The 161,668-nt window shown below is 45.1% G+C and carries 155 protein-coding genes; 93 read left to right on the top strand and 62 right to left on the bottom strand.

All coding sequences use genetic code 11. The features are described from left to right. Positions 1–96 precede the first annotated feature (96 nt). The 6 genes from F7R24_RS09005 (at position 97) to F7R24_RS08980 (ending at position 5,495) form a co-directional block, all read left to right on the top strand. Entirely contained in the window at positions 97–1,437 is a 1,341-nt protein-coding gene (locus F7R24_RS09005; RefSeq protein ID WP_151670916.1) for an IS5 family transposase, read from the top strand. Positions 1,438–1,496: 59 nt separating this feature from the next. Continuing rightward, a complete protein-coding gene (locus F7R24_RS09000; protein ID WP_276613248.1) occupies positions 1,497–1,724 on the top strand; it encodes a DUF4160 domain-containing protein in 228 nt (75 codons plus the stop codon). 52 nt (positions 1,725–1,776) lie between these two features. After that, the gene (locus tag F7R24_RS08995; RefSeq protein ID WP_151670914.1) at positions 1,777–2,421 is read left to right on the top strand and encodes a glutathione S-transferase; all 645 of its coding nucleotides are present in this window, start codon (positions 1,777–1,779) and stop codon (positions 2,419–2,421) included. 134 nt (positions 2,422–2,555) lie between these two features. Continuing rightward, entirely contained in the window at positions 2,556–3,590 is a 1,035-nt protein-coding gene (locus F7R24_RS08990) for a patatin-like phospholipase family protein (protein ID WP_151670913.1), read from the top strand. Positions 3,591–3,780: 190 nt separating this feature from the next. Then, the gene (locus F7R24_RS08985) at positions 3,781–4,440 is read left to right on the top strand and encodes a carboxymuconolactone decarboxylase family protein (protein ID WP_151670912.1); all 660 of its coding nucleotides are present in this window, start codon (positions 3,781–3,783) and stop codon (positions 4,438–4,440) included. A gap of 11 nt (positions 4,441–4,451) precedes the next feature. Continuing rightward, the gene (locus F7R24_RS08980; protein WP_151670911.1) at positions 4,452–5,495 is read left to right on the top strand and encodes a GGDEF domain-containing protein; all 1,044 of its coding nucleotides are present in this window, start codon (positions 4,452–4,454) and stop codon (positions 5,493–5,495) included. Positions 5,496–5,717: 222 nt separating this feature from the next. Here F7R24_RS08980 and F7R24_RS08975 read toward each other — a convergent pair whose 3' ends face one another. Beyond that, positions 5,718–6,749: a methionine synthase gene (locus F7R24_RS08975; protein WP_151670930.1), complete on the bottom strand. Its 1,032-nt coding sequence runs from the start codon at positions 6,747–6,749 to the stop codon at positions 5,718–5,720. Positions 6,750–6,787: 38 nt separating this feature from the next. Then, the gene (locus F7R24_RS08970; RefSeq protein WP_151670910.1) at positions 6,788–7,762 is read right to left on the bottom strand and encodes a DUF1852 domain-containing protein; all 975 of its coding nucleotides are present in this window, start codon (positions 7,760–7,762) and stop codon (positions 6,788–6,790) included. Positions 7,763–7,970: 208 nt separating this feature from the next. Between F7R24_RS08970 and F7R24_RS08965 the strand changes: the two genes are divergently transcribed. Then, the gene (locus F7R24_RS08965) at positions 7,971–8,762 is read left to right on the top strand and encodes an AraC family transcriptional regulator (protein WP_151670909.1); all 792 of its coding nucleotides are present in this window, start codon (positions 7,971–7,973) and stop codon (positions 8,760–8,762) included. A gap of 40 nt (positions 8,763–8,802) precedes the next feature. After that, positions 8,803–9,702 carry an aromatic amino acid exporter YddG gene (gene yddG, locus F7R24_RS08960; RefSeq protein WP_151670908.1) on the top strand — a complete coding sequence of 300 codons (900 nt, stop codon included), beginning with the start codon at positions 8,803–8,805 and terminating at the stop codon, positions 9,700–9,702. Between the two features lie 28 nt (positions 9,703–9,730). Here the strand turns inward: yddG and F7R24_RS08955 are convergent, their stop codons facing one another. The 4 genes from F7R24_RS08955 to betI all read right to left on the bottom strand — a co-directional run bounded on the left by F7R24_RS08955 (position 9,731) and on the right by betI (position 14,759). Further along, positions 9,731–10,948, bottom strand: a complete 1,218-nt coding sequence (locus F7R24_RS08955; RefSeq protein WP_151670907.1) for a BCCT family transporter — start codon at positions 10,946–10,948, stop codon at positions 9,731–9,733. A 69-nt stretch (positions 10,949–11,017) separates the two neighbouring features. Next, on the bottom strand, positions 11,018–12,703 hold the full coding sequence (betA, locus tag F7R24_RS08950) for a choline dehydrogenase (RefSeq protein ID WP_151670906.1): 1,686 nt from the start codon (positions 12,701–12,703) through the stop codon (positions 11,018–11,020). Next, positions 12,700–14,163: a betaine-aldehyde dehydrogenase gene (betB, locus tag F7R24_RS08945; RefSeq protein WP_151670905.1), complete on the bottom strand. Its 1,464-nt coding sequence runs from the start codon at positions 14,161–14,163 to the stop codon at positions 12,700–12,702. Before betB ends, betA begins: the two co-directional genes overlap by 4 nt. Positions 14,164–14,174: 11 nt before the next feature. Beyond that, a complete protein-coding gene (gene betI, locus F7R24_RS08940; RefSeq protein ID WP_151670904.1) occupies positions 14,175–14,759 on the bottom strand; it encodes a transcriptional regulator BetI in 585 nt (194 codons plus the stop codon). Between the two features lie 162 nt (positions 14,760–14,921). Here betI and F7R24_RS08935 point away from each other — a divergent pair, with 162 nt between their 5' ends. The 5 genes from F7R24_RS08935 to thiI all read left to right on the top strand — a co-directional run bounded on the left by F7R24_RS08935 (position 14,922) and on the right by thiI (position 19,600). Next, a complete protein-coding gene (locus tag F7R24_RS08935) occupies positions 14,922–15,983 on the top strand; it encodes a carboxysome shell carbonic anhydrase domain-containg protein (RefSeq protein WP_151670903.1) in 1,062 nt (353 codons plus the stop codon). 154 nt (positions 15,984–16,137) lie between these two features. Beyond that, positions 16,138–16,620, top strand: a complete 483-nt coding sequence (locus F7R24_RS08930; RefSeq protein WP_151670902.1) for an Hsp20 family protein — start codon at positions 16,138–16,140, stop codon at positions 16,618–16,620. Positions 16,621–16,730: 110 nt separating this feature from the next. Then, a complete protein-coding gene (gene rarD, locus F7R24_RS08925; RefSeq protein ID WP_151670901.1) occupies positions 16,731–17,636 on the top strand; it encodes an EamA family transporter RarD in 906 nt (301 codons plus the stop codon). 122 nt (positions 17,637–17,758) lie between these two features. Then, positions 17,759–18,097, top strand: coding sequence for a zinc ribbon domain-containing protein YjdM (locus tag F7R24_RS08920; RefSeq protein WP_151670900.1), 339 nt, complete (start codon positions 17,759–17,761; stop codon positions 18,095–18,097). Positions 18,098–18,121: 24 nt separating this feature from the next. Further along, positions 18,122–19,600: a tRNA uracil 4-sulfurtransferase ThiI gene (gene thiI, locus F7R24_RS08915; protein ID WP_151670899.1), complete on the top strand. Its 1,479-nt coding sequence runs from the start codon at positions 18,122–18,124 to the stop codon at positions 19,598–19,600. A 26-nt stretch (positions 19,601–19,626) separates the two neighbouring features. Here the strand turns inward: thiI and F7R24_RS08910 are convergent, their stop codons facing one another. Continuing rightward, positions 19,627–20,583 (bottom strand): YbgA family protein, encoded by a 957-nt coding sequence (locus tag F7R24_RS08910; protein ID WP_151670898.1) that lies wholly within the window; start codon positions 20,581–20,583, stop codon positions 19,627–19,629. 130 nt (positions 20,584–20,713) lie between these two features. Here F7R24_RS08910 and F7R24_RS08905 point away from each other — a divergent pair, with 130 nt between their 5' ends. Continuing rightward, positions 20,714–21,865: a beta-ketoacyl-ACP synthase III gene (locus F7R24_RS08905; RefSeq protein WP_420812983.1), complete on the top strand. Its 1,152-nt coding sequence runs from the start codon at positions 20,714–20,716 to the stop codon at positions 21,863–21,865. 25 nt (positions 21,866–21,890) lie between these two features. On the opposite strand, the gene F7R24_RS14915 is transcribed toward F7R24_RS08905, so the two are convergent. Continuing rightward, positions 21,891–22,421, bottom strand: a complete 531-nt coding sequence (locus tag F7R24_RS14915) for a methylated-DNA--[protein]-cysteine S-methyltransferase (RefSeq protein WP_151670897.1) — start codon at positions 22,419–22,421, stop codon at positions 21,891–21,893. A 30-nt stretch (positions 22,422–22,451) separates the two neighbouring features. Beyond that, the gene (locus F7R24_RS08895) at positions 22,452–23,381 is read right to left on the bottom strand and encodes a 2-hydroxyacid dehydrogenase (RefSeq protein ID WP_151670896.1); all 930 of its coding nucleotides are present in this window, start codon (positions 23,379–23,381) and stop codon (positions 22,452–22,454) included. Positions 23,382–23,556: 175 nt separating this feature from the next. Between F7R24_RS08895 and F7R24_RS08890 the strand changes: the two genes are divergently transcribed. Continuing rightward, positions 23,557–24,177: a LysE family translocator gene (locus F7R24_RS08890; protein WP_151670895.1), complete on the top strand. Its 621-nt coding sequence runs from the start codon at positions 23,557–23,559 to the stop codon at positions 24,175–24,177. A 173-nt stretch (positions 24,178–24,350) separates the two neighbouring features. Beyond that, a complete protein-coding gene (locus F7R24_RS08885; protein WP_151670894.1) occupies positions 24,351–25,619 on the top strand; it encodes a DEAD/DEAH box helicase in 1,269 nt (422 codons plus the stop codon). Between the two features lie 18 nt (positions 25,620–25,637). Here F7R24_RS08885 and F7R24_RS08880 read toward each other — a convergent pair whose 3' ends face one another. Continuing rightward, positions 25,638–26,021, bottom strand: coding sequence for a response regulator (locus F7R24_RS08880; RefSeq protein ID WP_151670893.1), 384 nt, complete (start codon positions 26,019–26,021; stop codon positions 25,638–25,640). Positions 26,022–26,115: 94 nt separating this feature from the next. Here F7R24_RS08880 and F7R24_RS08875 point away from each other — a divergent pair, with 94 nt between their 5' ends. The 4 genes from F7R24_RS08875 to F7R24_RS08860 all read left to right on the top strand — a co-directional run bounded on the left by F7R24_RS08875 (position 26,116) and on the right by F7R24_RS08860 (position 30,702). Next, positions 26,116–26,643 (top strand): DNA-deoxyinosine glycosylase, encoded by a 528-nt coding sequence (locus F7R24_RS08875; RefSeq protein ID WP_151670892.1) that lies wholly within the window; start codon positions 26,116–26,118, stop codon positions 26,641–26,643. A gap of 14 nt (positions 26,644–26,657) precedes the next feature. Continuing rightward, complete coding sequence (locus tag F7R24_RS08870; RefSeq protein ID WP_151670891.1) at positions 26,658–27,152, top strand: low molecular weight protein-tyrosine-phosphatase; 495 nt, start codon at positions 26,658–26,660, stop codon at positions 27,150–27,152. Positions 27,153–27,479: 327 nt separating this feature from the next. Then, positions 27,480–28,964, top strand: a complete 1,485-nt coding sequence (gene mqo / locus F7R24_RS08865; protein ID WP_151670890.1) for a malate dehydrogenase (quinone) — start codon at positions 27,480–27,482, stop codon at positions 28,962–28,964. A 172-nt stretch (positions 28,965–29,136) separates the two neighbouring features. Then, positions 29,137–30,702 carry a methyl-accepting chemotaxis protein gene (locus F7R24_RS08860; protein ID WP_151670889.1) on the top strand — a complete coding sequence of 522 codons (1,566 nt, stop codon included), beginning with the start codon at positions 29,137–29,139 and terminating at the stop codon, positions 30,700–30,702. Here F7R24_RS08860 and F7R24_RS08855 read toward each other — a convergent pair. Both F7R24_RS08855 and F7R24_RS14665 read right to left on the bottom strand, forming a co-directional pair. Further along, on the bottom strand, positions 30,672–32,954 hold the full coding sequence (locus F7R24_RS08855; RefSeq protein ID WP_206057510.1) for a heavy metal translocating P-type ATPase: 2,283 nt from the start codon (positions 32,952–32,954) through the stop codon (positions 30,672–30,674). The two genes, F7R24_RS08860 and F7R24_RS08855, sit on opposite strands and share 31 nt — an antisense overlap. Before the next feature lie 56 nt (positions 32,955–33,010). Further along, a complete protein-coding gene (locus F7R24_RS14665) occupies positions 33,011–33,208 on the bottom strand; it encodes a cation transporter (RefSeq protein ID WP_206057509.1) in 198 nt (65 codons plus the stop codon). 104 nt (positions 33,209–33,312) lie between these two features. Between F7R24_RS14665 and mtgA the strand changes: the two genes are divergently transcribed. Next, entirely contained in the window at positions 33,313–34,059 is a 747-nt protein-coding gene (gene mtgA / locus F7R24_RS08850) for a monofunctional biosynthetic peptidoglycan transglycosylase (RefSeq protein WP_151670888.1), read from the top strand. On the opposite strand, the gene F7R24_RS08845 is transcribed toward mtgA, so the two are convergent. From F7R24_RS08845 to arsC, 4 genes are read right to left on the bottom strand one after another with little or no spacing between them, the layout of a single operon-like run. Beyond that, complete coding sequence (locus F7R24_RS08845; RefSeq protein WP_151670887.1) at positions 34,034–35,017, bottom strand: nucleoid-associated protein; 984 nt, start codon at positions 35,015–35,017, stop codon at positions 34,034–34,036. The genes mtgA and F7R24_RS08845 overlap by 26 nt on opposite strands. Then, complete coding sequence (locus tag F7R24_RS08840) at positions 35,018–35,386, bottom strand: DUF2069 domain-containing protein (RefSeq protein WP_151670886.1); 369 nt, start codon at positions 35,384–35,386, stop codon at positions 35,018–35,020. It lies immediately after the preceding gene. Further along, a complete protein-coding gene (gene wrbA, locus F7R24_RS08835; protein ID WP_151670885.1) occupies positions 35,383–35,988 on the bottom strand; it encodes an NAD(P)H:quinone oxidoreductase in 606 nt (201 codons plus the stop codon). Before wrbA ends, F7R24_RS08840 begins: the two co-directional genes overlap by 4 nt. Further along, the gene (gene arsC, locus F7R24_RS08830; RefSeq protein ID WP_151670884.1) at positions 35,988–36,338 is read right to left on the bottom strand and encodes an arsenate reductase (glutaredoxin); all 351 of its coding nucleotides are present in this window, start codon (positions 36,336–36,338) and stop codon (positions 35,988–35,990) included. Before arsC ends, wrbA begins: the two co-directional genes overlap by 1 nt. 86 nt (positions 36,339–36,424) lie before the next feature. Between arsC and F7R24_RS08825 the strand changes: the two genes are divergently transcribed. Then, positions 36,425–37,666: a YihY family inner membrane protein gene (locus tag F7R24_RS08825; RefSeq protein ID WP_151670883.1), complete on the top strand. Its 1,242-nt coding sequence runs from the start codon at positions 36,425–36,427 to the stop codon at positions 37,664–37,666. A gap of 2 nt (positions 37,667–37,668) precedes the next feature. Here F7R24_RS08825 and F7R24_RS08820 read toward each other — a convergent pair whose 3' ends face one another. After that, positions 37,669–39,147, bottom strand: a complete 1,479-nt coding sequence (locus F7R24_RS08820) for a helicase HerA-like domain-containing protein (protein WP_151670882.1) — start codon at positions 39,145–39,147, stop codon at positions 37,669–37,671. 163 nt (positions 39,148–39,310) lie between these two features. On the opposite strand from F7R24_RS08820, the gene F7R24_RS08815 reads away from it, so the two are divergent. Genes F7R24_RS08815 through F7R24_RS08805 form a run of 3 tightly spaced genes read left to right on the top strand, consistent with a single transcriptional unit; the run spans position 39,311 to position 43,984 of the window. Beyond that, entirely contained in the window at positions 39,311–41,878 is a 2,568-nt protein-coding gene (locus F7R24_RS08815; protein ID WP_151670881.1) for an efflux RND transporter permease subunit, read from the top strand. 1 nt (position 41,879) lies between these two features. Next, positions 41,880–42,686, top strand: a complete 807-nt coding sequence (locus F7R24_RS08810) for an outer membrane lipoprotein-sorting protein (protein WP_151670880.1) — start codon at positions 41,880–41,882, stop codon at positions 42,684–42,686. After that, positions 42,686–43,984, top strand: coding sequence for a DUF1302 family protein (locus F7R24_RS08805; protein WP_151670879.1), 1,299 nt, complete (start codon positions 42,686–42,688; stop codon positions 43,982–43,984). The genes F7R24_RS08810 and F7R24_RS08805 overlap by 1 nt, the downstream gene beginning before the upstream one ends. A gap of 20 nt (positions 43,985–44,004) precedes the next feature. Here F7R24_RS08805 and F7R24_RS08800 read toward each other — a convergent pair whose 3' ends face one another. The 3 genes from F7R24_RS08800 to F7R24_RS08790 form a co-directional block, all read right to left on the bottom strand. Further along, entirely contained in the window at positions 44,005–44,898 is an 894-nt protein-coding gene (locus F7R24_RS08800; protein ID WP_151670878.1) for a LysR substrate-binding domain-containing protein, read from the bottom strand. Between the two features lie 59 nt (positions 44,899–44,957). Continuing rightward, the gene (locus F7R24_RS08795) at positions 44,958–45,275 is read right to left on the bottom strand and encodes a DUF7352 domain-containing protein (protein ID WP_151670877.1); all 318 of its coding nucleotides are present in this window, start codon (positions 45,273–45,275) and stop codon (positions 44,958–44,960) included. A 74-nt stretch (positions 45,276–45,349) separates the two neighbouring features. Beyond that, positions 45,350–45,880: a YqhA family protein gene (locus F7R24_RS08790; RefSeq protein WP_151670876.1), complete on the bottom strand. Its 531-nt coding sequence runs from the start codon at positions 45,878–45,880 to the stop codon at positions 45,350–45,352. Positions 45,881–46,133: 253 nt separating this feature from the next. Here F7R24_RS08790 and F7R24_RS08785 point away from each other — a divergent pair, with 253 nt between their 5' ends. The 5 genes from F7R24_RS08785 to F7R24_RS08765 all read left to right on the top strand — a co-directional run bounded on the left by F7R24_RS08785 (position 46,134) and on the right by F7R24_RS08765 (position 52,691). Continuing rightward, the gene (locus F7R24_RS08785) at positions 46,134–47,012 is read left to right on the top strand and encodes a sulfurtransferase (RefSeq protein WP_151670875.1); all 879 of its coding nucleotides are present in this window, start codon (positions 46,134–46,136) and stop codon (positions 47,010–47,012) included. Positions 47,013–47,015: 3 nt separating this feature from the next. Continuing rightward, positions 47,016–49,394, top strand: coding sequence for an EAL domain-containing protein (locus F7R24_RS08780; protein WP_151670874.1), 2,379 nt, complete (start codon positions 47,016–47,018; stop codon positions 49,392–49,394). A 184-nt stretch (positions 49,395–49,578) separates the two neighbouring features. Further along, a complete protein-coding gene (locus F7R24_RS08775) occupies positions 49,579–50,997 on the top strand; it encodes a permease family protein (RefSeq protein WP_151670873.1) in 1,419 nt (472 codons plus the stop codon). An 87-nt stretch (positions 50,998–51,084) separates the two neighbouring features. Next, positions 51,085–51,711 (top strand): transglycosylase SLT domain-containing protein, encoded by a 627-nt coding sequence (locus F7R24_RS08770; RefSeq protein ID WP_151670872.1) that lies wholly within the window; start codon positions 51,085–51,087, stop codon positions 51,709–51,711. A 68-nt stretch (positions 51,712–51,779) separates the two neighbouring features. Next, positions 51,780–52,691 carry a universal stress protein gene (locus F7R24_RS08765; protein ID WP_151670871.1) on the top strand — a complete coding sequence of 304 codons (912 nt, stop codon included), beginning with the start codon at positions 51,780–51,782 and terminating at the stop codon, positions 52,689–52,691. A 9-nt stretch (positions 52,692–52,700) separates the two neighbouring features. Here F7R24_RS08765 and xthA read toward each other — a convergent pair whose 3' ends face one another. Then, on the bottom strand, positions 52,701–53,516 hold the full coding sequence (gene xthA, locus F7R24_RS08760) for an exodeoxyribonuclease III (RefSeq protein WP_151670870.1): 816 nt from the start codon (positions 53,514–53,516) through the stop codon (positions 52,701–52,703). Between the two features lie 187 nt (positions 53,517–53,703). Between xthA and gorA the strand changes: the two genes are divergently transcribed. After that, entirely contained in the window at positions 53,704–55,065 is a 1,362-nt protein-coding gene (gene gorA / locus F7R24_RS08755; protein ID WP_151670869.1) for a glutathione-disulfide reductase, read from the top strand. Positions 55,066–55,084: 19 nt separating this feature from the next. Here the strand turns inward: gorA and F7R24_RS08750 are convergent, their stop codons facing one another. Then, complete coding sequence (locus F7R24_RS08750; RefSeq protein WP_151670868.1) at positions 55,085–56,248, bottom strand: cation diffusion facilitator family transporter; 1,164 nt, start codon at positions 56,246–56,248, stop codon at positions 55,085–55,087. A 488-nt stretch (positions 56,249–56,736) separates the two neighbouring features. Here F7R24_RS08750 and F7R24_RS08745 point away from each other — a divergent pair, with 488 nt between their 5' ends. Next, on the top strand, positions 56,737–57,630 hold the full coding sequence (locus F7R24_RS08745) for a bile acid:sodium symporter family protein (RefSeq protein ID WP_151670867.1): 894 nt from the start codon (positions 56,737–56,739) through the stop codon (positions 57,628–57,630). 16 nt (positions 57,631–57,646) lie between these two features. On the opposite strand, the gene queE is transcribed toward F7R24_RS08745, so the two are convergent. The 14 genes from queE to ccoN all read right to left on the bottom strand — a co-directional run bounded on the left by queE (position 57,647) and on the right by ccoN (position 70,833). Further along, entirely contained in the window at positions 57,647–58,279 is a 633-nt protein-coding gene (gene queE / locus F7R24_RS08740) for a 7-carboxy-7-deazaguanine synthase (RefSeq protein WP_151670866.1), read from the bottom strand. A gap of 2 nt (positions 58,280–58,281) precedes the next feature. After that, a complete protein-coding gene (locus F7R24_RS08735; protein WP_151670865.1) occupies positions 58,282–59,193 on the bottom strand; it encodes a recombination-associated protein RdgC in 912 nt (303 codons plus the stop codon). Positions 59,194–59,197: 4 nt separating this feature from the next. Beyond that, on the bottom strand, positions 59,198–59,740 hold the full coding sequence (locus tag F7R24_RS08730; RefSeq protein WP_151670864.1) for an adenine phosphoribosyltransferase: 543 nt from the start codon (positions 59,738–59,740) through the stop codon (positions 59,198–59,200). Between the two features lie 41 nt (positions 59,741–59,781). Further along, on the bottom strand, positions 59,782–60,552 hold the full coding sequence (fnr, locus tag F7R24_RS08725; RefSeq protein ID WP_151670863.1) for a fumarate/nitrate reduction transcriptional regulator Fnr: 771 nt from the start codon (positions 60,550–60,552) through the stop codon (positions 59,782–59,784). A 106-nt stretch (positions 60,553–60,658) separates the two neighbouring features. After that, positions 60,659–62,050, bottom strand: a complete 1,392-nt coding sequence (gene hemN, locus F7R24_RS08720; RefSeq protein WP_240776061.1) for an oxygen-independent coproporphyrinogen III oxidase — start codon at positions 62,048–62,050, stop codon at positions 60,659–60,661. 43 nt (positions 62,051–62,093) lie between these two features. Beyond that, positions 62,094–62,762 (bottom strand): sulfite exporter TauE/SafE family protein, encoded by a 669-nt coding sequence (locus tag F7R24_RS08715; RefSeq protein WP_151670862.1) that lies wholly within the window; start codon positions 62,760–62,762, stop codon positions 62,094–62,096. Beyond that, on the bottom strand, positions 62,755–62,955 hold the full coding sequence (gene ccoS / locus F7R24_RS08710; RefSeq protein WP_151670861.1) for a cbb3-type cytochrome oxidase assembly protein CcoS: 201 nt from the start codon (positions 62,953–62,955) through the stop codon (positions 62,755–62,757). Before ccoS ends, F7R24_RS08715 begins: the two co-directional genes overlap by 8 nt. Continuing rightward, positions 62,955–65,468 (bottom strand): heavy metal translocating P-type ATPase, encoded by a 2,514-nt coding sequence (locus tag F7R24_RS08705; RefSeq protein WP_151670860.1) that lies wholly within the window; start codon positions 65,466–65,468, stop codon positions 62,955–62,957. Before F7R24_RS08705 ends, ccoS begins: the two co-directional genes overlap by 1 nt. Before the next feature lie 40 nt (positions 65,469–65,508). Beyond that, positions 65,509–66,024: a hypothetical protein gene (locus F7R24_RS08700; RefSeq protein ID WP_151670859.1), complete on the bottom strand. Its 516-nt coding sequence runs from the start codon at positions 66,022–66,024 to the stop codon at positions 65,509–65,511. 87 nt (positions 66,025–66,111) lie between these two features. Next, entirely contained in the window at positions 66,112–67,530 is a 1,419-nt protein-coding gene (gene ccoG / locus F7R24_RS08695) for a cytochrome c oxidase accessory protein CcoG (RefSeq protein ID WP_151670858.1), read from the bottom strand. Positions 67,531–67,662: 132 nt separating this feature from the next. After that, positions 67,663–68,556: a cytochrome-c oxidase, cbb3-type subunit III gene (gene ccoP, locus F7R24_RS08690; RefSeq protein WP_151670857.1), complete on the bottom strand. Its 894-nt coding sequence runs from the start codon at positions 68,554–68,556 to the stop codon at positions 67,663–67,665. After that, positions 68,553–68,750 carry a cbb3-type cytochrome oxidase subunit 3 gene (locus F7R24_RS08685; protein ID WP_206057508.1) on the bottom strand — a complete coding sequence of 66 codons (198 nt, stop codon included), beginning with the start codon at positions 68,748–68,750 and terminating at the stop codon, positions 68,553–68,555. The genes ccoP and F7R24_RS08685 overlap by 4 nt, the downstream gene beginning before the upstream one ends. 6 nt (positions 68,751–68,756) lie before the next feature. Beyond that, positions 68,757–69,374 carry a cytochrome-c oxidase, cbb3-type subunit II gene (gene ccoO / locus F7R24_RS08680; protein ID WP_476703642.1) on the bottom strand — a complete coding sequence of 206 codons (618 nt, stop codon included), beginning with the start codon at positions 69,372–69,374 and terminating at the stop codon, positions 68,757–68,759. Positions 69,375–69,396: 22 nt separating this feature from the next. Further along, complete coding sequence (ccoN, locus tag F7R24_RS08675; RefSeq protein ID WP_151670856.1) at positions 69,397–70,833, bottom strand: cytochrome-c oxidase, cbb3-type subunit I; 1,437 nt, start codon at positions 70,831–70,833, stop codon at positions 69,397–69,399. A gap of 360 nt (positions 70,834–71,193) precedes the next feature. Here ccoN and rlmM point away from each other — a divergent pair, with 360 nt between their 5' ends. The 3 genes from rlmM (at position 71,194) to F7R24_RS08660 (ending at position 73,190) form a co-directional block, all read left to right on the top strand. After that, the gene (gene rlmM / locus F7R24_RS08670) at positions 71,194–72,285 is read left to right on the top strand and encodes a 23S rRNA (cytidine(2498)-2'-O)-methyltransferase RlmM (RefSeq protein ID WP_240776059.1); all 1,092 of its coding nucleotides are present in this window, start codon (positions 71,194–71,196) and stop codon (positions 72,283–72,285) included. 97 nt (positions 72,286–72,382) lie between these two features. Beyond that, positions 72,383–72,625 (top strand): sulfurtransferase TusA, encoded by a 243-nt coding sequence (gene tusA, locus F7R24_RS08665; protein ID WP_151670855.1) that lies wholly within the window; start codon positions 72,383–72,385, stop codon positions 72,623–72,625. Continuing rightward, positions 72,594–73,190 (top strand): ProQ/FINO family protein, encoded by a 597-nt coding sequence (locus tag F7R24_RS08660; protein WP_240776057.1) that lies wholly within the window; start codon positions 72,594–72,596, stop codon positions 73,188–73,190. Before tusA ends, F7R24_RS08660 begins: the two co-directional genes overlap by 32 nt. 68 nt (positions 73,191–73,258) lie before the next feature. On the opposite strand, the gene F7R24_RS08655 is transcribed toward F7R24_RS08660, so the two are convergent. The 3 genes from F7R24_RS08655 to F7R24_RS08645 all read right to left on the bottom strand — a co-directional run bounded on the left by F7R24_RS08655 (position 73,259) and on the right by F7R24_RS08645 (position 77,582). Further along, positions 73,259–74,272 (bottom strand): DUF3080 family protein, encoded by a 1,014-nt coding sequence (locus F7R24_RS08655; RefSeq protein ID WP_168926804.1) that lies wholly within the window; start codon positions 74,270–74,272, stop codon positions 73,259–73,261. Between the two features lie 28 nt (positions 74,273–74,300). Next, entirely contained in the window at positions 74,301–75,704 is a 1,404-nt protein-coding gene (locus tag F7R24_RS08650) for an MATE family efflux transporter (RefSeq protein WP_151670853.1), read from the bottom strand. A gap of 141 nt (positions 75,705–75,845) precedes the next feature. After that, on the bottom strand, positions 75,846–77,582 hold the full coding sequence (locus F7R24_RS08645; RefSeq protein WP_151670852.1) for a PHA/PHB synthase family protein: 1,737 nt from the start codon (positions 77,580–77,582) through the stop codon (positions 75,846–75,848). 128 nt (positions 77,583–77,710) lie between these two features. Between F7R24_RS08645 and F7R24_RS08640 the strand changes: the two genes are divergently transcribed. Beyond that, a complete protein-coding gene (locus F7R24_RS08640) occupies positions 77,711–78,004 on the top strand; it encodes a glutaredoxin family protein (RefSeq protein ID WP_240776056.1) in 294 nt (97 codons plus the stop codon). Here F7R24_RS08640 and F7R24_RS08635 read toward each other — a convergent pair. Then, on the bottom strand, positions 77,978–79,912 hold the full coding sequence (locus F7R24_RS08635; RefSeq protein WP_151670851.1) for a transglycosylase SLT domain-containing protein: 1,935 nt from the start codon (positions 79,910–79,912) through the stop codon (positions 77,978–77,980). The genes F7R24_RS08640 and F7R24_RS08635 overlap by 27 nt on opposite strands. Positions 79,913–80,108: 196 nt before the next feature. Between F7R24_RS08635 and F7R24_RS08630 the strand changes: the two genes are divergently transcribed. Further along, positions 80,109–82,028, top strand: coding sequence for an ATP-binding cassette domain-containing protein (locus F7R24_RS08630; protein ID WP_151670850.1), 1,920 nt, complete (start codon positions 80,109–80,111; stop codon positions 82,026–82,028). A gap of 13 nt (positions 82,029–82,041) precedes the next feature. On the opposite strand, the gene F7R24_RS08625 is transcribed toward F7R24_RS08630, so the two are convergent. Continuing rightward, positions 82,042–82,488: a universal stress protein gene (locus F7R24_RS08625; RefSeq protein ID WP_151670849.1), complete on the bottom strand. Its 447-nt coding sequence runs from the start codon at positions 82,486–82,488 to the stop codon at positions 82,042–82,044. Positions 82,489–82,539: 51 nt separating this feature from the next. Between F7R24_RS08625 and F7R24_RS08620 the strand changes: the two genes are divergently transcribed. Both F7R24_RS08620 and F7R24_RS08615 read left to right on the top strand, forming a co-directional pair. Beyond that, positions 82,540–83,046 (top strand): hypothetical protein, encoded by a 507-nt coding sequence (locus F7R24_RS08620; protein WP_151670848.1) that lies wholly within the window; start codon positions 82,540–82,542, stop codon positions 83,044–83,046. A gap of 31 nt (positions 83,047–83,077) precedes the next feature. Next, positions 83,078–83,302: a DUF1653 domain-containing protein gene (locus tag F7R24_RS08615; protein WP_151670847.1), complete on the top strand. Its 225-nt coding sequence runs from the start codon at positions 83,078–83,080 to the stop codon at positions 83,300–83,302. Positions 83,303–83,341: 39 nt separating this feature from the next. Here the strand turns inward: F7R24_RS08615 and F7R24_RS08610 are convergent, their stop codons facing one another. Next, positions 83,342–84,115, bottom strand: a complete 774-nt coding sequence (locus tag F7R24_RS08610) for a DNA topoisomerase I (protein WP_240776054.1) — start codon at positions 84,113–84,115, stop codon at positions 83,342–83,344. A 144-nt stretch (positions 84,116–84,259) separates the two neighbouring features. Here F7R24_RS08610 and topA point away from each other — a divergent pair, with 144 nt between their 5' ends. Beyond that, on the top strand, positions 84,260–86,911 hold the full coding sequence (gene topA, locus F7R24_RS08605; protein ID WP_151670846.1) for a type I DNA topoisomerase: 2,652 nt from the start codon (positions 84,260–84,262) through the stop codon (positions 86,909–86,911). A 52-nt stretch (positions 86,912–86,963) separates the two neighbouring features. After that, positions 86,964–87,485: a DUF6586 family protein gene (locus F7R24_RS08600; RefSeq protein WP_151670845.1), complete on the top strand. Its 522-nt coding sequence runs from the start codon at positions 86,964–86,966 to the stop codon at positions 87,483–87,485. 45 nt (positions 87,486–87,530) lie between these two features. Here F7R24_RS08600 and lexA read toward each other — a convergent pair whose 3' ends face one another. Then, entirely contained in the window at positions 87,531–88,145 is a 615-nt protein-coding gene (gene lexA / locus F7R24_RS08595; protein ID WP_151670844.1) for a transcriptional repressor LexA, read from the bottom strand. Between the two features lie 125 nt (positions 88,146–88,270). On the opposite strand from lexA, the gene dinG reads away from it, so the two are divergent. The 7 genes from dinG to F7R24_RS08560 all read left to right on the top strand — a co-directional run bounded on the left by dinG (position 88,271) and on the right by F7R24_RS08560 (position 95,931). Next, positions 88,271–90,385 (top strand): ATP-dependent DNA helicase DinG, encoded by a 2,115-nt coding sequence (gene dinG, locus F7R24_RS08590; RefSeq protein ID WP_151670843.1) that lies wholly within the window; start codon positions 88,271–88,273, stop codon positions 90,383–90,385. Between the two features lie 48 nt (positions 90,386–90,433). Beyond that, positions 90,434–91,963 carry an ATP-dependent RNA helicase RhlB gene (gene rhlB / locus F7R24_RS08585; protein WP_151670842.1) on the top strand — a complete coding sequence of 510 codons (1,530 nt, stop codon included), beginning with the start codon at positions 90,434–90,436 and terminating at the stop codon, positions 91,961–91,963. Positions 91,964–91,965: 2 nt separating this feature from the next. Further along, positions 91,966–92,190 (top strand): hypothetical protein, encoded by a 225-nt coding sequence (locus tag F7R24_RS08580; RefSeq protein ID WP_151670841.1) that lies wholly within the window; start codon positions 91,966–91,968, stop codon positions 92,188–92,190. A gap of 15 nt (positions 92,191–92,205) precedes the next feature. Next, positions 92,206–93,267 carry an NAD(P)H-dependent glycerol-3-phosphate dehydrogenase gene (locus F7R24_RS08575; RefSeq protein WP_151670840.1) on the top strand — a complete coding sequence of 354 codons (1,062 nt, stop codon included), beginning with the start codon at positions 92,206–92,208 and terminating at the stop codon, positions 93,265–93,267. Continuing rightward, the gene (locus tag F7R24_RS08570; protein WP_151670839.1) at positions 93,267–94,112 is read left to right on the top strand and encodes an alpha/beta fold hydrolase; all 846 of its coding nucleotides are present in this window, start codon (positions 93,267–93,269) and stop codon (positions 94,110–94,112) included. Before F7R24_RS08575 ends, F7R24_RS08570 begins: the two co-directional genes overlap by 1 nt. A 72-nt stretch (positions 94,113–94,184) precedes the next feature. Further along, positions 94,185–95,072, top strand: coding sequence for a DUF4892 domain-containing protein (locus F7R24_RS08565; RefSeq protein WP_151670838.1), 888 nt, complete (start codon positions 94,185–94,187; stop codon positions 95,070–95,072). Between the two features lie 4 nt (positions 95,073–95,076). Then, positions 95,077–95,931 carry a patatin-like phospholipase family protein gene (locus F7R24_RS08560; RefSeq protein ID WP_151670837.1) on the top strand — a complete coding sequence of 285 codons (855 nt, stop codon included), beginning with the start codon at positions 95,077–95,079 and terminating at the stop codon, positions 95,929–95,931. Here the strand turns inward: F7R24_RS08560 and F7R24_RS08555 are convergent. After that, complete coding sequence (locus F7R24_RS08555) at positions 95,928–96,494, bottom strand: Smr/MutS family protein (protein WP_151670836.1); 567 nt, start codon at positions 96,492–96,494, stop codon at positions 95,928–95,930. The two genes, F7R24_RS08560 and F7R24_RS08555, sit on opposite strands and share 4 nt — an antisense overlap. Before the next feature lie 90 nt (positions 96,495–96,584). On the opposite strand from F7R24_RS08555, the gene aroC reads away from it, so the two are divergent. The 8 genes from aroC to F7R24_RS08515 all read left to right on the top strand — a co-directional run bounded on the left by aroC (position 96,585) and on the right by F7R24_RS08515 (position 103,677). After that, complete coding sequence (aroC, locus tag F7R24_RS08550) at positions 96,585–97,676, top strand: chorismate synthase (protein WP_151670835.1); 1,092 nt, start codon at positions 96,585–96,587, stop codon at positions 97,674–97,676. Positions 97,677–97,725: 49 nt separating this feature from the next. Then, a complete protein-coding gene (gene speD, locus F7R24_RS08545; protein WP_168926802.1) occupies positions 97,726–98,172 on the top strand; it encodes an adenosylmethionine decarboxylase in 447 nt (148 codons plus the stop codon). Then, positions 98,169–99,020, top strand: coding sequence for a polyamine aminopropyltransferase (gene speE / locus F7R24_RS08540; protein ID WP_151670833.1), 852 nt, complete (start codon positions 98,169–98,171; stop codon positions 99,018–99,020). Before speD ends, speE begins: the two co-directional genes overlap by 4 nt. Before the next feature lie 85 nt (positions 99,021–99,105). Then, on the top strand, positions 99,106–99,624 hold the full coding sequence (locus F7R24_RS08535) for a hypothetical protein (protein WP_151670832.1): 519 nt from the start codon (positions 99,106–99,108) through the stop codon (positions 99,622–99,624). 142 nt (positions 99,625–99,766) lie between these two features. After that, entirely contained in the window at positions 99,767–100,777 is a 1,011-nt protein-coding gene (gene cysP, locus F7R24_RS08530; protein WP_151670831.1) for a thiosulfate ABC transporter substrate-binding protein CysP, read from the top strand. A gap of 23 nt (positions 100,778–100,800) precedes the next feature. Beyond that, positions 100,801–101,658, top strand: coding sequence for a sulfate/thiosulfate ABC transporter permease CysT (cysT, locus tag F7R24_RS08525; protein ID WP_151670830.1), 858 nt, complete (start codon positions 100,801–100,803; stop codon positions 101,656–101,658). Positions 101,659–101,668: 10 nt separating this feature from the next. Beyond that, the gene (gene cysW / locus F7R24_RS08520; protein WP_151670829.1) at positions 101,669–102,526 is read left to right on the top strand and encodes a sulfate ABC transporter permease subunit CysW; all 858 of its coding nucleotides are present in this window, start codon (positions 101,669–101,671) and stop codon (positions 102,524–102,526) included. After that, positions 102,523–103,677, top strand: a complete 1,155-nt coding sequence (locus F7R24_RS08515) for a sulfate/molybdate ABC transporter ATP-binding protein (protein WP_151670828.1) — start codon at positions 102,523–102,525, stop codon at positions 103,675–103,677. Before cysW ends, F7R24_RS08515 begins: the two co-directional genes overlap by 4 nt. A 10-nt stretch (positions 103,678–103,687) precedes the next feature. Here the strand turns inward: F7R24_RS08515 and F7R24_RS08510 are convergent, their stop codons facing one another. The 4 genes from F7R24_RS08510 to F7R24_RS08495 form a co-directional block, all read right to left on the bottom strand. Further along, positions 103,688–104,128 carry a universal stress protein gene (locus F7R24_RS08510; protein ID WP_151670827.1) on the bottom strand — a complete coding sequence of 147 codons (441 nt, stop codon included), beginning with the start codon at positions 104,126–104,128 and terminating at the stop codon, positions 103,688–103,690. Positions 104,129–104,170: 42 nt separating this feature from the next. After that, a complete protein-coding gene (locus F7R24_RS08505; RefSeq protein ID WP_151670826.1) occupies positions 104,171–105,454 on the bottom strand; it encodes a TRAP transporter large permease in 1,284 nt (427 codons plus the stop codon). 22 nt (positions 105,455–105,476) lie between these two features. After that, positions 105,477–106,052 (bottom strand): TRAP transporter small permease, encoded by a 576-nt coding sequence (locus tag F7R24_RS08500; protein WP_151670825.1) that lies wholly within the window; start codon positions 106,050–106,052, stop codon positions 105,477–105,479. A gap of 87 nt (positions 106,053–106,139) precedes the next feature. Continuing rightward, complete coding sequence (locus F7R24_RS08495; RefSeq protein WP_151670824.1) at positions 106,140–107,165, bottom strand: TRAP transporter substrate-binding protein; 1,026 nt, start codon at positions 107,163–107,165, stop codon at positions 106,140–106,142. 276 nt (positions 107,166–107,441) lie between these two features. Here F7R24_RS08495 and F7R24_RS08490 point away from each other — a divergent pair, with 276 nt between their 5' ends. The 3 genes from F7R24_RS08490 to phaR all read left to right on the top strand — a co-directional run bounded on the left by F7R24_RS08490 (position 107,442) and on the right by phaR (position 109,509). After that, positions 107,442–108,593: an MFS transporter gene (locus tag F7R24_RS08490; RefSeq protein WP_151670823.1), complete on the top strand. Its 1,152-nt coding sequence runs from the start codon at positions 107,442–107,444 to the stop codon at positions 108,591–108,593. Between the two features lie 63 nt (positions 108,594–108,656). Continuing rightward, positions 108,657–108,932, top strand: a complete 276-nt coding sequence (locus tag F7R24_RS08485; protein WP_151670822.1) for a DUF6489 family protein — start codon at positions 108,657–108,659, stop codon at positions 108,930–108,932. 34 nt (positions 108,933–108,966) lie between these two features. Further along, positions 108,967–109,509 carry a polyhydroxyalkanoate synthesis repressor PhaR gene (gene phaR / locus F7R24_RS08480; RefSeq protein ID WP_151670821.1) on the top strand — a complete coding sequence of 181 codons (543 nt, stop codon included), beginning with the start codon at positions 108,967–108,969 and terminating at the stop codon, positions 109,507–109,509. 10 nt (positions 109,510–109,519) lie between these two features. Here the strand turns inward: phaR and phaC are convergent, their stop codons facing one another. The 3 genes from phaC to F7R24_RS08465 form a co-directional block, all read right to left on the bottom strand. Continuing rightward, positions 109,520–110,584: a class III poly(R)-hydroxyalkanoic acid synthase subunit PhaC gene (phaC, locus tag F7R24_RS08475; RefSeq protein WP_151670820.1), complete on the bottom strand. Its 1,065-nt coding sequence runs from the start codon at positions 110,582–110,584 to the stop codon at positions 109,520–109,522. Beyond that, entirely contained in the window at positions 110,581–111,486 is a 906-nt protein-coding gene (locus F7R24_RS08470) for a poly(R)-hydroxyalkanoic acid synthase subunit PhaE (RefSeq protein WP_168926801.1), read from the bottom strand. The genes phaC and F7R24_RS08470 overlap by 4 nt, the downstream gene beginning before the upstream one ends. Before the next feature lie 64 nt (positions 111,487–111,550). Further along, positions 111,551–112,438 (bottom strand): LysR family transcriptional regulator, encoded by an 888-nt coding sequence (locus tag F7R24_RS08465; protein ID WP_151670818.1) that lies wholly within the window; start codon positions 112,436–112,438, stop codon positions 111,551–111,553. Positions 112,439–112,590: 152 nt separating this feature from the next. On the opposite strand from F7R24_RS08465, the gene leuC reads away from it, so the two are divergent. From leuC to F7R24_RS08380, 17 genes are all read left to right on the top strand, one after another. After that, positions 112,591–114,012, top strand: a complete 1,422-nt coding sequence (leuC, locus tag F7R24_RS08460) for a 3-isopropylmalate dehydratase large subunit (RefSeq protein WP_151670817.1) — start codon at positions 112,591–112,593, stop codon at positions 114,010–114,012. Between the two features lie 21 nt (positions 114,013–114,033). After that, positions 114,034–114,672, top strand: coding sequence for a 3-isopropylmalate dehydratase small subunit (gene leuD, locus F7R24_RS08455; RefSeq protein ID WP_151670816.1), 639 nt, complete (start codon positions 114,034–114,036; stop codon positions 114,670–114,672). Between the two features lie 56 nt (positions 114,673–114,728). Further along, the gene (leuB, locus tag F7R24_RS08450) at positions 114,729–115,808 is read left to right on the top strand and encodes a 3-isopropylmalate dehydrogenase (RefSeq protein ID WP_151670815.1); all 1,080 of its coding nucleotides are present in this window, start codon (positions 114,729–114,731) and stop codon (positions 115,806–115,808) included. Positions 115,809–115,871: 63 nt separating this feature from the next. Then, on the top strand, positions 115,872–116,990 hold the full coding sequence (gene asd / locus F7R24_RS08445; protein WP_151670814.1) for an aspartate-semialdehyde dehydrogenase: 1,119 nt from the start codon (positions 115,872–115,874) through the stop codon (positions 116,988–116,990). A gap of 85 nt (positions 116,991–117,075) precedes the next feature. Then, positions 117,076–118,068: an aspartate-semialdehyde dehydrogenase gene (locus F7R24_RS08440; protein ID WP_151670813.1), complete on the top strand. Its 993-nt coding sequence runs from the start codon at positions 117,076–117,078 to the stop codon at positions 118,066–118,068. Between the two features lie 94 nt (positions 118,069–118,162). Then, entirely contained in the window at positions 118,163–120,703 is a 2,541-nt protein-coding gene (locus tag F7R24_RS08435; RefSeq protein WP_151670812.1) for a motility hub landmark protein FimV, read from the top strand. A gap of 76 nt (positions 120,704–120,779) precedes the next feature. Continuing rightward, positions 120,780–121,631 (top strand): tRNA pseudouridine(38-40) synthase TruA, encoded by an 852-nt coding sequence (gene truA / locus F7R24_RS08430; protein WP_151670811.1) that lies wholly within the window; start codon positions 120,780–120,782, stop codon positions 121,629–121,631. Between the two features lie 53 nt (positions 121,632–121,684). Beyond that, positions 121,685–122,305, top strand: coding sequence for a phosphoribosylanthranilate isomerase (locus tag F7R24_RS08425; protein WP_240776052.1), 621 nt, complete (start codon positions 121,685–121,687; stop codon positions 122,303–122,305). Continuing rightward, the gene (trpB, locus tag F7R24_RS08420; protein ID WP_240776051.1) at positions 122,295–123,515 is read left to right on the top strand and encodes a tryptophan synthase subunit beta; all 1,221 of its coding nucleotides are present in this window, start codon (positions 122,295–122,297) and stop codon (positions 123,513–123,515) included. The genes F7R24_RS08425 and trpB overlap by 11 nt, the downstream gene beginning before the upstream one ends. Positions 123,516–123,533: 18 nt before the next feature. After that, on the top strand, positions 123,534–124,337 hold the full coding sequence (gene trpA, locus F7R24_RS08415; RefSeq protein ID WP_151670809.1) for a tryptophan synthase subunit alpha: 804 nt from the start codon (positions 123,534–123,536) through the stop codon (positions 124,335–124,337). Between the two features lie 32 nt (positions 124,338–124,369). After that, the gene (accD, locus tag F7R24_RS08410; protein ID WP_151670808.1) at positions 124,370–125,281 is read left to right on the top strand and encodes an acetyl-CoA carboxylase, carboxyltransferase subunit beta; all 912 of its coding nucleotides are present in this window, start codon (positions 124,370–124,372) and stop codon (positions 125,279–125,281) included. 13 nt (positions 125,282–125,294) lie between these two features. After that, positions 125,295–126,611, top strand: a complete 1,317-nt coding sequence (gene folC, locus F7R24_RS08405) for a bifunctional tetrahydrofolate synthase/dihydrofolate synthase (protein WP_151670807.1) — start codon at positions 125,295–125,297, stop codon at positions 126,609–126,611. After that, positions 126,595–127,152 carry an SPOR domain-containing protein gene (locus F7R24_RS08400; RefSeq protein WP_151670806.1) on the top strand — a complete coding sequence of 186 codons (558 nt, stop codon included), beginning with the start codon at positions 126,595–126,597 and terminating at the stop codon, positions 127,150–127,152. The genes folC and F7R24_RS08400 overlap by 17 nt, the downstream gene beginning before the upstream one ends. A gap of 22 nt (positions 127,153–127,174) precedes the next feature. Further along, a complete protein-coding gene (locus F7R24_RS08395; RefSeq protein ID WP_338087102.1) occupies positions 127,175–127,675 on the top strand; it encodes a CvpA family protein in 501 nt (166 codons plus the stop codon). 89 nt (positions 127,676–127,764) lie between these two features. After that, positions 127,765–129,294 (top strand): amidophosphoribosyltransferase, encoded by a 1,530-nt coding sequence (purF, locus tag F7R24_RS08390; RefSeq protein WP_151670805.1) that lies wholly within the window; start codon positions 127,765–127,767, stop codon positions 129,292–129,294. A 10-nt stretch (positions 129,295–129,304) separates the two neighbouring features. Further along, on the top strand, positions 129,305–130,519 hold the full coding sequence (locus tag F7R24_RS08385) for an O-succinylhomoserine sulfhydrylase (RefSeq protein WP_151670804.1): 1,215 nt from the start codon (positions 129,305–129,307) through the stop codon (positions 130,517–130,519). Positions 130,520–130,544: 25 nt separating this feature from the next. Continuing rightward, complete coding sequence (locus F7R24_RS08380) at positions 130,545–131,516, top strand: tRNA dihydrouridine synthase (RefSeq protein WP_206057507.1); 972 nt, start codon at positions 130,545–130,547, stop codon at positions 131,514–131,516. A 19-nt stretch (positions 131,517–131,535) separates the two neighbouring features. Here the strand turns inward: F7R24_RS08380 and F7R24_RS08375 are convergent, their stop codons facing one another. The 3 genes from F7R24_RS08375 to acnB all read right to left on the bottom strand — a co-directional run bounded on the left by F7R24_RS08375 (position 131,536) and on the right by acnB (position 134,953). Further along, a complete protein-coding gene (locus F7R24_RS08375; protein WP_151670803.1) occupies positions 131,536–131,778 on the bottom strand; it encodes a hypothetical protein in 243 nt (80 codons plus the stop codon). 32 nt (positions 131,779–131,810) lie between these two features. Continuing rightward, the gene (locus tag F7R24_RS08370; protein WP_151670802.1) at positions 131,811–132,233 is read right to left on the bottom strand and encodes a DUF2185 domain-containing protein; all 423 of its coding nucleotides are present in this window, start codon (positions 132,231–132,233) and stop codon (positions 131,811–131,813) included. 122 nt (positions 132,234–132,355) lie between these two features. Then, positions 132,356–134,953, bottom strand: coding sequence for a bifunctional aconitate hydratase 2/2-methylisocitrate dehydratase (gene acnB, locus F7R24_RS08365; protein ID WP_151670918.1), 2,598 nt, complete (start codon positions 134,951–134,953; stop codon positions 132,356–132,358). Between the two features lie 302 nt (positions 134,954–135,255). On the opposite strand from acnB, the gene F7R24_RS08360 reads away from it, so the two are divergent. From F7R24_RS08360 to thrH, 9 genes are all read left to right on the top strand, one after another. Beyond that, positions 135,256–135,723, top strand: coding sequence for a hypothetical protein (locus F7R24_RS08360; RefSeq protein ID WP_151670801.1), 468 nt, complete (start codon positions 135,256–135,258; stop codon positions 135,721–135,723). Between the two features lie 10 nt (positions 135,724–135,733). Beyond that, positions 135,734–137,098 (top strand): hypothetical protein, encoded by a 1,365-nt coding sequence (locus F7R24_RS08355; RefSeq protein ID WP_151670800.1) that lies wholly within the window; start codon positions 135,734–135,736, stop codon positions 137,096–137,098. A gap of 45 nt (positions 137,099–137,143) precedes the next feature. Next, positions 137,144–137,776, top strand: coding sequence for a hypothetical protein (locus F7R24_RS08350; RefSeq protein ID WP_240776049.1), 633 nt, complete (start codon positions 137,144–137,146; stop codon positions 137,774–137,776). 58 nt (positions 137,777–137,834) lie between these two features. Beyond that, on the top strand, positions 137,835–138,197 hold the full coding sequence (locus tag F7R24_RS08345) for a roadblock/LC7 domain-containing protein (protein ID WP_036550016.1): 363 nt from the start codon (positions 137,835–137,837) through the stop codon (positions 138,195–138,197). A gap of 54 nt (positions 138,198–138,251) precedes the next feature. After that, positions 138,252–138,713 carry a PAS domain-containing protein gene (locus F7R24_RS08340; RefSeq protein WP_151670799.1) on the top strand — a complete coding sequence of 154 codons (462 nt, stop codon included), beginning with the start codon at positions 138,252–138,254 and terminating at the stop codon, positions 138,711–138,713. Between the two features lie 13 nt (positions 138,714–138,726). After that, complete coding sequence (locus tag F7R24_RS08335) at positions 138,727–139,473, top strand: phosphate/phosphite/phosphonate ABC transporter substrate-binding protein (RefSeq protein ID WP_151670798.1); 747 nt, start codon at positions 138,727–138,729, stop codon at positions 139,471–139,473. Positions 139,474–139,688: 215 nt separating this feature from the next. Then, positions 139,689–140,789 (top strand): DNA-binding protein, encoded by a 1,101-nt coding sequence (locus F7R24_RS08330; RefSeq protein WP_151670797.1) that lies wholly within the window; start codon positions 139,689–139,691, stop codon positions 140,787–140,789. Positions 140,790–140,868: 79 nt separating this feature from the next. Further along, positions 140,869–141,843 (top strand): HTH-type transcriptional regulator CysB, encoded by a 975-nt coding sequence (gene cysB, locus F7R24_RS08325; protein WP_151670796.1) that lies wholly within the window; start codon positions 140,869–140,871, stop codon positions 141,841–141,843. Positions 141,844–141,873: 30 nt separating this feature from the next. Continuing rightward, positions 141,874–142,491, top strand: coding sequence for a bifunctional phosphoserine phosphatase/homoserine phosphotransferase ThrH (gene thrH, locus F7R24_RS08320; protein WP_151670795.1), 618 nt, complete (start codon positions 141,874–141,876; stop codon positions 142,489–142,491). Positions 142,492–142,535: 44 nt separating this feature from the next. Here the strand turns inward: thrH and F7R24_RS08315 are convergent, their stop codons facing one another. Both F7R24_RS08315 and pabB read right to left on the bottom strand, forming a co-directional pair. After that, positions 142,536–144,401: a methyl-accepting chemotaxis protein gene (locus tag F7R24_RS08315; protein ID WP_151670794.1), complete on the bottom strand. Its 1,866-nt coding sequence runs from the start codon at positions 144,399–144,401 to the stop codon at positions 142,536–142,538. Positions 144,402–144,556: 155 nt separating this feature from the next. After that, positions 144,557–145,939: an aminodeoxychorismate synthase component I gene (gene pabB, locus F7R24_RS08310; protein ID WP_151670793.1), complete on the bottom strand. Its 1,383-nt coding sequence runs from the start codon at positions 145,937–145,939 to the stop codon at positions 144,557–144,559. A 112-nt stretch (positions 145,940–146,051) separates the two neighbouring features. On the opposite strand from pabB, the gene F7R24_RS08305 reads away from it, so the two are divergent. The 6 genes from F7R24_RS08305 to prpF all read left to right on the top strand — a co-directional run bounded on the left by F7R24_RS08305 (position 146,052) and on the right by prpF (position 153,862). Further along, positions 146,052–146,912 (top strand): alpha/beta fold hydrolase, encoded by an 861-nt coding sequence (locus F7R24_RS08305; protein ID WP_151670792.1) that lies wholly within the window; start codon positions 146,052–146,054, stop codon positions 146,910–146,912. A 127-nt stretch (positions 146,913–147,039) separates the two neighbouring features. Next, on the top strand, positions 147,040–147,753 hold the full coding sequence (locus tag F7R24_RS08300) for a GntR family transcriptional regulator (RefSeq protein WP_151670791.1): 714 nt from the start codon (positions 147,040–147,042) through the stop codon (positions 147,751–147,753). Next, a complete protein-coding gene (prpB, locus tag F7R24_RS08295; RefSeq protein WP_151670790.1) occupies positions 147,746–148,639 on the top strand; it encodes a methylisocitrate lyase in 894 nt (297 codons plus the stop codon). The genes F7R24_RS08300 and prpB overlap by 8 nt, the downstream gene beginning before the upstream one ends. 22 nt (positions 148,640–148,661) lie before the next feature. Further along, on the top strand, positions 148,662–149,816 hold the full coding sequence (prpC, locus tag F7R24_RS08290; RefSeq protein ID WP_151670789.1) for a bifunctional 2-methylcitrate synthase/citrate synthase: 1,155 nt from the start codon (positions 148,662–148,664) through the stop codon (positions 149,814–149,816). Between the two features lie 100 nt (positions 149,817–149,916). After that, positions 149,917–152,517 carry a Fe/S-dependent 2-methylisocitrate dehydratase AcnD gene (acnD, locus tag F7R24_RS08285; RefSeq protein ID WP_151670788.1) on the top strand — a complete coding sequence of 867 codons (2,601 nt, stop codon included), beginning with the start codon at positions 149,917–149,919 and terminating at the stop codon, positions 152,515–152,517. 166 nt (positions 152,518–152,683) lie between these two features. Then, positions 152,684–153,862, top strand: a complete 1,179-nt coding sequence (gene prpF / locus F7R24_RS08280) for a 2-methylaconitate cis-trans isomerase PrpF (RefSeq protein ID WP_151670787.1) — start codon at positions 152,684–152,686, stop codon at positions 153,860–153,862. Positions 153,863–153,992: 130 nt separating this feature from the next. Here prpF and F7R24_RS08275 read toward each other — a convergent pair whose 3' ends face one another. Then, positions 153,993–154,193, bottom strand: a complete 201-nt coding sequence (locus tag F7R24_RS08275; protein WP_151670786.1) for a YgaP family membrane protein — start codon at positions 154,191–154,193, stop codon at positions 153,993–153,995. A 192-nt stretch (positions 154,194–154,385) separates the two neighbouring features. On the opposite strand from F7R24_RS08275, the gene F7R24_RS08270 reads away from it, so the two are divergent. After that, a complete protein-coding gene (locus F7R24_RS08270) occupies positions 154,386–155,156 on the top strand; it encodes a ferredoxin--NADP reductase (RefSeq protein ID WP_151670785.1) in 771 nt (256 codons plus the stop codon). Positions 155,157–155,231: 75 nt separating this feature from the next. On the opposite strand, the gene F7R24_RS08265 is transcribed toward F7R24_RS08270, so the two are convergent. The 4 genes from F7R24_RS08265 to F7R24_RS08250 form a co-directional block, all read right to left on the bottom strand. Further along, positions 155,232–156,947: a proline--tRNA ligase gene (locus tag F7R24_RS08265; RefSeq protein WP_151670784.1), complete on the bottom strand. Its 1,716-nt coding sequence runs from the start codon at positions 156,945–156,947 to the stop codon at positions 155,232–155,234. A gap of 56 nt (positions 156,948–157,003) precedes the next feature. Beyond that, positions 157,004–157,480, bottom strand: a complete 477-nt coding sequence (locus F7R24_RS08260) for a 2-thiouracil desulfurase family protein (RefSeq protein WP_151670783.1) — start codon at positions 157,478–157,480, stop codon at positions 157,004–157,006. 127 nt (positions 157,481–157,607) lie between these two features. Then, the gene (locus F7R24_RS08255) at positions 157,608–158,219 is read right to left on the bottom strand and encodes a response regulator transcription factor (RefSeq protein WP_151670782.1); all 612 of its coding nucleotides are present in this window, start codon (positions 158,217–158,219) and stop codon (positions 157,608–157,610) included. Next, the gene (locus F7R24_RS08250; RefSeq protein WP_151670781.1) at positions 158,216–159,730 is read right to left on the bottom strand and encodes a PAS domain-containing sensor histidine kinase; all 1,515 of its coding nucleotides are present in this window, start codon (positions 159,728–159,730) and stop codon (positions 158,216–158,218) included. The genes F7R24_RS08255 and F7R24_RS08250 overlap by 4 nt, the downstream gene beginning before the upstream one ends. Before the next feature lie 121 nt (positions 159,731–159,851). Here F7R24_RS08250 and F7R24_RS08245 point away from each other — a divergent pair, with 121 nt between their 5' ends. Continuing rightward, positions 159,852–161,495: an acyl-CoA synthetase gene (locus F7R24_RS08245; RefSeq protein ID WP_151670780.1), complete on the top strand. Its 1,644-nt coding sequence runs from the start codon at positions 159,852–159,854 to the stop codon at positions 161,493–161,495. On the opposite strand, the gene F7R24_RS14660 is transcribed toward F7R24_RS08245, so the two are convergent. Then, a partial coding sequence (locus tag F7R24_RS14660; RefSeq protein ID WP_151670779.1) for a hypothetical protein occupies positions 161,486–161,668 on the bottom strand: 183 nt, incomplete at its 5' end. The two genes, F7R24_RS08245 and F7R24_RS14660, sit on opposite strands and share 10 nt — an antisense overlap.

The raw sequence follows: 161,668 nt of genomic DNA, 5'->3' as shown, positions 1-161,668 counted from the left end.
AAGCCGATACGCTAGAGAAACTTGAACAACTCTTGCCATGGAATGCACCGCTAGAGAAGACTTCGAAAAAAGTGACTCAGTACAGCTAGGGGTAGAGTGCTGATTTATTGGCACTTACTGTTCAAGCCTCGACTTGAAGACATTATTAACCCCAATCATGCCTTGGTTCGTTTAGCTTCAGTCATTGATTGGGAAAGGCTGGATATAGAATTAGGTCAACATTTTGCAACGGTGGGTGCAGCTGCACTTCCGACACGATTGATGGCGGGGTTGATGTATCTACAACACCTGCATAACTTGTCAGATGAAGCGCTGTTAGATCAGTGGCTAGAGTCACCTTACTACCAGTACTTCTGTGGTGAAACTTTCTTTCAGCACCAATTTCCATGCCATCCAACTAGCTTGGTTAAATGGCGCCAACGCCTTGGCGAAGAAGGTTGTGAATGGTTGTTAACGGAAACGATCAATGCCGGTTTAAAGTTAAAAGTGATTAAACCTTCCAGCTTAAAACGTGTGATTGTTGATACCACCGTTCAAGAGAAGAATATTGCTTTTCCCACAGATGCTAAGCTCTATCACAAATCGCGGCAGCTTCTGGTGGCTATAGCTCATGATCATAGCATCACGCTACGACAAACCTATGATAAAGCTTGTCAGGATCTGATGCCTAAGATCGGACGTTATGGTCATGCAAAACAATACAAGCGAATGAAGAAAGCGATCAAGCAAGTCAAAGGCTTTCTTGGTCGAGTGGTTCGTGACTTGGAGCGTCAGTTGATAGCAAAAGGGATTCAGCTGACACCCAAACAACAAAATACCTTACAGCAAGCAAGGGAGTTGCTACTGCAGACACGCAAAAGTAAAAACAAGATTTACAGCTTGCATGAGCCTTTAGTGGACTGTATTTCCAAGGGAAAAGCCCATAAACGTTATGAGTTTGGCGTTAAAGCCAGTATTGCTGTGACCGCAAAAGAGTCCTTCATCATTGGCGCCAGAGGCTACCCTGGCAACCCCTATGATGGCCATACATTGGCGGATCAACTTCAGCAAGTGGAAACACTGACGGGTAAAAAGCCAGAATACTGCTTTGTGGATAGAGGCTATCGTGGTTCAGGTGTTAGCGACATTCAAGTGCTCATCGCAGGGCAAAAACGCGGTGTGCCCCATAAAGAAAAACGTTGGATGGGACGGCGTAACAGTGTAGAGCCGATTATTGGGCATCTGAAATCGGATGGCAAAATGAAACGGTGCTTTCTTAAAGGAGTTCTGGGTGATGCACTCAATGTCATACTGAGCGCCTGTGGTCAAAATCTACGGAAGCTACTGCGGTGGCTTTATTTTGCACCTAATAGACCAGCGTTATTACTAAAAATATTACTGAATAGCTTGGCAAATAATTTTAAGTTGGATTTAAATCATGTGGCGCTTCAGGCTTGAAACGCCATTTTTCAGGGTCGACTCGTTAAACTTTCAAATTGCGAAAATTGAGTCCAACAGTGTTCAGAAAAGATGGCTTTCGCTTCTTTTGCTTCTCATGGGGAGAAGCAAGAATGCATGTTCATGTTTTGTCCTCAGAAGACGAGGCTATGTTGTGGTTAGAGCCTGAAATAGCCTTGTCGAGATCTTTCGGCTATTCTGATAAGCATCTTAATCGTATTCAACAATTGGTTCAGGAGCACGAATATGAGATCGTCAGTGCTTGGCAAAAACACTTTAAAGACTGAATTGACCAATAATCTTTGAAGGCAAAGACTACAAATATCTAAAGTCATATTCATGCCAGCTACTCTCTATTCCTTCCGCCGTTGCCCCTACGCCATGCGTGCTCGTTTGGCGATTTCCTATTGCTTACCCAAGCACGCTGTTGACTTAAGAGAGGTGGTGCTAAGGGATAAACCTGCTTCCTTAATCAACATTAGTCCTAAAGCAACGGTCCCGGTATTGCTGTTAGAAGGTGGTCAAGTGCTCGAAGAAAGCCTAGATATCATGCAGTATGCGCTTTCCACTCATCCTGATCTAGAAAAGGCGTTACTGCCTGAGTCTTTAAAAGTCGACATATTTAGCCTAATTAAGGTGAATGATGGCGACTTTAAGTGTGCATTAGATCGTTATAAATATGCTGACCGATATGAACAGAGCCAAACCTATTATCGTGAAAAGGGTGAGGTCTTTTTAGGCGCGTTAAATGAGCGATTGAACAGTCATCGTTATTTAATGGGCGACGAGATGACCTTGGCGGATTTAGCTATTTTTCCTTTTGTTCGACAGTTTGCTCATGTTGATAAACTTTGGTTTGAAGCAAGCCAATATACGGCACTCATTCAATGGCTTAATCACTGGCTTGTGTCTGATCTGTTTATCAGCATCATGACCAAATATCCGCAATGGCAGGAAGGCGATGAGCCTGTTTATTTTCCTTAGATAAAACCACAGTCACTATCATTCTTGAATTCACCACTAAAACCGCTACCTTTAAAGGAGATTCAGTCGGTATTAAAACAATGCACGTGTCATGCGCGTGATACCAGCGTTAATCTTCACAAGGAGTGAAATCCATGACAACTCAATTCAGAAACCTGATTTTTGAAGGCGGCGGTGTAAAAGGAATTGCTTACATCGGAGCTATGCAGATTCTTGAAAACCGTGGCGTATTGCAAGATATTCACCGAGTCGGAGGCTGCAGTGCGGGTGCGATTAATGCACTGATCTTTGCGTTGGGTTATACCCTGCATGAGCAGAAAGAAATCCTGCAGGCTACCGATTTTAACCAGTTTATGGATGATTCTTGGGGGGTTATTCGAGATATCCGTCGACTGGCTAAAGACTTTGGCTGGCACAAGGGCGACTTTTTTAATTCCTGGGTAGGCGATTTAATTCATCGTCGTCTGGGTAATCGCCGAGCTACGTTCAAAGATCTGCAAAACGCGAAACTCCCTGATCTTTATGTGATAGGCACTAACCTCTCCACGGGTTTTGCAGAGGTTTTTTCCGCTGAAAGACATCCCAATATGGAGCTGGCAACAGCGGTTCGTATTTCCATGTCGATACCACTTTTCTTTGCAGCTGCGCGTCATGGTGATCGACAGGATGTGTATGTTGATGGGGGTGTACAGCTTAACTACCCGATCAAGCTGTTTGATCGAGCGCGTTATATTGACCTCGCCAAAGATCCGGGTGCTGCTCGCCACACGGGTTATTACAATAAAGAGAATGCTCGTTTTCAGCTTGAGCGACCGGGCCATAGTCCTTATGTGTACAATCGCCAAACATTAGGATTGCGTCTTGACAGTCGTGAAGAGATAGCGCTGTTTCGTTACGACGAACCTCTTCAGGGTAAACCGATTAAGTCGTTCACTGACTACGCTCGACAACTTTTTGGTGCGCTGATGAACGCACAAGAAAACATGCATCTGCACGGCGATGACTGGCAGCGCACGGTGTATATAGACACATTGGATGTCAGTACAACGGATTTCAATCTTTCCGACGCAAGGAAGCAAGCTCTGATCGAGCAGGGGATAGATGGCACCGAAAATTATTTCGAGTGGTTTGATAATCCGTCAGAGAAGCCTGTGAATAAAGTGGAGTAATCTATATTACTTCCGACGCTGCTCCTATGCCATGCTTGCGCGTTTGGCTATTTCCTAATGCTAAAACGCCTTTGTTGCCTAAGTTTGTATAATTGATGTAGTAATTTTTGAATCCTATCCAGAGGGGTAAGTGGTTCTCAATTCAGAATATTGTCGGTTTACCTGAACACAGCGATCGCCGTTTAGGTAATTGAAAAATGTAGGACTTGATGATAACTTTTCAGAATATTCAGAAAAAGTGTTTTATATCCGCTTTATCTGCAACGATGACTACTTAGGGCTTTTGCTTATGAAGCGCTACAAACTCACTTCCTACGACAATGCCAGCCCTGCAACCCGTGAAGTTTATAACGACTTTATGCGCACGACCGGTTCGACTACAGTACCCATCTGGCTACAAAGTCTCGGTCACAGTTCGGCACTGGCCCATGCCTACTGGGAACGAGCAAAAGGGACGCTGTTTGCAGGCTATCTCCCACTGTCGCTTAAGGAAATGATCGTCTTTGTGGTATCGGCTCGCAACGGTGCCCGCTATTGCTCAGCCTGTCACGCGCAGAACGTGCTTAGTCTGGACAAGAGGTTGAGCTTTGTTGACCTTCATGATTTCTTGCACTCAGAGGAGGGCGGGTGTCTTCCTACCTATTATAGTGCAGTTGTGGCATTCGCAGAGAAGGTTGCTATTGACGCTAATGGTGTCTCAGATGAGGATTTTGAACTCCTCATGGATGCGGGCTTCACCCGTGAGGAAGTATGCGAAATTATCGCCGTAATAGACATGGCAACAATGTTCAACGTCTACACAAGCACGCTGCAGCTTGATCTAGACCCGCAGTATGAAGCTATCCTGTGAGTTGTGGGTCTATGAATGTTGGCAATCACTGGAATGATCTAACTGCACAGCAGCTCGTTCGCTATGATGCTCTTTTCGAATTACTGGGTGTACTTCAACTTGACGATGAGCTTGATCGTATTGCCGGTGAAGTCGCTCGGCGCTTTAAGTACTTCGCCAATGTAGCAAGTTGGCGTTTGCTAGTCGAAAATGGAACTCGCAGCTTCCTCATCATGGACGGCTCACGTGGCGAAGCACGAGTGAGTGAAGCTGATGACTTGTCTTGCTGGGATGCATTTCATTACCAGAACCGGCGCCCTTGCCGGATTCAGCTTGAGTCGTTTGTCGATCTACCGGCACCACCAGAGCATCTTGTTGGTAAAGGTATTCGGGAGATTGAGGTCATTCCCTTCATTCGCAACCATCAATGTCGAGGGATCTTGTCGTTGGCATCACGTCATGTTCCCTTCACCGAGCTAGATAATCGGTTCATCCGCATATTCGGCAGTTTTCTGGCCGACCGAGTTTCCGACATATTATTAAGACGCGAAGCGACTGCTGCATTGCTCGACAGAGCGTCACATGACGCACTAACAGGTCTTCCAAACCGAGCCAGCATTCTCGAACGTGTCGAGGGGCAATTTAGCCTTGCCGCTCGGACCGGTGAACCGCTCTCTGTGATCATTGCAGACATTGATCATTTCAAGCTGATCAATGACACTCACGGTCACCAGTCGGGAGACGCAGCACTGTGCGAAATTGCGCAATGCATGCGCACAGTTACCCGCGATGGTGAAAGCCTTGGGCGTTACGGTGGCGAAGAGTTTCTGTTTGTTCTTTACCCCTGCAGCCTTGAGCAAGCCGTCCTTGCTGCTGAGCGCATACGTCGGGCAGTAAGTCAGACTAAGATTGCGCTTCCTGATCTTCCTGATGGACTTAACGTTACAGTGAGTCTAGGTCTAGCTACCACTTTTCAACACCCAGATGAGCGTGTTGAACAGCTTCTGAAACGTGCGGACACCGCTTTGTACCGTGCCAAGAGAGAAGGGCGCAATAGGGTATGCGCATCTGACTGAATGGGTTTAAGCTTGTTGTTATTACCTGTGGTTTGATAATCCGTCAGTGACGCCTGTGAATAGAGTGGAGTAATCACTCTTCTGGTTGGTAATCGTCCGGGGTCCTTCTGCGCCCTTGGCAACCACCAAGTCCAGATAGTCACTTAACGCCTCGTGCTTCATGTGCGAATGATGATGTTGAGGGTTACCTGTTTTCAGAAGTAACCCTCAGTGTGTTGAATACTATGCGACCAGTAATTCTTTTCGAACAATTTCAGCCCCCGCCGCCAACGCATTTAGCTTTCCTGTAGCGACTTCTCTAGGCAAAGGTGCCATACCACAGTTGGTGCAAGGGTAAAGTTTATCCGCATCGACATACTGCAGCGCTTTTCTTAAGGTATTCGCCACTTCTTCAGGTGTTTCGATGCGATGATTAGCCACATCAATCGCGCCGACCATCACTTTTTTGCCACGGATCAGTTCCAGTAGTTCCATCGGAACATGCGAGTTGTGACATTCCAGCGAGATGATATCGATATTGGATTGTTGTAGTTTGGGGAAAACCTCTTCATATTGTCGCCATTCTGAGCCTAGGGTTTTTTTCCAGTCGGTATTGGCTTTAATGCCATAGCCGTAGCAGATATGCACGACGGTTTCGCATTTCAATCCTTCGATGGCTCTTTCCAGACAGGCGATACCCCACGCATTGACCTCCTCAAAAAAGACGTTGAAGGCGGGTTCATCAAATTGAATGATATCTACACCAGCCGCTTCTAACTCTTTGGCTTCTTCGTTCAGAATTTTGGCAAATTCCCACGCCAGTTTTTCACGGCTTTTATAATGATCATCATAAAGCGTGTCGATCATGGTCATGGGGCCAGGTAGCGCCCATTTGATCGGTTGTGTGGTTTGTTGTCGAAGAAACTTGGCATCTTCAACAAACACCGATTTTTGTCGGGAGACTGGGCCGACAACAGTGGGCACGCTGGCATCATAGCGGTTACGTATTCTGACGGTTTCACGCTTTTCAAAATCCACACCATTCAGGTTTTCGATAAAGGTGGTAACAAAGTGCTGGCGTGTTTGCTCGCCATCGCTGACGATAACGATCCCGGCGTGTTGTTGTTCCTGTAATGACAGACGCAACGCATCCTGTTTGCCGTGGTTCAGCTCTTCACCTTCCAGCTTCCAAGGTGACCAGAGGGTTTCTGGTTGGGCCAGCCAAAGAGGTTTGGGTAAGCTGCCTGCGGTGGATGTGGGTAATAGTGTTTTCATCATAAATGCTCTTATCTTTCTATTAATTGGCGGATAAATTAAGCGTAGTTAGCTGACCATCTTTCCAATATCGTGCGGTAGGGTTTGATAAAGTGTTCTTCTGCAAACTTGCCTTGTGAGACCGCTAATTGGCTGCGTTCTTCCCGGTCATAGACGATCTGAGTGACGGAATGATCGGTGTTTTTTAGATTCGGTCGATAGCATTTTCCAGCCACGGCATTGGCGTTATAAATTTCAGGTCGATAGATCTTTTGAAAGGTTTCCATGGTGCTGATGGTGCTAATCAACTCCAGATTGGTGTAATCATTCAGCAGGTCACCGACAAAATAAAACGCAAAGGGCGCAACACTGTTTGGCGGCATAAAATAGCGAACCTCCAACCCCATTTTTTTGAAGTAGCGTTCAGTCAAGGAGGATTCGTTGGGTTGGTATTCCACACCTAATACCGGATGTTGATTTTCCGTGCGGTGATAGGTTTTGTTATCTGATACGCTTAAACAGATGACCGGTGGTTTTTTAAAGTGTTGTTGATAAGCGTCTGAATTGACGAAACTTTGGAACAGCTTGCCATGCAGATCGCCAAAGTTTTCTGGAATGCTGAATTTGTTTTGCTGTTTATTATGATCAAGCAGCAATACGCTAAAATCATAATCCCTAACGTAAGAGGAAAAATTGTTGCCGACAATCCCTTCAATGCGTTCCTGAGTGTGATGATCAATAATGTTGGTTTTCAATACTTCAATGCTGGGAAAAGGCTCAGCTTGACCGGCCACTTCCAAATCGACCGAAATGATTTCCAGCTCGACAGAGAAGCGATCGGCGTTGGGGTTGTCCCAATGCGCTAATGCATTAAAGCGATTATCAATCATCCTTAATGCGTTGCGTAAGTTCTGCTGACGATATTCACCTCTGGCCAAGTTAGCGAAATTGGTGGTGGCGCGGGTGGTTTCTGATGGCTGATAATGTTCGTCTAAACGAATGCTCTTAATACTGAAACTAAAATTGTTATTCATGATGCGTTGGTACCTCATTAACCTGTTTGTTAGGCAAAAGCTGAATCTTTCCTTTGTCATGGCCAAGCCCGAAGGCGATGGGTAAGTTATACGCTTATTTTAAAATGAATAAAATTGATATAATTTCAGGTTTTTATGTGAAATATTCATCTGTGATTATGTTTGGTTTGATATGCTGTTTCAGATAGTTTTTTTAGGATGAAGTGTTGTGGCCTTGAACTCATGTAACCTGACGTTACGTTCCTATACTGGTGATGTTGCCAATCACGCGCATGACTTTCATCAGTTGGTGCTACCCATTACGGGTACTTTGCATCTGAATGTGAATCATGTGGAAGGCCAAGCTCAGGGTAATCAGGTGGCGATTGTTGCGGCAGGTAACGATCATCTGTTTTACGCGCCAAGCAACAACGCTTTTCTGGTTGTGGACGCACCGGTTGAAACAGCAGTGATGCTTGAAAGGTTGCCTGCGTTCCTGACGTTGGATCAGGGTTTACAACACTACACACAGTTCTTATATCAACAATGCTTACTGAATCAGACAGGGACTTATCAGACCACTGAAAAGCAAATGATTCAGTTATTCCTTGATCTGTTAATGCAACGTTTTAGTCTGTCGGTGCAGTTAGATCGGCGCATTCTGTTGGCGAAAACCTACCTGGATGAACGTTTTGATCAAACTGTTTCAATTGCTCAGGTGGCAAGAGCATCACATCTAAGCACTCGGCAACTCAATACCTTGTTCAAGCGTGAGATGGGTCAGTCACCTCAAGAGTATCTTCTATACACGAGGATGGAACGGGCTAAACAGCTTCTGATGACAACGAGCTTAAGAGTGCAACAGGTTGCTGAAAAAGTCGGCTACACTAATTTAGCTGCATTTAGTGATCGCTTTAAGCAGGTTTTTGGGTATTCGCCACGGTACTTTCGTGACAAGACCAAAGAAGATTTCGCGCAAAGACCAAAGAAGAGTGCTGAATTAGCAAAGACGCTTTACTAGAAGCGCTTTACACTTAATCTTTTTTGGATTGAGTTTCCTGATGACATCTATCAACACAGCCACTCTGATCGGCTCTATTTCTGTTTTTCTATGGGGCACACTGGCGCTGCTCACGCGAATGACCGACGGAGCCATTCCTGAATTTCAGATGATGGCGATGACCTTTACCATTGCGTTTCTATTGATGTCTGTTCGCTGGATAGCGCAGAAGCGCTCAGGTTTGCGCTATCTTCGCCAGCCCGTCGCGGCTTGGGTGATTGGTGTCGCGGGTCTGTTTGGTTATCACTTCGTCTATTTCAAAGCTATGACCTTAGCACCGGCGGTTGAAGTTAGCTTGCTCGCTTACCTGTGGCCGTTGTTGATCGTTATTTTTAGCGCCTTGTTACCAGGCGAAAAGCTACGCGCTGTGCATTTGATTGGTGCGTGTTTGGCGTTAATCGGTTGTTGGACTCTGATCGGTCGTAATCACCAAGGTTTTCAGCCGCAGTATATGGATGGTTATCTACTCGCCTTGTGCTGCGCATTGATTTGGTCAAGCTATTCGGTGCTCAGTCGACTCGTCAAAGCAGTGCCAACCGATGCCGTGGGTTGGTTTTGTTTGGCTACCGCTATTCTTGCGTTTATCTGTCATCTGATTTTAGAGGAAACCGTCTGGCCCAGTGGCTGGATGCAATGGGTGGGTATTATCGGACTGGGGTTAGGACCGGTTGGTATCGCTTTCTTTACCTGGGATTACGGTGTCAAGCATGGCAATTTACAGCTACTCGGAACGCTAGCTTATAGTGCCCCGTTAATTTCTGTGGTGCTGTTAGTGCTGGCAGGGGAAAGTGAAGCAAGCTGGACACTCTTTTATGCCAGTATCGCGATAGTGAGTGGGTCGTTGATTGCGGGTAGAAAGGGGAAAGTCTCTGAGATAAATGAAAAAGCGCCCACAGTGTGAGCGCTAAATTCGTAACCTATATAAAAACCTAGGCTGTTTTTTCAATCCGCGTAAAATCTAGCGTGTTTTCTGGGGGTGTCCCTGTAATAGAAAACACCTCTTTACGTTTCGAGATCATGATGTAGACAAAGCTGGCAAAGTAGATGGCGATGACCAGTGCTCCGACCCATTGAATTCTTAAGAAATCCAGTTGGAACAAAGCAGTGAGTCCACACATGGCGATAAAGTTACCGACTAGGTATTTTCCCATGCCTATGTGACGGGGTGCCAGTTTCAAGTTTTCTGAATAGAGTCGAATCAACGAATCCAGTGAGTTGATCACCATTAAAATACCGACTGAAATCATGGCGAAGTTGATCCAAGTACTGATCGACAGATCTTCAGCATGATAGTGGTACAACACGGTAAACCAAGTGCCTATCGCCGCTGATGGGAAGATCAGCATAGCCAACATCAACTGCCAGGTTTTCAGCCCGCTGACGAAGCGAGCGGTGAACTGACCGATCATGATGCTCCAGGCAAACCACCAGTAAAGATAAAACTCATGGTAATCATTCAAGGGTAAGATGAAATGATGCAAATTGGTGAAGTATTCAGTGATCAGCGCTGCGGTTATAAAGAAGTCTTTTGGACTGCCTTCACCCGTTAAGAAGGCACTGCTCCACATCATCGCAATTAACAACATAAACAGTACGGAAGAGCCCAAGCTTAATATACGAACATATTTAAAGTCGCTGCTTGAGTAGACCGCGGCTGCAATGCAAGCCAACACAATCAGATAGAAGATTGGAATGACACTTTCACCGTCTCCTAGTTGAGGTAAGTACCAAGGAAGATTGACGAGTAGTAAGAAGGCGGTAAAGGCACAGGTGCCGATGATGACCGCATTATTCACCCATTTGACCATTCTTATCTGAAAGAACTGGACTTTAGGTTCGATAATGCAAAAGTAAAAGCAGGTTAGGAAATAGAAGCCCCAGATTAGAAAACCCCAAAAACCAAACTCGATCGCCAGAGGGTTAGCAAATCCATATTCAGGGCTTTCCGCTAGATCTGCATACCCACCAAACTCGGTGAGGGGAAACATGATGAGTCCGACATCTAAGCCGGAGGTAAACAAAATTGCGATAAAGGTCACGGTTGAAACAGGTGTCACACCGATACATCGAATGTTCCACCACTTGATAAGCACCACCACAACGGCGGCGAGGGTAAATAGCATACCCATGGATAACCAGAGTGTCATAGGCGCCTCCGGTAACGACAGTTAATGCATTGTCTAAGCAGCATAGTATTAACTCCTAATCAATTATTTTTATTGGCGTTTAGGTACGTTAGGTCGTTGGCGCTCCGGCCAATCATTTGCCATCGTGACAGCAACCTGCGATGGTGGCAGAGTTTCCTTCCCCTGAATAAGGTCAGCCGCTCGTTCTGCCACCATAATGGTTGGCGCATTCAAGTTGCCATTGGGAATGGTGGGGAAAATAGATGAGTCGACAACACGTAGACCTTGAATACCATGAACCTTGGTTTCTGGGTCTACAACGGCCATGGCATCGGTTCCCATCTTGCAAGAACAAGAAGGGTGGTAGGCACTTTCCACAGAGCGGCGCACAAACGCATCGATCTGCTCATCGGTTTGCACATCGATACCTGGCTGAATCTCATCGCCACGGTAGGCATCCATGGCTGATTGCTTCATGATCTCGCGAGTCAGTCTGACGCAGGCACGAAAACCTTCTCGATCCGCTTCATCTTGCAGGTAGTTAAATTGAATCGTGGGTGGTTGATGTGGATCTGATGACTTCACCCGAACATAGCCACGACTGCGTGGTTTGTTATGGCCAATATGCATTTGGAAACCATCACCGGCGAAAGCTTCTTTACCATCGTAGCGCATTGCAGCGGGTAAAAAATGGTATTGCAGATCAGGCCATTCAACGCCGGGTTTTGAGCGAATAAACGCACAGGATTCAAAATGGTTGGTTGCCCCTAAACCATCTTTAAACAAAATCCAGCGAGCACCAATTAAGAAGCGACTCCATAAACCCAGTTTGCGATTCAATGAAACGGGTTTTAGGCAGCGGAACTGAAAGTAAAATTCTAGGTGATCTTGCAGGTTTTCACCGACACCTGGCAGTTCATGAAGTGTTTCGATGCCGGCTTTTTTCAGTACGTCTGGGTTGCCAATACCTGAAAGCTGTAACAAATGCGGTGAGCCTATGGACCCAGCCGATAAAATAACTTCTTTGTTAACGCGAAATTGATGCATTTCACCACGATGTTGGACGCTGACACCCACCGCGGTTTTATTTTCCAGTAGCACACGATAAACGCGTGCATGAGTCATAACGGTTAAGTTACTGCGCTCCATTGCTGGGCGAAGATAGGCATTGGCGGTAGACCAGCGGCGACCTTTATGAACAGTCATGTGCATGGCACCGAAGCCTTCTTGCTGCGCGCCATTATAGTCTTCAGTGTTTAGATAACCGGCCTCGACACCCGCATCAATAAAGGCACGGTACAAAGGGTTTTGCATCTGGTTGCCATTATTGACCCCTAACGGCCCTTGGTCGCCACGGTAGTCATCACCGCCAAATGCCCATTTTTCCGCTTTGCGAAAATAAGGCAGGCAGTTTTGGTAATGCCAGCCTTCCGCACCATGCGTTTGCCATTCATCAAAGTCTTTGGCATGACCGCGAACATAGACCATGCCATTAATCGATGAAGATCCACCTAGCACTTTGCCACGGGGGCAATGCATGCGGCGATTATCTAAAAACGGCTCAGGCTCTGTTTCATATTGCCAAGCGTATTTTTCGGTATTCATCGGAATCGACAGAGCGGTTGGCATCTGAATAAAGATGCTTTTATCGCTGCCACCGGTTTCGATGAGTAACACCTTGTGTTTGCCATCTTCCGTCAGTCGATTGGCTAGAACGCATCCTGCAGAGCCAGCACCGACTATGATGTAGTCATAAGTGGTTTCTAGTGTGCTCAAAACGGACTCTCCAAATCAGTCATGCCGATATACACGGCTTTAAGTTGGGTATAGTGATCGAGTGTGGCGCGACCATTTTCGCGACCAATCCCAGATAGCTTGTATCCACCTACCGGCATCTCGGCAGGTGAGGCGCCGTAACTGTTGATCCAGCAAATACCGGCTTGTAATTGGTGAATAACGCGATGGGCGCGACGAATATCGTTGGTGAAGATACCAGCGGCTAATCCCGTTTCAGTGTTGTTGGCGCGAGCAATCACCTCGTCTTCATCGGTAAAGGTGAGAACAGACATGACTGGACCAAAAATCTCTTCGCGGCAGATGGTCATGTCATCATTGCAGTCGGTGAAAATCGTCGGTTCGACAAAAAATCCATTCGGTGAAGAAGCAGGGCTAACTGCTTTGCCACCCTGAATCAGAGTCGCCCCTTCCTCGATCCCTTTTTGAATGTAAGACAGCACTTTTTCACGATGATCGGCAGAGATGAGCGCACCAAAGTTAGTATCGGGATGCATCGGATCGCCGATGATGATGTTGTTACGTGTGCGTTCCAACAGGCGCGCCATAAAGGCGTCATATAGGGATTCATGCACAAACACGCGAGTGCCGTTGGTACAGATTTCGCCTTGGGTATAGAAGTTACCCAGCATGGCAGCGGAGACGGCATTTTCTATATCGGCATCATCAAAAATAATCAGTGGCGATTTGCCACCCAGCTCCATGGTGACTTCTTTTAAGGAAGTGGCTGCCGCTGCCATGACTTTTTTGCCTGTACCGACTTCGCCGGTAAAAGACACTTTGGCAATCTCTAGATGATGAGTTAACCAGGCACCGACACGACCATCGCCTTGAACCACATTAAACACACCATCGGGTAGGCCTGCCTCGGTAAAAATTTCAGCCAGCTTAAGTGCGCCTAACGGAGTTTCTTCAGAGGGCTTGAAAATCATGCTGTTACCGCAGGCCAGTGCTGGCGCGGCTTTCCAGCAGGCGATTTGCAAGGGATAATTCCACGCACCGATACCGGCACAAATGCCTAAAGGTTCGCGACGGGTGTAATAAAAATCACCTCCTAGATCCTGCTGATTGCCTTCGATAGACGCGGCTAAGCCGGCAAAAAATTCAATTGAATCGGCACCCGTGACCACATCAACGGCTACCGCTTCTTGCCAGGGTTTGCCGTTATCTTTCACTTCAATTTCAGCCAGTTCGTCATTACGTTCACGAAGGAGGGCGACGGCCTTTAATAGAATTCTGCCACGTTGCATTCCGCTCATGGCTGACCACTGTGCAAACCCTTTCTTGGCACTGTCAATGGCAGCCTGCTGGATAGATTCGTCAGCAACCTCCATTTCATAGATCACCTTACCCGTACCAGGGTTAATCACAGCAAACGTTTCGCCGCTCTGGTTGGCCAACTGGCGACCATGAATATAGTTTTGGTAACGTGGGTGTGACATCGTTAACTCCTTTAATGGGGTAGCAGGCTAAGTGCAAAGGCTTTACACAGGGTTTCACCGGCAGCAAAGTTCTCATCCGGATCGATACTCAAGGCGCTTCGTAACCAGAATCCATCAATCATTGCCGCTGTTTGACGCGCGGCATCTTGCGCTTCTTCTCGGCTCATCGATTGCGCATAGGCATATCTCAGGTTGCTGCATAAGCGAGAATTGTTAATCTGTTGCAGTCGCTTGAGGCCCGGCTCGTGCATCGAACGCGCCCAAAAACTTAACCAGGTTCTAGCAGCCAATTCTGAACGTTGAAACTCGGTAAAATTTGCTTCAATAATGCAAAGAATACGTGCTTTAGCCGATCCGTCCGTTTGCTGGATTTTTTCTAAAAACGAACGTCCTAACTTGTCCAGTAAGTGTCGCAATGCAGCTTCGACCAGTCCCTGTTTTCCACCAAAGTAATGGCTAATGATGCCGGATGACATGCCTGCACGCTGGCTAATGCTAATGATGGTGGTTTTCTGTAAACCTAGCTCTGCAATGGATGCTAATGCAGCATCGATCAGTTGCTGTTTACGTTTCTCTTCAACTCCAACAATCGGCATAATTTTCCTTAATTGAACGTTCAATCAATAAAAATACTAGAGCATTTTTTGATCAATGACAACCGTGGGTTTCTAAACACTACTATCATAGTGGTATGGGTTTACCTGCCTGTTTCACGTTAGGATAGGTAAAAAATCGGTCAAAATAAGGAATAAATAACCATGCCGACAAGCGTTCATTCATCACCAATCGATAATCGAATCAATTGGTTAATGGAACTTAGTAAAAACCATTCGGCACAGTTTTGTGATTCGGAGAATGCGTTGGCAAGACAGCGTTACATCGCTGAGCACCCGACTCGTATTGTCGCATTGAAGTGTATGGATGGTCGTATTCATCTACCTTACGTGACCAAAACCCCCTTGGGGATTATTCGTCCTTTTCGTAATTTAGGCGGGATTTTCGACTTGGGTTGGCCCTATTTAGGTGACCTACTGGAAAGCCAAGTGATGGATGGCATTCGACAGGGACACCGAGTGTTGATCATCATTACCTATCACTTTTCTAAAGGCGATAGATCTAGAGGATGCGCTGGGTTTAACTGCGATAAGGAAGCAGCGATGGCCCATGCCCAGCAGATTAAATCTCAGGTCGAAACCATTTTTGGTGCAGGACATAAAACGGTTTATCCCTTGGTGTGTGGTTTTGAAACGGATGAGGATGCGTTAATTCTTCACAACAGTGAGGGAGAGGCATTGGATCTGGCCGGTCTTGAATTGACTCATCTTGAGGCCTTGCCTTTGACACTGGAACGATTTTTCCCAGATATGCCAGCGCAAATTCAATATGATCTATTGCCGTTGGTGGAAGGGAATCTGTATCACATCGATGAGATGCGCCATTTGCAGCGTAAATTGGATATCGAACATCGTGAATGGATGATCTGTGTGGGGCGTGGGTTTGATTTTTTACATGCGCCTAATGTGGCGCTGATTATCGGTCCGTTCAGCCCAAATCTTTCCGTGCCTATCTCCAAAGCTGCAGGCATTATTCGAACCAATATGGCGCAAGGGCGCATCCCCGATGATGGCTTTCTTCTGTTGTCATCTGCACCTTATGATGAGGTAGGACCCGATCAGTCAAGAGCCGAGTTGAAAGCCCATTTTATGGCAGATTTTGCGGCAAAAGTGATTCGAGAAACTCAACCTGAATTGGCAGAAAAGATGTTGATTCGTACCGCCACCTTACATTGGCCAACGCGGCGATTGGATGTCATCAGTTAAATTAAGGACACATTATTTTTTAAAAAAATTTTAAATTTTCCACTTGAAATGCTGTTGATAGATCCTATTTATGCAGTAGTGAAGGTCGTCTATTAAGAGGCTTTCCTGATCAATATCATTAGTTTATGAATCTATTGCTTAAGAGGATACGATAATGAACTCAATTGACTTAACTCCTTTCTATCGCAGCAGTGTTGGCTTTGATCGTCTTGGCAACTTGCTCGATTCAGCACTACGTTCTGATCAAAATGCTGGAGGCTACCCTCCTTACAACATCGAACTGGTCGATGAAAATCACTATGCCGTGACCTTGGCGGTCGCTGGTTTTGAAGAACACGAACTGGATATCCAGGTTGAAGGCGGATTGCTGACCATTAAAGGGCAAAAAGCTGAAGAGAATAAAGGCAAGAAACGCGAATTTATTCACCATGGCATCGCGTTCCGTGGCTTTGAGCGGAAATTTAGCCTAGCTGACCATGTTGAAGTGCAAGATGCGTCTCTTCACAACGGTCTACTAGAAATTAACCTGGTTAAAATTATTCCAGAAGCGATGAAGCCAAAACGTATTGCCATCTCTTCCAATGCTGCAAAAAGCTCAACCTTAGAGCACCAATCTGACGGCGACAAAGCGGCTTAATTGATTTTTTTTCGCCAGAAAGCCCGGTCTTTTGATCGGGCTTTTGTCTTTTTAATCATTAAGCTATTAGAATGCTCTTTTCTAATAAGTCTTCATAAAATAAGCAGTCTATGACCCCCACACCCAACACCGTTCTTGGCGTTACATTAAACGTCATCGCGTCGGTATTTTTTGCGATGATGTTTGCCTATACCTCTTTGCTGACAGCCTTGGATGGTCAGGAGATTTATGGCTGGCGCATTTTTTTAACCTTGCCTTGCTTGACGCTATTTATGCTTTTTCGTGGATATTGGCCGCAAGTGGTGACGATTTTTCAACGTCTCTACAGTGAGCGTTATTTTTGGCTTACGCGTCTGGTTTCTTCGTTTTTAGTCGGTGTGCAGTTGTGGTTGTTTATGTGGGCACCTGTGAATGGCTATGGATTGGCGGTCTCTTTAGGTTACTTTATTCTGCCAATATCCATGGTGATCGTGGGACGCATTGCCTTTAAGGATAAGATGTCCCGTTTTCAGCAGATCGCCTGCTTTTTTGCGGTAATCGGTATCCTGAATCAGATGATGTTATCGCAAACCCTGGCTTGGCCTACCTTGGCGATCTGTTTGGGTTATCCGGGGTATTTTTGGTTAAGACGAGTGACAGATACCAATAATATTGGCGGTCTTTGGTTTGATATGACTTTGAGCTTACCCTTGAGTGTGTTTTTTATCATTCAAGGAGGGCAGGTAATCTCAGAATTTGATACTGATCCGCAATTACTTGGCTTAGTACTAGGTTTAGGGTTGATCAGTGCACTAGCTTTAGCCTTTCAGGCGTTATCGGCTCCTCATTTAAATCTCAGTTTGTTTGGATTGCTGATCTACGTCGAGCCTGTACTATTAATGTTGGTTGCGTTGCTGTTAGGCGAAACCATCACTCCGGCAGAATGGCCTACTTATATTGCCATTTGGTTGGCCGTTTTGGTGCTGGTGTTAGAGGGTGTTAGAGGGTTAAGAAAGCATAGGAAGAGAATAGGGTAGGTTATATAGTCTTCCGTCAGCACACTCCATAGAAAAATTGTGCCTTTTAATGCATAATATTGCCCTTTTTTGCCTTGTCATCTTGCAAGGTTAACCCTCCCTTACAAAGACAAGGAACTGTGATGAGTGATCTGCCTAGTTGTCCTGCCTGTGGTTCAACATATACCTATGAAGACGGGCTGATGTATGTCTGTCCTGAGTGCGCACATGAGTGGCCGCAGAGTGAAGTTGCTGCAGAAGAGGGTAGTGACATCATTCGCGATGCTAACGGCAATACACTTCAAGACGGAGATACCGTAACCGTTATTAAAGACTTGAAGGTGAAAGGTTCTTCTCTTGTGGTGAAAGTGGGAACACGTGTTAAGAATATCCGTTTGGTCGGTGGTGATCACGATATTGATTGCAAAATCGATGGTATAGGTCCGATGAAATTGAAATCTGAGTTTGTGAAAAAAGCCTAATCGGGCTAATACTGTGTCGATACTATGAAATATATTATTCGTTTTTTTCCTGAAATCACCATCAAAAGTCGTGGTGTTCGCCAGCAGCATATTAAGCAGCTTAAGAAAAATATTCGTCGGATTATTAAAGAAATTTGTGAGCCAGCCCGAGTGGGTGGTTGCTGGGATCTGGTTGAAGTTGAAGTGCCGGGTGAAGCTTCCGACGCTGTCCTGTTGCAGATCAGTGATGCGCTGACATGTATTCCCGGCATTCATCATTTTATGGAAGTGAAAGAGTTTCCACTGCCTGATTTTGATCAGATTTGTCAGCACACATTGGATGGAGTGGATGATAGCTTATCGGGAAAAAGCTTTGCCGTGCGCGTTCAACGTTCTGGATTACACGATTTTCGTTCAATCGACTTAGAACGTTATGTAGGTCGTTTTTTGTTGCAACAGACCGATGCGGCAGGCGTGAAGTTAAAGAACCCTGATGTTCAGGTAAACATACAGATTCATCATGACCGTTTGTTTGTGGTAGGTCGCCGCCGTGAAGGTATGGGTGGTTATCCTTTAGGAACACAAGAAAATGTCGCAACGCTGATTTCGGGTGGATATGACTCATGTGTCGCTGCATGGCAAATGTATCAACGTGGCATTTATACCCATTTTATTTTCTTTCGCTTAGGCGGTGCAGCGCACGAAGAGGGTGTTAAGCAGGTCGCTTATTATTTATGGCAGCGCTATGGTCGTTCTCATCGAGTGAAATTTGTCACCGTACCTTTTGAGGGTGTGGTGGAAGATATTTTGACTCGGGTGGATGATGGATTGATGGGTGTTGTTTTAAAGCGCGCCATGATCCGTTGTGCTGACCGCATTGCTTATCGCTTGAAGACGACAGCCTTGAATACCGGGGAAGCGATTTCTCAAGTGTCGAGTCAGACGCTAACCAATTTGCAGGTGATCGATCGTGCCACCGAGCGCTTGATTTTGCGCCCATTAATTACCACCAATAAGCAGCAGATTATTGATCAAGCGAAACTGATTGGTGCTGCTGTGTATGCAGAGTCGATCCCTGAATATTGTGCAGTGATTAGTAATCGTCCCACCACGCGGGCAAAGTTAGATGAGGTTGAAGCCGAGGAAGCTAAGTTATCAACCCAAGTGATGGCCGATGCATTAGCGAATGCGGTTTATCAGCCCATTACCGATATTCCTGCTGACTTGGAAGCACGTCAGTTAGAGGTGGATTTATTGCCGATGGATCAAGCTACGACAGATCAGGTCGTGATCTTAGATATACGTCCACCTGATGAAGTTGCTGATCGTCCGTTGAAAACGGAAGGCTTTGATGTACAACCTATGCCGTTTTATCGCTTGCACAGTAGTTTTGCTGAGTTAGACCCGCAACGCGAGTATTGGCTCTATTGCGAAAAAGGCGTCATGAGCCAGCTTCAAGCGCGCAACTTGATGGATGCGGGCTTTAGCAATGTAAAAGTGTGTCCGGCTGAGGTACTGCGTTAAGCAAATTAAGGCTAAATAAGTTCAGTTTAGTAGGCGTAACGCAGTTTTAGCTCTTCCGGATGAGGGTTAAGATAGACCTGTTGTTCAACAAACGGGTCTTCAAACTCGTTCAAGTAATGTTTAATCAATGTCATGGGTACCAGTAACGGAAGCAGCCCTTCACGGTACTTATTAATGGATTCCGTCAATTCTTGTTTCTGTTTTGCACTCAGCTTATCTGAAAAGAAACCCTGCAAGTGATTAAGCACGTTAGTATGGCTTCGGCGATTGGCGTGATGCATCAGTGTTTGCATAAACAGCGTGAAATACTCATTGGCATCTTTTTTAACATCGTCACTAAAATTAGCAACAATTCGACCCAGTTCACGGTATTTTTCTTGATGGTGTGCCATCAGCAAATATTTGTAACGGGTATGAAAAGCGACGATCGCTTTTCGACTAATGCCAATATGCTCCAGTGTTTTCCAGTCATGATAGGCAAAGACACGCGTGATAAAGTTTTCACGTAAGACTAGATCGTGCAATCGGCCATCTTCTTCCACAGGAAGAAGGGGATAGGTTTCCATCAAGGTTTTGGCAAAGAGTCCTACCCCTGCTTTTTCGCTATAGCCGGTTTTATCATCATAGAGTTTTACCCTTTCCATACCGCAGCTAGGTGATTTAGCGCAGACGATATAACCACTGATAAAATCCATCGCCTTGGACTGTTTGATCGAGAACTCATTCATCTTGTCGGTGACATCAAAACTATCATCGGTCGCTTTAAGGCGAACATTACCGTCATCGTTTACGAGTCGAATTGTTTTACGGGGTGTACTCATGCCGATGGCGACTTCTGGGCAAACCGGACGATAATGAAATACCCTTGAAAGCTCATCCATGCAGTAACGTGACTGTTTATGCCCGCCATCAAAGCGAACCTGTTCACCCAGTAAGCAGGCACTAATGCCGATCTGAATCTGTTCTGGATTGAAATGTGCCATGAACGTCTCGCATCATATAAATATACTTTTAGTTTACATCAAACTGAGAGATTGAGGAAAATCTACCTAGATTTATCGGTGCTATTGCATGACAATAATCTTCAATATGAATAATAAGATTAGCGGCTATATGCCGAAGCTGATCAGCAAGGAGAGAGTGATTTTGAAGAATGTCATTAGTGGTGTCGGTTTATATACGCCAGTGGATGTGATCAGTAATGATGAGCTGGTCGAATCATTTAACTGTTTTGTCGCGGATTTTAACGCACGACACAGTGCAGCGATTTCTATCGGTGAAACCGAACCACTCCAGCCTTCTTCAACCGCTTTTATCGACAAGGCTTCAGGCATTCTCAGTCGTTACGTTATCGATAAAAACGGCATTCTTGATCCTGAGCGGATGAAACCTTATGTCGCTCCACGAAGTAATGACCAGATTAGCTTACAGGCAGAGATGGCGCTTAAAGCGGCTAACCTTGCTTTAGATGAAGCAGGTTTAAAAGGGTCTGAAATTGATTGTGTTATTGTTGCCTGTTCCAACCTGCAGCGCGCCTATCCCGCAGTTGCTATCGAAGTGCAGCAAGCTTTGGGAGCGGGTGGTTTTGCCTTTGATATGAACGTGGCCTGTTCTTCAGCAACCTTTGCGTTGCAGATCGCCGATAATACTTTACAAGCAGGTACTGCCTCACGTGTATTGGTGGTTAACCCTGAAATCTGTTCTGCTCATTTGAATTATCGTGATCGTGATAGCCATTTTATTTTTGGTGATGCCTGCACAGCAATGATTGTAGAGCGAGAAGATGTAGCAAAATCGGTTAATCAGTTCCGCATTTTGGGTACGCGATTACAGACCTCTTTCTCGAATAATATCCGCAACAACTTTGGCTTTTTAACCAAGTGTGAAGATCGCTCTTTCGATTCACCCGATACCTATTTTGTGCAGCAAGGGCGCAAGGTATTTAAAGAGGTGGTGCCTATGGTGGCAGAGTTGATCATAAAACATCTTGATGATCTTCAATTGCCAGCGTCGGAGTTGAAGCGTCTTTGGTTGCATCAAGCCAACATCAATATGAACAGCTTAATTGCACGAAAAGTACTGGGACGCGATCCAAGTGAGACAGAGGCACCAACCATATTGCATGAATTTGGTAACACCAGTTCTGCGGCCTCCATCATCGCTTTTCAACGTTTTCGTGACGGTTTGCAAAGTGAAGATCTGTGTTTGTTATGTTCGTTTGGTGCCGGTTATTCTGCCGGTTCGATTGTGTTGCGAAAAGTCTAGGTTCTAAATGTAACCTTTTCTTGGTTCATTTAAAGCCTGCTTCCGCTGCAAGCAGGCGCGTTTTCATCTCAATACCCCAATGATAACCCTGATAACTTCCGTCACTGCGTATGACTCGATGGCAGGGGATGAGTATAGAAATTGGATTGGAGCCGCAGGCGGTACCTACTGCTCTGACGGCATTTGGTCTTCCAACCTGTTCTGCTATTTGGCGGTAGCTACGCGTTTGTCCAAGCGGTATTGTGAGCAATGCCTGCCATACCTGCTTTTGAAACTCAGTGCCTTGTAGATCAAATGGCCCATTAAATTCATTAGCTGGGTCTTTAAGGGAGGCTTCAACATCGGTCATCCATGTTGGCATCGCTTCTGTCTGTGCTTGTGCCTGAAGTAAGTCGCTTGATCGGAACTGTTTTTTGAGTTCCGCTAGACTTTCTTCAACCGACGCCATGATTGGGTAGAGCGCACAAAGCCCTTTATCAGACCAGCAGACTAAAAGCCGTTGAGGTGTGCTATCCAAACAGGTGTAGTAAAGGGTTTCCTTGTTCGATGTGCGCATTAACCTTGCCTCTTGCTGAGTGACTAGCCATTAGTAACCACGTGTTCTGTCAACTTTCCCGCTCACCTCATTCCCGGCAGCTAACCGCTTTAGTTTTTCACTGATTTGGCGCACCGTTTCTTCGCGTAATGTCGGTGCTGAAATGTGCGGTGTTAGCGTTATTTTCGGGTGTGACCAAAACGGATGTGAATTAGGCAGCGGCTCTTCGCTAAAGACATCCAATACTGCATGACTAAGCTTTCCTTGATCTAGCGCTTTCAATAGATCCATTTCTGCCAAATGCTGGCCGCGACCAACGTTTATCACCACACTTTTATCGGGTAGTTGATCAAACAGTGCCTGATTGAGGCAGCCCTGAGTATCCGGTGTTAGTGGCAGTGTATTGATGAGAATGCGACTGCGGTTAAGGAAGGCTCCAAGCTGCTCTTGACCATGAAAACTCTCAATGCCTTCGATCTGCTTTTCGGTGCGGCTCCAGCTAGCGACAGGGTATTCCATCATCGCTAAGGCTTTTGCTGCTTTCAGACCTATCTGTCCCATGCCTAAAAAGCCTATCGGCCATTCATAGCGACGACAAGGCGCTTGCATACGCCAAGTTTTTTGCTGTTGCTGTTGACGATAGGCTGGCATCATGCGCGTAATTTCTGCTACTTGGTGAACAAGGTATTCCGCCATTTGTGCTGACATGCCCGCGTCTTCAAGTCGAAAAATAGGGAGTTCTTTGGGCAGTTTGGATAGTTTTAGCAGGGCATCCACACCCGCACCTAAATTAAAAATAGCCTTAAGCTGAGGCTCTTTTTTGAACAGAATCTCTGGGGGCTGCCAAACCAAAGCATAGTCTGCTTGCTGGCAAGGCATTTCTGGGTGCCAAACGATCCATTGCGCTTCAGGTAAAGCACTTTCAAGTAGTTGTGTCCAACGTTCGGGGCGAGGATCGGGGGATACAAACAATATTTTCACAAGATCTCCTTTTTAATTATTATTTTGAGTGTATAAGCGATCTACACTTTTTGCATCTAAATCAAACATCTTGGCTTTATCAGATTTGTCATCATAACGCATTTTTAACCCACTTAATTTGATGGCAGGGTTTATGATGTTTCTTTGATTCTGATCTTTACGTTAGGTTGCAAACATGAGTTTAGCTATGCTGTCGGTATTTGTACCTACCTTTTTCTTTGTGTCTATTACACCAGGGATGTGTATGACTTTGGCGATGACTCTAGGGATTACGCTGGGTGTCAAGCGAACTTTGTGGATGATGTGGGGTGAAATGCTTGGCGTGGGTTTGGTTGCTGTGTTGGCCGTATTAGGGGTGGCAGCGGTGTTATTAACCTATCCAGGATTTTTTCAGGTATTTAAATGGGCAGGGGGCGCCTACCTGTTTTATATTGGTATCCAGATGTGGCAGTCACGAGGTCGCATGGCCATTCCGGAAAGTGCGGCAGTGCGGCAGACCGTCTCTGCTTGGCAATTGTTCGTACAAGGGTTTGTCACGGCTGTGGCCAACCCTAAAGGATGGGCATTTCATGTGGCGCTGTTGCCACCCTTTATTAATCAACAGCAGCCCCTGATTCCTCAGTTATCGATTTTATTAACCATTATTTTGCTTTTAGAGTTTATCTGTATGCTGGTTTATGCAGGCGGCGGCAAGGCCTTGAGGGTGTTTTTACAGCACGCACATAATGTACGTTTATTAAATCGTATTGCTGGCTCGTTGATGTTGGGTGTGGGTGTTTGGTTGGCGTTTTTTTAATTTTTTAATTAATACCTTAAATATGATAAAGAGTGCTAAGTCAGCGCTATTACGTTAGAATATCGTAGATTTTTTAAGGTCTTTAAGGCCTTTCCTTTTAAAGCCTATCGTAAAGCAGCTCGCAATGTTTAGGCTTACCCATCGTCATACAGACGTCTACAAGAGAATATTGAATGAGTTTTGCTTCACTGGGACTTTCAGATCCCATTCTTAAAGCAGTAGCTGAACAAGGCTACGACACCCCATCTCCTATCCAACTTCAAGCCATCCCAGTCGTGTTATCAGGTCAAGATTTGATGGCTGCTGCGCAAACTGGTACAGGTAAAACGGCTGGTTTTACCTTGCCGATTTTGGAAAGGTTGAGTCAGGGCGGCCCGGTTGCGCCTAATAAAGTACGTGCGCTGGTATTAACACCTACTCGCGAATTGGCTGCGCAAGTGGGTGAAAGTGTTAGCCTTTATGGCCAGCATCTTTCACTGAGTTCCGCCATCGTGTTTGGTGGCGTGAAGATCAATCCACAACTGATGGCACTGCGCAAAGGTGTCGATGTTCTGGTGGCAACACCCGGGCGTCTAATGGATCTTTATAACCAAAACGCGGTCCGTTTTGACCAGTTAGAAGTACTGGTGTTAGACGAAGCCGATCGTATGCTTGATATGGGCTTTATTCGTGATATTAAGCGTATTATGGCGTTACTTCCTGCTAAGCGTCAGACATTACTGTTTTCGGCAACCTTTTCTACCGAGATCCGCGCATTAGCAAAGGGTTTGTTGAAAGCACCGGTTGAGGTGTCCGTGACACCATCAAATGCCACAGCGCCAACCGTGACTCAGTGGATATCGCCGGTAGATAAAAACAGAAAAGCACCCTTGCTTTGTAAGTTAATTCACGAAGGTAAATGGCAACAGGTGTTGGTCTTTACACGCACTAAGCATGGTGCGAATAAGCTGACTAAACAGCTTGAAGCAAATCACATTACTGCTATTGCGATACACGGTAATAAAAGCCAAAACGCTCGTACTAAAGCGCTGGCTGATTTCAAGGCAGGTGAAGTGCGCGTTCTGGTAGCAACAGATATTGCTGCTAGAGGCTTGGACATTGACTTACTGCCTCATGTAGTGAATTTTGATCTACCGCATGTCCCAGAAGATTATGTGCATCGTATCGGTCGTACCGGTCGTGCAGGGCAGGTTGGTCAGGCAGTTTCTTTAGTCTGTGCTGATGAGTTGGATCAACTCAAAGCGATAGAAAAAGTGACGAAAAAGTTACTGGAACGCAAAATTGTGTCTGGTTTTGAACCGGTTCATCCTTTGCCTGAAACGCAACTCAATGCACCTTCACATGCGAAAAAGAACACTCGCAGTCGCAGACCGCCTCAGCGTTCTGGTCATCGCGATGGCGTTCGTTCAGGTGATTTGGCTCGCGGTCATAAAGCACACTAAAACACTAGTGTGAATTCATCAAGCCTCTGGGCGTTGCGTCCAGAGTGCCTTGATCTGATTAGCTAGTTCGGTAGGCTGAAAGGGTTTTGTGATCACTCCAATAGAACCTTGCTGAGTTAATGCTTCAATTTCATTCAGCTGGTTTTGGCCGGTCATAAAGATTACGGGTATTTCTGCTAGTTGATCCATTTCCCTGAGTGCTTTAAGGGTTTCTGGCCCTGACATCTCTGGCATCAGTACATCTAATACAATTAAATCAGGTTTAAAATTCGGCGCTTTTTCAACTGCTTCTTTACCTGATGCACACAAACACAGCTCAAATCCGCCGATCATTTCCAGTGCTATTTGCAACACGGCCCTAATGTCAGTTGCGTCGTCTACACACAGTATCTTGTTCAGCATCACTCATTCCTTAAAGCTATAAGGGAATTATGTTAACCTTAATGGAATTGATGTAAAGTTTTTTATAACTTTTTCTTCAAACTTAAGGCTATCAATGAGCAATCTCGATAACAATTGGGTTAAAGGTTTTCCTCCACTGCTATCTAAAGACTCTCGGGTTCTTATTTTAGGGAGTATGCCGGGTATTGCGTCCCTTAAGGCGCAAGCTTACTATGCGCACCCAAGGAATGCCTTTTGGCCGATTATGTCGGCACTCTTTGATATAAAATTAACGGCATCTTATGATCAGCGTGTATCAGCATTGCTTAATCATCGAATAGCTTTGTGGGATGTCCTTTATGCCTGCGAGAGACAAGGAAGTTTAGATTCAGCTATTCAAAAAAATTCCGAGCAAGTGAATGATTTTGAATCCTTATTTTTAAACTATCCTGATATCTCTGCCGTATATTGTAATGGTGGAAAAGCGTGGAATAGTTATCTGCGTTATGTTCAAAAGCCTTTGGGCTTACACGATATTGAAGCGCGCTGCTTGCCTTCAACGAGTCCGGCGCATGCGCGTCTTGATTTTGCCGCTAAATTGTCTGCATGGAGGACAGTGGCGGATAGACTTCACACCAACTGAAGAGTTCGTTATCTATGAGTCAACCAAGAAAATTAAGTGTGTTAATGGTATGTCTAGGAAATATTTGCCGTTCACCCACTGCACAGGGAGTATTGGAAGCTCGGCTTAAGCTTGCCGGTCTTCAAGACAAAGTAACTGTCGATTCAGCGGGCACAGCAGCCTGGCACACAGGGAAAGCTCCTGATCCTAGAAGCCAGCAAGTTGCTTTGCAGCGTGGTTACAACCTCAGTCATCTTAGAGCACGTCAGGCAACTCGGGAAGATTTTGATCATTTTGATTATGTCTTAGCGATGGATGAAGATAATTTAAATGATCTTAGAGTGCTTGAGCCCGCACACTACCAAGGTGAGCTTAGTTTATTTTTGGATTACGCCTTCCCCAATCAAAAAAGAAGTGTTCCTGATCCTTATTACACGCAAGGTGATAAAGGGTTTCATGAAGTCGTTGATCTGATTGAAAATGCCTCAGATGGATTGATCAAGGTGTTGAAGCAACGATTAGAAGTGTAAACACAGGGTTACATTCTTTACTTTAGTTCGATGTTAGCTATTGCAGTGCAACTGTCCTTAAATGTCAGCTACTTTAGCGAAATATCATCGTATTTTTCGTCTAAAAGAGTATGAAAAACGGATGTTTATTTAATATATCATCCGTTTTTGTCATCATATCGTACTACCTAAATATTATGTCGCAGTGCAGCGATATCCGTTTTTCAGTATGATAACCAAATGAACTAATCGGTAACATTGTCGACATATTCCACCATAGGTGAATAGAGTGTTAGGCAATAGGCTTTTACAATTCATGCTTTATTTTTGGTAAGGGTGAGGATCAAAATGACCGCAAGAACGGCAGACGTTTTGCTTGTCGGAGCAGGAGCCATGAGCTCTACTCTGGGAGTGCTGTTAAAGCAGCTGGATCCATCCATGAAGATCATCATGGTTGAACGCTTGGATCATGTCGCACAGGAAAGTACAGATGGCTGGAATAATGCTGGTACTGGCCATGCCGCTTATTGCGAGTTGAACTACACCCCCAAAAAGCCTGATGGCTCTATTGATACAACCAAAGCGTTCAATATTAATTCAGCTTTTGAGCAAAGCTTGCAGTTTTGGTCATACCTAGTTGAGCAAAATGCGTTACCTGATCCTGCTGCTTTTATTAACACGGCTCCCCACTGCAGCTTCGTCTGGGGTGAGGAGAATGTAGCATTCCTGCGTGAGCGTCATCGTGTTTTATCTGCACATCCCATGTTCGCTGATATGGAATACAGTGAAGATCCTGAAGTAATCACACAGTGGATGCCTCTGGTTATGAGAGACAGACCCGCAGGTGAAAAGGTTGCTGCCACCCGTGTTCCTTTTGGGTCTGATGTTAACTTTGGTGATCTCAGTCGTTTATTGGTTGAGTGGTTGGGACATCAACCCGACTTTGACTTGATGGTTGCCCATAATGTCAACTCACTAACCAAGCAGCCTGATGGTCGTTGGTTGGTTCAAGTGCAAAATAAAGCCGATGGTCATATTACCCCAATTACTGCGAACTTTGTGTTCTTAGGTGCGGGCGGTGGAGCCTTGCCTTTATTGCAAAAAACAGGCATTGCCGAAGGTCATGGTTATGGTGGATTCCCTGTCAGTGGCCAGTGGTTAGTCTGTACTAGACCCGAAATTGTCGAGCAACATCACGCAAAAGTGTATGGTAAAGCTCCAATCGGTGCGCCACCTATGTCAGTCCCACACTTAGATACTCGCATTATCAATGGTAAAAAGTCTCTATTATTTGGACCTTTTGCTGGATTTACCACCAAATTTCTCAAATACGGTTCATACACCGATCTATTTAAATCAGTGCGTCTAAGTAACCTTGGACCTATGATGTCAGTGGGTATGCGTAATATGGATCTGACACGCTATCTGATCAGTGAATCACTGCAATCACATGAATCTCGTGTTAAATCCTTACGTAATTTCTTCCCTAATGTCAGTCCTGATGATTGGGAACTCTCGATTGCTGGTCAACGTGTACAGATCATTAAAAAAGATCCAAAAGGCGGTGGTAAGTTAGAGTTTGGTACCGAAGTGATTGTATCTGCAGATGGCACTATGTCAGCATTGTTAGGTGCTTCTCCGGGTGCATCAACTGCAGTGCAAGCGATGTTAACGATTCTTGAGCGCAGCTTTGCTGAAAAGTTGAAAACTCCAGAATGGCAAACCAAGATCAAAGAGATGATTCCTTCCTATGGCGAGTCATTAATTGAAAATGCAGATCTTCTGAAGCAAGTACGTCAACGGACTTTGAAAACCCTAAAGCTTGGCGCTTAATTTTTCATACACGGATGCAGAGAAATTGAAACTTCTCTGCATCATCTTTTTGTTATTAATTAATCCTTTCCTTTTCTGATACAATTTAACTTGCAAATAACATTACATGAACTAAGTTAAATTTATCTGTTCGATAAAGTTCTAATAGCTAACGGCAGCGGATCGCTAATCAATGAATGATAAGATAGCTTCTAAAGGGAAAGAGCGAAGTTTCTCTGACTCAGAACAACTCATTTCGTCAACTGACACGGATAGTGTTATTCGAGAATGTAACGAAAACTTCATTAATATCAGTGGTTTTACTCGAAATGAACTCATCGGTAAAGCGCATAATCTGGTAAGACATCCCGATATGCCAGCAGAAGCTTTTAAAAGCCTCTGGGGTTTTATTCGCCAAGGCAAACCTTGGATGGGTATTGTTAAAAACCGTTGTAAAAATGGGGATTATTATTGGGTAGATGCTTATATAACCCCTATTTTTTCTAATGGTAAAATTACAGGCTTTGAATCTGTTCGCCGTAAACCTCGAACAGAAGATATTCAGCGAGCTGAGAAATTATATGCCCGTTTGAAATCTGGAAAGGGTTTGCCTTTATTTAGTAAAGTAAGAAAACGTGAAGTGTTTTTATTGCTGTCTACGTTAGTGATTGCCGGTTTGCTCGGAACAGTTTTACAAGCTCTAGGTGTCAGTCAATCTGCATGGATAGCTGTACTGGGTGGTTTGATCGGTTATGCGGGGGTCTGGTACAGCAATCGTCGTGATTTACAGGGGTTATTAGATCAAATGCCGCATGCGTTTCGGGATGATGCCGCCATGCTCACGTACACCGAAGATTCAGGATTGTATGGGCAAGTTAAAATCTCGATATTGAGCGATGCAGCTCATCTGAATACGGTGGTAACACGTCTTGAGCATGGAGCGCAAGATGTGGCTCATCAGGCATCAGAAGCTCACGTACTGTCAACTCAAGCCACACAGCGTGTTCGTGATCAGCAATTAGAGACAGAGCAAGTAGCCGCAGCTATGAATCAGATGGCAGCTAGCTTTTCAGAAGTATCGGGTCATGTTCAGCAGACGGCCTCTCACGCAGATAATGTCGATCAAATTGCGCGTCAGGGCTTAAAAAGTGCTGAGCAAACAGGTGAATCCGTTCGTCATTTGCATGCCAAAGTTCAAGAAATTTCAGATTCGGTAGATGCACTATCAAAAGCATCACAGGAGATTGCTGGTATTACTGAACTGATCGAGCAAATAGCAGAGCAAACCAATCTATTGGCGTTGAATGCCGCAATTGAAGCCGCTCGAGCGGGCGATCATGGTCGAGGTTTCTCAGTGGTTGCTGATGAAGTAAGGCAACTTGCTTTCAGAACACGTGAATCCACTGGAAAAATACAGTCAATTGTTAATAGTCTTCAAGGCAAAGCGGCATTAGCCAGCTCTTTAGCTTGTGAAGGTCAGCAAGATGCTAATGCAGCAGCAGAGCGAATGGAGCATACCCAAACGTCACTGTCTGAAATTGCAGCCTCGGTCACATCGATTGCTGAAATGACGGTGCAGATGGCTGCTGCCACCGAAGAGCAAGCCAGTGTAGCTGAAACGATTAATCAACAAATCGTCAATATCAAAGCATTAGCAGATGATAGCGTAGAGACAGGAACAGCGGCTTCCGATCGCAGTAAAGCTCTCGAAATAACCGCTGAGCGTCTTTATGAATTGGTTGAACGCTTTAAGCGTTGAGGATCCAGTGGTGTCACCCGTAAACGGTTAGCATTACTGACCACTGTCACGGAAGACAGTGCCATGGCTGCAGCGGCATAGGCTGGGTTCATTAACCATCCCGTTAATGGAAATAGAATCCCTGCCGCTAATGGAATCCCTAGGGTGTTATAGATAAATGCTCCAAACAGGTTTTGGTAGATGTTTCGTAAGGTTGCCCTGGAAATTAACATGGCATCAGCGACACCTTCCAACGAACCTCGCATCAAAGTGATATCGGCACTTTCTATCGCCACATCCGTTCCTGTCCCTATAGCAAAACCGACATCCGCTTGAGCTAACGCTGGTGCATCATTGATACCATCACCGACCATACCGACTTTTAACCCCTGACCCTGCAGTTCACGGATTTTCTCTGCTTTCTGATCTGGCATCACTTGAGCAATTACTTCATCTATACCGACTTGTTTGGCAACCGCCTTAGCGGTGCGTTCACTGTCACCGGTTAGCATAATGACGCGGACACCGCTTTCTTTTAATCTGGAAATGGCATTGGCGCTGTCAGCTTTTACCGGATCAGCAATGCCGAGTAGTGCGGTTAATTGTCCATCTACAGAGAGCATCACCAGTGTATTGCCTTGATCGGATAGCGTTTCAATACGTTCTATTGCAGTCGCATTTAGGTTAACGCCCTCTGCTTCCATCAAGGCTTGATTGCCAACTGCCCAACGATGTCCATCAATAAGATCACTGATGCCTTGCCCTGGGTGGATACTGGGAGAGCCACTGGGTGCTAGGGTTAAGTTGCGCTCTTGTGCTGCTTTGATTATGGCTTGAGCCAGTGGATGCTCTGAAGCGCGCTCGATGCCGGCGACTTGTTTAATCAGATAATCTTCGGGTGTTAAATCCTGTTTCTCTGAGGTGTTAAAAAACGTGTTGTCGATCAGCTCAATATGGGTCAGTGCTGGCTTACCTTCAGTAACCGTGCCGGTTTTATCCAATACCACAGCATCTAATCGAGAAGCGCCTTGGAGAGCGTCACCTTTGCGAATCAAAATACCTTTTCCGGCGGCTCGCCCCACGCCTACCGTGATCGACATGGGAGTCGCCAAGCCCAAAGCACAGGGACACGCGATTACTAATACGGTCATGGCAGTAATAAAGGCGTAAGCGCTTGAGGGATCAGGACCCAATTGCCACCAGATAATGGCCGTGATGATGGCAATGAGTATCACAACAGGGACGAAGACACTGCTGATTTTGTCGGCTAAGCGACCAATTGCCGGTTTGGAATTTTGTGCTTGGCGTACTTGTGAAATAATCTGCGCCAAAGCGGTTTCTTCACCAACCTTGCGGACACGAAGCTTAATGCTGCCAGACAGGTTAACCGTTCCGGCAGATAGCCAATCTCCTTTTTGCTTAAGAATGGCAAGCGGTTCTCCCGTTAGCATGGATTCATCTACTCGCGTTTCACCATCAGCGAGTTGACCATCAACAGGGATACGCTCCCCTGGCTTTACCCGTAAAAGATCACTGGGTTGAATTGAAGAAAGACGCATCGATTTTTCTTCTCCACCCGGTAAGATCAAGGTGGCAGTGTCGGGCTGCAGTTGCATTAAGGCTCTGATCGCCTGAGAAGCCTGTCCGCGAGCGCGGGTTTCCAGTACATGACCTAAATTGACTAGGCCAATAATAAATGCAGCTGCTTCGTAATAGACATGTCGTCCTTCCACTGGGAGCAGTTCTGGCCAGACAATCACCAGCGTGGAGTAAAGCCAAGCGCTCCCGGTACCCATGGCAATTAAGGTGTCCATGGTGGCATGTTTATTTTTCAGTGCTTTCCAGGCACCGCTGAAGAAGTGACCTCCGGAGTAAACCATCATGCCTAAGGTTAATAACCCTATTACTGCCCAAATAGCTCTGCCTTCATCGGGCATAGGCAGATGACCCGTCATCATAAACAGCATTTGAGGCACACCTAGTAACAGCGCAACCCAGGTTCTTCGCTTGGCTAGCTGTAGTTGTTCACCTTCTTCTTGCCGCCTTTCAGCTTCACCGTAATTGGCATCCATTGGGGTAGCATGGAACCCTGCAGCACTGACAGCGTCTATCAATTGTTGAGTATCTGCATCCCCTTGAATATCGGCACTGCGGTCAGCCAGGTTAACGCTGACTGAATTAACGCCATCGATTTCAGAAAGGGCTGTTTCAATACTGTTAACACAGGCTGCACAACGAAGACCACGTAAGGCTAGGCGAGTTGAAGATGACATTAGATGTTGTTTTTACCTCTTGAAAAAAGAAATTGAGAGTGCCAATAAAAATGACATTAGATTGCAGCCGCTTCAAATCCTGCGTTTTCGATGGTTTCGATTAATAGCTCAGGCGTGACATCGCCGCTGACCTGTGCGGATTCTTGAGTCACTTCAAGTGATTCAATCCCTTCAAGTTGTTCAAGAGCCGTCTTAACCGCCTTGACACAACCGCCGCAGGTTAGACCATCAAGTTTTAGAGAAATAGTTGCCATGATAGCTCCAGATAAGTAAGTATAGAGATGTGTGTTATAAGGTGTAGTTTAGTGTATATCCATGTTTTTAAAAGCACTAGCTTGGTTATATAAGAGAATACTTGATGATAAAGACGCTTAAACGATGGATTAAACGGCTATTTTTAACGCTTCTGCTGATGTGCGTTTTATTTCTTTTGCTGGTCTGGTCTCTAAGCTGGATTAACCCACCAACAACGTCGTTTATGCTTCAGCACAATGTTCGCGCTCTTTTCGATGCAGATCTTGAGTTCGCCCGACACCATTGGGTGCCTTTATCCGACATTCCTGCAGCTATTCAACTAGCTGTGATTGCTTCGGAAGACCAAAAGTTCCCTGATCATCATGGCATTGATTGGGCTGCGACTCAGGCAGCGATTGACGCTTATCGCAGCGGGCGAGCTTCCGGTGGTGGCAGTACCATTACTCAACAAGTTGTAAAGAATCTGTTTTTATGGGGCGGTCGCAGCACGTTTAGAAAAGTCATTGAATGGGGGTTGGCTGTTTTAGTCGAGCTATTTTGGTCGAAAGAGCGCATCTTAGAAATCTATCTAAACATTGCCCAATTTGGTCGACAAGAATATGGTGTCGGAGCGGCCAGTCAATATCTGCTGAATAAGCCTGTTAGTCAAATTACCCGTGAAGAAGCTGCCATGCTAGCGGTGGTGTTACCATCACCGGCTCGCATGGATGTCACTCGACCCAGTCAATATATGCGCTCTCGTCAGGCGTTTATACTTAGGCAGATGCGTAATTTAGGAGGGGAAGCATACCTGCGTCGTTTGTCAGCTATGCCACTTCATCCTGTTAACTCTCGTCATGCAGTTTCTTAAGCTGTCTTAGTAGAGTTTTTGGTAAGTTACGAATCATTAACACTTCTTGATTCGGGTCGAACTCGACTTCTTTGCCTAAGCTGCTACTGGCAAAACTGATCGAAACATCATTATTTTTTCCGGTAAAGCGCAGGTAGTTGCGTAACTGCTTGCGGTCAGGAATGAGTTCCTCACGTGGTGTTTCTTGATGTTGTCTAACGTAGCGCTCTAGACCGGCATCGACATGATCCGATAAGGCAGAAAACACCACAGCTTCACCAGCTTTGTCCTGATCCATACAGTAGTCGATCACTTTTTCACGTAAGGGTTGGCTTTCTTCAGAGGGTAGGTCGTTACAATAGGTATCCACTAACGCTAAAAAGTGTTCAGTTTCCGCCTTTTTATCGACGGTATCCATATAGCCCAGCCACTCACAGACCACCGGCTTAATGCCGCGATCACCACGACCAAAGCTTAGGGTGATGTATTTGTCGGCATCTTCAGACAGGCTTTGCAAATCGATGGCCACTCCAAAGCCAGTTTCACTAAATTCAATATAATCTGTTTCTAACAGTTCAATCTCTGAGTTCAGAGTTAACGCGGCAGTTTGGCGAACATGAAAAATGAACAGACGATCCCCTCGTTCCAAGTGCTCTGCGATGAAGCAAAGATAGCCTTGAAATAGCTCTTCATGCTGGTCTAGTTGCAATCCTAGTTGACGAGTGACTTGTTGAGCAAAGCGAACAAAGGGTATTTGTTCTTCCCGCCATTGTATCAACAATGCCCGAAACCCAGGATGTTCTGGACTAAACGTACCGTATTGACGACCGGCACGGCTGCCTTGAATGCGCTTAAACTCGCTGATAATCGAGTGTGAATGATGTTCAATATCGTGTGGTTGTTCCGCTAACGTAACTTGGCTTGCTTGCTGTGTGTCGACTTTTTCAATACGTTGAATACTAAATTGAGTGACTGGCATTTAGCTAAGTCCCCGATCAAGTTGACTTTTCCAGCGTGCAAACATCATTGCATTAGTAAATAGGACGCAGAGTAAGATGGCTTCAGCTAAACCCAACCAGCGCGTAGGCGGCATCATGGTTGCGAACACTGCTCCGATGAAATAAAGCAGTAGAACAAAACATAGCCACGCATGGCCTCGGGCATCTCCGCGAATAACAATACGAATAAAGGCTACCAGCGGTAAAAAGTGAATCAGCCAGATGACCCATGGATGATCGGTTTGGGCCGGGGCGATGACCAGATACCAGAGGGTTAATAAAATCAGTAATGCAAAGTAGCTGATTTTTGATACCTGATGACTGATGCTAACTTTTTTTGCTAAGGTCATGCTGTTCTCCGAACAAGTTTCAAGGCTAATTCACCTAAACGTTTACCCTGTGCTTTGCATAGGTTTATTTCATCTGTCGCGATTTTGTTTTGTCCTTGGCCACCGGATACATGACTTGCACCGTAGGGCGTTCCACCACTTTGAGTTTTATTCAATGATGTCTCCGAGTAGGGGATACCAGCGATCACCATGCCGTGATGAAGTAAAGGGATCATCATGCTCATTAGTGTGGTTTCTTGACCACCGTGCAAGCTTGCACTGGAGGTAAATACACCTGCCGGTTTGTCGATTAAGGCGCCAGAGAGCCAAATTTCACTGGTGTTATCCAGAAAGTATTTTAATGGTGCAGCCATATTCCCAAAGCGTGTCGGGCTTCCCAGTGCAAGGCCTGAACAATGCCTTAAGTCATCCAGTGTGCAGTAGGGCGCTCCAGCATCAGGTATGCTAGCTGCGGTCGCTTCACAATCAGCCGAAACAGGTGGAACGGTTCTGAGTCTAGCTTCAATGCCAGCCGCTTCAGCACCTCGCGCAATATGTCTGGCGAGTTGCGCGGTTGCGCCGTGACGACTGTAATAAAGAACCAGTAAATAGGGTGTTTGCATTAAAGCAACTCCAACACTTGCTCAGGCGGTCTGCCGATACGCGCTTTGCCATCATGAATGACAATAGGCCGCTCAATTAATTTAGGGAAGCGAATCATGGCTTCGATCACTGCCGTGTCATCTAAGGCTAGATTATCCAATCCTGCTTCTTTGAATTCGTTTTCTTTGGTACGTAATAAGTCCCTTGGTTTGATCTCTAATAAATCGATGAGTTGTTTTAGTTCTTCTACGCTAGGCGGATTTTTAAGATATTCTTTAATTTCCGGTGTGATACCGTTATCTTGAAGAAGTTGCAGTGCTTGACGTGACTTGGAACAACGTGGATTGTGATATATCAGAGTAGTGGGCATATGATTCTATTCGCTCTCGGTTTGTTTTTGCCGGCGCTCTATTGTATATGTCCGGTTAACCCTGTCCAACTGAACGAGAGGATTTCGTGAAGATTACAATAATAAGTACCCTAGGTGTGGTGCGTTTTTGTAGAGACTTGATTCGTCAGTTTTTTGATAATCAAGGTATTTTGAATGCGTCAGCGCTGACTTATACCACGTTGTTTGCTGTCGTGCCCTTAGTGACAGTCTCCTATTCTATGCTAGCTGCTGTACCCGCTTTCCAAGGAGCGGGTGACGCGGTGCAGCAGTGGGTGTTGGAAAATTTCGTGCCGGCAACGGGTGAAGTGGTGTATGAATATTTAAGTGATTTTACTGCTCAAGCACGGCGCTTAACGGTAGTTGGGGTTGTCTTCCTCGTGGTGACATCCATCATGATGATGAAGAATATTGAAGCGGCGTTAAACAGAATTTGGCGAGTTGATCAGCCTCGAAAAGGCGTGTCTAGTTTTTTGCTTTACTGGGCTGTACTGAGTTTAGGCCCTTTGTTAGTGGGTATTGGTTTTGTGGTAACCTCTTACATAGCTGCCTTACCCGTTTATACCAGTGCGACGGACTTCGTTGGGCCTGCTCGTGTCATTAATATGCTACCTGTGCTGTTTTCCACGATTGCTTTTATGTTGCTTTATACTGCAGTGCCTAATTGTTCGGTGCCAATTCTTAAGGCTTTAGCTGGTGGTTTCTTTGCTGCCATTATGTTTGAGTTAGCCAAACGAGGTTTTGCTTTTTTTGTTACTCAGTTCCCCTCTTACGAATTGATTTACGGTGCCTTTGCAGCATTTCCTATGTTCCTGGCTTGGATCTTTATTAGCTGGATTATCATCTTGATGGGAGCAGAATTAAGTCGTGCATTGACGATCTATCAGCCTGCCAGCAAATCTATTTCTAGACCGCATCTGCTCGTTATTCTGCATCTACTTAGACAGTTATGGTTGGTACAGCAACAAGGTCAACCGCTCACGGCGACAGAAATATTGCAGCGTACGCCTTGCCTTAACCAAGAACGCTGGGATCAATACATGCAGTTATTGATGCAGGCTAATGTAATACGCCGTACGACAGAAGGAGGGTATCTACTTTCTCGGGATTTACATGGTTTGTCAGTGCATGATCTTGTGTCAATGTTGCCTTGGCCCATACCTGAAGCTGAAACACTCAAACAAGCAGAGGCTTGGGAAGTCTTATTAAATAGCCGTTTACAGGGCTTGGATGATGCTAAGAAAGAGCTGTTGCAGATGGAACTGGCTCAGTTATTCTCGCACACTGAGCCAGTCACAGATCACCCTTAACCTTATTTCATTAAGGAACCCAGTACGCCTCGGATCAGGCGTCGGCCCACACCGCTGCCAATGCTTCGAGCAAGGCTTTTCATCATCGCTTCACTGGCCGTTTCTCTGGTGCGTCCTCGAGCAGCCGGACGTTGATTAGACTTAGCAGCTTGAGCTTCTTTTGCTTCTTGAGCTTTTAACGCTTCTTGGCGCTTCAGGTCTTCCGCGTTACGAAGTCGTGCTTCAATTTCTTCATGAGCAGAATGAGGATCATAAGACTCTTTATAACGGCGTAATAGAGGGTCGGCGTTTAGCTGAGCGGTTTTATGATCATCGTCAGAGGGTCCAATACGTGAACGAGGCGGGCTGATTAGGACTCGTTCTACCGGGGTCGGGATACCGCCATCACTGAGAACGGATACTAGGGCTTCACCAATGCCTAGATTAGATATCGCTTCAACGGTATTGATTGCAGGGTTGGTGCGGAAAGACTGCGCAGCCACATTGACTGCTTTGCGCTCGTTTGGTGTATAGGCCCGCAGCGCATGTTGAATACGATTGCCCAGCTGGGCTAACACAGAGTCGGGAAGGTCGGCAGGACTTTGAGTAATAAAATAGACTCCTACACCTTTGGAGCGAATCAAGCGAACCAGCTGTTCAATTTTGTTCACTAACACTTTTGGAGCTGAGTTAAACAGCAGATGGGCTTCATCAAAAAAGAACACCAGTTCAGGTTGTTCCGGATCACCGAGTTCGGGCAGGCTTTGAAATAGATCAGAGAGCATCCACAATAAAAAGGTCGAATAGATACGTGGCGAATGCATCAGTTTATCGGCACAGAGAATGTTGATAATGCCGCGACCACTGCGATCTGTGCGTCTGAAGTCTTTTAAATCGAGAGCGGGTTCACCAAAAAAGTGATGACCACCTTCACGTTCAATCATTAATAGTCGACGCAGAATGGCATTCACTGATGCTTTGGATACGTTTAACTGACTGCCTAGTTCTTTACCATGATCGGCAATGTATTGCAGGGTTGTACGAAGATCGTTCAGGTCAACCAGCAACAAGCCTTCATCATCGGCATATTGGAAAGCCAGCGTTAAAATACTTTCTTGAGTTTCATTAAGGTCCATCAAGCTTGCTAAGAGTTGAGGGCCCATCTCTGAAATGCTAGTTCTGACAGGAATTCCTTGTTCACCAAATAGATCCCAAAACGCAACGGGAAAGGCTTCGGATTGATAGTCATCGATGCCTATTTTTTCGATACGCTCATCAATCTTTGGATGAGGTTTTGCAGCAGTGCACAGGCCTGAAAGATCACCTTTTACGTCGGCCATAAAAACCGGTACACCAATGCTGGAGAAAGCCTCTGCGAGAACTTGAAGCGTCACGGTTTTTCCCGTTCCAGTGGCTCCTGCGATTAAGCCATGGCGGTTGGCGTAACGAGGGTTTAGGTGAACTTGCGTTGTACCACCACCGATTAAGAGTCCATGTTGCATAACCAATCCTGCCTTGTTTAGGAATATCGTTCAAAGTGTAAGGCATTTTTGTGGTCAGGCGAAGTGAGTCTATTAAAATTAGAAAATACGAATATAATATTGATATTAGAAAATACTAATATATAATACCATTATTCGTCTAACGCTAACGTGAGGTAAGTCTATGCTTCGTGACCGATTAGTATCCTTTGCCATCAATCGTCCTAAATGGGTCTTTGCGCTGTTTTTGATCATAACCATCATTGCAGCTGTGCAAATTCCATCGATTCAGGTCGATACCGATCCAGAGAATATGCTGCCACACGATCAGCCGGACCGTGTCTATCACGAAGCCATTAAAGAGCGGTTTGGCATGCATGACATGATTGTGGTGGGGATTGTTAATGATACCCATCCATCAGGTATCTATAATCCTGAATCATTAGCGACTTTACATCAGCTATCGGAATCTATTCTGTCGTTGGATGGGGTGATACGTCAGGATCAAATGGCGTTAAACCTAGTGGACGATATTACCCAGGAAGGCTTAGGTGCGATCCGTTTTAACTGGTTGATGGATCAGCCGCCTGCAAATCAACAAGAAGCGGATGCGATTCGCGACGCTGTTGAGCGCTTACCGATGCTACAAAATACCCTTGTATCGGGTGATCATCAGGCTGCGGGGATCTATGTCCCTATCACGCATAAATCTGAAAGCTACCGTCTTTCAGGAGAAATTCAGACGATTATCGATGCTTTGAACAGTCAAGATGCCTTTTACATGGCAGGGTTACCTATCGCTGAAGATACTTTTGGCGTTGAGATGTTTATCCAGATGGCCATCTCGGCTCCGCTGGCAGGCTTAATGATTTTTATCTTGATGTGGGTGTTTTTCCGCAGCTTCCTATTGATCACCGCTCCGATGATTGTTGCCATGGGAGCAGTGATCATCACCATGGGGCTGTTGATTGGTCAGGGTTATACCGTTCATATCATGAGCTCGATGATTCCGATCTTCTTAATGCCGATCGCGGTCGTGGATTCAGTACATATATTATCTGAGTTTTCAGATCGCTATAAGCCGGGTGAAAAACCGCGTGAAGTGTTAAAAGAGGTGTTAAGTCATCTCTTTACTCCAATGCTATTTACCTCGATTACCTCTTCAATAGGTTTTGCGTCGCTAGCGTTTACCCCCATCCCTCCCGTACAAATTTTTGGTCTGCACGTGGCGTTTGGCATTATGTTGGCGTTCTTGTTGACGATTGTATTTGTACCTGCCTACATCATGAGCCTGTCTGATAAGCGTTTAGCTCAATTAAAAGATCATTCATTGAAAGAGGATGACAACTCGCTATTGGGGCGTACATTGTCTTTCTTAGGAAGCTTTTCGATTAAAGCCGCTAAACCAATTTTAGCGATCTTCATGGTGGTGATTTTAGTCAGTGCCTGGGGCGTTAGTCAGATTCAGATCAATGACAATCCGGTGCGTTGGTTTAAGTCTGATCATCAGTTGCGTGTTGCAGACCGAGTGATGAACAGTCACTTTTCTGGAACCTACGATGCATTCTTAGTGCTTGAAAAAGAACTACCGATGCCTGCCCATCAATTGCTGCAAACAGAGATGATGCGCGTGACTGAGGAAATGCAAGCAACACCAGAACAGCAGCAGATGCTGGCAGAGATGTTATCGGAAGCTGAACATGCTGATTTTGATCGATTTACCAGTGAATTAGGCGCACTCTTAGATCAAGCTTCCTATATGGATCTGGATAATGAAACGCTTTGGTTGGCCTTGCTTGAGCAGGTTGAACGTATTCAGGTTGAGGTAAAATACTTCTTAAATCCAGAAATCTTGGCCTATATAGATACTCTGATACAGACACTGGAGCAGAGTGATGATATTGGTAAGATTAATGGTTTGCCAACACTTGTTAAAACCGTATTCCGTGAACTGAATGGTGGTGATGAGGCGATGTTCCGTATTCCCGATTCGGCACGCGGAACTGCGCAAACCCTTTTGAGCTTCCAGTCGTCACACCGACCTGAAAATCTGTGGAAAATGGTCACGCCAGACTACCTATCCAGTTTACTTTGGTTGCAACTCAGCAGTGGTGATAACCAAGATGTGACACGAGTCATGGATCAGGTGGAAGCCTTTATGCTTGAAAACCCATTACCAGAAGGTGTTAGCGCACACTGGGCGGGTATGTCTTACATCAATGTGGTGTGGCAAGAGCAGATGGTGAATGGCATGCTGAATAGCTTGATGGGCGCCTTTGTTATGGTGTTGATCATGATGGTTGTGTTGTTCCGCTCCATCAAAATCGGATTATTGGCGATGCTACCGCTGAGTATCACCATTCTGTTTATCTATGGACTGATTGGCTGGATAGGCAAAGACTACGATATGCCAATTGCAGTGCTGTCGGCACTCACCCTTGGGTTATCCGTCGACTTTGCTATTCACTTTTTAGAGCGTACCCGAGCCATATATCGAGAAACGGGCAGTTGGCCTAAGACCATTGAAGAGGTTTATAAAGGCCCTTCAAGAGCAATCAGTCGTAATGCCATCGTCATTGCCATTGGTTTTACCCCCTTACTTTTAGCGCCATTAGTGCCTTACATCACCGTTGGTTTCTTCTTGGCGACCATTATGGCGGTATCAGCCATCGTCACCATTATTATTCTGCCTGCAGTGATTGAGCAGATTAAAAATAAAGACCGCCTATTTGGCGGCAAACAGGAGGCGTAATATGAAATCCTTACTTCGTAAAATGGCAGCTGCAACACTGTCAGCCTGTATGAGTTTATCCGTGATTGCTGCTGATTTGACGGATGTGAATGACATTGTTGAGCGAGCAAATCTAGCCAGTTATTACCAAGGTAATGATGGTCGCAGCGAAGTGCGCATGACTATTACCGATGGTCAAGGACGTGAACAGCAGCGACAGTTCACTATCCTTCGTTTAAATGAAGAACCCGGTGGCCGTCAGCATTTTTACGTTGCCTTTAGCCGTCCTGCAGATGTTCGAGATACGGTATTTATGGTGACTAAAAATATTACCCGTGATGATGATCGCTGGTTATATTTGCCCAGTTTAGACTTAGTTCGTCGAATTTCAGCCGGAGATAAGCGAACCAGCTTTGTGGGTTCGCATTTCTTTTATGAAGATGTGTCAGGTCGCCAACCAACAGAAGATGAACATCGCTTAGTGGGAACGACAGACGCTCACTATATTATCGAGAGTGAGCCTAAAGACAGTTCTACTGCTGATTTCTCCAGCTATCGAGTCATCATAGATAAAGCGAATTTTCTGCCTAGCAAAATAGAGTATGCCGATGCGTCGGGTCAGGTGTATCGAACCGTTGAAGCGCTTGAGGTTCAGAATATTCAAGGACTTCCAACGGTGATCCGCAGTCAAGTATCGGATCTTCGAAGTGGTGGACATACGGTGATGGAATTTGGCTTTGTTTCCTACAATATGGGTATCCCAGCAGATGTCTTTAGCGAGCGTTCATTGCGCCGTCAACCTCGGGAATGGCTGCGGAGACCTCAGTAATGAAGTTAAACAACCTTTCTGTTGCTATCTGTTTAAGTTTACCGCTGACCCTGCTTGCAGCACCGCTGTCAGCGGATGACTGGGATGATCCGTGGGGAGATGAATCCGATAGCTCAAGCCTTAATTTACACGGTTTTTATGAACTGGGAGCCGGTGGTCGATTGTATCGAGATCCTCTATTGGGGCGTGATATGACCTTGGGAGAAGGGCGAGCACGCTTTGAACTGAGTGACTTCGTTGGTGAAACACGCTGGAGTGTAAAAACCGATCTTTATGCCGATGGTGTTGAAGATAAGCAGCGCATCGATCTTCGCGAAGCTCTGTTGGATTTTCGTGTGGGCGATAATGTTGATGTGCGCTTGGGTCAACAAGTATTGACATGGGGAACAGGCGATATGCTGTTTCTCAATGACCTGTTTGCGAAAGATTGGCAGTCTTACTTTTCTGGTCGGGAAGATGAGTATTTAAAAGCACCATCCACCAGTGCAAGGGTAAGTTATTTTACCGATGTGGCTAACCTTGATCTAGTTTGGACGCCAGAATTCACCTCTGATCGCTATATCAAAGGGGATCGCTTCAGTTATTTTTCACCCATGACCGGTGAGCAAATGGCAGCACCCGATGGACGTATTCGTCCTGTAACTCGAGATCGCTGGGGTAGGGAAAGTCAGTGGGCTGCGCGTTTATATGGCACACATGAGGCTACTGAATGGGCTTTTTATGCCTATCGCGGCTACTGGACTCAACCTGTCGGGATGGATGCGAGGGGAGAGGCTTTCTTTCCAAGACTGGATGCCTATGGCGCCAGTATTCGAGCGCCTTTAGCGGGCGGTATCGCCAATGCAGAGATCGCATGGTATGAAGGCAGTGATTCTCGTGGTGATAACCCTGCCATTCCTAATGATCAGTTACGCTTTTTAGTTGGCTATGATCGTGAGCTATTACCGAATTTTAACGCAGCGGTGCAGTACTACCTTGAGTGGACGCAGGATTATGCTGCATTAGAATCATCCTGGCCCCTGCCAAACGGACGTTATTTGCCTGATGAATATCGTCACTTGTTCACGCTACGTTTAACGCAGCGATTGCGTCAGGATAACTTAACCCTATCTCTGTTTACCTATTGGTCGCCCAGTGATGAGGATTACTTCATCCGTCCTTCTGTAAACTATCGAATGGATGATGCATGGGCATTAACGGTCGGTGGAAATATCTTTGGAGGTAATAAACCTCATACTTTTTTTGGACAGTTTGAAGATGCTTCTAACCTCTATGTTCGACTGCGCTACTCTTACTGAAAGAGGGTAAAGGCAAAAGACTAATTAAACTGGGTGTTACAGATCTCTTCAATCCAAGGAGAGGCGTTAGACATCTCATTATATAGGGCATAGATTTTGTCCTGAACAGAATCAATTTCGAGTAATAATTCGACTTGATACTGACGGCACACTTCATCAGCGATCATGGTGGGGGCGGCAAAAACGCCCATGCCATGAGAGCCGAAAATCTTAATCAACGCACTGTCATCTATTTCTGCACCGATACGCATATGAATATTGCGCTTAGCTAACCAAGCGATTAAGCGTTCAAAGTAAACCGCATTACGTGCATTCGCCAACAAAACGGCATCTTGTAAGCTCTCGGGTAACCCTTTTTCTCGTAACTTTTTTGCAATACTAGGCGCCGCAAACAAACTGATACCCGAACTTAAAACCTCTTTAATTTGGAAAGCTGTGACATCATCAATGACTTTCAGGCGATCCGTAATTAATAGATCGAGCTTGTGTGTGCGTAGCTCATTAAGCTGGCGCTCGGTTTCACCAGTTTTGCAGATTAAATGCAGTTGTGGAGTTTTGTTGTACGCAGGTTGAAGTAGGTTGTAAACGATCAGTTTGTGGATGGATGAGGATACACCGACCCTAAAAATATGACGTTCAATCAGTTGGTCGGTATTTAAAAAGTAAGATAATTCGTCAGCGATAGAGAACATTGCATCGGTGTAATCAAACACCTGCTGACCAAAAGGGGTTAGCTTGAGTTTTCGACCTTCGCGTTTAAAGAGTAAGCGACCGAAATCAGATTCTAGTTGAGAAAGTTGTCCACTGAGTGTTTGCGGAGCGAGCTTGAGAATTTCACTAGCAGCAGCGATGGAGCCTTCCCTGGCAATAGTCCTGAAGTAATGCAGATGTTTGTAGTTAATCCTTTTGTCCAAAAGCTCCTCCTTAATGTGGCTTCTGATCAGATTTTCTTTTATGTGTCACTTAAGCATAGTTAAGCAACCGCCGAGAGTCGAGTAGGTTCAGATCTAGCAACACTTTCAGGAACTCGGAACAAATGTACTGCTTTTGAATCAAACGGATTGAAAGCAGAACTCACATATTCATACACCAAAGGTACCGGTTGACTGTTTTCAACCACTTTCAAAAAACAGTGTTCAGTGGGTAGGTCGGCACGCAGTGGCTCTTCTATCCAAGCAACAATTGACTGATTGAAGCTGAACTCGGTTTTGACGATTCTGTAGCCTTCTTTTAGGATCAACTCATTCACAACTTTGTGAGAATCCAGTGATACTTGTCTAATTGTTTTCATGGTACACCTCCAGTGATGGGTTACAACTTAGTTATAGCACTGGTTTCATATCGGTAAAACAGGATAGTTGATATTTATAGATCGTTTTTTTCGATGAATCTGTCAATTGCCTTTTGTGCCGAGTCGGATCTGTGTCCCATACTTTTCGCGGCAAAGACGCCACTGAAGATGACTAACGAGATGGCGATCCCCATATAAAGTGTCTCGATAGTGGCGCCAACTTCGACAGCCTGTTCTAGAAACAGTACCACCATAATGACCATCGCCACTTGAATCAGGGTGATTTTCAGGTCATGAAAGTCATTGATTTTCAAAGCTGATAATAATCCCGAACCACTGGTCTCGGACGATGAAATGAATAAGCGATAAAGACCGACAGCGATTATTTGGAAAGTCACCGCAATCAGCAAGGTGTCAAGGATTTTGAGCAGTTTAACAGCAAGTCTTTTGCCACTATCCGCACTGCTGGGAACGCGTTCTAACACTTCAAGTACGATATTAAAGATTACATTCATGCTGGATAAATACAGTAAAAGTGCCGAAATAGAACAGATGATAACGATAAATAACACTAAGAAACGACTTGAATTAAGAATTTTTTCCATTATATTTTTCCAGTCATTCATGATTTATATGATAAAGCATAATTTTTTAGAGATTTTTACCAAGAGTTTACCAAGATTTTAATAAGATGTTTTCGCTCATGAGTCTAAACAATTTAGTATAAATAGTGGTTCTAAGTCTTGGTTTTTTGATTAGCCTCAGTGTTTTTTTAATTCAATCTGCTAGTGTTAAACAGATATTTCAATATATCTGAAATTCGCGCTGCTTATCAAACCATTAAGTTGTAGGTTGATTATGAAACGTTTTACTAAAGTAGTTTCCACATTGTTGTTTTCCGCTTTGATCCTGCTCAGTCCTTTCTCACTAGCCAATGAGCCAGGATCGATCGTTGATGCAGAGTGGTTAAGCAATCATCTAGATCGACAGGATGTGCTGTTAATCGATGTCAGAAGTGATTCTGATTTTAACCTTCAACACATTGAAAAAGCAGTGAATGTTCCATACGAATATCTTTTTGACGAAAATTTCATGATGCCTAGCTTGCAACAATTGCAACAGCTGTTTAGTGAAGCGAGTGTTGATTATGACAAAACCATTATCGTTATGGACAATGGAGAGTTTATTTGGGCAGCTAGGCTCTTTTGGTTGTTAGAAACCCTAGGACATACCAATGTTAAGTTATTGAATGTTGGTTTTGGCGATTGGTCAGAAGGATTGCTACCTGTGACTAATGAAGCCATTTTGCCTGAGGCAACAAATTTCGTTCCTACACTTGATCAAAGCAAGTTGCAGTCGAAATTAGGGACATTGGTTTCTATTGGCCAACGCCGGATACTTGATGGAAGAGAGCAGCCACATTATTTTGGGGTGAAGTCTACCGCCAATCGTTTCGGTCATATTCCTACCGCTGAACATTATCCTTGCACACAAAACTATGAAGTTACAGACACGGGTAACAGAATTCGGCCGCTAGAAGAATTGGCATCCGTATATGCTGATTTGCCAAAAGATGAAGAGATTATTCTTTATTGCGGTGGCGGTGCGGAGTCAGCGCTGAATTTTATTGTATTGCAAGAGTTAGGATATAAAGTGTCGATATACGATGGTTCATGGCAAGAGTGGGGGAATGATCCAGTACTACCCATTACCAATCCATCTGAAGTGGAACCCTAAACCTTGATCCACGGGTTTAAATGTAAAGGTTCGATAACGCGCCGGTTAGTCATCATTATTTTATCGGTTGCATTGTTAACGGGAGCGGTAGGTTATACCAGCTTTCTGGTATGGTATATGGCCATGCAGCAGGAGCGAATCACTTCGCAGGCGAACACCGTCGCGCTGGTATTAAGCCAGGATTTAGCTCGCCTTGCGTTGTTAAAGGATTTGGCAGTTGCGGCAGACATTTCAACTAAGTTGGAATCATTCGGTGACTTGGAGGCACTCGTCTTTTACCAAATCGACCGGCGACCCGCTTATCAATTTCATCGGCAAGAGAATTTTACAATTCCGGAGTTGCCTGATATCTCGGATGTTACTTCACAACGTGAGGGTGCAAATTTATACCTGTTTATTCCGGTTATCTATGAAAACTTGGTGATCGGCACGGTTTTTGTGAGCTATAGGCTCAATACCCTAATTGAGGTATTGAAACGCGATAGTTTAACTCTGTTAGCCATTTCGTTATTCATGGTGCCCTTTTCGTTAATGCTTGCGGTAATCACAGGCAAACGATTTACGCGCCCGATTCTTTCTCTAGTGGGTTTTCTAGAAAAAATAGAAGAAACTGATCAAATGTCTGCCAGAATTTCCATTCAAGAACGAAATGAGTTTGGTAAATTATTTGCAGAAGTAAATACAATGTTGGAACGTTTGGAATCGTCCCAACAGGAGCAGCGACTTGCTGCCGTCGCATTCGAAACGCCTTCGGGTATGTTTATTACCGATGCTCAAGAGCACATTCTTAGAGTGAATCACGCCTTCACCTCAATCACCGGGTATGCCGAAGAAGAGGTGATAGGTAAGACACCTGCAATACTTAAATCCGGCTATCATGATCAGGCGTTTTATCTTGGCATGTACCATGAGCTGCAGCGAAATCATTATTGGAGTGGAGAGATTTGGAATCTTCATAAAAATGGAGAGTTATATCCTGAGTTATTAACGATTCATGCCGTTTGCGATGATCAGCAAACTATTCAATTTTACGTTGCTGCGTTTAATGATCTGACTAGGCTTAAAGAAGCTGAATCGCGGCTTAGGTATTTGAGTTTGCATGATGCCTTGACTGGATTACCCAATCGTCAGCACTTAGAGCAAGAGTTGCAGCGTTTCCTTGATAGTGGGCGCAAAAGGCAGTTGGGCGCTGTGTTTTGTGTCAATATCGACGGATTTAGAAGTATAAACGAAGCTCAAGGGCATGTTATTGGCGATAAAATCTTAATAGAAACTGCTCGTCGGTTAGTCAAGTATTGTGATCAAGCACGTATCATTTGCCGCTGGGGGTCAGATGAGTTTGTTATCTGGTTTCCTGACGTAGGCAATAATAGCAGTCAGGTTGCACTGGATATGGAGCAGTTATCACAAACATTGCATCAACGCTTGAGTGCTGAATTCCTGATAGAAGAGATCTCTTTGCGGTTGAAAAGCCGAATTGGGGTATCTCTTTATGATCATGATGATCGATCGGCTGATGATATTATTCAGCAATCGACCTCTGCACTTCAGCAAGCCAGAGCAGATACTAATCGAAGAATTGTATTTTACGATGAACGCGCCGAAGCCTTGACTCAGCGTTATATTAAGGTTTATCAAGCCTTGCTGCGAGCGCAGCAAAATAAAGAGTTTATGCTCTACTATCAAGTTCAAACAGATGTAGATAGATCCGTTATTGGTGCTGAGGCTCTTTTGCGCTGGCATCATCCAGAGTTAGGGTTTGTTTCGCCAGCGGAGTTTATTCCGGTAGCGGAGCGCTCAGATCTGATTGTGTCGATTGGAAAATGGGTTTTACAAACAGCGTGTCAACAATTACAGACTTGGTCAGCTATTGCTGAATATCAGCACTTGGTTTTGGCAGTGAATGTCAGTGGGTTGCAGATATCCAAAGCTTCCTTTGTTGATGATATTAGACAGCTTGTCTCGATGCATCAAATCAATCCAGAGCGATTGAAGTTAGAGCTAACAGAGAGTCTTCTTGTCGAACAAATAGATCAGGTTTCATTAAAGATTATTGAACTTCGTGAAATGGGTGTTCAAGTTTCTTTAGATGATTTTGGAACGGGTTACTCTTCACTGAGTTATCTTAAACACTTGCCTGTTAGCCAAATTAAAATTGATCAGTCATTTGTTAGAAGCTTGACTTCTGGCAGTGGTGAAGAAGCCATTGTAAGAACAGTATTATCGCTTGGAGAAGCTTTTAACTTTGAAGTGATTGCTGAAGGAGTGGAAACGGAGCAGCAATTTAACCTGCTAAAAAGTCTCGGTTGTAAGCGTTTTCAAGGTTATTTACTGGGTCATCCACAACCGCTTCATGATGATCGTTTGACAGTGAACAGTTAATCGATGAGTCTGAAAGCGAGATTAGTGTTTTCCCTAATACTTTAGTGGTTAATTGCGACTAAAGTATCTCCTTTCTGTATCGACTTCAATAGTGATAAGGGTTTACCTTTACTGCGTCCCATGAGGTGTGCTGTTAATCACACTTCAACTCCCTTTTCTTAAGGAATAAAACAGAGAGAACCCTATGTTATATCAGCGTAAGCATGGTGAGGAACACCCTTACTGGCCCGCGGGTCCCTTCAAGATCCGTTTGCCATTCATTCACTACCGTTGGGAAGTGGCAGAAACAATTCAGGCACTGGTAATGTTTGTCGTAGCAATGGGTATGATTCCTTTGCTAGAGCGTTACTTAGGGCTCCCTTATGACGTTGCACTAGCCTATGTAGTCGTCTGTGGCATAGGGTTTATGCTACCTAACTTGTTAGGTGTGCCTTTTGTTCCAGGTTGGATAACACCTGCGATACCTGTTGTACTTCTATTTATTGGAGGATTTGAGCCAGGTCCTGATGCTATTCGTGCCTTAGTTGCGTTGCAACTCGTGGTTACGTTTATCTTCCTATTTATGGGTATTACCCGTTTAGGCAGTAAGCTGGTCAACAATATTCCCAATTCAATCAAGGCAGGTATCTTGCTAGGTGCGGGTATAGCGGCGATCAGTGGTGAAATCAGTGAAGGTGGACGTTTGTACAACACGCCAATTTCATTGGGTATCGGTGGTTTGATCACCGTATACGTACTTTTCTCCCTCTCTTTCCGTGACTGGGTAGAAAAACACCGTTGGGCCAAAATAATTGCCGGTTACGGTATGGTTCCGGGTATGTTGATCACCATGGTGATCGGTTGGTCAGTGTCTGAGTATCCTTTGCCAGCTGTTCAGTGGGGCATAGAGTTACCCGCTTTTGGTAAAATATGGGACTATTTACCCTTTACCGTTGGCTTCCCAACCTTCCAACTGGTGCTAGCGGCTATACCAACTGCGATTATCGCTTACATTATAGCGTTTGGTGACATCATTGTGGGCCAAAGCTTATTAAAGCGTGTTGACCATTTACGTCCAGATGAAAAAATTGAAGTTAACGTAGACCGTGTGCATATTGTCACTGGTATCCGTAACTTGATGCACTCATTCTTTGCGCCATACCCAGGCTTGGCAGGTCCTCTGTTTACCGGTGTCATGGCGACCATTGCTGAGCGCTACCGTTATGGTCGTGGTGCCATGGATACCATTTACTCAGGTGCGGGTGTTTTCTGGATAGTTGGTTTCATTGCACTCTTCTTGCTACCACTGGTCACGTTGTTCAGACCTGTTCTGCCGATCGCCTTGTCAATCACGTTGTTGATCACTGGCTATCTGTGTATCGCCGTGGCTGTAGAGCAGATTGATAATGCAACCTCCATGGGTGTCGCAGGAATCATGGGTGTGGTTTTAGCTACTCATGGTGCAGCTTGGGGTCTTGGTGCAGGTTTTGTTCTGTGGTTGTTGATCGAAATGCGTAGCAAGAGTGCTCTTAAAGAGCATGAGGGTGAAGCACCAGAGGAGCCGATACACATAGAGGAAAATCCTGATCCTGCCGTCGTAGAGGAAGGGAAACAGCCTCACTAAGTTACGTTTCAATCGAAAATCATAAAACCCCATATCTTTACTAAGATATGGGGTTTTATTTCATACACAATCAGGTATATTTTGTGTATGAATAGAATATTTAAAAATACCTTACTTTTCCTGATCTTGTCAGCAATTTTCCTGTTATCTGGTTGTGCTTCATCGCCGCCTCCTGCGCGAGCACATGAAAATATTTGTGACATTATCGCGCATGATCCTAGCTGGTATCGAGCAGCGAAAAAATCTGAATCACGCTGGGGTACTCCTGTATCCATACAGATTGCTTTTGTAAGACAAGAATCCTCATTTGTTCATAATGCACGTCCCCCAAGACCAACCTTGTTTGGTTTTATTCCTATGCCACGAAAATCCTCTGCTTTTGGCTATGCACAAGCGCAAGATGGCACTTGGGATGACTATCGACGGGCAACCGGTAATCGACTTGCGCGCCGGACCAATATTGATGATGCTTTAGATTTTATTGGTTGGTATAACAGCGTATCGAATCAGCGGAATGGCATCGCATTAACCGATGCTTTTAACCTCTATTTAAATTATCACGAGGGGCACACAGGTTTCAGGAATCGGACCTATAATAATAAGCCTTGGCTTATCAACGTTGCACGTACGGTAGAGAGTAGGGCGCGTGCTTATGAGTCTCAAATACCTAACTGTCGTTTACCCTCTGGTCTATGCATTTGGCCATTTTGCTGAGTTTGATCAGCGTTTTGGTGAGTGGTATGAGCTAGACTTAAGTGATAAAGGTTTTTAGGAGAAGTAAGATGGCTAAGCTCAGTAAAATGCTGGTCAACATGACCACTGAAGAGCCGACTGATAGTTTGCTAGATAAGGCTATTCGCGTCAGTGAGTGTGCAAACACCTCAATCGAGTTGTTTAAGTGCGGTTATCAATCCTACCCTAGCAGTATGAGTATGATCAGTCCGGCTATGCTGGATAACCTGCAACATCAACGCATGCGGGCGATGGAAAAGGTACTCGATCAAATAGCATCTTCCTATCGTCACCATTCTTGCGAAATTACCACCGATGTCGCTTGGGCTAAATATATTACTGATGGAGTCTTAACGAAAGCTAAGCGCTTTCAGCCGGATTTAATTTTGCATGAAGTGGCAGAGCATCCTCATTTGTTGCATCGACTCTTGGCACCCCAAGACTGGCTTTTACTTCGTGAAGCGCAAACCCCGCTATTGTTATGTAAGGAGCAACCTTGGCCTGAGCATATGCGTATTGTGGCGGCGATAGATCCTTTTCATGCTCATGATAAAGCGGCAGAGATAGACTTAAAAATACTTCAATATGCACAAGTCATGGCTAAATCCTTAGGTGCAGAATTACATATCCTGCATACTTTCGCATCGATTCCTCAATCGGCGATTTTTGATGACACGGTCATTGGTGATTTTGAGTCGATGCACCTTCGCATAAAAGCTGAGCATGAAGCACGTCTGAAAGAGGTGGTGTTATCCTTTGATCCTTCATTTGATCTAAGCTTGTTACATGTTGTTGAAGGAGAGATACATCGCAAACTGCCCGAGTTTGTGCGAGAAAAGAGCATAAATATGGTGGTGATGGGTTCTTTGGCGCGTGGAATGATTGATCGACTCTTGCTCGGTAGCAGCGTCGAGCGAGTGCTAGACGCTGTACCTTGCGATATTTTAGTGCTTAAACCTTAGGTCTAAATCTTAATAGTCAAAGGCAGACCAAACGGGGGCATGATCGGAAGGTTTGGTCATGCCTCTGACTTCATAATCTATATCACTGTCGGTGCAGCACTGAGTGAGTACATCAGTGGTTAGAATGGCGTCGATTCTCAGTCCTCGCTTAGGGTCGTCTTCAAACCCTTTGCTGCGATAATCAAACCAGCTGAATTTATCGTTTTTGGTGGGGTGGATTTTACGATAGGTATCTTTTAATCCCCATGCATGTAAGTGTGATAGCCATTCACGTTCTTCAGGCTGAAAGCTGGTTTTCCCCGTTTTTAACCAGCGTAAGCGGTTGGGTTCGCCAATACCGATATCACTATCTTCTGCAGAGATATTTAAGTCTCCCATCACCACTAAGGGTTGATCTGCTGAGTACTGCTCATTTAATAACCTTAATAGATCCGCATAAAACTTACGTTTGGCGGGAAACTTAATCTCGTGAGTGATATTTTCGCCTTGTGGGAAGTAGCCATTAATGAGTGTGTAAGGTTTACCCGAGTCACTCATAAACTCACCAATAATCAGACGTTTTTGAGCTGTTTCGTCATCATCAGGAAAGCCTTTTTGAATACTTAACGCAGGCTTTTTAGATAATAAACAAACCCCATAGTGCGTCTTCTGACCATGAAAATAGGCATGATATCCAAGGGCTTCAATCTCTGCGATGGGGAAGTCTTGATCGGTGACCTTGGTTTCTTGGATGCCAATCACATCAGGTTGATGAGTTGCAATCAGGGCTTCAAGTTGATGCAAGCGCATACGAATACTGTTGGTGTTGAACGAAACCAATTTCATGAAAAACTCTCTTAGGATTATCTAAATGATGCTTCATTCTAAAAGGCTAGCGGCAGTTCAGCAAATCGAATCAGCATATTTGTTTGATAGTCTTTATTAATCCGATATTTAGTCTGGTTCGATTAGTCACAACCCTGCTATAGGGTGTATCCTTATCGCATAGTGAATAGCGAGCAAGGAGTTTCAGGTGAGCAAATTTGATTTTGATCTATTTGTCATTGGTGCAGGGTCGGGCGGTGTCCGCGCCGCACGAATGGCTGCAGCCATGGGCGTTCGTGTCGGTATTGCTGAAGAACGTTATCTTGGCGGAACCTGTGTTAATGTGGGATGCGTGCCTAAGAAACTTTACGTATATGCTTCTCAATATGCAGAATCTTTCTCTGAGGCAGCGGGTTTCGGATTAACCACTCAAGGTACTAATTTTGATTGGCCGACGCTACGTGATAATAAGACCAAAGAAATTTCTCGCTTAAATGAAATTTACCGCAATTTATTAGTGAACTCCGGTTGTACCTTGATGGATGGAAGGGCTGTAATCTCTGGCCCACAGTCTGTGCAGGTTGGCGATAAGACATTCTCTGCAGAGCGGATACTGGTTGCTGTAGGTGGTTGGCCATTTGTACCGGATATTCCTGGAGCTGAGCACATCATCTCATCCAATGAGGTATTTGATTTAGAAACCTTTCCTAAGCGAGTTATCGTGGTCGGTGGAGGATACATCGCTATTGAGTTCGCCGGTATTTTTGCAGGCTTGGGGTGTGATACCCATCTCGTTCATCGTGGTGCACTGTTCTTAAAAGGTTTTGATCAAGAAGTTCGCGAATTTACCGCACAAGAAGTTGCCAAAAAAGGCGTTAAGCTTCGCTTTAATACTGAAATTGCCTCAATTGAGAAGCATTCAGATGGGCGGTTAAAGGTTGTGTTTATCGATGGTCAAACAGAGCTTGCAGATCAAGTCATGTATGCCACAGGCAGAGTACCTAAAACAGAAGGTTTAGGGTTGGAAACGGTCGGTGTGGCATTGGCTAACAATGGCGCGATTTCAGTGAATGAACAGTATCAAACCTCAATACCTTCAATCTATGCGGTGGGAGATGTCATTGATCGTGTTCAATTAACCCCTGTTGCCTTGGCTGAGGGTATGGCATTAGTCAGGTCCTTATATGGAAAAGGTAGCCCGCCTGTTGATTACGAGTTAATTCCAACGGCCGTTTTTTCTCAACCTAATATCGGTACAGTAGGCTTGACGGAAGAGGACGCAATTAAGCGTTACCCGCAGTTAGATGTGTATCGTTCTGAGTTTAGATCGATGAAGCATACCCTCAGTGGTAGCGAAGAGCGCACCTTGATGAAGCTACTGGTTGATCGCAGCAACGACAAAGTCGTCGGCGTGCATATGGTGGGTGCTGATGCCGGTGAAATTATTCAAGGCATCGCGGTTGCGTTGAAAGCAGGAGCCACTAAAGCAACCTTCGATGCAACCATTGGTATCCATCCAACGGCTGCAGAAGAGTTTGTGACCATGCGAGAACCGTCACGTAGCTATTAATGACGACCGCTGCTGATCTTCATGCCGGTAGCCAAAGCGTTAACTTTCTAAATCCTTTTATCTCCAGTAGCGTCTCTTCGAGGTGCTGCTGGATCGAAGATAAGCTGATTTGCTTTTCTTCAATCGCGGATATACCTGATGCGGTTAACTTTATCTCGACTTCTAGGCTGCTAGGTGCATAAAAAAGCATCATTTGATAGTCTGGAATCAGTCCAAAGTTTGTTTTTAAGCTGCTATCCAACAAATCTTTAATCTGTTGACGGCTTTGCAGTCGTGGTAAGCCATTCTCAATCAGTTTTTCATCATCATAGGTATCAATGTGATAGATGATATAACTGATATCATCGAATTCTTCTTTTAAAGCATTGCAGACATTGTCGCCAATATAGTGACCTTCTGATGCGGTAGTATGCGGAGCAACTTGCAGGTGCATCTCTAAAAGGCTCTGTCCGCCCATTAGGCGAGTTCTAACATGATGAACGTTGATAACCCCTTCAATAGAGCGAGCAGTCTTTTCAAGGGCTTCTACGCGCTCTGCTGGCAATCCGGTATCAACCAACTCAGCTAAACTTTTTAATAGTAAGTCGATACCTATCTTTGCAATCAGCAGTGCCACGAGCACAGCGGCAAGTGCATCCAGCCACCAGACACCCATGATTGCGCCCGCAAGTGCAACAAGCACCACCACAGAAGACAGTGAATCTGTCCTGTGATGCCAAGCGTTGGCAATAATCAGATTGGATTGATTTTCTTTACCTACTTTTAAGGTGTAGAAAAATAAAACCTCATTAGCCAAGATAGATCCAGCCGCAATCAATAGAGCTGGCCAAGCAGGAGGGGCAGGGATCTCTCCTGAAAAAAGTAGTTTAAGACTGTCCCATGTCATGAAGCCAGCGACTAATAACAAAATGACGGCAAGTAATACCGTACCGACTGTTTCAAATCGGCCATGACCCCAGGGATGCTCTTCATCAGGCTTTTTATGTGAAAAGCCTACTAGAAACACGACCATCAGATCGGTAGCGACATCCGATAGGGAATGAAAACCATCTGCGACTAAGGCTGCAGAGCCCGTTAGTATGCCTCCCACAATTTTAAGCACGCTCATCACTGCGTTGACGATGGCGCCGATAATACTGATGCGTTGTGCTGCTGCTTTACGATCAGTTGCTTTATGTTGCATTGCCCAAACCTAAAGATATAAAGAGACTATTCTATCGTGCCAAGTAGCAGGTGGCTATCTTGAATATTTGGAAACATACAAGACTTAAAATTGAAATAAAATGTGAATAACCTTGCTTTTAAGGCTTGACACTGAAAAGATTTCAACAATCCGGAAAAAATCAAAATAGTAATCCGGAAAAACCGATCCAAGCAGCTTGTTTTTATATAACTAATTGATTTATATCGTATAAAATAGCTGGTTAAAAAATAACCAATCTAAGGAATGGCGTGTAAAAACGGGGTGAATTTAGAGTTATCGCCGCTCTTTGCACAGGGTTATCCACAGAAGTTGTGGGTAGGCTGTCAGAGCCTAGATGAGCTGGGGCTTCTGGAGATTAATTCGAGTATCCACAACGAAAAAATCTAACGGTTATATTGCGTTGCAGCAATTTAAAACTACATTTGTTAGACTGGTCTTTATCAATTCGGTTCATAGGAATGTGAGCAATGCAAGCAACACTTGTTAGCCAAGTTTTTTTACCTCTTGCACTTTTCATTATTATGTTGAGTGTCGGAATGTCTCTAAAGGTGCTCGATTTCCAAAGAGTCTTCACGCAACCGAAAGCGATAGTCGTGGGCATGTTGGCTCAGTTAGTGTGTTTGCCACTATTAGGTTGGATTATCATTCAACTTTATAATTTACCACTGTTGTTGGCGGCAGGACTGATGATCTTGACCCTGGCTCCGGGTGGCGCTACATCCAACGCTATAACGTTATTGGCGAAAGGAGACACAGCATTGTCAGTCTCCTTAACCGCCTTGAATAGTGTTATTGTTCCTTTTACCTTGCCTCTGTTAGCTGTTGTTGTGTTTCAAGCCTTGTCGATGGGCTCGGCTCAGATCGACTTTCCGGTCATGCAAACCATCATACAAATGCTGCTTATTACGCTATTGCCAGTGAGTATTGGAATGCTCTTTGGTCATATTTTTCCCGAGATTAACTTGAAAGTTCGAGGCTTTTGTCGATCCTTAGCTTTAATTTTAATGTTAATGACGGTGGTGCTATTAGTCGTGACCAGTTGGTCTCGATTGATGCTCGTCTTGCCTCAATTAGCGCTGCCTGTGTTGTCCTTAGTGCTTGCTGCCATGATGTTAGGCTATGTTGTCGCTCGTTTGGCCGGCTTGTCCGAGGCTAAACAGGTCACGCTGTTGGTGGAGGTTGGATTACAGAATGCAGGAACGGCGCTGTTAGTGACCAGTACTTTGTTGCAAAGTCCTGAGATGTCCGCCAGCGCGTTGGTTTATGGTGTGCTAATGCAAATTCCAGCCTTGTTACTGATTGCTTGGCGTAACCGAGAGATTTTTACTCGATCACTGTCACGTAGCGAAACACTAGGTTAACAAGGTTGCATGAAGGCTAGTCGATGCCAATAATTTTGTGAGTTTGTAAGCTCAATTTCCATTGCGGATTTTGTAAGCAGTATTCAACACAGTCGCGCAAAGACCGATCAGCATGCTGACCATCTAAAGGTTGCAGATAAAAGTGCTCAAACTGCATGTTGATAAACTGTTCTGGCAGGGCTAATTGTTGCGGATACACCAGTTTTAGCTCATTTCCCTCAGTAATCATGATCTTGGCGTCAGCTTTAGGGCTGACGCAGATCCAGTCGATTCCTTTTGGAAGAGGTTTTGTGCCATTGGTTTCTATCGCAATGATAAATCCTTTAGCATGAAGTGTATCAACCAGCGCTTGATCGAGTTGTAAGGCAGGTTCACCACCGGTACAGACTACATAGGGCGGCGTTGAATTAGCAGCCGGCCAAAATCTCTTGAGGTGAGCTACTAAGGCTTCAGGAGTGGGGAATTTCCCACCATTTTGACCATCGGTGCCTATAAAGTCAGTATCGCAGAAGTTACACACGGCTTTGGCACGATCTTCTTCACGACCTGACCAGAGATTGCAGCCAGTAAAGCGACAGAAGATGGCCGGTCGACCAGCATGTGCGCCTTCTCCTTGAAGGGTGTAAAAAGCTTCTTTGATACTATACATGGCTATTCCGAAACAGGCTCGCCGCCAAAGCACTCAATAAGCGCTGGGAGTAAGCGAGTCATCTCCAGTCCTGTTCGAGTTACTGCAGCATCGAAGTCTGCAATTTCATCTTCTGGACGATCTTGCTCAAGCTGATCAGCATAGTCTGCATTTAACTTTAAACGATGAAGACTTAGGTCTGCATGGAATAAAAACTCTAACTGTGCTTCCCAAGTAATCGATAGTCGAGTCACTTGCATCGTTTCTAGATGTGCCACTATCTCGTCACTGTGAAGCGGCTGACCTTTGATTCGAATGACACCACCTTCAGCAGAGGTGTCGCGTAATTCACACTCGTCACCAATCTCAAAGCCAGTAGGAATTTGATGTTCATCTTGAAGCCATGAGGTCATGACACTGGCAGGAGCTTGGTTAACATTTAACGGACGAACCTTCAAAGACCCTAGAGCTTCTCTTAATTCGTTTAGCAGCAACTCTCCACGGTTAAAACTGCTGGCATCAATGATGATCCAGCCCTCTGATGGCATGATCAAAGCGCGGGTTGATTGGCGTTTGGAAAAAGCACGAGGAAGCAGTTCTTGTATGACCTCATCTTTAATTTGGTCTTTCTCTTTTTTGTAAACTTTGCGAGCTTCATCCGCTTCAATCTTATTAACACGAATTTGTACTTCATCTCTAACAACACTGCCAGGAAGAATTCGCTCCTCTTTTAATAAAGAGATAAGGTGATAACCACTGCTACTGAAAACAAGATTGTCAGAGAAGAAGCAGGGTGATATCCAGCCTGTTCGTTGCAGTTCATTTCGCCCGCAAGGGGTAAAAGGGTGCTTTTGTAGTCGTTCTTCAAGTTGCTCGGGGGTAAAGTCATCACTGGGTTGAAAGCGATAGCAAAGCAGATTTTTAAAGCTATTCATCTGCTTATAGACCCTCGTAAGCTAATAAACTGTAAACAGGAACATTGCTGTCTTGAATTTTTTGCGATCCCATTAAGTCGGGCAAATCGATTAAGGCGGCGACTTCGTGTATCTCTGCACCCAGTTTGTGAATTAAGGCGATGGTTGCTAACAGGGTTCCACCGGTAGCGATTAAATCGTCAAATACAACAACTTTATCTCCTTTACTTAGCGCATCGGTTTGAATTTCGACTGCCGCAGTGCCGTATTCAAGGGTGTACTCTTGGCTGATCGTCTGGCCTGGTAATTTACCTTTTTTGCGAATTAGGACTAAAGGTAGGTTTAGTTGATACGCAACGATAGATCCAAAAATAAAACCACGTGCATCAATGCATGCGATGTGGGTAATAGATTGGTTCATGTAACGTTGAATAAAAGCGTCACAGACCATACGCATCGCTTTAGGATCTTTGAACAGTGTGGTTACATCACGAAAAATAACGCCAGGCTCGGGCCAATCGGGAATAGAGCGTATGACAGATTTTATGTAAAACTCATCGTAAGACATTAAGGTCTCCAAAAGAAAAAACGGGAGAGAAACAGGAGTGATTAACGTCCTTGTTTACTGCAAGAACGCTCAACTTCCTGCAGTTCGCCAGATAGCTCTTGTAGTTTGTCGGCATTCAGGATTTCTACCTCTTTACCATCGACATGGATCAATTCAAGGCTTTGAAAGCGAGTAAAAATACGACTGATGGTTTCAACGGCAAGACCTAAATAGTTACCTATTTCGTTACGAGACATAGAGAGTCTAAATAGGCTGGCAGAATAGCCCCGTTCTTGAAAACGTTGTGACAGCTTTAATAGAAAACTGGCGACACGTTGTTCAGCATTCTTTTTTGCCAACAGCATCATCATTTGTTGATCGTTACAGATCTCTTTACTCATGGTTCTTAGAATTTGGCGTCGCAGTTCTGGCATATGGCTAGATAGATCATCAAGACGCTCAAACGGAATTTCACAAACTGTTGTAGTTTCAAGAACTTTAGCGGAAACAGGGTATATCGATGTATCTAAGGCACTCAGCCCAACCAGTTCACCAGGAAAAAAGAATCCAGTAATCTGTTCGTCGCCATCGTCTGTGATGCAGTAGCTTTTTACAGAGCCCGCTCGAATGGCATAAACACTGCCAAACTTATCACCTTGACGGAAAAGGTGATCACCTTTCTTAAGTGGACGACTTTTGTCAATAATGGTGTCGAGACGTTGCATCTCAGTCATGTTTAGGGAAACCGGAAGGCAAAGTGAACTCAAACTACAAGTGCTGCAGTGTACTTGTTTGAGACTACGAACTTTACCAGACAAATTTTTATCTTCCATTTCCCGATCCTTCCCACAAACTAATTAGGGTATGCCCCATTATGTAACATTTCATAGAGCAGGTGAAGGCTGATTGTTTTAACAAGCCTTCACTTAAGGTTTAAACCTATATGATTCGAGAATATCCACGAGTCGGCTGCTGCTTTGGAATGTATGCATCAAACGCCATGCAGATACGTCGAATGAGCAATCTACCTGCGGGTGTCACTTGAATCTGGCCATGGTTGCGTTGAATTAATCCATCCGCTTCAAATTGAGACAGTTCAGACTGTTCTGCGGCAAAGTAGTCAGCAAAGACAATTCCAAAACGTTTTTCAATCAGGCTTGGATCCAATTCAAAGTGGCAAATTAGCTGATTAATGACTGCGCCGCGAATAATATCATCATCGCTTAAGCAGACACCACGGCGAATGGCGTGTTTTTGTTGATTGACGGCTTGAGTATAGGCCGCTAGGTCATGTTCATTTTGATAATAAACACGCCCGATTTGGCTGATGGCAGAAACACCCATGGCGACAAGATCGCAATCGGCATGGGTTGTGTAGCCTTGGAAGTTTCGATGAAGTTGTCCTGCTGCTTGAGCTAATGCAAGACTATCGTCCGGCTTGGCAAAGTGATCCATGCCGATATAGACATAACCCGCATCGAGTAGTTTGTTAATCGTATTTTGTAAGATCGCTAACTTAACCTCAGGAGAGGGAAGTTCTGCTGGATTAATATGCTTTTGCGATCTAAATCTATCGGGTAAATGAGCGTAATTGAACACCGAGAGTCTGTCAGGGCTCATGCCAATAACGACATCGAGTGTTTTATCGAAGCTCTCGATACTTTGATGTGGCAAACCGTAGATCAGATCCATGTTGATGGAGTTGAAGCCTAGCTGGCGGGCTTGAGTCAGAACTCCTTGAGTTTGCTCAAGCGGTTGCACACGATTGACTGACTCTTGGACTTTAGGATCCAAGTCTTGGACGCCTAAACTGATACGGTTAAATCCGGCTTTTCGCAGCACCTCCATGGTGGCAGGACTGGCTTCACGTGGGTCAATTTCAATAGAGTAATCGCCCTTATCGTCATCTCTTAAATTAAAGTTTCGACGTAAGGCATTCATCAAATCGAACATCTGCTCATCGCTGATAAAGGTCGGCGTACCACCACCCCAGTGGAGTTGATCAACTATACGATCATCACTGTACCATTGTGACAGCTGTTCCATCTCTCGATAAACCGTATCTAAATAAGGTTGAGCACGATCACGATTACGGGTAATAACTTTGTTGCAGGCACAGTAGTAGCAAACATGTGCACAAAAAGGGATGTGAACATAGAGTGACAAGGGGGAGTTTTTATCAGCACTCGCTTTACCTTGGTTCATCAATTCAGCGGATGATAAGTCAGGATCAAACTGAACTGCGGTCGGGTAAGAGGTGTAACGTGGACCAGAAAGATCGTAACGATTAATTAATTCCATGTCCCAGACGATACGGCTGTCATTTTTCAAAGGGAAGTCCTCAATATAGTAATCTAGTTCTTTTGCCTGCTCTTCAGAGACCCAGCAAAAGATTGATTGGCAGGGTGTAGATGCCAAATAAAATAATGATTAAGCCTGCTAGTTGTCGCACGATGCGTTTTTGCATCACAGCTTGAACTTGTTTGGCTAGTAAACCGGTCATAAACATCGCTGGCATAGTGCCTAAGCCAAAAGCGGCCATTAACAAAGCGCTTTGTTGCCAACTGCCACTGGCAGATGACCAAATCAGGGTGCTGTAGACTAAACCACAAGGTAACCAGCCCCAAAGTAATCCAAGCAATAGCGCTTGATGTAGATGACGAATCGGGAGAATTTTAGCCGCAAGTGGTTGAATATGTCGCCACAGGTGGCCTCCCATTGACTCAAGTTTGGTAATACCAAACCACCATTGGCCAATATAAAGTCCCATCGCAATTAACAATAAACCGGCAAAAATTTGTAGCGCTATGCCAATGGGGCTAGTCACAACCACCGCACCAACGACACCTAACAGTGCTCCTGCTACGCTATAACTGAAGATTCTACCGGTGTTATAGCCGAGCAGTATTAGCCATGCGGGTTGGCGAGAGTGACCTGTACTGAGTCCAACGCTGGCAGCGATACCACCACACATGCCAATACAGTGGGTGCTACCCAATAATCCAATCAAAATTGCCGTGGTGATGAGCAATGGCTCAGTCATGGTTGTGCTTTATATCTTTTTTATCAACTTTCGCATCATCAGGGATCATATCTTCATCATCGTCATAGAGAATGCTGTGAGCAGGGGAGTCGAGGTCATCAAACTGTCCACTGTTCACACTCCAGAAGAATGCCCAGAAGGCTAAGCCTGTCAGGATTAATGCGATGGGTATTAAAATAATAACGATTTCCATCAGGTGCCTGCATTTATGTTGGCTGGTTTTTTTGGAGCTTCAGCTAGGTTAGTTTTTAGCTCACGCGGTTTACGCGTCAACCTCATGGCGTTACCTGTTACCAATAATGAACTGGCGGTCATCCCAATCGCTGCAATATAAGGAGGTACAAGTCCCATTGCGGCGGCGGGTAGAGCGATCACGTTGTAAGCTAGAGATAAACCGAGGTTTTCTTTAATGATGGTACGTGTTTTACGCGCCATACGGATACTTTCTGCAAGGGTTTGCAGGTTGTTGTTAGTAAGGACAGCATCTGCATTGGTTTTTGCTAAATCGGTAGCTGCACCCATAGAAACAGAGGTCTGTGCACCAACTAACACCGGTATGTCATTAATTCCATCGCCCACCATAATGGTTTGCTTGCCTTCGGCTTGTAATGTTTCGATACGTGCCAGTTTTTGTTCAGGGCTCATGCCGCTATTAATGACATCGATATCGAGCTTTTCTGCAATACGCTGAACCGCAGGAGAGGTATCACCCGTCAGTATTTCAATGCTCAAGCCCAGTGCTTTCAATTCACGGATAGCTTGACGCGTTTCTCGACGTATTTGGTCATCCAACGCAAACCAGGCTAAGGGTGACTTTTCATTGCCTAACAGAATCCATTGGCGCTGTTGATCGGGCATTTCTGGAATAGCTTGCCCGCTTAACTCCATGACATAGCTAGGCGTACCGATACGATAGCGTACGCCATTGATTTCACCTTGAATACCCATGCCAACACTGTTTTCGATGGACTCTGCACTAAAGCAATACCAAGGAATAAAGGCGCGCCCGATAGGATGCTCTGAGAGTGCCTCTAATGCTGCGCCCCACATCAATGCATCAGCGGGCGATGTGCCATTTAGAGGATAGGTTTCTTGAATAGCTAAACGGCCTTCAGTCAACGTACCTGTTTTGTCAAATATGATATGTGTCGCTTTGCTGAACGACTCCAATACATGACCCCGTGTAATCAACAGTCCACGCTGTCTCAGTGTTCCTGTTGCTGCGGTTAAGGCAGTCGGTGTCGCTAAGGACAGAGCACAAGGGCAGGTGACGACAAGTACTGCAAGCGTTACCCAGAAAGCTTTCGATGGATCAATAAAATACCATGCAGTAAAAACACAGGTAGCGACGATTAAGGTTGCGCCAACAAAGTAACGCGCTACGTGATCGGCGACACGAGCGACATAAGGCTTTTCGCTTTGAGCACGTTCCAGTAAACGAACAATAGACGAGATACGGCTTTTTTCACCGACTTCAGTGACTTCTAAATCAATTGGGTTTTCAATATTGATCGTTCCACCCACGACTTTGTCATCTACTTTCTTTGAAAGCGGCATATATTCGCCAGTGAGTGCCGACTCATCAATTGAGCTGAAGCCACGAACAATCACACCATCAGCAGGTATGGTTTGTCCCGGTTTAATACGAATGCGGTCACCTGGCTGCAATGCAGTCGCAGAAACTAATTCCTCTTCACCCTGTTCATTAATGCGAAGGGCGCTAGCGGGAATTAAGTTAAGTAGCGCATTTCCGGCTCTGCCTGTTCGTTGTCTTGCTTTCATTTCCATAAAGCGGCCGATGAGCAAGAAGAATGCAAACATGGTCACTGATTCAAAGTAAATTTCACCCGTGTTGAATACTGTTGCCCAGATGCTGGCAAAGTAGCCACCCCAAATAGCGATAGAAACAGGGATATCCATTGTTAGATGGCGTGCTTTTATGTCACGAATGGCATTTTTTAAGAAAGGCCAAGAGGCATAGAGTATAACGGGTGTTGATACCACCATGCTGGCCCAGCGCATCAGTAGAACATATTTTTCATCCATGCCGGTGCCAGCAATTTCTGCTGCATAAATGGCCGCAGCAAACATCATCGCTTGCATTGAGCCGATGCCAGCAACCCCTAAGCGTATAATCGAACGCTTACTCTCTTTGGCAAGCAGTTGTTCTTCTTTATCGGGGTGGTAAGGGTGGGCTTTGTAACCAATTCGGATAATTTCAGCTAATAAAGTACTGAGTTTTACCTCGCTAGATTGCCAAGATAGTTGTGCGCGATGATTGGTCAGGTTTACACTAAATTTGACCACTCCTGGTTGCTTGTTGATGTGATTTTCAAGTAACCAAACACATGCTGCACAGCTAATACCCTCAATAACCAGTGTTGCTGAAGGTTGTTCTGTATCTAGGTTGTGAACAAAATCTTGTTGTATTTCACGGCTATCATATAAAGCGAGTTCTTTTGTGAGTGATTCAAGTTCAATTAAATCAGTCGTTGTAGGACTTAAATCATTTCCACGGTGTCGGTAAAAGCTGTCTAGCCCTCCAGCCACAATGGTTTGCGCCACTGCTTGACAACCAGGACAGCACATTCGCTTATCCTCATTGTTGATGCGGGTGTAAAAACTGCTTCCTGGTGGTATATCAGATCCGCAGTGATAGCATTGAGTTTCTTCAGGTGTACTTACTAAGGTTTCAACAGCTTCCATCAGTTACATCCGGTATGGAAAAGTAGATCAACAAATAAGATTAAGGTGTAAATGCAATGGTATTACTAAATGGTGGTCTTGCATCTTTCACAACTTTCCAATTCTCTGCATTAGAAACGATAATAAAGGTGGATCTGGCATTAATTGGTTGAGATAAGCTGCCGAAAAATTGATTTAGGGTAGCAACTCGCTGAAGTTTGATTGCATGATCCAAGTCGTGATTTGCACCAATTTTTATATGAAGCTCAATCTCTTCAAGAGAATCAGAAAGACCTTCTAACATGGTTAAAATGACTTGGCCTGTTTCAATATCAATTTGCATTTCACCCTTGATACCCAGAACCTTGGCGTATTCAGCCATTTTGTCATCAAGTACATAACCTCTACCGTCACGAACAAAATCTCTATCTAACGGAGGATCTATCTGTTGCTGTTTAATAGCATTAGGTAACAGGACGACAAACGCAACGGTCATCGCTGCAAGAATAGGACTTAAAATAAACCATAACCAAGGTTGTTTGTACCAAGGGGCTACGATAACAGAATCGTGACTCATGAAGGGGACCTCATAAAAGATAGGCGGCATAATCGCCGCCTATTGTACTCTAAAAACAATCTGGCTTTCACCTTGTCGACTGAATCCTTATCGACTTGGGGCCGGACCCATAAATCGACTTTCGGCAGTTGCAGTCACACGTGGCTCATCAATCGTTTCGACAATGAAAGTGATTGAAGAGTTCGCTTGAGTTAGCGCATTTCTGTCAATTTGTAGACGCACAGGATAATCCAATAACTCGCCTGAGCTAATTTCTACTTGAGGTTCGTTGATAAAGGTCAGTCCATCGATACCTTCAACAGAGACTCGGTAGACTCGATCAACCTGTTCTTTGTTAGCAATTTTAAGCGTATAGACGTTTTGAATTAAATTGCCGCTAACCTCGCTGAATAAAGCACCACGATCTCTTATCACTTCAAACTCTATTGGAACTCGGTTTGATAATGCATAGACGAAAGCGGAACACATAATTAATACAGCAGCTAGATAGCCCATCAAACGTGGACGAAGCAGCTTGGTTTTATTTCCGCTCAGCGAGTGCTCCGTGGTGTAGCGAACAAGACCACGTTCGTAGCCCATCTTATCCATGATTTCATCACAGGCATCAATACACGCGCCACAGGCAACGCACTCGTATTGCAAACCGTCCCGAATATCAATACCAACAGGGCATACGTGAACACAGGCCTGACAGTCGATACAGTCACCTAAGCCCTCAGCCTTATAATCGGCATCTTTTTTACGTCTGCCACGTTTTTCGCCACGTTTTTCATCGTAAGAGATAATGAGTGTATCTTGGTCAAACATGACGCTTTGGAATCGTGCGTAAGGACACATGTAGATGCATACTTGCTCACGTAACCAGCCAGCATTACCGTAGGTGGCTACACTAAGAAATCCAAGCCACCACATTTCCCATGGTCCTAGATTAAAGGCAAAAATACTCGGTATTAGTTCTCTTATCGGAGTGAAATAGCCTACAAAAGCAACTGCAGTAAGGATAGCCATCGAAGCCCATATGAAATGCTTTGCCAATTTACGTAGCAATTTTTCTTTGGACATGGGTTCTTTATCTAAGCGCATCCGCTTATTGCGATCACCCTCCGTAATGCGCTCTGCCCAGATGTAAAACCAGGTCCACACAAATTGAGGGCAGGCGTAACCACACCAGAGTCGTCCAGCAAATACGGTTACAAAAAACAGCACAAAAGCTAAGATAATCAGTAGCCACGACAGCAGCATGAAATCTTGCGGCCAAAAGGTTAAGCCGAAAATGTGGAATTGGCGACTCGGAAGGTCAAACAATATGGCTTGACGGCCGTCATATTGAATCCAAGAGAAAGTAAAAAACATCAGAAGCAGTACGAAACCAGCTCCAGATCTAAGGTTTTTGAAAAAACCTTTATAATACTTGACATAAATGTGTTCTCTTTTGGCATAGAGGTCATAGACTTGTGTCTTGTTGTCCTTGCCAGGAGTTACATCTTTAACCGGTATTTGGTTCATTTCCAGCCGCCATCTACTAACAGGTAAGTTATAAGTTTAGCATTCTATAAGAATAAGCTTATACAATCATAGTACGCCAAAAAAAAAGGTGATATGACCTACATCATATCACCTTTAATTAAACTAACTATCTTAGTTGGTGCTTAAGCTCATCACATAGGCGGTTACTAGGTGAATTTGATCTTCACTGAGTAAGCCAGAGAACGCAGGCATTACACCAAAACGTCCATGACGAAGGCTGTGAGCGATCTGCTCAAAGCTGCCACCATATAGCCAAATATCATTGGTTAAATTAGGTGCACCGAGTGCGTACATACCTGTTCCGTCTGGCATGTGGCAAGCTGCACACAAAGATGCAAATTGTGGTTGTGCGCGTTCAGCTGAGTCAGCGTCATGCTCACGATTACTCAGTGCAAGTACGTAGTGAGTCATATCACGAATGCCATCTTCACCCAGCACATCCGCCCATGCAGGCATGGCGCCCATACGTCCGTTGTGTAGAGTGTGTTTGATCGCATCTTCATTGCCGCCGTAGAGCCAATCGTTGTTGGTTAGGTTGGGGAAACCGTGCGCTCCCACACCACCGACACCGTGACACACAGAGCAGTTGTTCGCAAATAGACGCTGACCAATACGCAAGCCTTCAGCGTTTTCTGGTTGCTTTAGCTCTTCTACTGAAAGCTGAGCAAAGCGTTGGAAAACCGGCGCGTAATGCTGTTCAGCATAAGCCATCTCTTCTTCCCACTGACCGTGAGAAGTCCAGCCTAATAAACCTTTGAAGTTACCCAAGCCTGGGTAAAGTAAAAGATAAACAAGACCGAAGATAACTGTTGCAACGAACATCTGGAACCACCATTTAGGCATGGGGTTGTCCAGTTCTTCAATACCATCAAATGAGTGACCAACAGTTTCTTCGGTTATCTCTTGATGGGGTTGGCTTTTGCGAGTTGCGAAAAGCAACCACACGCAGCCAAAAATTACACCTAGGGTTAGGACTGTAACCCATGCGCTCCAGAAAGCACTCATTTCTCATCTCTCCCGTTATGGGCACGTTTTTTGCCATTTAGCTCAGCCTCATCCTCGTCTTCATCAGCGAAGGGGAGGTTGGCCGCTTCATCAAAACTTTTCTTGTTCTGGGGCAATAAGACCCAGATGAAAAGCCCGATGAAGGTGATCAGCATGATCAATGGCATGAACGGGCCATAGACTTCATAGCTCACAATGGATTACCGTACATCGTAGTTGGTGTGAGTTTTGCCGAGTGCTTGTAAATAAGCAACCACTGCGTCTACCTCAGTCCTACCACGAACGTCTGTTTGAGCGTTTGCAATCTGCTCATCGGTGTAAGGCACGCCCAAAGTGCGCAATACTTCCATTTTTCTTGCAGTTTGATCGCCCGTTAACACGTTATCAAACAGCCATGGGTATGATGGCATTTTAGAAGTAGGAACTACGTCACGTGGGTTGTATAAGTGGGCACGCTGCCAATCGTCAGAGTAACGACCACCTACACGCGCAAGGTCTGGACCTGTACGCTTAGAACCCCACAAGAATGGATGTTCCCATACATGCTCATTTGCGGTTGAGAAATGTCCGTAACGTTCTGTTTCAGCACGGAAAGGACGAATCATTTGTGTATGGCAAACGTGGCAACCTTCACGGATATAGATGTCACGGCCTTCCAGCTCAAGAGCTGTGTAAGTACGCATGCCATCAATCGGCTGAGTGGTTGAGTCTTTAAAGAACAAAGGAACAATCTCAGCCAAGCCGCCAGCACTGATTACGATAATAATCAGTACTGCCATCAGGCCGGCGTTCTTTTCAATAGTCTCATGCTTAATCATTGGTATATGCTCCTCGCCTCAATCATGCAGTCTGTGCAGATGGTTCTGCATCTGCGGCTTCAACAGAGCTGCCGCCACGGACTGTTTGCCAGACGTTGTATGCCATTACTAGCATACCTGCTAGGAATATAGCACCACCGATAACACGGACTAGATAACCAGGGTGACTAGCATCCATCGCCTGAACGAAGCTGTAAGTCAGCGTTCCGTCTTGGTTAACAGCGCGCCACATCAGACCTTGCAGAATACCGTTAACCCACATAGATACGATATAAAGAACCGTACCGATGGTAGCCATCCAGAAGTGCAGGTTGATTAGGCCAGTGCTGTACATCTGAGCTTTACCAAACAATTTAGGAAGCATGTGGTAAACCGCACCGATAGAGATCATGGCTACCCAGCCAAGCGCACCTGAGTGAACGTGACCAACGGTCCAGTCTGTGTTGTGTGACAGAGCGTTAACCGTCTTGATAGACATCATCGGGCCTTCGAATGTAGACATGCCATAGAAAGACAGGGATACAACGAGGAAGCGAAGAATTGGGTCAGTACGCAGTTTATGCCAAGCGCCAGACAGTGTCATCATACCGTTGATCATACCACCCCAAGAAGGAGCAAGTAGGATCAAAGACATTACCATGCCCACTGACTGAGTCCAGTCTGGAAGAGCAGAGTAGTGCAAGTGGTGACCACCCGCCCACATGTAGGTCGCAATCAGCGCCCAGAAGTGAACAATCGATAGACGGTAAGAATAAACAGGGCGATTTGCTTGTTTAGGTACGAAGTAGTACATCATACCCAAGAAGCCTGCAGTCAGGAAGAAACCTACTGCGTTATGGCCATACCACCACTGTACCATCGCATCGATGGTGCCAGAGTAGGCGGAGTATGACTTGAACATAGAAACTGGCATCGCAGCGCTGTTTACAACGTGTAGAACCGCAATAACGAGTATGAAAGCCATGTAGAACCAGTTAGCCACATAAATGTGGGTGGTTTTACGCTTGAATACTGTTCCCATAAATACGATCGCATAAACGACCCATACTACGGTAATCAGAATATCAATTGGCCACTCAAGCTCTGCGTATTCTTTAGCTGAAGTCAGACCTAGCGGCAAAGTAATTGCTGCTAAGACGATAACTAGCTGCCATCCCCAGAAAGTGAACGCTGCCAAGCCGTCTGAAATAAGACGAGTTTGACAAGTACGCTGCACTACATAGTAGGAGGTTGCAAAAAGGGCACAGCCACCAAATGCAAAAATTACTGCATTGGTGTGTAACGGACGAAGACGTCCGTAGGTTAGCCAAGGTGTGTCAAAGTTTAATGCCGGCCAGACTAGCTGGGCTGCTATCAGTACGCCAACGGTCATACCGACAATGCCCCAGACTACAGTCATGATGGCGAATTGACGAATCACCTTGTAGTTGTAGGTTGGATGTTCAGTTGCAATGCTCATATCAGGCTCTCATCAACAAGCTGTTAATAGTAAGAAGAGTTCCACTGCCGATTATCAGTGAATTGGCGCTTCATTTCAATGTAAAGTCCGGTTTATCTGCGACAGCTTGTCGCAGGCTGTGATTGTCTAAAATTATCATTTTGTTTAGATGATTGTTTGTTTTTAATATTTATAACCTACTGAAAATAAATGTTTTAATTTTAATGTCTTGTTTTTTATTAGGTCTATCTAATTAACATTATTTGTTTGAATTCTTACAACGGCTACCACTTTAGGCTTAGTAAGCGCGGCAGTTATTTAAAGTTTACTTGATGTGGATCAAGAGTATGTTGAACTATTCAAACAGGTTATGCTGTCGATATGAGTTCTGATATTGGGAAAGAGGGTCATAAATTGTTGAAATATATATTGCTACAATGTCGTGGTGGCTTTGAGGCAGAGTGCGCGGCCGAAATAGCGGAACATTGTAGCGCCATAGAAATTGCTGGTTTTCCTCGATTTGAAGTGAATTCTGGCTATGTACTCTATGAAGTGTTTGGAGATGCTCTTGAATGTATTCAGCGAATACCTTTCCGTTCTCTGATTTTTGTTCGTCAATGGTTTGCTTGTTTGCCGGTGTTTGATGATCTGCCATCACACGATCGTTTGAGCGTATTGCTGGGCCCAGTTGCCGATTTGCCAGTGTCGGCTGAACTGTTAGCCGAAGTGCCAGATACAACTGACGGTCGTGAGGTTTTGCCTTTTGCGGGTAAATTGGCTTCAGCAATGGCACAAACTCTTCGTCAGCAGGGAGTTATGTTACCGCGTAAAGCAAGAGCAGATTGGCGCATGCATCTATTTGCTTTATCAGGAAAAAAACTTTTTGTCGGTGTCAGTCCCAAGCGTAATAGTTCCAATTTGGAAATGGGTATTCGGCGGCTGAAATTTCCTGGTGCAGCTCCCAGTCGTTCAACATTGAAATTAGAGGAGGCTTGGCATTGGTTTATTCCTCAAGCTGAATGGTCTGAACGTTTAGGAGGAGGTAAAACAGCTGTGGATCTTGGGGCGGCTCCAGGAGGGTGGACTTGGCAGTTAGTAAAGCAAGGCATGTTTGTTACTTCTGTCGATAATGGACCCATGGCAGAATCTTTAATGGATACTGGTCAGGTTACCCATGAAAAAGCCGATGCGTTTCATTTTCAACCTGCTAAACCCGTGGATTGGATGGTCTGTGACGTGGCTGATAAGCCTGCAAGAGTGACTTCAAGAATGCTTGATTGGGCATTGAACGGTTGGTGTCATGAAATGATTTTCAACCTTAAACTACCGATGAAAAAGCGTTATCAAGAAGTAAGACAGTCACTTGCGTTAATTGAACAAGAATTGCAAGAAGCGGGTATATCCTATCGATTATCTGCCCGTCATCTTTATCATGATCGAGAGGAAATTACCTGTCATCTGGTTCTTCGCTAATTCATTCTTTGCCTATCTTTAGAATGAATAGCGCTTGCAGGTTTATTAGGCGTAAATTTTCTGAGACAATAGCGGATTGTTTTAATGGTGGGTCATAATGAGCAGCTATAAATATGATCTTACTCTTGATGCTTCAGGGCTTTTTTGTCCAGAGCCTGTGATGATGTTGCATAAAGAAATTAGACAGATGGAAGCAGGTCAAGTGTTGTATGTGAAGGCAACCGATCCTTCGACGCAAAGAGATATTCCTAGATTCTGTGAGTTTTTAGGACATCGTTTGCTTGATCAGTCAAATCTAGAAGAGAGTTATGAATACTTTATTCAAAAAGGAACTGAGTGAAGCTGAGCAAGCAGCACTAAAAACTGAGCAACTGTTGATGGAATGTGAGCAGAGGCTAAGTCAGATTGAATCTAAACAACAGCGAGTTGAGATAAACAAAGTGAGTGATCCGGAAAAGAATGCAGCAACTGACGTTTCAGCAGCTACTAAGCCAAATAAAAATCGTGCTGCTAATATGGCGGCTGTTCAGTTATTGATGGATGCGTATCCCAGCGTTTTCTCAAGAGAAAATCCAAGACCTCTTAAAATTGGTATTCAAGAAGATCTTGTTGCTGATGACAAAGTCTCGCGCACAAAAATTAAGCGTGCATTGGCATCTTATGTAAGATCGCCTCAGTATTTGCGTAGTTTTCAGGAAGATGCCGATCGTATCGGTCTCGATGGTCAGCCTGCTGGTAAAGTGACCGCCGAAGAAGCTCAGCATGCCCGTAGCAAACTAAAAGCGATGCATGAAGCCCGCAAAGAGCGTGTAAAAGAACAGGCTAAGGAAGCACGTAAAAAAGAGAAGGAAGAGCGCTTAACCAGCAAGCTGGATCAACTACTTTCTTTAAATGCTCGCAAATAAGATAGTAAAACCAACCTATTGGATACTGCTTATTAAGGGTTAAATTGATTTTTACTGACGGCTGGTCCCTAAAAGTGACCAGCCGTCAGACTTCCCGCCGTTAATCCACAATGATCCAAAAGCTTTTGCCATGCAGCAATATGGCGTACTTTTGCTTGTTCATAGGCAAACAAAAATCCATTTTGATGATTTTTGTCGAAAATCGTTGAAAAGTAGTCTGCCGAACTCTTCGGTACAGGTAAAGCGCTGAGTAATTCGTTTTGTAAGCTGATCCAGCGTTGGCCAAATTGATCTGTGCTTGCCAGATACGGCTGAAACTCAGATGCATAAAAGTTTCTAAATACGTTCTGAATAATGGTGGACCTGTTATTGGGCTGGCGGTTAAAACAGATCGGTCGCTCTTCGAGTCTTTGTTCAATGCCATCTGCTACCGCATTCATCGCCTCAGTTAACAGCGCAATACTGCGAAGCCACTGGCTCCCAAGTTCTGTTCGGTAGAGCTGCTCATAGTAACTTTCTAATGATTGAATGAATTCCGCTTCTAAAGCGCGTGTTGTTTCTTGCGTTACTTGTGCGATAACTAAAAAAGGATCGAGAGTTTGCTGAATGAAATTGATCTGACCACTGGACTGTATAGGCAGTGGGGTTGTTGATCGTGAGAATTGCTGCTCCATTTCAGGTGAGGAGTAAAGCGCATTCCAGATCACATAGGGCAATTGTGTTTCTTTGTGTTCACGAATTTCTTGTACTCGGGTGAGTAGGGGAGTTAGATCCGCTTCTTCAGACACTCTATTTAATAAATATTGTTCACATTGCTGAATGGCAGGAAGGAAACGAAGCTCATACTGAAGTATTTGCGAGGGGGTCATGACGCGACCTAGATTACTATTCCGTTCAGAAATCAGTGGTAAAAGATCGCAGTGGCGCAGTCTGAGAACATCAATCAACCCTTCACGTAATTCGGGTATCTCTATACGTCGTTCTCTTCTGGGTGGAAGTATAGGATAACTGGACTGATTAGGTTTGAAGTCTATGGGATGTTCTATAGCATTACTGACCCGTTGGGTATAGTCGCGAAGCATTGACTCAGCTGTTGGCTCAGCGCAACCACTAAGAATCGTTACCGAGAGCAGTGCTATGAGACATGCTTTGTGCATTTTTTGATACTCGATTAAGACGTGTCATCAACATTACGGCACCTGCACTGAGTCCGATCAATAAGCCGTACCAGAAACCCGCTGCTCCCATCGCAGGTATGAAAACATCCGTTAATCCAAGAAGGTATCCAGCAGGCAGTCCAATCACCCAAAAAGATACAAAGACCAATAATAGCGGGATAAAGGTGTCTTTATATCCCCTAAGTGCTCCAGCAGCGCTGACTTGTAATGCATCGGAAAATTGAAATAACGCGGCAATCATCAGCAGAAGCACCGCAAGACTCGCAATTTCCATATCATCGATATAAAGCCGTGTAATTTGTTGCGCCAGTAAAATGGTTAGCAAGGTTGTTATGAGTGCAATCACCAAGGTGAAGCCTATACCAGTCATGGCGGCAAAGCGTGCATGCTGACTGTTACCACTGCCTTGAAGTTGCCCAACGCGAATCGTCAATGCCATGGCAATACTGAGCGGGATCATAAACACCATACCCGTATAGCTGATGGTGATTTGATGCGCTGCCAGAGTCACTTCGCCAAACGGAGCCAATAACAGTGCTATCACGCTGAACATGCTGGCTTCGATCAATAAGGCGATACCGATCGGAGTGCCCAAGCGAAGTAGCTGCACCATGCTGACTATTTGAGGCCTATGCCAGGGTCTCCAGAGGGGTAGAGGTTTGAATTGACTGCTTATGCGAGTGTAGCTGACGCCAGTAAAAAACATAATCCACATAACAATAGCGCTTGCCCAGCCACATCCCACACCCCCCATAGCTGGTAAGCCGAATTTGCCAAAAATAAATATATAGTTGAGTGGGATGTTACATATCAGGGCCAATAACGCGATTTTCATAATCGCACGGGTTTTACCAAACCCTTCACTGAAGCCACGAATGGTTTGATACAGCATTAAGGCAGGAAAGCCCCATGAAATTGCCTCTAAATAGCGGCGAGTTTTATCCTGCAGGCTATCTTCTAAAGACAGGATCGATAAAACCGGGTCGGTGTTTTGTAACAGCCAAAATGAAACAATGCCCAGTAAAAAAGCAAGCCAGATACCCTGCTGAAAAATACCCGGTGTTTCAACATCTTTTTTGCCGCCCACCAGATGAGCAACGGTTGGAGTCACCGCCATTAAAATGCCAGAAAAGGCTAAATAAACAGGAATCCACAAGCTGGTGCCTAGCGCAATGGCGGCTAAATCTTCGCTACCTGCTCTTGCGGACATTAGCGTATCGACAAACCCCATCGAGTTCTGTGCAATTTGCGCAATCATGATTGGCCAAGCTAGCAGCATCAGCTGGCGAACTTCAGCTTTTCTGCCTAATACAGTAACGGTTGTTGGGTTTAGCATGGTCGTGTGATATCCGCCATTCATGGCTTAGAGAAAATGAACCTGTCCGTGGTGTAAATTTTTTACTGTAGGGTGTTCATCCTGAACAAAAAAAACGGGGTGCTTAGTAGCACCCCGATCTAGTCTAACAGAGCTAATAATTTAGTCTAGACGTGCTTTTACATAACTACCCGGTGCTGGTTCAATCGGTGTGAAAGTTGCGTTGCCGTAATCTTTCGGTGCATCGACTTTTTTACCTGCACGACGTTTGAGCCATTCTGACCAGTGAGTCCACCAAGAACCTTCTTGTTTCTCGGCAGTTTCCAGCCAGTGATCAGGCCCTTTGCCTAGTTCACCCTTGGTCCAGTAATGGCGACGGTTTTTTGAAGCAGGGTTGATAACACCCGCAACGTGACCACTAGCACCTAATACAAACTCCAACTGTCCTTTGAAGGTTTCAGTTGAACTGAAAGTACTCTTCCAAGGCGCAATGTGGTCTTCAATTGTCGACAAGAAGTAACAAGGTGTTTTGATTTTGCTCAGATCAATCGGCTCACCACAAATGGTAACACCGCCTGGCTCAACCAGCTTGTTCTCAAGGTACATCTTGTTCAAGTAGAAGGTGTACATGCGTGCTGGCAAGTTGGTAGGGTCACTGTTCCAGTAAAGAATATCGAAAGGAGGTGGTGTTTGTCCCTTAAGATAATTGTTCACCACATAAGACCAAATCAGATCATTTGAGCGCAGCATGTTAAAGGAGGTAGCGAGTTCTCTGCCATGCAGAATACCTTCCTTGTTCACTTTTTCTGCTAACGACTTTACTTGGTATTCATCGATGAATACTTTTAGATCGCCTGGATCTTTAAAGTCTGTCAGTGTGGTTAAGAAGGTTGCTGAAGCGATGCTGGCATCTTTACGATTAGCCATAACCGCCATTGCAGTCGCCATTAACGTACCGCCTACACACCAAGCCACCGTATTAATTTTGTCTTGCTCTGCAATTTCTTTGGTGACTTCGACTGCTTTTAGAACACCTTTCTCGACATAATCATCCCAGCTTAAGTGGCTCATCTCTTTGCTTGGGTTAACCCACGCTACGAGGAAAACGTTATAACCCTGTTCAACACAGTATTTAACGTAAGAGTTATGAGGCTGTAGGTCTAAAATATAAAATTTATTGATGCTGGGTGGTACTATCAATAGTGGCTTTTCAAAAACTTGCTCAGCTTCGGGTTTGTAATGAATCAACTGGAACAGGTCATTTTGGAAAACCACAGCGCCTTCCGTCATGGCAATGTTTTTGCCTAACTCAAAAGCGGATTCATCAGTCATGCTGATGTGACCTTTATCAATATCACCTAGCAGATTCTTCAAGCCATCAACGAGACTTTGACCTTTGGTCTCCAATGCCTGATTCAGCACTTCTGGGTTAGTCATGGCAAAATTTGTCGGCGACATGGCGTCAACAAATTGTTGTGTATAGAATTCGAGTTTCTTCTGCTCTTTTTCAGATAACTTCGCGTTGGATGCCATCTCGGTAAGCATTTTTGAAGAAAGTAGATAAGACTGTTTGATATAGTCGAAAACTGGATTTTTTGACCATTCTTCATTCTGGAAACGACGATCACCCGGTGTTGGTTGTGCAACCTGCTCCGAGGTACCCGTTAGGATATTTTTCCAAAGATTTAATTGCGCTTGCTGATAGTCTGCAATTGCTTTAATCCAAAGGGTTGGATCTTCAAGAGATCGTGTAGCCAATTCAGTCCAAGAGTTAGTGAACTGTTTGAAAATATCATCACCTCCTGTGGCAGAGTACATCTCCAGTAGTTTACTGGTTTCTTCACTGACGTAATTGATGAAGGCTTGTGGGTCTGAGGTGTTACTTTCTTTCTTTTCCATAGATGCTGCCTGTTTTATGCACTCAGTTGTCTTATCATAATAACGAATTCAGTTACACTGTAAACCGATTCATTCTACTACCACATTAGCACTTAGGTGGACATGAGTCGAATACTTAGGAGAAATTTATGTGCAGTGCGGAAACCTCTATGCACCCATACGAACTAGAGCTTATGACTACTTCAGGGTGTCATCTTTGTGATCTTGCGGTAGAGGTTTTGATTCAAGTACTTGATCCAAAAATATTTACAGTAGATTTGGTGGATATAGCCTATGAGGATGAGCTAATGGAGCGCTATGCCGAAAGGATTCCAGTATTGCTTTGTCCTGCGCAAAAAAAAGAGCTGGGATGGCCGTTTGACCAAACTCAGCTCTCTGCTTTTGTTAATGATTTGTTATCTAGTAGCGTTATTCCAGGCTAGTTGGGCGCGTTCGTAGTCACTAAACACTCGTGCAGGTTGACCTGCCATAGTGTTATAAATGACACCAAATGCTAAAACGTTTAAGACATATCCACGGGTTTCGTCAAACGGAATGGTTTCAATCCAAATATCTAGCGGCAAATGCCCTCTGGCTGATAACCACTGACGAACTCGTCCAGGGCCGGCGTTATAAGCAGCAGTGGCATGCACGCGATTATTACCAAATTGACGTTGCATCTGCGCAAGATAAGCCGAACCTAATCTCACGTTAATATCAGGCTCATTCAGTCTGTCTAGGCTGCTTAATGGAATGTTGGCTCTTCGTGCGGTTTCTCTAGCGGTTTCTGGCATGAGTTGCATTAAACCCCGAGCACCTGCTCCAGAGCGGGCAACGTCTAAAAATGCACTTTCTTGTCGCGTGACTGCTAATGCCCATGATGGCTCAATTTCAAATTCACGACTGGCTTGGTCAAAAAGATTTTTGAACGGCGCGGGGAATCGAAGTGCAAGGTCATCCCATTGATCACTGGCAATAGCGCCACGTATCCCTTGAAAGTACCATCCCCAGCTTTGTACAACGTGTGAGGCTGCATGAAGTTGTTCGGGTGATAGCATACTCACCATAAAGTTCCATTCTTGTGTCGCTTCACGCGTTTGACCTAAACGATAAAACTCATACATGCGCTGCATCGCAGGCAGACCAGAAATCTGCTGTTTTTGCATTGGCGTGAAGTTACTAGGACGGTTGTTAATAGAGAAAGGACGTTGAGTCAATTCAGCTGCTTTAAATCCGTAGTAACTGCGTTCAGACGCTAAGATATTGAGTTGTTCGGCATTCGGTTGTCTACCAAGTTGTAAATTGGCGACTAATGACCAATAGAGCCAGCGTCCTTCAGATTGAAGGTTGTCAGGCAGTTGATTGATCAGTGTTAAGACTCTGGGCCAATCTTGCTGGGTTAAGGCTAATCTCGCACGCCACTCGGTAACATCACTATACTGGTAAGTAGGGTCAACCTGCGCGAGTACCACCTCAGCATCTGGCTGGAAACGTTTTGCATAGAGAACGCCCAGTCGATTAATCACCGGAGCTTGAACTTCAGTAGAGAGTTGTAGGTTTTTGTTCAAAGTCGCCCAAGTTACCAGTGCTCGGCGAAGATCGCTGGTCGCAAGGCGCTGAATGGACATCGCGACTAATCGATCAGCATAAGGGTTATTCGGTCTTATCAGGCCAGGATTGTCTGCAAGTGATTCTGGTTGGTTGTAAAGTTGCCAAACCAATGACATCTGTTGCTGGGCAGCAGGATCCGTAATAAATCTTTCTACATAACGAGCTATGGCGATATTGTTGCTTTCCACAGCTAGTACAGCTCGCTCTAGACCCGCCGCAGAGGTAATCTGCCCGTTTTCAATCATGCGGTTAAATAAAGGATCGCATGACGCATGTTGTGATCCACCCACTTGCCAAAGGCGCAAGCCTTCACTGTAGGCCTTGGCACTGTTTCCAGCTTGCAGTTCTCCGCGAGCAGCCATGCATTCTAATTGTGCGCTTGGATTGCGAACCTTAGTTATGTAATGGTTGAAGTCAGACCAGCGTCGATCTTCAGCTAGGCTGACGGTGTAGGCACTGGCAAAGCGTTGATACAACGGTGTGCCTTGAAAAGTCAGTAAAAGTTCATCCGCTTGTTCGGGAGTGATTCGTTTGAGTTGTTGAATCGCCTGTGCATACTGAATGTAAGGTAAGAGAGGATAGTCAGCGAGTTGTGGCAGCACCTGCTGCACTCGATCATGTTGACCTGAACGAGCGGCGTCTAGCGCATCAAGAAACTTTTCGCGCTGGTTTTCAAGAGGGCTAGCGAGCAGAGAAGCAGAAAAAATAATGCCGGATACGAGTAAACTCGCGCGTGTCATGAAATGCAAAATAGACCTCCAATAAAGAGCACATTGACCAGTGCCACAAGTAAAGACAGTGTAGCGCTTGCTAGGTTCACTTGAGAAGAGGCATTCGATAGAAATACAAATGTGAATGAAGTCATTTCAATCAATATCAAACCATAGTTTTCTGGTAGAATACGCACCATATTAATTTAGGTGTAAGCGAAACGATATGGCTTTAATCAGATTGGATGCATTGTGCCTAGCACTGGGTAACCGTGTACTACTGGATAATGCAGCACTTCAAATCGAAGCAGGTGAGCGTATTGCCTTAGTCGGATTGAATGGTGCCGGAAAATCAACTCTTATGAAACTCATCAGTGGTGAGGTTCAGCCTGATAGTGGCATTATTTGGCGCGCTCCTTCTTTGCGAATTGCGCAATTGCCGCAGGCTTTGCCACAAGCCGATGATCGCCTTGTCAGGCAGGTTGTCAGTGACGGTCTTGCTGATGTTGTTGCGATGCGCCAAGCCTACGAAGAGTTGGCAATGCGTCAGGATAATAAAGCGATGCGTGAGTTAGAGTCACTGCAGCATAAAATTGAAGCTGCGGATGGCTGGAACCTGGAGCAAAAAGTAGAGCGTGTATTAACCCGTTTAGACTTGAATCCGGATCAACCTATGTCGGCATTATCCGGTGGTTGGCGAAGACGCGCCGCGTTAGGTGCAGCTTTAGTGCAAGAGCCTGATCTACTGCTCTTAGATGAGCCTACCAACCATTTGGATATCGAAGCCATTGAGTGGCTTGAACAAGTATTGCTGGAGTTTCAAGGCGGTGTCTTGTTGATTTCGCATGATAGATCCATGGTTGAACATCTGGCGACATCCATTGTTGAATTAGATCGTGGCATTCTGACCAAATTTCCTGGTAACTATTCGCGCTTCTTAGAGCAGAAAGAAGCGTTGCTCGAAGAGGAAAGTCGTCACCAAGCTGAGTTTGATAAAAAGCTAGCTCAAGAAGAGCGTTGGATACGTCAAGGGATCAAAGCACGAAGAACCCGTAACGAAGGTCGTGTGCGAGCCTTAGAACAGTTACGTCGAGAACGTTCACAGCGTCGTGAACGACAAGGAAAAGCCAGTTTTTCACTCGATGAAGCGTCTAAATCAGGCAAGTTAGTAGTAGAACTGGAGCAGGTATCTCATGCCTTTGCTGATAAGCAGATTATCGATCAATTGGATTTGAAAATTCAGCGAGGAGATCGAATCGGTTTAATTGGCCCTAATGGCGTCGGTAAAAGTACGCTGCTAAAGATATTGCTGGGTGATTTAAAGCCTGATCAAGGTGAAGTTCGTATCGGTACCAAAATGGAAGTCGCCTATTTTGACCAGCTAAGAGACAGTTTGGATCTTGAAAAAAGTGTCATCGACAATATTTCCGGTGGACGAGAAAGTATTGATGTTCAAGGTCGCTCTCGACACATTATCAGCTATTTGTCCGATTTTTTGTTCAGTGCTGAACGTGCAAGAACGCCTGTAAAAGCGCTTTCAGGTGGCGAGTGTAATCGTGTTCTTTTGGCACGTTTATTCAGTAAACCTGCCAATATGCTGGTTCTCGATGAGCCAACCAACGATCTCGATGTAGAAACCCTTGAGTTGCTGGAAGAGATCTTAATGGGCTTTAACGGTACCGTCTTGTTGGTGAGTCACGATCGTGCTTTTCTCGATAATGTTGTGACTAGCACTCTGGTCTTTGAAGGTGAAGGTAAGATCAAAGAGTATGTCGGTGGATATCAAGATTGGCTTCGTCAACGCGACCAGTCTGCACTTGCTAAAGCTGAGGCGCAAGCCGCTGTCGAGCAGAAGGGTGACTTCACGAAACAAGAGACGGTTAACCCCGTAGCAGCCGCTAGCGTGGCCAAAACAACGACGCGCAAGTTAAGTTACAAGTTGCAGCGAGAGTTAGATTCACTGCCAGCGGAATTAGAAGCGGCAGAAGCTAAGCTAGAAGCGTTACAGCAGGTTTGCGCTGATCCGGATTTCTACAATCAAGATCATGCACAGGTGAATCAAGCGTTGGAGGCACTTCAGCAGCATGAGGCGCTACTCGAGCGCCTCATGGAGCGTTGGGTAGAACTTGAAGCCATGCAGGAATAGCAGTTTTTAACAGCTATTTGGCATCCTGATCTTTCACTCGAATGGCTAATACATCACATTGTGCACCGTGCAATACCCCGTTTGCGGTCGAGCCGAGTAATAAGGCAAGACCGTGACGGCCATGGCTACCCACAATGATTAAGTCTGCAGAAACTTCACGTGCTACTCGATGTATTTCTGATTCGGTGTGGCCTGTGACGATATGGCGTCGACTAACAGGGTGATCAACGGTTGCGCAAAGTTGATTCAGCTTTTGCTCTGCGTGCTCATCAAGTTGTTCTTGAATAGTAGAAAGATCCATGGGGACATCACCGCCATAGGCGAAGGTGAGAGGTTCCACCACATGAATGATATCCAGCTCGGCATCATAGAGCCGAGCCAGCTCAGCGGCTTTAGTGATCAACTGGTCTGATTCATCAGAAAGATCAATTGCCAACAGAATATGTGAATAAGTGCTCATGGCCGTGCCCTTTATAAATGAATGAATTCATATTAAGTATAGGATAGTAAAATGGAATGGGTAATTTCAATAGTGGTAATGTTGTCACTTATTGGCTCAATTATGTGGATTCGACCCAGTCCACGTGAACGCATGGTGTCTCAAGTGCGTCTTCACGCACGTAAGCTTGGTTTTATTGTGCAGATTGCTCAGTTGGAAACCACTCGTGCAAAAGGTGAAATGGAGCCAGAGAAGGTTCGTTTACCCGCATACCGTATCCTCCGTAACGATCTTAGCCGAGACGAAAAAGATCGTTGGACCAGTTGGCAGATTTTTCGAACTGACAATGTTGCTAATCAAGGTCTTCCTCAAGGATGGTCATGGAAAAAAGGTGAATATGAGCTGTCAAAAGACGCATGCGAAATCATTTCCCAGCTGATTGCTCAGCTTCCCAAAGAGGTAAGAGCATTGGAATCCAGCCCTATGCACTTTAGCGTATATTGGCGTGAAGCAGGGGGTATCGAGCAATTGGACGCGATACATTTGGCTATTCAGCCTATTCTAAAAGCAAAAATCTAACTTTAAGACACATCAATAATAAGGAAAGCCCATGGATCTACCCAAACCAGGTCGCTATCGTCATTACAAAGGTAGTGAGTATGATGTTATTGCAGTGGCACGTCATTCTGAAACTGAAGAGTGGATGGTGGTTTATCGGCCTTGTTATGCAGAAGCGGATCTTTGGGTTAGGCCAGCGTTGATGTTTCAAGAAACGGTGACATTGCCATCAGCAGAAGTGGTTCCACGTTTTGAGCTATTGAGCCTAGCTGAATAAAAACGGTTTACACAGCAGCGCTTATCTACTCGTGTACCCTTAAGGTTGCTCCTTAAGGTATGCGTCAAGTGTTTCAGCTAGAGCCCCCGGTCCAAGATCTTTCTTAGGTTGCAATTGATCAATTAATCCCTGTAATGGAAGTAGTCTGTCACGTTTTTGATGCTGTGGGACTGCCGCCCTAACCAGCATGGCTTTAGCATGCTTAAGATGGGTTAATGCGGCAACCTTATCACCCTGTTGCATCAGGGCTTTACCTTGAATGATATGGGCATCAGCCACCATTGAGACATTCAGCCAGTAAAGTTCTTGTTGATACGTATGAGCTAATTGTGCGGTCATTTTGCCTTTGTTGGCCATATCAATGATGAGCTTTTCAGCGAAATTGATATAAATTTGAGCTTTTCGAACGGCGCGGTCATTGTTAAAAGGATCTTGCTTGGGCCGAGTACGGTCAGTGGTGTCTTTAATTTTACTGACTTCGGTCATTAATTCTGAGTCAGGTGCCAGTACACCAATTTCCTCAATCAAGGATAAGGCGTGCTGATTTAGCTTATCGATAATGTCGCCTCGACAATTAATTTCTTTGAGTACCGATAGTGCGTTAAGTGTATGTTCTGACTGCTCTTTAAGCCACTTTAGTCGTGTGTTTCGATATTCTCTTTCACGTTCTCGTGATGTGATGACATAGTTAACCGTTAGCGCAGCTAAGCCTAAAGCAGCAATCAGAAATACGTACAACAGGTTGTTACTTAGCATCAGATTTGGCACTCTGGTCGCATTAGATGAATCAAAGAAATACAATTGACAGCGCATTTTACGCTCTGTTTAGACTATTATGGCAACTTTTACGTAAAGTTAAACTCTCTAAATCTAACGGATTGACTTGACCCAGTCCGACTCAACACTTATATATGCACGATATTTTCCGACGCATAGCGACATTAAGGAATCGATTGAATGGGTAAAACCCTTGTCATTGTGGAGTCACCGGCCAAGGCCCGCACGATCAACAAATACCTCGGTAGCCAATATGTGGTTAAGTCTAGCGTGGGTCATATTCGTGATTTACCGACCAGTGGCAGCGGCTCAGCCACCTCAGATCCCAAAGAACGCGCCAAGCTTGCTGCTCAGACTCGCAAGCTTTCAGACGAAGCGAAAGCCGAATATCGTAAGAAAAAATCTCATGAGCAGTTGATTAAACGTATGGGTATCGACCCAGATCATGGCTGGGATGCTCGTTATGAAATACTGCCTGGCAAAGAAAAAGTGGTTGATGAACTGAAAAAGTTAGCAGCCAGTGCCGATGAAATTTATCTCGCAACGGATTTGGATAGAGAGGGAGAAGCAATAGCCTGGCATTTACGTGAAGCTATTGGCGGTGATGACTCTCGGTTCAAGCGTGTTGTGTTCAACGAAATAACCAAAAAAGCAATCAAAGAAGCCTTCAAGGAGCCTGGTGAGTTAGCCATGAGCCGAGTGAATGCTCAGCAGGCTAGACGCTTCTTAGATCGTGTTGTTGGTTATATGGTGTCTCCTTTGCTTTGGGAGAAGGTAGCCAGAGGTTTGTCTGCGGGTCGTGTGCAATCCGTTGCGGTTAAACTAATTGTTGATCGTGAACGAGAGATCAGAGCATTTATCCCCGAAGAATATTGGGAAGTGTTTGCTTCGACTGTCAGTGCGCAGGGTGATTCTCTTAAACTGCAAGTCACCCGCCATGGTGATATAGCCTTTAGGCCAACCAGTGCGGATGAAACCCATAAACTTGTTGAGCTGTTAAAATCCGCTGACTACGTCATCACCGGTCGTGAAGACCGTGCAACCAGCAGTAAACCGTCAGCACCGTTTATTACCTCAACATTGCAGCAGGCTGCCAGTACACGTTTAGGTTTCGGTGTTAAGAAAACCATGATGATGGCGCAGCGTCTTTATGAAGCGGGTTACATCACCTACATGCGTACTGACTCGACGAATTTGAGTGAAGACGCGGTTAATGCTTGTCGCGAATATATTCAAAGTAATTTTGGTGATCGCTATTTGCCAGAACAGCCACTTCGATACAGTAGTAAAGAGGGCGCACAAGAGGCTCACGAAGCGATTCGTCCTTCCGATGTAACGATTACAGCAGATGCATTAAATGGCATGGAGTCTGACGCTGAGCGTTTGTATGACTTGATTCGTCGTCAGTTTTTAGCCTGCCAGATGACACCAGCGCAATATACCAGCACTCGTATCACGGTTAATGCAGGTGATTTTGAGCTTTCTGTTAAAGGTCGCATTTTGCGTTTTGATGGTTACACGCGTGTATTACCAGCGCGCGGCAAGAATGAAGAAGATATTATTCTTCCTGATCTACAGAAAGGCGACCAGCTTAAGTTAGAAGCTTTGGAACCAAAGCAGCATTTCACTCGTCCATCACCCAGATACACTGAAGCCAGCTTGGTTAAAGAGCTAGAAAAACGAGGTATTGGTCGTCCATCAACCTATGCTGCGATCATCTCTACCATTCAGGATCGCGGCTATGTCGAGGTGCAAAATCGTCGCTTTTATGCCCTGAAAATGGGTGATATTGTGACGGAGAGACTCAATGAAAGCTTCTCAGATCTCATGGATTATAGCTTTACCGCGCGTATGGAAAGTTACCTAGATGAGGTCGCTCGCGGTGATCTTGAATGGAAAGTTCTGTTAGATCGCTTTTATGCTGACTTTGTTAAAGACCTAGAAACGGCTCAAGATGCAGAACAGGGCATGAGACCTAATACGCCTACGCCAACGGATATTGATTGTCCAGAGTGTGGTCGTCATATGATGATTCGTACTGGCAGTACCGGTGTGTTTTTAGGTTGTTCGGGTTATAACCTTCCCCCGAAAGAGCGTTGTAAGTGCACGATAAACCTCATTCCGGGTGATGAAGTTGTCAGTGCCGATGCCGATGATGAAGAAGCTGAATCACGTATTTTGCGCAGTAAGCATCGATGCAAGCTCTGTGGAACCGCCATGGATGCCTACTTGTTGGATGAAAATCGCAAGCTGCATATCTGTGGTAACAACCCAGATTGCACTGGTTTTGAGATAGAGCAAGGTAATTTCAGAATAAAGGGCTATGATGGTCCAACTATCGAGTGTGATAAATGCGGTTCGGACATGCAATTAAAGACGGGTCGTTTTGGCAAGTTCTTTGGCTGTACCAATAGCGAATGCAAAAACACTCGTAAGCTGTTACGTAGCGGTGAACCGGCTCCACCAAAAATGGACCCCGTTGCCATGCCGGAGTTGGCTTGTGAAAAAGTGGACGATACCTATGTGCTTCGTGATGGCGCAAGTGGTTTGTTTTTGGCCGCTAGTCAGTTCCCTAAAAAGCGTGAAACACGTGCGCCCTTAGTCAAAGAGTTATTGCCTCACAAAGATGAGATAGATCCTAAGTATCACTTCTTGTTAACGGCTCCGGTTCAAGATGAGGAAGGTAATCCCTCTATCGTGCGTTATAGTCGCAAAACCAAAGAGCAGTATGTGATGACGGAATCGGAAGGTAAGGCAACCGGCTGGCGCGCTTTTTACGATAACGGACGATGGGTTGTTGAGCAGGCGAAAAAACGCACTACGAAATCCTAATAGTTATTTTTGGACAATTTTTGAACGATTTGAAGTATCCCTGGAGGGGACAATGAGTGAAGTGTATCTAGCGCGGACAAATCAGAAGCTGAACTTTGTTCGATTGCATTTAGATGCGTTACAAGCTGCCCAGAACTCGAATTCATGGAGTAAACATGCACTGATCGAATCTTATCAAGAGTCGATCCTGTTTCACTTGGTGTCTGCTTATAGCTCCTTGTTAAGAGAGATTGCAGAGCGATATCAAGTGGATGTGAATAGCGTCACGACCTTGGAGGACTTAGTGCGTGGTTTTGAAACATCAGGTTTTGAATCACCCGAGTTGAATGAGTTGTTGCAGCTTGAAGCCGACCCTCATAACTGGTTGCATCAGTTGCAACAGTCTTATGCGGCTTGCTGGAAAGCAGTTGACAAAGAGAAGCCCTCTTCTGTTGCGAGCTTGTCTGAAATTCAGGTAATGCAAGTTAACCCAAATCATGCGGGTGATGCAGGTGTTTTTTCAGAATATCAAAACTGGTTAGGTCAGATGAGACAGCTAGTTGAGAAACTGCGGGAAGGTATGCAGGAGTGGTAAGCTCCTGCATCAAGGTCTAGTCTTGTTCTTTTGTTAAGGCAGTGTTTAGCTGCCTTGACGAATAACACCGACGCCCAGTCCTTCGATTTCTAACTCGTCATGCGTTAAATCTAGCTCAATCGGGGCAAACTCTTCATTTTCGGCTATTAAACTGACATGCGTTCCATCACGCTGAAAACGTTTTACGGTCACTTCATCACCGATTCGAGCAACCACAATTTGTCCATTACGAACATCACGTGTTTGATGAACCGCCAACAGATCACCATCCATTATCCCAACATTTTTCATACTCATGCCGCGTACACGAAGAAGATAATCGGCTTTAGGGTGAAAAAAATCTGGGGCGATATTGCAGCGCTGTTCGATATGTTCGATTGCCAAAATGGGAGAACCGGCTGCGACCGAACCGATTAACGGAAGACCCGTTTCTTCAGCTTCTACAGCAGGCTCGTCTGGAAGACGAATGCCGCGAGAGGTGTGTTGAATCATCTCAATCGCGCCTTTTCGCTGCAGTGCTTTTAAGTGTTCTTCCGCTGCATTTGCTGACTTAAATCCCAGCTCTTTTGCAATTTCAGCTCGTGTAGGTGGATAACCCGTTGCTTCAATATGGCGACGGATACAATCAAGAACTTCTGTTTGACGCGCTGTAAGTTTCATTTTTTTACCTGTTTTTGTGTACAGTTACTGCATTTTTGTACAGTATTGTCTCTACGTCAAGTCAGTTGTGTCTGAAAAGGTATGTTTTTGTTAAACTCTAGGCTGAAAACACAGAGGGTCTTCGCTTGCTGGACGCATCATTAAAAAAAGAGATACAAACTGCCTATAGTCAGTTTTTGGATAGTCGTGGTTTAAAAGCACGTCCAGCACAAAAGCAGATGATTGCTGCGGTTGCCAGAACTCTGGGCGCTATCCGTGCAGATGAAAAGGGTAAACGTTTAGGTGAATCTCATCTTGTCGCGGTTGAGGCCGGTACCGGTACCGGTAAAACGATTGCCTATTTGCTAGCTGCCTTACCTATTGCCAAGCGTCACAATCTGAAATTAGTGGTCTCCACCGCTACGGTCGCTTTGCAAGAGCAGCTGATTGATAAAGATCTTCCTGAGTTAGCTGAGCATGCAGGGCTCAGTTTTCGCTATACCCTAGCCAAAGGACGCGGGCGCTATCTTTGTTTGAACAAAGCTGAACAACTTCTCGATACCCAAGTGTCTTTAGGGCAGATGGCGCTTTATGAGGATGAAGAGCAACTAAAGGTCGAACCATCGGTACTGGAAAAAGTTCGTCTGATTATGCAACGTTATGCTGAAGGTGTTTGGGATGGAGACAAAGACAAGCTGAACGATGCACCTACCGATGAGATATGGGGTCTTTTGACCAGTGATCACATGCAATGCAGCAATCGCCGTTGCATCAATTTTAGTGTCTGTCCTTTCTATCGTGCGCGCGAACAGATGGTTGATGCTGATCTTGTTATCGCCAATCATGATCTAGTGCTGGCTGATCTGTCTTTAGGGGGTGGCGCTATTCTTCCAGAGCCTTCTAATACCCTGTATGTGTTTGATGAGGGACATCATCTTGCGGATAAAGCTGGCAGTCATTTTTCCTACAGTTTACGACTGTTAACAGCGCTGCGTTTGATTGGCGGGATGGAAAAAAAGCTTTTGCAATTCAGTCAGCACTGCAGTTCCAGTTTTCTGGATGATCTTGTTACTCGGATGCATCAACCCATCGCTGATCTTCTGTTAGCATTGAACGCATGGCGTGAGCTTGCGGAAGGCTTATCCTTTGATTCGGATCGAGGTCGGACACCTAGGGTTAGGTTCACGAATGGCAGACAACCTGAAAGCTGGATGATACCGGCAAAAGAAGTGTCTCATTGTTGTCAGCGACTCTTGCAGTATCTAGAGCAGTTAGCTGCGTTATTAAAAGAGGCCATGGAAGGTAATCTTGCAGATATCGAAAGAGGTCAAGCGGAGGCCTTTTTCCCGCAATTAGGTTTTTTACTCAATCGTATCCAACAGATGAGTTGGCTGGCTGGAAGTTTTGCCCGCCCTGATGAAGCGGGCAACAGTCCCACTGCTCGTTGGGTGGTATTGCATGAAACGCTTCAGGGGCCAGAGTATGAGTGCTGTAGCAGTCCGGTTTCCGTCGCCGCAACCTTGCAAGAACACTTATGGCAAGCTTGCTTTGGTGCCTTAATTACGTCTGCTACGTTAACAGCCTTGGGGAATTTTGATCGCCTTAAGCAAACCCTTGGTTTACCAGAGGATACGCCTTGTGAGCGTTTGATGAGCCCCTTTGATTATTTCAATGCCGCTGAGCTTCATATTCCGAAAATGCGCAATGATCCAGGTCGCGTCGATGAGCATACCGAAGAGGTCACTGAATTCCTCAATGCAGAACTCCCTAAATTGTCTGCAAGTTTAGTGCTGTTTAGTTCATGGAAACAGATGTTCAAGGTTTTAGAAGGATTAAACTCTGATCTTAAAGAGCGAGTAATAGAGCAGGGTGGACGATCAAAATCAGCCATGTTGCAGCAGCATCGAGAGCGCATTGATCAAGGCCAGCCCAGTTGCTTGTTTGGATTGGCTTCCTTTGCGGAAGGTGTTGATCTCCCTGGTGATTATCTCACCGATGTGATTATTACTAAACTTCCTTTTAGCGTACCGGATGATCCTGTGGATGCCACCTTGGCAGAGTGGATCGAACAGCAAGGTGGGAATGCTTTCTCAGATTTAGCAGTTCCCGTGGCCTCTATGCGTCTTACACAAGCGGTGGGGCGTTTGCTAAGAACTGAAAAAGATCGCGGACGAGTGGTGATTTTAGATCGTCGTTTGACTGGCAAATTTTATGGTCGACAAATCCTTGATGCCTTGCCACCTTTTCGTCAGGTGTTCTGACAGGGTAAGATAGACAGTGAAAATGATGAACAATTGGAAGGTAATCTCTTGAATACAGAAGAACAGCGTCAGACACAAGCCGAAACTGATCAAACCACCGCTCAAGATAAAGAGCCTAAGCCACGTCGTAAACGTCGTGACAGTGGTAATAATCGGGGCAATAGCCGTCGCAAGAGCTGGACGCCACAGGAGTTTATTGTTCCTGAGGTTGCTGATCGTAGGCGCTTCCATGACTTTAACTTACCCGACGCTTTGATGCATGCCATTGCAGATTTGGGCTTTGAGTACTGTACACCCATTCAAGCTGCCACGATTGAACATGCCCTAGAAGGCAAAGATCTGATTGCTAAAGCACAAACCGGAACTGGTAAAACGGCTTCTTTTTTGATTGGTATTATTACTGATCTGTTGGATTTTCCGCTGGAAGAACCACGTAAACTGAAAGAGCCCCGAGCATTGCTGATTGCACCCACACGTGAACTGGCCTTGCAAATTGCTGCTGACGCAGAAGGTTTGGTGCGTTATTCAGACTTATCCGTGGTATCACTAGTGGGTGGTATGGATTATGAAAAACAACGTAAAGCTTTGGCGAAAGGTCCAGTCGATCTTTTGGTGGCTACACCGGGTCGCTTGATTGATTTTGTTAAATCTAAAGACGTAGATCTGTACAACGTAGAAGTGATGGTGTTGGATGAAGCGGATCGTATGTTGAGCATGGGCTTTATACCCGATGTCCGTACCATTATTCGTCATACGCCGCGAAAAGGACCGGACCGTCAAACCTTGTTATACAGCGCAACTTTCTCTGACGAGATTATGAACTTGGCGCGTCAATGGACCCAAGATCCTGTTCAAATAGAGATTGAATCCGAGTCTCAAGTGACTGATAACATCACACAAACCGTCTTTTTGGTCTCTTCTGAAGATAAATATACCCTGCTTAGAAATTATTTGCGGGTGAATAACATTGAACGCGCTATCGTATTTTGCAACCGTCGCCATGAAACTCGTGATTTGGCAGAAAAACTTCGTCGTGACGGTGTCCGTTCAGCACTGATGTCTGGTGAGATTCCGCAAAATAAGCGTGTTAAAACCTTAGAAGATTTCCGCAGTGGCAAAATTCAGGTGTTGGTAGCCACCGATGTGGCTGGGCGTGGAATTCATATTGATGGCGTCACCCATGTGATCAATTATCAACTCCCAGAAGAAGCTGATGATTATGTTCACCGTATTGGAAGGACGGGTCGTGCAGGTGCAATGGGTGCCTCTATCTCCTTTGCTTGTGAAAATGATTCCTTTTTGATACCTGAAGTGGAAGCCAATACGGGTGTTAAGCTGGTATGTGTTCATCCTGACCCTGAACTACTAGAGCCTATTGAAGCGCCTAAAGCTGAGGTTCAAGCGGTTGCTGAACAATCAGAAGATAATGCTGTGGAAGAATCAACTTCCCAAATCGCAACGTCTGATGATGCTTCTGTCGACAGCACACCAACCGAACATAGCAGTGAAGAAGCTGAAGCCGTGGTGGTCGAAGAAACGGACGAAAATAACAACGAAGAGCCTAAGAAACTGGATTGATTATGCAGCAAGACAAACACCGTACAGGCAAAATCAGAAACCTTTTGGGTATTGTCGTTAGCGCCTTTTTTGTGGTGGTTGGGATTGCAGGTTTTCAACGAACTCAAGATCCCATGCTATTACTGGCTTTTGTGGTAATGGCGATTTTGTCCTTCGGTATCATTAGTTTGATTTTTCGTTTAGTGGATCGATTGTTAGATTCGCTTGATCAACATCGTCCCAAGTAACGTCTGGAGAATTCTGTGAGTCAAGCGTCGCATATTGCTGTGTTAGGTGGTGGAAGTTTTGGTACCGTCATTGCCAATATCATGGCAGAGAAAGGTATTGTCGTTAGGCAGTGGATGCGAGATCAAGAGCGTGTGGACGAGATTAATACCACTCGCTGCAACTCTCGTTACCTCCCTGACTATTTGTTAGCTAAGGATTTAGAGGCGACAACAGAGCTCAGTTACGCACTTGAAAATGCCGAAGTGGTGTTTATTTCCGTACCCAGTCATGCGGTTCGGGATGTGGTTCGCCAATCCGTTAATTACCTCAATCATCAGCAGCTGTTGATCAGCACCACCAAAGGGATCGAAGCAGAAACCTTTAGCCTCATGAGTGAGATCATTGCGGATGAAATACCGAATGCTCTCGTGGGCGTGTTGAGTGGACCTAATCTTGCTAAAGAGATTGCTCGCAAACAGCTGACGGCGACCGTTATTGCAAGCCAAGACGAAGCGTTACGAACTCGTATCCAGCAGCTTTTGCACAGTCCTTATTTTCGTGTCTACGCAAGCACCGATACTTATGGTGTGGAGCTGGGCGGAACACTGAAAAATATCTATGCGATTGCCGCTGGCATGAGTGCAGCGCTGGGGATGGGCGAAAATACCCGCAGTATGTTGATGACTCGTTCCTTGGCTGAAATGAGTCGTTTTGCTGTCTCAATGGGAGCAAATCCGATGACTTTTTTAGGTTTGGCAGGTGTGGGTGACCTAATTGTGACCTGCATGTCACCTTTGAGTCGTAATTTTCGGGTAGGATTTGCTTTGGGTGAGGGCAAAACCCTAGATGAGGCAGTATCCGTGCTAGGGGAGGTTGCTGAAGGGGTCAATACCCTGCATCAAGTGCGCGATAAAGCAATCGAAAAAGATATCTATATGCCTTTGGTCAGCGGCTTGTATGAAGTGGTGTTTAATGCCGCTCCGGTTGCTGACATAGCCCGCAGTATGATGGTTAATGCTCAAAGCAGTGACGTTGAGTTTGTCTTGCCACGAGATGCTGCAGCAACTTCTGGAATTAATCCATCAATACATCGCTAATGCCAAACGAACTTAGAGCTTTTTTTCCTCACCTTAAGATGAGAGGGTTGATCTGGGGTGATCCGGCAAAAGAGCCCATTATCGCCTTACATGGCTGGCTGGATAATGCAGCCAGTTTTTATTCTTTAGCGCCGTTACTTGATGAATACCAAGTGATTGCACCTGATCTGGCGGGTCATGGTTTTTCAGATCATCGACCAGCTGGTACGCCTTATTATGTCTGGGATAATGTCGCTGACGTGCTGGCCTTAGCTGATTATTTGGAACTGAATTCATTTCATTTGGTCGGACATTCTATGGGTGCTGGTATTGCCTCTCTGCTTTCGGCTGTTGCTCCTGAACGGGTAAAGTCGGTAGTACTGCTAGACGGTCTTGTCCCTGTTACGACACCGGCTGAACAAAGCCCACAGCAGATGACTATGGCGCTGCGTCAACGTAAACGCATCGCTGAGCGACCTCAACGTTATTATGATCACTTTGAAGATGCCGTCGTCGTCAGGGCGAAAAGTCAGTATCCGGTACCCTATGAAGCATCCAAAGCACTCGTTTCGCGTGCTATCACGCAAACAGATGCTGGATGGCAGTGGCATACTGATCCCTATCTATTTGCGCCGTCTGTGCTAAGGTTAACGGAAGGTCAAGTTGCTGAATTCTTGAGGGTAATTAAATCACCCGTGTTGTTGTGCCTAGCTGAAAGGGGAATTGCAACTGAGCAAACCTATCAGCTAGCAAAATGCGTAACAGATATTGAAGTTGAATGTTTGCCTGGAGGCCATCATTTGCATCTTGAGGATAGATATGTAGCGGAAGTAGTCAAACGTATTTGTCGTCACTTACAAGATTGATAAGAACAACAATCCAGAAAGTTAACATGGCAGAATAACAATCTGCGCGCTTAAAGCGTATAAGGAGTCACCATGTATGATCGTTTGATCAAGCTATTTATTTTAGCGGCCCTGATCATTGCTAGCCCAACCCATGCCTCTAATCAGCTACCTGATTGGTTCGAGCCTTTCCCTTTATCAACGCTAGACAACCAGTCAGCCAGAGCTACACCTGATTATCAACTTCCATTAAGCCAGATCACTAGGATTCAGGGCTTATTGCGCACTCAAAATGAGTTGCGCTTAAGCGGAGACTTGATACGTCGAACCTGGCAGCTTTCACCTGGTAATACTCCAGACCAGGGTTTCGAACATGTTCGTGATCAACTATTACGCCAGCAAGCCAATATTCTTTTTGAATGTTCTTCTCGCCAGTGTGGAGCGAGCAATCTTTGGGCTAACCAAGTGTTTGGTTATGCCAATTTACTGGGTGTAGATAGTACTCAATTTTATTTAGCAGCTGAATTAACTACCGGTCATATGGCTGTCTATGCTGTTCGTCGCGGAAATGGTCGCTCTTATCTACATATCGATTATATTCATGTTGCACCCAGTGTCGTCGAGCAGGAATCTGAGCAGATGATCGAATCTGAACACGTTTCTTGGCAGCAGCAGTTGCGGGATCTAGGGTATGCAGATTTACCCGGTTGGTCAGCGGCAGAACCTAACACATTGCAGCAATTGCTGGGTTTATTAGACGAGGATCTGGATCTAAAACTGCGAATTGTGGTTCATCAGCGTGTGAATACAGGAGACACGGGGCTTACTGAAAGTAATGCAGAGGCTCAGCGCTTAGAAAGTGAGTTATTGCAGTCAGGTGTGATGCCTGATCGTGTTGCAGTGTTCGGTATAGGAACCTTAGCACCAAGTGTGCTTGGATATGATAACTATGCCATTACCGTGATTAGAGTCGAGGAATAACACTATGCCTCGCGTATCGCTTGTTTTAGGAGCAGGTGGTGCTCGCGGTTATGCGCATATAGGCGTCATTCATCAGTTGCAATCGCGTGGTTATGAAGTGGTGTCTATTTCAGGCAGTTCGATGGGAGCCTTAGTAGGAGGGCTTTACGCAGCCGGCGGCTTAGATGCTTATACAAAATGGGTGAAGACCCTGAACTGGATTGATGTCGTCAGGTTATTGGATTTACACTTTTCTCATGGCACCATCCGTGGTGATAAGATTTTCGCCAAGATTGAGTCAATGATTGGTAACCCTAATATCGAAGACCTGCCAATCCATTACACCGCTGTAGCTACTGACTTGACGCGTCATAAAGAGGTGTGGTTTCAAGAAGGTCCATTACTTGAGGCTATTCGAGCCTCTTCTGCTGTTCCAGGAGTCTTCTCTCCGATTCAAAGAGGAGAGCGCATCTTAGTCGATGGTGCTGTACTCAACCCTTTGCCAATGATACCCACGGTTGCCGTAGAGTCTGATATGATTTTAGCGGTAGACCTTAACTGCGCAGATGATGATGTTGATCCAGAAGTACTGCCAAAAATTCAACATATGCTGGCGCAACGAAACTTTAATGCCAGCCAGCGCATTGGCGTCATCGTTAGTTCAATGGAAGTGCTGCATGGCGCGTTAAGTCGCTATAAAGTGGCAGGCTATCAGCCTGATCTCTTATTGCATATTCCCAAATCGATTGCAGGATTCCACGAGTTTCATCGAGCAAATGAGTTGATTGATGCAGGTTCTCGTATTGCAGCGATTCAGCTAGACCAGTTTGAAGCGCGAGGTAAAATCAAACCTGTGCTGATGGATGATCAGTTTAGTTAGCGTTTCTCTGTTTTCAATAATACGTACACGGCGCCGGTTCCGCCATCACGGGGTTGGGCAGAGCTAAAGGCTAATACGCTGGGCATTTGTCTTAACCAGTCATTGATATAGGACTTTAATACCGGGTTTTGACCCACTTGAGAAAACGCTTTGCCATGCACGATTAAGACACAGCGCGCCTGCTGGCGCTGAGCATCTCGAATAAAGCGGCTAACTTCATTTCTGGCAGCTTCGATGGTGTATCCATGCAGGTCAAGACCTTGCTCCCATGGAATGTGTCCTAACTTCAGTTTTTTTAAGCGCCTAATTTGAATACCGGGTGTTGCAAACAACAGCTCATCTTCTGATTCAACCAGCTCTGACACTTCGGCTGACAGACCATCAATAAATTGTTCAGGTTCCTGTTCTGCCATACGCCTGCGATAGGCAAGATCAGGAGATTTTTTTAATGTGGGCTTATGTCCTAGGTCTGCATGGGCTGATTTGATGCGTGTGACGTCTTTCATCAGTGATTGAAAGTCGATATCTAGCTCATCATCGGGTGTCGGTTTAAACTCTGTCATGGCGTTTAGGTCATAATTTCTTTAATATTAGCGTATATTTGCATACGCATGCTAAGCGATTCAATTGGTTAATGACAACAGGATCTTCAGATGTCTGGTAATACTATCGGCAAACTTTTCACTTTTACCAGTTGTGGTGAAAGCCACGGACCCGCTTTGGCGGCCATTGTAGATGGTTGCCCACCTGGTATTCCATTAACTGAAGAAGATCTTCAAATTGATTTAGATCGTCGCAAACCAGGTACCTCTCGTCATACGACACAACGACGTGAAGCGGATGAAGTCAGAATCCTTTCGGGTGTCTTTGAAGGTCGCACGACAGGAACACCTATAGGTTTACTGATCGAAAATACCGATCAACGTTCAAAAGACTATTCCGAAATTAAAGATACCTACCGCCCAGCACATGCTGATTATGTTTATGATCATAAGTATGGTTTTCGAGACTATCGTGGTGGTGGTCGTTCTTCTGCGCGTGAAACCGCCATGCGTGTGGCGGGTGGTGCTATTGCTAAGAAAGTGCTCAGTCAGCTTGGAGTGACCGTTCGAGGCTATCTATCTCAACTAGGCCCCGTGGCAATTGATCCACAAAAGTTTGATTGGGATCAGGTTTCTGAAAATCCTTTTTTCTCGCCGGATGCTGATGCTGCTGAAAAAATGGCAGAGTACATGGATGCACTGCGCAAAGAGGGGAATTCAGTCGGTGCACGAATTTCGGTAGTGGCGTCGGGTGTACCTGTTGGCTTGGGAGAGCCTATTTTTGATCGATTAGATGCTGAGTTGGCGCATGCTTTAATGAGTATTAATGCGGTTAAGGGTGTCGAAATAGGGGATGGCTTTGCGGTTGTTTCGCAAAAAGGCACTGAGCATCGTGACGAGATGACGCCCGAAGGCTTTCTATCTAACCATGCTGGGGGCATTTTGGGTGGTATCTCAACAGGGCAGGATATCATTGCTCATATTGCGTTGAAACCGACCTCTAGCATGCGTCTGCCAGGTAAAAGTATTAATAATCGTGGTGAAGCAGTCGATGTCATCACAAAAGGACGCCATGACCCCTGTGTCGGTATTCGCGCTACACCGATTGCCGAAGCGATGATGGCGATGACCTTAGTAGATCATCTGCTGCGTCATCGTGGTCAGAACGCCGACGTTAAGACAGATTTGTTAAAACTTAAATAAGGTTATGAATATCAAAGACATTAACGATACATACAGCACGCAGGAACGGATGCAACAACATCAGAGCAAACCTATAGGCTCTGCTGTCGCTGCCAGAGATCGAAAAGATTTCTTTATTCGTCGTGATGATTATGAATTTGCAGGTATGCATCTGATTATCGACCTGTTTGGTGCCTCTAATATCGATAGTCTTGAGCATATGGAAGAGGCTTTAAGAGAGGCGGTTGAAGCTTCAGGTGCGACACTCCTGCATATTCACTTGCATCATTTTACCCCGAATGGTGGCATATCCGGTGTGGCGGTGTTAGCCGAGTCACATATTAGTGTGCATACCTGGCCGGAACGTGAATTTGCAGCTTTTGATGTATTTATGTGTGGAGATGCCCGTCCAGCTGATGCTGTTCCCGTGCTGGAACGCTACTTTTCTCCAAACAAAGTCGATGTTCAAGAGTATGTTCGTGGCAGAATGCCCGTGAGTTTAAGTGCGTCAGTATGAGCCTATTCACCGAAACCTTAAGTGATGGTTATGGTCAGTCGCTGAGTATTGATGAACTTTTGTTCGAACAGCAAACAGATCATCAGCACCTGATCATTTTTCGTAATCGCTTCTTTGGTCGTGTCATGGCCTTAGATGGGATCGTGCAAACGACCGAGCGCGATGAGTTCATCTATCACGAAATGATGGTTCATGTGCCGATGTTGGCCTTTGGTGCCGCCCGAAGGGTGCTGATCATTGGTGGGGGCGATGGCGGTATTTTACGTGAAGTGCTAAAACACCAAAGTGTTGAAGAGGTTGTTCAGGTTGAAATTGATCAAGCAGTTATTGATCTCTGTAAAACCTTTCTTCCAAATCACTCGGCGGGTGCTTTTGATGACCCTAGAGTCACAATCAACATTGCTGATGGTATGGCATTTGTTTGTGAGGCAGACATTGAACCTTTCGACGTCATCATTTCTGACTGCACAGATCCAATAGGACCAGGCGAAGTCCTGTTTTCAAGTGAGTTCTATCAAGGCTGCAAACGTTTATTAAATCCTAATGGCGTGTTTGTTGCTCAAAATGGCGTGGTGTTTATGCAGCCTGAAGAGCTTATCAATACTCAACATCGATTAAGTCCTTACTTTACAGATACACGTTTTTATGGCGTTGCCGTTCCTACCTACATCGGTGGCATCATGGCTTTGGCTTGGGGATGTGATGATTTACAGATATCCAAATTGGATATTTCTTTGCTACAACAGCGTTATCAAGCTTCGGGCTTAAATTGCCGTTATTACACGCCAGCGGTTCATGCTTCAGCTTTCCATCTACCCGCCTATGTGCAAAATCTACTAGAACCATAGCAATAGTGTAACTTCCATTCAGTTCGGCTTCATCCTAGTCAGCGTAAACTTCATCTTTATCAATTCTGTTTTTAAGTGAGGTTATATGAAGCCCTTGTTTTTTTTATTAGCGATGAGCTTAAGTCTTCCTGTACTAGCATCACCTCCATCTTTTACTCCCGCAGCATCCAATGATCGCGGAAGGTCTGCAAATGCACCCGCAAATTCAGATCAGCGATCTGCTCCGAAGGCGCACCAGCAAAATGAGGATATTTCGGCAGATTACCAACCCATTATCCGTCGTGTTCTTGAGGAATATTTTGGGCTCTCTTCTACGGAAGCAAATCAAACTTTTGAGCAGAAACGGATACCACCTGGACTGCAAAAAAAGTTAGCACGAGGAGGGGATTTACCTCCGGGTTGGCAAATGAAATTAGCCAGAGGAGATGTTTTCCCGCCCGATTTGTACGCTAAGTCGACTCGTTTGCCTAACCATTGGGCAGGTCGCGGAGGAAATACTCAAGAGGAAGAATGGCTGTTGTTAGAAGATAAAATTGTTCGTGTCGTTCAAGGCCAAGGTACGATTTTAGATGTTATCGATATCTCCCAGGCTATTTTGAGGTGAGTGATAAAGAACATAGAGTGAAGATCAATTTGCATATATCAAAATATTATAAATAAAATTATTGTTATAACTAACGTGTTGATATAATCTTCTTTCCCATAAATTAATGTCTTTTATAGATTTTAGGAATATAGGGAAGAAGATGAAAACCTTTAAGAAAGCAAAATCGATTGTTGCTGCCATTGTGCTGGGTCTGGGTGTCTCTCAGGTTCAAGCATCGGATCAATCACTACTGAACTCCTCTTATGATATCGCACGTGAGTTGTTCGCGAGTTATAACGAACACTTTGCACAATACTGGCAAGAAAAAACTGGTCAAACCGTTGAAATTCGTCAATCTCATGGCGGTTCTTCTCGTCAGGCTCAGGCGATCATTGAAGGCTTACGTGCCGATGTTGTGACCTTCAATCAAGTCACAGATATCGATATTCTGCATCAACGAGGTAAGTTGGTACCTGCAGATTGGCGTGAGCAGTTGCCTAATGCCAGTTCTCCCTATTACTCAACCATGGCTTACTTAGTTCGTGAAGGTAATCCTAAAAATATTCAAAACTGGGATGATCTTGCGCATGAAGATGTCAGTAGTGTTTTTCCCAATCCTAAAACCTCTGGTAATGGTCGTTATACCTACCTAGCTGCGTATGGCTATGCTCAACAGGCTTTTCCTGAAGATCAAGACGCTATCGACAGCTTTGTTAGAACCTTTTTAAACCGAGTTGCAGTGTTCGACACTGGCGGTCGTGGTGCAACCACTACCTTTGTTGAGCGTGGTATTGGTGATGTGCTGATCACATTTGAATCTGAAGTAAACAATATTTTGGCTGAGTTCCCAGATCAAAACTTTGAAGTGGTTGTGCCTAAAGTAAGTTTCTTGGCTGAGTTTCCAGTCGCTGTTGTAGAGCGTCATGCTCAGCGAAACGGTAACTTAGAGCTAGCCAGAGCCTATCTTGAAGAACTTTATTCTGAAGACGCTCAACGATTGTTGGCTGGATTCAATTATCGAGTTCATAACGAAGTTGTTCAGCAAGAGTTTTCTGAACAATTTCCTGAAGTAGAGCTTCTGACTATTGAGCAGATCGCAGGTAGTTGGGATAGCGCGATGGAGGTTCACTTTGCTAGCGGCGGCAAACTAGATCAACTTCAGCGTCGATAAGCGGATAAGGAAAGTAACCCACTATGTCACTGGCGATCACATCAGCCATCTCATTAAACCCCAGCAAGCGTGTCTTGCCGGGGTTTGCCTTGAGCCTTGGTATCTCATTACTGTTTATCAGTTTGATATTACTGCTACCGATTACCGGACTTTTGCTGCAAACAGCAGGCATGTCATGGAACGAGTATTGGTCAGTCATCAGTGATCCACGAGTAGTGGCTTCGTATAAAGTAACTCTGTGGGCTGCTGCGTGGGCTTCAGCTTTCAATGGAGTAGTGGGTTTACTTTTAGCTTGGGTACTGGTGCGTTATGAGTTTCCGGGAAAGCGAATTGTTGATGCCTTAATGGATCTTCCTTTTGCATTACCCACCGCAGTTGCGGGAATCACCCTATCTGCGCTCTTCGCTGAAAACGGTTGGTACGGATCTATCCTTGCTGAGGCAGGGATAAAAGTGGCCTTTACTCCCCTAGGGATTATTGTCGCGATGTCCTTTACTAGCCTTCCTTTTGTGGTCAGAACCGTTCAGCCAGTGCTTGAAGATTTGGCTGTCGAAGATGAAGAAGCTGCCATCAGTATGGGTGGATCAGATTTAACGGTGTTTAGGCGGGTGATTTTCCCAAGTCTATGGCCGGCACTATTAACGGGTATCGCCTTATCATTTACGCGCAGCCTTGGTGAGTTTGGAGCGGTTATCTTTATCGCTGGCAATATGCCTTATGTCAGTGAAATTACCAGTTTAATGATTTTTATTCGATTACAAGAATTTGATTATGCAGCTGCCAGTGCGATTGCATCGGTGGTTCTGTTAGCTTCGTTGATTTTGCTGTTCTTAATTAATATCTGGCAAGCTTTCTATTTACGCCGGATTCACGGTCGATAAGGGTTTAACTATGCGAACCTCTGCACATCTTCGTATCGGTGATCAGCCTTGGGTTAAGTGGTCCTTAATCACCTTGGCACTATCACTCGTCACCTTGCTGCTGCTGGTACCTTTATTTGCCATTTTCGCGCAAGCCTTTTCCGGTGGTTTAGAAAGCTACATTGCCAATGTGACTGATCGTTTTACATTGCATGCCATCGGTCTAACTTTATTTGTTGCAGCCTTAACGGTTCCGATTAACTTAGTGTTTGGTGTTTTTCTCGCTTGGCTTGTAACGCGCTTTGAATTCCCAGGTCGTAAACTTCTGATTACCTTAATTGACATACCTTTTGCGGTGTCACCTGTTGTAGCAGGGTTGTTATATCTGCTTCTGTATGGCTCAAATGGTTGGATTGGTAGTCGTTTGATGGACCACGATATTCAGTTGATGTTCTCTTGGCCGGGTATTCTGATGGTCACCGTGTTTGTTACCTGTCCATTTGTCGCGCGAGAGTTGATTCCGTTGATGCAGCAGCAAGGTAAAGAGGAAGAGGAAGCCGGTGTTACCTTGGGTGCGAGTGGGTGGCAGTTGTTTCGTCGTATCACCTTACCCAATATTCAATGGGCTTTGATTTATGGTGTGGTGCTGACCAATGCACGTGCCGTGGGTGAGTTTGGCGCGGTTTCAGTAGTGTCTGGCAATATTCGCGGTGAAACTAACACTTTGCCTTTGCATGTCGAACTTTTATATCAGGATTATAACGTGGTGGGAGCCTTCGCTAGTTCATCATTACTGGCGGGTATTGCGCTGTTGACCTTGTTTGTGAAGTCTTTTGTTGAATGGCGTCAGGCTCGTCAACGTCATGCGTTGAATGAGGAGGAAATATGAGTATTCGGGTTGAAAATGTCAGCAAGCGTTTTGGAAAGTTTCAGGCGCTTGAGCCGCTATCCTTGGAAATTCCTGATGGTCAATTAGTGGGTTTGTTGGGACCGTCAGGTTCTGGAAAAACAACGCTATTGCGCATTATAGCTGGGCTGGAAAGTGCCGATACCGGCCGTATTTTGTTTCATGGCGATGATGTCACCCGTGTGCATGTTCGTGATAGACGAGTCGGATTTGTGTTTCAGCACTATGCGCTATTTCGCCATATGACCGTTGCTGAAAATATTGCGTTTGGCCTAGAAGTGATGCCAAAAGTGCAGCGACCTAATGCTAAAGAGATTAAAAAGCGGGTACATGATCTACTTGAGATGGTGCAGTTAGGACAATTGGCCAATCGTTACCCTGCGCAGTTATCAGGTGGGCAAAAACAACGTGTTGCGCTAGCTAGGGCACTGGCTATGCAACCTCAAGTATTGTTGCTAGATGAACCCTTTGGCGCATTGGATGCCAAGGTGCGTAAAGATTTACGCCGATGGTTGCGCAATTTGCATGATGAACTTCACTTCACCAGTGTCTTTGTCACCCATGATCAGGAAGAGGCATTGGAATTATCTGATCAAGTGGTTGTCATGAGTGCAGGTAAAATTGAGCAAGTCGACACACCTCAAACTCTTTACGCTCAACCAGATAGCCGTTTTGTATTAGGCTTTTTAGGACATATCAACGTTTTACAAGGTGACGTGAATCAAGGGCGCCTTTCACAAGGTGATGCTTGGATTACTCTTAATGGTCATCCGAATGCTAAAGCAGTCGAATGCTATTTCCGTCCACACGAAGTCAAATTGCAAACTCAACCATCACCCACTGCACATTTACCATTAAAGGTCAGTGCAGTCAGTTTAATTGGTGCTGAAGTTCGCGTTGAATTGGAAGCCGATGGTTGGAGTAGTCCAGAACCTTGGGAGGTTGGAATCAGCCATGCTGAGTATAATGCTTGGCAACCGATGCGGGGTGATCGTTGCTATGCAGTGCCCGAAGTAGGTCATCTGTTTTCATCGGACAAAACAGAGCCTGAGTTGATTCAATGGTCACAAGCACAGCAATCTCCAGTGGTAGGTGCGAGGTCTAGCGTTGTTTCTTTATTTGCTAGTGCCTAAATCACTGCCCTTAAACGACAAGTGTTGGGCACTTAGCACGACTGGCGACACGTTGAGAGACGCTGCCTAAAAAGTAGCCCTCAACGTCGCCATTGGTGCCGCGCGTTCCGACGACAATCAAATCAACTTCTTTCTCTTTGGCAAACTTTACGATCGTTTTGGAAGGTCTGCCGCTCTTGACGAAAGCACGAACCTTCTTCGCCCCTAATAGCTTGGAATGTTCACGTGCGTGGTTGACCACATCGGTGGCATATTCTTTCAATGCCTGATCAGGTATTTGAACATTGTCAGGTCTGACCATAGATAAGGATGCTTCAAATAAACTGTGATGTTTAAACACACAAATCAGATATATTTCTGCATCAGTTAGTTTTTGAAGGTCAACCGCCTTTTCTAGTGCTTTTAAAGCACCTTCAGAACCATCCACTGCGACTAGAATTTTTTTGAACACATCAATCTCCCAGCTGTCGTTGTAAAAGAATTATACCTAGCCTTATCTAAAGGCTAAGTCTCGCAAGAATAACGCTATTTGAGGGAAGAAAATGATCAATACCGAGGCTATCACTAGCATTAATACAAACGGTGGCGTTCCTCTTATCACTTCCCAGTAGGGGCGTTTGAAGATCGCTATTGCAGTAAAGATGTCGCAGCCAAAAGGCGGTGTCGCTGACCCGATTGCCACCATCAGGGTAATCAAAATACCCACATGAACGGGGTCAAGTCCTGTAGAGGCGATTGCAGGAGCAAAAATCGGTGTCAGTACCAAGATTACTACGATAGGGTCGACAAACATGCAGGCAATAAAGAAGGCGATGGCAATCGCAAAAAGCACGCCAATGGGACCCGCTTGATCTATGCCTAAGCCCCCCAAGATGGCTTGCGGGATTTGCGCAAAAGAGATAATCCATGAGAATCCATTGCCGACTGCGACAAGAATGAATACGACTGCGGTAATTAAGCCAGTGGATTTTGCTATTTTGTAGATATCCGCTGCTTTTAATGAGCGGAAAACAATGAATTCAAGAATTACAGCATAAAGTACACAGGCAGCTGCTGCCTCTGTTGGGCTGAAAATACCACCGTAGATCCCACCAACGATAATCACTGGGAAGCCTAAAGGCCATAACGCATCTTTGATGGCTATCAGGCGTTCTTTCCATGTGCTTTTAGGTTCGGTCGGTACGTTATGCCTATAGGCGTAAGCGATACAATAGGCAGAAAACATCGCTAAAATTAGTAAGCCAGGACCGACGCCAGCGATAAATAATTCCCCGATTGAGGTGCCGGTAATAACACCATAAATAATCATGCCGATACTGGGAGGGATCAGAAAAGCGATATCGCTGGAATTAATGATGAGCGCTAAGGTGAATGAATCTTTATATCCTGCTTTTAACAGCTTCGGACGTAAGGGGGAACCAACCGCCACAACAGTCGCTTGAGTGGATCCGGAAACCGCGCCAAACAAAGTACAGGAAGCGGCCGTACTCACAGCAAGGCCACCTTTGATATGGCCAATAAAGGCCATTACCATACCGATGAGTCTGTTGGCAGATTGACCCCTAGTCATAATATCAGCCGCTAGAATAAACATTGGCACTGCAATTAAGGCAGTCGGTCGTATTCCACCCATCATCTGCTGAATCATAATGTTCATTTGTGCAAAGCTATCAAAGGTCATATAAAAGCCGACCAATGCTGCCATGATCAAAGGGATCATCATCGGGAACCCCAGCAATAGAAGAATGATCATGGTTGCCAGCATAATGGTAGTCATAGCATTATCCTTTTATCGGGTCTTAGACTTCTGTTTCGGTGTCTTCGTAGCCATCGACCACGTGTGTTGAGAGATACACATCACGTGAGGTCAGGTTTTTGATAGCGGTAAGCAGGTATTGAATACCGGTGATGGTAAAGCCGATCGGAACCCAGACATACATCAGGTATAGAGGGATACCCATCGTGGGTAATACACGACCGGTGTTATAAATGCTAAGAATATAGGTGTAAGAGTAATAGCACAGAAAAAACATCGTGCCCGAAGTGATCAAGGCAATGAATATCATCAAAATACGGCGTGCTTTGGTGGGTAGTGCATCGTACAGTGCCGACATGCGAATATGTCTACCGTGACGCGCTGCATAACCCAAACCTGCAAAGGTAATCATCACGATCAGTATTCGATTGACTTCTTCGGCAAAGAATAGACTTTCACCAAATACAAATCGACCGATAACATTAGCGACGGTATTCAGTGCCATTAACAAAACACCGGCAGCAAGAATAAAGGATTCTATACGGCTGATGCCTGAATCTATAACGCCCAAGAATCCAGGTAATCCTGAAATGTGCGAATCAAGAAGGTCATCCTTCATTGAAGTCTCTCCAAGTGCAGTCAGGTCTATCCTTGAAAAGTCAGCGGCAGAGAGGCCACCGCTGACCATTTAGTTCACAGATAAGGATTACTGTGAACGATAGGGTTCTAAATCTGCTTTAAACTGCTCAAGCAGGGCTTCGCCTCGCTCGCCTGTCATTTCTATAAAGCGCTCTTCAACACGCGGTGCGCGCTCAATGAATGCTTGACGCTCTTCATCGGTTAAGCGAGTTACCGTCACATCAGGTTTAGATTCAAGAATTTTCTCTAGCATCTCCTCGCTTAAACCTGGCACATATTCGGTGATGTACTCGAAGGCAAATTCAGTTGCGTCTTGCACTAACTGCTGATCTTCAGCAGAAAGATTGTTGTAGAAATCTTGGTTCGCCATTAATGCCGTGGTGAATTGACCATGACCGGTAAAGATCAAGTTAGGGGATACTTCATAGAGTCCGCCTGACTGTATCCAAAAAATTGGATTTTCCTGACCTTGGATAATATTGGTCTGAAGACCACCGTAGACTTCACCCCATGGCAGAGGAGTCGGTGTTGCACCAAAAGCACGATAGGTCTCTGAAAGCAATGGGTTGGTCATGGTGCGGATGTTCTTTCCGCGGAACTCTTCTGGTGTTCGAACCGGCGTATCTGCCGTAACAACCATCTCTCCCTCTGGATACATTTTAAGCAGTTCTAACCCTTGCTCTGCATACAACTCGGGGAACATTTCGTTAATAGCGACACTGGTTTTAAAGAAATCGATGATGTCTTCGTCATTAACTGGAAGTAGATAAGGAATAAAGAAAATTTGTGCTTCTGGGATCAAAGAGCCTGTGAACCCAGGAGATTGGTTTACAAATTGAAGAATCCCCATCTGGGTTTGCTCCATGATGTCATCCGACTCACCGAGCTCACCAAAGCGAAATATTTGTACGGTGTTGTTAGAGTTTTCTTCAACATACTCTTTAAATTTGTGAGCGAATACGTCTTGCACATCCCCTTCAAATTCTTCATGAGCGTAACGCCAGTTGGCTGCCATTGCAGCAGAACTGAAACCTACCATGCTGGTTATAAGTGCGCCGGCTACGGCAGTTGCCAGTCTTTTTTTCAAGGTCATCTTTTGCTCCTCGCTGGGTTTAAAGTGGAACGAATTCCAATCGCTCCATGACGTCTATACTGTAGAGTCATGCCAATAAAATTTATGGACACCTTATTCAGCGTGGCAAAATGCTTCAAATTCTGCAAGTTAATTGCAGATAAAATTTATAGCTTGTTGGGAAATTTTTCGGATGGCATCGTTTAAATTTTTGTTATATATAAGAAAATAGCTTATTATTATTTTTTTAAATATTTATCGGAATTATCATGAATGTAATTGTTTGATTAGGTGAGCATGCCATACGTCAGATTGTCTGGGTTTTATCTTTTCTATTTCGCATTATTAGGTTCTTTAGTTCCATATTGGAGCCTTTACTTGCAGTCGTTCGGCCTGTCTGTTCAAGTGATTGGTGTACTGATGGCGTTGCTGCATCTTTCGCGTGTTATCGCGCCAAATGTTTGGGGTTGGTTGGCAGATCACACAGGTCAACGATTGCGCATTGTTCGTTGGGGAGCTTGCCTCACCTGGATAGTCTTTATTGCTATTTTTTGGCAAACCTCTGCTTTAGGCATTGGGTTAGTCATGCTGTTATTTAGTTTTTTTTGGAATGCAGTATTGCCGCAGTTTGAGGTATTAACACTTCAGCATCTCGGTTCTTCCCGCGATAAATATAGTCGTATTCGGTTATGGGGATCTATTGGTTTTGTGGTCGCCGTCTTAGGAACGGGGATGTTGCTTGATCTGATTGATATTCGATGGTTGCCCGCTGTTGCTCTGGTGTTAATGGTGTTGATTTGGCTGAATACATTGGTGGTACCCGCTCCATCGATGGGGCCTTCAAAGGAGCGTACATCAAAAAGTCTGCGCAATATTCTTTGTATCCCACAAGTTCAAGTGTTTTTACTGGTATTCTTTTTGGTACAGTTCAGTCACGGTCCTTATTACACCTTTTACAGCGTTATGTTGCAGGATTTGGGGTATAGTCGAAGTCAAATTGGACAGCTTTGGGCAGTGGGTGTGGTAGCTGAAGTTTTGTTATTTATTATCATGCCCATGTTATTTAAACGTCACAGTTTAAGACTGCTGTTGTTGATCAGTGTATTGCTTTGTGCTTTACGCTGGTTCTTGATTGCTTTTTTTGCTGACTCATTACCGATATTGCTTTTTGCGCAGCTACTGCATGCAGCCAGTTTTGGCAGCTTACATGCCGTGGGAATTGCTTTGGTCTATCATTACTTTAGTCAGAACACACAAGGAAGAGGGCAGGCCTTGTTTGCCAGTGCAGGCTTTGGAGCCGGAGGTGCTGCGGGTGCTCTATTTTCAGGAATGTTTTGGGCAAGTTGGGGAGGAGGCGTTACATTTATAGTGGCAGCGAGCGTTAGTCTAATTGCTTTTGTGATAGCTTATTTTTGGATCTATCCTGATCGATTTAAGCAACTGGATTAACTTCGGTAAAGTGTTATATCCTTGTATGTATTACAGGTGTCTTGCAATCCTAAGGGGAAAGCGATGAAGTTTACAATCGATATTGAAATGACACCGGAGGAGCTAAGAGAAAGTCTTGGCTTGCCAGATGTGTCTTCTTTACATGACGAAATGATCAATACTATTCGTGAACGAATGCATCAAGGCGTAGAAGGCTATGATCCTGTGACCCTTTTTAAACCTTTTTTAACTTCCAGTGTCGGAACAGTGGAAGGCTTTCAAAAACTTATTTTTGGATTGATGAACCAATATTCGCGCCCTACTTACAAAGGCGCAGACAAAGACGGAACTGAGGAATGAAGTACAGATGACCATTAAGAAAAAGGAGAGCAGTATGCGTATCCTGAGAAAGTATACCAATAGGCGTTTGTATGATACCTCCAGAAGTTGTTATGTCACTTTGGAGGATGTTAAAGAGTTGGTTCTTAATTCAGAGCCTTTTCAAGTGCTGGATTCAAAGTCTGGTCAAGACTTAACGCGGAATATACTGATGCAAATTATCAGTGAGCAAGAGGGTGATGGCCACGGTACGTTGTTAACCAATCAGGTGCTGCAGCAGTTGATTCGTTTTTATGGCGATAGTATGCAAGGGATGATGAGTCAGTATTTGGAGCAAAGTATTGGCGCTTTTCTTGAACATCAGGATCTTATTCGAGATCAAATGCAAAATATGATTGGGGCTGCTAACCCATTAACCATGATGAATCGCATCGCGGATCAAAATTTGGCTATGTGGAAAATGTTCAGCCCTGTTAAGGGTGAAGGTAAGTCATCATTTGACCCCTCAACTCAGAAAGCTGATGCGGCTACTGAAGAGCCAACAGTAACTGAAGCGGCTAAAACAACTCGTCGACGTACCGGTAGGCCTAAAGAGTAGGGTTCGTTACTTAAACGTCCTGATGTAACCAGTTCCCAATCGCATCGGAGAGCTGGTTTCCTTGCTTACTACTGACAAAAATCCCGATATGCCCTGATTCAATGCTTTTCTCTCGATAGAAACGAGTCGAGGTCAGCCCTTGTAATGCTTTTGATGACGAAGGCGGAACAAGATGATCTTGAGTAGCATAAATATTCAGAATGGGTTGGGTAATACTAGCGAGCCTGACAGGCTGATCACCTATCTTTAGTGTATCGTTAACGAGACGGTTCTGCTGAAAAAAGTCTTTGATAAATTCGCTAAATGCCTTTCCTGCTTGATCGGGACTGTCTTGTATCCATTTCTCCATACTTAAGAAGGTCACCGCATTACTTTGATCCGCTAAAGAGAATGGCAGGTCTAAGTTTTTTTGCATACCTAACCGCATCGGCATCAAAGATTGATAGGTTTCGTTCAATAATGTGCCGGGTATATTGCCATAAGTGGCGACGGCTAAATCAACATCAACGTGACGCGCTAGATTGCTTAGCGTGAAGTCTGGTGTGTGAAAATCAACGGGTGTTACTAAGGTAATTAATCGAGAAATCTTTTGAGCATGTAACGCTGTGTAGCAAAGGCTGAAAGTCCCACCTTGGCAAATACCCATTAAGTTCATCTGATCTACTTGAGCGTGCTCACAGGCCTTATCAACACAGCGATCAAGGTAGTGATTGATATAATCATCGAGATCTAAAAAGCGATCCGATGCGTCTGGATAGCCCCAGTCAACTAAATAGATAGCAATACCTTTATCTAGAAGCTTTTTTAATAACGAGCGTTCGGGTGTCAAATCGATCATATAGGGTCGATTGACTAAGGCGTAACAAATCAAAAGAGCAGGAGTGTCCGGATTGAGATGTTCAGGAGCATAATACTGAAGACGCATTTTATCGAGTTGCAGTAACGTTTGCGCTGGCGTTTGGCCTATCTCAACAGGTGCAATACGTTTGAGGACTTGGTAGCTTTCAAGCAGTTGTGTATTGAATTCCTTAACCTCTTTCTTTAGCAGTTGAGCATCTAAACGAATCCTGCTCATGACTGTTGATCCCTTGAAGGACTAAGCTGTTGTTTAATGGCCTCAATATCACGTGTCAGCGACAGGGTTTGCTGTTGAAGGTGTTCCAATTGGCGAACCTGTTTGGTTAACGCATGAATTTTTTCAAAGGCTAGATTCAATGAAGCTTCCGAAGCAATGCCGAGTTGGGTTAGATAGCGATTACGCTGTTCCTGAAACCAAAGCTTCAGTTGCATCAAGGTGTTGCTGATTTTTCCATGAGCCAGTTGGTATTCATGAGTGGCAACCCGCTCTGCATAGCTTATTTCATAAGCATCTACCCAGAGTCGATGTAGCTCTTTTAGACTGGATATTTGTTGCTCACTTTGCTCAATCGCCTCAGAAAGTTGATTGATGGCCTTCGAATTGATGTGTGAATAATGATCCGTGTAATCCTGAAATGCTTGTTGATGCTCATTGATAAGCTTTGTAAATTCACGGTAGGCCGTTTGCTGAGAAAATGGGATATCCATCTGTGGCAGGTTAGTGAATCCACTCAGCATTTTAAGCCAAGGCATCTCTATTCCAGTTGAAGAGTCCCAATAACGCGTTTTAATGATTGAGCCTAATTGTTCAGGCAATAACCATCGCTTGAGGATCAAGTCATCTGAAAGGCGGTTAATATGCTGATGAAAGTCTTTAAAAAAACTGGCGGCCTCTATCTGATCCTGTTGCTGAACAAGTTGACCCGCAAAACGTGTAAATTCGATCGATTCTTGGGTCATTACAGCCAGTAGTTCAGCATGCTGATCGGGTAATTCTTGCCATCCCTGTTGCTGAAGTGATTGCATAAGCTCAGACCAATCTGGCAACTCAGCTGTGGGGCTGTGTTCGCTAAAAAGCGTAAGCCAGCGCCGAATAGTTGCTTGCAGGTCGTCGGTCACAATTCGCTCCATCTATTACGCAGTCTTATTGGAAAGTCACTGCTGTGTCTAAGTCTACTTGGTTTTAGGTAGAAATCGCAAAGCCTCTATTACGTTGAAGTAACTTGACCATCTGTTGCGCTGCATTAGATAGGGTTCGTTCGCGATGGTAAATATAACCCAAAGGACGGTGAATGGGAGCTGCCTCTAAATGAAGACGCATCAATTGATCATTAATTAAACTTTCTGGCAGTAAACTCCAACCCAGACCAATCGACACCATCATACGAATGGTATCAAGATAGTTGGTGCTCATACCCAGATTAGGCTCCATTTTCCAGGCCGACATCTGTTGACGAACCAGTTGATGGGTAAAGGTTTCAGGCTTTGGCAAAATAGCGGGGTATTGATTGAGTTGAGCTAAGGTGACCTTCCCTTGTTTCGCCAAAGGGTGGTGTGTCGAAACAGTATAAAAAAGTCGATCATCCCAAATTTGTTCACTACAGATTCTTGCGTCTGCATGGGGAGCGAGTGTAATTAGCGCTAGTTCAATGTCTCCTTTTAAGACGCTTTCATAGGCAAGCTCTGACTCATCAAAGCGAAGGTCTAGGGTGACATCCGGAAACGATTGTGCGAAGGATTTTAAAATTGGAGGTAAGCGGTGCAGGCTAATATGGTGGCTAGCAGCAAACGAAAGGCGACCGGAGACTTCTTCATTTAAGTTACTGACCAGTATTTCCGCGTCTTTAAGCGCGAGCTGAATCTCTCTGGCTTTTGGCAGAAGACGCTCTCCCGCCTCGGTTAACATGATGTGACGACCGATGCGATCAAATAGACGACAGTTCAATTGCTGCTCTAAAACTGCAATACGTTTACTAACAGCAGACTGTGTTAAAAACAGTCTGTTGGCTGCTTGTGAAAAAGAAGCGGACTCTGCAACCATGACAAACGCCTGTAAACTTTGAATGTCCATAACTCGGATACCTTAATGAAGAGTTAAGCTGAGCCTAAGACTGTTATTCTATTCCATTTTGGAATGGATTAAATAAAAAATATGAATTTGAGTATTTGCTGTCACTCTTTTACACTGTGTGAAACGAGAGACAACCTGTTGGAGAAACGGCAATGGCTGGTAAAACCCTATACGACAAGCTGTGGGATGACCACTTAGTATCTGAAAACAGTGATGGTAGTGCATTATTATATATTGACCGTCATCTGTTGCATGAAGTGACGTCACCTCAAGCATTTGAAGGCTTGCGTTTGGCGGGTCGAAAACCTTGGCGTATTGATACCAATTTAGCCACGCCTGACCACAACGTGCAAACGACTGACCGCTCGGGTGGAGTTGACTCTATCGTTGATCCCATTTCACGCATTCAGGTTAAAACCTTGGATGAAAACTGTGATAGTTACGGCATCACCGAATTTAAGATGAACGATCCTCGTCAAGGTATTGTTCATGTGGTTGGCCCAGAGCAGGGGGCAACTTTACCCGGAATGACGGTGGTTTGTGGTGATTCTCATACCGCGACTCATGGTGCGTTTGCTGCGTTGGCACATGGTATCGGTACCTCTGAAGTGGAGCATGTCCTTGCCACTCAGTGTTTGATCGCCAAAAAAATGAAAAACATGTTAATCCGTGTTACGGGCAAGTTAGGTATTGGTGTGACAGCCAAAGATGTTGTTTTACACGTGATCGGTGTTATCGGTACTGCGGGTGGAACGGGTTATGCCATCGAATTTGGTGGTGATGCGATTCGCTCCATTTCCATGGAAGGGCGAATGACCATCTGTAACATGGCAATAGAAGCGGGTGCCCGTGTTGGTTTGGTTGCCGTAGATCAAAAAACCATTGATTACGTTAAGGGCCGTCCTTTTGCACCCAAGGCTGATCAGTGGGAACAAGCCGTTGCCGCGTGGCAAAATCTCGTTTCAGACGAGGATGCCGTGTTTGATCAAATTGTTGAGATCAACGCTGAAGACATTTATCCACAAGTGACTTGGGGAACCTCTCCAGAGATGGTTGCACCGGTTACCGCCTTGGTTCCTGATCCAGCAGAGATGACTGATCCTGTAAAGCGTGAGGGTACCGAGCGTGCATTGCACTACATGGGCTTAAAACCCAATCAGAAAATTACCGATATTCAATTGGATCGTGTGTTTATCGGTTCGTGCACTAATTCTCGTATTGAAGATCTGCGTGAAGCGGCTGCCGTAGTTAAAGGCAAAAAAGTCGCATCTAGCTTGAAGCAAGCGCTGGTAGTGCCAGGTTCGGGTTTGGTTAAGCAACAAGCGGAAGCGGAAGGCTTAGATAAAATCTTTATCGAAGCTGGAATGGAATGGCGTGAACCCGGTTGCTCTATGTGTCTGGCAATGAACCCAGATAAATTGGGCGCTGGCGAACATTGTGCATCCACTTCAAATCGAAACTTTGAAGGCAGACAGGGTTTCGGAGGACGCACGCATCTGGTTAGCCCTGCTATGGCGGCAGCGGCAGCCGTCGCCGGTCATTTTGTTGATATTCGCGACATCATTAGCGCTTGATAAGCTTGAAAGGAGAGCACCATGAAAAAATTTACTCTGCATGAAGGCTTAGTAGCGCCACTTGATCGTGCCAATGTTGATACCGACATGATCATTCCAAAGCAGTTTTTGAAATCGATTAAACGCTCTGGCTTTGGTCCTAACCTGTTTGACGAATTACGTTATTTGGATGAAGGCCAGCCTGATCAGGATTCTAGTCAACGTCCACTTAACCCTGATTTCGTATTGAACAAACCTCGCTATCAAGGCTGTAGTGTTTTACTGGCACGGAAAAACTTTGGTTGTGGTTCCAGCCGTGAACACGCACCTTGGGCGCTAGAAGACTTTGGCATTCGTGCGATTATTGCACCTAGTTATGCTGATATTTTCTTCAATAACAGCTTTAAGAATGGCTTGTTACCGATCATTCTTGATGAAGCTATTGTGGATTCTCTATTCCAAGCTGTCGAAGCCAATGAAGGGTATCAATTAACCATCAACTTAGAAAAGCAAGTGGTCGTCAAGCCTGATGGCACTGAGCTGGCTTTTGAGATTGATGCGTTCCGCAAGCACTGCTTGTTGAATGGCTTGGATGATATCGGTTTAACCCTTGAACAAGCTGATGCCATTAAGCGCTACGAAGCATCACGTCGCCAAACGGCGCCTTGGCTGTTTTCATAATCCTTGGCTGTTTTGATAATAGTTTTCTAGAAAGTGATTGGAATTAAGGTATTTACATGTCTAAAAAAGTATTAGTGCTACCTGGTGATGGCATAGGTCCTGAAATTGTTGCCGAAGCGCGTAAAGTATTAGAAACCGTCAATGCGCAAATGTCATTAGGTCTTGAGTTAAGCGAAGCATTGGTGGGCGGTGCTGCCATCGATGCGACGGGTATTCCTTTACCCGAAGAGACGCTAGCGGCGGCTAAAGCAGCCGATGCTATTTTGCTGGGTGCTGTCGGTGGTCCTCAGTGGGATACCAATCCTGATTTTCAGATACGCCCAGAAAAAGGGCTCTTAGGGATACGTTCACAGTTAGGTCTGTTTGGTAACTTAAGACCTGCTATTCTGTATCCACAGCTAGCACATGCTTCTACCTTGAAGCCTGAAGTGGTTGCTGGATTGGATATCTTGATTGTTCGTGAATTGACCGGAGGTATCTATTTCGGCCAACCACGGGGCTATCGCACTAAAGAAAACGGTGTTCGTGAAGGTTTCAACACTTATGTGTATGATGAAAACGAAATTCGTCGTATCGGACGTGTTGCATTTGAAGCCGCTCGTGCACGTGGTAAGAAACTGTGTTCAGTGGATAAAGCGAATGTTCTTGAAGTAACGGTTTTATGGCGTGAAGTAATGAATGAACTTCATGCCGAATATCCTGATGTCGAACTGAGCCATATGTATGTGGATAACGCAGCGATGCAATTGGTTCGTGCGCCAAAGCAGTTTGATGTAGTGGTTACTGGTAATATGTTCGGTGATATCCTCTCGGATGCGGCTGCGATGTTAACGGGCTCTATCGGCATGCTACCTTCGGCATCATTAGATGCCAATAACAAGGGTATGTATGAACCTTGTCACGGCTCTGCACCCGATATTGCAGGTCAAGGAATTGCGAATCCATTGGCAACGATCCTCTCAGCCGCTATGATGTTGCGCTATTCATTAAATGCAGGCGAGGCTGCGGATCGTATTGAAGCCGCAGTGAGTAAAGTGCTCGATCAAAATCTGCGAACAGCAGATATTATGTCTGACGGTATGCGTCGGGTCAGTACCTCTGAAATGGGCGATGCTGTGGTTGCTGCAATTGGCTAAAATAGTCATTTAGATTGACATTTAATTAGCCACTTTTTTAATTTTTTAAGTTTGGGGGCACGAATGAAGCGTGTAGGATTTGTTGGCTGGCGTGGTATGGTCGGTTCTGTGTTGATGCAAAGGATGCTGGAAGAGCGTGATTTTGATCTGATTACGGAACCTGTATTTTTCACCACATCACAAGCAGGCAAACCAGGACCCGATATTGGTAAAGCGATTCCAGCACTTAAAGATGCTCGTAATATAGATGATCTTAAGCAGATGGACGCCATTATTTCTTGCCAAGGTGGTGATTATACCACTGAAGTTTATGGCAAACTGCGTGAAGCGGGCTGGAAAGGCTATTGGATAGACGCAGCATCAACGCTGCGTATGGTCGATGACAGTATCATCATTCTTGATCCAGTCAACCAGGGTGTGATTGAACAGGGTTTAACCGATGGTATTAAAACCTTTGTTGGTGGTAACTGTACGGTTTCCTTGATGTTGATGGGTCTTGGCGGTCTATTCCGTGAGAATTTGGTGGAGTGGGTGAGCTCCATGACCTATCAGGCTGCTTCCGGTGCTGGCGCTCAGAATATGCGTGAATTGATTTCACAAATGGGTCAAATCGAAGATGCAGTCAAAGCAGAATTAGCAGATCCTGCTTCTGCTATTCTAGACATTGACCGTAAAGTCGCTGAAACCATGCGCAGTGATGCGTTTAATACAGCTAACTTTGGTGTTCCATTATCTGGCTCTTTGATTCCTTGGATCGATAAAGCAGTTGAAGCGGGTCAAAGTAAAGAAGAATGGAAAGGATTTGTTGAAACCAACAAGATTTTGGGTCGCTCAAACAACCCTATTCCTGTTGATGGAACCTGTGTGCGAATCGGTGCAATGCGCTGCCATAGCCAAGCCTTCACTATCAAGTTGAAAAAAGATGTGCCGATGGATGAAGTCGAGTCCATCATTGCTTCAGCGAATGATTGGGTTAGCGTTGTGCCTAATGAACGAGAAATTACCATGCGTGACCTGACGCCCACCAAGGTAACAGGTACCCTTAATATTCCAGTGGGTCGTCTACGTAAAATGAAAATGGGACCTGATTACTTGAACGCTTTTAGCGTCGGTGATCAGCTTCTCTGGGGCGCAGCAGAACCTCTGCGTCGTATGCTCAGAATTTTAATGCAGCAGCAGTAAGTTTTATGAGTTAACCTATCAGCCCGGCCCCGAAAGGTGCGTCGGGCTGTTTTCGTTTATAGCCTTATCAGGATAGAAGAATTTTATGTCGATCGTTGTTGCAATCACGGGTGTCAGTTCACTACTGGGTGAAAACCTTCTTGAGATTTTAGAAAGTCGTCAATTTCCAGTAACCAAGCTGGTGCTGACCGATCCAGGAAAGGTTGTGGGTCGAAGCGTTATGTTTGCTGGACATGCCAATCGAGTCGTCTCTGTTGATGATGCTGATTTAACTGACGTTGATGTATTGTTTAATTGCCATCCTGAAGGCTTGCCTAACGATTTTACGCCCGCTCAACTGACTGGCAAGTTGAAAGTGATTGATCTGTGTCCGTCTGCTGACCTTGAGTTTCCTTGTATAGTGCCTGAAGTTAATCCTGATGAGATTTCCTCATCCCCTTATTTGATTTCTCCAGCTCCTGCTGCAGTTGTCTCTGCTATGGCCCTTCATGCGTTGCATCAGCGCTATAAAATTCTACGTTTGAACCTTGTCAGTTTATGTTCTGTTGCAGAAGCAGGAAAGAAAGGAGTAGAAGCGTTAGCATCTGAAACTGCAAAGTTATTAAATGGTCGCGATCCTGAAGCTTCTTTTTTTGGGCAGCAGATCGCTTTTAACTTAATTCCTTTCACTGGAACGATTGAAAGCACCGGTAGAACCGATTCAGAAGATAAGGTTGTTAGTCAATTACAGCGTTTATTGGGTGACGAAGGCTTGGAAATTGCCGCCACAGCCGTGCAATTACCTCTTTTTCATGGACAAAACGTCATTTTACATGCGGAATGTCAATTTCCGGTCGATATAAATGAGGCACAATTGTTGTTAAGTAAAGTGACGGGTGTTCGTTGCGTGATTGACCAAAACTATTCAGTTATTACTGATGCTGCAGGCCAAGATGAAGTGTTTATTTCGCGTCTAAGAGCAGAAGCAGGGAATAATTCTGGAATCATGCTGTCGGCTCTTAGCGATAGTCTTAGAAAAGGCGGTGCGCTAAATGCAATACAGATTGCAGAACATCTGTTCGGTTTGCTTGACCATTGAGTGGTTTATACTTAATACTTGCTTTACAAATATTAGATAAGTAATCGGCTTTACTAGAGAAATAAGTCTGGTTGCGTATCAAGAGGGAATTCAGATGCTGCGTAAACTTGCCTTGAGCCTCGCGATTGCCGGGGTGCTTGGAGTACCAAATGCAAATGCCTTGGGGCTCGGTGAGATCAACATTAGATCGGCATTAAACGAACCGTTAAGTGCTGAAATCCGCTTAATGCAGGTACGCGACCTGTCGCCACTGCAAATCCAGCCAAGAATGGCTGATTCGGATGAGTTTTCAATAGCGGGGCTGAGTAAGTCCCGCTTTTTAAACGATGTCAGGTTCCAGGTTCAGGTCGCTCCTGATGGCACTGGCGTCATACGTATGACTTCCTCAGAACCTGTTCGCGAACCGTTTTTAAACTTCCTAGTTGAAGTGAACTGGCCTAATGGTCGTTTAGTTCGCGAATATACGGTTCTTCTGGATCCGCCGGTATTTGATTCAGCACCGATTGGTGGAACACAATTCCAGCCAGCGGTTACTTCAACGCAGGCTGCCACAGTAGCCTCCTCTGTGCCGGTTGCTCAAGCACCTGCTCCTCGACCCTCTCAGACCACTCTTCCGGGTGAGGTTCGGGTAGCGAATAACGATACATTATCTGTGCTGGCAAATCGTTACAGGCCTGATTCATCAATTTCTTCGCAACAGATGATGATTGCTTTGCAGCGCCACAATCCTGAGGTATTTCCCACTGCCAACATCAATATGATGAGGGCAGGTACTATCATGAGAATACCTACTGCTGATCAGATTCGGTCAATATCTGCGGCTGAAGCCAACGCAGAAGTGAGCCGTCAAAATGAAGAATGGCGTAATCGAAATAGAGCAACGCCTGCACCGCAAGCAGTTCCAGAGTCAAGCCCTGCAGTTGTTGAAGAAGCAGCTGAAGAGTCTGTAACAGAAGAAACAGCAGTAGAAGAAACAGCTGTAGTTGAAGAAGCTGAGGATTTAGCTGCAGCAGCAGAAGCTTTAGCTGAGGCTGAACTCAGAATCGTGACACCTGAAGAGGATATCGCCTCTGAGCAGGCTGACGAAATCGGTGATACGGCTGCAAGAGAAGAAGGTGATGAAGTCGCTGAAATCACAGGTGCTTTATTACAGCGTAGTGAGCAGCTTGATAACCGTTTAATTGTTCTAGAAGAGGATTTAGATCGTACACGATTAGAGAATCGAGATTTAAAAGAGTCCAATGACAGTCTTCAAGAACAGTTAGTGTTGTTGCAACGAATGATGGAGCTGCAAGCCGAACAGCTTGCCCAGCTTCAGGTACAGCTTTCAGAACCGCAGGCGCCACAATCTGATCTAGTAGAAAAACTAACCAGTCTCCCTGTCATAGGTGGTGCTGCCGCTGCGCTTATTGCTTTGCTAGCAGCGATTGTGTTGGGGCGTCGTAAAAAGAAAGCGCCTGAGCCTATGTTCAAAGCCCCTGAAGTGTCAGGAGATAAGAACACAGCGGCGGCCGCTGCAACTGCCGCCGCAGCGACCGTCGCTGTTGCTGCTGCAGCTGCAGATGAAGATAAAGAAGATAGCCTTGAAGATTTAAAAGAAGAGCCTAGCTTCGAAACTCCTGCTGAGGTTGATGATTTCTCGGATTTAGATCTAGATCTTGATTTAGATCTTGACCTAGATGAAGCAGAAGATGATTCAGTTCGTGTGGTGGATGAAGAATACGATTTATCTGCTGATGATAACTTTGATGATCTTCTAGCTGATTCAGAGTTAGATGCTGAAGAGAGTCCTGCTATAGAGGATACGATCGAAACATCCGCTGAAAAGGGTTTAGATGAATCTGGTGTAGAAGATCTAGCTAGTGATATTGAAGATCCTATGTCTGAAACTGAACAAAGTGATGATCTTGATCTTGATCTTGATCTTGAGTCAGCTGAAGATGACATTTCATCTCTTGATGATTTGTTGGGTGAGGATATACCTGAACCCAGCTCCTCAGTTGAGGCAAGCTCAGATGATGAAGATGATTTAGCTTCTTTAGACGATCTGCTTGCATCCAGTTCAAGTCTTACTGAAGCAGAAGCTGAAGCTGAAGCTGAAACAACTGATGAAGCTAAGGATGAAGTAGACGAGCTAGACTTTATTCTTCAAGATTCTACAGATGATGAAAGCTTTAATGAAGCCGAGTCATCTACAGAGCAGCCTTCAGCTGATGATGATTTAGACGCTCTTCTCGGTTCACTGGAGCTAGAGGAAGATGACGCTGCTGCTCCTGCTCCTGTAAAAGGAAAAATGAAGCCAAGCGAACAGGTAGAAGAAGAGCTAACGGCAAATATCATGCATGATCTAGAGATGGATCTTGATGATGAGTTGGATGACTTACTCAACAGCACAGATGACGATATTGCTTTAGAAGAAAGTCAGTCTGATGAAGATGCAATCGATATGCTGGATAGCCTTAGTTTGCTCGACGGTGCTGATGAGAATGAAACTAAGTTGGACTTGGCACGAGCTTATCTAGAGATGGATGATGCTGAGGGTGCTAGAGAAATATTAGGTGAAATTATTGCTGAAGGAAATGATCAGCAGAAGGAAGAAGCTCTAAAACTGATGGATAGTTTGAGTAAACAGTGATGATAAAGGTCTAGAAAGTTTTTCTTGACCGCTTTATATTACTGTACATTCCTAGAAAGCTGCGTTTAGAGAGCCGATGCAAGATAACTTACCTAACCAACTTATTGAAGGGGCGACTGATGTCGCCCCTTATCGTTATGCAGCTGCTGTTGAGTATGCGGGTGCAGCCTATCACGGATGGCAAAAGCAGATTCATGATGCTGTGCCATGTATTCAAGCAAAGGTTGAAGATGCTTTAGCCAAGATTGCGAATCACCCGATTGCAGTGATCTGTGCTGGTAGAACCGATGCGGGTGTCAGTGCCTGCCGTCAGATTATTCATTTTGATAGCTATGTCGAGCGCCCAGAGCGCGCTTGGGTGATGGGCAGTAATACTCATCTACCAGATGATATTGCGCTGTTATGGGTTAAACCGATTTCACAGGATTTTCACGCACGTTTTTCAGCGCTTTCCAGACGTTACCGCTATCTAATCTATTCTGCTGAAGTTAAGCCTGCTATTTTAACTAAAGGTGTTACTTGGACTTGGAAGCAGCTTAACGTTGAGCGCATGCAGCAAGCAGCTGATTTTTTAGTCGGTGAGCACGATTTTACTTCTTATCGAGCGGTAGGTTGCCAAGCAAAAAATCCCGTCAGGCGGGTAGAGTTTTTGAAAGTGCAGCGACAAGGCTCTTTAATTGTTATCGACATTAAAGCGAATGCTTTTCTTCATCACATGGTGCGTAATATCGCCGGTGTGTTAATGAAAATTGGTGCTGGAGAGGCGGACATAGATTGGTCAAAAATAGTCTTGGATGCGCGTGATAGAAAAGAGGGTGGGGTTACAGCACCTCCTTTTGGCTTATATTTTGTTGATGTGGATTATCCTGAAGAGTTTTCGTTGCCTACTTCGGTTGAAGGGCCTTTTTTCCTGCCACACTCTGACTGACTCTGACCTCATGCTCTGCTATCATAGCGGCTTAAATTTGTTTTGGAGCCTTGATGCGAACTCGGGTTAAAATTTGCGGTATTACTCGCTTGGAAGATGCGCTTTATGCGGCTAAGTGCGGAGCTGATTCGCTAGGATTTGTATTTTATCCACCGAGTCCTCGACATATTGACCGCGAAAACGCGGCACACATTATTGCTAAGGTACCTGCGTTTGTGACAACCACTGCTCTGTTCGTCGATGCAGACCGTACAGAAATAAACAGTGTTATATCCACCACTAGGATCGATCTGTTACAGTTTCATGGCGATGAAGATTCAACTTTCTGTGAAAGCTTTAATCGCCCCTATATCAAAGCATTACGTGTACGTGAAGGTATGGATATCTTGTCTGAAGCTGCAGCCTTTCAATCAGCGCGTGCTATCCTCCTTGACGCTTATGTAAAAGGTGTACCCGGAGGTACGGGTTCCAGTTTTGACTGGCACTTAATTCCTAAGGCGCTCAGTTCACGTTTAGTGTTAGCTGGTGGATTAGATGCTGAGAATGTAGCAACAGCAATTCAGCAAACACAAGCGTTTGCGGTTGATGTGAGTGGTGGTGTAGAAGCTGCAAAGGGCATCAAGGATGCTGAGAAAATTAGACGCTTTATTAATGAGGTGAACCGTGTCAATTGAAACTGAGCAGACTGCTAAGCAGACTTACCCCGATGCACGTGGACATTTTGGCCCTTATGGTGGTCGCTTTGTCTCGGAAACCCTAATTGGCGCATTAGAAGAACTGGAAGCTGTTTATGAACAGCTGTCAAAAGATCCAGACTTTCAAGCAGAGTTTGATAGAGACTTGGCACACTATGTAGGCCGTCCTTCACCTTTGTATCATGCAGAACGCTTATCTGCGAAAGTGGGTGGAGCACAAATTTATCTAAAACGAGAAGACCTTAACCATACCGGTGCTCATAAGGTTAATAACACCATTGGACAGGCTCTGTTAGCAAAATTCATGGGCAAGCCCAGAGTGATTGCAGAAACTGGGGCCGGCCAGCATGGAGTTGCTTCAGCTACAGTAGCGGCTCGACTTGGGTTGGAATGTAAAGTTTACATGGGTGCAGAAGACGTTAAGCGTCAAGCTCTTAACGTTTATCGAATGCGCTTATTGGGTGCAGAAGTCATTCCGGTCACCTCTGGTACCAAAACGTTAAAAGATGCCATGAACGAGGCGATGCGTGATTGGGTTACTAACGTAGACAACACTTTCTACATTATCGGTACCGCAGCAGGTCCACATCCATACCCTAAGTTAGTTCGTGACTTCCAGTGTGTAATCGGTCGTGAAACCCGTGTGCAAAGTATGACCCAGATAGGTCGTCTTCCTGATGCGGTGATTGCTTGCGTTGGTGGCGGTTCTAATGCCATCGGTATGTTCCATCCCTTTATTGATGATACCAGTGTTCGTATGATCGGTGTTGAAGCGGGCGGTCACGGTTTGGCAACGGGTCAGCATGCGGCTCCATTAAGCGATGGTCGTCCAGGTGTGTTACATGGAATGCGTACTTACTTGATGGAAGATGATGCTGGGCAAATTTTACCGACACACTCTGTTTCAGCAGGTTTGGATTATCCAGGTGTTGGCCCTGAGCATTCATGGTTAAAAGATTTGGGTCGTGCAGAATATGTTGCTATTGATGATCATGAAGCACTCGATGCATTTCGCACTCTGACCCAAGTTGAGGGTATAATGCCTGCACTTGAATCTAGTCATGCCATCGCCTACGCCATGAAGATGGCAAAAGAGTTGCCGAAAGACAAAGTCTTGGTCGTAAACCTATCCGGTCGTGGCGACAAAGACATTCATACGGTCGCTGATCTTGATGGTATTACTTTCTAAAACGGAACCTGAAAACTGATGAGTCGATTAAAAACACGCTTTGATGCACTTTCTCAGTCAAAGCGTAAAGCACTAATTCCGTATGTGACTGCGGGTGATCCTAACCCGCAGGTAACACTTCCACTCATGCATGCTTTAGTCTCTGCCGGAGCTGATGTCATTGAGTTAGGGGTTCCTTTCTCTGATCCTATGGCGGATGGCCCAGTTATTCAGTTGGCTTGTGAAAGAGCGCTGATGCATCATGTGCGCTTATTAGACGTGATTGCCATGGTGGCTGAATTCCGAAAAACTGATAACGAAACACCTGTGGTATTAATGGGTTACTTGAACCCGATTGAAGCCATAGGTTACGAGCGTTTTGCAGATGCTGCCTTAGCTGCAGGCGTTGATGGAGTGCTTACGGTTGATTTGCCGCCTGAAGAAGCTGTTGAAACCAGTCAGCTGTTTCGCGATAGAGGATTAGATACTATCTATTTGATGTCTCCAGCGACTTCATCTGCGCGTCTTAAACAGATATGTGAATATGGTAGCGGATACCTTTATTATGTTTCTGTTAAAGGTGTTACCGGTTCTGCTGCGCTGAATGTTGGTGAAGTTGCTGATAAAATAAACCAAGTTCGTGCCATGACGAATTTACCTCTGGCAGTTGGCTTTGGTATTCGAGATCCGCAATCTGCTAGAGCCATTGCCGATGTGGCCGATGGTGTCATCGTCGGAAGCGTGTTGGTTAATCGAATTGCTGAATTAGCTGAGTCACCGGACTTAATTCCAGAACAAGTTGGGCAGTTGATCGCGGATATGCGATCTGCAATGGATGCCTGAAAACCAATTTTAAAGCGGAAATGTGATTAACGATGAGTAGCTGGCTGGATAAAATTGTTCCTTCTCTAGTAAAGCGCACTGAACGTAAGCGCAGTAATGTGCCTGAAGGTCTTTGGGAAAAGTGTCCCAAGTGTGAGGCCGTACTTTACAAGCCTGAGTTGGATAAAAACCTAAACGTGTGTCCTAAATGTGATCATCACATGAGGATTGGTGCGCGTCGTCGTTTAGATCTGTTTCTTGATAAAGACAATCGACAAGAGATTGGCGCGGATGTGCTTCCGGTTGATCGTTTGAAGTTCCGAGACTCCAAGAAATATAAAGACCGTTTGATTGCTGCTGAAAAAGAAACCGGAGAAACCGATGCTTTAATAGCGATGAAAGGAACCCTAGAGGGAACACCAATCGTAGCCGTGGCTTTCGAATTCCGTTTTATGGGCGGCTCAATGGGAGCGGTTGTGGGTGAGCGTTTTGTCCGTGCTGCTCATATAGCGCTTGAACAGAAGATTCCATTGGTGTGCTTTTCAGCTTCTGGCGGAGCGCGCATGCAAGAAGCACTCTTCTCGCTGATGCAGATGGCAAAAACCAGTGCAGCGTTAGAAAAAATGCGTCAAGCTGGCGTGCCTTACATATCGGTGCTTACCGATCCTGTTTATGGTGGTGTATCTGCCAGTCTTGCAATGCTGGGTGACCTGAACATTGCAGAACCTAATGCGTTGATTGGTTTTGCAGGCCCTCGTGTAATTGAGCAAACCGTGCGTGAAAAATTACCTGAAGGCTTTCAGCGTAGCGAATTCCTGCTGGAACATGGTCAAGTCGATATGATCATAGATCGAGCTGAAATGCGCAGTAAAATTGCGTCGTTGCTCAGTAAGCTAACCGGTGTTTCTACAGCGTGCCTGATTCCATCAGGTGATCAAGTAGAAAGTGTCGTGCAAGAGCAATAATAGGCTACCGAGCGTGTCACCAAAACAACTCAATGAAACATCTCCACTAGCCGCATGGCTTGAGGAGATCGAAGCCTGCCACCCAGCTGAGATAGAGTTGGGACTTGACCGTATGCGACAGGTAGCAGAACGCTTGCCTCTGAATCTTGAACAAAGCGTCAAGATTATTGTTGGTGGAACCAATGGTAAGGGAACCAGTGTTCGGCTGCTTGAATCGATTCTACTTGAAGCTGGCTACCGAGTTGGAACTTACACATCTCCTCATTTTGTTCATTACAACGAGCGCATCTCTCTATCAGGTAGGCCTGTTGATGATGCGTTAATCTGTGCTGCTTTTACACAAATCGAAGCACAGCGAGACAATATCCCTTTAACTTATTTCGAATTTGGTACCTTGGCTGCGCTGTTAATCTTCGCCGAGCAGAAACCGGATTTTTTACTCCTAGAAGTGGGATTAGGTGGGCGATTAGATTCTGTTAATTTAGTCGATGGGGATGTGTCATTAGTTACTACGATTGCCCTGGATCATACCGATTGGTTAGGTCCCGATAGAGAATCTATTGGCTTTGAAAAGGCAGGGATCTTTAGATCAACTCGTCCGGCGGTCTGTGGGGATCCTTTGCCACCACACACTCTGATCGAACATGCCAACAAGATAGGATGCTCACTGTTTTGTCAGGGTCAGCAGTTCAGTTATGCTCAGTTAGATAGCGATACATGGCGATGGCAGGGTGTTAATCAGGCTGGTCAAACTGTTTCTCTTTCTGATTTACCCTTGCCAAGATTGCCCTTGCAAAATGCATCATCGGTGTTGCAAGTGCTACAGTTGATTCCTGCTTCACTATCTGCACAGCAGATAAATCAAGGGCTACTAAAAGCACAATTAATGGGCAGAATGCAACCTGCGACCTTATCAGGCTTTCCTTGTATACTCGATGTGGCGCATAATCCAGAGTCAGCTGCCTATTTAGCTAACTATTTAGCCAATCTTCTGCTAACCCATCCGGAGCAAAAAAATCATTTAGTGCTAGGTATGCTAGCAGATAAAGATATGGCTCAAGTCTGTGAATTGTTGCTGCCTGTGGTAGAGCATTGGCATCTAGTTACACTGCATACACCAAGAGGCGCCAATTCTTCTCAGTTAAAAGCAATACTTGATTCGCTTGGCGTACCCCCATCTTCAGTGGCAGAATATGACCATGTTAAGATTGCATTATCGCAATTACCTCAATTAATGAATCCCGCTGATCGTATTGTCATAGCAGGTTCTTTTTTTACAGTCACAGATGCGTTATCTATAGTCGAGAGAGTGGATGGAGAACAAGGTTAATCTCAAACAGCGTTTAACCGGTGCATTGATATTGCTCCTCATAGGTGTGGCGTTTTTTCCTTTAATATTTAATTCAGCAGGTTATGAGGAGCGTCAGCTTGAAACCCGTGTTCCGGTGGCTCCGACCGTTGTTCAGGTAGTTCAAACAGAACGTCCAGCTCCTGTTGTGATTGAGCCTACACCGGTCGCTGTGGTGACTGAAACTCCTGTTGTTTCGGCACCTATGAGTGAAATTACCGATGCCTTGGATGCTCTTCGACCGAGTTTAAATCCTGTTGAAGATGCTCCTGCATTAGACGCGGATCAAGTTCCCGCAGCTTGGGCACTGCAATTGGCAAGTTTTAGACAAGAAGCGAATGCGCGTGAACTAAGAACGCGACTGATCAATTCAGGCTATCGTGTCTACATTCGTCATGGTGAAGATGTGGTGCGAGTATTCGTAGGCCCAGAGATGCAGCGTAGCCGTTTAGAAGAACTTAAGGTGTCCCTCCAGCAGGAGTATGGATTGGAAGGGATGATCGTGCGTTTTACCACGCAATAGTCAATTGATGAAGAAATCGTAGATGATGAATTGGGCTGATTGGGTCATATTGGGAATTGTGCTCATCTCTTCCTTAATGAGTTTACGTCGTGGCTTTGTTCGCGAGGCGATCTCTTTGGCAACTTGGGTTGCTGCTTTCGTCATAGGTAGGCTTTTCTATGAAGTCCTTGCTGATATCATAGCGGGATATTTTGATGCAGCACCCTCTGTTCATCAGCTAGTCGCTTTTTTGATTCTATTTGTAGCGACCTTGATCGTGGGTAACTTAATAGGATCATTATTTGCGTCACTGATAAAATTGACGGGATTATCTGCTACTGATCGAGTTCTTGGCGTGGGCTTTGGAGCGTTACGTGGAGGTCTGGTTGTCGTGATTATGCTGGTATTGCTTAAAATGACACCGGCGATAGAGGATCCTTGGTGGCTCGAATCGCAGTTAATTCCTCACTTTTTGGTGATGGAAACTTGGTCAAGAGATATGGCTAGAGATATCGGACAGATGATCTGGCAAATAGGTGGTTAAGTTAAAAAGGTTACATCGGTTAAGAATAAAACCGATTGAAAGCTAAATGCAGGTACGCTTTTCAAATTATCAACTTAGAGGTTGAATGCATGTGCGGTATAGTGGGCATCTTTGCCAGAAGCAACGTTAATCAAACACTTTTTGACGCGTTAACGGTGCTTCAGCACCGCGGCCAAGATGCAGCGGGCATTGTCACCTGTCAAGGTAATCGCTTTTTCATGCGAAAAGACAATGGACTGGTCAACGAGGTTTTTCGTACGCGTCACATGAGACGATTAATGGGTAACTTAGGAATAGGTCACGTACGTTATCCGACAGCAGGCAGTTCCTCTTCGGCAGAGGCCCAACCTTTCTATGTTAACTCTCCTTACGGTATCGCTTTAGCGCATAATGGTAATTTAACCAATGCAGAGCAGTTAGCCGATGAGATCTTTAGAGCAGATTTACGTCATGTAAACACCACCTCTGATTCCGAGGTGTTACTGAACGTATTTGCGCATGAACTTCAGCATTTAGGTAAGTTGAATCCAACCCCTGAAGACATTTTCGCTGCTGTTTCCAAAGTCCATCAGCGCTGTCAGGGTGGTTATGCCGTTGTTGCAATCATCACTGGATATGGAGTCTTAGCGTTTCGAGATCCTTTCGGTATACGTCCGTTGGTCTATGGTAAGCGAGAGGTTAATGGTCAGACTGAATACATGGTTGCCTCTGAAAGCGTCGCCCTAGATACCTCGGGTTTTGAGCGCGTGCGAGATATAGTGCCAGGAGAAGCGATCTTTATTGATAGTGAAGGTGGGCTGCATTTGAAGCAGTGTACTGAAAAGCAAACCTTGGCTCCTTGTTTGTTCGAATATGTTTATCTGGCAAGACCTGATTCGATCATTGATGGTGTCTCGGTTCACTCATCAAGAATGCTGATGGGTGTTCGTTTGGCAGAAAAAATTCTGAAAGAACGTCCCAATCATGATATCGATGTGGTGATCCCGATACCGGATACCAGTCGGACTTCGGCACTGGAGTTAGCTCACACCTTGGGTGTGACTTTCCGAGAAGGGTTTATAAAAAATCGTTATATTGGCAGAACCTTCATCATGCCGGGGCAAACACTGCGAAAAAAATCAGTTCGTCAGAAACTGAACCCTATCGCAAGTGAATTTAAAGACAAGGTTGTACTGCTGGTCGATGACTCTATTGTACGTGGCACTACTTCAAAACAAATTGTTGAAATGGCTCGTGATGCCGGAGCGCGTAAAGTCTATTTTGCTTCGGCAGCCCCTGAAGTTCGTTTCCCTAATGTGTATGGTATTGATATGCCGTCGGCAACCGAACTTGTCGCGCATGGCAGAACTGCGGAAGAAGTGGGTGAATATATCGGTTGTGATTGGATGGTTTATCAAGATCTAGATGACTTGAAGTCCTGCGTCACTGAATTAAACAACGACATTACTGCTTTTGATACCTGCGTATTTGATGGGCAGTATGTTACCGGTACGGTGGATCGTGATTATTTAGATCGACTCGAAACTAAGCGCAATGATGACGCTAAAAAACCGGTAGAAAATGCTGATACAGAGATTGATAGTGATACCTCTGCTGATCTGCACACACGAATTGAGTAAGGAGTGATTGATGAGCCAAGGTTTTGAGCGAGATGAACGTATCCAATTTAGTCGAGATGACTGTGAACTGGATACCTTGGCTGTGCGAGCAGGTCAACATCGAACCGCAGAAGGGGAACATGGTGATGCGATATTCACTACCTCTAGCTTTGTGTTTTCCAGTGCTCGTGAAGCGGCTGCTCGTTTTAGTGGTGAAGAGGAAGGTAATATCTATTCTCGCTTCACCAATCCAACGGTGCGTGCGTTTGAAAAGCGTATTGCTGCGATGGAAGGTGGTGAGCGCGCAGTAGCAACTTCATCAGGTATGTCAGCCATCTTAAGCTTGGGTCTGGCATTGATGAGAACAGGCGATCATGTGGTGTGTTCGCGAAGTGTGTTCGGTTCTACGGTGTCTCTGTTTGATCGTTATTTTAGTCGTGCTGGGATCAGTACGACCTTTGTCGATCCTACTGATTTATCAGCATGGGAAGCAGCGATTCGTCCTGAAACGAAAATGCTGTTTTTAGAAACGCCCTCTAACCCTCTGGCAGAATTGACCGATATAGCCGCAGTTGCAGAGATTGCGCATGCTAAAGGTGCGTTACTAGTGGTGGATAACTGCTTCTTAACGCCTGCGTTACAGCGTCCATTGATGCTCGGTGCGGATATCGTTATGCACTCGGCTACCAAGTATTTGGATGGGCAAGGGCGTTGTGTCGGTGGTGTATTAGTGGGTCGTGATGCTGAAATGGAAGAAGTATTCGGTTTTATTCGTACCGGTGGAAGTTGTATGAGTCCCTTCAATGCCTGGGTTTTCCTCAAAGGCTTAGAAACACTGCCCATTCGTATGCGTGCCCAAAGTGAAAGTGCCTTGATACTAGCGAAATGGTTACAGCAGCAAACAGGGATTAAAAAGGTCTATTACTCTGGGTTAGAAGATCATCCTCAACATGCGTTAGCGTGTCGCCAACAAAAAGGGTTTGGTGGTGTGTTGGCCTTTGAGGTTGATGGAGACCGGGACGCTGCTTGGCGTTTTATAGATGCCACCGAAGTGGTCTCTATCACGGGTAACTTAGGTGATGTTAAAACGACCATCACCCATCCCGATACCACGACGCATGGTCGTATGACCGCTGAAGAGAAAGCTAAAGCCGGTATTCGTCCTAACTTGATTCGTCTATCCGTTGGATTAGAGTCAGTCAGCGACCTGCAAGCGGATTTACAACGCGGCCTGTCGGCACTCTAATTTGTCTATAGTTATCTGCTAATTCATGGCTAAACTCTATCTAGCACCAATGGAAGGGGTGCTAGATTATACACTCAGAGAAATACTCACCAGTTTGGTGGGGATTGATCAATGCGTGACTGAGTTTATTCGTGTTTCAGATAGACTCTTACCTCGATCTGTTTTTTATCGTTTAGCGCCCGAGCTTTATCAAGGTGGAGTCACCCGTTCGGGTGTCCCTGTCTATTTACAACTCCTGGGCAGTGATCCTGCTTTGTTAGCCGAAAATGCTGCTCGTGCAGCAGAGTTAGGTGCACCTGGAATCGATCTTAATTTTGGCTGTCCTGCAAAAACGGTTAACAAAAGTCGTGGTGGGGCAGTGTTATTAAAAGAGCCTGATCTGCTCCATGATATTGTTTATGCTGTTCGTAAGGCCGTTCCCGCCCATATTCCGGTAACCGCGAAAATGCGCTTGGGTTTTTTGGATAAATCGCTGGCAATTGAGAATGCACAAGCCATTGAATCAGCAGGGGCAGGCTGTTTAACGGTTCATGCTCGCACTAAGTTAGAAGGCTATAAACCACCGGCACACTGGGAGTGGATCGCTAAGATTCGAGAAGCGGTGGATCTTCAAGTGATAGCCAATGGTGAGGTGTGGAATCGTGACGATTATCTGCGTTGTCAAACCGTGTCAGGTTGCCAAGATGTGATGCTAGGTCGTGGTATGTTGAGTAATCCTTTCTTGGCAGAGAGTCTGGTAACCGGTGATGAATCGATCACTCAAGCGCAACGCTGGCAACGCTTGTTGCCGATGTTAGAGAAATATCTGACGCAAGTGACTGAGGACTTATCAGAACGTCATGTTCATGGACGACTAAAGCAATGGCTAAATATGCTAAGGTGGCATTTTCCTCAGGCTGAGTTATTGTTTGCAGAGATTCGATCAGAACGTGATCCTGCTGTTATCTTGGCTAAATTAAAACAACAGCAGGTTATTAGACAGGCGTTAAACGAATAGCGACTATCATTAAAGCGGCTTACTCCATCGGTCCTTGACGTTGTTGTTGCAGTTGTTGCTGTTCGCGCCAGGCTTCGTAAAGCTCTTCATCGGTGGGCTGAGTAATGGCAGAGTACCAAACCGGTGCCGTACCCAATAGAAAACCAGCGACCGCTAAAGCAATACCCAATTTTTTATAGTTGGGCTTAATTGATAAGCCAAATAACACTATGCCAATACCTAAAAAATGCAGTACATAGGTGCTGAAAGAAGACATTGTCATATTGGTTTCCTTAAAGGTTCTTTAGAAGTGTCTTAGCTACGCTCGCGAGACTTCATGAAGTCTTCTACATCGTTGGTAATCTGAACATCTGTCGTCGGTACCGGAATTTTAAAATCATGTACCTGCTGCCACTCAGATGACTCAGGCGTACGCTCCCAAACAGTTCCTGCGTTGTACTGGACTAACTCCGTCAATGCAGGGTCTAGGTTACATACTTTGTCTAGAGAGATAGGCAAAAGGTTCAACTGTTCGTTGGCAAGAAACTCGTCGGTTTCATAGCCAGTGAACATTCTCCAGCCGGTATCATTTAGATGTTCAGGAACCGTCTTGTAAATAAAGCGTATCGGTAACTTCTCATCGAACACTAATCGCGAGACTAGTGCTAAAAAGCCGTTTTTAGTTTGTGCTTTTTCATAACCGGGTTCAGGGGCGGTATCTGGATTGAGTGGCTTCATAAGATCCTCATCAAAATTATGGGCTTATTGTAGCAGTCAGAGATATTTTGAAACAGTCTCTATCGGTAAATACAAAAAAGCCCCAGCGTTAGCTGAGGCTTTTTGGCTCGAACTATAATCGATTAAGCACTAGCAGTAGGGATTACTGTAGAGGCTTTGTCGACGTATTTTTGCATTTGATCGAAGTTCAGGTAGCGATAGATTTCGCCAGCCATGCTGTCGATCTTGTTAGCGTAAGCCATGTACTCTTCAACCGTTGGTAACTTACCTTCTAATGCTGCTACCGCTGCTAGTTCAGCAGAAGCCAAGTATACATTAGCACCATTACCTAAACGGTTAGGGAAGTTACGTGTTGAGGTAGATACGACAGTCGCTTTGTCTGCAACACGTGCTTGGTTACCCATGCACAGTGAGCAGCCTGGCATTTCCATACGAGCGCCTGCTTTACCGAAGATGCCGTAGAAGCCTTCTTCAGTAAGCTGTGCTTGGTCCATTTTCGTTGGTGGAGAGATCCACATGCGAGTTGGAATGGTTTTGCCAGCCGCTTCAAGTAATTTACCTGCTGCACGGAAATGACCAATGTTGGTCATACATGAACCGATAAATACTTCGTCGATCTTATCGCCAGCGACTTCAGACAGTGGACGTGCATCATCTGGATCATTGGGAGCACATAGGATAGGCTCATTGATTTCAGACATATCGATTTCGATAACCGTGTGGTATTCAGCATCTTTATCAGCACGCATCAGACTTGGGTTAGCTAACCACTCTTCCATGCCTTTGATACGGCGCTCGATGGTACGAACATCGCCGTAACCTTCAGAAAGCATCCACTTCAACATGACGATGTTAGAGCGTAAGTACTCAGCCACTGACTCTTCAGACAGGTTGATGGTACAACCCGCTGCTGAACGCTCAGCAGATGCATCAGACAGTTCGAACGCTTGTTCTACCGTCAGATCTTCAAGACCTTCAATCTCAAGGATACGACCAGAGAAAACGTTTTTCTTACCTGCTTTAGCAACCGTCAAGTGACCTGATTTGATTGCATAGTAAGGAATCGCATGAACGAGGTCACGTAGAGTGATCCCTGCATTACGCTTACCTTTAAAGCGAACCAGAACAGATTCAGGCATATCCAGAGGCATAACACCAGTAGCGGCTGCGAAAGCAACCAGACCAGAACCCGCTGGGAAAGAGATGCCTAGTGGGAAACGAGTGTGAGAATCACCACCCGTACCGACAGTGTCAGGAAGCAACATACGGTTCAACCAAGAGTGGATGATACCGTCACCAGGACGCAGAGCAACACCGCCACGGTTCATGATGAAATCAGGAAGCGTGTGGTGAGTGTTAACATCAACAGGTTTTGGATAAGCAGCCGTGTGACAGAAAGACTGCATCACTAGATCGGCTGAGAAGCCCAAGCAAGCAAGATCTTTTAGTTCGTCACGCGTCATAGGTCCAGTGGTGTCCTGAGAACCGACGGTAGTCATCTTAGGTTCACAAGAGGTGCCTGGACGAACGCCTGCAACGCCACATGCTTTACCAACCATTTTCTGAGCTAGCGTGAAGCCCGCATTAGAAGCGCTTGGTTGTTCAGGTGTTCGGAATAGGTCAACAGCAGGTAGACCCAGTGCTTCACGTGCTTTTTGAGTCAGACCACGACCGATGATCAAAGGAATACGACCACCTGCACGAACTTCATCTAGCAGCATTTGCGTTTTCAGTTCAAAGCGGCACAGCTCTTCACCCGTTTCATGGTTTTTAGCAACGCCTTCGTATGGGTAGATATCAACCACATCACCCATGTTCATTTTTTCTACATCCATTTCGATCGGCAGAGCGCCAGCATCTTCCATAGTGTTGTAGAAAATTGGAGCAATCTTGCCACCGAAGCAGAAACCACCTGCACGCTTGTTAGGAATATTCGGCATATCATCACCGAAGAACCACAATACAGAGTTAGTTGCTGATTTACGTGAAGAACCGGTTCCAACAACATCGCCAACATAAGCGACAGGGAAGCCCTTAGCTTTGACAGCTTCGATTTGCTTTAAAGGACCGGTAACGCCGTGTTCTTCTGGCTCGATACCTTCACGTTCCATTTTCAACATCGCATTGGCATGCAAAGGAATATCAGGACGTGACCAAGCATCAGGAGCAGGAGACAGGTCATCAGTGTTAGTTTCACCAGGAACTTTGAAAACGGTTACGGTGATTTTTTCTGGAACTTCAGGCTTAGAGGTAAACCATTCACCTGCTGCCCAAGATTCCATGACTTGTTTAGCGAAAGCGTTTCCTTTCTCAGCTTTTTCTTGAACATCATGGAAAGCGTCAAACATTAAAAGCGTGTGTGAAAGCGCTTTTACAGCAATAGCAGCGAGCTTTTCATTATCTAGAGCGCTGATCAGTGGCTGGATGTTGTAACCACCTAGCATAGTACCCAAAAGTTCAACTGCTTTTTCTGGGCTAACTAGTGGAGAGGTTGCTTCGCCTTTAGCGACAGCATCCAGAAAACCTGCTTTTACATAAGCAGCTTGGTCCACACCGGCAGGAACACGGTTGCTTAACAGATCCAGAAGGTACTCTTCCTCACCAGCGGGTGGGTTTTTTAGCAGTTCAACCAGAGCTGAAGTCTGCTCAGGATCCAGCGGCTTAGGTGGGATGCCTTCTAAGGCACGTTCTTCTACATGTTTACGGTAAGCTTCAAGCACGATATAGCCCTCATCTGTTGTCACTGCCGAACATCGGTTAGTTTCAGCCGATGTCGTCTCGAATTTATTATCGAATGGTGATTGGCGGAATGAATTTTACCGGATAGGGGTCTTAAAGTTAAGTTTTGTCGACAATCTGAAGCTTATACTTTGTGTCAACACAGAGGTTTTTAAGGGTTTTTAAACGTTTTTTAGCTCAACATATTGACGCCAATCAAGTAAACGTTGATCTCTGATTGCAAGCCTTTATACCCCTGAGTATAAATGCCGCAACGCGTTGTTATATCAATGAGGCAGTAAATATGAATGCGCTGACAATCTATGCATCGACTCCAGATAAATTTGCTGAAAAACTTCAGATCTGTTTTGAGTTACAGAAAAGCCGTTCTTTGATTTGTGAAAACGCAGACGTTGAATTGGGATTAAATTATACCTCTCGATATGTTAGCGCAGTTCCCAAACAGCTGCGAACACATATCCGTCGCATCTACTTTGCCATACGTCGAGGCGAGACAACTCGTTTGACTGGGGCAATAGTTGATCTATTTCTGGTGTTAAAAGGGAAAGGAAAGGCTTTGGTTAATCGTGTTATTGACCAAGCTGAGCCATTGCTGGATAAAAAAACCTTGTCTGATTTGCGTAAGTTTGCAGATACCTCAGATTTTCGATTTATCACGCACTTGCCATTACAGTATTCGGTATTGGTGAATGGCAGTTTATCCATCTCTCCTCAATGCTTTAATCCCGCTCAGTTTGAAGAACGAGTATAAGGACTGGCTTGTGGCAATTCATCAGAAAGATACGATTGGTTTGATTGGCTTCAGTTCTTCTGAACAAACCATGCTTGAGCTTTTTTTTAATGGACGTCAGCAGAAATTATTTACCTTAACACCAGCAGATAAAGCTTCGTCTCTGTTAGTTGATCTATCTACTGCTACAGGAGAGATGAAATACCTAAAGCATCAGCGTCTTAATCCATCCAGTAGCAGTCTTCCGGGAATTGCATTGACTAATGGTGATGATGCTCCTGAAGGTTACTTAAGACTAAAGCGTCCCTTAACCTTGAGTGCGTTATCAGATGTTTTAGAAGAGTTAAGTAAACTGTTACTGGAACCCAGTAATCAATCTGCCCAGCCAGCAGTAGATCGACAAACAGTATTCGCTGAATGGCAAGCACGTAAGCAAGCGGGCGTTGAGGCGATGCAAAAATGGAATCAAGGCAAAAGGCTTCACGATGAAAGCAAGAAGATCTTTCCTTTAGATAGGCATGGTGTTCAAGAAGTGATCTCTAAAGCACATTTAGTGATGGCTCATCGTCGTAATGAAGTGACGCCCACTGACCCTGCTATCGCAGTGGTCAGTTCTGATAAGGATTCAACTGCAGCTGTTCATGCTGGAGCGCCTGAGGTAACCATAAAAGCAGAACAAAAAACTGAAAAGTTAAAAACTGTTGCAGGTGTTTTAGGAAATAACAAAGTACAGAAAGTGGCAGTACAGCAAGAGACTCAGTCAAAAGATCAAAAGTCTAAGTCTACAGAAAACTCTGCTGATGTCCGTTTACATGATTATTGCGGTCATTTACCCGATCAAGACTTAAGCGATCCATCGGGTTTACGTCGAGTTAGATTTAACCTTGAGCGCTGCTTGCTTCCTTGGGTTGAACAGGCTGTAAAGGTTGGGCGTCAATCTCAGCAGTCGCAACAAGTGCTTGGTCTGCCTGGTGTTCTCATTTATCTACCCAGTTTAGATAGTTTCTTTTGTGATTTAGATGAAGATCTACTGCTGCATATGGCTCGAGCCAAATTCAGCTTAGGTGAATTATCGTTAACTGCCATAGAGATTTCTGAAGCAGTTATAAATGAAACATCACGGCATATTGTCGCAGACAAATTAGTGTGGAAGCTGGCATTGCTGACTTCACGGGGTCGTATTTCTGAATCAGTCGATTTGAACAAACCATTACAGCTGATTCGGAAGCCTGACTTCAACTATTTCGAAACCATACCTCATGCAAGGACGTTATCAGAACTTTGGTATAGCAAAAGGCTGAGCCCTATACAGATGCTTTCTGAATCCTCCTTACCTCAGAGAAATGTGTTCACCTTTTTAGTGGCAGCATATGCTGTTGGATATTTTAACCCCTAACAGTGACGGTCTGCGTCTCATCTGGATGGAAATCGGAGTTCAATTGTGAATCAAGACCAGAAAGAAGTAACAGAGTTTTTTCAGGTGACGCCCAGTGGCTCTTACTACGCTACGTTAAGTCCAGAAATGGATCAACGTCGTGCGTTATTACTGCAATTATTAAGTGCAGATACCCATGTGCCCTATTTTCCTGCTGTGCTCAGAAAACTGACAGGTCAGGAAGATAAAGAGGCGCAGGAGTTACTTAGTTGGCTAACCGATAAAGGCTTTTTACAACTGACCAGTAATCCTGAACCTGTCCCTACCGGTTCGATTGAACAGTTACTCCCAGAGTATTTGCCTCAATTGGCAGAAGGTCGTGTTTTGTTAGCAGATCAGCAAGGCTTTTGTTTGGGGCAATTCGGTTATGCCGATGAAGAAGCGGAGGCTATAGCAGCACTTTCTGCAGACATCGTATTGATGCATGAAAGACATCATCGTCTTTTAAAGGATCATCTTGGCTTTAATAGTGTTTCTTGGGGGTTGCTAGATGCAGCAGGCCACAGTGAACTGGGATTTTGGACCCTACATGTAGGGCATCAAAAATTCTTGTTGGTGTTAGAAGGAATGCCAACATTGAATAGACAGTCTTTTGTTGATCTACTTTCGGTGCTAATGCGCCGTTATCTAGATTATTAAAAAATAGTGAAGAAAACTTAATTACGATATTTATGCTAACAGCGTAAAGGAGATAACGATGCGCTCAGAAATGCTTACTTCTATTCTAAATGATTTGAACAGTACTTCGGCTGAGATTGAAGCATCTGCGGTGATTTCTACGGATGGTTTGATGATTGATTCACTTCTACCGGCATCCATGGATGAAGACAGTGTAGGTGCCATGAGTGCTGCAATGTTGTCTTTAGGGGAGCGAACTGCTCAGGAATTGGCTCGTGGCGAACTCGAGCAAGTGCTGGTTAAGGGTAAATCTGGCTACATTCTAATGACTCATGCTAACAAAGATTCAGTACTCACTGTGGTTGCAAAAACCAACGCACGATTAGGCTTAATCTTCTTAGATGTGAAGCGTGCTGCAGAAGCAATTGGCAAGATCCTGTGAGTTACAGATTAGCGCCTCTATCAGAGGCGTATAGCTGTTTGCTGGGAGAGTAGTATGTCAGAAGAAAAAAATGACAACCTAAGAGAAGAGCTTATCCGCTACTATGATGGTGCGGAGAGAGTTGCAAAAATTGTGGATGAGGAAGTGCCTTATCCCGATGGTAAATTGATCGTATCTCGAACGGACGTTAAAGGTTTTATTACCCATGTTAATCAGGCCTTCGTAGATATGTCAGGTTATACCCGAGAAGAGTTGATTGGTGCCAATCACAACATTCTTCGTCATCCAGATATGCCCGCAATTGCCTTCAAAGGCTTATGGGATACGGTAGAAAAGGGTGAAAAGTGGCAGGGCTTTGTTAAAAATTTACGTAAAGATGGTACCTATTATTGGGTAAAGGCAACAGTTATTCCGAATATTCGGAATGGTCAGCTTTTAGGATATACCTCAGTTAGACGTAAACCTTCTCGTAGCAAGATTCGCGAAAGCGAAGCGTTGTACGCCACACTGATGTGATTGGAGCCAAATCATGCCTTTAAATCTTACCGTAAGTCCTGACTTTGCCCCTGATCACATTTCAGGATGGTTCTACTTTAATACCTATTTGCAACGCAAGCTGGGCATCCCTATTCATCTTGAGTTGTATGATAGTTTCGCAAAACAGCGAGAAGACATACGTAATGGTAAAGTCGATCTTATTTACGCGAACCCTTATGATGCCTCTATGTTGGTTCGAGAGATGGGGTTTAAAGCCTTAACAAGACCGATGCAGAAAACGGATGAGACAGTCATCGCTGTTTCAGCTCAATCCTCAGTAAATTCAGTTGAGGAGCTTCAACCCGGTGCTATTTTAGCGACCACGGATGATCCTGATGTTCATACAATGGGCATGATTATGTTGGAGCCAGCAGACTTAGATGAAAGTAATATCCAACTAAAAACACTCAAAAATTATGTGTTGGTTGCTAAAAGTTTGCTAAAAGGAGAAGCCGATGTTGGTTTCTTCTTAAAGCAAGGTTATGACGAACTTTCAACACTGATCCGTAGTGAAATGAAAGTATTGGTCAGTAGCCAGATCGGTGTGATTCATCATGTTTTATTGGCTGGGCCCGCATTTGCACAGTATCAAGAAGCGTTAACTTCTGCACTTCTTACCATGTCAGAAGATCCCAAAGGACGCAGTGTTCTGCAAAATATGGGATTGGTTGGTTGGGAAGAGATGAGCGAAGAAGACAGTGAGTTTATGATTGATCTGATCGATACACTTATTGATTAGTGCAAACAGCTAAACGCTATCAGTATCGACTCTTGTTGATGCTGATCTTGTCAAACATCTATCGTGGCAATGAAGGGAGAAAAGAAGAAACACCTTCATTGCTACTGTAAAAACCTGTTGTTGATGATGTATCCTTACAGATTCATTCATTAGCATCCTGGTCTTAATGGCTGCTATTGCAAATCCCCTCGCTTTGATCTGGTTAATGAGATTGCATGGATACTGAACAGGTTAAAATACACGTTTTTGAGTTAGCGGATGAATCTCTGCTAGCCGGTCATTTTCCTCAGGTAGAAGAGTTGGCAGAAAAGTTAGACTATCCGGCTGACGATATAGGTAGTTTCTTAGTTCAATGGCGCAGTGAGTTGTCACAACGCGTTATGTTTACCGATCGTGATTTAAGAATGCCCGGTATGCCTGATACACTTGCTCAATCCTTTGTGCGTATTTGGCATCAAGCGGTGCAAGAAGCTCATTCTAAAGTAGGGCTGACTCGTCAGCGAGCCGATATTGGTGCCGAAGTAGAAAAACGCAGCAGTGATGAAGCATTACAAAAATCTCAGCACCTTCAACAAGAAATGGAAGCTAGATATCGCGAACAGACGCTCAAGCTTGAAGAGAGTCTGGAGCAAATTAAAGGATTAAATGCCGAGATTACCGTTTTAAAAACAAATCTATCCAGTGAAACCAATACGCGTAAAAAAGAAGAAACAGCCCGTATTTCTCTTGATCATGAGTTAGCACAACTTAGAAAAGCGCATGAAGATGCTCGTCGAATGTTTGATCAGCGTATCAAAGATGAACAGCGTCATATGCTGGAAACCTTGGCTAAAGAAGAAGTCGATACACGCTATTATCGTAATGCTCTTGAGAAGGCGAGAGAAGAAGCAGGTCGAAAAGAATCTGAGCTAACCCGAGAGATTCATGACTTGCAAGCACGCATTGCACGTAAAGACGTCAAGATTGAAACTCTAAAGTCTCAGGTTAAAAGCCAAGAAGCTGAATTACTGAAAATGCGTCAAGATAATGCGCTAATGCAGCGTGATCTAACTAAGCTGAACAGCCAGTTGTTAGGTGAGTTGAATAAAACTAAGCGACTTGAGGCCAAGGTCAAAGAACAGCAAGAAGAGATGCGTCGCAGTAACCAGAAAAATATTACCTACACTAATGAAGCGGCGAAACGTGATAACTTACTGCGCGCACAATTGATGGAAAAAGAAGAGTTACTGGTTCGTGCAGAGGCAAAAATAAGTTCTTTAGAGAAACGTTTGATTCAAAATGATGAAGAGATAAGGCGTTTAAACTCTAGACTTTAATCATATTGGCGACAAAAGGTGTTTTTTGTTATTCTCTGAAGTTATATCAAAATAAATTTCTATAATCGGGTAACGGCAAATGAAACTTCAGCAGCTTAGATACATCTGGGAAGTCGCCAAACATGATCTTAATGTGTCGGCAACCGCACAAAGTTTATATACCTCTCAACCAGGTATTAGTAAGCAAGTACGCTTGTTAGAAGATGAGCTAGGTGTTGAAGTTTTTGCCCGCAGTGGTAAGCACTTAACTCGGGTAACACCTGCAGGCGCCGCTATTTTGCAGATTGCTGGTGAGATACTGCAAAAAGTTGACAGTATTCGCCAAGTAGCCCAAGAATTTAGTGATGAGCGCAAAGGTAGCTTGAGTCTAGCGACTACCCATACACAAGCGCGTTATGCCTTGCCACCGACTATTCATGAATTTATCAAAATGTACCCTGACGTATCCCTGCATATGCAGCAGGGAACGCCCATGCAAATTTCTGAAATGGCTGCCGATGGCGAAGTCGATTTTGCAATTGCCACAGAAGCACTAGCGAACTTTCCTGATTTGATTATGATGCCTTGCTATCATTGGAATCGTTCAATTGTCGTTCCCAAAGATCATCCCTTAGCCCAGGTGAGTGAACTGACACTTGAGGAACTTGCTAAGCATCCAATCGTGACCTACGTATTCGGTTTTACTGGGCGTTCTAAGTTAGATGAAGCGTTTATTCAAAAAGGATTAGAACCCAAGGTTGTTTTTACCGCGGTAGACTCGGATGTTATTAAAACCTATGTTCGTTTAGGGCTGGGGGTTGGAATTATAGCTTCCATGGCGGTAGAACCCTCGGTTGATCATGATTTAGTGGCGATCGATGCATCGCATCTTTTTGAGGCGAGTACGACTCGAATAGGTTTCAGAAAAGGAACCTATTTGCGCAGTTACATGTATGACTTTATTCGTCTATTTGCTCCACACTTGACCCCTGAATTGGTTGAGCGTGTTCAAGCCTGTGCGAATAGGCATGAAGTGGATGAATTGTTTAAAGATACTGTACTGCCAGAGCATTAATTTAAACTTAACTTTTATTGGAGTAGATGAATGGAACTTGCTTGTCTTGATCTTGAGGGTGTGTTGATTCCTGAAATTTGGATAGCCTTTGCTGAAGAAACTGGAATTGAAGAACTCAAGGCGACAACCCGCGACATTCCTGATTATGATCAATTGATGCAACAGCGCTTGCGGATTTTGGATCAGCACGGTTTAACACTGCCACAAATTCAAGACACGATTAGCCGCCTTTCACCCTTGGAAGGCGCTGTGGAGTTTGTTGATTGGCTGCGTGAGCGTTTTCAACTGGTTATCCTGTCAGATACCTTTTATGAGTTCGCGCAACCCTTGATGCGCCAATTGGGCTTTCCAGCGCTGCTATGTCACAAGTTGGAAGTGAATGATCAGGGTCGTATTGTTGGTTATACCTTGAGGCAGCGTGATCCCAAGCGTCAATCGGTACGCGCCTTTCAATTGCTGAATTACCGTGTCATTGCAGCGGGTGACTCCTATAATGATACGACAATGCTGACACAAGCAGAGGCTGGAATTCTGTTTCATGCGCCAGATAATGTGATCCGCGAATTCCCGCAATTCCCTGCTGTGCATACCTATGAAGATTTAAAGAAGGCCTTTATCTATGCGAGCAATCGAGAGCTATCTTTATAAAAGCTGGCTTCATAACACCTGGTTTTATCAATAACATGACAGGTTCATACCTTGAACCTGTCAGCTAACAGCGACAAAGCCTTAGCTATTTGCTGTAATTGATCAGCACTAAGACTGGTTCGTTCAGTTTGATCAGACAAGTTGTCAGTTAATACTTTGATCTGCTCTGTATTGCTGCTAATTTCAGTCGTCACTGCATTTTGCTCTTCCACAGCACTGGCGATTTGAATTGCCATATCACTGATGGTGCTGCTGGCCTGATCAATTTCCATCAATTGTTGTTCTGCCTTTTCAGCACTTTCAACATTAATTTGTGCTTGAGCTTGACTCTGTCCCATCAATTTAACAGCGATATGGGTTGAGTCTTGAAGCTCTTCTATCATACCGCGAATATCTTCGGTAGCTTGATGGCTGCGTTGTGACAAGGTTCTGACTTCATCTGCCACCACAGCAAACCCTCTGCCTTGATCACCGGCTCTTGCTGCTTCTATTGCAGCATTTAATGCTAATAGGTTGGTTTGTTCAGCAATGCTTTGAATATTATCTAAAATTCCAGAAATACGTTGTACATGTTGCTCTACCTGTCCGATTGCTTCGGTGCTGTGGCCGATTTGCTGGGTCAAAGAGAGAGTCTCTGTACGATTGTTTTTTACAACATTCAGTCCTTGTTGGGTTGAGTCGGACGCATGTCTCGCCAATTCGGCAGTTCGCTCAGCATTTTGAGCAATCTCTGCTGTTGCGGAGGACATTTGTTGGGCTGCAGCCGCGAGTTGAGTTAACTCATGTTGTTGTTGGCTAAGTTGTGCTGTGGTATTGCGCACATCATCAAAGCTGCGACCAGCCGCTTGATTCACTTCTCCAGTCAAGCGGATCATCTCGCTGATAGTGCTCTGAAGTTGTGCCACAAAACGGTTAAAAGACATACTCATCTGACCAAATTCATCAGCTGTATCTGCTTTAAGTCGATGTGTTAAATCTCCTTCTCCTTGCGACACATCTTCCAATGCAAGGGCCAGTTGTTTCAATGGGCGAGTTTGATAACTAACCATGAAGTACAGAATGGCAATGGCAACAATTAGAATGAATAAACTTAACGAGAGAAGCGTCCAAGTCAGTTGTTGCAGTGCTTCCATTGCATCACTGCGTTTAACCAGTAAGAGAAAGGTCCAATCAGCCTCTTCAATGTAGGTAGCAGACATTAGCCAGGCTTCATTGTTATAAGTGATTTCCACGACCTGTTGTGCTCTGGGCAGAGTAAGGTTAGGCAGAAATTGACTGACATTCTGTTGAATGCGTTGCTGATCTGGATGTGCAATGATGGTATTGCTGCCATCAAGCATCCAAAGTTGCGATGTCCAGCGCGATTCGATACTGAGTAATTCAGTGATGATTGCATTGATGCTGATATCACTGGCAACAACGCCTTGACTACCATTTCTTAGTGGCGCAGCCAATGAAATAATCATGTCGCCCGTTCCTGCATCGGCATAGGGTGGTGTCACAACAAGCTTATTATCACGGCTTGCTTGTTGGTACCAGGGTCTGGTTCTTGGATCATAATCCGAAGGTAGGTTGGCCGCAGGTTGTGATTGCCACATAGCTCCACTGGCCGTACCGACATAGACAAGATCAAAATGTCCAGCATCACGGACATAGGTTAATAAGTCTTCTGCTTCGATTCGATCGGTGGGTAGTTGTCGACTTAAACTTGAAATAAGATCGGATTTGGCTTCTAGCCAGCCAGAGGCATAGGTTTCTGCATTGCGTAACGTATTGTTGATTTCGCTTCGAACTGCTTGGGAAACTTCAGTGTTGAGAAGTCTGTAAGCAATAGAACTAAGCGAAACTAATGCAATGAGAAGAAGCAGCAAAACTGAAATCAGTAGTTTGGATTGAAATGTGAGCTTCATGGTGAGGCCTCTAGTAAAGTTTACCGGCAAACCTCTGCCAAACTACCTTCCGTGTTATTCTTGCTATTGAAGGGTATGGATTAACATTATTATTTTATACAAATTATCTTAGCCTGTATTAACTAGATGTCAAAAAGTAAAGCATAAGAAAGTTATTATATATCAGTTGTTTTAATGGTTTTTTCGAGTCGAGTAAGTAGGTTGTTCACCTTACTGTAGGTTTCGGCATATTCTGCTTCAGTGTTTGAATCAGCGACAATGCCACCACCAGCCCAGCAATGGATCTGTTGTTGATGGCACACTAATGTTCGGATAGTGATGCTGCTATCCATCTGTCCGCAAGCGCTGACATAAGCGATAGACCCACAATAGACGGATCGCCGATGCGGCTCTAACTCATCTATAATTTCCATAGCGCGAATTTTGGGGGCGCCGGTAATAGATCCGCCTGGGAAACAAGCACGAAGTAAATCAAGCGGATGCTTGTTGTCTTCTAGTTTTCCAGCCACGCTACTCACCAAATGGTGAACATTAGGGTAGCTTTCCAGTTTGAATAATTCAGGTACTTTCACACTACCGGGTTGGCAGACCTTGCTTAGATCGTTGCGTAATAGATCCACAATCATGACATTTTCAGCGCGATCTTTTTCAGAGGTAAGCAGTTCTTTTGCGTTAGCATGGTCGCCGCTTGAATCTATGCCTCTTGGTCGAGTACCTTTTATCGGACGTGTTTCAACCTGTCCATCGGTATCACAAAATAAAAAACGTTCGGGTGATAATGACAGAACGGCATCATTGTCCAGATCTATAAAAGCGGCAAAAGGTGTTGGGGCGGATTCCTTGAGCAATTGCCAGGCTTGCCATGGATCGCCTTGGTATGAAGCAGTGAAGCGTTGGGCAAAATTGATTTGGTAACAATCCCCAGCTTCAATATAGTGGTGGATTCGATCAAGCGCCTGTTGATAATCAGTTTCACTGACATTGCTGGTAAATGCGTTCAGTAAATGAAATGAAGTTTCTTTACCGGTGTCAGCTACTGTCTCTAATCGCTGTTGAAACTGTTTAACAGTGATCTGATTGGCGGTTTCATGCACCACAAGCCAGCTTTGCTTGGCATGATGGTCAATGACCACGGCTTGCAAATATAAGCCCACATAAAAATCTGGCAGATTTATATCAGCAATTGCCTGATTCGGTAAGCGCTCAAGATGTCTGCCAAGATCGTAGCTAAAGTAGCCGATCAGACCTCCATTAAATGGCGGCTTTGATGCAATCGGAGAAAGCGTCTCAAGCCATTCTTGAAGGAGCGAAAAAGGCTCTTGTTGAACTGACTGCCAAGTACCATTCAGTTCACGATATTCTAAACCCTGTTGCGTTAGTCGGGCTGTTTTAACCGGTGCGGCCGTAATAATGTCATATCGCCCAAACTGACTCTGCGGGTAGCAGCTATCTAAAATAACTGCCTGACCTAAAGGTCGCAGTTGTGCAAATACCTGGCTGGCATTTAGAGGGTAGGGTAGAGGATAATGACTGATCACTGTCGACACCAGTATAGAAAAGCACAGATTCTACCTATCTGATGAATCACTGGCGAGCCTATCTGCGACGTTAGGAAAATAAAGAAACCCATTGCATGGATATTAAGGTTATATGAAGCACCCGTTTAGCTGCCAAACTGAAACGTTTTTTTTGGCTGATCAGCATTTGAGATATCGCCTTTACCGTCGAGAGGATATGCCTCAGCGGCGTTTAGTATTAGTTCATGGTGCGGGTGTTGCGGGTCGAGATACTTGGGAGATGTTGTTGGCTTTTTTACAGCACTGGTCGCAAATTTTAGTCATTGATCAGCGTGGAGCGGGTGAGAGTGTTTACCCCGATCAGCAAGAACACCCTTTTACCTTGCAGATGTTGGTGGCTGATCTTCATGCTTTAGTAAATCATCTTGGTTGGGATCATTTCGACTTGGGCGGATACTCCTTAGGTGGTTTAGTGAGTATGCTTTATAAACAGCAGCAAGGTGATCGGGTCGGTAAGCAGTTTTTACTGGAATCAGCCCTGTTGGATCGCACTTGTATGGAAGAAACGATTCTGCTTCGAGAAAAGTACAGTGAAGCTGCGCAATTGCTTCGAAGTGAAGATGTCGACACGGGCGTTCGTCAGTTTCTGAATACCATCTCCCCAAACCGCAAAACCACTGAGCAGGCCGATCAAACGGCTGTTAGTCGTCTCGCCTATCGCCCGTTAGGTTTTGCCTATGCCTTAGATGCGGTGAGTCAGGGTATCAAAACACTGGATCGCAATGCCTTAATTGCAGCGCAAGGTGATGTTTCTAGTTTCATTGGTGGGCAAAGTGTTGAGTTAATGCATCAATTACATGCCGAACTGGCGACGACTTTACCAAATTGGCACTACTTTTTAGTACAAGGTACCGATCACTCCTTGCCCTTTCAAAAGCCCCGGCAAATTGCTCGATTGATGAATCAAGAGATGCAACGTTTTCTGACAATCTAAACTCTCTCAAAATCGCTATACTTTTGTCTAGTGTAGACATATTTTGCAGAAATCTCTGTTGACGCGGTCTTTTTGGCTATGTAAGGTTGGTTTCTATAAATATTGTCGACAATCTTAAAGGCGAAACATGTCAGACAAAAATAATATTCTGCCTCTCGAGCCGATCACTCGCACCCTTGCTGACCGAGTGTGTCAACAAATTGTGACGGCGATTGTTAAAGGCGAATTACCAGCAGGTTATAAAATTAGTGAGCCAGAGCTTGCTCGTATGTATGGCATTAGTCGTGGTCCTTTACGAGAGGCGATCCGCCGTCTCGAAGGTTTACGCCTAATTGAACGCAAAGCTCATGTCGGTGCACGTGTTGTCAAGTTGTCAGCGCAAGAGTTGATCGAGATCTATCATGTGCGTGAAGCACTTGAGGGCATGGCGTGTCGCCTCGCTGCTGACAATATGAGCGACAAAGAGATCGCTTCTCTTAAAGCTCTATTGGATCTACATGAGCAATCCGTTGAAGAAGAGGAATGGAGCTCATACTTCCAGAAAGAAGGTGACCTCGATTTTCACTATCGCATTGTACAGGGCAGTAAAAATTCCAAGTTGCTTGAGTTGCTTGGTGCTGACCTCTATCACTTGGTACGCATGTACCGTTATCAATTCAGTGTTTCCAGCTCCCGTCCAAAGCGTGCACTCAAAGAACATCGACAAATTATCGATGCAATTGAAGCGCGTGATCCAGAACTGGCTGAGTTACTGATGCGCCGTCATATTAGTGCGGCACGTCGTAACATTGAAAATAAGCTGAACCAAAAGTCTGAAACCAAAGGGGAAAAAAATGGCTAATCAATTGACTGCCGGCGCACGTTTTCGTAAAGCCCTGCAAGAAAATAATCCGTTACAAATTGTCGGCACCATCAATGCTTACCACGCGATGATGGCGACCCGTGTAGGTCATCAAGCAATTTACCTCTCTGGTGGTGGTGTAGCGAATGCATCTTATGGACTACCTGATTTAGGTATGACCAGCATGAATGATGTTCTGGAAGATGTTCGCCGTATCACTAGCGCGGTTGAAACTCCTTTACTGGTTGATATTGATACTGGCTGGGGCGGCGCTTTCAATATGGCGCGTGCGGTCAAAGAGATGATTAAAGCGGGCGCAGCGGCCGTTCACCTAGAAGATCAGGTGCAGCAAAAGCGTTGCGGTCACCGTCCAAACAAGGAAATCGTTTCTCTTCAAGAAATGGTAGATCGTGTTAAGGCAGCGGTTGATGCTAAAACCGATGATGACTTCTTCATTATTGCGCGTACCGATGCTTTCCAAATGGAAGGGTTGAATGCCGCCGTTGAGCGTGCTCAAGCCTGCTTAGAAGCCGGTGCTGACGGTATCTTCGCTGAAGCGGTTCACACGTTAGAAGACTACAAAGCCTTTGCAGATGGCATCGACGGTGCTCACCTCTTGGCAAATATCACTGAGTTTGGTGCGACGCCTTTGTTCAATAAAGCTGAGTTAGCTGAGAACGGTGCTTCCATGGTGCTTTACCCGCTGTCTGCTTTCCGCGCCGCAAACAAAGCCGCATTGAATGTTTTCCAGCATCTACTGGATGATGGCGATCAGAAAGCGGTTGTGGACACCATGCAGACCCGTATGGAACTTTATGATTTCTTGAACTACCACGATTTCGAGCAGAAGTTAGATCAGTTGTTCGCTCAAGGTAAAAATAAGTAACCCGTTTTTTGAGGAGTCAATCATGTCCGAGAATAATTCCACGCTGCCTAAGCCGAAGAAATCAGTGGCCCTGTCTGGCACCGCTGCGGGTAACACGGCTTTGTGTACCGTTGGTCGTAATGGTAACGAACTTCACTACCGTGGTTACAACATCCTTGATCTTGCTGAATCTTGCGAGTTTGAAGAAGTTGCTTATCTGCTGGTTCATGGCAAGTTGCCAAACCAAGCAGAACTGAATGCTTATAAAACTAAGCTGAAATCATTGCGCGGTTTACCCGCAGCGGTTAAAACGGCACTGGAGCAGCTACCACCATCCGCACATCCGATGGATGTCATGCGTACGGGTGTTTCGGTACTGGGTTGTGTAAAACCAGAGAAAGATGATCACAACCATCCAGGTTCGCGTGATATTGCTGACAAGCTGATGGCGTGTCAGGGTTCCATGCTACTTTACTGGTATCACTATGCTTATAACGGTAAGCGTATTGACTTGGAAACCGATGATGATTCTATTGGGGGCCACTTCCTGCACCTGTTGCATGGTGAAAAACCACGTGAGTCTTGGGTTCGTGCAATGCACACCTCATTGATTCTCTATGCTGAGCATGAGTTCAATGCCTCTACCTTCACCAGTCGAGTCATTGCAGGGACAGGTTCTGATTTCCACAGCTGCATCGCGGGTGCCATTGGCGCACTGCGTGGTCCAAAACACGGCGGTGCGAACGAAGAAGCTTTCGAAATTCAGAAACGTTATGACGACCCAGATCAAGCGGAAGCGGATATTCGCGAGCGTGTCGGTCGTAAAGAAGTGATCATTGGTTTTGGTCACCCTGTTTACACCGTGTCTGATCCACGTAATGAAGTGATTAAGCGTGTTGCAAAGCAACTGTCAGAAGAGCAGGGTAACACCAAGATGTACGATATCGCTGAACGCTTAGAGTCTGTGATGTGGGATCTTAAAAAGATGTTCCCGAACCTTGATTGGTTCTCAGCTGTTAGCTATCACATGATGGGTGTACCTACCGATATGTTCACACCCTTGTTCGTGATTTCGCGCACATCGGGTTGGAGTGCTCACGTGATAGAGCAGCGTATCGATGGCAAGATCATTCGTCCAAGTGCGAACTATGTCGGTGAAGAATGTCGTCCAACGCCGCCAATCGCTGAGCGCAGTTAATCCTATACTGAGAGTGTTCAGTTTCAGTTGTTAATGGCTGAGCACTCACTGATTTGCTCTACTTAAGTTAAGCAGCCAACCTTGTTAATGGTGAGCCATAATGAATACAGAATACCGCAAACCGCTTCCAGGCACGAAGCTAGATTATTACGATACCCGTGCCGCTATTGAAGCGATCCAACCGGGTTCCTACGAAACCCTGCCTTACACCTCTCGTGTATTGGCTGAACAGTTAGTGCGTCGTTGTGAGCCTGAAGATTTAACGGCTTCTTTGAAGCAGTTAATTGAGCGCAAGCAAGAATTAGATTTTCCTTGGTACCCAGCTCGCGTTGTGTGTCACGATATCCTTGGTCAAACAGCATTAGTTGATTTGGCAGGCCTTCGTGATGCGATTGCAGAGAAGGGCGGTGATCCAGCTAAGGTCAATCCTGTCGTGCCTACTCAGCTGATTGTTGACCACTCTCTTGCCGTTGAAGCAGCAGGCTTCGATCCCGATGCATTTGAGAAAAACCGTGCGATTGAAGACCGTCGTAATGAAGACCGTTTCCACTTTATCGAGTGGACCAAAACCGCCTTCAAAAACGTTGATGTGATTCCAGCCGGTAACGGTATCATGCACCAGATCAACTTGGAGAAAATGTCTCCAGTGATTCAGGCGCGTGACGGTGTGGCGTTCCCTGATACCTGTGTTGGTACTGACTCTCACACACCACACGTGGATGCCCTTGGCGTTATCGCGATAGGTGTGGGTGGTCTGGAAGCAGAAACGGTGATGTTAGGTTTGCCATCCATGATGCGCTTACCGGACATTGTCGGTGTAGAACTGGTTGGTAAGCGTCAACCTGGCATCACCGCAACCGATATCGTACTTGCATTGACTGAATTCCTGCGTAAAGAACGTGTTGTCGGTGCTTACCTAGAGTTCTTTGGCGAAGGTTCAGCCAGTCTTTCTATCGGTGACCGCGCGACCATCTCAAACATGACACCCGAATATGGTGCCACGGCAGCGATGTTCTATATCGATGAACAAACCATCGACTACTTGAAGCTCACCGGTCGTGAGCCAGAACAGGTTGAGTTAGTTGAAAACTATGCTAAAACCACTGGCTTATGGGCAGATAGCCTCGTTAAAGCAGAATACCCACGTTTGTTGAAGTTTGACCTGTCTAGCGTCACTCGCACCATGGCAGGTCCTTCTAACCCGCATGCGCGTGTTGCCACCAGTGACTTAGCTGCAAAAGGCATTGCCGGCAATCTAGACGCTGCACGTGCTCAAGAAGCCGAAGGCTTAATGCCCGATGGTGCCGTCATTATTGCGGCGATTACTTCTTGCACCAACACCTCTAACCCACGTAACGTGGTTGCTGCAGGTTTGTTGGCTAAGAAGGCGAATGAGCTAGGCTTGATTCGTAAGCCTTGGGTTAAATCGTCCTTCGCTCCGGGTTCTAAAGTGGCCCGTCTTTACTTGGAAGAAGCGGGTCTACTATCTGAGCTAGAAAAACTGGGCTTTGGTATCGTTGCCTATGCCTGCACCACTTGTAACGGTATGTCAGGTGCGCTCGATCCCGTGATTCAGCAAGAGATCATCGATCGCGATCTGTATGCAACTGCTGTGCTATCAGGTAACCGTAACTTTGATGGTCGTATCCATCCTTATGCGAAACAGGCATTCTTAGCATCACCACCTTTAGTGGTTGCCTATGCGATTGCCGGTACCATTCGCTTTGATATCGAAAAAGATGTTCTTGGAACTGACAAAAACGGTAACCCAATTACACTGAAAGATCTGTGGCCAAGTGATGAAGAGATCGATGCGATTGTAGCGTCTAGCGTGAAGCCAGAGCAGTTCAAAGAGATCTACATTCCGATGTTTGATCTGGATCGTGGTGAAGAAGCTAAGAGCCCACTTTACGATTGGCGTCCAATGTCGACTTACATCCGTCGTCCTCCATACTGGGAAGGTGCATTGGCAGGCGAGCGTACCATGAAAGGTATGCGTCCACTGGCGATTCTTCCTGACAACATCACCACGGATCACTTGTCGCCTTCAAACGCGATCATGATGGACAGTGCTGCGGGCGAGTATCTGCATAAGATGGGTCTTCCAGAAGAAGACTTTAACTCCTACGCAACTCACCGTGGTGACCATCTAACCGCTCAGCGTGCTACCTTCGCTAACCCTAAACTGGTCAATGAAATGGCCGTAGTGGATGGTCAAGTGAAGCAAGGTTCTTTAGCGCGCGTTGAGCCAGAAGGTCAAGTGATGCGCATGTGGGAAGCGATTGAAACCTACATGAACCGCAAACAGCCACTGATTATCGTTGCTGGCGCTGACTATGGTCAGGGCTCATCACGTGACTGGGCAGCGAAAGGTGTTCGTCTAGCAGGTGTTGAAGTCATCGCTGCTGAAGGTTTTGAGCGTATCCACCGTACCAACCTAATCGGTATGGGTGTATTACCTTTGCAGTTCGAGCCTGGCACTACCCGCAAGACTCTAGGTCTTGACGGAACTGAGACGTACGACGTTGAAGGCAAATTGTCACCACGCGGTACCATGACGTTGGTCATCAACCGTCAAAATGGTGAACAAGTCAAAGTGCCAATGGTATGCCGCTTGGATACCGCTGCTGAGTTGAATGTCTACAACGCTGGCGGCGTCCTCCAACGCTTCGCTCAAGACTTCTTAGAAGGAGCTGCGTAACTGCGTTATCTAAGAAGGGGACGGGTCATATCTGGTTGGACCGTCTGTTGCCATGGATGGCAACAGCGAGCCCCCATGGACGGGTTTACGGCGTGTCCAAACAGATATGACCTGTTCCCGTCTTGCACCGAATAATGGGTGCAGCAACCTTTTAAGGAGCCATATTATGTCTAATGTTCCTCAGATTAAAATTCCTGCCACTTATATGCGTGGTGGTACGTCTAAGGGTGTGTTTTTCAGCCTGACGGATCTGCCAAAAGCGGCACAGGTGCCGGGTGAGGCGCGGGATAAGATTTTACAGCGTGTAATTGGTAGTCCAGATCCTTACGGTCAGCAGATTGATGGTATGGGTGGTGCTACATCCAGTACTTCTAAGACAGTGATTTTGGCGAAAAGTGAGCAGCCAGACCATGATGTGGATTATCTGTTTGGTCAGGTAGCGATTAACAAAGCCTTTGTCGATTGGTCCGGTAACTGCGGCAATCTTACCGCTGCTGTTGGTGCTTTTGCGATCAGTAAAGGCTTAGTCGATGCATCGCGTATTCCTGAAAATGGTATCTGTACGGTTCGCATCTGGCAGAAAAACATCGGTAAAACGATTATTGCTCATGTGCCTATTACCAACGGTGAAGTACAGGAAACCGGTGACTTTGAGTTGGATGGTGTGACTTTTCCAGCGGCGGAAGTGGTGATCGAGTTTATGGACCCAGCCGATGGTGAAGGTTCCATGTTCCCAACGGGTAATGTGGTCGATGATTTAGAAGTGCCAGGTATGGGCACCTTTAAAGCGACCATGATTAACTCAGGTATACCCACCATTTTTGTCAATGCGGCGGATATTGGTTATACCGGCACTGAACTGCAAAAAGATATCAACTCCGATGCGGTTGCATTGGAAAAATTCGAGACCATGCGTGCTTACGGTGCGGTAAAAATGGGCTTGATCAAGGATATTTCTGAAGCGGTAGCGCGTCAGCATACGCCGAAAATTGCGTTTGTTGCACCGGCAACAGCGTATGAGTCTTCGAGCGGTAAGCAGATTTCAGCTCAAGAAATTGATATCTGTGTGCGTGCTTTGTCGATGGGTAAGTTACACCATGCGATGATGGGCACTGCCTCTGTTGCGATCGCCACAGCCGCTGCGGTTGAAGGAACGCTAGTTAACCTAGCTGCCGGTGGTGTCGAACGTGATTCTGTATCCTTTGGACATCCGTCTGGTACCCTTCGTGTGGGCGCTGCGGCCACCTTAGAGCAGGGCGAGTGGAAAGTGACTAAAGCCGTGATGAGTCGCAGTGCTCGCGTGCTGATGGAAGGCTGGGTGCGTATTCCAGGCGATACTTTCTAAGTTTGCGGTTTAAGGATGCGTTCTAATAGAGCTTGTCTAGATAAGCTTTTGTAACCTGTTTGTTATGTTCTTTGTTTGAGAACACATGAGCGCTTTGTAGCGCTCATGTTTTAAGCCCACTAAGTTGGGCTTATTTTTTTTCTATGCCACAGGTATTGATGCCAAAAATACTGTAGGCAGGACAGCGACCTGAAAGACCCGTAACAATGGGTACAATTCCAATCCACGTCCAAGGCGTACCTATCCCCATAATGGCTAGGATAATCAGTAAAACGCCAACAGAAATTCGTGCAATTTTATCTATCCCACCAACATTTACATTTAAATTCATAAAACACCCCTTGTTTAGGTAAGACTGATTTAACGTTTGCTTATTCACTTTATAGTAGGCTAAGTTTAAAGAAAAGGGTTGATCTTATATTCAATTGAGTTATTAAAATAACGCTAATAATTCTTTTAATTTATATAGAGTAATGAGGTAAAGTTAGCCCATTGTTTTCAGTCAGGATTAGGAAGTTCAGTAATGGCGAATTTGCATACCGAAACAGTGCTTGAGGTACAGCACTGGAATGACACCTTGTTTAGCTTCAAGACCACGCGTGATCAGGGTTTTCGCTTTAAAAATGGACACTTCACCATGATAGGTTTGGAAGTGGAAGGTCGTCCTTTATTGCGTGCTTATAGCATCGCCAGTGCCAATTACGAAGAAACCTTAGAGTTCTTCAGTATTAAGGTACAAGATGGCCCATTAACATCGCGTTTGCAGAAGATTCAACCTGGCGATCAGATCTATATCAGTCGTAAGCCAACAGGCACGCTGCTCACTGACTTTTTGATACCGGGTAAGAACCTATACTTGCTTGCAACGGGCACAGGCTTAGCGCCCTTTATGAGCATCATTAAAGACCCAGAAGTTTACGAGCAATACGAGAAAGTTATTTTGGTACATGGAGTTCGTCATGTATCAGAATTGGCGTATCAGTCTGAAATTCAAGATCAACTGCCGCATAATGAATTTTTCGGTGATATGGTCAGTCAGCAATTAATCTACTACCCAACGGTGACGCGGGAGCCTTATATCAATCAAGGCCGTATCACGACTCTGATGTTGGATGGTAAGTTGTTTGAGGATTTAGGTTTACCTAAGCCCAATCTCGATGATGATCGATTTATGATCTGTGGTAGTCCGGCCATGTTAAAGGATTTAACTGAACTGTTAGACGGTTGGGGCTTTAACGAAACGCGGAAAGGCGTGCTGGGACAATACGTGATAGAGCGCGCATTTGTTGATTAATTGAACCTCTCCAAAAAAAGAGGGTTGCATCACTGCAACCCTCTCTGTGTATCTGTCAACTAGTTCTTGGATATATTAGCCAAGCTGCTGATTTAGAAATTCTAGAACCTCATCTGCTGCAATATCACGCGACTCAGCATCACGGCGATGTTTGTATTCCAGCGTGCCTGCATTCAGCCCACGCTCAGAAATTACCACACGATGTGGAATGCCCATCAGCTCCATATCGGCAAACTTAACGCCCGGGCGTTCTTTACGATCATCTAATAACACTTCAACACCGGCAGCAGTTAAGGCAGCATAGAGTTGATCTGCTTTTTCACGAACTAATTCAGATTTGTCGTAGTTTAACGGCACCAACGCTACAGTAAAGGGAGCTAGGGCTTCCGACCAGATAATACCATTGCTGTCATGGTTCTGTTCGATTGCAGCAGCTACCACACGAGTGATACCGATGCCGTAACATCCCATCTCCATCACCACAGCTTTACCATTTTCATCCAGAACGGTGGCGTTCATGGCGGTTGAATAGCTGTTACCGAGTTGGAACACATGACCGACTTCAATACCGCGTTTAATCTCTAGAACACCTTGGCCACAGGGGCTGGGATCGCCAGCGACGACATTACGAATATCAGCTACCTCTGGCATTGGCAGATCGCGCTCCCAGTTGATGCCGAAGTAGTGCTTATCATCAATATTGGCACCAGCGCCGAAATCAGCCATGACCGCAACCGTACGATCAATAATGCAGGGAATAGGAAGGTTAACTGGACCCAGTGAACCGGGGCCTGCTCCGACGACTGCCCGAATCTCTTCTTCAGTTGCCATTCGCAATGGGCTGGCAACTTGAGGTAATTTTTCGGCTTTGATTTCATTAAGCTCATGATCGCCACGAATCAATAGTGCTACAAAGTCAGCTTCGCACTCTTCGCTTGCCGCAACAATCAAGGTTTTAATAGTTTTAACGATCGGTAGCTTAAAGCCTTCAACCAGTGCAGCAATGGTCTTAGTATCCGGTGTATCGACAAGACGCATCTCTTCTGCAGGAGCTGGGCGTTCTGTTGCGGGTGCCAAAGCCTCTGCTTTTTCGATATTTGCGGCATAGCTACCGGTATCAGAGAAGGCGATATCATCTTCACCTGAGTCTGCAAGTACATGAAACTCATGTGAAGAGTTACCACCAATAGAGCCGTTATCAGCTAGCACAGGGCGGAAATGTAAGCCTAAACGTTCGAAGATTCGACTGTAAGCGTTGTACATCGCTTCGTAGGTTTGTTGAAGCGACTCACGATTGGTATGAAAAGAGTAGGCGTCTTTCATGATAAATTCACGCGAGCGCATCACGCCAAAACGTGGGCGTATCTCATCACGGAATTTAGTTTGAATTTGATAAAAGTTTGCGGGTAGTTGTTTGTAACTACGAATTTCACGACGGATCATATCAGTAATGACTTCTTCGTGAGTTGGACCAACACAGAAGTCCCGATAATGACGATCCTGAATACGCAGAAGTTCTGGACCATATTTTTCCCAGCGACCCGATTCTTGCCAAAGTTCTGCGGGTTGAACTGCCGGCATCAGCACTTCTTGCGCTCCAGTCGCATCCATCTCTTCACGAACAATCCGTTCTACTTTTCGAAGAGTACGTAGGCCTAGTGGCAGCCATGTGTATAAACCTGATGCAAGCTTGCGGATCATTCCCGCACGTAACATAAGCTGATGGCTGATGACTTCTGCGTCAGAAGGCGTTTCTTTCAAAGTGGATATCAGGTATTGACTGGCGCGCATAGAGAAGCGATTCCATAGATGAAAATAAAGAATTAGAAAACAAAACGGCCCTTATTCTAGGCCGCTTCGGTCTGCGCTTCAACAAAGCGTATCAGTTCATCTATCTGATATTCGTTAAATACCGGAATTCCGTGGCGAATTAATTCTGCTGCAGCGACACCGGGTGCATTAGAAAGTGTGCCTGAAAAGCTGCCGTCATAGGTGTTCATATTGCCGCAAGAGGGGCTTCGGGACTTCATCAATGCGCAGCAGACGTTTTTCTGCTTGGCAATTTTAACAACCTCTTCGGCTCCAGATAGAAATTCTGAGGTAACATCTTCGCCACATTGCGTGGTGACGAAAATCGGAAAGCGTGATTGTATCTCTGCGGGTGCTCTAGGAGTCGGTAAGCCACCTAAGGATTCAGGGCATACCATCACAAGGCGACCCTGTTTTTTCCATCTCTGCAACGCGGCATGTTCTAATAAGTTATCGCGGCCGTCATAGCGTACTTTTGCGCCTAATAAACAAGCGCTAACCAGTATTTTGTCCATACTAAATCTTTCCTGAGTCTTTCTTTATAATTATTGTACGGCCAATATTTTACCGTGTGATGACATCTCATTCTACTGATCTGCATCAAACTTTAGCTAATAAGCGCTTTTGTCTTCCGGTGATGGGTTAGCTATGTTTCAGTCTATTGTTCATGTTGACTAGCTCAGGAAGGCTAGCCGCTTGCATTTTTGACATGACGCGCGCTCTATGAACTTCGACCGTTTTAGGACTGATTCCAAGTGATTCTGCAATTTCACGGTTAGCCTGACCGTTAATGACCAGCGACATTACCTCTCGTTCACGATGGCTGAGTGTTTCATAACGCAGTTGAATTTGTTGGTTTTCTTTAAAGGTTGTGAAGCGTTCTTCGGCAATGACGAGTGCTTTACTAACTAAGTTGAGCAAATGGCGATCATCGAAGGGCTTCTCAATAAAATCTAGCGCGCCTGCTTTGATCGCATTAACGGCCATGGGAATATCACCATGACCACTGATTAGGATAATGGGTAGTTGAATATTTCGCTCATGCAGAATCTGTTGCAGTGCAAGCCCATTAATACCAGGCATGCGCACATCAAGAAGTAAGCAGCCTTGTTCACCTTGGTATAACTCTAAAAAGTCAGTTGCTGAACTTGAACTGATTACTTCATATCCGGCAGAGCTTAATAGCCACTGCATGGATTCTCGAAAGTCAGTATCGTCATCAACTAAAAATACACGATTATTATGATTATTCATGTGTCATTTCTCAGGGGTAGTTTGAAGTAGAAACAGCTTTGTTTATGTCCATCGCTTTCTGCCCATAATTGACCGCCATGGCTTTCAATTAAAGATCGAGAAATAGAAAGACCCATTCCTAATCCATTCGATTTGCTGGTCATAAAAGGTTCGAAGAGCTGTGTCATGATATCCGGTTTAATGCCTCCGGCTTGATCTTTAACGCTAACAATGACTTGTTGACCTTCTGTGAAGGTTTTTATCTGAATTGATGGCGAACTGCAAGAATGACTTGCATAGGCTTCGATCGAATTTTTAAGCAGGTTTAACAATACCTGTTCAACCTGAACTCTGTCGCCATAGGCAAAGGGTGAGGCAGGGTCTAAGTCAAATTGAAAAGATATTTGTTGGTCTCGTGCGTCTTGATTTAAAAAAGTCACCACTTCTTGGCAGCAATCATTGATATCGAAGGGGGCATATTGAATCTCAGTTCGCTGAACAAAACGTCGAATTCGACGAATGATTTCAGCGGCGCGATGAGCTTGTTTAGAGATCAGTTCTAGCGCCCTTCGTGTTTGAGATATTTCCTTGATTTGCTGTTCTTCGATCTGCCTTAAGGTGCCGTTACTGTAGTTTAAGATGGTGGCTAAAGGTTGGTTAATCTCGTGTGCCAACTCGGTTGCCATTTCTCCAACAGAGAGCAGTCTAGACATATGCGCCATCTCATTCTGATGGCGTTTATACTGCTGCTCTGCCAGTTTTCGAACAGTCACATCTCTACCAATAAGAGTGTAGTAATCAACGTTGTGACGATTGTTTCTGTCTCTATGAGCGATCACTTCTCGAAGTTCAGCAACCCGTTCACTTTCATCGTCCAATTCCATTGAAATAGCCCCATGCCAGTAACCCTGCTTGGCTGCTAGATTTAACGCAGGGATGACGGCCTCCATAAACTGCGTCTCATTGAATAAGTTTGGCAAGCGTCGTTTTGGTGAAGAGCTTGCGTTATTCAGTGTTCGCTGAGCAGACTCATTCAGATACGTGAGAACCAAGTTGTTATGTTGACAGAACAGAATCATATCCGATGAAGCTTCAACGACTTTGGCGAGGCGACGGGTTGCTTGCAAGGCTCGTTCTCGTTCTGTGACATCACGTGATACACAGATGACCTCTACCGGAATTCCTTTGTCATCACGAATCGTTCGACTGGTAGTTTCAAACCAAATGTAATGGCCTTGCTTATGCCGATAGCGATAGACATTGGTGTAAAGGCCATCACGGTAGCGTACCGAATCCGTTCTGTTTTTAAGATTATCCGCATCTTCGGGATGAAATAGCGCGTAGCCAGAAGTGCCAATGATCTCTTCAGCTCTATAGCCTAGTAAGGGTTCTATAGCTGGATTAACGTCTATAAAAATCCACTCGGATGTTGCAGTATGTCGTGAAATCAGGTCGGTTGACTGTTCAGCAAGAAGTCGATATCGATCGGCTTCTTGCTGGCAACGCTCCAATTCTTGTTGCAAATCGATCATGCAGTTTATTTTCCTTATTCTTCTGTGCACGAGTTGTATTTATTTGCCTTAAGTCTGCTTGTGTAATAAGGGAAAGTACGTATTATTGCACATAATGTCAGGGACAATACTGGAGAATAACATGACAAAGTCAAATCATAATCCCTATACCTTGGGCTTAGATCAAAACCCCGCTAATTACGTTCCGCTCAGCCCCTTGAGCTTTTTATCTCGAGCTGCGCAGGTATTTCCTAATCGAACGGCTGTGGTTCATGGAAGTGCGGTTAGACGTACATGGGCGGAAACATTTCATCGCTGTAAACAGCTTGCCAGTGCATTAACTAAGCAGGGTGTTGGTAAGGGAGATACCGTAGCGGTGATGGCTCCCAACTTACCTGAAGTGTTTGAAGCACACTTCGGGGTACCCGCCACTGGTGCAATTTTAAATGCGCTGAATATTCGTCTGGATGCAGAAGCGATTGCTTTTATTCTTCAGCACGGTGAGGCAAAAGTCGTTATCGTAGATCGTGAGTTCTCTGAAGTTATCCAGAGAGCTGTGCGCATGATGGCGCATAAACCTTTAGTCATCGATATTGATGATCCAAGTTACGAAGGCGGTGAGCTGATTGGTAGCATGGATTATGAAGCCTTCATTGCTGATGGTGATCCAGATTATCCGTGGGAACTGCCTGAAAATGAGTGGGATGCTATTACCCTAAATTACACCTCGGGTACTACCGGTGATCCTAAGGGTGTGGTCTATCATCATCGTGGTGCTTATCTCAATGCAATGAGTAACATTGTTTCATGGGATATGGGTCATCACCCTGTTTATCTGTGGACCTTGCCGATGTTCCACTGTAATGGTTGGTGTTTCCCTTGGGCGATCGCTGCAGCAGTGGGTGTCAGTGTGTCTTTACGCCACGTTCGTGCGGATATGATCTATAACTTGATTAAAGAAGAAAAGGTTAATCACTTCTGTGGTGCTCCGATCGTTCTGAATATGCTGAATAACGCCGATGATGCTCTAAAAGCGGGCATCAATCATGAAGTTAAAGTGATGACGGCGGGAGCTGCGCCTCCAGCGGCTGTTATTGAAGGCATGGAACGTATGGGCTTCAAAGTGACGCATGTGTATGGTCTGACTGAAACCTATGGTCCTAGTGTCGTCTGTGCTTGGCATGATGAGTGGGATGAAAAGACCCCAGAAGAAAAAGCACGTCTGAAGTCTCGCCAAGGTGTTCGTGCGCCGATGCTTGAAGGTCTGATGGTTGCAAACCCAGAAACCTTAGAGCCGGTAGCGCAAGACGGTAAAACCCTTGGTGAAATCTTTATGCGCGGCAACCTTGTTATGAAAGGTTACTTGAAAAATCCAACAACAACGGATGCCTCTTTTGAAGGAGGTTGGTTCCATTCTGGCGATTTGGCGGTATGGCATCCTGATGGCTATATCGAGATTAAAGACCGCTCTAAAGACATCATCATCTCTGGTGGCGAAAACATCTCCTCCATTGAAGTAGAAGACACTCTTTACCGTCACCCAGCGGTCAATGAAGCCGCTGTGGTTGCGATGAACGATGAGAAGTGGGGTGAGGTGCCTTGTGCCTTTGTTACGCTTAAAGCCTCTGCCCAGGGCGATATCACTGAAGAAGATATTATTAAGTTCTGTCGCGATAATATGGCACGCTTCAAAATTCCTAAAAAAGTCATTTTCTGCGATCTGCCAAAAACCTCGACAGGTAAGATCCAGAAGTTTGTGCTTAGGGATCAAGCTAATCACAAATGATTGTGTGAATAGCTAAGCTGTAAACTAAAAAAGCGCCATTGCGGCGCTTTTTCGTGTTTGCCCAGCGAAGCTGGTAAACCCGTCAGGTTGAAAGAAACCTGAGTCACCCTGACTAAGGGGAAGACAATCCGAATGGCAAGGGCGTTGCTGGCTAACGGCAGGGTCTGAAGGAA

Source organism: Nitrincola schmidtii (assembly GCF_008973715.1).
Taxonomy (GTDB): Bacteria; Pseudomonadota; Gammaproteobacteria; order Pseudomonadales; family Balneatricaceae; genus Nitrincola; species Nitrincola schmidtii.
This window is presented reverse-complemented; position numbering and strand designations above follow the sequence as displayed.

Excerpts from the sequence above, each read along its gene's own strand:
- F7R24_RS08970 (WP_151670910.1), bottom strand. The coding sequence starts at position 7,762 with ATGAATAACAATTTTAGTTTCAGTATTAAGAGCATTCGTTTAGACGAA.
- F7R24_RS08920 (WP_151670900.1), top strand. The coding sequence starts at position 17,759 with ATGAGTGATCTGCCTAGTTGTCCTGCCTGTGGTTCAACATATACCTAT.
- xthA (WP_151670870.1), bottom strand. The coding sequence starts at position 53,516 with ATGAAATTGGTTTCGTTCAACACCAACAGTATTCGTATGCGCTTGCAT.
- F7R24_RS08245 (WP_151670780.1), top strand. The coding sequence starts at position 159,852 with ATGACAAAGTCAAATCATAATCCCTATACCTTGGGCTTAGATCAAAAC.
- prpF (WP_151670787.1), top strand. The coding sequence starts at position 152,684 with ATGTCTAATGTTCCTCAGATTAAAATTCCTGCCACTTATATGCGTGGT.
- F7R24_RS08770 (WP_151670872.1), top strand. The coding sequence starts at position 51,085 with ATGAATAGAATATTTAAAAATACCTTACTTTTCCTGATCTTGTCAGCA.
- thiI (WP_151670899.1), top strand. The coding sequence starts at position 18,122 with ATGAAATATATTATTCGTTTTTTTCCTGAAATCACCATCAAAAGTCGT.
- F7R24_RS08845 (WP_151670887.1), bottom strand. The coding sequence starts at position 35,017 with ATGCCAGTCACTCAATTTAGTATTCAACGTATTGAAAAAGTCGACACA.
- F7R24_RS08880 (WP_151670893.1), bottom strand. The coding sequence starts at position 26,021 with ATGCTGAACAAGATACTGTGTGTAGACGACGCAACTGACATTAGGGCC.
- leuC (WP_151670817.1), top strand. The coding sequence starts at position 112,591 with ATGGCTGGTAAAACCCTATACGACAAGCTGTGGGATGACCACTTAGTA.
- F7R24_RS08630 (WP_151670850.1), top strand. The coding sequence starts at position 80,109 with ATGGCTTTAATCAGATTGGATGCATTGTGCCTAGCACTGGGTAACCGT.
- F7R24_RS14915 (WP_151670897.1), bottom strand. The coding sequence starts at position 22,421 with ATGCGCACATCGAACAAGGAAACCCTTTACTACACCTGTTTGGATAGC.
- F7R24_RS08995 (WP_151670914.1), top strand. The coding sequence starts at position 1,777 with ATGCCAGCTACTCTCTATTCCTTCCGCCGTTGCCCCTACGCCATGCGT.
- F7R24_RS08660 (WP_240776057.1), top strand. The coding sequence starts at position 72,594 with ATGAATACTTTATTCAAAAAGGAACTGAGTGAAGCTGAGCAAGCAGCA.
- mqo (WP_151670890.1), top strand. The coding sequence starts at position 27,480 with ATGACCGCAAGAACGGCAGACGTTTTGCTTGTCGGAGCAGGAGCCATG.
- F7R24_RS08650 (WP_151670853.1), bottom strand. The coding sequence starts at position 75,704 with ATGCTAAACCCAACAACCGTTACTGTATTAGGCAGAAAAGCTGAAGTT.
- leuD (WP_151670816.1), top strand. The coding sequence starts at position 114,034 with ATGAAAAAATTTACTCTGCATGAAGGCTTAGTAGCGCCACTTGATCGT.
- wrbA (WP_151670885.1), bottom strand. The coding sequence starts at position 35,988 with ATGCAAACACCCTATTTACTGGTTCTTTATTACAGTCGTCACGGCGCA.
- F7R24_RS08860 (WP_151670889.1), top strand. The coding sequence starts at position 29,137 with ATGAATGATAAGATAGCTTCTAAAGGGAAAGAGCGAAGTTTCTCTGAC.
- tusA (WP_151670855.1), top strand. The coding sequence starts at position 72,383 with ATGAGCAGCTATAAATATGATCTTACTCTTGATGCTTCAGGGCTTTTT.
- F7R24_RS08265 (WP_151670784.1), bottom strand. The coding sequence starts at position 156,947 with ATGCGCGCCAGTCAATACCTGATATCCACTTTGAAAGAAACGCCTTCT.
- F7R24_RS08250 (WP_151670781.1), bottom strand. The coding sequence starts at position 159,730 with ATGATCGATTTGCAACAAGAATTGGAGCGTTGCCAGCAAGAAGCCGAT.
- F7R24_RS08875 (WP_151670892.1), top strand. The coding sequence starts at position 26,116 with ATGAGCAATCTCGATAACAATTGGGTTAAAGGTTTTCCTCCACTGCTA.
- F7R24_RS08440 (WP_151670813.1), top strand. The coding sequence starts at position 117,076 with ATGTCGATCGTTGTTGCAATCACGGGTGTCAGTTCACTACTGGGTGAA.
- purF (WP_151670805.1), top strand. The coding sequence starts at position 127,765 with ATGTGCGGTATAGTGGGCATCTTTGCCAGAAGCAACGTTAATCAAACA.
- asd (WP_151670814.1), top strand. The coding sequence starts at position 115,872 with ATGAAGCGTGTAGGATTTGTTGGCTGGCGTGGTATGGTCGGTTCTGTG.
- F7R24_RS08735 (WP_151670865.1), bottom strand. The coding sequence starts at position 59,193 with ATGAATAGCTTTAAAAATCTGCTTTGCTATCGCTTTCAACCCAGTGAT.
- F7R24_RS08750 (WP_151670868.1), bottom strand. The coding sequence starts at position 56,248 with ATGCAACATAAAGCAACTGATCGTAAAGCAGCAGCACAACGCATCAGT.
- F7R24_RS14665 (WP_206057509.1), bottom strand. The coding sequence starts at position 33,208 with ATGGCAACTATTTCTCTAAAACTTGATGGTCTAACCTGCGGCGGTTGT.
- F7R24_RS08790 (WP_151670876.1), bottom strand. The coding sequence starts at position 45,880 with ATGGAAAAAATTCTTAATTCAAGTCGTTTCTTAGTGTTATTTATCGTT.
- F7R24_RS08465 (WP_151670818.1), bottom strand. The coding sequence starts at position 112,438 with ATGGACATTCAAAGTTTACAGGCGTTTGTCATGGTTGCAGAGTCCGCT.
- F7R24_RS08380 (WP_206057507.1), top strand. The coding sequence starts at position 130,545 with ATGGCTAAACTCTATCTAGCACCAATGGAAGGGGTGCTAGATTATACA.
- cysB (WP_151670796.1), top strand. The coding sequence starts at position 140,869 with ATGAAACTTCAGCAGCTTAGATACATCTGGGAAGTCGCCAAACATGAT.
- F7R24_RS08640 (WP_240776056.1), top strand. The coding sequence starts at position 77,711 with ATGTGCAGTGCGGAAACCTCTATGCACCCATACGAACTAGAGCTTATG.
- F7R24_RS08805 (WP_151670879.1), top strand. The coding sequence starts at position 42,686 with ATGAAGTTAAACAACCTTTCTGTTGCTATCTGTTTAAGTTTACCGCTG.
- F7R24_RS08375 (WP_151670803.1), bottom strand. The coding sequence starts at position 131,778 with ATGACAATGTCTTCTTTCAGCACCTATGTACTGCATTTTTTAGGTATT.
- F7R24_RS08360 (WP_151670801.1), top strand. The coding sequence starts at position 135,256 with ATGAATGCGCTGACAATCTATGCATCGACTCCAGATAAATTTGCTGAA.
- F7R24_RS08975 (WP_151670930.1), bottom strand. The coding sequence starts at position 6,749 with ATGAAAACACTATTACCCACATCCACCGCAGGCAGCTTACCCAAACCT.
- rarD (WP_151670901.1), top strand. The coding sequence starts at position 16,731 with ATGACCCCCACACCCAACACCGTTCTTGGCGTTACATTAAACGTCATC.
- F7R24_RS08905 (WP_420812983.1), top strand. The coding sequence starts at position 20,714 with ATGCCGAAGCTGATCAGCAAGGAGAGAGTGATTTTGAAGAATGTCATT.
- F7R24_RS08775 (WP_151670873.1), top strand. The coding sequence starts at position 49,579 with ATGTTATATCAGCGTAAGCATGGTGAGGAACACCCTTACTGGCCCGCG.
- F7R24_RS08840 (WP_151670886.1), bottom strand. The coding sequence starts at position 35,386 with ATGACCTTAGCAAAAAAAGTTAGCATCAGTCATCAGGTATCAAAAATC.
- F7R24_RS08935 (WP_151670903.1), top strand. The coding sequence starts at position 14,922 with ATGCCGACAAGCGTTCATTCATCACCAATCGATAATCGAATCAATTGG.
- yddG (WP_151670908.1), top strand. The coding sequence starts at position 8,803 with ATGACATCTATCAACACAGCCACTCTGATCGGCTCTATTTCTGTTTTT.
- F7R24_RS08655 (WP_168926804.1), bottom strand. The coding sequence starts at position 74,272 with ATGCTTCGCGACTATACCCAACGGGTCAGTAATGCTATAGAACATCCC.
- F7R24_RS08625 (WP_151670849.1), bottom strand. The coding sequence starts at position 82,488 with ATGAGCACTTATTCACATATTCTGTTGGCAATTGATCTTTCTGATGAA.
- F7R24_RS08635 (WP_151670851.1), bottom strand. The coding sequence starts at position 79,912 with ATGACACGCGCGAGTTTACTCGTATCCGGCATTATTTTTTCTGCTTCT.
- lexA (WP_151670844.1), bottom strand. The coding sequence starts at position 88,145 with ATGAAACTTACAGCGCGTCAAACAGAAGTTCTTGATTGTATCCGTCGC.
- F7R24_RS08485 (WP_151670822.1), top strand. The coding sequence starts at position 108,657 with ATGAAGTTTACAATCGATATTGAAATGACACCGGAGGAGCTAAGAGAA.
- cysP (WP_151670831.1), top strand. The coding sequence starts at position 99,767 with ATGAAAACCTTTAAGAAAGCAAAATCGATTGTTGCTGCCATTGTGCTG.
- F7R24_RS08330 (WP_151670797.1), top strand. The coding sequence starts at position 139,689 with ATGGATACTGAACAGGTTAAAATACACGTTTTTGAGTTAGCGGATGAA.
- ccoO (WP_476703642.1), bottom strand. The coding sequence starts at position 69,374 with ATGATTAAGCATGAGACTATTGAAAAGAACGCCGGCCTGATGGCAGTA.
- ccoP (WP_151670857.1), bottom strand. The coding sequence starts at position 68,556 with ATGAGTGCTTTCTGGAGCGCATGGGTTACAGTCCTAACCCTAGGTGTA.
- queE (WP_151670866.1), bottom strand. The coding sequence starts at position 58,279 with ATGTATAGTATCAAAGAAGCTTTTTACACCCTTCAAGGAGAAGGCGCA.
- F7R24_RS08495 (WP_151670824.1), bottom strand. The coding sequence starts at position 107,165 with ATGACCTTGAAAAAAAGACTGGCAACTGCCGTAGCCGGCGCACTTATA.
- ccoN (WP_151670856.1), bottom strand. The coding sequence starts at position 70,833 with ATGAGCATTGCAACTGAACATCCAACCTACAACTACAAGGTGATTCGT.
- F7R24_RS08955 (WP_151670907.1), bottom strand. The coding sequence starts at position 10,948 with ATGACACTCTGGTTATCCATGGGTATGCTATTTACCCTCGCCGCCGTT.
- fnr (WP_151670863.1), bottom strand. The coding sequence starts at position 60,552 with ATGGAAGATAAAAATTTGTCTGGTAAAGTTCGTAGTCTCAAACAAGTA.
- F7R24_RS08335 (WP_151670798.1), top strand. The coding sequence starts at position 138,727 with ATGCCTTTAAATCTTACCGTAAGTCCTGACTTTGCCCCTGATCACATT.
- F7R24_RS08610 (WP_240776054.1), bottom strand. The coding sequence starts at position 84,115 with ATGCGCTGTCAATTGTATTTCTTTGATTCATCTAATGCGACCAGAGTG.
- prpC (WP_151670789.1), top strand. The coding sequence starts at position 148,662 with ATGTCCGAGAATAATTCCACGCTGCCTAAGCCGAAGAAATCAGTGGCC.
- speD (WP_168926802.1), top strand. The coding sequence starts at position 97,726 with ATGCAACAACATCAGAGCAAACCTATAGGCTCTGCTGTCGCTGCCAGA.
- F7R24_RS08400 (WP_151670806.1), top strand. The coding sequence starts at position 126,595 with ATGGAGAACAAGGTTAATCTCAAACAGCGTTTAACCGGTGCATTGATA.
- aroC (WP_151670835.1), top strand. The coding sequence starts at position 96,585 with ATGTCTGGTAATACTATCGGCAAACTTTTCACTTTTACCAGTTGTGGT.
- F7R24_RS08275 (WP_151670786.1), bottom strand. The coding sequence starts at position 154,193 with ATGAATTTAAATGTAAATGTTGGTGGGATAGATAAAATTGCACGAATT.
- F7R24_RS08815 (WP_151670881.1), top strand. The coding sequence starts at position 39,311 with ATGCTTCGTGACCGATTAGTATCCTTTGCCATCAATCGTCCTAAATGG.
- phaC (WP_151670820.1), bottom strand. The coding sequence starts at position 110,584 with ATGAGCAGGATTCGTTTAGATGCTCAACTGCTAAAGAAAGAGGTTAAG.
- F7R24_RS08300 (WP_151670791.1), top strand. The coding sequence starts at position 147,040 with ATGTCAGACAAAAATAATATTCTGCCTCTCGAGCCGATCACTCGCACC.
- truA (WP_151670811.1), top strand. The coding sequence starts at position 120,780 with ATGCAAGATAACTTACCTAACCAACTTATTGAAGGGGCGACTGATGTC.
- F7R24_RS08255 (WP_151670782.1), bottom strand. The coding sequence starts at position 158,219 with ATGAATAATCATAATAATCGTGTATTTTTAGTTGATGACGATACTGAC.
- phaR (WP_151670821.1), top strand. The coding sequence starts at position 108,967 with ATGCGTATCCTGAGAAAGTATACCAATAGGCGTTTGTATGATACCTCC.
- speE (WP_151670833.1), top strand. The coding sequence starts at position 98,169 with ATGAGCCTATTCACCGAAACCTTAAGTGATGGTTATGGTCAGTCGCTG.
- F7R24_RS08715 (WP_151670862.1), bottom strand. The coding sequence starts at position 62,762 with ATGACTGAGCCATTGCTCATCACCACGGCAATTTTGATTGGATTATTG.
- F7R24_RS08515 (WP_151670828.1), top strand. The coding sequence starts at position 102,523 with ATGAGTATTCGGGTTGAAAATGTCAGCAAGCGTTTTGGAAAGTTTCAG.
- prpB (WP_151670790.1), top strand. The coding sequence starts at position 147,746 with ATGGCTAATCAATTGACTGCCGGCGCACGTTTTCGTAAAGCCCTGCAA.
- F7R24_RS08535 (WP_151670832.1), top strand. The coding sequence starts at position 99,106 with ATGAAGCCCTTGTTTTTTTTATTAGCGATGAGCTTAAGTCTTCCTGTA.
- F7R24_RS08700 (WP_151670859.1), bottom strand. The coding sequence starts at position 66,024 with ATGAGTCACGATTCTGTTATCGTAGCCCCTTGGTACAAACAACCTTGG.
- F7R24_RS08645 (WP_151670852.1), bottom strand. The coding sequence starts at position 77,582 with ATGGAAAAGAAAGAAAGTAACACCTCAGACCCACAAGCCTTCATCAAT.
- F7R24_RS08980 (WP_151670911.1), top strand. The coding sequence starts at position 4,452 with ATGAATGTTGGCAATCACTGGAATGATCTAACTGCACAGCAGCTCGTT.
- acnD (WP_151670788.1), top strand. The coding sequence starts at position 149,917 with ATGAATACAGAATACCGCAAACCGCTTCCAGGCACGAAGCTAGATTAT.
- thrH (WP_151670795.1), top strand. The coding sequence starts at position 141,874 with ATGGAACTTGCTTGTCTTGATCTTGAGGGTGTGTTGATTCCTGAAATT.
- mtgA (WP_151670888.1), top strand. The coding sequence starts at position 33,313 with ATGATAAAGACGCTTAAACGATGGATTAAACGGCTATTTTTAACGCTT.
- F7R24_RS08435 (WP_151670812.1), top strand. The coding sequence starts at position 118,163 with ATGCTGCGTAAACTTGCCTTGAGCCTCGCGATTGCCGGGGTGCTTGGA.
- F7R24_RS08870 (WP_151670891.1), top strand. The coding sequence starts at position 26,658 with ATGAGTCAACCAAGAAAATTAAGTGTGTTAATGGTATGTCTAGGAAAT.
- F7R24_RS08395 (WP_338087102.1), top strand. The coding sequence starts at position 127,175 with ATGATGAATTGGGCTGATTGGGTCATATTGGGAATTGTGCTCATCTCT.
- F7R24_RS08305 (WP_151670792.1), top strand. The coding sequence starts at position 146,052 with ATGAAGCACCCGTTTAGCTGCCAAACTGAAACGTTTTTTTTGGCTGAT.
- F7R24_RS08705 (WP_151670860.1), bottom strand. The coding sequence starts at position 65,468 with ATGGAAGCTGTTGAAACCTTAGTAAGTACACCTGAAGAAACTCAATGC.
- arsC (WP_151670884.1), bottom strand. The coding sequence starts at position 36,338 with ATGCCCACTACTCTGATATATCACAATCCACGTTGTTCCAAGTCACGT.
- F7R24_RS08560 (WP_151670837.1), top strand. The coding sequence starts at position 95,077 with ATGCCTCGCGTATCGCTTGTTTTAGGAGCAGGTGGTGCTCGCGGTTAT.
- leuB (WP_151670815.1), top strand. The coding sequence starts at position 114,729 with ATGTCTAAAAAAGTATTAGTGCTACCTGGTGATGGCATAGGTCCTGAA.
- F7R24_RS08555 (WP_151670836.1), bottom strand. The coding sequence starts at position 96,494 with ATGACAGAGTTTAAACCGACACCCGATGATGAGCTAGATATCGACTTT.
- betI (WP_151670904.1), bottom strand. The coding sequence starts at position 14,759 with ATGCCGATTGTTGGAGTTGAAGAGAAACGTAAACAGCAACTGATCGAT.
- F7R24_RS08930 (WP_151670902.1), top strand. The coding sequence starts at position 16,138 with ATGAACTCAATTGACTTAACTCCTTTCTATCGCAGCAGTGTTGGCTTT.
- F7R24_RS08885 (WP_151670894.1), top strand. The coding sequence starts at position 24,351 with ATGAGTTTTGCTTCACTGGGACTTTCAGATCCCATTCTTAAAGCAGTA.
- topA (WP_151670846.1), top strand. The coding sequence starts at position 84,260 with ATGGGTAAAACCCTTGTCATTGTGGAGTCACCGGCCAAGGCCCGCACG.
- F7R24_RS08490 (WP_151670823.1), top strand. The coding sequence starts at position 107,442 with ATGCCATACGTCAGATTGTCTGGGTTTTATCTTTTCTATTTCGCATTA.
- F7R24_RS08785 (WP_151670875.1), top strand. The coding sequence starts at position 46,134 with ATGAAACGTTTTACTAAAGTAGTTTCCACATTGTTGTTTTCCGCTTTG.
- ccoG (WP_151670858.1), bottom strand. The coding sequence starts at position 67,530 with ATGAACCAAATACCGGTTAAAGATGTAACTCCTGGCAAGGACAACAAG.
- F7R24_RS08270 (WP_151670785.1), top strand. The coding sequence starts at position 154,386 with ATGGCGAATTTGCATACCGAAACAGTGCTTGAGGTACAGCACTGGAAT.
- F7R24_RS08345 (WP_036550016.1), top strand. The coding sequence starts at position 137,835 with ATGCGCTCAGAAATGCTTACTTCTATTCTAAATGATTTGAACAGTACT.
- F7R24_RS08795 (WP_151670877.1), bottom strand. The coding sequence starts at position 45,275 with ATGAAAACAATTAGACAAGTATCACTGGATTCTCACAAAGTTGTGAAT.
- betB (WP_151670905.1), bottom strand. The coding sequence starts at position 14,163 with ATGTCACACCCACGTTACCAAAACTATATTCATGGTCGCCAGTTGGCC.
- F7R24_RS08340 (WP_151670799.1), top strand. The coding sequence starts at position 138,252 with ATGTCAGAAGAAAAAAATGACAACCTAAGAGAAGAGCTTATCCGCTAC.
- F7R24_RS08565 (WP_151670838.1), top strand. The coding sequence starts at position 94,185 with ATGTATGATCGTTTGATCAAGCTATTTATTTTAGCGGCCCTGATCATT.
- F7R24_RS08910 (WP_151670898.1), bottom strand. The coding sequence starts at position 20,583 with ATGGCACATTTCAATCCAGAACAGATTCAGATCGGCATTAGTGCCTGC.
- ccoS (WP_151670861.1), bottom strand. The coding sequence starts at position 62,955 with ATGGAAATCGTTATTATTTTAATACCCATCGCATTAATCCTGACAGGC.
- F7R24_RS08810 (WP_151670880.1), top strand. The coding sequence starts at position 41,880 with ATGAAATCCTTACTTCGTAAAATGGCAGCTGCAACACTGTCAGCCTGT.
- F7R24_RS08730 (WP_151670864.1), bottom strand. The coding sequence starts at position 59,740 with ATGTCTTACGATGAGTTTTACATAAAATCTGTCATACGCTCTATTCCC.
- F7R24_RS08580 (WP_151670841.1), top strand. The coding sequence starts at position 91,966 with ATGCAGCAAGACAAACACCGTACAGGCAAAATCAGAAACCTTTTGGGT.
- cysT (WP_151670830.1), top strand. The coding sequence starts at position 100,801 with ATGTCACTGGCGATCACATCAGCCATCTCATTAAACCCCAGCAAGCGT.
- trpA (WP_151670809.1), top strand. The coding sequence starts at position 123,534 with ATGAGTCGATTAAAAACACGCTTTGATGCACTTTCTCAGTCAAAGCGT.
- F7R24_RS08890 (WP_151670895.1), top strand. The coding sequence starts at position 23,557 with ATGAGTTTAGCTATGCTGTCGGTATTTGTACCTACCTTTTTCTTTGTG.
- F7R24_RS08600 (WP_151670845.1), top strand. The coding sequence starts at position 86,964 with ATGAGTGAAGTGTATCTAGCGCGGACAAATCAGAAGCTGAACTTTGTT.
- F7R24_RS08500 (WP_151670825.1), bottom strand. The coding sequence starts at position 106,052 with ATGAAGGATGACCTTCTTGATTCGCACATTTCAGGATTACCTGGATTC.
- rlmM (WP_240776059.1), top strand. The coding sequence starts at position 71,194 with ATGAGTTCTGATATTGGGAAAGAGGGTCATAAATTGTTGAAATATATA.
- F7R24_RS08615 (WP_151670847.1), top strand. The coding sequence starts at position 83,078 with ATGGATCTACCCAAACCAGGTCGCTATCGTCATTACAAAGGTAGTGAG.
- F7R24_RS08765 (WP_151670871.1), top strand. The coding sequence starts at position 51,780 with ATGGCTAAGCTCAGTAAAATGCTGGTCAACATGACCACTGAAGAGCCG.
- F7R24_RS08385 (WP_151670804.1), top strand. The coding sequence starts at position 129,305 with ATGAGCCAAGGTTTTGAGCGAGATGAACGTATCCAATTTAGTCGAGAT.
- cysW (WP_151670829.1), top strand. The coding sequence starts at position 101,669 with ATGCGAACCTCTGCACATCTTCGTATCGGTGATCAGCCTTGGGTTAAG.
- F7R24_RS08745 (WP_151670867.1), top strand. The coding sequence starts at position 56,737 with ATGCAAGCAACACTTGTTAGCCAAGTTTTTTTACCTCTTGCACTTTTC.
- F7R24_RS08315 (WP_151670794.1), bottom strand. The coding sequence starts at position 144,401 with ATGAAGCTCACATTTCAATCCAAACTACTGATTTCAGTTTTGCTGCTT.
- F7R24_RS08425 (WP_240776052.1), top strand. The coding sequence starts at position 121,685 with ATGCGAACTCGGGTTAAAATTTGCGGTATTACTCGCTTGGAAGATGCG.
- F7R24_RS08260 (WP_151670783.1), bottom strand. The coding sequence starts at position 157,480 with ATGGACAAAATACTGGTTAGCGCTTGTTTATTAGGCGCAAAAGTACGC.
- F7R24_RS08370 (WP_151670802.1), bottom strand. The coding sequence starts at position 132,233 with ATGAAGCCACTCAATCCAGATACCGCCCCTGAACCCGGTTATGAAAAA.
- F7R24_RS08990 (WP_151670913.1), top strand. The coding sequence starts at position 2,556 with ATGACAACTCAATTCAGAAACCTGATTTTTGAAGGCGGCGGTGTAAAA.
- F7R24_RS08820 (WP_151670882.1), bottom strand. The coding sequence starts at position 39,147 with ATGCAACATGGACTCTTAATCGGTGGTGGTACAACGCAAGTTCACCTA.
- accD (WP_151670808.1), top strand. The coding sequence starts at position 124,370 with ATGAGTAGCTGGCTGGATAAAATTGTTCCTTCTCTAGTAAAGCGCACT.
- F7R24_RS08505 (WP_151670826.1), bottom strand. The coding sequence starts at position 105,454 with ATGACTACCATTATGCTGGCAACCATGATCATTCTTCTATTGCTGGGG.
- F7R24_RS08855 (WP_206057510.1), bottom strand. The coding sequence starts at position 32,954 with ATGTCATCTTCAACTCGCCTAGCCTTACGTGGTCTTCGTTGTGCAGCC.
- F7R24_RS08570 (WP_151670839.1), top strand. The coding sequence starts at position 93,267 with ATGCCAAACGAACTTAGAGCTTTTTTTCCTCACCTTAAGATGAGAGGG.
- F7R24_RS08620 (WP_151670848.1), top strand. The coding sequence starts at position 82,540 with ATGGAATGGGTAATTTCAATAGTGGTAATGTTGTCACTTATTGGCTCA.